Here is a 195070-nt window from a genome sequence, read left to right on the forward strand (position 1 = left end):
GCCATGGCACGGCAGCGGCCATCGCAACGCAGCATCCACCGCACCACAGTGGCCATCGCACGGCAACGGCCATCGCACGGCATCCGCCGTCGCACGGCATCCGCCGTCGCACGGCATCCGCCGTCGCACGGCAGCACGGCCACACGGCCCGGCCTCGCACGCCTGCACTCGACTGCGTGCAACCGCTACGCTTCGATCAGCAGCGCGGCCGCGACCTTGCGGCCCTCGGCCATCAAAATGTTGTACGTGCGGCAGGCGGCCTTGAAGTCCATGGTTTCGACGCCGATGCGCTTTGCCGTCAGCACGGCGGTCAGGCGCGGGTGCGGAAAGCGCAGCCGCTCGCCGCTGCCGAACACCACCACCTCCGGCGCGGAATCCACCAGCATCGCGAAAAGCTCAGGGGTGAGTTGCTCGAAAGACGTAACGGGCCAAGGGATGACGGGCGCGTCCGGCATCACCAGAATGCTGCCGGCATGGCGCTCCAGATTGATTTCCACGTAGCCGGCGCCGTAGCCCGTGACGGTGTTGAGGGCGCCGCTGGAATCCTGATGTAATTTCAAATTCGTTTTCCGAAGTCGTCGCGAGACATCGTGCGTGTTGAAGGCCCGACGCGGCAAACGCGAGCAGGGCGGTTCTACACGAGTGGGACAGGAAAGGGCTCAAAAGGCTCCCGTTGCACTTGGTGCATTGCGGAAGTCGGCCAAAATCCGCTAAATTATAACTTTTTGGCCGCCCAGCGGCGCCCCCCGCGCATGCGCCGCCACGAGCCGCGCCGACGCTCCGGGGTGCGGCCCATCCTGCATACCCTGGTTGCGCCCGTTTCGTCCCCTCGGGCGGCCCGCTACGGAGCGGCCCTGCGGCGTTGCCGTGTCCCGAATTTGCACTCGGCGAGTGCTGTGCGCCGTCGATTTTTTTGCCCGAGCCGGCTGTTGGCCCTTGGTTCGGGGCGCGCGGCAGAGCTGCCGGCAAGCGTGGTGTCGGCCTGTCGTCCAGCCGTTTTTGCCCGTTTTTTGCCCGTTTTTTGCCCGTTTTTTGCCCGTTTCTGCCAGTTTGTGTCTGATCTACACCGGCCTCGGCGTGAAGCCTGGCAGCCCCCAATGCCCATTAACCAGGATGAAGTGCCCGCCGTGAAACCGATTCTCAAGTCAAACAAGTTGCTGAATGTCTGCTACGACATTCGCGGGCCGGTCCTCGAACATGCGAAGCGGCTCGAAGAAGAAGGCCACCGCATCATCAAGCTGAACATCGGCAACCTCGCGCCGTTCGGCTTCGAAGCGCCGGACGAAATCATTCAGGACATGATCCTGAATCTGCCCGGCTCGTCGGGCTATTCCGACTCGAAGGGCGTGTTCGCCGCGCGCAAGGCGATCATGCATTACACGCAGCAAAAGGGCGTGCACGGTGTCGAGCTGGACGACATCTACATCGGCAACGGGGCGTCCGAACTGATCGTGATGGCGCTGCAGGGGCTTCTGAACGACGGGGACGAAGTGCTGCTGCCCGCACCGGACTATCCGCTGTGGACCGCCGGCGTGAGCCTCGCGGGCGGCACCCCGGTGCACTACATCTGCGACGAGTCGAACCGCTGGATGCCCGACCTGGACGACATCCGCGCGAAAATCACGCCGAACACGCGCGCGCTCGTCGTCATCAATCCGAACAATCCGACCGGCGCGCTGTATTCCGACGAACTGCTGCTCGGCCTGATCGAGATCGCGCGCCAGCACGGCCTCGTGATCTTCGCCGACGAGGTGTACGACAAGATCGTGTACGACGGCAAGAAGCACACGTCGATGGCCGCGCTCTCCGAAGACGTCCTGACCGTCACGTTCAACAGCCTCTCGAAGAGCTATCGCTCGTGCGGCTACCGCGCAGGCTGGATGTTCATTTCGGGCCTGACCGGCGAAAACCGCCGCCACGCGAAGGACTATTTCGAGGGGCTCGGCATTCTCGCGTCCATGCGTCTGTGTCCGAACGTGCCTGGCCAGTACGCCATTCAGACGGCGCTAGGCGGCTATCAGAGCATCAACGACCTGATCGTGCCGGGCGGGCGCCTCTACAAGCAGCGCGAACTCGCGTACGACATGCTCACGGCAATTCCCGGCGTGAGCTGCGTGAAACCAGAGGCCGCGCTCTACATGTTCCCGCGCCTCGACCCGAAGGTCTATCCGATCCAGAACGACCAGCAGTTCATTCTCGACCTGCTGCTCGAAGAGCGTGTGCTGCTCGTGCAGGGCACTGGGTTTAACTGGAAGACGCCGGATCACTTCCGCGTCGTGTTCCTGCCGAACGTGGACGATCTGGCCGATTCGATCCACCGGATCGCGCGCTTTCTTGACGGTTACCGCAAACGTCACACGGTCTAGCGCACAATACGGGGCGCAACGCGTGATCTGTCCGCTGCGCGCATCCGGCAAGCGCCGCTTTCGAATTCCCTTAATCACTACTCGACACCACGCTGCATGGAACCGATCAAAGTTGGACTGCTGGGCTTCGGCACGGTAGGCAGCGGCACCTTCACGGTACTGCGCCGCAATCAGGAAGAAATCAAACGTCGCGCGGGTCGCGGCATCGAGGTTGCGCGCATCGCCGTGCGCAATCCGGCCAAGGCAACGGCGGCGCTCGGCGCGCAGGCCGCGAGCGTCGCGCTCACCGACGACTTCAACGCGGTGGTCGACGACCCGTCTATCGACATCATTGCGGAAATGATCGGCGGCACGGGCGTGGCGCGCGACCTCGTGCTGCGCGCCATTGCGAATGGCAAGCATGTGGTCACGGCCAACAAGGCGCTGCTTGCGGTGCACGGCACGGAAATTTTCGAGGCGGCGCGCGCCAACGGCGTGATGGTCGCGTTCGAGGCTGCGGTGGCGGGTGGCATCCCGATCATCAAGGCGCTCCGCGAAGGTCTGACGGCCAACCGGATCCAGTACATTGCGGGCATCATCAACGGCACGACGAACTACATTCTTTCGGAAATGCGCGACCGCGGGCTGGACTTCGCGACTGCGCTCAAAGCCGCGCAGGAACTGGGCTATGCCGAAGCCGACCCGACCTTCGACATCGAAGGTGTGGACGCCGCGCACAAGGCCACCATCATGAGCGCGATTGCGTTCGGCGTGCCGGTGCAATTCGACCGCGCTTACGTGGAAGGTATCAGCAAGCTCGCGGCGATCGACATCAAGTACGCCGAGGAGCTCGGCTACCGCATCAAGCTGCTCGGCATTGCGCGCCGCACGGACAAGGGCATCGAGTTGCGCGTGCATCCCACGCTGATTCCGGAAAAGCGCCTGCTCGCCAACGTGGAAGGCGCGATGAACGCGGTCGTCGTGCATGGCGACGCTGTGGGCACCACCTTGTACTATGGCAAGGGCGCGGGCGCGGAGCCCACGGCCTCGGCGGTCGTCGCCGATCTGGTGGACGTGACGCGCCTGCATACGGCCGACCCGGAGCACCGCGTGCCGCATCTCGCATTCCAGCCGGACCGTCTGTCGAACACGCCGATTCTGCCTATCGACGAAGTGACGAGCGGCTACTACCTGCGTCTGCGGGTTGCGGACGTGACGGGCGTGCTGGCCGACATCACGCGTATTCTGGCCGACACCGGTATCTCGATCGACGCGCTCCTGCAGAAGGAGTCCGAACAGGTCGACGCCAATGGCAAGGGCGAAACCGACATCATCCTGATCACGCACGAAACGGTCGAAAAGAACGTCAATGCTGCGATCACGTCGATCGAGGCGTTGCAGACCGTCGTCTCGCAAGTCACGAAGCTGCGCATGGAAGCGCTGAACTAGGCCGAACTATGAACTATCTCTCAACGCGCGGCGCCGGAGCCGGCGAGCGCCACACCTTCTCCGACATCCTGCTCGGCGGTCTCGCGAAAGACGGCGGCCTGTACCTGCCCGCCGAATACCCGCGCGTCAGTGCGGACGAACTTGCCCGCTGGCGTACGCTGCCGTACGCCGATCTGGCATTCGAAATCCTGTCGAAATTCAGCGACGACATTCCGGCTGAAGACCTGCGCGCGCTGGCCCGCAAGACCTACACGGCCGCCACCTACTGCAACGTGCGCGACGACGAAAGCGCTACGCAGATCACGCCCCTCAAAACGCTCGGCGTCGAAGATGGCGCGCCGCTGTCGCTGCTGGAACTGTCGAACGGTCCGACGCTCGCGTTCAAGGACATGGCGATGCAGCTGATCGGCAACCTGTTCGAATACGCGCTCGCGAAGCACGGCGAGACGCTCAACATTCTCGGCGCGACTTCCGGCGACACCGGCAGCGCCGCCGAATACGCCATGCGCGGCAAGCAGGGCATTCGCGTGTTCATGCTGTCGCCGCACAAGAAGATGAGCGCCTTCCAGACCGCGCAGATGTACAGCCTGCAAGATCCGAACATCTTCAACCTCGCGGTCGAAGGCGTGTTCGACGACTGCCAGGACATCGTCAAAGCCGTTTCGAACGACCACGCGTTCAAGGCGAAGTACAAGATCGGCACGGTCAATTCGATCAACTGGGCACGCGTGGTCGCCCAGGTCGTCTACTACTTCAAGGGCTATTTCGCGGCGACGAAGAGCAACGACGAGCGCGTGTCGTTCACGGTGCCTTCGGGCAACTTCGGCAACGTGTGCGCGGGTCACATCGCGCGCATGATGGGTCTGCCGATCGAAAAGCTGGTGGTTGCCACCAACGAAAACGACGTGCTCGACGAGTTCTTCCGCACCGGCATCTATCGCGTGCGTAAGGCTGCGGAGACGTATCACACGAGCAGCCCGAGCATGGATATTTCGAAGGCGTCGAATTTCGAGCGCTTCGTGTTCGACCTGCTTGGGCGCGACCCGGCGCGGGTGCTGCAACTGTTCCGCGACGTGGAGGAAAAGGGCGGTTTCGACCTTGCGGCGAGCGGCGACTTTGCGCGCGTCAAGGAGTTTGGTTTCGTGTCGGGCCGCAGCAGCCACGACGACCGCGTCGAGGCGATCCGCGACGTGTTCCAGCGCTACGACACGATGATCGACACGCATACCGCCGACGGCCTCAAGGTAGCGCGCGAACATCTGCAGCCGGGCGTGCCGATGATCGTGCTGGAAACGGCTCAGCCGATCAAGTTCGGCGAAACGATCCGCGAAGCGCTGCTGCGCGAACCGGAGCGCCCGGCGGCTTTCGCCGGACTGGAGTCGCTGCCGCAACGCTTCGAGGTCGTGCCTGCGAACGTGCAGCGTGTGAAGGACTTCATCGCGGCGAACACTGGCATCTGATTGCAGTGGAGTGCGGTGCGCGGGGCCTGCGGCCCGCGCACTGCAGCGAGCCGAGCCGCTCGTGCGTCATGCAAACCCGGCGGCCTGGGCGGCGGATCGAGCCTGCGCCATGAGTCTGCACTCTGCAGTCTGCACCATGATCCTGTAGCGCGGGCTTGCACCGGAACCCCTGCACCGCGGGCCGCGACGGCATCTGATGCCCAGCGAACCGCCGCGCCCCAGACAATCACTGAAACCGAAAACCCCTCGATAAGCACGGCCGCGACAAGCTCTGGCCTTCGGCCGCTACAATATTCTTTTAACCAGCGGCTTCGAACCTGAGATGTCTACTTCCACGCCCCGGGCTCCGATGCTCGCCACCGCCGACGCGCTCGCGATCCTGCTCGACGCCGCGAGGCCGGTCAACGGCAGCGAATCCGTACCGACGCTTCAGGCGCATGGCCGCGTGCTTGCCGCGGACGTCGTCTCGCCGCTCGACGTCCCGCCGATGAACACCAGTGCAATGGACGGCTACGCGATTCACGCCGCCGACATCACGAGCCACGGCAACCGCCGTCTGCCGGTGTCGCAGCGCATTCCCGCAGGCCATGCGCCCGAGCCGCTCGAGCCAGGCACGGCGGCGCGCATTTTCACGGGCGCCACGGTGCCGCCGGGCGCCGACGCGATCGTCATGCAGGAGCAGACGGAAACTGCCGGCGACGAAGTCACGATCCTGCACAGCCCACGGGCCGGCGAATGGATCACGGCGCAAGGCGCGGACATCCGCAGCGGTTCGGTGATCCTGCCGGCGGGCACGCGGCTCACGCCGCAGGCGCTGGGGCTTGCCGCATCCGTGGGTTGCGCCGAACTGCCGGTGCGCCGCCGCGTGAAAGTCGCCGTGTTCTTTACCGGCGACGAGCTGACCATGCCCGGCGAGCCGCTCAAGCCGGGCGCGATCTACAATTCCAACCGCTTCACGCTGCGCGGTTTGCTCGAAAACCTCGGCTGCGAGGTGAGCGATTTCGGCATCGTCGAAGACAAGCTGGAGGCCACGCGCGCCACGCTGCGCGAAGCGGCCAGCGCTCACGACCTGATTCTGACCTGCGGCGGCGTCTCGGTGGGCGAGGAAGATCACGTGAAGCCCGCCGTCGAGGCGGAAGGGCGCCTCACGATGTGGCAGATCGCGATGAAGCCGGGTAAGCCGCTCGCGTTCGGCGCCGTGCGCCGCAGCGCGGACAATGGGCCGGCAGCAGACACCGCCGACCCAGCCGGTGCGTGCGCCGAAACGTTTTTCATTGGCTTGCCGGGTAATCCGGTGTCGAGCTTCGTGACCTTCCTGATGTTCGTGCGCCCTTTCATTTTGCGGCTTGCCGGCGTGCACGCCGTGGTGCCCCGCGCGCTGTCGCTGCGCGCGGACTTCACCCAGGGCAAGGCGGATCGCCGCAACGAATTTCTGCGCGCACGCATCAATGCCGCTGGCGGTCTCGAGCTGTTCCCGAACCAGAGTTCGGCTGTGTTGACATCGACCGTATGGGGCGACGGGCTGATCGACAATCCGCCCAATCATGCGATCAGTGCGGGCGAAACCGTGCGTTTCATTCCTTTTTCCGAATTGCTGAATTGAGGCTGGCTGCGCCGGCCGTATCCCATGAAGATCCAACTGCGATATTTCGCGAGCGTGCGTGAAGCGCTCGATCTGGCCGACGAAACGGTCGAGGTGCCCGAGGGCGTCGCGACAGTCGGCGACGTGCGCGCCTGGTTGCGCCTGCGCGGCGGCATCTGGGCCGACGTGCTTGCCGAAGGCCGCGCGCTGCGTATGGCCTGCAACCACGTGATGACCGATGCTGGCACGCGCATCACCGAAGGTTGCGAAGTCGCGTTCTTCCCGCCCGTTACGGGCGGCTAACGTGCAAGGAACAGCGCAAAGAGCCGCCAAGGAGCCGACTATGCCCGTTCGTGTACAGACTGAAGATTTCGATCTCACCGCCGAGGTCGCCGCGCTGCGGGCCCGCAATCCGAAGATCGGCGCGGTGGCGTGCTTCGTCGGCACCGTACGTGATCTGAACGACGGCAGCACGGTAGAGGCCATGGAGCTGGAGCATTATCCGGGCATGACCGAGAAGTCGCTCGAGGCGATCATCGTGAGTGCGCGCGAGCGCTGGCCGGGCATCGAAGTACTGATCGTGCACCGCGTGGGCAAGCTCTATCCGCTCGACCAGATCGTGCTCGTCGCGACGACGGCCGCGCATCGCGGCGACGCATTCGCGTCATGCGAATTCGTGATGGATTACTTGAAGACCCAGGCACCGTTCTGGAAGAAGGAGAAAACCGCAGCGGGCGAGCGCTGGGTCGACGCCCGCGTAACCGACGATGCGGCGCTCGCGCGCTGGGGCGTCGCGTCGGGCAACGGCGCGTCGGAATAAGCGCTGGAGCGGCGGATCACGGCAGGCGTCTCACGCACCCCTCTACATCACTCGTCCCGCGATTTGCCGATGATGCGCGTGGGGAACGGCTCGCCGGTGGCTCGCGCGGGCAGTTCCGCGCCGTCGTCCGGCCGAGGCCGCTTCGGGGCCACGCGCTCGAGCAAGGCCTGCTGTTCCGCCGGAATCTTGTAGTCCCAGCCGAAGCGGCTCAATTGCAGGCTCTGCGCAATACGCAGCGCCGGCTCCATGAAGCGGACGGCCGCAGCAGGCTCGTAACGCGACTCCACCGTATCGAGGAACAGGTACAGCCAGCGGCTGAAGTGCTGCGGCTCGACGCCCGCAAGCGGCTGGTGCGCCTGCTGCACATTGCCGCGGTACTGCTTCGCACCCAGGACCAGGCTCGCCCAGAAGGTGCACATCTTCGGCAGATGGTCGTCCCAGCGGCCTGCCAACGTCGCGTCGAATACCGGGCCGAGCAACGGATCGGCGCGCACGCGGTCATAAAACGCGTACACCAGTTCGCGAATGTTCGCCTCTGTCGGCTCGGCAGCACGTTCGACGACCGGCGCTGAGGGAAAGGAAGGGTTCATGCAGATTCCAGAGATGTGCGACGATTCGTCCCGACCTCGTCACGGTGCGCCCCAAAACGGCCAAAACTGCCACAATAGCGGCCCGCACGGCGGAAGTGAGCTCAAAATAGCGTACTTTTCGTGCAGATAGGCGCGGCGCGAAACGTTACCATTGGTGTCGAAAGCCCGGCTTCACCGATGCAGCATAAATAAACAAGCGCATGCGCTGCATCTTATGGCGAAGCCGTGGCCCCGGCAACCCTTGCATCGACGCGGTTATCCCACGGATCGCGGCTTGCGCTCATTGTGATACTGCAACCATGAGACTGACCGACTACACCGACTATTCGCTGCGCGTCCTCTTGTACCTCGCTGTGCGCGGGCAGGGTTTGTCGACGATTCAGGATATTTCCGAGGCCTACGGCGTCTCCAAAAACCACCTGATGAAGGTGGTGCAGCAGCTCAGCGAACTCGGCTGGGTGGAGACGGTGCGCGGCCGCAACGGCGGCCTGCGCCTCGCCGAGCGCACCCGCGCGCTGACCGTCGGCGAGATCGTGCGCGCCACCGAAAGCGACTTCGCGCTGGTTGCCTGCCTGCCGGATCAGCACGGCGAACGCCGCGCATGCGTCATTACGCCTCAGTGCCGGTTGCGCAACGTACTGGAAGCGGCGCGCCACGCTTTTCTCGCAGAGCTTGACCGCCATACCATCGACGAGGTCGCCGGTCCGCAAGGGCCGCTGGCCGCGCTGCTCGGCATACGCACGGTGATTCCGGTCGTGCCCGCGTTGCCCGTCGAGCCGGCGAGCGACAACCCGATGCCCGTTGCCTGAACACGGCTTTGCTTGGGACGCCGCGCATTTTCTCGCGTCAGTTGTTCAAAAACTCCACCGGGACTGCAAAAAAGCGCTTGAATCCTGAATAAATCGCCTCATTTTGGTGGTAATCGAAATTGGAGGTCTCGAATGAGAATCGACAAACTCACCACTAAATTCCAGGAAGCGCTGGCGGACGCGCAGAGTCTCGCGGTCGGCCATGACAATCAGTATATCGAGCCGGTTCACGTCCTCGCGGCGCTCGTCGCGCAGCAGGACGGTTCGGCGCGTTCGCTGCTGTCGCGCGCCGGCGTGCACGTGCAGGCTTTGCAAACCGCGCTCGACGAGGCCATTACGCGTCTGCCGCAAGTTCAGGGCACCGACGGCAACGTGCAGATCGGCCGCGAACTGACCGGTCTGTTGAACCAGGCGGACAAGGAAGCGCAGAAGCTCAACGACACGTTCATCGCAAGCGAAATGTTCCTGCTTGCCATCGCCGACGATAAAGGCGAGGCGGGCCGGCTCGCGCGTCAGCATGGCTTGTCGCGCAAGTCGCTCGAAAGCGCGATTGCCGCGGTGCGCGGCGGCTCGCAGGTGCACAGCCAGGACGCCGAAAGCCAGCGTGAAGCGCTCAAGAAGTACACCGTCGATCTGACCGAGCGCGCGCGGGCAGGCAAGCTCGACCCGGTGATCGGACGCGACGACGAAATCCGCCGTTCCATTCAGATTCTGCAACGCCGCACCAAGAACAATCCGGTGCTGATCGGCGAACCGGGTGTCGGCAAGACCGCGATTGTCGAAGGGCTCGCGCAGCGCATCGTCAACGGCGAAGTGCCGGAGACGCTCAAGGGCAAACGGGTGTTGTCGCTCGACATGGCCGCGTTGCTGGCGGGCGCGAAGTATCGCGGCGAATTCGAAGAGCGTCTGAAGGCCGTGCTCAACGACATTGCGAAGGACGAAGGGCAGACCATCGTCTTCATCGACGAAATTCATACGATGGTCGGCGCAGGCAAGGCCGAAGGCGCAATGGACGCGGGCAACATGCTCAAGCCGGCGCTTTCGCGCGGCGAACTGCACTGCGTCGGCGCGACCACGCTCGACGAATATCGCAAGTACATTGAAAAGGACGCCGCGCTCGAGCGCCGCTTCCAGAAGGTGCTCGTCGACGAGCCGACGGTCGAGGCCACGATCGCTATTCTGCGCGGCTTGCAGGAGAAGTACGAACTGCATCACGGCGTGGACATCACCGACCCGGCTATCGTCGCGGCGGCTGAACTGTCGCATCGCTACATTACCGACCGGTTCCTGCCCGACAAGGCCATCGATCTTATCGACGAAGCAGCGTCGAAGATCAAGATGGAAATTGATTCGAAGCCCGAAGAAATGGACCGGCTCGATCGCCGCCTGATCCAGTTGAAGATCGAGCGCGAAGCGGTCAAGAAGGAGAAGGACGAAGCGTCGCAAAAGCGCCTGCAATTGATCGAAGAGGAAATCGAGCGGCTCGATCGCGAATATTCGGACCTGGAAGAAATCTGGACCGCGGAAAAGGCGGCGGTGCAGGGCAGTGCGCAACTGAAGGAAGAGATCGACCGCACGCGAGCCGAGATCACGCGCTTGCAACGTGAAGGCAAGCTCGAGAAAGTCGCCGAGCTGCAGTACGGCAAGCTGCCGGGGCTGGAGGCGCAACTGAAGGAAGTCACGCAGGCCGAGGCGAAGGAGCAGAACAATCCGACGCGGCCGCGCCTGTTGCGCACCCAGGTTGGTGCGGAGGAAATCGCCGAGGTCGTCTCGCGTGCAACCGGCATTCCGGTCTCGCGCATGATGCAGGGCGAGCGCGAAAAGCTGTTGCAGATTGAAGAAAAGCTGCATGAGCGCGTGATCGGCCAGGACGAGGCGATCAGCGCGGTGGCCGACGCAATTCGTCGCTCGCGCGCAGGGCTGTCCGATCCCAACCGTCCGTACGGTTCGTTCCTGTTCCTCGGTCCGACCGGCGTGGGCAAGACGGAGCTGTGCAAGGCGCTGGCTGCGTTCCTGTTCGATTCGGAGGACCACCTCATTCGCATCGACATGAGCGAGTTCATGGAAAAGCACAGTGTGGCGCGTCTGATAGGCGCACCGCCGGGATATGTCGGCTACGAAGAGGGCGGTTATCTGACGGAAGCGGTGCGTCGCAAGCCGTATAGCGTGATTCTGCTAGACGAAATCGAGAAGGCGCATCCGGACGTTTTCAACGTGCTGCTGCAGGTGCTGGACGACGGCCGCATGACCGACGGGCAAGGCCGCACCGTGGACTTCAAGAATACGGTGATCGTGATGACGTCGAACCTCGGTTCGCAAGTCATCCAGTCGATGGTCGGCGAGCCGCAGGAAGCGGTGAAGGACGCGGTGTGGACCGAGGTGAAGCTGCACTTCCGTCCGGAATTCCTGAACCGGATCGACGATGTCGTGGTGTTCCATGCGCTCGACCGCTCGAACGTGCAGTCCATCGCGCGGATCCAGTTGCAGCGCCTACATGAGCGGCTGGCGAAGCTCGACATGCAGTTGGTGGTGTCGGACGAGGCGCTCGAGCATGTCGGCAAGGTTGGCTACGATCCGCTGTTCGGTGCGCGGCCGTTGAAGCGCGCCATCCAGCAGGAGATCGAGAACCCGGTCGCCAAGCTGATACTCGCGGGCAAGTTCGGTCCGAAGGATGTGATTCCGGTCGAACTGGAAGACGGCAATCTCGTGTTCGAGCGTGTCGTGCACTAAACTCGCGGGCCGTCCGACGCGGCATGCGGCAACCTGCGTAGATAGCAAAGCGGCAACGAAGTGATCTTCGTTGCCGCTTTTTTTTTCGGTGCGATTGCGCGCGTTGGCTTGTTTGCCGGTTGGCTTTCGGCTTACGTACGGGCTTGCTTGTTAAGGCGCCTGTTCGCCTGCTCGTTGGTCCGCGTGTTGATGCGCTCAATGTCCGCGCGCCGCGCCCCTAGCTGATGATGCTGCTGGCGCTGGCGCTGGCGCTGGCGCTGGCGCTGGCGTTGCCGCTGGCGCTGCAACCCGCACCGCTGATTACGCCGTGCCCTTGCCGAACAGTGCCGACAAGCCGCCGAGCGCGCCAAGCACGGTCGTAGCGTTCAGTTTGCCTTCGGCCGGCACTTCGCCCTCCGGGGTCGCTGCATTGACCACGTGCGGCAGGATTTGCGACAGAAGGCCGGTCACCTGGTCCGGCTGTACGCCGGCTTTTGCGGCCAGGCTCGTGACGGCTTCGGAGCCAAGCACGCTATGCAGCGCGTCGGCCGCAATCGGCTGATTCTCGCCGTTGCTGATCCACGACGATACGACGTCGCCGAGGCCCTTTTCCTGGAAGCGTTGGACCAGGCCGTTCAGGCCGCCTGGCTGGCTATTGACGAATTCGAGCGCGGCTGCAATCAACGCTTGCTGGCCACCGCCTTCCGGCGATTTGCCGACCAGGGAACCGAGGGTGTCGAGTAGGCTCATGACGGGTCTCTCTTGAATGCCGGCACGTCGCAGACGGCCGGCGGGTGAGGCGCCGCGCGGCTGCGCGGCGTCGAGGGAAGGAAGGCGCACTGCGAAGGCTGTCACAGTGCCTGTCATGCGCAGCACGCACAGACGACACGAAAACCCCGCTCGGCACGCCGCCTTGCTGGTTGAGTCAGTCTCTGACGCCTTCCGCGCCAGACAAGTTCTCTATGCGCCGCCGGAAGCCGCGGTCGCGGACGCCGCTTTGCTCTTCCTCGCTTTTTTCTTCGATGCCTTCGCGCCGGATGCGTCGCCAGGCGCGCTCGCCGCAGTTCCGGTTGCCGCGGCGGTGGCAGTGGTAGCGGTGGTAGCAGTCGGCGTAGACACAGACGCAGCCGCAGCCTCCTTATTCTTCTTCGACGAACGCGACGACTTCGACGCTTTCGCGCCGGAAGCGTCCGCAGGCGCAGCCGGCGTTGCGGTAGTGGCGGCGCTGGTCGTCGCGGTCGCAGGCGCTGCGGTCGCCGCGCCGTTGGCCGCGGGCGCGGCCTTCGTCGCCGGAGACTTCGCGCTCGCGGACGTCGTGGCGGACTTGCTACCCGCCGGCGGCGCCGACGAACCATTGATGGTCAGGCCCGCCGCTTCCAGATTCACCACCGACTTGCTGCCGATGCCCTTGACGCGCGCGGCGAGGTCGTCTGCGCTCCTGAACGGGCCGTTCTTCGTGCGTTCTTCAATGATCGCCTTCGCGTGCGCGGGGCCGATGCCCTTGATCGATTCAAGCGCCGCCTGATCGGCCGAATTCACCTCGACCGCCGCCGTGAGGCCGGCCGACAGCGACAGCGCGAGAGCAACGCAAAGCATCACAAGCTTTTTCAGCATGGCAAGCACTCCATTGAGGGCAAAAAGTAGCCGGGAACGGACGACGCATTCTGTCAGCAGGCGCTGCGCTTAAGCATAGGTCAAATGCGCGCCCTTATTCGCGAACGCCGACGATTTATACCGGCCGATTGATGGCAAGTAAATCACCTTGGACAATCTTTAAACCTTTTGCCTCTGCATCGGGCAGATGTGAGTCCAGACTGCGAAACGCATGAGTGGCTCATCGACAATGACAGCGCGGCGCACTTGACTTAGAGTGCACTCGAAGTCCTAACCTGAGTCCTGTCATGTCGAAAATGTCGAACGCACTCACCATCGGGCAGGTCGCCGGAATCATCGGCGTCTCCACGCACACGCTGCGCTACTACGAGCAGGCCGGGCTGATTCGCGAGGTCGGCCGCACGCAGGCGGGGCATCGTCTGTATTCGCCGGCCGATCTCGACTGGCTGCGCTTCGTGATGCGCCTGAAGGCGACCGGCATGCCGATCGCCGGCATGCAGGCCTTTGCGGCGCTGCGGGCCGAAGGTCAGCAGACGGTGGGCGCGCGTCGCGACATGCTCGCCGCGCATCGCGATGCGGTTCTCGCGCAGATCGCCGAATTGCAGACGAACCTCGGCGCGATCATCGACAAGATCGCATATTACGAAGGCGAAGCGGCCCGCAAGCTGCCCGCGGCCGGCAGCCGGACACGACGGATCGACGACACCTCATCGTTCTCACACTCGGAAAAGGACTCACCATGGACCACGCACAAACCGACCGCTACACGCAAGGCTGGAACAAACTGAGAGAAATAGACGGCGCAGCCGGCGAGCAGGTGATTGCGGCGCTGGCACCGATCGCGCCGGATTTCGGGCGTCTTCTGATCGAGTTCGGTTTCGGCGATATTTACAGCCGTCCGCAACTCGATCTGCGGGCGCGCGAAATTGCGACGATCGCTTCGCTCGCCACGCTCGGCTGCGCGCAGCCGCAGTTGAAGGTGCATATCGAGGCGGCGCTGAACGTCGGCTGCACGCGTGAGGAAATCGTCGAGGTGTTCATGCAGATGGCGCTCTACGCAGGCTTTCCGGCGGCGTTGAACGCGCTGTTCGCGGCCCGCGAAATTTTCGAGCGCCACGATCAGGCATCGCAAGAAGCGGGGGAGGGAAAGGCCACTGCCATGGCGTAGGCAATGGCATAGGCGGTGGCCCAGCCAATGGCGTAAGAAGTGGCACAGGCAATGGCACAGGCAGTGGCGTAGGCAATGGCATAGGCGGCGGTCAAGCCAATGGCGTAGGAAGTGGCGCAGGCAATGGCCCAGCCGGCCTCAGCGCGCGGCTTCGCGCACGCCCCGCGCATGCACGCCGCCGCCGCCGCGCGTGGGCCTGCCGCGTCACATGCCGGCGTCAGTGCTCAATGCGCGGGCGGCGCGCACATGGCGTCGGCTGATCACACGCCAGTAAAGCAGCAGGCCAATGCCGGCGATCGCGAGACTCGCCGTGTTGGCAACCCAGAAGCCGCGCGCGCCAGTCAGCCATGACGGAATCGTGCCGCTCACGTTGAAGCCAAGCAGATAACCGCCGCCAAGCCCCACGCCCCAAAGCGCGACCGCGTAGATTGCGGTCGGCACCACAGCCACCTTGTAGGCGCGCAACACGAAGGCGGTGGTGATCTGCAACGCGTCGAAGAAGTGATAGCAGACGACGATCAGCACGAGCGGCATCGCAGCCGCGACGACCTGTGGGTTCGGCGTATAGCCCGCGATTACATACGGGCGCAGCGCGAGCACGATCACGCCGTAACAGCAGGCGATCGCGACGGCCATCATGATGCCGTGGCGCGACAGCGTGCGCGCCGCTTCAGGGCGATGCGCGCCGAGCGCCTGGGCGACCAGCGTCGACGAAGCAATGCCGATGGCAAGCGGTGTCATGTAAAGCACTGCGCCTATGTTGCCGGCGATCTGGTGTCCGGCGAGTGTGGTCGTGCCGAAGCGCGCGATAAAAAGCGCCATGAACGTGTACGACGTGACTTCGATCAGATAGGACAGCCCCATCGGAATGCCGAGCCGCAACTGCGCCGCCTGGCGCCGCCAGACCGGCCAGCAGAAGCGCTTGAAGATCGCGAAGGGCGTGAACACGTCGACGCGCGTGAGCAGCGTCATGCCGACAAGCGCGAGCGCCCAGTTGATCAGGCTGCTCGCGAGCGCGCAGCCGGGGCCGCCGAGCGCCGGCACACCTAAACCGCCGAAGATGAACCACGTATTGAGCGGGACTTTCAGCAGCAGCCCACCCACCTGCAGGATCATCACGAGCCGCGGCTTGCCCACCGCATTGCTGATCGAACCATAGACCCGAAAAGCGAGACCGGCAGGCAGGCCGAACGCGAGTATGCGCAGATACGACACCGTGCGCTCGTGCAGCGCGTCGGGCACGCGGGCGAGGTGCAGCAGACGGCCGGGAAAGAACAGGATCAGAAAGCCGATCACCGTCAGCGCGAGCGCGAGCCACAGTGCCTGCCGCACTTCTTCGCCGATCTCGTCGTAGCGGCGCGCACCGTACAGTTGCGCGGTGATTGGTTGCAGCGCCGTGAGAATCCCCGTCAAGCCGATGTAGACCGAGATATAGATCGACGACCCGAGGCCAAGCGCGGCAAGATCGACCGCCGAGTAACGGCCGACCATGGCCGTGTCGATTACGCCGAACGCGATGATCGCCAGTTGGCCGATCAGCACCGGCCAGGCGAGCCCTGCGATTTTCCGTAGGTCGGCAAGCATGTTCGTTCAGTTGGCTTTCTTGTGCCAGCTGCGCCGTTTGACGACTGGCGGCTTGGGCCGGTCAATGCGCACATACAGACGGAAGCGTTCGTCGCGGTCGGCCACGCGCCGGCCTTCCCACACGAGCTTCCACACGAAGTTGGACATTGCGCTCGGCTCGCCGTATTCCTGGGTGTCCTGACGCAGAATGACGTCGCAATCCTCATTGAAGGAGAAATGCATGTCGCCGAAATAAGCAAACGTCGCGATCTGCGCATTGCCGAGGCGCACAGGCGATATGCAGGTGTAGTCCTCCGGCAGATGGCTCGCAATCTGTTCGGCGACGTCCTTGTAGGTCCGGCTGTAGTTGACGACCGGCAGCCACAAGGTCATCAGCAGCACCCACATGAGCGTTGTGCCTGCGCTCGAGAGCACCACGCTGCGCCAGAGCACCTTGGGATGGCGCGCGAGGCGCCACTGCACGAGTACGAACCAGCAGAGCGTCACCGCCACCGCGCAGAGAAACGACAGAATCTTGAACTGCGGCGCAAAGCCCGGCGCAAGACGCGCGAGGTTGCGCGCAAGCGGATGTGGAAAACCAGTCAGGCCGGCCACGTAGACGAGCCAGACGAAGCTGCCGAGAATCGTGAAGCTGAGCAGCGCAAACCAGTCGATCGCGTTGATCGCGCCGCGCTTGAGCGTAGGCAGCGCGAAGGCGGCCAGCACCGCGAGCGCGGGCAGCAGCAGCATATAGAGCCGGTTCGACTGATGGCTTTGCAGCACGACCAGCACGAGTAGCGGCCCGATCACCGAAAGCGGAATGGCGACGTGCGGCGCGCGGCGCAGCCCCGACCAGCTGAACCAGGCCCACAGCGCGAGCGGCCACGCGGGCCATGTGAAGAGCGGCAGGTTCTTGAGCGCGTAGGCCGCAACCGAGCCCGGCGGGCCGGCAAACGAGCTCAGACTCACATGCACCCATTGGTTCAGATACCAGACGGCGTCGACGGGAAAGGCAGCCAGCGCGGCAATCGGCCAGGCGACGGAAATCGCGAGGGCAATCGGCAGGCCCGCCAGCAGCAGCCAGCGCGAGCGCGTTTCGCGCACGATCAGGGTCATCGCGAGTGTGCCGAGCAACAGCGCGCCGACCAGCACCGGGCTGCTGGCGAGCGTCACGAGCCCGACTGCGAGCCCCCAGATCGACGCGCCCTGAATCGGTTTGTCGATCATTCGCACGAGGCCGTACACCAGCATTGCAATGCCGACGAATTGCGCGAGCTGCGGCGTGGTTTCATGGCCGCGTTCGGCGAGGCCGAAGCACGCCAGCAGAATCAGCAGCGCGCCGTCGGCCAGCGTGCGGCCGTAGTCGCGCGGCTCCGGCTCGCCGCCGAACGCGTACTTGAACGGCTGGACTTCGGCGCGCCGGCCGAGCAGGTAGGCCGCGTACCAGACGAACGCGCAGCCCGCGCAAAACAGCAGGCCAGTGAAGACGCGCGAGGCATTGCTTGCGTCGACCCACGGCGCCAGCGCGCGGATTGCGCTTGCTCCTAGCCAGTAGCCGAGCGGACCGTCTTCAGTCAGATATTTGCCGACCAGATTGGGCAAGAGCCAGTCGTGCGCCGTCCCGTTCGCCATGGTCCACATCACGCCGAAGCCGGCTGCGTCCTCGTTCTTCCATGGATCGCGGCCGAACAGGCCGAACGACGCGTAGACGATGCAGATGGTCAACAGCAGCCAGCGCGGCAGCGCACTGGTCGCAGAGGCAGTGAGGCGAACGACAGGTCTCATGCGGTTTGAATTATTGGATAATCGAAAGCCGCCATCGGAGTGCGAGTCCGGCTGAGACGGGCTGGTTTGAGCATCCGGCATTGTAGTCGGCGGGCAGTGTGCGCGTCACGACCGGTAACGGCGCGCAACGGCGTCGGGCGCGCCGTAACGACACGTAGCCCGCGCCCGATGCACAGCCTCGCGCTGGCGCAGCAGAGGAATGCCGCTGCGGGCCGGCAGGTGACAAAAAAGGGCAGCTTACGCTGCCCTTCGTTTTTGCTGCATCGCTGCCGGCCGGAGCTGGCAAAACGCTGTTCAGGCGTATTACTTCGCTGCGGCCTTGCCGGTAGCGCGCGAGCCGAACTTGTTGCGGAACTTCTCGACGCGGCCTGCCGTGTCCATGATCTTTTGCTGACCCGTGTAGAACGGATGCGATTCCGACGACACTTCGATCTTGGCGAGCGGGTAGGTCTTGCCGTTGAATTCAGCGGTTTCACGCGTCTGGATCGTGGAGCGCGTGACAAACCTGAAGTCGTTCGACACGTCGACGAACAGGACTTCGCGGTAATCCGGGTGAATGCCTTCTTTCATGGTCTTTCCTTTAATCTGGCGGTAGCCAACCCGCGTGAGGCCGCTGTTGCGCGGACCGCATCTTGGCGCGAGCCACTTGCCTAGGGTCGAAAAAACGCGATTATGCCAGAAAATCAGTTGCTTGACGAATTCCCCGAGGTTTTTCGACCGATTGCGGGCGTGCGTGCGCCTCTTTCCAGTGTTACAGCGATGCAAAGCTCAGACCGACGCGCGCCGGATCCTGACGGTAATAGCGGGCGAGGAGCCGGTACAGTTCCGGATATTCCGTCTCGAAGGCCTGTGGCTTGACGAAAAGCGCCTCGCTGCACACCGCGAAGAACTCCGACGGGTGATCGGCGGCGTACGGATCGATCAGCGATTCACGCTCGAAGCGCGTCCAGCGGCGCTGCGGCACCGCGTCGACGCGGGCGCAGAACTGGTCGTAGGCGGAATCGAACACGTCGGCCCACGCGTTCGTATCGAGCGGCGCATGCCAGCGGCGGATCAGCGGCGGGTGGCCGTCCGCCTCGCCGTTCAGCATGTCGATCTTGTGCGCGAATTCGTGGATCACCACGTTGTACGCGTCGAGGCCGTCCGTCATCTGCGCGTCTTCCCACGACAGGATCACCGGGCCGCCTTCCCAGGCCTCGCCGCTTGCATCCTGCTCGACTTCGTGAACCACGCCGTCCTCGTCCTCGACGGTCTTGCGAATCACGAATTCGCCCGGATAGACGATCACGCCGACCCATCCGCGGTACAGGTCAAGGCTCAGATTCAGCACCGGCAAGCAGGCTTGCGCTGCGATCGCGACGGTCATCGCGTCGGTCAATTCCAGCTCGTGCGCTGTGGAGAACTCCTTCTGCGCGATGAACAGGCTGCTCATTTCGCGCAGGCGTGCGAGGTCCGGCGGGTCCAGATGCGCGAGAAACGGCAGGCCGTCGAGCGTGGCTTGCCACAGCGTGTCGCCAATCGCGTAGTCTCGCAGCGCGCGCTGACGCCGACGGGCGCCGAGCCATTGAGTCAGTTTGGAGAGCATGGGCCGATAAAAACCATTAGTCGATCTGGGTTTGCCAGGCGGCGAAAATCCTCCGCATGTCGTAAGGCCGAACAGGAAGTTGGAGCCGTCCAGCGCACTCGCAAACCGTCCTGCCGCGCCACTGCCCGCTGGTTTCGATGGCAGCCAACGCAGGTGCATAGGGCGGCGTGTGCGCGGCAGCAGAAAAGTCGTGGGTGAGCGCGGCAAGCGAGTGCTGGAACCACGAATTGTACGGATTCACGGGCTTCGCGACGCGCGTCCGGTGCAACGCCTGACGATGCCGCACGACAACGACTAATGCCGCGGTCGCAAACGAGATGGTCAGTTGCCGCGAGCTAGTGTTGAGGTGGTATGACCAGGTGCGCATTCCTCTATCGCGAAGATTCGGAATGTGTCGTCGGGGACCGGCAGCACGATGGATGGCAACCCCAGGCGGCGAAGCAGCGGTGGTTTCGCGAGCGCCGCCACGCCGCCTCAGGTGGTGTTCGTCTCAGCCACGCGGCCGTGAGCGCGGCACCGCGGCACGTGGCTTTTTCGCGCGCTGTGTTGCTGAGTCCACCGTCGGGGCCATCTTGTCTTTTGCGCGGCTTTTGCCTGGTTTAACGGCGCTCCCCGTGTTACGCGCTTTACTGGTTTTCACAGACGCGCGGCGGGGCTGCTCGAGCACCGCGCCCGCATTCTCGCCCGCAAGGCGGCGTTTCAGATGGTCGAGATCCAGGCTCAATCGCTAACGCAGCTTTTGCGCTTCCCGCAACTCGCGGCGCATGGCCTGAATGCGCGTGTCGAGCGCAGCGGCCTGCTCGGCAATCGCGTCGTGAATCTGCTGTAGCGATCCGGTCGAAACACGCCGCTTGCCGCTGACCGGCCCCATGAGTCGTTCGAGCATGTCGCATGATGCCATGCAGGGAAAAACCCAGCGACCGCAAACGCAGAATGCGTTCGAACCGCTGCAGGCCCTCTTCGTCGTAAAGGCGGTAGCGGCCCTCGCTGCGCGTGGTCGACACGAGTCCGCGCTCCTCGTAGTACTTCAATGTGCGCGGGGTCACGCCGAGACGCCCGGCGGCCTCGCGTACGGTCAGGAGGGCAGGCGAGTCGGTTGTCATGCGCATTGGCATCCGGAGCGAGCAGGTGAGCGTCGATCGTACCTCAACGTATACGTACGCGTACAAGCCGGCCAATGCTTGGAACAAGCGGCTGCGGCCTGCCGGTCACTTAAAACCACTGGACGAAAAAAAACCGCTCATCGGCAACGAGCGGTTTGTGCGTGAGATGTTGACTGACGCGCAGCTTAGCTGCCGCCGCCACGCCGCATCATGTCGAAAAATTCGGAGTTGCTCTTGGTCTGGCGGATCTTGTCGAGCAGGAATTCCATCGACTCGACCTCGTCCATGTCGTGAATGAACTTGCGCAGCACCCAGATCTTTTGCAGCACTTCGGGCTTGATCAGCAGTTCTTCGCGCCGCGTGCCGGACTTGTTCAGATTGATGGACGGATACACGCGCTTCTCGGCCAGACGGCGCTCGAGGTGCACTTCCATATTGCCCGTGCCCTTGAACTCTTCGTAGATCACGTCGTCCATGCGGCTGCCGGTTTCGATCAGCGCCGTGCCGATGATGGTGAGCGAGCCGCCTTCCTCGATATTGCGCGCCGCGCCGAAGAAGCGCTTCGGACGTTGCAGCGCGTTCGCGTCCACACCGCCCGTCAGCACCTTGCCCGAAGCCGGTACCACAGTGTTGTATGCACGCGCGAGACGCGTGATCGAGTCGAGCAGGATCACCACGTCGTTCTTCATTTCGACGAGGCGCTTGGCTTTTTCGATCACCATTTCGGCGACCTGCACGTGACGTGCAGCCGGTTCGTCGAACGTGGAGGCGATCACTTCGCCGGCCACCGAGCGCTGCATTTCCGTCACTTCCTCCGGGCGCTCGTCGATCAGCAGGACAAACAGGACGACGTCCGGATGGTTCTGCTTGATGGCGTGCGCGATGTGCTGAAGCATCACGGTCTTGCCGGACTTGGGCGAGGCAACGAGCAGGCCGCGCTGGCCCTTGCCGATAGGCGCGATCATGTCGATGATGCGGCCCGTCACGTTTTCTTCGCCACGCATTTCACGTTCGAGCAGCAGCACCTTGTTCGGGTGCAGCGGCGTCAGATTTTCGAACATGATCTTGTGCTTCGAGGCCTCCGGCGGCTGGCCGTTGACCTTGTCCACCTTCACCAGCGCGAAATAGCGCTCGCCGTCTTTCGGCGTGCGCACTTCGCCTTCGATCGTGTCGCCCGTATGCAGGTTAAAGCGGCGGATTTGCGACGGACTGATGTAGATGTCGTCCGTGCTGGCGAGGTAGGAGGTTTCCGGTGAGCGCAGGAAGCCGAAGCCGTCCGGCAGCACTTCGAGCGTGCCGTCGCCGAAGATCGTATCGCCCGTTTTGGCTCGTTTTTTTAGAATGGCGAACATCAATTCCTGCTTGCGCAGGCGGTTCGCACTTTCGATCTCGAGGCCATTGGCCATCTCGATCAATTCGGACACGTGCAGAGTCTTAAGCTCGGATAAATGCATACGGAGAACCCGCAGGAGAAGGTGCGACGAAATGAAATCTGGGAGGAGAAGTGAGCGGAACCGCTCAAGGACTTACACGTCTTTTCGACGTTTTGCGGATTCTAGCATAGCACACGCCAGTTCCCGCCAGTGCGCCGTCACGGCATCTTTGTGAGGACAAACGTTGCCGGCTGACAACAGGACAGAAGGCAGCAGAGCGGTGCTACGCGGGCGCGAGCGGGTCCGGTCGGACCACGCGGTGCGCCCGCGCAAGCGCTTTACAGGTTGCCGTCGAGGAATGCCGTCAGTTGGGACTTCGACAATGCGCCGACCTTTTGCGCGGCGACCGCGCCGTTCTTGAAGAGAATCAGCGTGGGGATGCCGCGCACACCGAACTTCACCGGAGTGGATTGATGTTCGTCGACGTTGATCTTGGCGATCTGCAGGCGATCGGCGTAATCCTTCGCGACCTCGTCGAGGATCGGCGCGATCATCTTGCACGGACCGCACCATTCAGCCCAGAAGTCGAGCAGCACGGGTTTATCGGATTTCACGACGTCCTGTTCGAAGGATGCGTCGCTAATATGCTTGATCTGTTCGCTCATTGAATACCTCTATCGGTTCGAGGCCCGCCTGAATTGCTCGCCACGATATGTCAAAAACCAAGGAAACTTCGGTTCGCTTAGCCGCATCCGGAGCTTCGCCGCTTCGCACGAAAAGTCTGCGACTGTTCGTGAATACGCGGAGGGCTCGCGCTTGCGGGTCATCCGTACGGCAGTTTAGCTTAATTCGCTATCCGTTGCCGGGGGTGATAGTAGCCGTCAGAGGCAGCGGGGCCGATGGTTGCCGATCGCTGCCGATGACTGCCCACGAAGTGCCACCGTGTTTTATCAACTGCGACGTAGCCTATCTGGAGGCGCGGCGCACGAACTCAAGAGAGACTGCAGGGCGCGCCACGCGCGCCTCGCGGAAAGAGGCGCTTGGCGATTGCGCGCACGCTTCACACCGTGCTCGTCGTTTTGCTCGCATTAACAGTCGCGCAACCAGCGCGGCAATGATAGAATGTTTGGTGACGGGCCTCCTCGCATGGAGGGATGGTCAACCTGGTCAGGTCGGGAACGAAGCAGCCACAGCCGTTTTCCACCAGTGCCGAGGGTCAGGCTCGTCACCTTCCTCCTTTCTGTTCGTTCCGCTCGTTCTGTTTCCTTCCGGTTGTTTCCCCTGTGTTCCCCCCGTTTTTCTTAGGTCTGGTGAGAGCGAGAGCGCATTCCCTGCGGATGCCGGTTTGGCGTGCCTCATGGCTCTGCGGCGTCCCGCCGTGCCTGCGCGCGAGTGGCTCAGGCTCACCAGTCTTGCCATAAGCCTGCGCGCGCTGTTGACGTAACGCCTCCGCGGCATTGCCAGCGCGGCTGCACAATATTTTTCTATCGGTCCGTTAGGCGTTACCAATCGGCGGGCGGCGCCCGTGCGCGCGGGCCACCGAATCGGCTTTGCACGGCATTGTTACTGATACAATTTCCGGATGACCTATCAAGTTCTCGCACGCAAATGGCGGCCGAAGGATTTCGCGTCGCTCGTCGGACAGGAGCACGTGGTGCGCGCGCTCACGCACGCGCTCGACGGTGGCCGTCTGCACCACGCCTATCTGTTTACCGGCACGCGGGGCGTCGGCAAGACCACGCTGTCGCGCATCTTCTCGAAGGCGCTCAATTGCGAGACGGGTGTAACGTCTACGCCGTGCGGCGTGTGCCGCGCGTGTCGCGAAATCGACGAAGGGCGCTTTGTCGACTATGTCGAAATGGACGCGGCGAGTAACCGCGGTGTCGACGAAATGGCGGCGCTCCTCGAGCGCGCGGTGTACGCGCCGGTCGACGCGCGCTTCAAGGTCTATATGATCGACGAAGTGCACATGCTCACGAACCACGCCTTCAACGCAATGCTGAAGACGCTGGAAGAGCCGCCGCCGCACGTCAAGTTCATTCTCGCCACCACCGACCCGCAGAAAATTCCCGTCACGGTGCTGTCGCGCTGCCTGCAATTCAATCTGAAGCAGATGCCGGCCGGTCATATCGTCTCGCACCTCGAGCACATTCTCGGCGAGGAGAAAGTGCCGTACGAGGCACAGGCGCTGCGCCTGCTCGCCCGTGCCGCAGACGGTTCGATGCGCGACGCGCTGTCGCTGACCGACCAGGCCATCGCCTATTCGGCCAATCAGGTCAATGAAGAGGCGGTGCGCGGCATGCTCGGCGCGCTCGACCAAAGCTACCTGATCCGCCTGCTCGACGCGCTCGCGCAAGGCGACGGCGCCGCGGTACTCGCCATCGCCGACGAAATGGCGTTGCGCAGCCTGTCGTTTTCCACCGCGCTGCAAGATCTGGCGAGCCTGCTGCACCGCGTTGCGTGGGCGCAGTTCGCGCCGTCGTCGGTGCTCGACGAGTGGCCGGAGGCCGGCGATCTGCGCCGCTTCGCAGACACGCTCAGCGCGGAACAGGTGCAGTTGTTCTATCAGATCGCGACCATCGGGCGCAGCGAACTGGGTCTCGCGCCCGACGAATACGCCGGCTTCACCATGACGCTGCTGCGCATGCTGGCATTCGAGCCGGCTCCGACGGGCGGCGGTGGCGGCGCCACCGGCTCCGGCCGGCAAGCCGCTCAGGCGGCCGCGAGCGGCACAAGACCGGCGGGCGCGCCTGCGGTGGCTGCGCAGCAACGGGCGTCGGCCCTGTCTGCCGATGCTTCGGGTTCATCCGCCTCCCAGCCGTCTGTCGCGCCAACCCGACCCGGTTCGGCAGGGCCGGTTGCTGCTGTGTCGCCGGCGCGCGATGCGCAAAAAAATGACGCTGCGGCGTCAGGTGAGACTGCTGCTATTGACGAGTCACATGGCGGCGGCGATTCGTTGCGAGCCGATGAGCGCAACGCAAAGCCGGCAGCGCAAGCAGTAGCGGGACAAGTTGCTGAAGGCGCCACTCTCGAACCGGCGGCTCTAGAAGTAAGTCAGGCGAGCAAGCCTGACGTTGCGTCAACTGCCGCGCAGGCTCGTGCGGTGCAGTCGCCGGCGGACAGGCAGGAGCCCACGCCGTCGACCGCAACGTCCGCGGCTGCCCAGGCCGCTGGAGCGCCGACTCTCGCGCCGTGGGAGGACGCGCCGGCTGATCCGGCAGCGTCTGCCGTTCCCGCCGATGCGCCGGCAGCAACAGCGAGCGCCCCGGCCGACAACCCGTCTTTGGCAATGGCAACGGCGCCCGCGCCGGTTGCCGCACTGGAACACCCGGCTAGTGCTGCGTCTGACCCCGCGTCCATCATTGCAACGGCGCCTGATGACGCGCCGCCGGCCGGCTTGAGCGCACCGGCTGCTGCAGCCTCGGCGCGCGCGAGCGAAGCCGCCGGCTCGCCAAGCGCGAACCAGCAAGCGGCCGCTTCGCAGGCGCCAGCGCCGCGCCGCGCAGGCGGCGCCAGCGCCGCACTGGACGTGCTGCGCAGCGCCGGCCTTAAAGTATCTTCCGATCGTGGCCGTGCAGGCGCCCGGTCTGCCGCGTCCGCCGTAGTGGCTCCAGCGGCAAAGCCGGCCGGGCCACGCGTCGTGGTCCCTGTGCCGACCCCTGGTGCGCAGCGCGAGACCCCACCGCAGGCCGCGGCGCGGGCGCCGGCACAATCCGCACAATCGGCACAATCGGCACCCCGCAACGACGTGCGGCAAAGCGGCTCGCCGGTGCCTCCGTGGGACGACATGCCGCCCGACGACTACATGCCGCTCTCCGCCTCGGACGACGGTTATTACGGTCCGCCGGACGACAACTACATGCCGGTGTTCGACAGCGGCCCCGACGATGTGCGTGTCAACGCACCGGCCGCTTCCGTGCCCGCACCCGTCGTCGATCAGCGCCCGCTGCCGCCCGCCGTGCCGCTCGATCCACTCGGCTTCGCGGGAGACTGGCCCGCGCTCGCGGTCGATCTGCCGCTCAAGGGCATCTCGTATCAGCTCGCGTTCAACAGCGAGCTGATGGCACTCGAAGGCAACACGCTGAAGCTGAACGTGCCGGTGCCGCAGTACGCGGAGAGCTCGCAGGTTGCGAAGCTCAAGGCGGCGCTCGCCGAAAAGCTCGGCCAGAACGTCGAGGTAGTGGTCGAAGTCGGCCCGGCGCGCCGCACGGCGGCTGCCCGCGACGCCGCGCTGCGCGCGCAGCGCCAGCAGGAAGCGGAGCGCGAGCTCAGCGCCGATCCGTTCGTGCAGTCGCTGATCCGCGAATTCGGCGCGAGCATCGTGCCCGGCTCGATTCGCCCGATTACTCCGGACGCTGGGGCGAACGGCGCGTCCCCGGTCCACTGATTCGCCGCGCGTCGCACTGCAAGCATACTGACAGCGCGCGCCATTTCCGAATTTCACGCTATCAAGAAGGAGCATTTCCATGATGAAAGGTCAACTCGCCGGGCTGATGAAACAGGCCCAGCAGATGCAGGAAAACATGAAGAAGATGCAGGAGCAGCTTGCTCAGATCGAAGTCGAAGGGCAGTCGGGCGCGGGCCTCGTCAAAGTGACGATGACCTGCAAGAACGACGTGCGCCGCGTTTCGATCGACCCGAGCCTGCTCGCCGACGACAAGGACATGCTGGAAGACCTGGTCGCCGCTGCATTCAACGACGCCGTGCGCAAGGCCGAAGCCACCGCTCAGGAAAAGATGGGCGGCATGACCTCGGGCCTGCCGCTGCCGCCGGGCTTCAAACTGCCGTTCTGAGCGACGCGCCGTAGCGGACAAGCGGGCGGGCGCGGCGCGAGTGGCAGAGTCGCATTGGAGCGCATCGTGTGTGAAAAAATCGGGCAAACGCTCGACTCGCGTTGCAGGGGAGCCGCGCGTGTGAGGAGAGGCCGAGGTTGTCTGAGGTTGCCCGACAGCGCCCGTCGCGCAGCTCGAGTCCAGTCCGAGTGGAGCTCGAATGCCGCTTGATCGCAGCCCGATCGCAGCCCGATTGCAATCCGAATGCCGCCCGATTGCCGCCCGATTGCAGTCCCGGCGAAGCCGCGTTTTCAGCGTGCCTGGCCGCGCTGATGGATGCTTCGCACTGCGCGTTTCGCACTGCCCGCCGTTCGTTTGGCAATACGTACTGGCGACGAGCCGCTCTGTCCGCCGCGCCGGCGAAGAATTGACGCGCGGCAGGCGGCATCCGCCTGAGCCGGTCCGCAGCAGGTGCGCAGCAAACCAAACCTCGAGCCACATGCCCGGGCATCACCCACCTCGACGCCGATCCGCATGAAACAACCTTCCGCCTTGTCGGCGCTCGTCGAAGCGCTGCGCGCGCTGCCCGGAGTCGGGCCGAAGTCCGCGCAACGCATGGCGTACCACCTGATGCAGCACGACCGTGACGGCGCCGAAAAGCTCGGCCGTGCGTTGCTGTTCGCGACCGAGCATCTGCAGCACTGCGAGAAGTGCAATACCTTCACCGAAGCGCAAGTCTGCGAGGTGTGTCTCGACCCCGAGCGCGATCCGACGCTGCTATGCGTCGTCGAAACGCCTGCCGACCAGATCATGCTCGAGCAGACCATGACTTATCGCGGTCTGTATTTCGTGCTGATGGGGCGGCTCAGTCCGCTCGACGGCATCGGTCCCAAGGAGATACATTTCGACCGGCTGGTGAAGCGCGCGTCGGACGGCGTCGTGAAGGAAGTGGTGCTGGCCACCAACTTCACCAACGAAGGCGAAGCCACCGCGCATTACCTCGGGCAAACGCTCAAGGCGCGTGGTCTGTCCGTCACGCGCCTCGCTCGCGGTGTGCCGGTGGGCGGCGAACTGGAATACGTCGACGCGGGCACCATCGCCCGCGCGATGCTCGACCGCCGCTCGATGTAGCCGCGCTTGCGCGGCGGCGGCCCGCAGCGTCGAGCGAGCCCGGTGTGAGCAGTGCGCGAGTGCAACGCGGCTGCAAGAACATACACAAGGAGACTATGAGCGCAACTTCCCAACCGGGCGCGAACGAGGCGCCGCAAAGCTCGCCAGAGGACGCGTCCCAAAACGCGTCCCCAAACGCGTCCGAACACGCACCCGAAAACACACCACAAACCGCACCTGGCCCGCTTGCCGGCGTGAAAGTACTGGAACTCGGCACGCTGATCGCGGGCCCGTTCGCGGCCCGCTTTCTCGGCGAATTCGGCGCCGAGGTCATCAAGATCGAAGACCCGAAAGGCGGTGATCCGCTGCGCAAGTGGCGCAAGCTCTATCCGGAAGTGGGCGGTACGTCGCTCTGGTGGGCTGTGCAGGCGCGCAACAAGAAGTCGGTCACGGTCAATCTGAAGGCAGAAGAGGGCAAGAAGATCGTGCGCCGCCTCGCGCGTGAAGCGGATATCGTCGTTGAGAATTTCCGGCCTGGGTTGCTGGAAAAGCTCGGGCTCGGCTACGACGTGCTCTCGGCGGAGAATCCCGGACTCGTGATGGTGCGGCTCTCGGGCTACGGCCAGACCGGGCCCTATCGCGACCGGCCCGGCTTCGGCGCGATTGCCGAGTCGATGGGCGGTCTGCGTCATATCACCGGCTATCCGGATTTGCCGCCGCCGCGCATCGGCATTTCGATCGGCGACTCGATCGCGGCGCTGCATGGCGTGATCGGCGCGCTAATGGCGCTGCACCACAAGCAGGTGAACGGCGGCAAAGGCCAGATTGTCGACGTCGCGCTGTACGAGGCCGTCTTCAACATGATGGAAAGCGTGGTGCCCGAATACGGCGTGTACGGCATGGTGCGCGAGCGCACCGGCGCGTCGCTGCCGGGCATCGTGCCGTCGAACACCTATCCGTGCCGCGACGGCAGCATCGTGATCGGCGGCAATAGCGATCCGATCTTCAGGCGCCTGATGCTCGCCATAGAGCGCGAGGATCTCGCGAACGACCCCGCGCTCGCGCATAACGACGGCCGCGTGCCGCGTACCCAGGAAATCGACTCGGCGATCGCCGCCTGGCTTGCAACACGCACGATCGACGAAGCGCTCACGGTGCTCAATGCCGCCGACGTGCCTGTCGGACGCATTTACAGCGTGGCCGACATGTTCACCGATCCGCAATACATGGCGCGTCAGATGATTCAGCGTTTCAAGTGGCAGGACGGCCGCGAGATCGCCTTGCCCGCGGTCACGCCGAAGCTCTCGGCAACGCCCGGCGAGACGCGCTGGCTCGGCCCCGAACTGGGTGAACATACGGATGAAGTCCTGCAATCGCTAGGTTATGATGCAGACCACATCGCAAGGTTGCATGCGCAACAAGTTGTGTGAACCACGCGAGAGCACCGCAGACGCCCGCGGGCATGCGCGCAAGACGCCCGCTGCGGGCCACAAATAGAATCGCAACAGCAAAGATTGCAAGAGCCTCGGAGACAACGAACATGCATCGCAGAAGCTTCCTCGCCGCTACCACCGCGCTCGCGGGCGCCACGCTGACGGCCACGCCGCTCGCCTTCGCCCAGGGCAAGCTGGAAACCACCAAGGTTGCCATTGCTGTGGGCGGCAAGAACCTCTTTTACTATTTGCCGCTCACCATTGCCGAGCGCCGCAATTTCTTCAAGGACGAAGGACTCGAAGTCGAGATCTCCGACTTCGCGGGCGGCTCGCAAGCGTTGAAGGCGGCGGTGGGCGGCAGCGCGGATGTCGTGTCCGGCGCCTTCGAACATACGCTGCTGTTGCAGGCGCAAAAGCAGTCTTTCCGCGAGTTCGTGCTGCAGGGCCGTGCGCCGCAAATCGTACTCGCGGTGTCGAAGAAGACCATGCCCAACTACAAGTCGATCGCCGACCTGCGGGGCAAGAAGATCGGCGTGACCGCGCCTGGATCGTCCACCTCGATCATGGCGAGCTTCGTGCTGGCCAAGGGCGGACTGACCGCGAAGGACGTGGCGTTCATCGGCGTGGGCGCGGGCGCCGGCGCGATTGCCGCACTGCAGTCCGGACAGATCGACGCCCTTGCGAACCTCGATCCGGTAATGACCAAGCTGGAGCGCAGCGGCGACATTCGCATCGTCTCCGACACGCGCACGCTCGCGGATACGCGCAGCGTGTTCGGCGGCGACATGCCGGCAGGGTGCCTGTATGCGTCGCAAAGCTTCATCACCAAGAACCCCAACACCACGCAGGCGCTCACCAATGCCATGGTGCGCGCGCTCAAGTGGCTGCAGACGGCAACGGGCACAGAGCTCATCAACACCGTGCCCGAGAGCTACCTGCTCGGCGACCGCGCAGTCTATCTCGACGCCTGGCAGCACGTGAAGGAAGCGATGTCGCCCGACGGCCTGATGCCGGCCGACGGCCCCGCCACGTCGCTGAAGACCCTGCAGGCGTTCGACGCCACGGTGCAGGGCAAGCCAATCGACGTGTCGAAGACCTGGACGAACGACTTCGTGAAGAAGGCGCTGGCCACCGCCAAGGCGTGACAGCGCGCCGCGACCCACACCGAAACCGATCCATCAAGCGAGTCGAACGATGACCGTTGCAGCTCTGGCGCTCGAAAACATCACTTGCACTTTCGCCGCGCGCGAGAACCGCGCGCAGCGCTATACAGCGGTCAAGGACACCACGTTGCGGATCGCGCCAGGCGAGTTCGTCTCCGTGGTCGGGCCGACCGGTTGCGGCAAGTCCACGTTGCTGAACGTCGGCGCGGGCCTGCTCGCTCCGTCGGCGGGCACGGTCAGCGTGTTTGGCGAACCGCTCGCGGGCATCAACCGGCGCGCGGGCTATATGTTCCAGGCGGACGCGCTCATGCCCTGGCGCTCCGCCATCGACAACGTGACGGCCGGCCTCGCGTTCCACGGCGTGCCCCAGCAGCAGGCGCGCACGAAGGGCGAGGAGTGGCTCAAGCGCGTGGGTCTCGGCGGTTTCGGCGACCGCTATCCGCATCAGCTCTCGGGCGGCATGCGCAAGCGCGTTGCGATGGCGCAGACGCTGATCCTGGACCCGGACATCATTCTGATGGACGAACCGTTTTCCGCGCTCGACATCCAGACGCGCCAACTGATGGAAAACGAGCTGCTCGAGCTGTGGGCCGCAAAGCGCAAGGCGGTGCTCTTCATCACTCACGATCTCGACGAAGCGATCGCCATGTCCGACCGCGTGGTGGTTCTGTCGGCGGGGCCGGGCACGCATCCCATCGGCGAATTCACGATCGATTTGCCGCGCCCGCGCGACGTCGCCGAAATCCGCTCGCATCCGCGCTTTGTCGAGCTGCACGCGCAGATCTGGAGCGTGCTGCGCGACGAGGTACTGAAGGGTTACCAGCAGCAGTTGACCGCCGTGTGAGGGTGCGCGGATGCAGCGCGTTTCAGGTCCATCAATCGTGTAAGGCAAACCGAGGCAAATCGAGTCATGTGGAAGACGTTGCGCCCGAACCGGGCGAATCTGGTGATCTGGCAATGGCTGCTGCTGGTGCTGTGCTTCGTGCTCTGGTACGTGCTGACGAGTCCGACGCTATTGCCCGCGTTCTATTTCGACGATCCGAACAAGGCGGCTTTCTTCTTCGGCGAACCGCAGAAGGTTTTGCTGCGCATCTGGGAATGGTTCACGAGCGGCGAGATCTATCTGCACCTGTGGATCACGCTGCTGGAGACCGTGCTCGCGTTCGCGCTCGGCACGGGAATAGGGCTCGGTGTGGGCTTGTGGCTTGCGCTGTCGCCGCTTGCGAGTGCGCTGTTCGATCCGTACATCAAGGCCGCCAACTCGATGCCGCGCGTGATTCTCGCGCCGATCTTCGGGGTGTGGTTCGGCCTTGGCATCTGGTCCAAAGTCGCGCTCGGCGTGACGCTGGTGTTCTTCATCGTGTTCTTCAACGTCTACCAGGGCGTGAAGGAAGTGAGCCCGGTAGTGCTCGCAAATGCGCGCATGCTCGGCGCGAACGGCAAGCAACTGCTGCGCTACGTCTATCTGCCGAGTGCGATGAGCTGGGTGTTCTCGAGCTTGCACACGTCGGTGGGCCTGGCGTTCGTGGGCTCGGTGGTCGGCGAGTATCTCGGCTCCGCGCGCGGGGTCGGCTATCTGATTCTGCAGGCGGAGGGCACCTTCGATATCAATACCGTGTTCGCCGGTATTTTGGTGCTGACTGCATTCGCGCTGATTCTCGACGCGATTGTCGGGATGGGCGAGCGGCACCTGATGAAGTGGCAGCCGAAGACTAGCGACACCGAGAAACTGTAGTCGCCGCGAGCGCCTCGATCGCTTATGAAACAGCGTGTGGTTCGCTTGAGCCACACGCTGTTTTCGTCTGGGGCAGGGAGCGCAGCGCGGGTTCGCTGTGCGGCAGCCCGCGGCCGCACTCTGGTTACGGCGTGATCACCACCTTGCCGATCACGCGCCGCTCGGCCATGTCGCGCAGCGCGCGCGCCGTTTCGTCGAGCGGATAGCGGGCGGACACATACGGCTTGAGCTTGCCTTCGCCGATCCAGCCGACCATCTGCGCGAACGCCGCGTGATTGCGCTCTGGCTCCCGGCGGGCAAAGTCTCCCCAGAACACGCCGACCACGCTCGCGCCTTTGAGCAGTGTCAGGTTAAGCGGCAGCTTCGGAATCTCGCCGTTCGCAAAACCGACCACCAGATAACGCCCGCGCCAGCCGATGCTGCGAAAGGCCGGCTCCGAGTAGACGCCGCCAACCGGATCGTAGATCACGTCGGGGCCCTGGCCGTCGGTGAGCGCCTTGATGCGCTCGCGCAGATCTTCGGTGCTGTAGTTGATGGTCGCGTCGGCGCCATGCTCGACGCACACGGCGAGCTTTTCATCGCTCGACGCGGCGGCGATCACGCGCGCGCCGAGCGCCTTGCCGATTTCCACCGCCGCGAGGCCGACGCCGCCCGCCGCGCCCAGCACGAGCATCGTCTCGCCGGCTTGCAGCGTGCCGCGATCCACCACCGCGTGATGCGCCGTGCCGTACGCGAGCGTGAACGCCGCCGCCAGTTCAAAGTCGACGCCGTCCGCGAGCGGCACGCAGGCCGACTCGCCCGCGAGAGCCTGCTGCGCGAAGCCGCCGGAACCCGTGAACGCGACCACGCGCGAACCGGGCGCAAACTGCGTGACCCCCGCGCCGACCGCTCGCACGATGCCGGCGACCTCGGAGCCTGGCGTGAAGGGTAGCGGCGGCTTGAACTGGTACTTGTTCTCGATGATCAGCACATCGGGAAAGTTGACGGAGGCGGCCTTCACGTCGATCACGACGTGCCCCGGCGGCGGCTCGAGATCGGGCAGATCTTCGACGGTGAGGCTCTCAGGCGGTCCGTATTGATTGCAGCGAATCGCGCGCATCGTGTCTCCATTCAGTCAGGGTTCGCAATGGCTTCGAGTGTAAAGCATGCGCACGACCGTACGCCTCGCGGCTGCGGCGCGGGCGCTTCCCACAGGCGGCGCGCCAAGCTTGCCGTGTCGTTCGCGCGCCTTGTTTCCTCGGTTACAATCGCCGGATGCGAATCCTACTCAGCAACGACGACGGTTATCTGGCGCCCGGCCTGGCCGCGCTTTACGAAGCGCTCAAGCCGCTTGCCGACGTGACCGTGATGGCGCCCGAACAGAATTGCAGCGGCGCGTCCAATTCCCTGACGCTGTCGCGGCCGCTGTCGGTCCTGCGCTCGGCAAACGGCTTCTACTACGTGAACGGCACGCCGACCGACTCGGTTCACATCGCGCTCACGGGCATGCTCGACCACACGCCCGACCTCGTCGTCTCGGGTATCAACAACGGCCAGAACATGGGCGAGGACACGCTCTACTCGGGCACCGTCGCGGCGGCTACCGAAGGCATCATGTTCGGCGTTCCGGCCATCGCGTTTTCGCTCGTCGACAAGGACTGGGTCCATCTCGAAGACGCGGTGCGCGTCGCCGCGGAGATCGTCGCGCATTACCTCGCGCATCCGCTGCCGGGGCATCCGCTTCTGAACGTCAATATCCCGAACCTGCCGTATGAGGAGTTGCGCGGCTGGCGCGTCACGCGTCTTGGCAAGCGGCATCCGTCGCAGCCGGTGATCCGCCAGACCAATCCACGCGGCGAGCCGATCTACTGGATCGGCCCCTCGGGCAGTGCACGCGATGCGAGCGAAGGCACCGATTTCCACGCGGTCGCCAACGGCCATGTCTCCATCACGCCGCTGCAACTCGATCTGACTCACACGCAGATGCTGCCCGCAGCACACGACTGGGCCCGCGCGGGCAGCGGCGCTTCATGACGAACGAGCGCGCGAAGCGCTTCCCGCTGGGTCTCGAGGACCTGGTGCGCGAGCCGCGCCGGCCCGAAGGCCGCCCCGGGGAAATCCGCGCGGCGGCGCTTGCGGCGAGTGCCGCGCTCAATGCGCGGGCGCAGCCGGCGAAGAACCCGCAGGCCGGTGCGGCAGGCAAGGCGCAGCCGAAGCAGGGCAAAGCGTCCGCGTCGGTCGCAACCAGAGCAGCAGTATTGGCGCCGCCCAGGCCGCTTGCCGCACCGGCGCCCGTGGCAAAAACACCGGCGCGTCCCCTCCAGCAGAACGCCAGCGCAGCGCGCCCTGTGCCCGCGACTGCTGCTGCGGCGTCGCCCGCGCGAACGGCCGGCAAGACTGCCGGGCCGGCTTCTGTGCCGGTGAAATCCGCGTCGGCTCGGCCCAACGAGCGCGGCAGCGCGCCGAACGTCGCGTTGAACGGCGCAATGGCATTGACCTCGGAACGGGTTCGCGAGCGCATGGTCGAACGCCTGCGAGCGAACGGCGTGACCGATCAGCGCGTGTTGAGCGCCATGTCCGTGGTGCCGCGTCATATGTTCGTCGACCCTGGGCTCGCGGTTCAGGCCTATGAGGATGCCGCGTTGCCCATCGGACATCACCAGACTATCTCGAAGCCGTCGGTGGTCGCGCGCATGATCGAGCTCGCCGCGGCCGGCCGTGCACTGAACAACGTGCTCGAAATCGGTACGGGTTGCGGTTATCAGGCGGCGGTGCTGAGCCAGGTGGCGCGCGAGGTGTATTCGATCGAGCGGATCAAGCCGTTGTCCGAGCGCGCGAAGACAAACTTGCGTCCGCTGCGAATTCCGAATATCCGGCTGCACTATGGCGACGGACGTCTGGGGTTGCCATCGGCGGCGCCTTTCGACGCGATCCTGATCGCGGCGGCGGGCCTCGACGTACCGCAGGCATTACTTGAACAACTCGCGATCGGCGGCCGTCTGATCGCGCCGGTCGGCTCGCAGGAAGGGCAAAGCCAGGTGCTGACGCTCGTCGAGCGCCTCGGGCCGGCGCAGTGGCGCGAGTCGCAGCTTGATCGCGTTTTCTTTGTACCCTTAAAATCCGGAGTGATTTGACACCGATGAGTATGTTGCGCGCGATGCAAAGAACCACCCTGAACGTCCCCATGTCCGTCACCCAGCGTAGCGTGTGCGTGCTCGCCTTGTCCCTGTTGATGACAGCTTGTGCATCCCGGCTCGACCAGGCGCCGGTCGTGGACCGCTCCGGCGGCAACGTGCTCGGCACGCAAGCCGCGCAGCAACCGGCGGTGCCGCTCGGCCCGCCGCCGCCTGGCTACTATCGCGTGAAGCCGGGCGACACGCTGTATCGGATCGCACTGGAGAACGGCCAGAACTACCGCGACATTTCCGCGTGGAACAATCTCACCAACCCCAATCAGATCGAGGTCGATCAACTGCTGCGCGTGGTGCCTCCGGGTGCAAACACCGCCGCGTTGACGCCTGGGGTGGCGACCGCGCCGATCGGCAGCAATGGCGCAGTGCAATCGGCGCCGCTCAATGGCAACGCGCCGGCAACGGGTGCCGCAGCCGGCGTCGCGGCGCCCCCAATCTACGGCTCGAGCACGAGCAGCGCCGCACTCACGCCGCCGTCGGCTGCCGCTGCCGCGAGCGATTCGAATGCCGGCGCATCTGGCAATACGAACTTCTCCTGGCCTGTGCGCGGACCGCTGCTCGGCACTTTTAACGATTCGACAAACAAAGGCGTGAATATTGGCGGTTCGGCGGGCGAGGCAGTCAAGGCTTCGGCAGACGGCCGCGTGGTTTATGCCGGAAATGGGCTGCGTGGCTACGGCAATCTCATTATCATCAAGCATGACGCAACTTATCTCACCGCGTATGCACACAACCGCGCTTTGATGGTAAAAGAGGGGGACGCGGTGACGAAGGGGCAGAAAATCGCCGAGATGGGCAACAGCGATTCAGACCGCGTCATGTTGCATTTCGAAGTTCGCCGGCAGGGTAAACCTGTCGACCCACTGAAGTATTTGCCGCCGCAATAAGCGATACGACCATGCCGAAATCGAAGCGCCGCCTGCCGCAAGCCGAATCTGAAACGATCAGCGATGCCACGTCCGCTTCGGTGGACGACAGCGGCGCGTCGGAAGCGGAAGAAGAGCTTGCAGAGGAGCGCGAGCTCGACGACCGTCAGAGCGCGGAAGAAGGCAGCGAGGGCAGCGAGGCGCGCGAGGGCGCAAGCGAGGCGGTCCCGGACGCAGACGACTTCCGGGCGCTCCTGCAAGCCGAGCTGACGGCAGACACCATCCAGCACTATCTGAACCGCATCAGCGTAAAGCCGCTCCTCACGGTCGAGGAAGAGCAGAAATACTCGCGTCTCGCGAAGGCGGGCGAGTTCGAGGCGCGGCAGGTCATGATCGAGCGCAACCTGCGGCTTGTCGTCAGCATCGCTAAGGGTTATCTGAACCGCGGCGTGCCTCTTCTCGATCTGATAGAAGAGGGCAACCTCGGCTTGATGCATGCCATCGAGAAGTTCGATCCCACCCGGGGCTTCCGGTTTTCTACCTACGCGACCTGGTGGATCCGACAGAGTATCGAGCGCGCGATCATGAACCAGGCGCGCACCGTGCGGCTGCCGGTGCACGTGATTCGCGAGCTCAACCAGGTGCTGCGGGCCAAGCGCCATCTGGAAAAAAATTCGATGAATTCCGGCGAGGCCGCCGAGCGGCGCGACGCCAGCATCGACGACATCGCTTATCTGACCGGCAAAACCGCCGACGAAGTCACGGACATTCTTGCGCTGAACGAGCACACGGCCTCGCTGGATGCGCCGCTCGATCTCGATCCTGCCAGCAGTCTGCTCGACCTGTTGTCGGACGACCAGAGCCAGTCGCCCGACGCGGAGGTTCAGCATCGCGAGCTCGAAACGCTCACGCGTGCGTGGCTCGCCCGCTTGTCGGACAAGCATCGCCACGTGATCGAGCGGCGCTTCGGTCTGAACCACATCGAACCGGCCACGCTCGAAGAGCTGGCCGACGAAATGGGCCTCACGCGCGAGCGTGTGCGCCAGATCCAACAGGAAGCGCTTGTGAGATTAAAGCGCTTCTTCGCCTCCAACGGCGTCCGGAAAGACGCCGTTCTCTGACTTGATGACACCTATTCTGGTTTTCGACATCGAGACGATTCCCGATGTCGCCGGCATCCGCCGTCTTGAAGATTTGCCCGCCACGATGAGCGACGCCGAAGTCGCCGAGCACGCGTTCGCCGCGCGTCGCGAGAAAACCGGCAGCGATTTTCTGCCGCATCACCTGCAACGTATCGCCGCCATTTCCTGCGTGTTCCGGGACAACAACGGTTTTCGCGTGCGCTCGCTCGGCACGCCGGAAGACGGCGAAGCGGCGCTCGTCCAGTCGTTCTATCGCGTGATCGAGAAGTACACGCCGCAACTGGTTTCATGGAACGGCGGCGGCTTCGACCTGCCCGTGCTGAACTACCGCGCGCTCGTCAACGGCATTCCCGCGTACCGGTTCTGGGATCTCGGCGAGGACGACCGCGAGTTCAAGTGGAACAACTACATCAGCCGCTACCACGCGCGTCACACCGACCTGATGGACGTGCTTGCCATGTACCAGGCACGCGCCAACGCGCCGCTCGACGCGCTCGCGAAAATGTGCGGCTTTCCCGGCAAGATGGGCATGGACGGCAGCCAGGTCTGGCATGCGTTCCAGGAAGGGCGCATCGAAGAAATCCGCAACTACTGCGAGACGGACGTAGTCAATACGTATCTGCTCTATTGCCGCTTCCAGTTGATTCGCGGCGGGTTTTCCGCCGCGGAGTATGCTGACGAGATCACCCTGGTGAAGAACGCGCTGGCGCTGGAAACGGCGCCGCAGTGGGCTGAATATCTGGCGGCGTTCGACCAGTAGCAGCGCGGCCGTGTGAACGGGCCCGAGGCGCCACGCACGTCGGCTTCGTCTACAATCTCGCCTTTCCCAAGTTTGTCAGGAAGTAGCAGGTGTCCCGAACTGCCCCCCACCGTCGCTCGCCGAAGCGCCCGTCCAGGTACCACAAGGCGCCCGCTGCGGCTGCTCCGGTCGTGCCGACCGGCAATGAGCCGGTCGTCGAAATCGTTTCGCTCGACATGGAAGCGCGCGGAGTTGGCCGCGTCGAGACCGAGGATGGCACGCCCGGCAAGGTGATCTTTGTCGAAGGCGCGCTTCCCGGCGAGCGCGTGAGCTACTCGACGCATCGCAGCAAGCCGAAGTTCGAGCAGGCCGAAGTCGTTCAGGTGTTCCGCGAAAGCGTGATCCGCACCGCACCGAAATGCGATTACTTTGCCATTTGCGGCGGCTGCTCCATGCAGCATCTGGACATTCGCGCGCAGGTGGCGGTAAAGCAGCGCGTGCTCGAAGACAACCTTCTGCATCTTGCGAAGCTGCGCCCGGAAACCGTGTTCCGGCCGATTCACGGACCGGCATGGGGTTATCGCTATCGCGCGCGTCTCGCGGTGCGCTTTCTGCCGGAGAAAGGCGGCATGCGCATCGGCTTTCATGAGAAAAAGAGCAGCTATATCGCAGACATGAAAACCTGCGAGGTGCTGCCGCCGCATGTGTCGGCCATGCTGATGCCGCTGCGCTTCATGGTGCGCAAGCTTTCCATTTACGACCGCATGCCGCAGTTGGAACTGGCGGTCGGCTCGTCGGTCACCGCGCTGGTGGTGCGCAACCTCGAGCCCTTGACCGAGGCCGACGAGCAGGTGCTGCGCGAGTTCGCCGACGAGCACAAGGTGCAGTTCTGGATTCAGCCCGGCGGCCCGGACACGGTCACGCCGCTGTATCCGCTCGACGTGCAGCTCGACTACACGCTGCCCGAGTACGACATTCGCATGCCGTTCAAGCCGACCGACTTCACGCAGGTCAATCACGCAATCAACCGCGTGCTGGTGGGCCGCGCGCTGCGCTTGCTCGCGCCCGCGCGCACGGACCGCGTGCTCGACCTGTTCTGCGGGATCGGCAATTTCACGCTGCCGCTCGCGCGTATTGCGAAAGAGGTGGTGGGCATCGAGGGCAGCGAAGTCCTGACTTCGCGCGCGCTGGCGAACGCAGAGCTGAATGGCGTGGCGGGGCGTACGTCGTTTGCCTGCCGCAATCTCTTCGAAGTCACCGCCGACGACCTGCGCGCGCTCGGCCATTTCGACAAGTTCCTGATCGATCCGCCGCGCGAAGGCGCGCTGGCCGTCGCGAAGGCGCTGGCCGAGATCGCGCAGAGCGGCACGGGGCCGCTGCCTGCGCGCATTGTCTACGTGTCGTGTAATCCGTCGACGCTGGCCCGCGACTCGGGCCTGCTCGTGCACGAGGCGGGCTACCGGCTGGTGGGCGCGGGCGTCGTCAACATGTTCCCGCACACCTCACATGTGGAGTCGATTGCGCTGTTCGAGCGCGACTGATTCTGCGCACCGCGCGCACGCGCTTTGGGCTCGTGCATAAAGCAAAACGCCACGACTGTGAAGTCGTGGCGTTTTGTCGTGAAGCAATCTTGAGCCGGTTTCAGACCGGCGCGCGGCTTAAGCGGCTTAGAACTGCCACCACGACTTCTCCTTGCCCGGCCTTGGCCGACCCGTGACATAGGGGCTGTCGGGGAAGGTGCCGGCGAGCACGCGCTTCGTGTCGTCGGCGAGTTGCGGCTGGTTCAGCTTTTCGTACGACAGCATCATGATGTGCAGCGCGTCTTCGATAGCCGGCGCGTTCTTGTACTCCTTCAACGCGAGCTGCGCGCGGTTGATGGCGGCGACAAAGGCGCCGCGGCGGTAGTAGTAGTCAGCCGCGTGCACTTCGTGCGAGGCCAGCGCGTTCACGATATAGCGCATGCGTTGCGCGGCGTCCGGCGCGTATTTGCTGTTCGGGTATCGGTCCACCACCACCTTGAAGGCGTCGTACGACTCGCGCAGCGACTTGGGATCGCGCTCGCTCATGTCCTGACCGGAAAAGCGGCCGAACAGACCGAGGTCGTCGTTGAAGTGGATCATGCCCTTCAGGTAGTACGCGTAGGCGATGTCCGGATGATCCGGGTGCAGCTGGATGAAGCGGTCGATAGCCTGGTCTGCGGCCGCGGTTTCATTGTCTTTCCAGTTGCAGTACGCAACGTTGATCTGCGCCTGCTGTGCGAAGTGGCCGAACGGGTCGCGGCCTTCGAGCATTTCGAAGTATTTCGCGCACTTGCCGTAGTCGCCGCCGTTCAGGGCGTCGTTCGCCTCCGTATATAATTTGTTGTTGTTCCACGTTGCCGTTTCGTCGGTCTTCTCCGGCAGGCCGTGGCAAGCCGCAACAACCGCGACGGCTGCGGCACACGCAATGTATCCGGCCACTTTCCGGGCCGCGCTCTTCATGGCCTTCAAATTGATCGCCGCTTTAGTGATGGTGTTCAAGGCTCGCATTTTCCAGTCTAGCTTTACGTCCAGGTGACCCAGACTCAATGACCCGCTCAAATACTCCAGGCGCTGCAACCGGTGCCCGGAATAGCAACGAAGATTATAACGTAAGCGCCGACCCCGCCGACGCGTTGGGCCCCGATTCGCTCGACGACGACCTGGGCGCCGAGGCGCTCGGCAAGGCCGCGCTGGCGAGCACCGTGCCGAGCGTCGCGAACCGCGTCACGGACGAAACGCCGCGCACGGTCGTCGTGCCCGACGAACTGGCGGGCGAGCGTCTCGACAAGGTGCTTGCCCGCGTGTTTCCCGAATTCTCGCGCAACCGTCTGCAAAGCTGGATCGAGGCGGAGCGTGTGCGCATCGACGGCAAGCCCGCAAAGATTCGCCAGCCGGTGCCGCTTGGCGCGAGCATCGAACTCGTGCCGGATCTGCTGCCCGAGCAGCTCGCGTTCACGCCCGAGCCGGTGCCGCTCGAGATCGTGTTCGAGGACGACACGCTCGTCGTCATCAACAAGCCGGCCGGCATGGTCGTGCATCCGGCGGCCGGCAACTGGAGCGGCACGGTGCTCAACGGCCTGCTGTACCGCTACGGCGACGCGGCGGCGGGTCTGCCGCGCGCGGGCATCGTGCATCGGCTCGACAAGGAAACCTCGGGTCTGATGGTGGTCGCGCGCACGCTGGAGGCGCAGACCGACCTCGTGCGGCAGTTGCAGGCGCGCACGGTGAAGCGCCGCTACCTTGCGCTCGTGTGGGGCAATATGCCCGAAGAAGGCACGATCGACGCGCCGATCGGGCGCGATCCGCGTGAACGCACGCGCATGGCAGTGGTCACGGGCGCCTCGGGCAAACCGGCGCGCACGCATTTCCGCCGCGTGGACACGGCGATCTGGCAACGGCAGCCGGTGACCGCCATTCACTGCGATCTCGAAACCGGCCGCACCCATCAGATTCGCGTGCACTGCGCACATATCGGCCATCCGCTGCTTGGCGATCCCGTGTATGGGCGCGCGCGCGGCAAGCGCTCGGTCACGCCGCTGCCGGGCGAGTTCGCGCGCCAGGCGCTGCACGCGTGGCGCCTCGGCCTGATTCATCCGAAGACCGGCCGCAGCATGCAATGGCGCGCGGACGTGCCCGAAGACATGGCGGCGCTGTCGGCGGCGCTCGGCCTCGGTCGCGACGATGCAGGCGAGTTCGACGACGCGTACTATGAGGAAGACGGCTACGAAGCAGCGTCTGGCGACGGGCCGATGGAAGACGACTACGACGAGAGCGAAGACGAAGCCGACTCCCACTCCCACCGCATGCAAGACGAGGATGACCGCGCATGATGACAAGCCTGCCCGAACTGAGTTTTGCCGACGTCGTGCAACCCGCATGGAACGTTGCGCCGCGCGTGCGCGCGCTCGTCACGACGCGCAGCGGCGGCGTGAGCGGGCCGCCGTTCGGCCGCTGGCAGGATGGCGCGGACCAGCCCGGCGGCCTGAATCTGGGCATGAAGTCCGGTGACGATCTGGCCGCGGTCGCGGCCAATCGGGCACGGCTTCTCGCGCTTGCCGGAGTGAGCGAGGCGGCCTGGCTTGCGCAGGTGCACGGCGCGCAGATTCTTCGCGCCGAAGACGCGCTGCGCGCAGCGCAGGCAAACGGTACGCCGCCGCAAGCGGATGCAAGCGTCACCGACCGCGCGGGCATAGCCTGCGTGGTGATGGTGGCGGACTGCATGCCGGTGCTTCTGTGCGACGAGGCGGGGCGCGCGGTGGGCGCCGCGCACGCCGGATGGCGCGGGCTTGCCGCAGGTATCGTCGAGCAGACGGCCAGTCGTGTCGCCGCATTGGCCGGCGTGGAGGCGAGTGCGCTGCATGCGTATCTCGGGCCGTGCATCGGCCCCGAGTCGTTCGAAGTCGGGCCGGACGTGCGCGACGCCTTCATGAACGCCGCCCATGCGAATGAACGCGATGCGACCGCAGCCGCGTTCGCCGCGCATCCGCGCAACGCCGGAAAATATCTGGCGGACCTTCCCGCGTTGGCGCGCCTGCGCTTGCAGCGGCTCGGCGTCGCGCGCGTCGTCGGCGGCGATCTGTGCACGGTCAGCGAGCGGGAGCGTTTTTATTCGTACCGCCGCGACCGCGAGACGGGGCGCATGGCCGCGCTGATCTGGCTGGATGACAAAGCCCAGACACTCGGCGACTGACGAACAGGAGCACGGCCCGGCTGCGTACGAAGGGGCGCCGCGAACATCGCAGACCAGCAAGTTGGTCGTACCCCGGCCGCGCGTTTTTTGCTGCACTGCCGGAAGGGTCGGCGAGCCGCCGGCCCCGCCAGTCACCGATGTGCGGCATTGAACGATTATCTGAATTAAGCGTGGCGATACCGCGGTTTTTTCAGCATCCGCCATTCATTTGACATATGTCCGAAAACACCTGTGCGTCTTACAGGGAAAACGATAATTAAAAAACTATCGCACTGCGGCAAAATCGGGAACGAGCATTGACATGCCTTGCGATGGGGAGCAAGAATGTTCCCCACAGCTCCTCGTACATGGGACAGGGCGTGACGAGGTCGCGAGCGATCGCCCACGTGCGCAAGAACCTGCCTCTCAACCGTCCGCAAGGACTTACCGGTCAAAAGCAGGTATGGCAGCTTCTCATTCCTCAGCTTCCCCCAGCACTGACTCCTCGAAGGAGCAAACGCAGCAGGCCGACACCAGCGGTACGACACCGGCCGCGGGCATGCAGCAATTTTTCGACGCATGGTTAAACGCATGGCGTTCGCTCGGTACAGCGGCTGGCGCTCACGCCGTGCCGTTTGCCATGCCGCAGGTTCCTTCCATGCCGGGCGCCACGGCGTGGACTCTGCCTTCCATGCCGTCCATGCCATCGTTTCCTGGCATGCCTGACTTCAGCAAACTCGCGGCAGGCGCAATGCCCGGCATGCCGTCTCTCGCCGGTTTCAATCTGCCGGCCGCGGCAATTCCGCCTGAGCGTCTACAGAAACTGCAAGCCGATTACACGCGTGAAGCGATGGTGCTGCTGCAGCAGGCGAGTGGCAGCGCGGCGCCCAAGGCACCCGAACTCAAGGACCGCCGCTTCAGCTCCGACGCATGGAGCGCCACGCCGGCCTTTGCGTTCACCGCCGCCTGGTATCTGCTGAATGCGCGCTATCTGCAGGAAATGGTCGATGCGCTCGAAGCCGAGCCGAAGGTGCGCGAGCGCATCCGTTTCGCGGTTCAGCAATGGACGGCTGCTGCATCGCCGAGCAACTTCCTCGCGTTGAATCCGGAAGCGCAGAAGACCTTGCTCGAAAGCCACGGCGAGAGCTTGCGCCAGGGCGTGATGAACCTGCTCGCCGACATGCAGCGCGGCAAGATTTCGCAGACGGACGAATCGCGCTTCGTGGTCGGCGAAAACCTCGCGACCACCGAAGGCTCGGTCGTGTTCGAAAACGACCTGATGCAGCTGATCCAGTACAAGCCGCGCACGGCGAGCGTGCGCGAGCGGCCGCTCCTCATCGTGCCGCCTTGCATCAACAAGTACTACATTCTCGATCTGCAGCCGGAGAATTCGCTCGTCGCCCATGCACTCGATTCGGGGCACCAGGTATTCCTGATTTCGTGGCGCAACGCGGACGCGTCCATCGCGCATAAAACCTGGGACGACTACGTGAGCGAAGGCGTGCTCACGGCGATGCAAACGGTCAGCAGCATCAGCGGCCGCGAGCAGATCAATACGCTCGGTTTCTGCGTTGGCGGCACGCTGCTCGCCACGGCGCTCGCGGTGGCGGCGGCGCGCGGCGAACACCCGGCCGCGTCCATGACCCTGCTCACCGCAATGCTCGATTTCGCGGACACCGGCGTGCTCGACATTTTCGTCGACGAGGCGCACGTGCAGATGCGCGAGCAGACCATTGGCGGCAAGAACGGCGCGCCGCCGGGACTCATGCGCGGCATCGAGTTCGCGAACACGTTTTCGTTCCTGCGTCCGAACGACCTGGTGTGGAATTACGTCGTCGACAATTACCTGAAGGGACGCACGCCGGTGCCGTTCGACCTGCTGTATTGGAACAGCGACTCCACCAGTCTGCCGGGTCCCATGTACGTCTGGTATCTGCGCAACACGTACCTCGAGAACCGTCTGCGCGAGCCGGGCGCGGTGACCACTTGCGGCGAGCCCGTCGACCTGTCGAAGATCGACGTGCCCACCTTCATCTACGGTTCGCGCGAAGACCACATCGTGCCGTGGCAGTCGGCCTATGCGTCGGCGCCGCTGCTCACCGGGCCGTTGAAGTTCGTGCTTGGCGCGTCCGGTCATATCGCCGGCGTGATCAATCCGCCCGCGAAAAAGAAACGCAGTTACTGGACATTGGAAGGCGACGCCACGACCTTGCCCGACAACCCGGACGAATGGCTCGGCGACGCGAAGGAGGTGCCTGGAAGCTGGTGGCCCGAGTGGACCGCATGGCTCGACCAGTACGGCGGCAAAAAGATCAAGCCGCGCGCTGCGGCGGGTTCGGAGGACTTCCCGGTCATCGAGCCGGCGCCGGGGCGTTACGTGCGCCAGCGCGAGTAGCATGTTCGCGCGGACAGGACGCAACGAAACAGGCAAGCTGGCTCTTTCACCATTTCGCGAGCAACGAGATTTTTAACTTGACGGGCCGCGGTCGCATTGACCGGCAAGCCCGGAGGATATGGAAATGACTGATGTTGTGATCGTATCGGCAGCCCGTACGGCAGTGGGCAAATTCGGCGGTTCGCTGGCGAAGATCGCCGCACCTGAACTCGGCGCCACGGTGATTCGCGCGGTATTGGAGCGTGCGGGCCTGAAGCCCGAGCAGGTGAGCGAAGTGATCCTTGGCCAGGTGCTGACGGCGGGCTCGGGCCAGAACCCCGCGCGCCAGTCGCTGATCAAGGCGGGGCTGCCCGCGGCGGTGCCCGGCATGACGATCAACAAGGTTTGCGGCTCGGGCCTCAAAGCGGTGATGCTCGCAGCCAACGCGATCATTGCGGGCGACGCGGACATCGTGATCGCCGGCGGCCAGGAAAACATGAGCGCCGCACCGCACGTGCTGCCGGGCTCGCGCGACGGCTTCCGCATGGGTGATGCAAAGCTCGTGGACACGATGATCGTCGACGGCCTGTGGGACGTGTACAACCAGTATCACATGGGCGTGACGGCGGAAAACGTCGCGAAGGAATTCGACATCACGCGCGAACAGCAGGACGCGTTCGCGGCGCTGTCGCAGAACAAGGCCGAAGCCGCGCAGAAGTCGGGCCGTTTCGACGACGAAATCGTGCCGATCGAGATTCCGCAACGCAAGGGCGAGCCGCTGCGTTTCGCTACCGACGAGTTCGTGCGCCACGGTGTCACCGCCGAGTCGCTGGCGGGTCTCAAGCCGGCTTTCTCGAAGGAAGGCACGGTCACGGCGGCCAATGCGTCGGGCCTGAACGACGGTGCGGCGGCAGTGCTCGTCATGTCCGCGAAGAAGGCGGAAGCGCTCGGTCTCACGCCGCTTGCCCGCATCAAGGCCTACGCGAACGCGGGCGTCGATCCGAAGGTCATGGGCATGGGCCCTGTGCCGGCTTCCAAACGCTGCCTCGAGCGCGCGGGCTGGAGCGTGAACGACCTCGACCTGATGGAGATCAACGAAGCGTTCGCCGCCCAGGCGCTCGCTGTGCACAAGCAGATGGGCTGGGACACGTCGAAGATCAACGTGAACGGCGGCGCGATTGCCATCGGCCATCCGATCGGCGCATCCGGCTGCCGGATTCTGGTCACGCTGCTGCACGAAATGCAGAAGCGCGATGCGAAGAAGGGTCTGGCTTCGCTGTGCATCGGCGGCGGCATGGGCGTGGCGCTGGCGGTCGAGCGCGTTTGACGACGATGCGCGCCCAGGCAGTGCTTGCGGGCACCCCGCAAGGTGGCGCCGTGCAGGCGCAGTGTCGAGGGCGTGCGGTTCGCCGCTGACAGCGGCGGCCTCGCCGGCCGGTCGCCCGGCGGCATGGCGGACAGGGTGAGGCGAGGTAGAGGTAGCCGGTTGGAGCAGCCGGCCGGCGCCTCAAGAACGACAACGGAGTCTAGGTTATGACACAGCGAATTGCGTATGTAACGGGCGGCATGGGCGGCATCGGCACCAGCATTTGCCAGCGCCTGCACAAGGAAGGCTACAAGGTCATCGCGGGTTGCGGCCCGAACTCGCCGCGCCGCGTGAAGTGGCTCGACGAGCAGAAGGCGCTCGGCTTCGACTTCGTCGCATCCGAAGGCAACGTCGGCGACTGGGAATCGACCAAGGCCGCGTTCGACAAGGTCAAGGCGGAAGTCGGCGAGATCGACGTGCTGGTGAACAACGCAGGCATCACGCGCGACGTGGTGTTTCGCAAGATGACGCACGAAGACTGGACCGCGGTGATCGACACCAATCTGACCAGCCTTTTCAACGTGACGAAGCAGGTGATCGACGGCATGGTCGAGCGCGGTTTTGGCCGCATCATCAACATTTCGTCGGTGAACGGGCAGAAAGGGCAGTTTGGCCAGACCAACTACTCCACCGCGAAGGCCGGCATTCACGGCTTCACGATGTCGCTCGCGCAGGAAGTGGCCACCAAGGGCGTGACGGTCAACACTGTGTCGCCGGGCTACATCGGCACGGACATGGTCAAGTCGATCCGTCCAGACGTGCTGGAAAAAATCGTCGCGACAATTCCGGTGCGCCGTCTCGGCCAGCCGGATGAAATCGGCTCGATCGTGGCGTGGCTCGCGTCGGACGAATCGGGTTTTGCCACGGGTGCGGATTTCTCGCTGAACGGCGGTTTGCATATGGGCTGAGCTAGTGGCGCGCCGCTCACGAGGCGGCGCGCCCCGCTCGGATGTTCCGGCGGCGTTCCGGTTGCGCAAGTGCCCGATTGCGCAGCCGGCACGCCGTCCGCGCTCTACTTGCGCTCAAAGGCGTTACATGACTACTACTACAAAGAAAGCAGCCGAACGACTGATCAAGAAATACCCGAATCGGCGGCTCTACGATACCGAGACAAGCACGTACATCACGCTGACGGATGTCAAACAGCTCGTGCTGGACCAGGAGGATTTCAAGGTTATCGATGCGAAGAGCAACGAGGACCTGACGCGTGCGATCCTGCTTCAGATCATTCTCGAGGAGGAGAGCGGCGGCTTGCCGATGTTCTCGTCGTCGATGCTCTCGCAGATCATCCGTTTTTACGGCCATGCAATGCAGGGCATGATGGGCACGTATCTGGAGAAGAACATCCAGGCGTTCATCGACATTCAGGCGAAGCTCGCCGACCAGTCGAAGAACCTGTACGAAGGCAAGGCGATGAACCCGGAGGTCTGGTCACAGTTCATGAACATGCAGGCGCCGATGATGCAGGGCATGATGACGAGCTACATCGAGCAGTCGAAAAACATGTTCGTGCAGATGCAGGAGCAGATGCAGAACCAGGCGAAGTCGATGTTTGCGACTTTCCCGTTCGCGCCGGGCGGCGCGAATGCCGCGGCGGCGCCCGCGAATCCGCAGCCGAATCCCGAGCCGGAGAAGAAGTAGGCAGGGTTTGCGGGTCTGACTTCGTGGCCTGCATTGCGGGCCTGAATCCGCAGCCGGTCCCGCGGCACGGGAGGCGACGCGAGTCGGGGCGCGAGCTGCGCTGCGAATCCGCCGTCGCTGCGATAGCCGATAGCCGTGCCGACTTGCGGCAGGTGTGGAGCGCCGGCACAGCAGGGTCGGCGGCGCGCGGTACAATAGCGGGTTGCGTGCGCGGCACGCGGGATCATCAGTGCGGGCGGCCGCAATGTTGCGAGCCGGTTCGTCGACGGTCCGGTTGACAGTTCGGTCGCCGGTTTTCGTTTTCGTTGCCGCGCTGTTGCCATGCAGTTGCCACGCCATTCTCACCCGTTGCCGCGCCGTCCCCGTCGCTTCCTTGTCGCCACGTCACCGCTATACGCCGGATTCACCTATGTCGCAGACCACGCCGTCCATCTCGCCCACGCCTTCCAGCCCGAAGGTCGGGTTCGTCAGCCTTGGCTGCCCGAAAGCCCTGGTCGACTCCGAGCAGATCATCACGCAGTTGCGCGCCGAAGGCTACGAGATCTCAGGCACCTATGACGGTGCAGATCTGGTGGTCGTCAATACCTGCGGCTTTATCGACGAAGCGGTGCAGGAAAGTCTCGACGCGATCGGAGAGGCACTGAACGAAAACGGCAAGGTGATCGTGACCGGCTGCCTCGGCGCAAAAAAGAGCGCGAGCGGCTCGGGTCTGATCGAGGAAGTGCACCCGAAGGTGCTTGCCGTGACCGGTCCGCATGCGCTCGGCGAAGTCATGCAGCACGTGCACACGCATCTGCCAAAGCCGCACGATCCGTTCGTCGATCTGGTGCCGGCCGCAGGCGTAAAGCTCACGCCGCGTCATTACGCGTATCTGAAAATTTCGGAAGGCTGCAACCACCGCTGCACGTTCTGCATCATCCCGTCCATGCGCGGCGATCTGGTCTCGCGGCCAGTCGCTGAAGTGATGCTCGAAGCCGAAAATCTGTTCAAGTCCGGCGTGAAGGAGTTGCTCGTCATTTCGCAGGACACGAGCGCCTACGGCGTGGACGTCAAGTACCGCACCGGCTTCTGGAACGGCAAGCCGCTGAAAACGCGCATGACCGATCTGGTCGGCGCACTGGGCGAGCTGGCCGCGCAATACGGCGCGTGGGTGCGTCTGCATTACGTGTATCCGTATCCGAGCGTCGACGAAGTCATTCCGATGATGGCCGCCGGACCCTTCAAAGGCCACGTGCTGCCGTATCTGGACGTGCCCTTCCAGCACGCGCATCCCGAGGTGCTAAAGCGCATGAAGCGCCCGGCCAACGCCGAGAAAGTAATGGAGCGCGTGAAGGCGTGGCGCGAGATGTGCCCGGATCTGACGATTCGCAGCACGTTTATCGCGGGCTTCCCCGGCGAGACGGAAGAGCAGTTCGAAACGCTGCTCGACTTCATTCGCGAAGCCGAGCTGGATCGCGTCGGCTGCTTCGCGTATTCGCCGGTTGAAGGCGCGAGTGCCAACGAGCTCGACGGCGCGTTGCCCGACGAAGTGCGCGAGGAGCGTCGCGCGCGCTTCATGGAAGTGGCGGAGCAAGTGTCGGCCAAACGGATCGCGAAGAAAGTCGGCAAGACGCTCAAGGTGCTCGTCGACGAGACCAACGCCGACGGCGGCATCGGCCGCACCGCCGCGGACGCGCCGGAGATCGACGGCGTCGTGTATATCGCGCCGGCTGTTAAGGCTTCGAAGCGCTACAAGGTCGGCGACTTCGTCTCGGTCAAGATCACCGGCGCCGACGGTCACGACCTGTGGGGCGAGGTCTGAACGATGACGGCGAGTACGTCGGCCAACCCGGAGATCCTCGCGCTCGGCGAGGCGATGATCGAGTTCAATCAGTCGGCGAAAGACGAGCCGAAATATCTGCAAGGCTTCGGCGGCGATACGTCGAACTTCTGCATCGCGGCGGCGCGGCAAGGCGCGAGCACCGGCTTCGTGTCCGCGGTCGGCGCGGATCATTTCGGCCGGCTGCTGATCGATCTGTGGGAGCGCGAGCAGGTGGACACGTCGCTTGTGCGCGTGGATCCGCATGCGTCCACGGGCGTCTATTTCGTATCGCATGGTCCGGGTGGACACGCGTTCGACTATCTGCGCGCCGGCTCCGCTGCGAGCCGCTATGCGCCGCGTGATTTGCCGCTCGATGCGATCGCCGCGGCCAAAGTCGTGCACCTTTCCGGCATCAGCCTCGCGATCAGTCTGAGCGCCTGCGACGCGGCGCTCGAAGCCATCGCCCATGCCCGCGCCAATGGCGTGCGCGTGAGTTTCGACACCAATCTGCGGCTGAAGCTGTGGCCGCTCGCCCGGGCGCGCGCGGTGATGCTCGAAGCGATCCGGCAAACCGACATTTGCCTGCCGAGCTGGGACGACGTCACCGAACTCACCGGTTTGACGGGCCGCGACGAGATCGTCGACTTCTTGCTGTCGCTCGGCCCGCGCGTGGTCGCCCTGAAGCTCGGCAAGGAAGGCTCATATATCGCGACGCCGGACACGCGCCGCGTCGTGCCTGGCCACGTCGTGAATGCCGTGGATGCCACCGGCGCCGGCGACTGCTTCGGCGGCGCATTCATCGCGCGGCTTGTCGCGGGCAACGATCCGTTCGAGGCGGCGCGTTATGCGAACGTCGCCGCGGCGCTGTCCACGCAGGGCTATGGCGCCGTTGCGCCGATCCCTTCGGGCGCGGCGGTCGAACGGATTCTGGCAGGCTGAGCGTCGCGCGGCCCTCGAGAGCGATAGGGCTCGCGCAGCAGCAAACCATCTGGACAGACTGAAAAGGAGCGAGCGATGCAACGCGACGTAGTGGTGGTAAGCGGTGTACGTACGGCAATCGGCGGTTTCGGCGGGAGTCTGAAGGATTTCGCGCCGACCGAGCTTGGTGCGCGGGTCGTGCGCGAGGCGCTCGCGCGCGCCAATGTAGGCGGCGACGAAGTCGGTCACGTGGTGTTCGGCAATGTCGTGCATACCGAGCCGAAGGACATGTATCTGGCACGCGTTGCCGCGATCAACGGCGGGGTCGCGCAGCACACGCCCGCGCTCACGGTGAACCGCCTGTGCGGCTCGGGGTTGCAGGCCATCGTGTCTGCTGCGCAGAGCATTCTGCTTGGCGACGCGGATATCGCCATCGGCGGCGGCGCGGAAAACATGAGCCGCGCACCTTACGCGATGCCCGCCGCGCGCTTCGGTCAGCGCATGGGTGACGCGCGCCTCGTCGACATGATGGTCGGCGCGCTCAACGATCCGTTCCAGTCGATCCATATGGGGGTGACGGCGGAAAACGTCGCGCGCAAGTACGAGATTTCGCGCGAAGCGCAGGACGCGCTCGCGCTCGAATCGCATCGCCGCGCGGCTCAGGCCATCGCGAACGGCTACTTCAAGGAACAGATCCTGCCGATCACGATTGCGTCGAAAAAGGGCGAAGTCGTTTTCGACACAGACGAGCATGCGCGTCTGAACGCGACGGCGGAAGATTTTTCGAAGCTCAAGCCCGTGTTCGCGAAGGAAAACGGCACGGTGACGGCCGGCAACGCATCGGGCATCAACGACGCGGCGGCGGCTGTCGTGCTAATGGAGCGCGACGTCGCCGAACAGCGCGGCGTCAAGCCGCTCGCGCGCCTCGTGTCTTACGCGCATGCAGGCGTCGATCCGGCGTACATGGGGATCGGCCCGGTGCCGGCTAGCCGCAAGGCGCTCGAACGCGCCGGACTGACGGTCGCCAACCTCGACGTGATCGAGGCCAACGAAGCATTTGCCGCGCAAGCTTGCGCGGTCAGCAAGGAACTCGGCTTCGATCCGGCCAAGGTCAACCCGAACGGCTCGGGCATTTCGCTCGGCCATCCGATCGGTGCGACGGGCGCGTTGATCACCGTGAAGGCACTGTACGAGCTGCAGCGCGTCGGCGGGCGCTATGCGCTCGTCACGATGTGCATCGGCGGCGGGCAGGGCATTGCGGCGATCTTCGAACGGATCTGAAGCGCGCGCAGGGCGCGGCAAGCTGGACAAGTCATGAGGAAGAACGGATGCAGGAACTGAAATCGGTGGAAGGGGTGGCGCGCCGGCACGGCGTCATGGTGGCGAGCGTTGCCGCACTGCTCTGCGCAGGCGCGGTAGTTTTCTTCCCCGGCGTCGCGCTCGCACAAAGCGACGCAGTCAAGGAACTTGCCGCGCCCCCGCCGATTCAGTTGCCGCTTAAGCCGAGCCCCGAATTCGCGAAATTTCCGCGCTACAGCGGCACGCTCGGCTCGCGTCAGATCGTGCTGCGTCTCGGCGCCAAGAAGGACGACGCGGCGGGCGTGCACGGCGAGTATCAATTCGCCGACACCGGCGAAGTGATCCTGATCGCCGGCGACCGTGACGGCGACACGCTGGAAGTCGAGGAGTCGAACGACGGCACGCATATCACCGGCAACTGGGTCGGGAAATTCGCCGCGGACGGCTCGCTCGCCGGCGAGCGCATGAATGTCGACGATTCCGACCCGCAGCCGTTCGACCTCAAGCCACTTGCGCCAGGACAGCCGGTGCCGCCGGCCGCGGCAGCGAAGGCGGCGAAGGCGGGGGGCGCGCCTACCGCGCCGGCATCGCCGCCTTCAGTGCCTCAATCGTCCCAAGCGCCTCAATCATCTCAAGCGCCTCAACCGGCGCGCGCAACGGGCGGCGGTCAGCCGGTCGGCGGCGTTAGCAACCTGCAAACCGGCGAGTGATCGCGTGTCGGCCCCGCAAAGCGCGCGGCTTTGCATGGCGGCGAGGCGAACTTGCGCCGACTCGTCTACTCTTGCGTGAACGGCGCGGCATGGTCCGCGCTTCGCATCGTCTTTCTTCAGCGACTTCGACATGACCCAATCCAAACTCAAACGGGCTTTGCAAACGCGCATCGTGCACCCGCAGGACGAACTCACGCCAGGCTTCGAGTCTTTTTCGATGCCGGTCACGCGCGCTTCGACGGTGGTCTTCCCGGACCTTGCGACCATGCGCGCACTCGACTGGAAAAACGACGCCCAGTGGCGCTACGGCCTGCACGCCACGCCGACTTCTCTGGCACTCGCGCAGCGCCTCGCCGCGCTCGAAGGCGGCAATCATGCGTTATTGCAGCCCTCGGGTCTGTCGGCAATTTCAAACGTGTACTTCGGGCTAGTCAAAGCTGGCGACGACGTGCTGATTCCCGACAACGTCTATTCGCCGAACCGAGATCACGGCGACTGGCTCGCACGCGATTTCGGCGTGACGGCGCGTTACTACGATCCGATGATCGGAGCGGGGATCGCCGACCTGATCCAGCCGAACACGCGGCTCATCTGGCTGGAGGCGCCAGGCTCGGTCACGATGGAAGTGTCCGACGTGCCCGCGATCGCCGCCGCCGCGCGCGCGCGCAACGTGGTGACGGCAATCGACAACACCTGGTCCGCGGGCCTCGCATTCCGGCCGTTCGATCACGGCGTGGACATTTCGGTGCAGGCGCTGACGAAATATCAGTCGGGTGGCGGCGACGTACTGATGGGCGCCACGATCACCGTGGACCGCGAACTGCATCTGAAGCTGAAGGCGGCGCGCATGCGCATGGGTCTCGGCGTTTCGTCGGATGACTGCTCGCTGATTCTGCGCAGCCTGCCGACGATGCAGGTGCGCTTCCAGCAGCACGACCGCTCAGCGCTCGCACTTGCGCAATGGCTGAAGACGCGGCCGGAAATCGCGGCGGTGTTGCATCCCGCCATTGCCGACTGTCCGGGCCACGAGTTTTTCAAGCGCGACTTCACGGGTGCGGGCGGGCTTTTCTCCGTGGTGTTCGACGCTCGCTACAACGCGGCGCAAATCGACCGGTTCTGCGAATCGCTCGAGCTTTTCGCTATCGGCTGGAGCTGGGGCGGCGCCCATAGCCTCGTCATGCCGTATGACATCGCGTCGATGCGCAGCGAAGCCAAATGGCCGCATCGCGGCACGCTGGTGCGGTTCTACGTCGGTCTGGAAGAAGAAGCGGATCTGCGCGCGGACATCGAGCAGTGTCTCGCGGCGCTTGCATAAAGAGCAGGTGAATCGGCGACGCAGTTGTGCGCTGGCGCGTCCAACTGCGTTGCGTATTACGCCTCGAAGAGGGGCAGCAATCCGTCGAGCCCCACATAATTGAACGCGACGCTGGCTGCTTCGCGCACGACAGGCTTCGCGCGGAACGCGACCGACAGTCCCGCTTGTGCCATCATCTTCAGATCGTTGGAGCCGTCGCCCATTGCGATTGCACGCGACGGTTCGATACCCAGTTGCGCACACGTCTCGCGCAGCGTGCGTGCCTTGACATCCGCATTGACTATCTCGCCGAGCACCTTGCCGGTCAGCTTGCCGTCGACAATTTCTAGCGTATTCGCACGCGTAAAGTCGAGGCCGAGCCGCCGCTTCAGTTTCTCGGTGAAGAAGTTAAAGCCGCCCGACACCAGCAGCGTCTTTAGCCCCGCTTGTCTCGCGCCCGCGAGCATGCGCTCGGCGCCCGGCGAGAGTTGCAGCCGCTCCTCGTACACGCGTTCGAGCGCGCTCGCGTCGAGCCCCTTCAGCAGTGCGACGCGGCGGGTCAGGCTTTCGTTGAAGTCTTTGATCTCGCCGCGCATCGCAGCCTCGGTGATCGCGGCTACTTCCGCTTTCAAGCCGCAAAAGTCGGCGATTTCGTCGATACACTCGATCGTAATCAGCGTGGAATCCATGTCCATTGCGACGAGGCCGAAATCGCCCAGCTTGCGGCCGGCTTCGACAAACGCGTAGTCCAGCCCATGCGTGCCGCAGTAGACGTCGAGGTCAGGGCGCTGCGCGAGGTCGGCGTCGGCAATGCGGATCGCGGTTGCGTCGAGGGCCGTGGCCTGCGAGCCGCGCGCGAGCGCGACGAGCGTTTTGTGGTGAGCGGCTGAAAGAGGCGTGGGGCTTTGGATGACGAGGTTCATGAACGACGCATTGACGCAGAAATTGACACGGGATTAGAGCGGACCCGCGCAGGACTCGCGCATGACTCGCGCAGGAGACTCACGCAGGAGACTCGCGCAGCACCCACGCAGGACCCACGCACGACTCACGCAGGAACGCGCGGACGCACGACTCGCACGGAAAATCCCGCTATTGTAACGGCTCGCGCCAGTGCAATCCGCGCGTGCCCGGTCCATACTGACAAATCGAACATGGAGACAACGCATGCCCACCGCGACCGCCGGCGATCCAGCCGTTCTCGCGCGCGACTTCGATCTGCGCCATCTGAGCCCCGGGTTCTACGCGAACCCATACCCGGTCTACCACGCGCTGCGTACTCACGAGCCGGTCAAGCGTATGCCGGACGGTTCGCTCTTCCTCACGCGCTTTCGCGACGTGCAGGCTGTCTACCGCGACCCGAAAACCTTCAGCTCCGACAAGACCGTCGAGTTCCGGCCCAAGTATGGCGACTCGCCGCTCTACACGCATCACACCACGAGCCTCGTGTTCAACGATCCACCGCGTCATACGCGTGTGCGCAAGCTGATTGCCGGCGCCCTCACTGCGCGCGCAATCGCGGCCATGGAACCGGGTCTCGTGCGGCTCGTCGACGGCTTGCTCGACGCCGCGGCCGAACGCAGGCGCATCGATCTGATCAGCGACTTCGCGTCGGCGATTCCGGTGGAGATCATCGGCAATCTGCTCGACGTGCCGCACGCCGAGCGCGCACCGTTGCGCGACTGGTCGCTCGCGATTCTCGGCGCGCTCGAACCGTCGCTCACCAGCGCGCAGTTCGAGCGTGGCAACCGCGCCGTCAGCGAGTTCGTCGACTATTTGCGCGATCTGGTTGCGCGGCGCCGGCGCGAGCCGGGCGATCCGCAGCACGACGTGTTGACGCGCCTGATTCAGGGCGAGGCCGGCGGCGAGCAATTGTCGGAGGAAGAACTGCTGCAGAACTGCATTTTCATACTTAACGCAGGCCACGAAACCACCACTAACCTGATCGGCAACGGCCTCGTCACGCTGACTGAATGGCCGGAGCAGCGCGCGGCATTGCTCGCGGAACCTGGGTTGATCGAATCCGCGGTGGAGGAATGCCTGCGTTTCGAGAGTTCGAATCAACTCGGCAACCGCATGACGACTGTGGACACCGAAATTGGCGGCTTGCCGGTTGCGCGCGGCACGCCGGTCACGCTGTGCATCGGCGCGGCCAATCGCGATCCCGACCAGTTCCCGGAGCCCGATCGCTTCGACATTCGCCGCGAGCCGAACCGGCATCTCGCTTTCGGCTTCGGCATTCATCAATGCGCGGGGCTTTCGCTCGCGCGGCTCGAGGCGCGGATTGCCATCGGCCGCTTCGTGCAGCGCTTTCCTGCGTATCGGCTCGACGGCGAACCGCTACGCGGCGGGCGTGTGCGTTTTCGCGGCTTTGCCGAGGTGCCGCTGCTTTGCGCTTGATGTGCCGGTGTTCAGACATTGAGGTCCGCTTGACGTGCCGATGATGCCGCATCGATGCGCGCTCGACGAGGTGCTCGACGATGCGCTCGAATCGACGGTCGAGGCGGCGATCGAGGCGGCGATTGAAGCGGGGATTGAAGCGGGGATTGAAGCGGGGATTGAAGCGACGATTGAAGCGACGATTGAAGCGGCGATTGAATCGACGATCGAAGCGACGCTCCAAGCGGCTCCCGCAATGCGCCGGACTCCGTAGTTTTTGCCGCCCTCATGCAAGACTTACAGCGCGGCGCGCGCGGCTCGCAAGCGGCCCGCGCCGCGCGTTGCCGCAAAGCCGTGGCACGCTTGCTGCTTCGTCATGGGTCTTAGGCCCAGGGGAGCGCACGATGGCACACATGATCTGGAAAGGCGCGATCAGCTTCGGCCTTGTCCACGTACCGGTGCAGCTGTATCCGGCCACCCGGTCGGAGAAGGTCGGCTTCAATCTGCTCGATAAACGCACGATCGACCCGGTCGGCTACAAGCAGATCAACAAACGCACCGGCAAGGATGTGACGCGCGATAACATCGTGCGCGGCTTCGAATACGAGAAGGACAAGTATGTGGTCCTGAGCGACGAGGAAATCCGCGCGGCCAATCCCGAATCCACTCAGACCGTGGACATTCTGGCTTTCGTCGACGCACCCGACATCTCGTTTCTCTACCTCGACACGCCGTACTTCCTGACGCCGGATCGCAAGGGCGAAAAGGTCTATGCGCTGTTGCGCGAGGCGATGAAATCGTCAGGCAAGGTCGGCGTGGCAAGCGTCGTTCTGCATAACAAGCAGCATCTGGCCGCGCTGATTCCAGTCGGGCCGGTGCTCGCGCTGAATACGCTGCGCTGGGCCGAGGAGGTGCGCGATTTCGACGAATTCAAGCTGCCTGCCGAAGGCGCCAAGGCCGCGGGTGTCAGCGCGCGCGAGCTGGACATGGCGCAGAAGCTGATCGACGACATGAGCGACACGTGGGACCCGTCGAAGTACCACGACACGTTCCGCGACGACATCATGGCGCTGGTCGATCGCAAGGTCCGCGAAGGCAAGACCGAGGAAATCACCGACATCGAGGCACCGCGCGAAGCGCGCCAATCCGCCGACATTCTCGATCTGTCCGATCTGCTCAAGCGCAGCCTGGGGCGGGGCAAGAACAAGCCTGCGTCGGGCTCGCGCAAGCGCGCCGCAGAGGACGAAGCGGCCGACGGGGACGCCGATGCGGAAGACGGCGGCGGTTCGACGGCAGCGCGCAAAAAGCCGCGGGCCGCGCGTTCGACGGGCTCCGCCCGCACGTCCCGTAGCAGCAGCGGCAGTAGTAGCGGTGGCCGCGCCGCGACCAAGTCGACGACGGCGGCACGCAAGCGCCGGGCGGCGGCTTGACGAAGCGGCGCACGCGCAATGGAACCGGCAGCGTCTGCAACGGCGCGCAGCATCGTGTATCGAACAGTGCATCGACGCTCGCATCGAACCGCGCACCCGGCACGACCTGGCGCGCTGCACGGACGCAAGCCTGCCCCCGTCCGACCGCTGGAACCACAGGAGCCAGGCGCACCGATAACGCGCCGCACCCCAGCGCCCACCTGAACCAGATGGAACCCGCGCCATGAATGACCGACTCGACCTCTACAACCGCAAGCGCCGTTTCGACGAAACGCCGGAGCCCGCGGGCACCCGCCCGGCCAGGAAACGCGGCGGCCGTGGCGCGGCGCGGCCCGAGGCGGCCGAGGGACTGTCGTACGTGATCCAGGAGCACCATGCCCGGCGTCTGCACTACGACTTCCGGCTTGAACTGAACGGCGCGCTGCTGTCGTGGGCGGTGCCGAAAGGCCCGTGTCTGGACCCCTCGGTCAAGCGTCTTGCGGTGCACGTGGAAGACCATCCGGTCGAATACGGCAGCTTCGAGGGCGAAATTCCGCCTGGCAATTACGGCGCGGGCACGGTGATCGTATGGGACCGCGGCACCTGGGAGCCGGTCGGCGGACCAGCCGAGGCGGCGCGCGCCTATCGCGCCGGCAAGCTCAAGTTTCATCTGCATGGCGAGAAGCTGCACGGGGGCTGGACCCTCGTGCGCAGCCACATGCGCGGCAACGCGGACAAGGAACAGTGGCTCCTCATCAAGGAACGCGACGACGAGGCGCGCGACGAAAGCGAATACGACATCCTCGAAAAACGGCCCGGCAGTGTGCTGGGTGGTGCGTCCGCGCCTGCGGCCACAACAGGGGCCACGACAGCGGCCAAGGCGAAGAGCGGCAGCCGCGCCGCAACCGGCAAAAGCCGGAGCGCTTCGGTGCGTGGCGACCCGAAGCGCCCTGACATCGTGGCGACGCGCAGCAACGAGTCGCTGCGCGAACTCGCCGCATCGCCCGCAATAGAAGGAGCGGTGAAAGCCCGCCTGCCTGCTGCGCTCAAGCCGCAACTGGCAACGCTCGTCGACGCCACGCCGCCCGGCGACGACTGGGTGTACGAAATCAAGTTCGACGGCTATCGCGTGCTGGCCCGCATCGACGCGAGTGCAAAAGGTCACGGCGTGCAGGTGTTCACGCGCGCGGGCAACGACTGGACGGCGAAATTCAGCCGGCAGGTGAAGGCATTCGGGCAACTGGGACTCGAGAGCGCGTGGCTCGACGGCGAAGCCGTGGTGCTCGACGAGCACGGCGTGCCGAGTTTCCAGGCGCTGCAGAACGCGTTCGACTCGAACCGGCCGCAGGACATTGTCGTGTATCTGTTCGACGTGCCGTTTCTGAACGGCTACGACTTGCGCGGCGTGCCGCTGCAACAGCGCCGGGCGATTCTGCGCGCGCTTCTCGAGCCGGTCGACGACAGCGTGCTGCGCTTTTCGAACGACTTCGAATTCAGCGCGGACGACCTGCTGAAAAGCGCGTGCGACATGGCGCTTGAAGGCATCATCGGCAAGCGGCGCGACAGCGGCTATGTGTCCGGCCGCTCGGCCACGTGGATCAAACTGAAGTGCCGCCGTCGCCAGGAGTTCGTGATCGGCGGCTATTCGGAACCGTCGGGCAGCCGCACGGCTTTCGGCGCGCTGCTATTGGGCGTGCATGACAGCAAAGGCAAGCTGCAGTATGCCGGGCGCGTGGGCACCGGATTCGACGCGGCGTTGCTGCGCTCTGTGAAGAAGGAACTCGACGCGCATGAGACGAAGCGCATGCCGTTCGCGAGTCAACCGCGTGAGCGCAGCCGCACGCCGGTGCACTGGGTTGAGCCGGTGCTGGTCGCGGAATGCAATTTCGCCGAATGGACGAGCGACGGCATCGTGCGCCAGGCGTCGTTCGTGAGTCTGCGCAAGGACAAGCCGGCGCGCCAGATCGTCAAGGAAGCACCACGAAAAGGGGACGACGTGCAACAGCAAACCGATAGCGAGGCCGACACCGCGCCGAAGAAAAGTGCGGCACGCGGCAAGGGGACGGGCGGCGAGGGCAACGCGCAGGCGTCGGGCGCGGGGCAAAAGAGCGGCGGGAGCGAGGCGCAGGAAAAGCCGCGTAAGACCGCTGCAAAAACCTCACGGGTGATGTCGACTGACGGTGTGGGTGATAACGGGAAGAAGCCGGCCAGAAGTGCAGCGAAAACCGCAGCCAAAGCGGCAGCCGAAACCGCGGAAGAACCGGCGAAGAAACCGGCTAAATCCGCGGCTAAATCCCCGGCTAAATCCGCGACTAAATCCGCGGCGAAAGCAGAAGCGAAATCCGGCGCTTCGACGAAGCGGACCGCCGACACCGACACCGACACCGACACCGACACGCAGTCCCCCGCATCGCGGTCCAGAAAATCATCGTCGCCTGCGGAGGTCGCCGGGGTTCGCATATCGCATCCGGACCGCGTCATCGACAAGACCACTGGCGCGCGCAAGATCGATCTTGTGCAGTACTACGAATCAGTTGCGCAATGGATGTTGCCCCATCTCGTCGACCGGCCCGTGTCGCTTGTGCGCGCGCCCGAGGATATCGGCGGCGAACTGTTTTTCCAGAAGCACACGCAGAAGCTGTCGATCCCCAACATCACGCAGCATCCCGGCCTCGATCCGGGGCATCCTCCGCTCATCACGGTGGATAGTGCCAAGGCGCTGGTCGGCGCAGCGCAAATGGGCACCATCGAATTTCACACGTGGAACGGCGTGGCGTCGAATATCGAAAAGCCCGACCGCGTCGTGTTCGACCTGGACCCGGACCCCTCGCTCGGCTGGGAGCGAATGATCGAGGCGGCACTGCTGACACGCACGCTGCTCGAGGAACTCGGCCTCACGTCGTTCTGCAAGACGAGCGGCGGCAAGGGCCTGCACGTCGTCGTGCCGCTTGCGAAACACGCGGGCTGGGACGAAGTGAAGGGCTTCTCGCAGGCCGTCGCACAGCACATGGCAAGCACGTTGCCCAAATACTTCAGCGCGAAGATGGGCGCACAGAATCGCAAGCAGAAAATCTTCGTCGACTATCTGCGCAACAACCGCGGTTCGAGCACGGTCGCAGCGTTTTCGGTGCGGGCGCGGCCTGGGCTCGGCGTTTCGGTGCCGCTCGCGTGGGACGAAGTCGCGCAGACCACGGGCGGCGATCAATGGAACATCAGGAATCTGCACGAACGCCTTGCCCAATTGAAGAGCGACCCTTGGGCCGAGTACGCGAAGACGCGTCAGCGCATTACCGCGGCCATGAGGAAGCGCTTGAGCGGCACGTAATGGCGCATCGAGGTCCCACAAGGCGGGGGAATGTACTGGGCGGCACATAGGGCACATAGGGCACATAGGGCACATAGGGCACCGAGAGCGCAAAGGACACAGAGAGCGCACAGGACACAGAGAGCGCACAGGACACAGAGAGCGCAAGGGGCACAGAGAGCACCTAGGGCACATAGGTCACATATAGGCACAAAGGAGCGCGAAGGCACATCGACCCGCGTGACGGCACGCATCTGCCGGATAACTTCAGGCAAACCAGGAGCACGCTATGACTATGAAGAGCACACCGCAATCGTCGGACGGCGACAAGACCGCTGATCCACATGCACCGAAAGACCCGCACTCGTTGCAGGAAACAGCCGCGCCGCTGCCACACGAGAACGACCAGAACACCGTGTCGCAGGACGACGAAGATCCGCGGCGCGTCGGCAAACAGGCGCACAGCGACGTCGAACGCGGACTCAAGGACACCGACCGCCGCGGCGGCGGCGAATACCAGGAAAAGACTCAGAACGATGCGCACGCCGACATCAATTCGGATGGCAAAGTGTCCGGTTCGAAGAGCGAGGAGCGCTGATACGCGCCGCCTATTCGGCTCTTGACTCGTGCGGACGGCGGCGCCCGTAGCCCGGTACTCAACAGCGGGCGTCAATGGCGGCACCAAGATCCCGAACCCGGTAGCCGCCGAGCTGCGTCGCCCAAATCCGCGACCCAGGCCGGCGGCACGGCGGCGCCCAATCCCGCAACCCAAGCCACCAGCTTCGCAACCCGCACCGACCGTTGTGCCGCGCTCAAGCCGGTTCGGCGTCCCAATAAGGCGGGTCGCCGAAATGCCCGGCGAGAAAGTCAATGAAGGCGAGCGTCTTCGGCGGCACGAACGCGCGGCTGGGATACACCGCCCAGATCGCCACCTTCTCCGCAAGCGGATAGCTGTCGAGCACACTGACCAGTTCGCCGCTGCGCAGAAACGGCGCCACGTCCCATGTCGATTTGAGCGCTATGCCGAAACCCGCGAGCAACGCATCGCGGATCACTTCGCCGTTGTCGGTGACAAGGCGCCCGCTCACGCGCACATCGAGCGGTCCGGCAGGCGTCTCGAACGCCCAGTCGCGCTGGTCCGACAGAATCATGCATTCGTGCTGCACGAGGTCCGACGGATGATGCGGCGTGCCGCGCTCCGCCAGATAGGAAGGCGCCGCGCACAGCACGCGCCGGTTCAGCGCAAGCCGCCGCGCGACCAGCGACGAATCCTTCAGCACGCCGATGCGAATCGCCACGTCGATGCCGGCATCGACGAGATCGATGATCTGATCGGTCAGCCGCAAATCGACGCTCACGCCCGGATAACGGCGCAGGAATTCGCCGACGACAGGAGACACATGCTGCCGCCCGAACGACGACGGCATCGACACGCGCAAGCGGCCTTGCGGCTCCGCTTGCCCACGGCCCACCGAGGCGCGCGCCGCGGCGGCCGCATCGAGCAGCGCTTCGGCGCGCGTCATGAACACTTCGCCGTCCTGCGTGAGACTGATGCGGCGCGTGGTGCGATGAAGCAGGCGGGCACCAAGCAGCTTCTCCAACTGCGCGATGCGTGCGCTCGCAACCGCCGCCGACAAGCCGAACTCCCGTCCGGCCGCCGACACGTTCGCAAGCAGCGCGGCTCGCACGAACAGGGCGACGTCGAGCAGATCGAGGCGCTCGCGCTCGCTGGCGGCCGGACGCGCATCGCGCAGCGTTGAGGAGACAGGGCGCATTTTCCTGAAAATCAAAAATATGTTTCAGAGATTATGCCGCTTTTATCGTAATAAGAGACGGCTTACGATCACTTCAACGGACTGGCGAATCCGCCAGAGTCGGCGCGCAAGGCCATAACGAAAGCCTTAGCCCATGCCGCCGGTCGCCGGATCGAACCCGCACTTAACCCGGACTCATCAAGGAACCTGAAAAATGAAAGCAGTCGGCCTCTACCGCTATTTGCCTATCGACAACGAAGAGGCGCTGATCGACGTCGATATTCCGAAACCCGAAGCCACCGGTCGCGATCTGCTGGTAAAGGTGGAAGCCATCTCGGTGAATCCGGTCGACACGAAAGTGCGCGCCCCCAAAGACACCGTCGAAAAAGAGCCGCGCGTGCTGGGCTGGGACGCCGCCGGCACAGTGGTCGCGGTGGGCCCCGAGGTTACGCTCTTCAAGGTGGGCGACCCGGTTTTCTATGCGGGCAGCATCACGCGGCCGGGCGCGAATAGCGAATTCCACCTGGTCGATGAGCGCATTGTCGGACGCAAGCCCGCCTCGCTCGATTTCACGCACGCGGCGGCCTTGCCGTTGACCGCGATCACCGCGTGGGAGGCGTTGTTCGATCGCCTTGGCGTCTCGCCGCAAGGCGCGCATGAAGGCCGCACGGTGCTGATCGTGGGCGGGGCGGGCGGCGTCGGCTCCATCGGCATTCAACTGGCCAGGCAGCTTGCAAAACTCAAGGTGATTGCGACCGCGTCGCGCCCCGAGTCGGCGAAATGGGCGACGGAGCTGGGCGCGGATCATATCGTCGATCATTTCGGCGACATGCCGGCGCAACTGAAGAAACTCGGCATCGGCCAGGTCGACTACGTGCTGATCTTCAACGACACGGACAAGAACTTCCCGGCCGCGGCCGAGCTCGTGAAGCCGCAGGGCAGCATTTGCACGATCGTCGAAAACAGCAAGCCGGTGCCGGTCGAATTGCTGAAGGCAAAGAGCGCCGCGTTTCACTGGGAGTTCATGTTCACGCGTTCGATGTTCGGCACGCCCGACATGATCGAGCAGCACAAGCTCCTGACCGAGGTGGCGCGGCTCGTCGACGGCGGCATCTTGCGCACGACGGTCGGGCAGAATCTCGGCGCGATCAATGCCGCGAACTTGCGCCGCGCGCATCGCCTGCTGGAGGAAGGGCGCGCGATCGGCAAGCTCGTATTGAGCGGCTTCTGATAAAAGCCGGCAACGCAAGCGGGGTAACACCCGATGCCGCGCAGGCGCGCGCGGCATCGCTTGGCGGTAGACTGGTGGCGCATCATGCCAAAGCGGTTGCGTGCCTCGCGTCCGCTGCCGGCTGCCGCAGGCTCGACGCATGAACCTGTGCGCGGGGCGGCTCATGCGGGCATGCAGCGGCACAACAACGAGGTGACAGTATGAGCCCCAGCTTCAAACTCTCCGCCGTTCCGGTTGTCGCTTCTCTCGCTTGCGCGCTGTCTTGCGGCATGCTCGCGCCGGCCGCGCAGGCGGCCACGCCCATCACCGTGACGTCGCAATCGGCGCTCGACGGTCCGATCCGCTACACCGTTCGCGTCACGTCGAAACAGTTCGGCAATTCGCAGGAAACCCGCACGATCCGCTCGGGCCAGTCCGACGACTTTACGTGGAAGACCGTGCCGCCTGGCGGCGCCGTTCCCGTAACCGAAGCATGCCCGAACTATGCGTCGCTGCCGCTCGACGCGAACGGCGCCATGATCCGGCAGACGCAGATACGTCTCGCGCCGGTCGTCGGCGAAGACGGCACCGCAACCGTGCAACTGAACTTCCAGGCCCACAAGCCGGACGGCACGAAGACCGTCACGGCCAATGGAAAATCGCTCAAGTGTCCGAACGATGTCAGTATGAGCCAGGTGCTGCGTTTCACGATGCCGGTGAACGGCAGCACGAAAACGTTGACGCTCAGCGACGGTACGACCGTGGCGATCAGCGCGAAACGGTGAGGCCGAACTGCCTGGCTGCCTGGCTGTGGAACCGCAGAACCGCAGAGCCGCAGAACCGGCCGGATGACCCCGTCTCCGGCCTGAAGCCCCGCGCGGCTCAGCGCCGCGCGGCGGCGGGGCGCTCGATAAGCCGCGCCGACAGAAACCGGTGCTCCGCCGAAAAGAGCCGCCGATAAGTGAGCAGCACCGCGCCCACCGTTCCGAGCGCCGACGAAGCCGCAATCAGGAACATGATCACGATCTGGTAGCGCACCGCCTGCAGCGGCGACTGACCGGCCAGCACCTGGCCGGTCATCATGCCCGGCAGACTCACCACGCCGACCACCGCCATCTGGTTCAGCGTCGGCATCATGCCTGCGCGCACGGCCTGACGCGCCGGTGCCTGCGCGGCTTCCCAGCGGGTCGCGCCGAGCGCAAGCGCCATGTCCACGCGGTCGCGCCGTGCAGTCAGTTCCTCGGTCATGCGTTCAATGCCGAGCGATACGCCCGTGAGCGTGTTGCCCAGAATCATGCCGAGTATCGGAATCGCATACTGCGGCTCGTACCACGGGTGAATGCGGATCACGACGAAGAGCCCCACCGCGGCCACGAGCCACGAACTGACCCAGATCGACAGCACGCTGTCCGCACGTTGTCCCCGGTAGGTGCGGGTGCCGCGTTGCGCGCCCGCGAAGCCGGCAATCAGCGTCATCGCGATCATTAACGGCAGCACGACGAACCAATGGTCGTAGCGAAACACCCAGCCGAGCACATAGCCAATGGCGAGCAACTGCACGACGGTGCGCACGCCGGCCCATGCGAGCTTGCGTTCGAGCTCGAGCTTCAGTGCGACCGACACCACGCCGTTTACGACGATCAGCAGCGCCGCGATCGCGACGTCCCACAGACTCAGGGTTTGCAATGTCATCGGCTGGACTCTGTACGGGTGGGCGCAAGGGCGGGTTCATCGAGCGTCCCTGCACGCATGGTCAGATGCCGCTCGCTCATGCGCGCGGCTTGCGCGGGATCGTGCGACACCCAGATCGACGCACGAGCGCCGCGCGCGGCGTCAAACCAGGCGCGCACGAGAGTTTCAATGGCGTGGGACGATTCGGGATCGAGCGAAGCCGTGGGTTCGTCGAGCAGCAGCACTGGCGGCGCGAGTTGCAGTACGCGAATGAGTGCAGTGATCTGTGCTTCGCCCCCTGACAGTTCGCTCGCCCGTTTGTCGAGGAAGTCGCTGCTGCGGCCCGCCTGTGCGACGAGACTCGCGGCGTAATCGCGATCAAAGCGCACGTCGCGATAGGCGCGCAACTCGAACGGATAACACAGGTTGTCTTCCACGCTGCCGTCGAGCAGCGCGGGCCGCTGCCGGATATACGCGACATTGCGCCGGTACGCCGGAATCGCGGCCCGGCTGACGGGCGCTCCACGCCACAGGATGGCGCCGGCGTCGAGCGGATCGAGCAGCGCCAGCGCGCGCAGGAACACGCTCTTGCCCGAACCCGACGGACCGGTGATAGCCACGCGCTCGCCCGCACTGAGCGCGAAACGGGTGGACTGCAACAGCGTCTGGCCGCTTAAGGCGTCGCGCCGGACAATGCCGTCGGCAAGAACAAGCGGAATCTGAGTCATGAAAACGAAGGAGGCGCGTTAAGCATGGTGAGCGATGCAGCATGATAGGGGCAACAGCGTAGCCGCGCACTCGACCCGCGGGCACAATATCTGCTGCACGACCCACAACCAAGAAAAACTCGCGGGAGCGTTTGATGGCAGGGTCGAGCACAATCGGAAGACGGATCGGCAAAATCGTCGCATGGATCGTGGCGATCATCGTGATTCTCGTGATTGCGCTCACCGTTTTCATCCTGACCTTCGACTGGAATCGCGCCCGCCCCTACGTCAATGACAAGGTCACGCAGGCCATCGGCCGCCAGTTCACGATCAATGGCGACCTGCGGGTCGGCTTGCGTCATCCGGTCGGCGAGACGGGCTGGAAAAGCTGGGTGCCCTGGCCGCGCTTTTCGGCGGCCAATATCACGATTGCCAACCCGGACTGGGCGAAGCGCCCGCAGTTCGCGACCCTCGACGAAATCGATTTCCAGGTGAAGGTGCTGCCGCTCCTCGCGCACGACATCGTGATTCCGGCGATCAACCTCGTGAATCCGTCCGTCGATCTCGAACGCATGATGGATGGCCGCAACAACTGGACGTTCGAGCTTCCGAAGTCGAAGACGCCGTCGCAATGGAAATTGCAATTGCATGACATCGTGTTCGCGAAGGGCAACATTGCGCTTTCTGACGAGCAGAAGAAAGTCGACGCGCAAATGGTGGTCGATACGCTCGGCCAGCCCATCCCGATTGGCGAGGCGTTGAAGCAGCAGGAACAGGCATCGCGCAAGGCATCGGCCGAGGCGGTGGGCAAGGAAGGCGCGAAGAAGCTCGGCGCGCAGGCAGATGCGCAGGCGGCGTCGGCGGCCTCCGCTGCTGCGGCGGCCGCGGCCTCCGGGGCGTCGTCGACGGATATTCATGCGTCGGGCACGACGGCGGCCACGGGCGCTTCGGGCGGGCTCGTCGCGGGCGGCTCGAAGGGCGCAAGTGCTGTGACAGGCGCAAGCGGCGCGGCGCTCGCCTCGGCGTCGGGCGCGCAGAGCGCGAGCGCAGCCAGCGTGGTCAGCGGGACCAGCGACGCGAGCGGAGCAAGCGCCACCACGGCGGCCAGCGGTCGCCCTCGCGACATCCCGCCTTACGCGATTGGCTGGACCCTCAAAGGCACGTACAACAAGACGCCGGTCTCGGGCAGCGGCAAGGTGGGCGGCGTGCTCGCGCTCCAGGACGCGAACCGGCCGTTTCCCGTGCAGGCGGACGTCAAAGCGGGCGATCTGCATGTGGGCCTCGTGGGCACGGTCACCGACCCGGCGCATCTGGCCGCCGTCGACCTGCGCCTGTGGGTGCAGGGCAGCAGCATGGCAAAGCTCTATTCGCTGACGGGCGTGACCTTGCCCGACACGCCGCCTTATGCCACCGAGGGACGGTTCGTCGGCCAGTTCAAGACGACCGGCAACGTGTTCAAGTATGAAAACTTTACAGGACGTGTGGGCGGCAGCGACCTGAACGGCTCGCTCATCTACACGGCGCGTCAACCGCGCCCGCTGCTGCAAGGCCAACTCGAGTCCCGTCTGCTGCAGTTCTCCGACCTCGCGCCTGTGATCGGCGCCGACTCCAACGCGAGTAAGGCCAAGCGTGGCGATGGGACGATGCAGCCGTCGAGCAAGGCACTGCCGGTCGAAGAATTCCGCACCGACCGCTGGAAGGCGATCGACGCGGACGTGAAATTCACCGGCCGGCGCATCGTCAAGAACGCCGATCTGCCTATCACCGATCTGTATACGCACATTGTGATGACCAACGGCGTGCTCTCACTCGAGCCGCTGAAATTCGGCGTGGCCGGCGGCACGCTCGCTTCCAACATTCATCTGGACGGCAGCGGCGCGCCGCTCAAGGCCCGCTTTGCGACCGCCGCGCGGCATCTCAAGCTGAAACAACTGTTCCCCAACTTCAAGACGATGCAGAACGCGCTCGGCGAAATCAACGGCGACGCCGCGCTCACTGCAACGGGCAATTCGCCGGCCGCGCTCGCCGCGACCTCGAACGGGGAGGTGAAGGCGCTCGTCACGGAAGGCACCGTGAGCCGTCTGCTGATGGAAGCCGCGGGTCTGAACGTGGCCAACGTTGTCTATGAGAAGCTGTTCGGCAATCGCGACGTGAAGATCAACTGCGCGGCCGCCGACTTTGTCGCGACCGACGGCGTGCTCGAGTCGCGCGTGTTCGCACTCGACACGGACGATGCGGTGATCGACATCGACGGCCACGTCAACATGCGCGACGAAACGATGGACCTCGGCGTACATCCGCACACGAAGGGTTTCCGCGTGTTTTCGCTGCGCTCGCCGCTGTATGCGAAGGGCACGTTCAAGAACCCGCACGTCGGTGTGAATGCCGCCGCGCTCGCGTTGCGGGGCGGCGCTGCAGTGGGTCTCGGTCTGGTCAATCCATTTGCCGCGCTGCTGCCCTTGCTCGCGCCGAGCAACAACAAGCCGTTGCCGTGTGCCCAGTTGCTGTCGCAGGTGCGTCAGGCGCCGAAGGCGCCGCCGCCTGGCAGCAAACAGCCACCCAAGCCCGCCATTTCCCTCGAGGGCGCGCCGGTCAACAAGCGCTCATCTGGCGAAGCCGCGGCTTCCGCGCCCACGTCCGCGTCTGCACCGGCCGGTCGCAAGGCAGTCCCTGCGTCGCCGGCGAGCGCAGCCGAATACAAGGGAAGCTGATGCACTTCCTCAGCGCAGACTCGTTGAGCTGGATGTTTGGCGGCGGCCTTTCTTTTGTCTTTCTATGGCTGATCAGCGTGCCTTCAACCTGACGGCGACGTGAATGCAGGCGAGCCGCTAGCGCAGCCCAGCAGGTCGCCGTGCGGTGCCAGCGCGGCGGAATGTAGACGAGGCAGAACGTGAGCTGGGCGGCGATTGGATTGCGGCACAGCGAAGGCAAACGGAAAGACATACGGAAATGAAAACGCGGCGCCTATGAGCGCCGCGCGTCGGAAATCCACACGCCTTATCGCAACGAGCGCGGTGTGGCGTCGCCTGCTGCGTCCTGCCGCCGAACGCCGCGACGCGCGCCCACGCGTGTCGCACCGAATTCGGTCAGAATCCTGCCGCGGGCGCGGCTTGCGAAAACAAGAAAGCCGAAGCCGTCGGCTTCATACCAGTAACCGCCGTTCTCGAGGCCGTCGAGCGGTTGTTCCAGTGCATTGGTAATGGATTCGATGCAGCGCCGCCGCAGTTCCGCCGCAGCCGGGTAGGGCGGATGCGCGCCGCGCACGCTGCACAGAAGCACGTCGAGTCCGGGCAACACGTGCGCATAAAGAACCGGCTCGTCTTGGGCCCGAGCACGCGCGATCTTGGTGTCGAGTTGACCGAAGGGCTTGAAATGCCGCAGTACCGCGAGGAACGACTCATCGCCGTCCACCTTCGCGCGTCTACGCTTTTTCGGGAAGGACATAAAAATTCGCCTGAAAAAGAATTGCAAGAAACGCAGCGTCCTCATGCGACAACTCCCGGCTTCGCGCGCCGCACGTCGATCTTTTATAGCATACGACAAGGCCGGATTCACGATGATTCGACGATCCCGCCGCCTCACCGCTTCCCGCACGAATCATGCCGAACCGCCTCGCCGCGCGCTTTCGCATTCCAGCACATCTGACTCCATCATAGACGCACGACGCGCCGAAAAAACATCTTGCACCAATAAAAAAGTCATTTTTATGTGGGCCGGCGCAATCCGGCCTCACGTTGAAATCTTGCCGATTCACGTCGATAATGGCCCGTCCGGCTGGCGGTTCCCGCGAGCCGCCGCGGCTTGAACGACCTTCGGGCGAACATGAAATTAGTCACCAAGGGTCTGCTGCTGATCGCCGTGCCCAGCCTCGTCGAACTGGCGCTTCTCGGCGTCGTCTTCGACACGCAGGAGCAGACAGCGCAGGCCGCGCAATGGGTTACCACCAGCAAGCAGATTCTCTATCAGTCGTCGGCGCTTGCCGATCCGCTGCTGCGTCAGGCCGCCCGCGTGCGAACCGGCATGGTGATCGGCGACGCATCGCTACTCGAACGGCATACGGTGTGGATCGACATGAGCGACCGTCTGTCGAAGCTCGACGCGCTGGTTGCCGACACGCCGCAACAGGCAGAGCGTGTCCATAAGATGAGACGCGCGATCGACGCCTATCGCGCGCAGACCGTGACCGTTGCACAGGCGTTGCACGACGGCCGCAGCGGCGGCTCGCTCGCCGCGCTGGAAAGTGGTGCGCTGCCGCAGCCGATCGTGGCGTTTCGCGACGAACTCGCGGCATTCGGCGAAGAGGCCTCGCGTCTGGATGGTGAGCGCTCGGTGGCGCTCGCGCGGCGCCGCGCGCGTCAGCAATACGCATTGATCGCGGCCGTTATCGGGTCCATGCTGATCTGGGCGGGCACCGCAGTCGTGTTCGCGCGCAGCATCGGGCGGCGTTTCGAGGTGTTGACCGATAACGCGGAGCGCCTCGGCAAAGGGCGCCCGCTTGCTGCCCGCCTGTCCGGCACGGACGAAATCGCGGCGCTCGACGCCGTGCTGCACCAGACCGGCGCGCGCCTGCGCGAGGCGGAAGCCGAGCAGGCATCGCTCAAGCAGCGTCTCGAAGCGCGGGCGCATGAACTGGCCGGCGTCAATGAGGAACTGCGCCAGGAGACGCAAGACAATGAAATGTTCATCTATAGCGTGTCGCATGATCTGCGCTCGCCACTCGTGAACCTGCAAGGGTTCTCGAAGGAGTTGCAGGTTTCGTGCGACGAGTTGGACCGCATTGTCGTGGAAGCGCGCCTGCCGGTAGCGGAACACAAACGCATGGCGGATATTCTCGACGGCGACGTGCGCGAATCCCTGCAATACTTGCGAGGTGCGGTCACGCAGGCGGCGGCGATCATCGAGGCGCTGCTGCGCATTTCGCGCGCGGGCCGGCTCGAATACCAGTGGCAACGGGTGAGCGTCGCGCGTCTGGTGATGCGCGTCGTAGACAATCTGCAAGGCGTGATTGAGGAGCGCGGCGCGGCCGTCACAGTGCGCGATTTGCCGCCCGCATGGGGCGACCCGGCTGCGCTCGAACAGATCTTCAGCAACCTGATCGGCAATGCGTTGACTTATCTCGACCCGGCGCGCAGCGGGCGCATAGAAATCGGCGCGCTGGAGCCTGAACCTGTCGAGGGAAACGACCCGCGCGCGATACGCATGCGCACTTACTATGTGCGCGACAACGGCCTCGGCATTCCGGCCGCCTATATGTCGAAGGTGTTCCGCGCGTTTCAGCGGCTGCACGTGGAGGTGGCGGGCGGCGACGGAGTCGGTCTGGCGGTGGTGCGGCGCACGGTGGAGCGGCATGGCGGCCGCGTGTGGGTGGAGTCCGCTGAAGGCGCGGGCTCGACCTTTTTCGTCGTGCTGCCGGAACAGCCCGCACGGCTCTGAACTTGCAGGGCACAATGAATAAAGGCCACGGCGCATCATGACTTATCTGCACGACGGTGAGCGCGGCCTCGCCGCAAGGCGCAAGGGGACGAGGCGCAGGCCGGCAACGAGCGGGGCACGAATTCGGCGCAAGTGAGGGCGTCAACCAGGCTTCCACCACGCATTGTCCAGGCATCAACCAGGTAACAAGCAGGCAACAAGCAGGCAACAAGCAGGCAACAATCACGCATCAACCACGCAACAAGCAGGCATCAACCACGCAACAACCACGCATCAACCGCGCATCAACCACGCATCAACCCGCGCACGAACTGGGACAACGGAGGGCATATGAGTCACGGGGAAACGGTCAGCATCGTCCTCATCGAAGACGACGACGGCCATGCCACGCTCGTCGAGCGCAATCTGCGCCGTGCCGGTATTTCGAATGGTTTCATGCGCTTTCGCGATGGCCAGCAGGCTCTCGATTACTTCTTCGGCACAGACCCGCAAGGCGGGAGCACGCCCGGTGCGCATCCGCAACCGGAAGATCTGAGGAATTCCGTCGTGCTCCTCGATCTCAAGATGCCACGCGTGGACGGTTTCGAGGTGTTGCGGCGCCTGAAGGAGTCGCCGCAAACCGCGCCGGTGCCCGTGATCGTGCTGACCACCACCGACGATCCACGCGAAATCGCGCGCTGCTATGAACTCGGCTGCAATGTCTACATTACCAAGCCGGTCGAGTACGATGCATTCATAGAGGCGGTGCGTCGGCTCGGATTCTTCCTGCAGGTGGTCAAGCTGCCGTCGGGGCATCGCTTCGCGCCACCATCATGACGCGCGCCGATTGTTCACATACTCTATAGACCTAACACACGAAGATCGCGCATGACCGAAGACGTGTCTCTGCAGCCCGCCGCCTCGATTCTCGTCGTCGACGACGACGAGGGTATCTTGCGGCTTGCACGCAAGTCGCTTGAACGCGCCGGCTGCCGGGTCGCGGTCTGCGCGAGCGTGGAGGCGGCGCGTGCCCGGCTCGCGGCAGGCGGCCTCGACCTGCTCGTGCTCGATTACCAGTTGAGCGGGCCGGAAACCGGGCTCGACTTCTTCCGCCGCCTGCGCGCCGAAGGTGTGCGCATCCCGGCCATCCTCGTGACCGGTTTTACGGACGAATCGCGCGTGATCGAAGCGCTGCGCGCAGGCGTGTCCGACGTGGTGCCCAAATCGGGCGATTACCTCGATTACCTGCCCGAAGCCGTGGAGCGGGTGCTCTCGCAAGTGCGTTTGCAGCGCGCCTCCGACGAAGCGCTGCTCTTGCGCGATCGCGAGCAGCATTACCGCAACCTGTCCGAAGCGCTGCCGCACCTCGTGCTGACCTGCAATGCCGCGGGCGACTGCGACTTCCTGTCGAAGCAGTGGTACGACTACACGGGCCTCGCCGAAAACAGCTCGCATGGTCTCGCGTGGCTCGACGCAGTGCATCCCGACGATCGCGACGAGGTGCGCCGCAGCTGGCTCAGAGCCGTGGCCGGTCATGCGGGCACCTATCGGCATGAATTGCGCATACGCCGTCATGATGGCGAATACCGCTGGTTCGATGCACGCATGGTTGCCACGCGCGACAACGAAGGCAACGTCAGCAAATGGTTCGGCAGTTGCACGGATATCCATTCCGAGCGCGAGGCAATGCAGGAGCGCGAACGGCTGCTCGCTTCCGAACAGGCGGCGCGGCAGATCGCCGAAGAAGCCAACCGCGCGAAAGACCGCTTTCTCGCCATGCTGTCGCACGAATTGCGTACGCCGCTCACGCCGGTGCTGGCGGGTGCGAGCGTGCTCGAGATGATTCCTGATCTGCCCGATCAGGCGCGCGCGAGTGTGCGGATGATTCGCCGCAACGTCGAACTGGAAGCGCGGCTGATCGACGATCTGCTGGACCTCACGCGGGTGGCCAACGGCAAGCTGCGCCTGTCGCTGGAAACGGTCGACGTGCACGAGGTGATAGACAGCGTGCTCGAACTCTTTCGCAGCGAGATTCAGGTCAAGCAGCAGGACGTGCACGTGTACAAGGATGCGACGCACCACTACGTGCTGGCCGACCGCGCGCGCCTGCAGCAGATGCTGTGGAACCTGATTCGCAACGCCGCGAAGTTCACGCCTGACGGCGGCCATATCTATGTGCGAACGCGCGACGAACGCATGCACGTGCAGATCTCGGTGGAAGACACGGGCATCGGCATCGAACCCGACCAGATCGGCAAGTTGTTTAACGCTTTCGAGCAGGGCGACCAGAAAATGACACGGCAGTTTGGCGGCCTCGGCCTCGGTCTTGCGATCACCAAGGCGCTCACCGACGTGCATGGCGGCACTGTCACTGCGCAAAGCCCGGGCGCGCATTGCGGCGCCACGTTCACCATCACGCTGCCCACCGCGGCTGCGCCCGCGCGCACCTCGCAGGCGGTGTTGCCCGAACCGGTGCATCCGGCCGGTGTACTTAACATTTTGCTGATCGAGGACCACGTGGATACCGCGGAGGTGATGGGGCAACTGATCCGCACGCTCGGCCATGACGTCACGACGGTGGGCCGCGTGGACGACGCGCTCGCGGCCACCCAGTTGCAGACATTCGATCTCGTCGTGAGCGACGTAGGCTTGCCGGACGGCACCGGTCTCGACTTTATCAAAGCGTATCGCGAGCATTCGAACGCGCCAGCGGTTGCGCTGACCGGTTTCGGTACCGACGAAGATGTGCGGCGTTGTCTCGCTGCCGGTTTCACATCGCATTTGACGAAGCCGGTCAACTTCGCACAACTCGAAACGATGATCGAGAGCGCGATTACCCTGAAGGCGCAGAAAAAAGCCTAGTGCGCGATGGTGCTCTGCAGGCTCGCCCGCGGGTGCGTCGAGCAGAAAAGAAAAAGGCCTGTCGCGACTGCGTCGCAACAGGCCTTTTTTGCGGGCCCCATCCTGGCGGGACCGGTGCGCGAGGGCCGGCTTCGGCGGTCGCTGCCTAGCGCGGCGAGTTCTTCAGCGAGTCGCGGATTTCACGCAACAGCAGCACGTCTTCGGGCGGCGGCGGCGGTTCGGACGGCGCGGCGTCGGCCGGCTTGCGCAGATTGTTGATGAACTTCACCATCAGGAAAATGATGAACGCGAGAATGATGAAGTTGATGAGCACCGTAATGAACGAGCCATAACCGAATACGGCGACGCCCGCTGTCTGCAGGTCTTTATACGATTCGGGACTGCCTTTGAAGCTCGCTGGAATGGGGCCGAGGCGAAAGAACTTGTTCGAGAAATCGAGGCCGCCCGTGGCAAGGCCGACAACCGGCATGATCAGGTCTTTCACAACCGAATTGACTATGGTGGAGAACGCGCCGCCGATAATGACACCGACCGCGAGATCCATCACATTGCCCTTGAGGGCAAATTCCTTGAATTCCTTGACCATGCTCATAGGGTTTCCTCCCGAATATCGATGACTTAATCATACCAATCTGAGACGGATAGACCAGCCCCCGGCCGCGAAACGCCACGCATGATCTGTTACCGCGGCGATTACTCAGGAAACTGTGACCCGCTATGGCGTGCGCGCTCGAGATGCGCGGCAAAAGTGACCGGGTCTGTGTTGGTGCCGCACAGCAGAACACCGACGCGCTTGCCTTGCAGTTTTTCGCGCAGCGGTCCGAGCAGCGCCGCGGTGGCCGCCGCGCAAGCGGGCTCGACCGCGAGCTTCAGTTGTCCGAACAAGCTCAGCATGGCCGCGCGCAACTGGTCGTCGGAAACTGTGACGAGCTCGTCGATGTGGCGGCGGCAGAGCTCATAGCTGTATTGCTCGGTATGCGGGGCCATCAGCGAATCGGCGATGCTGTGCATATGGCCCATCTTGACCGTGTGATTCGCGGCGAAGCTTTTGCCCATCGCGTCGGCGCCTTCGGGCTCGACGCCGAACACATGCACCTGCGGATTCGCGAGCCGCATTGCCGTGGCGACGCCTGCCGCGAGACCGCCGCCGCCAATCGGCACGATCACGGCTTCGAGATCCGGCGTTTGGGTGGTCCATTCATAGCCGAGCGTGGCTGAGCCGAGCACCGTGCGATAACCGTTGAACGGATGCACGAAGTAGCGGCCTTCCTCGGCTTCGATGCGGCGCACCAGTTCGAAGGCCTCCGCAAGATCTTCGGCGAACACGATCTCCGCGCGATATTGCCTGCACAGCGCGACTCGCGCCGGATTCGCCGCGCGAAACAGGACGACTTTCGCGCTAATGCCAAGGCGCATTGCCGCGTATGCAACCGCCACCGCATGATTGCCGCCCGACACGCAGGTGACGCCCGCGCTGCGCTGCGCTTCATCCAGAGCCAGCAGATTCGTGAAGGCGCCGCGCGCCTTGAAGCTGCCGCCTGCTTGCAGCAACTCGAACTTGAAGTTCACCACCGTGCCTTCGAGCGACGCGAAGTCGAGCCTGTCGAACACAGGCGTGCGCGCCACCCACGGCGTCAGCGCGAAGTGCTGCGCGGCGATGTCGTCGAGCGTGGGGATCGGCTCGCCGTCGATCGTATGGTCGGTGTGCTGCGGCGTGGCGGTTGACATGGCGTGGGCGACAGTGGGTTGTGGGGAACGCGTGAGCAGGGGTTTAACGCGCGTGCGCGTCCACCGACATGCTGTGGATGAACTTGTGCAGGAAGCGTTCGCATTCCACGAGCTGGTCCAGCGCGACGAACTCATTGGCCTTGTGCGCCTGCTGGATGTCGCCGGGACCGCACACGATGCTCGGAATGCCCGCCAGCGAAAACAGTCCGGCTTCGGTGCCGTAGGCGACCTTGCGCTTGTCCTGGTCCGCGGTGAGCGCGCGCACGAGTTGCGTGATGGCCGCCTGTTCGGACGCATCGAGCCCGGGTGCCGCGGCGATCTTCGTGATCTCTATCGCAGCAGATGGATGCTCGCGCAACATTTTCGGCAACAGCGTTTCGCGCGCGTATTGGTCGATGCGCGCGAAGATCGGCTCCGGATCCAGCGTGGGGAGGTTGCGGAATTCGAACTGGAATTTGCATTCCGCCGGCACCGTATTGATCGCGTTGCCGCCGACAATCGTGCTGGTCTGCGCGGTGGTGAAGGGTACGTCGTAGAGTTCGTCGAACGGGCCTTGCTCGCGGAACTGATCGGCCATGTCGCGGATGTAGCAGATGAGGCGCGCCGCATACTCGATCGCGTTCAAGCCCTTTGGCGTGAGCGACGAATGCGCCGCCTGCCCGCGCACGCAGCATTGGTAAGCGTTGATGCCCTTGTGCGCCACGATGGGCCGCATGCTGGTCGGCTCGCCCACAATGCAGCCATCCGGCTTCACGCCGCGCTTCATCAGGTCGGCGATCATGAGCGGGGCGCCGGCGCAGCCGACTTCTTCGTCGAACGAGAAGGCCAGGTGGATCGGTTTGGCGAGCTTCGTGCGCTGCATGTCCGGCACGAGTGCGAGCGCCGCGCCGATGAAGCCCTTCATATCGCAGGTGCCGCGGCCATACAGTTTGTCGCCGCGAATTTCAGGCTTGAACGGATCGCTGTCCCATTGTTGTCCGTCCACCGGCACCACGTCGGTATGACCCGACAATACGACGCCGCCGTTCGTTTCGCCGTCGTGCGCGGGGATCGTCGCGAACAGGTTGGCCCATTTGCCGCTCGCGTCGTGCGTGAGCGTGGCTTCGATGCCCGCGCCGCGCAACTCGTCGCGCACGGTTTCGATCAGGCCGAGGTTGGGGTTGCGGCTCACCGTGTCCATCGACACCAGACGGGTGACCCAGGGAAGCGAGACAGGCGTGAGGCCGGATGAAGAAGCAGATGCAGCAGCGGATGAAGTAGCGGACGTTTGCGAGGACTGCGCTGTATCAGCGACATGAGACATGACAAGACTCCGGCATTTGAGTCTTTCGATCATACCGAAAAAACGCCGCGCATATCCGCTCGCATGCTGCGACGCGCGCGTTGCGCGCCGCAGCATTGCGGAAAAGTGCTAGCGCTGGGTGCACCTGCGTGCGACCGGGCAGTTCAGCGCGCCGCGCTGGCCGCCGCCGCTGTGCCGCGGCTCGGCGAACCGAGCGCGCGCAAGGTTTCCTTGACCGTCGCGATACGCACCGCAAGGTCGGGACTGCGCGTCTCGATGCGCAGCTTGTCCTGGCCCGCCAGTTTGATGTGCTTGTGCTTCTGCACCATCTCGATGATCCGCATGGCGTCGACTGGCGGATTCGGAATGAACTGCAAGCCGATCACCGCTTCGCCGGCGTCGATCTTCGAGATACCCAACGGCCTGGCCGCGAGCCTCAGACGGTGGGTTTCGACGAGCGCCAGCGCCTGCGGCGGCAGCTTGCCGAAGCGGTCGATCAGCTCTTCCTGAATGCCGTCGATCGAATCGTTGTGCTCGCAGTTCGCAAGCCGTTTGTAAAGCGACAGACGTTCCTGCACGTCGCCGCAGTAGTCGGCCGGAAGAATCGCGGGCGCATGCAGATTGATTTCGGTGGTCGCGGCAAGTGGCGCCGTGAGATCGGGCTCCTTGCCGTCCTTTAGCGCCTTCACCGCGTCGTTCAGCATGTCGGTGTAAAGCTGGAAACCGATCTCGTGAATTTCGCCCGATTGCTTGTCGCCGAGCACTTCGCCCGTGCCGCGAATCTCGAGGTCGTGCATGGCCAGATAGAAGCCCGAACCGAGTTCCTCCATCTGCTGGATGGCTTCCAGCCGTCGCTGTGCCTGCTTCGTCAGCCCTTGTGGATCGTGCACGAGCAGATACGAGTACGCCTGGTGATGCGAGCGTCCCACGCGGCCGCGCAACTGATGCAATTGCGCGAGGCCGAACTTGTCGGCGCGATGAATCAGAATGGTGTTGGCGCTCGGCACGTCGATGCCGGTTTCGATAATCGTCGTGCACAGCAGCACGTTGGCGCGCTGCGCGACGAAGTCACGCATTACGCGTTCAAGCTCGCGTTCGTGCATCTGCCCGTGCGCGACTGCAATGCGTGCTTCGGGCACGAGCGCTTCGAGCATCTGCCGCCGGTTCTCGATGGTTTCGACTTCGTTGTGCAGGAAGTACACCTGGCCGCCGCGCTTCAATTCGCGCAGCATCGCTTCGCGAATCACGCTTTCTTCCTCGCGGCGCACGAAGGTCTTGATCGCGAGGCGCTTTTGCGGCGCGGTGGCGATAACGGAGAAATCGCGCAGGCCTTCAAGCGCCATGCCGAGCGTGCGCGGAATCGGCGTGGCGGTGAGCGTGAGCACGTCCACTTCCGCGCGCAGGGCCTTGAGCGCCTCTTTCTGGCGCACGCCGAAGCGGTGTTCCTCGTCGATGATCACGAGCCCGAGCCGCTTGAACTGCACGTCCGAAGAGAGCAGCTTGTGCGTGCCGATCACAATGTCCACGCTGCCTTCGTTGATCTGCTGGATCGCCGCGTTCACTTCCTTGGTCGACTTGAAGCGCGACAGTTCGGCAATGCGCACCGGCCAGTCGGAGAAGCGGTCGCTGAAGGTTTGCGTGTGCTGTTCCGCGAGCAGCGTGGTGGGCGAAAGCAAAGCCACCTGCTTGCCGCCCATCACCGCGATGAACGCCGCGCGCAACGCGACTTCAGTCTTGCCAAAGCCTACGTCGCCGCATACGAGGCGGTCCATCGGCTTGCCGCTCGTCATGTCGCCGATCACCGCGGCGATGGCGGCGGCCTGGTCCGGCGTTTCCTCGAAGCCGAAGCTCTCGGCGAATTTCACATAGTCCTTCGGCTCGAGCGCGAACGCGTGACCCGAGCGCGCGGCGCGGCGCGCATAGAGATTGAGCAACTCGGCAGCCGTGTCGCGGATCTGTTGCGCGGCCTTGCGCTTGGCCTTTTCCCACTGGCCCGAACCGAGCGAGTGCAGCGGCGCGCTTTCCGGGTCCGCGCCGCTATAGCGGGAGATGACGTGCAACTGTGCGACCGGCACGTAGAGCTTGCTGTCGCCCGCGTATTCGAGGTGCAGGAACTCGGTTTCGCCTTCGCCCAGATCCATTGTGACGAGGCCCATGTAGCGGCCTATGCCGTGCTGCGAATGCACGACCGGATCGCCGACCTTCAGTTCGGACAGGTCACGCACCATCGAGTCGACGTTGCTCGCCTGTTCCTGACGGCGGCGCCCCGCGCGCCGCGCGAGCGGCCCGTAAAGCTCGGTTTCGGTGATGATCGCAATGCCGTCCGACGGCACGGCAAAACCATTCGCGAGCGGCGCAACGCCCAGCGAGAAACGCGCGTCGCCGGTGAGCCAGTCCTGGAAGCTGTCGCTCGACTCCGGCCTCAGATGGTTGTCGGCAAGCAGTTGCAACAGCGTTTCGCGCCGTCCCGCCGATTCGGCGGCGAACAGCACGCGGTTCGGCGTGCTGTCGAGATACGCGCGCAAGGCCGAGACCGGGTCGTCTGCGTGACGGTCGATGGCAAGGTTCGGCAGGGGCGTTGCCCAACCGCCGCCTGCGTTAATGGGCAGCACGAGGCGCGCGAAGGGCTTGGCGAGCGTGAAGAAATCCTCGTCCGTGAGAAAGAGGCGCTGCGGCTCCAGAATCGGCCGGTCGCGGTCGTGCGACAGGAAGTTGTAGCGCTGCTTCGTGTCGTTGGTAAAGCGCCGGATAGCCGCGTCCAGATCGCCGACGAACGCGAGTTGCGCGCCTTGCGGCAAATAGTGGAAGAGGGTGGCCGTGTCGTCGAAGAAGAGCGGCAAATAATATTCGATGCCCGCCGACGGCACGCCGTTGCCGATGTCTTTATAGATCGACGCGCGGCTCGGATCGCCCTCGAACGTCTCGCGCCAGCGGCTGCGAAATGCGGTGCGAGCGGCTTCGTCGAAGGGAAATTCGCGGCCCGGCAAGAGACGCACGTCCTTGACCGGATAGAGGCTGCGCTGCGTGTCCGGGTCGAACGCGCGGATCGAATCCACCTGGTCGTCGAACAGATCGATCCGGTAGGGCAAGGGGGAGCCCATTGGATAAAGATCGAGCAGCGAGCCGCGCACGCAGTACTCGCCCGGACGCACGACCTGGCTCACGTGTTCGTAGCCAGCCAGCGTCAGCTGCGCCTTGAGCTTCGCCTCGTCAAGGCGCTCGCCCTGCGAGAACGAGAACGTATAGGCGGCCAGAAACGACGCGGGCGGCATCCGGTAGAGCGCCGTGGTGGCGGGCACCAGCAGAATGTCGCAGCGTCCCTCGCCGAGATCGTGCAGCGTGGCGAGCCGCTCGGACACGAGGTCCTGGTGCGGCGAGAAGGTGTCGTAAGGCAGCGTCTCCCAGTCGGGCAAAAGACGCACGCGCGCCTCGGGCGCGAAAAAGCCGATTTCCTGCGACAGGCGCTGCGCATCGACGGCGCTTTCGCACACGACCGCGAGCAACGGCACCTTCTCGCGCGAGGCGTGATGGTAGCGGGCAATGAGCAGGGCGTCGGACGAGCCGTGCGTGCCGTCGAAGGCAAAACGCTGGCCGGCCTTGACGAGCGCGACGGGCGAGGAGTACTGCGATGATGCGGCGATATCTGGCATAGAAAGGAAAAGGCGGCCTCGGGCTCACACGAACAGGCAAGTTTACGCGTGTCGGGGCGTGGATGCGAAGGACCTATTATAAAATCCGTCCTTTACTTTCACCTCGCGGCATCCGCACTCGTGACTTCCCGCTTATTTGCCCTGATTCCGTGCGCGGGCACCGGCAGCCGTTCCGGTGCCGCGATGCCCAAACAGTATCGCACTGTCGCCGGGCGCGACATGCTGCATTATTCGCTTGCCGCGTTCGACGCCTGCAGCGAATTCGCGCAAACGCTCGTTGTGATCGCGCCCGACGACCAGCACTTCGATGCGCGCCGCTTCGGCGGCCTGCGCTTTGCCGTGCGCCGCTGCGGCGGCGCGTCGCGCCAGGCGTCGGTGCTCAACGGCTTGCATGCGCTCGCCGAGTTCAACGCGCGCGACGACGACTGGGTGCTCGTGCACGACGCGGCGCGACCCGGCATCACGCCGGGCCTGATCCGCACGCTGACGGCCGCGCTCAAAGACGACCCTGTCGGCGGCATCATGGCCTTGCCGGTCGCGGATACGCTCAAGCGCATGGACCGCGCGTCGCCGGAGAACCGCATTGCCCGCACCGAAGCGCGCGATGGACTGTGGCAGGCCCAGACGCCGCAAATGTTTCGCATCGGCATGTTGCGCGAAGCCATTCTGCGCGCGCAGGCCGCCGGCCACGATCTCACCGACGAAGCAAGCGCGATCGAATGGGCCGGGCACGCGCCGAAGCTCGTGCAAGGCAGCTTGCGCAATTTCAAGGTGACCTATCCGGAAGATTTCGATCTGGCGGAGGCGATTCTCATGCGGCCTTCGGCGGCGTGACAGATTTCCGATTTTTCAGCTAACCGACTTGTGGACCTGAGGACTTGACGCAGATGGATTTCAGAATTGGGCAAGGCTACGACGTGCATGCGCTGGTGCCGGGGCGTCCGTTGATTATCGGCGGTGTGACGATTCCTTACGAGCGGGGCCTGCTCGGCCATTCCGACGCCGACGTGCTGCTGCACGCGATCACCGACGCGCTGTTCGGCGCGGCCGCGCTCGGCGACATCGGCCGTCATTTCTCCGACACGGACGCGAAGTTCGCGGGCGCCGAGAGCCGTGTGCTGCTGCGCGAGTGCGTGGCGCGCGTGAAGGCCGCGGGCTTTTCGATAGCGAACGTGGATAGCAGCGTAGTGGCGCAGGCGCCGAAGCTCGCGCCGCACATCGAGGGCATGCGCGCGAATATCGCCGCCGACCTTGCGCTGCCCACCGACAAGGTCAATGTGAAAGCGAAGACCAATGAGAAGCTCGGCTATCTCGGCCGGGGCGAGGGTATCGAGGCGCAAGCCGTGGTGTTGCTCGTCAAGGACTAAGCGTTGTTCTTCAGCGATCGAACGGCCTGAAAGGGCGGCGCACACGGCGGCGAGGAGGTTCGCCGCCGTGCGCCTTCCTGGTGAATGCCTGTTGCTTTCGTCGCGGCGCGTCAGGCAGCAAGTGCGCGCTGCCTGACCGCTGCGTGGTTCACGGCGCTACAGCGGCTGACCCCACGCGACAGACCCTACAGCAGCAGACTCCGCAGCGACAGACTCCACAGCTTAACCTTCGGCCTGTTCCGCTGCGATGCACTGCGCGGCCGCATTGATCACCGCGGCAATGCGGCCCACGTCGCGCAACTGCGTGGAGCTCATGCCTTCCGACACCAGAGTATCGAAGTGCGACTTCACACAGAAATGACACTTGCCGATGATCGAAGCGGCCAGCGCATACATTTCGAAGCGCCGCTTGTCCACGCCGCCATGCGACGCATACGCGTTCATGCGTAACTGCGCCGGTTGCGATTTGAGATCCGCGTTGTCCGCCATCTCCACATACGGATACCAGACGTTGTTCATGCCCATCAGCGCGGCGGCGGTGAGCGCGCCGTTGGTCTCTTCAGGAGAGAGCACACCCGCGTTGCGAATCGCCTTGACGATCGCGGTGCTTTTGGCAGCGAAGGCCGCGGCCAGCGCGACGCCGACCGCGTCGTTGCCTTCTAGCGACGAGCGTGCAATCGTGCCGTCGAGATTCAAGCGGATGTCTTTCGCGTAGTCGGGTACGAGCGCCTTAATGGAAGACAAGAACTCCATTGTTATCTCCTATCAGGATGTCGATAAAAAAGCCCGCTGCTTTTTCAAGCGTGGCGGGCCTGGATCGGCACGGCTTTACAGCGTGGCGCCGCCGACTGCGCGGTTGCACGGACACAGCTCGTCCGTTTGCAGACCGTCGAGAATCCGCAGCACTTCCTCGGGATTGCGGCCGACATTCAGGTTGTTCACGGACACGTGCTGGATCGTGTTGTCCGGATCGACGATGAACGTGGCGCGCAGCGCAACGCCCGCTTCCTTGTCGCGCACGCCGAGCTGATCGATCAGCTCGCCCTTAACGTCGCCGAAAGAGTAGTGGTTGAGCTTGCTCAGGTCCTTGTGCTCGCGGCGCCAGGCGAGCTTGACGAATTCATTGTCGACGCTGCCGCCGAGCAACACCGCGTCGCGTTCTTCGAAGTCTTTGGCGAGCTTGCCGAACTCGACGATTTCCGTCGGGCACACGAAGGTGAAATCCTTCGGATAGAAATAGATGATTTTCCACTTGCCCGGGAACGACTGCTCCGTGATCTCTTCGAACGCCGAAACGCCGTTTTCCTCATGGTTGTTAAAGCCAGGCTTGGCAGCGGTGACGGTGAACGCTTCGAGTTTGTCGCCAACGGTTTTCATGCGAGTGCTCCTTCGTGTGTTGGAAAAAACAGCATGTTGAGGCTACCAGCTCGTCATCACGAGCGCGTGTCAGGCTTTTAACTATAGCTCTATTGAACTATCGACTCAATAGTTTTTTTCTAACGACCCGGATAGTTATTATTCAACGGAGCGGGCATCCGCAGTGCGAAGCGGCTCGCACGCGCCATTGCGGCGAGGCCTTTCGGCTTACACGCCCTTGGCAAGCGGAAACTCGATTGTGACCTCGAGACCGGGGCCCGGTGTACGGTTGCGCAAGCGCAGCGCGCCCCGGTAGCGGCCGACGAGCCGCTGCACGATTGCCATGCCGAGACCCGTGCCATTCGCCTGCGTGCGAGCCGAATTGACACGATAGAACGGGCGTGTGACGAGCGCGAGTTGATCTTCCGGAATGCCCGGGCCTTCGTCGACCACGGACAGTTCGACCCGCGAGTGCGACACGCGCGTTTCCAGAATCACATGCGGAATGCCGTCCCCGTCGCTCAGACCGTATTTGCGGGCATTCTCCAGCAGATTGCCGACCACGCGCCGCATGTCCGTCTCGTCCGCTTCAATCACCGCTGACGGCGCGAGCCGCGTAATCAGCCGCATGCTGTCCTCGCTCTGCATGCGCGCGGCGAGTTCGCTCGCGATGACGGACAGATCGACAGGCTCCGGCACGCGTTGCACCGGGCGCGCGTAGTCGAGGAAGCGGCCGATGATCATGTCCATCTGCTCGATGTCGTCGACCATTGCGTCTTTGGTGCTCTGATCCGACGGGCTCATTTCGGTTTCGAGCCGCAGCCGCGCGAGCGGCGTGCGCAGGTCGTGCGAGATGCCAGCGAGCATCAGCGCGCGGTCGGCCTCCAACTGCTCCAGGTCGCGCACCATCTGGTTGAAACTGCGGTTGGTTTCGGCGGCCACGCCCATGCCGCGCTCGGGCAACGGTTCGGGCGACTGTCCCGAGCCGACCCTGCGTGCCGCCATAGCCAGCCGGGCGAACGGCCGGTTCACGAGACTCGTGATAAAGGCGGCGCCGAACAGCGACAGCGCGAGCGCGAACACGCCCCAGCCGGCCCATTGCAGACCCGTTGCGTTGTCGAGCTGATCGCGGTCGAGTGCAACCCAGTAATCGTCATCGTCGATCTTGAAGCTGATCCAGACGCCGGGAATGTCGTTGACGCTTTGCGCGATCACCGTCTCGTCGCCGAGGCGGCCGCGAATGTCGTGTTCGATCAGCCGGTTCAGCGACTCGTCGGGCTGGAGCTTGTACTTGTCGGTGGTTTCGCGCGGATACACGCGCACCCCTTCATTGCTTTCCAGGTCCTGCAGCAGTGCGCGCCGCAGGTCCGGGTCGGAATAGAGCAGTGCCGTGCGCGTGAGCTTGACGATGGCGACGAGCTGCAACGCCACGCGCTGCGCGCGCGGCTCGCGCTCGATCACCCGGAAGCTTTGGAACCACGCGGCGAGACTGACTGCGATCAACAGTGCGATCAGCAGAAAGGTCCGCCAGAAAAGGCCGCCGAACGCGAGCGTCAGGAGGCGCCGGTCGATCCGCATGGGCCCTTCTTATCTGAAATCAAATGCAGGAGGCGTGAACAAACTCAGGCTGCACCGTCGGGAATGAACACGTAGCCAAGACCCCAGACGGTCTGGATGAAGCGCGGGCTGCCCGGGTCCGGTTCGATCAGTTTGCGCAGACGCGAGATCTGCACGTCGAGACTGCGGTCGAACACTTCGTACTCGCGGCCGCGAGCCAGTTCCATCAACTTCTCGCGCGACAGCGGCTGGCGCGGATGTCGCGCGAATACCTTGAGCACAGAGAACTCGCCCGTGGTCAGCGGAATTTCCTGGCCCGCCTTGGTGAGCGTGCGCGTTGCGAGGTTGAGCGCGAACTCGCCGAACTCGAAGACCTCGGTGGTTTCGGACGGCGCGCCCGGCAGCTCGGACGGCGACTGGCGGCGCAGCACTGCGTGAATCCGGGCGACCAGTTCGCGTGGATTGAACGGCTTGGGCAGGTAGTCGTCCGCACCCATTTCGAGGCCGACGATACGGTCGACATCTTCGCCTTTTGCGGTCAGCATGATGATCGGCGTGCGGTCGTTGCTGCCGCGCAGGCGCCGGCAGATCGAGAGGCCGTCTTCGCCTGGCAGCATGAGGTCGAGCACCAGCAGGTCAAAGCGCTCGCGCACCCACAGCTTGTTCATGGACGGCGCGTTCTCCGCGACGTAGACGTTAAAGCCTTGTTCGCCAAGGTAGCGGCGCAGCAGATCGCGCAGGCGCGGATCGTCGTCGACGACGAGGATTTTCGAAGGGTTTTTGGTTTCCATGGTCGGCATCTTAGCGCGATTAGAAAGTAGTGCGCGTTTGCATCATTTATCGCGTTACAGTCAGTTACAAAATTTACCCAGCCTGTGGCACGACGTAAAGCGGCGCCAGTTAGACTCCTTTACTGAATGCGGCTGTTCGGTGGATACTTCACTCGACTAAAACCCACGCGCCCGGCTCGTTACCGGGTTTGTCACTCGCATTTGAGGTAGCCGGTTGCCGCGCCACGAAGGGAACAACATGAAGGGAGGGGTTTGGCCGAATGTGCGCCTGAGCGTGATCGCACTGGCGGTTGCCGGTACGCTCGCAGGCACATTGGGACCAACGCTCGCCCATGCCCAGCCTTCTGCCGACAGAGCGGCGAGCGAGCGCGCGTCCCGGTCCAGCAATCTGAAGGCAAACCGTCGCAGCTCGAATAGCGAGCACCCCGCGTCAGACGTCATGTTGCGCACCGCAGTTCCCCCCGACCTCGATCAACGCCGTCGTGATGGACATATGACGCCGGACGAACGTCGCCTGCTCAGACAGCATATCGAAGACGCCGTGCGCGAGCTTTATAAGCGGTAAGCTTCTGCGTTGCGCTGGTGTTCCGCCGCTGGTGGTTTCGCTAGTGGCGGGCTTCGGGCCTGGTTTGGTCTTCCCGGTTTTCTTCCGCTTTCTTCTGCTCTCTTTCGTTTTCTTCGATAGTGCGGCACAACTCGACTCGTCACTGAATCGCGCATCCGCTCGGGCACGCCATGAAACGACGCAGCTTTCTTTGTCTGAGCGCCGCCGCCGGCTCGGCGCTCTGGCTGCCTAATGTCTTCAGCGCAGGGCGTTCCACGCACACGGCACCTCGCGCCTCGACGCCTGCACGCGATAACGGCAGGCTGCTGATCCTCGTCGAACTGAAGGGCGGCAACGACGGCCTCAACACTGTGATCCCGTTTGCCGAGCCGGCGTACTACCGGCTTCGCAAGAATATTGCGCTCAAGCGCGAGCACGTTATTCAACTCGATGAGCGCACTGCGCTGCATCCGTCGCTCGGACCATTGCTGCCAGTGTGGCGAAGCGGACAGCTCGCGATCGTTCAGGGAGTCGGCTACGCGCAGCCGAATCTTTCGCATTTTCGTTCGACGCAGATCTGGGACACGGCGTCGCACCGGGACGAGTATCTGCGCGAAGGCTGGCTCGCTCGCGCGTTTGCCAGTGTGCCGTCGCCGGCCGATCGCGCCGCTCACGGCGTTGTAATCGGCAGCGCTGAACGGGGGCCGCTTGCGCATGGCGGCGCAACGAGTGCACTGGCCGGCGGCGTTCAGGCTCGCGGCAACTCGAGTGACATCGCGCAAGCATGGGGTTTTCAGCCGCCGCGTGTGCACAGCCCGCTACGAATGTCGGAGGGGTTGGCATGCAGCGCGTTTGGCGCATCGATAGAGAAGGCGATGCAGATGATCGCGGCCGGCCATATGTCGGACGCGCAGACAGGGCGCGCATCGCAGGTGCTGCGGACACCGCCTGCATCGCCCACATCACACGCATTGCAGGCACCGCAGACACTTGCGCCGGACCCCGGCGCCGTGGCCGCCATTCGTCTCACGCTAAACGGCTTCGACACGCATCGTAATCAGCCGGACCGGCACCGTCTGCTGCTAACGCAGCTTGCGGAAGGGCTCACGGCAATGCGAGCGGCGCTCGTCGAGCTCGGACGCTGGAACGACACGCTGCTGATGACCTACAGCGAGTTTGGACGGCATCCCCGTGAAAATGACAGCCGCGGCAGCGATCACGGTAGCGTGGCGCCGCATTTCATGATGGGCGGACGTGTGGCCGGCGGTCTGCATGGTGCGCGGCCACAGTTCGGCCAGCTCGAGGGCGACGGCAACCTGCCGGTCGGCGTCGATTTCCGCCGGCTCTACGCGACGGTGCTCGCACGCTGGTGGGGCTTGGGCACTCACGCGATCTTGCGGCAGCACTTCGAGCCGCTGCCTTTGCTGCGCGTTTGACAAGCGGGCGCGACGCCGAAGCGCGGCCGCGCTTGCGCCTACTTCGCGCGCCAGGCGATCCAGAGCTTGCGGATCGGCGTCAGCGCGATACGCTGATGCAGCACGTGATAACCGTCGCGCTCTATTTCATCGAGCAGGGCCAACGCAAGCGCGCCTTGCGCAAGCAGCGTGCGCTGTGCACGGCGCTCGCGGCCCGGCACCGCGGCGAGCGCGGCATGCAGGGCATCGCGGGCGCGCTTCGTTTCGAAGCGCATGAGCTCCGTGAACGCATCGGTATATTTTCGGTTGATGAGATCCGCGGCTGTCACGTTAAAGCGCTGCATTTCGTCGATAGGGATGTAGATGCGGCCGTGCCGCGCATCGTTGCCCGTTTCGACCACGAGCTGCGCGAGCAGCAGCCCCTCGCCTAGCGGCGCGGACCAGGCCGGGACTTCGGTCCCCGTCGCGGCCTCTTTGCTTGCCGCGCGTGCCACCAGCGCCGCGAACGTGCCGCCCACCGCCTGCACATAGCGCCGCAGGTTCGGGTAGTCGAGGTAGCGGGCCTGGTCGAGATCCATCTCGAAACCGCGCAGCAAAGTCTGTAATGCGGGGTACTCGGCTCCGGCGTCGGGCAGAGAGGCTGCGAGCGCTTTCGAAACCGGGTGCGTGGGCGAACCGGAAGCCAGCGCACCCAGCTCGTTTTGCCACCACGCGAGCTTCGTGCGGCCAATCGCGGGATCGCTGACTTCCTTCACCGTTTCCTCGAACTCGCGGCGCAGGGCGAACAGTGCGGTCAAACGCGCCTGACTGGCTGCGGGAGCTTGCCTGAGCGCGTAGTACGTGCTCGATCCGGGCGGCGCCGCTTTTTGCTGGCAATATTCGTCGAAATTCACGGCTTGGAATGTGGGGAGGGGAGGCGAAGCGCACTCCGCGTGCGCGCGAAGCCGAAAATTGTAGCATCGGCCGGGACGTGGCAGATGCGCGGCAGATGCGCGGCGCTTGCCGTGCGAGATGCGCGGCCAGTTGCAGACAAGCGCGAATCAATGCGTTAGAATCTCGCGCTTACGCTTTTGGGCGCGTACATCCGGACGCCGCGCAGAGCATGCAGGACATCGGGTGAGGCGCACAACGCTTGCCCGGCTGCGAGGGTGGCGAAATTGGTAGACGCACCAGGTTTAGGTCCTGACGCCCGCAAGGGTGTAGGGGTTCGAGTCCCCTCCCTCGCACCACGTGTTAATAGCGAAAACCCCGCCAAGTGATTGCACTGGCGGGGNTTTTGTTTGGCGGGCACATAATGCAAGCCCGCATGCGACAGCACCAATCAGGCTTGGGGACTGGCGGGCGTTTCGCTGCCCGGTAGATCAGCCTGCGCGGCGCCCTCGAGAAAGCGCCGGGTCGACTCGAACGCCTGCAACATCTGATCGGGCCACGGCGTTTGCAGCATGACGGCCTGATGGTTTTCGAATGCCGACGACAACAGCTTCGCCAGTTCCGGCGAGCGCAAATGGCGCAGCAGCACACTGAGCGCAATCGCCGTTGCCTGGCTCGCGCCGGCTGTCTGCAGTTCCGAAGCGGTAAGTGCCGCGACCTGTTTATTGATGTCCACTGAAACTTTCCTGAATAGATCTGGATGACTGGATTCGCGCACCGAGGGGGTTCATCGGGTCCGCAAGGGGACCGATAAGCGTTGGATGGCGGCGGATTCCGGAATTCTGACACGGTTGGCGTCCCGGCGCGAATGCAGCGGTGTTCTCGCGCGAACATGACGCCCGCACGGTTGCGCGCTTTGCCGTCGCAATAGATCGCGCAATTAATCTGGCAATTGATCGCGCAACATATGGTTCGTATCGGTTCTGCTTCGCGGTTCGTATCGCTTCTCCTTCGGCCAGCGAAGCGGTCGATTAATCGCTGCCTGTCCGTCGCATAATGGATTGCTAACGCGCAAGTACAATCCGGCAGCCGCTGACCGGCAACCGGTGGGATGCGGTTTTGATCGCGGCTTCAGGCGGGCCTCAAGCGGGCTCGAAGCGGGTCTCAAGCGGGTTTCAATCGCGGTTTCAATCGCGGTTTCAATCGGCCCCTCGGCCGCTCGTCATGAGCTTCGAGCGGACGGCTGCTTGTAAAGCCCGCTCCACATGTTATTCTGCGCGCCGCTTTTCGCGGGTTGCCATTGCAGTATTCGCCAATAGTCCTTGCGACAGCGCGTTGCCATCAAACGGACAGTAGCGCGAGACAATAAAAGAGGGATGCGATGAGCGTGATATTTGTCGTGTTGGGCGCTGTGGTTGGCATACTGACGTCGTTATCGAACGATGTTCCGCTCGGCTATGGCGCACTGTTCGGCGCGCTCGCGGGTTTGGCGCTGGCACGCCTGCGCAGAAAAGATTCCGCGAGTGTCGCGCATCCGCCGTTATCGGGCGCCGCCGCGACGGCCGCCTCCGGCGCGCCCCGTGATCTTGCTGCCAGGGTCGAGTGGCTGGAACGCGAGCTTGTCACGCTGCGCGGCGAAGTTCGGCAACTGCGGGACGCTTTGAGTCTTGCTCCTGCCGAAGGAGCGCCGGAAGTGCCCGGTGCGCCGTCCATCCCGGCGGCAAACGTCGCCACGATGGACCACCCGGCTGCCGCGAACATCCCGAGCCATCCCTATGCGATTGCGCCGCAGCAATCCGCGACTTCGAAGGCGAAAGCGTCGGCGGTGCATGCGTCGGCAAGCGCGGATGCCGCGGCACCGATCCATCGGCAGATAGAGACTCCCGCGATGATGCCTGCCAGCGCGTCTTCACAAGCCGAGGCGGCCGGATCACTGTCAGCCGGGACTCCGACCGCGCCTGCCCGCGGCCCCGGTCTTGTCGAGCGCGTTGTGAAAGCAGGCCGCGACTGGCTCTTTGGCGGCAATACGGTGGTGCGAGTCGGCATCGTCGTGCTGTTCTTCGGCATTGCCTTCCTCCTCAAATACGCGGCCGACAACAGCCTGCTGCCGGTTGAATTCCGCCTCGCCGGAGTCGCCCTTGCTGCCACGGCCCTGCTGGTGTTCGGCTGGCGTATCGGCGAGAGCCGCGGCGCCTACGGACTCGTGCTGCAGGGCGGCGCCGTCGGCGCCTTGTATCTCACGGTGTTCGCCGCAACCCGGCTGTACCATCTGTTGCCGACCGCCGCGGCTTTGCCACTGATGATCGCGACCTGCGCACTGAGCGCGTTTCTCGCGATACGTCAGGACGCGCCTTCGCTCGCGTTCATGGGTAGCGCCGGAGGATTTCTCGCGCCGCTTCTGCTGTCGACCGGCGGCGGTAGCCATGTGATTCTCTTTAGCTACTACGCGCTGCTCAACGCCGGCATCTTTGCGATTGCGTGGTTCAAGGCATGGCGTGCTCTGAATCTGCTCGGCTTCGTCTTCACCTTCTCGATCGGCGTGGCGTGGGGCGCGACTGCCTATCGTCCGGAACTGCTCGCGAGCACCGAGCCGTTCCTGATTCTCTTTTTCGTCATGTACGTGGGTATCGCGCTGCTCTACGCGGTTCGCCGTGAACTGACGCTCAGGCATTACGTCGACGGTACGCTGGTGTTCGGCACGCCGCTCGTCACCATTGGTCTACAGTCCGCGCTGATGAGCGGCACGGAGTTCGGTCTCGCGTGGAGCGCCGTAGCGCTCGCGGTCTTCTATCTGGCGATAGCGGGCTGGCTGGCGCCGCGCCGTGCGCGCCTTGGCCTGCTGTTCGACTCGATGTTCGCGCTCGCTCTGATCTTCGCCACGCTCGCCGTGCCGCTCGCGTTCAGCGGGCCGACCACGAGCGCGACGTGGGCGATAGAAGGCGCCGCGGTCACGTGGCTCGCGGTGCGGCAGCGTCGCATTGTCGCGTTCGCCTTTGGCCTGCTGATGCAGCTGGCCGCGGCGGCTGCGTTCGTCGTGGGCGCCATCACGCTGTTCGAACACACGGCCGCCTTGCCGGTGCTCAACGGCGCCTATCTCGCCAGTGTGCTGATTGCGCTCGCCGGCATTTTCACCGGATGGCGGTTGCATGGCCGCAGCGACGCGTGCGACTGGCATGCATGGATGCCGCAGATCGGTATTGTCGCGAGCATCTGGGGGCTGTTGTGGTGGGTGGCGGGCGGGCTCAACGAGGTTCATACCTACCTGCATGCGTTCCCGGCAAACGACCGCGAGCGAGCCGGCGCGGCGCTCATCGGGCTCTTTGCGGTGCTCAGCGCGTGGCTCGCTCACGGTGTGCGCCGCAGGCTGCTTTGGCCGCTTGCCGAGTGGCCGGCGCTTGCGCTTATCCCGGTGCTCGCCGCACTCACAGTCCGCGTGTTCTCACTGAATACGACGCCGGTCAGCGGCTATGGCTGGCTCGCCTGCGCGCTGATCGCCGCGTCGACCTACGCGTTGCTGTGGCGTCAGCAGCGCCAGGTCGGCGAGCGGATTCTCGCGCCGCTGCACACGCTGATGTTCTGGAGCGTCGCTGCACTCGTCGCGCTGCAAGGCTACTGGACGTTGCGCGCGTACGTACCGGAAGGCGCATGGAGTTGGAGCGCATGGGCTTACGGTTTTGGTACGCTGCTGTTGCTGCTGTCCGGCGTCGCGCAGCGTTTGCGCTGGCCGGTCGCGCGCTTTGCGCATGCCTACCAGGTGTGGGCCGCAGTGCCGCTCGCCGCGCTGTTGTGGATGTGGAGCATTGCGAGCGTGATGAGCGACGGCAGCGCCGCGCCGCTCTTCTGGTTGCCGCTCGTGAATCCTCTGGACGTCGCGCAGATACTGGTGTTCATCGCCGGCGCGGTGTGGTTGCGCCGGCTGCGCGCACTCGGCGTGCAACGGCACCCGCGCGCGTTCGACTACGCAGTGCTCGCTACCTTGTTCCTCTGGTTCAATGCGTTGCTGCTGCGTACGCTGCATCATTGGGTCGGCGTGCCGTACGAGTTCGCGCAGATGTCGCAGTCGATGCTCGTGCAGGCGTCGCTCTCCGTCTTCTGGACGCTCTGTGCGCTGGCGATAATGATCTGGGCGACCCGGCGCGCGAGCCGTATCGTCTGGTTCATCGGTGCCGGGCTGCTCGGCGCGACCGTCGTCAAGCTGTTCCTGTTCGACCTGTCGCACGTGAGCGGCATCGAGCGGATCGTATCGTTTATCGGTATCGGCGTAATGTTGCTGCTGATCGGCTACTTCTCGCCGTTGCCGCCCAAGCTGGTGGTGAGGGAAACTGAACAATGAAGCATCTTCTAAAAGTGACGGGCTGGTGTGTCGCGTTCGTTGGCGTGGCGGCCGCAACGCCAGCCTGCGCCGAAGAGTTCGCGCGGCGCTTTGCGCTCCAGCTGCAAGAGGGCGCGGCCTGGTACAGCGTCACGCTGCCGGCCGCTGTTTATGCAGCCAGTCAGCGCAACGACCTCGGCGACGTGCGCGTATTCAACGGCGCAGGCGAACCCGTGCCGTATTCGCTCGAGGCTCCGCGCGAGGCGGCCCGCAAGCCGCCGTCGCTGCGCGCGGTGCGATGGTTCCCGCTACGGCCCGCTGCGGCGGGGCAGGCCGGCGCACCGTTTGGCGTGACGATCGCGGCCGATGGTTCGCTACGCGCAACCGCCGCACCGCCTGGGCGCACCCAGCACGACACCGATCTTATCGATGCAGGCGAGGCGGCGCACGAGGGCCGCGCGAGCGCGCTCGTAATTCACCTGCGCGACGACAATTACCAGGGACGCGTCACCGTCGAATCGAGCGACGATCTGCGCAACTGGCAAGCCGCCGGTGACGCGCAAATACTTAAAGTCAGCTACAACGGCAGCACGCTGAGTCAGGACCGTATCGAACTGAACGCAGCGCACGCGCGCTATCTGCGCCTGCATTGGCTCGACGGCGCACCCTACCTCGAATCAATCGACGCGGAAGTGCAGGCGGCAAGTGCCGGGCGCGCGCAAGCCGCCGACTCCCAGCGGGAGTGGCGCGAGGGCATCGTCGCACACGCAGGCCCGAAGGCCGGCGAGTATTTCTTTTCGACGGGGGGCCCCTATCCGGTCGATCGCTTGCGGCTCGCTTTGCCGCAGCCGAACACCGTGGCGCCCGCCACCGTCTATTCGCGCGCCGAATTGGGCGCGGCGTGGCGTGAGGTGTCGAGCGCGACGCTCTTTCGCCTGCACAACGGCGACGTCGAACAGAACAATCCGGCGCTGCAATTGACGCCGGATACGGATCGCCACTGGCGTGTAGTTGTCGATACGCGCAATGGCGGGCTTGGCAGCGGCGCGTTGACCATCGCGGCGGGATGGCGGCCGGCGACGCTGACCTTCGTTGCACGCGGATCGGCGCCGTTTTCGATCGGCGTGGGCAACGCCTCGGCGGTGTCGACAGCGGTTGGCCGCGACGAGTTGCTGATGGGCGCGTCGTCGGTGATTGCCACGGCGGGCGTCGGCGAGCCGCTGGCGCTTGCGCAGAATGGGAACGCGGCTGCGTCGGCGAATCCCGACGCGTACCGTCGCTACCTGTTGTGGGCGGCTTTGCTGCTGGCCGTCGGCTCGCTCGCGGCCATTGCCTGGCGGCTTGCACGAAGTGTGTCGCCACGCGCGTCGACGGGGGATGCCGCGGCTGCCATGCCGGGTGCGATGCCAAGTGCGATGCCGGGTGCGATGCCGGGTGCGATGCCGGGTGCGATGGGCGGCGTGGCGCAGACGGCGGTTGGCGCGACGGACGCTGTACGGCCCGCGGGTGGGTCGGCGAGTGGGTCGTCGCAAGGCGGGGTGAGCCCGACGGCCGGTGGCGCGGCAAGTCCGACAAACGACGGGCATACGCGCGACGGCAACGCGTGACACGATGGGTGCGTGTACAACTAATTCACGCGCGCCCATTCGATGTTGCTCACAAAGCGGCGTGGACCAAGAAACGAGAAAACCAGGCGCCATGCCGCGTTGCTCGCGGTTGAGTAACGTTTGTGGCCGCGTCGCGCTCGCGGCCTGGCGTTTCAGCGGGACGTGCCGCGGCATTGCATTGCAGCTTCGAGTGCGTGGCAGCGTTTCACGCCGCTGGGCACTCGGGCTCAGGAAGCTTCAGCAGGCTTTGTCGGCCGCGTCGCAATCTGGGCGTCTAAGCGTCAGCAGCGTTTCTCGCCGCTGCACCCTGGGGCTCTCGACGTTTCAAGAGGCTTTCCTGGCTGCGGCGCGCTCTGGGCCTCTAAGCGTCAGCAGCGTTTCCCGCCGCTGCGCCCTCGGGCTCTCGAAGTTTTCAACAGGCTTTGCTGGCCGTGGCGCGCTCTGGGCCTCCAAGCGTCAGCAGCATTCCCGCCGGTCCACCCTCGGGCTCTCGAAGTTTCAACAGGCTTCCCTGGCCGCGGCGCGCGCTTTACTCATCGCGCGCGGTCATCGTTTCAATGACCTTGTCGAGCGCTTCGCCTAGCGCGAGCTTCTCTTTATCGTCGAGGCAATCGAACAGATCGCCGTTCCACTTGCGCGCAATCGGCATAATCCTGCGATACAGTGCGCGCCCCTCGGCCGTGAGCGACACGAGCACGACGCGGCCGTCTTCGGCACTGGCTTCGCGTTTCACGAGCCCCTGTCTGATCAGACCTTCGGCGGCGCGGCTCGCCTGGCTCTTGTCGAGATTGGCATGCCTCGCGAGCTCCATGATCGAGAACGGTCCGAACGATCCCACCGACGCGATCACGCGAGCTTCCGGCAATGTCACGCCGAGCTTGTCCTGATAACGCTCGCTGATGCCGCGCTCAGCAAGCTTGTTCAATACATGCAGACGATAGGTGAGGAGCTGTTCCAGGCCAGCTTTGGCGGAGTCCTTCATGGTCTTCCCGTGATGAGTGGCGCGATTGTGGCGCTGTGATTGTTGCCGCAACCATGCCGCCCGGTCAACGCGCGCCGTACTTCAAACGCGTCAGTTGTTCGGCCTCATCCGCCAGGAGCCGCGCGGCGTCGCGAATCGCGAATTCAAGGCTGATCGGACCGGGCGCCGGCGAGAAGCAACCGCTGAAATATTCGGCGAGCCGCGGCAATGCGGCGGAGTCTACGGCACCCGAAAGCAGGGTGGCCGGCACACCGGCTGTCTGCGCATGACGGCATGCAATGAAGGGTGCTTTCCCATGCAGCGTTTGCACGTCCGAGCGGCCTTCCCCCGTGATCAGCCAGTTCGCACCCTCGAGCGCCGCGTCGAGGCCGAGCTCACGCGCCACTGTTTCCGCGCCGGGCTCGAACTGCGCACCGAGCATGTGCAAAGCGAAGCCAAGGCCGCCCGCGGCACCCGCACCCGGTAGATTGCGAGCGGTCCGACCGAGCGCCGCTTCGAGAAGATCGGCGTAGTGGGCAAGGGCGGCGTCGATCGTCTCGACCTGGTCCGGCTGCACGCCTTTTTGCGGACCGAAAACGGCGGTGGCGCCGTGCTCTCCGGTAAGCGGATTGTCCACATCGGACATGCCGACAAACTGCGTGTCGGCAAGCCGCGCGTCGAGCTGCGACGCGTCCACGCGAGCAACGCGGGCGAGCTGTTCGGGCGTGGGCTGGAGTTCGTTGTCTTGCGCATCGAACAGTTGCAGGCCCAGACCTGCAAGCAGGCCGGCGCCGCCATCATTGGTACTGCTGCCGCCGAGCGCGACGAAAAACCGCCGCACGCCCGCATCGAGCAGTGCGCCGATCGCCTCGCCCATGCCGCGCGTGCTGCGCGCCTCGACCGGCACGCCCATGCCCACAGGATCCGTGATGCCGACGATCTCGGCGGTTTCCACGATCGCGCTGCCGTCGGCGAGTATGCCGGTGAGCGCTTCGCGCAGCGGGCCGGCTGCACCGCGCACGCTCAGGGTTCGGCGCTCGCCGCCGCGCGTCAGCATGGCCTCGAGCGTGCCTTCGCCGCCGTCAGCCATCGGGCAGATGCGCACCTCGGCGTCCGGGCGCGCGCGCCGCACGCCGGCCGCCATTGCCTGTGCAACCTGTTCGGCGCTCAGCGAGCCTTTGAAGGAATCCGGGGCGATGACGACGACAGGCGTGGACGGCGAATTGGGCATGGTGTCTCTGAGTGGTTGAAATCGTTGCGGGCAGCGGGCGGCGCGCCTCGCGAGGCTGCAGTTCAAGCCACGAGCGGCGCAGCCCCGAGCGCGTTCGCTAGCTTAGCAGCATGATCCCGCCGACTGAATACGTCGAACGGCATAGTCCGGATCGTCCAGGCGCGCGAGGGGCGCGTGGGGGGCAGCAGGCGGCAGGCAGCAGGCAGCAGGCAGCTAGCTGCAGGTCACCGGTAGCAAGCAGCAAGATTCTGCGGGAAACGCAAAACCCCCTCGAAAACGGCCCGCAATCACTGCGGAAAGGCCCGAATGCCGAGAAAAATGCGCCCGGTCATCGAATCCCGGCTTGCCGCGCAAATAGTTTGCTAAAATATTCGGCTCTTTGGACCCAACCGTGCTGCCGGCGGCCTGCAAGCCCGCGGCGCAGGCGCGCAAAAGCGGCACGGAGAAGATAACTGAATTCGCTCGAATTATTTTAGGACGATTGAAGCCATGGCTAACGTTGTTGAAAACCTCGGCAAGCTCGAACGCCGCGTAACGATTTCCCTGCCGAAGGACGCCGTGCAGAAGGAAGTGGATTCGCGTATCCGTCAACTCGCAAAGAACGTGCGCATGCCGGGTTTCCGCCCGGGCAAGGTGCCGCTCAAGATGGTGACGCAACAGTATTCGGGCCAGGTGGAAGCGGAAGTGCTGAGTGACAAGGTCGGCAAGGAATTCTTCGACATCAGCCGCGCTGAGAACCTGCGTGTCGCCGGTCAGCCGAGCTTCGCGCCGAAAACGGACGTTGCGGAAGGCGACTACGCGTTCGACGCGACCTTCGAGGTCTACCCGGAAGTGAAGCTGGGCGACGTCGCCACGGCTGAAATCGAGCGCACCACGACTACCATCAGCGAAGCGGAAATCGACCGCACGCTGGAAATCCTGCGCAAGCAGCGCGTGCATTTCCACGCTCGCGGCGAAGCCGGCGAGCACGGCGACGGCGGCGCGGACACGGCAGCGAAAGAAGGTGATCGCGTTTCGGTCGACTTCGTCGGCAAGATCGACGGCGAAGCGTTCCAGGGCGGCAGCGCCGAAGACTTCGCGTTCGTGCTGGGCGAAGGCCGCATGCTGCCGGAATTCGAAAAGGCGGCCACGGGCCTGAAGGTAGGCGAGTCGAAGGAATTCGACCTGGCGTTCCCGGCCGACTATCACGGCAAGGAAGTGGCAGGCAAGACGGCGCAATTCACGATCACGATGAAGAAGATCGAATGGCCGCATCTGCCCGAAATCGACGCTGAATTTGCGAAGTCGCTCGGCATTGAAGACGGCGACCTGACCAAGATGCGCGCCGAAATCAAGGACAACCTCGAGCGCGAAGCCAAGCGCCGCACGCAATCCATCGTCAAGAACCAGGTGATGGACGCGCTCCTGAAGATCTCGGAGCTGGACGTGCCGAACGCGCTGATCGAACAGGATCAGGAGCGCCTCGTCGCCATGGCTCGTCAGGATCTGGAGCAGCGCGGCGTGCCCAACGCTAAAGATGCGCCGATTCCTGCCGCTATGTTCAAGGAACAGGCCGAGCGTCGCGTCAAGCTGGGTCTGGTGCTGGCCGAGCTCGTGAAGGCGAACAATCTGCAGGCGAAGCCCGAACAGATTCGCGCTGAAGTCGACGAATTCGCGAAAAGCTACGAAGACCCGAAGGAAGTCGTCCGCTGGTATTATTCGAACCAGCAACGCCTTGCTGAAATGGAAGCGTACGTCGTTGAAGCAAACGTCGTCGAGTTCGTGCTGAGCAAGGCCAAGGTGACGGACAAGGAAGTGAGCTTCGAAGAGCTGGCAAGCGCAACGGCGCAAGCTTAAGCGTCGCTGCAACGGCGTGCCGGCTGTCGGAGCGACGGCCCGCACGCCGTTTTTTTGTGCTGCATTTTTGTGCTGCCGTACTGTGCGGTTTTCGGTGCGGTTTTCCGTACAGTTGTGCGCACTTGAATACGGGCTGGTCGACCACACCTGTCTTGCATCTGATATTTAGAATATTTCCAGACAAGGATCCATTGCATGACCTTTCGCGCCCAAATGCTGGACACGTTGACCTCCCAGTCGTCCCGGGATCTCGAAGCGCAGGCGCTCGGACTGGTACCGATCGTCGTGGAAACGAGCGGCCGGGGCGAGCGCTCGTATGACATCTACTCGCGCTTGCTGAAGGAACGTATTGTGTTCCTGGTGGGCGAGGTGAACGATCAGACCGCGAATCTGGTTGTCGCGCAAATGCTGTTTCTAGAGAGCGAGAATCCGGACAAGGACATCTACTTCTATATCAACAGCCCGGGTGGTTCGGTGTCGGCCGGTATGGCGATCTACGACACGATGCAGTTCATCAAGCCGGACGTGTCCACGCTGTGCATGGGGCTTGCGGCAAGCATGGGCGCGTTCCTGCTGGCTGCGGGTGCGAAGGGCAAGCGCTTTGCGCTGCCGAACTCGCGCGTGATGATCCACCAGCCGCTCGGCGGCGCGCGTGGTCAGGCGTCGGACATCGAAATTCAGGCGCGCGAAATCCTGTATTTGAAGGAAAGGCTGAATCATCTGCTCGCGCACCACACCGGCCAACCGGTCGAGCGGATCGCGCGCGACACCGACCGTGACAACTTCATGTCCGGCGACGACGCTCAGGCCTATGGCCTCGTCGATCAGGTCGCGCACAAGCGGCCCTGACCGGGTACGGGTTTGCGCTAAATCGGGGCAAATCCGTCGGCTGATCGGTTGTGAAATAATCAGGAGTCGTCCGAGCGCCTGCGGCAAACGCCGTCATCTTGCTCAGCCCGGCCGCGCCTAACTGCGTGGCTGGGGCAAACGGCGTATCATGTAATCGAGTGTCCGGAGGCTCACACATCTATGGCGGACAAAAAAGGTTCTAACAGCGAAAAGCTGTTGTATTGCTCGTTTTGCGGCAAGAGCCAGCATGAAGTCAAAAAACTGATTGCCGGCCCGTCGGTGTTCATCTGTGATGAATGTATCGACCTGTGCAACGAAATCATTCGCGACGAAGCAGCAGGTGCGGGCATCGAGGCAGGCTTGTCCAAGTCCGATCTGCCGGGGCCGCAAGAGATCCGTGAAATCCTCGACCAGTATGTGATCGGTCAGGAACGCGCGAAGAAAATTCTCGCCGTCGCGGTGTACAACCACTACAAGCGCCTGAAGCATCTCGACAAGAAAGACGAGATCGAGCTGTCCAAGAGCAACATCCTGCTGATCGGCCCGACCGGTTCCGGCAAGACCCTGCTTGCGCAAACGCTCGCCCGTCTTCTGAACGTTCCGTTTGTCATTGCAGACGCAACCACGCTGACGGAAGCGGGTTACGTGGGCGAAGATGTTGAGAACATCATCCAGAAGCTGCTGCAGAATTGCAATTACGAAGTGGACAAGGCCCAACGCGGCATTGTCTATATCGACGAAATCGACAAGATCAGCCGCAAGTCGGACAACCCGTCCATTACTCGCGACGTGTCGGGCGAGGGCGTGCAGCAGGCGCTGCTGAAGCTGGTTGAAGGCACGATGGCGTCGGTGCCGCCCCAAGGCGGTCGCAAGCACCCTAACCAGGACTTCATCCAGGTCGACACCACCAACATTCTGTTCATTTGCGGTGGCGCGTTTGACGGGCTGGAGAAGGTGATCGTCGATCGTACGGAAAAGACCGGCATTGGCTTTGGCGCGAGCGTGAAGAGCAAGCAGGACCGTGACGCCGGCGAGGTGCTGCGCGAAGTGGAGCCGGAAGACCTGATCAAGTTCGGCCTGATTCCTGAACTGATCGGTCGGCTGCCGGTGGTGGCCACGCTCGGCAAGCTCGACGAAGCGGCTTTGATGAAAATTCTCGTCGAACCGAAGAATGCGCTCGTGAAGCAATACCATAAGCTCTTCAACATGGAACGCGTCGAGCTCGAAATTCGCCCGGCTGCGCTCCAGGCCGTGGCGCGCAAGGCGATCCGTCGCAAGACGGGCGCACGCGGACTGCGCTCCATCCTGGAACAGGCATTGCTTGACGTGATGTACGATCTGCCGCAAATGAAAGGTGTCAGCAAGGTCATCATTGACGATAATGTGATCGACGGCGACGGCAAACCCTTGTTGATCTATGAAGACGCGCCCAAAGTCGCGGGTTCTAACTGATCGGCTTGTGGATACTGCAAAAAGCCGTTCATGGCGACGTGAACGGCTTTTTCGTTTATCGTGTGGTCAGAACGGTTGTTTTCACAATGGAGTCACTGAACCTTCGGAGTCACTGAACTTTTCCCACACGCGGAGGCTTGCAATATTTTCTGCTGGCCTCACCTATCGAACGAACTGATTCCACTCATGGGGAAATGAAATGTCAGGAACCCAACTCCTCCCGCAGGAACGTATTACGCTGCCGCTGCTCCCGCTGCGCGACGTAGTCGTTTTCCCGCACATGGTGATTCCGCTCTTCGTAGGCCGCCCGAAGTCGATCAAGGCTCTCGAAGCAGCGATGGAAGGCGGCAAGCACATCATGCTCGTCGCCCAGAAAACGGCTGCGAAAGATGAGCCGACCGAAAAGGACATGTACGAAGTAGGGTGTGTTGCCAACATCCTGCAAATGCTGAAGCTGCCCGACGGCACGGTGAAGGTGCTCGTCGAGGGTCTGCAGCGCGCAAAGACGCTTTCCATCGAAGAACAGGAAACGCAGTTTTCGTGCGAAGTCATGCCGCTCGAACCCGACCACGCCGACAGCGCTGAAACCGAAGCGCTGCGCCGCGCGATCGTGTCGCAGTTCGACCAGTATGTGAAGCTGAACAAGAAGATCCCGCCGGAGATCCTGACCTCGCTGTCGGGTATCGACGAAGCCGGGCGTCTGGCCGACACGATCGCGGCACATCTGCCGCTCAAGCTCGACCAGAAGCAGCACATCCTGGAAATGTTCCCGGTCATCGAGCGTCTCGAGCATCTGCTCGCGCAGCTCGAAGCCGAGATCGACATCCTGCAGGTCGAAAAGCGCATCCGTGGGCGTGTGAAGCGCCAGATGGAGAAGAGCCAGCGCGAGTACTACCTGAACGAACAGGTCAAGGCGATCCAGAAGGAACTGGGCGAGGGCGAAGAAGGTGCGGATCTCGAAGAACTCGAGAAGCGCATCACGGCCGCGCGCATGCCGAAGGAAGCCAGGAAGAAGGCCGACGCCGAGCTGAAAAAGCTCAAGCTGATGTCGCCGATGTCGGCTGAAGCGACGGTTGTGCGCAACTACATCGACACTCTGATCGGCCTGCCGTGGCGCAAGAAGAGCAAGGTCAACAACGACCTCTCGAATGCCGAGCGCGTGCTGGACGAAGACCACTTCGGTCTCGAAAAGGTGAAGGAACGCATTCTCGAGTATCTCGCGGTCCAGCAGCGTGTCGACAAGGTCAAGGCGCCGATCCTGTGCCTCGTCGGGCCTCCGGGCGTTGGTAAGACGTCGCTGGGTCAGTCGATTGCTCGCGCAACGAACCGCAAGTTCGTGCGTATGGCGCTCGGCGGCGTGCGTGACGAGGCCGAGATCCGCGGTCACCGTCGTACGTACATCGGTTCGATGCCCGGCAAGATTCTGCAGAGCCTGACCAAGGTCGGCGTGCGCAATCCGCTCTTCCTGCTCGACGAAGTCGACAAGATGGGCCAGGATTTCCGCGGCGATCCGTCGTCGGCATTGCTGGAAGTGCTCGATCCGGAACAGAACCATACGTTCGCCGATCACTATGTCGAAGTGGACTTCGATCTGTCGGACGTGATGTTCGTGGCGACGTCGAACTCGCTGAATATTCCGCCGCCGCTGCTCGACCGGATGGAAGTGATCCGTCTTTCGGGTTACACGGAAGACGAAAAGGTCAGCATCGCGCAACGTTACCTGCTGCCGAAGCAGAAGAAGAACAACGGCCTCAAGGATGGCGAGGTCGATGTGACGGAAACGGCGATCCGCGACATCATTCGCTACTACACGCGTGAAGCCGGCGTGCGTTCGCTCGAGCGTGAAGTGTCGAAGATCTGCCGCAAGGTCGTGAAGATGCTTCTGCTGAAGAAGGCCGAAGGCGCGGTGAAGGTGGACGGCAGCAATCTCGATACGTTCCTCGGCGTGCGCAAGTACGACTTCGGTCTCGCTGCGAAGGAGAATCAGGTTGGCCAGGTGACGGGTCTCGCGTGGACGGAAGTGGGCGGCGATCTGCTGACCATCGAAGCCGCCGTGATGCCGGGCAAGGGCAACGTGATCCGTACGGGTTCGCTCGGCGACGTGATGAAGGAATCGGTCGAGGCAGCACGCTCGGTGGTCCGCTCGCGTTCGCGTCGTCTGGGCGTCAAGGACGAAGCGTTCGAGAAGCAGGACATTCACATTCACGTGCCGGAAGGCGCCACGCCGAAGGACGGTCCTTCGGCCGGTATCGCGATGACCACGGCGCTGGTGTCGGTGCTCACCGGTATTCCGGTACGTGCCGACGTTGCGATGACGGGCGAAATCACGTTGCGCGGCGAAGTGCTGCCGATCGGCGGTCTGAAGGAGAAGCTGCTGGCAGCGCACCGCGGCGGCATCAAGCTCGTGCTGATCCCGGAAGAAAACGTCAAGGACTTGACGGAGATTCCGGACAACGTGAAGAACGCGATCGAAATCGTGCCGGTCCGCTGGATCGACAAGGTGCTCGAACTCGCACTCGAACGTGTGCCCGAGGCGTTGCCGGAAGAAGAAGCCAAGCCTGCGTCGCCGGTGGCTGGCGAGGCCGGCAAAGACTCTGGTGCAACGGATGTCGTGAAGCACTGAGCCTCCGTCCTGACAGTATCCTTGCTGCACAAAAACCCGCGGTTTAATTACCGCGGGTTTTTTATTGGCCTTTGCGCGCGAAACATTCACACCGAGCGCCTTTAGTCGTGCAACGACATGCCACGGATCAAATTTGTTGTGCGCGCATCCAAAGCCGCAGCCGTTCACGATGAATACACCGCGAAAATCCCTTGAAATCAGGCTCAACCCCTGTTGACACCGCGCTTTCGGCCAATTCTAATGACTCGGCCCGGCATAGCCGCCGGCCACATGATGTCAGGCGCACACGCGCCATTTCGGTTCTAAAACATTCTCGGGGGTAGGGATGAACAAGACGGAATTGATCGACCACATCGCGCAGCAGGCGGAAATTTCGAAGGCCGCGGCCGGCCGCGCGCTGGAGGCTGTAATCGGCGGTGTGAAGGGCACCTTGAAAAAGGGCGGCTCTGTGACGCTGGTGGGCTTCGGCACGTTTGCGGTGGGCAAGCGTACCGCTCGTACCGGACGTAATCCCCGCACGGGCGATGCGATCAAGATCAAGGCAGCCAAAGTTCCTAAATTTAGGCCTGGCAAAGCGCTGAAGGATGCGTTAAACTAATGGGCTTGCTGCTTCACGAAAGTTGCTTGCTTCGGCAGGTGGCCAGGCGGAAGCAAAGAGTCCAGTCTGCGGAACGGGTGCTTAGCTCAGTTGGTAGAGCGGCGCCCTTACAAGGCGTAGGTCGGGAGTTCGAGCCTCTCAGCACCCACCATTCGTTTCGCGATCGACTCGTAAGGCAGCCTCACCCAGGCTGTTGCAGTGAGCAGAAACCCGCATAGCTATTTGCTCTGCGGGTTTTTTGTTGGCTGCACGCGGGGAGAGGCGCCAGCCGGGCAGGCTCCTGCGTGAACCCTTGCCGTTGGTTTTTGCCAGTCATACGCCGCAATCGCCCATACCCGCGCCAACCACAGCGACGCCCGCCCGTTACAACTTTTCCATCGACGGAAAAGACATTCCCTCAGCTCCCGTCGAAGTCTTCGGCAGACCGACAGTCCTCTTCACGCAATTCGGTTTCGTTCACCACGAACTTCGGAGCAAGGAGCATGAACCATGTCCACGAAGCAACCGTTCAAGCGCGTCTGGTTCATTGCAGGCGCTTCACGCGGTTTGAGCGCACTGAGCGGGTTCGCCCTGTTGGTGGCCACTCGGCGGCGCAGCGCGCATCAGCCGGTTCTGGTCGTGATCAACCTGTTTGTGTGCGGCGCGTTCGCCTTCGCCGTGCGTCCCATCATGCAGACGACCGTTGTTCTGGTCTCTCAGCGCGTGGCGGCTGAGGCCGTCGGTACAGCAGCCGGGCTCATCGTCGCGGCGTTCAATCTAGGGGATCTCGGGCGGCAGCTTCGTCGGCGGACTGGCTGTGGCAGGAGGGAGCGTCGTCACGACCGCCTACGTGGGTGTGGCTTTGGCGCTCGTGGGGCTGGCCGTTGTCGCGACGTACGCCTCGTCCGGGCGCCGTTCGGCCAGGACTGCACACGGCGCCGTTGCAGAGTGCCGAACCTGAGCCCCTTTTTACTGCCGAGCCGCAGGCCGGGAGGCAAAAGTTGCGGACACGCGCACGCATCAGCTACAATTGCTGTTCACCGTGTGTTTTATAGCACCTGCGGTGTGCAGTACAAGCAAGGCAGCACAAGGAGTGGTAGTTCAGTCGGTTAGAATACCGGCCTGTCACGCCGGGGGTCGCGGGTTCGAGTCCCGTCCACTCCGCCAGTATCCTCGAAAGGCGAACTCCGGTTCGCCTTTTTTATTGCCCGCTGTTGTAAGATCGGGCGTTCTGTTTTTGGCACTTACGCATGCTCGATTTTTTCCGCAATCACAAACGCCTGATGATGTTCATGCTCATCCTCGTCATTGTGCCGGGGCTGGGTTTCGTGGGTATTCAGGGCTTTCGCGGCTTCTTTGACGAAAGCGCAAACGTCGCGAGCGTCAACGGTCACAAGATCACGCGGGTAGAGTACGACAACGCGATGCGTCAGCAGCTCGACCGCGCCCGTCAGATGCTCGGCGCACAGTTCGACATCAAGGCGTTCGACACGCCCGAACGCCGCAGCCAGATGCTCGACGGCCTGATCGAACAGCGCATGCTGGCCGATGAAACGCAGCGCCTTCACCTGAGCGCATCTGACGACGCCGTGCGCCGCGTGCTGCTTAACGATCCGATCATCTCGTCGCTGAAAAAGCCGGACGGCTCGATCGACGTCGAGCGTTACAAGCAACTCCTCGCCATGCAGGGCATGACGCCCGACCAGTACGACGAGCGCGTGCGTTACGGCATCGCCACTCAGGAATTGCCGGCCAGCATACAGGGCAGCTCCTTCACGTCGAAAACGCTCGCCCAGCGTCTGACCGACCTTGCCGAGCAGCAGCGTGAAGTGCAAGGCATTGCCTTTCATCCGCGCGACTATGCCGCGAAAATCCAGCCGACCGACGCGCAGTTGCAGGCGTATTACGACGCGCATCGCAACGACTTCGCGACCCCGGCTACTGCCACGATCCAGTATCTGGTGATGTCGCCGGCCACGCTCGCCGCCTCCGTGCAGCCGGGCGAGGCGGACCTGAAAAAATACTACGACGAGAACATCGCCCACTACCGGACCGAAGGCCAGGTGCGTGCGAGCCACATTCTGATCGCCGCGCCCAAAGACGCGAGCGCAGCCGACAAGGCCAAGGCGAAGCAGAAGGCCGAAGAGTTGCTCGCACAGATCAAGGCGCATCCTGATCAGTTTGCTCAGATCGCGCAGGAGAACTCGCAGGATCCCGGCTCGGCATCGAAAGGCGGCGACCTCGGCTACTTTGGGCGCGGCATGATCGCGGGCGGCCAGGCGTTCGACGACGCTGTGTTCGCGCTCAAGAAAGACGAAGTGAGCGGCATCGTGCAAACGGACTTCGGTTATCACATCGTCAAGGCGACTGACGTCAAGCCGGCGGTCACCCGACCGTTTGACGAAGTGAAGGACCAGATTGCCCGCGACCTGAAGACGCAACTGGCAAGCAAGGCATTTAGCGACGACTCCGAAGGCTTTACGTCGATCGTCTATGAGAAGGCAAAGAGCCTGCAGCCAGCCGCCGACAAGTACAAGCTGCAGCTGCAGACGGCCACAGTCACGCCGCAGCCCGATCCGAAGCTGCCGCCCGACAGCCCGCTGAACAACGCGAAGTTCCTCGCCGCCGTGTTTGCCAACGACTCGGTCAACGCACGCAACAACACGCAGGCAATCGACGTGGGCAGCAACACGCTGATCGCTGCGCGCGTCACTGATTACAAGGCTGCGGCGGTGCCGGCGCTCGACACTATCAAAGACGCCGTGCGCGAGAAGGTGATCGCCGCACAGTCGAACGAAGCCGCGCATAAAGACGGCATCGCGAAGCTCGCCGAGTTCGAAAAGTCGAAGGCGACCACCGGCTTCTCGTCGCCGCTGAAGGTTTCTCGTAACGACGCGCAGGGCGTGCCGCCCGCCGCGTTGAGCGCGATCTACAAGGCCGATGCGCAGAAGTTGCCCGCATATGTAGGCGTGGATCTGGGCGACGCCGGCTACGCGATTTACCGCGTCAATGCGGTGGTGGCGGGCGGGCCGGTGGATCCGCAGCGGCTCGCCGCGGCCCAGCAGCAGATCGCGCAAGTGCAATCGCAGTCGGAAACGCAGGCCTATATCGAGGCGTTGCGCGCCCGTTCGAAGGTCAAGCTGTATGGCTCGCTGGAGAGCGGCGCGAATGCGCAGGAAGGCAGCGAGTAAGCTGCATGCCGGCAGAGCGGTTGCTGGGGCAATTGGCTGTGTGGCTGGTCGCGCGCTCGACCACCTGGTTAGGCACGCAGTCCCGGCTCAGTCAGCCTGGCAGTCAATGCTCGGTTAGCGAGCAGTCAACGCCCGCTTAGTCGCTCAGTCGCTCCAGAGCATGCCTGCCCGCCCGGCGCGAGATTGGCTACGCCGCGCGCGCCGCGCATCCATGAAAAAGCCCCGCAGATGCGGGGCTTTTCAGTCTGGAGACTCGTCGTCCTCCAGACCGGACGCTCATCGAAGTGACATCGATCAGCGTGACACGATTACAGGCACGAACTGATCGCGCTGGTGGCGTCGCTGCCCGCTGCGCCGTTGGCCCGGAAGCCGACCCACGAGCCTTTGCCCGAGTATGCCGGACGCACCACGGCGGCCGCGCCGTTCGGCGGCTGCTGGCCGGGCACATACACGTCGACAGCCTGATCGTTAGCCAGCGTGTCTTGGGACACGACCTGCTTTTGCGAGCTGTCTGCCCATTTTTGCGCGATGCACGAGGCCACGGCCTTCGGCGGTTGCTGGCTCTGTCCGACGGATTGGACGCCAGCCGGCGGTTGAGCGGCGCAGGCAGAAATTGCCACGGTCAAAGCGATTAACGGTAGGTATTTCACGTTATCTCCTCTAGAAGTCGCTCAAAATCGAGCCGGTCACACGGGATTGCGCAAGCGTCAGACGACGCTCGCCGATCCGTATACCCGATGTTTCGGAAACGGGTTGTCAGCCGCTTTCAGCGCGGCGAACCCGTGCGAAGGAGTGGCTTCACAGCAGGCCACACGTTGTTCAGTAGCACTGGCTGTGCCTGCTGCGCGGGATGAATCTGATCCGCCTGGAACATGTCGGGCTTGTCGGCGATGCCGGCGAGCAGAAACGGCACGAGCGGCACGCGCAGTTCCTTCGCAAGCTGGCCATACATGCCGTGGAACTTTTGCGTGTAGTCGGGGCCGTAATTAGGCGGTACGTACATGCCAACCAGCACCACCTTCGCGTGGCCTTGCTGCGCCTGTTCGATGATCGTGCGCAGGTTGTCCTCCGTGGTGGAGAGCGGCACGCCCCGCAACGCGTCGTTCCCACCCAGTTCGACAATCACAATGCTCGGCTTCAGGCGTTGCATGAGCGCCGGCAAGCGGGCTCGCCCGCCGCTCGTCGTGTCGCCGCTGATACTGGCATTGGCAACGCTATAATCGATTCGCTCTTGCGCAAGGCGCTGGCGCAGTAACGCAACCCAGCCCGTGTCGCGCGGCAAACCGTACTCGGCGGAGATGCTGTCGCCCAATACGACGATCACGGGTTTGGCCGCTTCCGGCGTGTTGGCAGCATGAACGGTGAAACTCGCCGCAAAGAGCACCGCGGCCAAAATGGCCGATATGGCCGATATGGCCGATATGGCCGAGCGCACGAAGCCCATTGCGATAGAAGTCGCCGGGTTCGTTGCCCGAATGAATGCCTTGGCGCGATGCTTGACGGCGCACACTTTCAACCTACGCTTCACCATGCTAAACAGAACTGATCCAGTCATTGAAGTGCGGGGTTTGTGCAAGAAGGTTAAGGATGCAACGGGCGAACTGACCATTCTCGACAACATCGATCTGGCTATCGAAGCCGGTAGCAGTGTTGCGATAGTGGGCGCGTCCGGGTCGGGCAAGTCTACGCTGCTTGGCCTGCTCGCGGGGTTGGACAGCGCGAGCTCCGGCTCGGTTCGTCTGCTCGGCCGCGAGCTCACCACCTTGAACGAAGACCAGCGTGCGGCTTTACGTAGCGGCTCGGTCGGCTTCGTATTCCAGTCGTTTCAGTTGATGCCGCATTTGACGGCGCTCGAGAACGTTACCTTGCCGCTCGAACTGCAAGGCGGCATTGGCACGCGGGAAGCCGCAGCGCGCGCGCGCCGGCTGCTCGAGCAGGTTGGACTCGGGCAGCGCACCGGTCATTATCCGAAGCTGCTCTCGGGCGGCGAGCAGCAACGCGTCGCACTGGCGCGCGCCTTCGTGACTCACCCGGCGATACTCTTTGCCGACGAACCCACCGGCAGTCTCGACGCTGCCACCGGCCACGCGGTGATCGACCTGATGTTCGAGATGAACCGCGCAAATGGCGCGACGCTGATTCTGGTTACGCACGACGTCGAGCTGGCGCGCCGCTGCGACACCACGGTGACGATCGAAGCGGGACGTCTCGTCTGAACGACGCTGGCGTACGGCGGAAAGGGCGCTGATCGACATGGTGCGCGAGCGGTGCGGCGCAACGCACGCGCGGGGGCTACGTCGGTGCGCACAGGCGGCAAATGCAAAGCCGACAAATACACAGCCCGGTACGAAGGGTCCACAAGCAGAGCCTCCAAACGCACAGCCCCCAAACGCACAGCCCACCAGTGCAACGCGCGCAATGAATTGACGCCACGTCCTTCGAAGTCATGGACTTGCCGACGAATTCGGTCGCGCGTCAGATCCCACGAAACCGAACAAAAAACTGTCGACCCCTACGACATGCCCCCAGGCGCCTGACGACAAAATTTTCGACCCGCTGTCGACCTGACTCACAGGTTCCATTGCCATTCCATCAGTTAACAGATACCTTTCACTCGACACTTCGCGCAAGACTTCCAATGAGTCGAGGTCGATCCACGAACTGCCGCCGGACACGGACCAGCAACGCTCAGCATTTCTGTGCTTGCAATCCGCCGCTGTCAGCCCTCGACGGGAAAGCCCCCTATCCTTGAGGGGGGCAATGCGTCAGATCATGACCTAAAGTGCTGAGGCGAGTCCTTCGCAGCGCGGTGTGGCTGGTTCTCAAGACTGGTATGTTTCTCGTGGCAACGCACTCCACCGCGAACGTGAGCGCCCAAAGTGGCCAAATAAATGCAACGCTTAAACAAGCTAAGGAGGCGCATGAAACCGTTTTATCGATTCATGTTCGCGAGCGCGACTGCTGCGACAATCCTCGCCCTTTGTCCCGCAGCGGCCCAGCAACAGGCTGCTCGTGTCGTAGCCGTAGACCAGGCAGCGGACCCAGGCGCCTCGGCTCACCTCAGCGACGAAGAAATCAGCCAGGCGTATATCTACCTTCTTGGCCGGTTGTTAGTGACACGTCAGCAGCAACTGGATTTCCAGGAAGGATTTAAATGGAATCAACTGGTTCATCGTAAGCCCGGCGCTGTCGACTGGCCGAACCCGAATCTCGACGTTGCGTACTCGGAGTCCTGGCTTGCGGTAGACGAGAACAGTTGCACGATCATCAGTGTGCCGCAGATCAATGAGCGTTATTACACGGTCCAGATACTCAGTGGTTGGGGAGAGACTCTCGCCAACATCAACGAACGCGTCTTCCCGCAAAAGGCTTCCGGCGACTTTGCCGTCTGTCTGAAGGGTGCCAAAGTCACTCCACCTGCCGGTGCTATGCGGATCGACCTGCCCGTCAAGTACGCACGGCTCTTGACACGGGTTGCGCTTGGCGCTGATCCGGATGCGGCGGTGGCACTTCAGCACCAGTTCAAGCTGACGGTCACCGGTACGCCCGGGCTGCCGTCCGTTCCGAAGACCCCTATTTTTGGGCTAGAAGCGTTTCCGGGAGTCGAGGCATTCGACGCAGCCAACCTCGCACTCGACAGCGATCCGGACCGGAACGCGGGCCTGGAGCCCCTGCAGGCGTTGGCCCGCCGCGTAGCTGCCGAAGCGAAGATCCCCGCGCAGCGCAACCGTATCGATAAGGTCATACGCACGAAGGCGTTTCGCGACCTTGCGGAGGCGGGCAAGCTCATCGGACATGGAACGGTGCAGGACGGCTGGGCTCGGCCGGGCGTCGTGGGCGAGTACGGTATTGACTATCTCACGCGCACATTGGTCAATTACCGGGGCATCTGGGCCAATATCAAACCGGAGGTACTCTACTATCGGGGCGCCGCCGACTCCACCGGTGCCGAACTCATCGGCGACAATGTGTACACCTTGACGTTTCCCAAAGACGCGTTGCCTGCACGCTTTGCGAAATATTTCTGGTCTGTCATTGCGGTTGATAGCACGCGTTTCCGGGTGTTGCCTAACCCGCTGAAAAAATACTTGATCAACGAACAGTCGGGCCTGACCTACGGGCCGGACGGATCTCTCACGCTTTATTTCGCTGCCGAGAAGCCCGCAAACGCGCCCGAGGGAAATTGGCTGCCGACACCGCGGGGCGCCAAGTACCGGTTGACCTTCCGCTACTATGGCCCACTTGACGGAGTTGCAAACGGCACTTACTACCCGCCGGCGCTCATGAAGGTCCAGTAGACGGGGAGCTCATTGCAAGATCGGCCGTCGGAACCGTCGATCGGTGGGCGGCGCTCAAGTTTGTCGTGGAGACAAGCTCTCTCCCAAGTGCAGACGGATGCTATATGAGGTCGCGCCTATGTGCCCGATTTGCGCGACGGGGACGGTCCCCTAAGCAGCCGTTCAGTCAGAGTCGGATCGATCGGCCGCTGTGGGCGCAAGTGCGAATTCGTTGGGCCTGGCAGCGGTCGCTTATCGATGGCCTTCCAGCCACTGCCTTCCAGCAGTGGCCAGTCGCATGCGTGCCCCGCGCCTCAAGATCGACTTCGGCCGACCGAAAATATCAGCCGTCGCAGCAGCTATGTGCGTCAACCCGGGCCGTCGCTTGCAGCGGCCAACAGCGGCACGACCAGATCGCTTATCGGCGTAGGAATACCGTGAACCTGGCCGCATCGCTGTACGACGCCGTTGCGACAGTCCCATTCGAGAGGGCGACCAGCCTGTCGGTCCGCAAGAATCGAGGTGCCCAGGTCGGGTGGGGCTTTCAGAAATCCATCGACGATCTCCTGCGCTACCTCGTCGCCCAGTGTCGCACCCTCGGCGCGTGCCACTTCGAGGCATTCTCGCAAGTAAGCGAGCGACAGAGCCGTGATGTCCGGTCGTGAGAACATGCCGGCCCGGCGACCCGCGAGGACCATGAGCCCCGCAACTGCGTTTTGCAGCAGTTTCCTCCACGCGACCGTCGTGAAATCGGCCTGCACGTCCACTGAGCATCGGGTGCCGCGGAGGGCTGCGAGTACAACGCCAGTCTGAGGTGCATCGGGCAAGGTAAGCCGCGGCTTGCCCCGAAGCCACACCGAGGCGTCGCTCTCGCGTTGAGCGGGAAACCATACCACCGAAGGCAGCACCGGGTTGCCGGACAAGTAACGTGCGACGAGCTTCGTTTGTTCCACGCCATTTTGCAGCACGCAAACAACGGTCGCCTCGTCACATAATGCGGACAGCCAAGGTGCCGCGGCCTCTAACTGCGTCGCTTTGACTGCGACAAAAACCAGGTCAACGGCGCCTTTGATTGCGGCCGGATTAGTGAGCACAGGTCCGGGTACGGCAATCTGACCGCCATCGAAGCGAAGCTCGAGGCCCGCATGTGCAGAGCGGCCGCAAATGATCGGTGTGCGGCCGACCTCGTGAAGCGCCGCCGCTACCGTCGTGCCGATCGCGCCGGGGCCGATCAGCGCGACTGTCGGATTCTCAGGGTTCTTCATTATCGTGTTCTCCAGTAGCTGTTTGCCGATGCGGCTGCCGTTTGGCATTGCCCGTTGTCCACTTCGCATCGTGACGCGCGAGCCTCCAACGAGGCCACGTCATGCGGGAATGAGGACCGAGGCGCTAGTGGCAAGTTGGCTAGCGAAATGATCGAGGTCGAAATTCTGGCATCGTCAGGAAGGAGCCACAATCGACGTAAAATTGCTTGAAACGAGAGAAAAAGTCACCTCACATCTACGAAGTAGAACGCGAGTAAACACGCCTGGAACTTGCAGCGCTTGAATGGCTTGCACCACTTGTCCGCGCGCTCCTGCGCGTTGGGTTCTACGGCTGCGACGAACGAGTACGCGCGGCTCCGCGAAATGCCTTTCCTGACGACAGGCGCGCCGCCGAAAAAAAGCGGGCCGCGACGGGCCCGCTCTTACCATCGAACTACAAGACGCGCATGCACAACGCCGGCAGAACGCATGCACAGCGCCGACACCTGCGCCGGCATCTGAACCGGCGCGGGCCGTCAGCGCTTCAAAGCGGCGCGCGCGCGCGCGATCAACGCCGACGTCGAGGAATCGTGCTTCTTTTCCTCCACGCTCGCGGCGGTAAGATCCGCTTCCACGACCTTGCCGAGAATCTTGCCCAGCTCAACGCCCCATTGATCGAATGGATTAATGTTCCATACCGACGCCTGCACCAGCACCTTGTGCTCGTACAACGCGATCAACGCGCCGAGCGAACGCGCGGTGAGTGCATCGAGAATCAGGGTGGTGGTCGGACGGTTGCCCGGAAACACCAGATGCGGCGCGAGCTCCGGCTTGTCCGGACCGGCGACTTTTTTCGCTTCTTCGAGCGTGCGGCCCAACATCAGCGCCTCGCTTTGCGCGAAGCAGTTGGCGAGCAGCTTCGCATGATGGCTGACGAGCGGATGCTCGGGCGTCAGCGCGGCAATGAAGTCGATCGGCACGATAGTCGGACCTTGATGAAGCATCTGGAAAAACGCATGCTGTCCGTTCGTGCCCGGCTCGCCCCATGTCACCGCTGAGGTCGGATAGTCGACCATCGCGCCGTCAAGCCGCGCCGACTTGCCGTTGCTTTCCATCTCGAGTTGTTGCAGATAGGACGGCAGGAAATGCAGCGCTTCGGAATACGGCGCCACCAAGTAGCTTTGCGAGCCGAAGAAGTTGCGATACCAGATACCGATCATGCCGAGCAGCACCGGCAGATTCTTTTCGAGCGGCGCGCTGCGGAAATGCTCGTCCATTTCGTTGGCGCCCGCTAGCAGTTCGCCGAACTGCTGCGGCCCGACCGCGATCATGATCGACAGACCGACGGCCGACCACAACGAATAGCGGCCGCCCACCCAGTCCCACATTTCGAACACATTTTCTTTCGCGATGCCGAACTTCACCACTTCGTCAGGGTTCGCCGACACGCCGACAAAGTGCTTCGCGAGTGCATTCTCCGGACAGCCTTTTTCGACGAACCAGTCGCGCAGCGAGCGCGCGTTGGTCATGGTTTCGAGCGTCGTAAAAGTCTTGGAAACGATGATCGCGAGCGTCTCTTCGGGATCGATCTGCTGCATCACGTTGTAGAGGTCCGCACCGTCCACGTTCGACACGAAGTGCGCGGCAATCTCAGGCGTGGCGAGATGATGCAGCGCGTGCACGACCATCTTGGGCCCGAGGTCAGAGCCGCCGATGCCGATGTTCACGACATGGCGAATGCGCTTGCCCGTGTAGCCGGTCCACGCGCCGCTGCGCACCTGCTCGGCGAAGGCAGCCATCTTTGCGCGCTCGGCCTGCACCTGCGCGTGGAAGGGCGCGTTCGGGTTGCTCGCGCGCAGCGCGGTATGCAGTGCCGCGCGGCCTTCTGTGGGATTGACGACTTCGCCCGCGAACATGGCGTCGCGGCGCTTCTCGACGCCGGCTTCGTGCGCGAGCTGCACGAGCAGTTTCAGGGTTTCGTCGGTAATGCGATTCTTCGAGAAATCTGCTGCGAGACCGCCGCCCGCGAACGCAAAGCGTTCAGCGCGCGTCGGAGCGGGATCGTTTCCCGGAGCGAACCAGTCGCGCAGATGCGCATCGCGAATCTGTTCGTAATGCGTTTGCAGCAAGGACCAGGAGGTGAGCGAGTTCTGGGTCATAGCGTCCGTCTAACCAAGGGGCACGAAAGAAGGCGCGCGCAAAGCGCCGCCAAGGATGATGCAACGATGCTGTTAGAGCGAGGCCGTACAGCCGCGTTCGCCGCAAAGTCTCCGACGCCGCGGGACTCGGGGCGCTGCGCCTCTGCCGCGCCGCGTCGAATGCCTCGCGATTCATAACGATTCACAGCGATTCGCAATGATTCACGGCGATTGCGCATGCTGCGCGCGCGCTTCGATGCCACGCGCGGCGCGCACAGTGGCCGACACTCGTTGCCGCAATCACATAGAGGGGCAACAAAGGGGCGACAACGCGACCAAGCAGCGACAACAAAGCGACTCCGCAACGACGCCGCAGCGCCAGCACGTCTGCACGTCTGCACGGCGGGTCATGCAGTCCCTCAGTATAGCGGCGTTGCGCGACGGGCGGCAGCGCTTTAGCCAGGCGGTATAAGACGCTTCGCGGCAACCCAAGCCGCGACGTGTCTCATCGCGCGATCACGTTTGCGCCGACGGATAGAACATGCGGTTCAACAACGTTCGTACCATCGGCGCGAGCTCGCCTGCCGTCAGTCCGGCGGGCCCGTGTCCCTGGGCGCTAAGCGTGTCGGCGGCGAGTCCATGCAGGTAGACGCCCGCGAGCGCCGCCTCATAGCCCGGCAGCCGCTGCGCCAGCAGCGCGCCGATGATGCCGCCGAGCACGTCGCCGGTGCCACCCGTCGCGAGCGCGGCATTCCCGGTCGGATTAATCGTCAGACGGCCGTCGGCAGCGGCGACGACCGTGCCCGAGCCTTTCAGCACCACGACGCTCGCAAAGCGCGCGGCGAGCGCGCGTGCCGCGCTCAGACGGTCGCGCTGCACGCCCGCGGCGTCGGTGGCGAGCAGGCGCGCGGCTTCGAGCGGATGAGGAGTGAGCACACAAGGATCGCCTGCCGTGCCGCGTGCGGTGACGGCCGCGGCCAGCGCCGCATCTTTGGAAATCAGGTTAAGCGCGTCGGCGTCGAAGAGCTTCGGCACGTCCAGTTGCAACACGTCGTGCAACACGCGTGCGGCGCGCTCGCCGTGGCCCATGCCGCAGCCCACGGCGAGCGCGTCCATTTTGTCGAGCGGCAGAGCGTCGACGCCATGCAGCATCAGTTCCGGGTGCGGCGGATCGTAGGGAGGGGCGCCCCCGCCGAGCAGCGCGACGTGAACCTTGCCCGCACCGCTGAACAACGCGGCGCGTGCGGCCAGAATCGGCGCGCCGCACATGCCGGTGTCACCGCCCACCACGGCGAGACTGCCGAAGGTGCCCTTGTTGGTCGCGAAATCGCGCGGCGGCAGGAAGCCGGCGAACAGTTCCGCCGCGTTCAGCCGGATGGAGCCGCGCGTCATGCTGTCCACGCCGATCGGCGCGACCGTGACTGCGCCGGCAAGATCGCGGCCCTGGGCGGTGAAGAGGCCAGGCTTTCCCGCGATGAAGGTGATGGTGTGCGTCGCACGCACCACGGCGTCGCCGGTGCCGACGGCACCGACTATCGCGCCGGTATCGCTGTCGAGGCCGCTTGGAACATCCAGCGCGAGCACGCCGCCGTTGCGCGCGCGTGTCCTCGCGCGCTCCGAGAGGCGCCGCGCGATGTCCGCGAAAGTGCCTTCGAGCGCACGCGTGAGGCCAATGCCGAACATGCCGTCGACCAGCCACGTGTAGCCGTCGAGCGAAGCGGGCGGCGCCTGAGTAATCGCCACGCCGGACGCGCGCGCCGTGTCGAGCGCCCAGCGGGCGTCGTCCGGTTTGACTTCGACAGGCATGCACAGATCGACGGCAATGCCTGCCTTGTGCAATTCGGCGGCGAGAATCAGCGCGTCGCCGCCGTTGTTGCCCGGGCCGGCGCATAGCCAGACGCGCTGCCGCGATTTTTCCGTCGACGTGTCGCGCGCGATCTGGTCGAGCAGGAAGCTTGCGGCAGCCTTGCCGGCGCGGTCCATTAGCGTGTGTGCCGGCAGGGCCGCTGCAGCCTGGGCTTCGGCGATCCACAGATCGGCGAGTGTCAGAAGCGGCAGGGCGCGGTTTTCAGGGCGGATCAACGTTGGGGGCTTGAGGTCGGCAGCGGTCATGGCGGGGCAGGGCGAGCGCCTCGGTGTAAGGCGCGAGAGCTTCTGGAACCGCTATGGTAGTGCCGATGGACGTGTTGTGCGCTGATCGGAGACGCGACCCGGTGCCAGACGATGCCGTCAGCGCACGGCCATTCGCAGACAAGGCTGGTTGAGGCTGGTCGCCGCGGGCATGGGAGGCGCGAGTGGACCGCTCTGCCGACACCGCGTCAATCGGCCCCTACACCGCCCCTAAAACCGCTCCGCCCGCAACGCCGCCAGCGTCGCCTCCGGCAGGTCAGGCGTCTTGCCGCCGACGAGCTCGGCAACCAGCTTGCCCGCGCCGCATGCCATCCCCCAGCCCGCGGGCCCATGGCCGACATTCACAAAAAGCCGCGGATGCAGCGCGTTGCCGATCACCGGCAGGCCATCTGGCGACAGCAACCTCGTGCCTTCCCACGGCAAGGCCGCCGAGATCCGCGCGGCTCCCGGAATCCAGTCGTGCGTCGCCTGCCCGAGCAGCGCGAGCGCTTCCTCGGTCACCGCCTCGCCAAGCGGCTTGTCAAGCTGGTTCGCGGCCTGCAGGACAGCGCCGCCCGCAATGCGCAAGCGGTGATTCATCCGGCTGATGGTGATGCGCTTGACCGCGTCGACAATCGCCACATGCGGCGCGCATTCTTCATGCGCGATCGGCGCGACAAGCGTATGCAGTCGCAGCGGATACAGCGGCAGCCGCAAGCCGAGCCGCTCGAGCAAAGCGAGACTGCCCTGGCCGGCGGCGACGACAATGGCGTCCGCATGAATCACGTCGACTTCGCGCGAGCGGCTCGACACACCCGGCCGCGCCGCCAGCTCCACCGCCGCGCGCTGACTGTCGAGGCGAATCGCCGAAACCTCGCAGCCGAGCATGAACTGCACGCCGCCCTGATTGTCGAGTGTCTGCTTGATCAGTTTCGCGAATAGCGGGCAATTGGCGGTGCGTTCGTGATCGAACAGCACGCCGCCCGCAAATTCCGGCTCGGTGCGCACCGAATGCTCGTAAGCCGCGCATTCCGCCGGACTGAGCACATGATGGGGCATCTCGTGGCGCGCGAGCAGGCCGAGCGCCGGCTGAATCTGCTCCCATTCCTCGCCGGAACGCACCAGATAGAGCAGGCCGCTCGCCTGTTCGAACTCGTAGCCAAAGCGGGCTTCCATGTCCGCCATCGCCTCGCGCGAAGACTCGATCAACGGCCGCAACAGCCCGTATTGGCGGCTGAATGCCTCCGGTTCCTGCAGCGCGGCCAGCTTCTTGACGAACTGGCGCGCCGGTCCGCTGAAACCGGGTTTGCTGATGACGCCGTTTTTCGCGTTATGGCGGCTTGCCATGAAAGTCGGGCCGAACCAGACGTCGAGCGGCGTCGGCAGGACGGTACCGCCGTGCCCGTAGGTCGCGCCCTGCGCAACCGTGGCGTGGCGTTCGACGACGCATACGCGGTGGCCGGCCGCGCGAAGCTGATAAGCGGTGGCGACGCCGGCAATCCCGCCGCCAATGACAATGACATCCATTCTTCTGATTCGATTTGCCGGGCGAGGCGCCAGGGCGTGACGTGCGGCGCGGCCGGGCCTCAAGCGCCGCGGCGGGTTCCGGAAAACGCTTTCCGGGCGCGGCTCGCGACACGAGGCCGGCAGCAAGGGCACGCCTTGCTCGCACCGGTCTGATGAAAGGCCGAATGATAGCAGTCAACGACTGTCCGCGGTCACGCCTGCACTGCGGCAAGCGACGGTATGCGGCGCTCCGCCGGACGGGAGCGCGGCCACGGCAGGGGCGGCTGGAAGCACGTTCCCGGGGTATAATCCCGGACTTCCTTCCCGCCTCATGTCGCCACCGCGCGCGGCTCTTCGGCATCAATCATCGGCATCATTAGCGACGCAACGTCAAGTCCATGGCCCACTTCTCGTGTTTCCCCGGCGCTTCGGCCCTTTCCGATTTCCGTCAAACCCGCCTGCTCGAAACGCTAACGCGCATCGACCCGAACATCACGGGCGTGCGCGGGCAATATCTTCACTTCGTCAACGCGCAGACCCCGCTTTCCGCTGAGGACAACGCGAAGATCGAGGCGCTCATGCACTACGGCCACCCGCTCGATGAAACGAGCGAGCGCGGCTCGGCCGAAACGTTTCTGGTCGTGCCGCGCTTCGGCACGGTGTCGCCGTGGGCGAGCAAGGCAACGGACATCGCGCATCTGTGCGGGCTCACGCAGGTGCGCCGCATCGAACGCGGCGTGGAGTACACGGTCACGCTGAAAAGCGGCCTGCTGGGCGGCAAGAAAGCGCTTTCGGACGAAGCGCGCGAAGCCGTGGCCGCCGCGTTGCACGACCGCATGACCGAGAGCGTCGCGCCGTCGCGCGATTACGCGCTGCATCTGTTCGACGAACTGCCCGCCAAGCCGCTGCAAACCGTCGACGTACTGGGCCGCGGTCGCGGCGCGCTGGAAACCGCGAATGCCGAACTGGGCCTCGCGCTTGCCGAAGACGAGATCGATTACCTGGTCGACGCGTTCACGAAGCTCGGCCGCAACCCGACCGATGTCGAGCTGATGATGTTCGCGCAGGCCAACAGCGAGCACTGCCGCCACAAGATTTTCAACGCGGAATGGACGATCGACGGCGAGAAGCAGGACATCTCGCTCTTCAACATGATCCGCAATACCGAGAAGCTCAATCCGCAAGGCACGATCGTCGCCTATTCGGACAACTCGGCGATCATGGCGGGCGGCATGGCCGAGCGCTGGTTCCCGCGCACGCCCGAGCAACTCGGCGAGAACGAGCTGCCCGAGCACTACCGCCGCAGCGTCGAGCTCACGCACACGCTCATGAAGGTGGAAACGCACAACCATCCGACCGCGATCTCGCCGTTTCCCGGCGCGGCGACCGGCGCGGGCGGGGAAATCCGCGACGAAGGCGCGACTGGCCGCGGCGCGCGTCCCAAGGCGGGCCTCACGGGCTTCACCGTGTCGAACCTGGAATTGCCGGACGGCGTCGAGGCATGGGAGAACGCGCGCGACGTCGCCGAGCCGCTCGCGCATCGCAACCCGAACGACAGGTATCACGCGTATGGCCGTCCGGACCGCATCGCTTCGCCGTTGCAGATCATGATCGACGGCCCGCTCGGCGGCGCCGCGTTCAACAACGAATTCGGCCGGCCGAATCTGGGCGGCTATTTCCGCGCGTATGAGCAGAACGTGGCCGGCGTGGTGCGCGGCTATCACAAGCCGATCATGATCGCGGGCGGCATCGGCAATATTTCGGACCAGCACACGCACAAGCACGACTTGCCGGAAGGGTCGCTGCTGATCCAGATCGGCGGTCCGGGCATGCGCATCGGCATGGGCGGCGGCGCGGCAAGCTCGATGGCGACCGGCACGAACACTGCCGAGCTCGACTTCGACTCGGTGCAGCGCGGCAACCCGGAAATCGAGCGGCGCGCGCAGGAAGTGATTAACGCCTGCTGGCAGCTCGGCGAAAAGAACCCGATTCTGAGCATTCACGACGTGGGCGCGGGCGGCCTGTCGAACGCGTTCCCGGAAGTCGTCGACGGTGCGGGCAAGGGCGCGCTCTTCGATCTGCGCAAGATCCAGCTCGAGGAAAGCGGCCTGTCGCCGCGCGAAATCTGGTCGAACGAAGCGCAGGAGCGCTACGTGCTCGCCATCGCGCCGGCCGATCTGCCTGGCTTCGCGGCCATGTGCGAGCGCGAGCGCTGCCCGTTTGCGGTGATCGGCACGGCCACCGCCGAGCGTCAACTGAAGCTGATTGATCCTGAGCTGAAGGACGACAACGCGCATCAGCCGGTGGACATGCCCATGGAAGTGCTGCTCGGCAAGGCGCCGCGCATGCATCGCGACGTCAAGCGCGTGGAGCCGACGCTGCAGCCGGTGGACCTGACCGGCATCGCGCTCTCCGAAGTGGCGGTGAGCGTGCTGCGTCATCCTACGGTCGCGAGCAAGTCGTTTCTGATCACCATCGGCGACCGCTCGGTGGGCGGCACGACCGCGCGCGACCAGATGGTCGGCCCGTGGCAGGTGCCGGTGGCGGACGTCGCCATTACGACCATGGACTACGCCGGCTTTCGCGGCGAAGCCATGACCATGGCCGAGCGCACGCCGCTTGCCGTGATCGACGCGCCGGCCTCGGGCCGCATGGCAGTCGGCGAGGCGGTCACGAATATCGCGGCCGCGCCGATCGCGTCGCTCGACAAGCTCAAGCTGTCGGCCAACTGGATGGCGGCTTGCGGCGCGCCGGGCGAGGACGCAGCGCTTTACGACACGGTCAAGGCAATCGGCATGGAACTATGCCCGGCGCTCGGCATCAGCATTCCTGTGGGCAAGGACTCGCTGTCCATGCGCACCAAGTGGGAAGAGCGCGGCGTCGCGAAGGAAGTGGTCGCGCCGGTGTCGCTCATCATCTCGGCGTTTGCGCCGGTCGAGGACGTGCGTCGTCACCTCACGCCGCAACTGCGCCGCACGAGCGGGGCCGACGGTGTGGGCGACTCGGTGCTGATCGCAATCGATCTGGGGCGCGGCAAGCATCGTCTGGGCGGCAGCATCCTCGCGCAGGTCACGCAACAGATCGGCGACACGGTGCCGGACGTGGACGATCCCGAAGACCTCAAGCGTTTCTTCAACGCGATCCAGTCGCTGAACGCGGACGGCAAGCTGCTCGCGTACCACGACCGCTCCGACGGCGGCTTGTGGGCAACGGTGTGCGAAATGGCGTTCGCGGGTCACGTGGGCGTGTCGCTGAATGTGGACATGCTGGTGCTCGATCCGCATCACGAGTCCGATTACGGCGACGCCAAAGACTGGGCGAAGCAGACAAGCGGCCGCCGTGAAGACCGCACGATCCGCGCGCTCTTCACTGAAGAACTCGGCGCCGTCGTGCAGGTGCGCGCGGCCGATCGCGACGCGGTGCTCGGCGTGCTGCGCGAGCACGGTCTGTCGGCGTGCTCGCACGTAATCGGCAAGATCAACGAGCGCGACGTGATAGAAATTTATCGCGACGCGAAGAAGGTGTATGAAGCGCCGCGCATCGAACTGCATCGCGCGTGGAGCGAGGTGAGCTGGCGCATTTCGCGTCTGCGTGACAACCCCGCCTGTGCCGACGCGGAATACGACACGCTGCTCGACGCGGCCGATCCGGGCATCACGCCGGTCCTGACGTTCGATCCGGCTGAAGACGTCGCTGCGCCTTACATCGGCAAGAGTGCGCGTCCGCGTGTGGCGGTTCTGCGCGAGCAGGGCGTGAACTCGCACCTCGAAACGGCTTATGCGTTCGACCGTGCGGGCTTCGACGCGCACGACGTGCACATGAGCGACCTGCTCGCGGGGCGCGCCAATCTCGCGGACTTCGCGGGCGCGGTGGCGTGCGGTGGCTTCTCGTACGGCGACACGCTCGGCGCGGGCGAAGGCTGGGCGAAGGCAATCCGCTTCAACGCTCAGCTCGCCGACATGTTCGCCGCGTTCTTTGGCCGCAAGGACACCTTTGCGCTCGGCATCTGCAACGGCTGTCAGATGATGAGCAGCCTCGCGTCGATGATCCCGGGCGCAGAAGCCTGGCCGAAGTTCACGCGCAACAAGTCCGAGAAATTCGAAGCGCGTTTCTCGCTGGTGCAGGTCGAGGCGTCGCCGTCCATCTTCTTCGCCGGCATGGAAGGCTCGCGCATTCCGGTCGCGGTGGCGCACGGCGAAGGTTACGCGGACTTCTCGCAGCAGGGCGATGCGTCGAAGGTGGCGGTCGCGATGCGTTTTGTCGATCACCGCGGTCAGGCAACCGAGCAGTATCCGTTCAACCCGAACGGTTCGCCGGAGGGCATTACGTCCGTTACCACGGCCGATGGCCGCTTCACCGTGCTGATGCCGCACACGGAGCGCGTGCACCGCACGGTGCAGATGAGCTGGCATCCGCAAGGCTGGGGCGAGAGCGCGACCGACGCAAGTCCGTGGCTGCGCGTGTTCCAGAACGCGCGGCGCTGGTTGGGCTGACAGGCGGGCGGGGGCAGGCTGCTGCGCGATGCAGCGGCCTCTTGTTTGTCCGCCGTTGCGCGGCTGCGTTGCGGGCAAAGCTTGCACAACCCGCGACGCTCGCCAAACAAACAAAGCCCGCGTCAAACCAAAACGGGCATCAAACACAAAGCCGCATCAAACAAAAAGCCGCCCTCGGGCGGCTTTTCACTTTGCTTTGACACAGCGAACAGATCGGCTTACTGGATCTTCGCGTTCTTGCGCAAACCTTCTTCGAACGCTTGCAGCTTTTCCTGCTGGATCTGCTGCACGATCTGCGGACGCACCTGTTCGAGCGGCGGCGGGGTGATGTTACGCACGTCGTCGACACGAATGATGTGCCAGCCAAATTGCGTATGCACCGGCTCGTCGCTCATCTGGCCTTTCTGCAGATGAGTGGCCGCGTTGGCAAACTCAGGCACATAGGCTTTGGGATCGGACCAGTCCAGATCGCCGCCGTTCTTGCCCGAGCCGGGGTCCTTCGAGAATTGCTTGGCCAGGTCTTCGAAGCTCGCGCCGCCCTTGATCTTCGTAATCAGATCTTTGGCCTGCTGCTCGTTGTCGACGAGGATATGGTGCAGGTGATATTCCTTGCCGCCCGCGTCCTTGATCAGCGCGTTGTAGCGCGCGGTGACTTCCGCGTCGGTCGGCGTGTTTTTCTTCACGAAGTCTTCGATCAGCGCGCGCAGCACGACAGTTTGCTGAGCGACGGCGATTTGCGCCTTGATGTCCGGACGGTTCTGCAGACCGCGGCGCAGCGCTTCCTGCATCAGGATTTCGCGGTTGACGAGTTCTTCACGCACCGCCATTTGCAATTGCGACGAATTCTGCTGGCCTTGATGAACCAGTTGCTCGATCAGCGCGTCGGCGCGCGCCTTGGGAATCGGCGTGCCGTTCACCACGGCGATGTTCTGTGCGAATGCAGGTGCGGCCGCAAATGCAGCCAGCAATACCCAAAGGCGGGTTTTCTTCAAGGTCATCGGAAGTTTTCCTAGCGGGACAACAAAGCGAATTCTTCGGGCGTGTAAGCCGTGATTGCAAGGGCATGAATGCCGCGCTGCATGGCATCGGCCAGCGCATCATACACCATGCGATGCCGCGCCACGCGGGGCTTGCCGGCGAACGCGGTAGCCACGATCGTGACGCTGAAATGACCGCCGGCGGCGGCGCCCGCGTGGCCGGCGTGCTGTGCGCTGTCGTCGGTGATCTGGATCGACGCGATGGGCGCGAGCGCGGCCGTGAGGCGTGCCTCGATCAGCGCCGCGCGCTCGGCGGTCGTGGCGTGCATGAACGCGTCGCTCATGTCATTCCTCCTTCATGTATTTCGACAGCCACAAGCTTTGCCCGACGATAAACACCACCAGACAGCCGGTCGCGCCGAACAGTTTGAAATTGACCCACTGGTCGGTCGTGTAGTTGTACGCGACGAACAGATTGAGCAGGCCGAGCAGCACGAAAAAGATCGCCCAGATGATATTCAGCTTGCCCCAGATCGCGTGGGGCAGCGTGATCTGCTTGCCCATCATCGCTTCGATCAGGTTCTTGCTGAAGGCGAGTTGCGAGACGATCAGCACCACGGAGAAAGCCCAGTACAACACGGTCGGCTTCCACTTGATGAAGGTGTCGTTGTGCAGCACGAGCGTCGCGCCGCCGAACACGGTCACCACGCCGAGGCTCACCCACAGCATCGGGTCCACCTTCCGATGCCGGAAGGCGACCCACGCGATCTGCACCAGCGTGGCGACGATCGCCACTGCCGTCGCCGTGAAGATGCCCCACACCTTGAAGGCGACGAAGAAGAGGATGATCGGGAACAGATCGAACAGGAATTTCATTGCTGAACGGGAACTCGCAGAGTGGGTCAGAGGGGCAACAGTGCAATGTGGCGCAGTGCGATGGGCGGCTTGTGTACTGTAGTCGCGACGGCGAGCGGCAGCAGGCTTCGCCTCGCGCGACCGGCTCCCGGCGAACTGCGCCACGCCGTCGGACTTGCGGGGTTCGTTGCGAACGACGCGGCGCGCGCTGCGGGACCGCGTCGTCACCCGGCACGGCCACGGCCACGGCCACGGCCACCGCAGGAGCCGGCGCGAGACCAACACCACGCTACCACCACGCTACCACCACGCCGGCCGCCGACCCATGCGCCAGCGTGAACCCGGCGTCCGGTCCGGCCGCGGGACCTGATCGCCTACCGGCGCGCCAGGCTCGGGCCGCGCACCGCCACCGCGCTACTTGGGCTCGAATTGTAACGCAGCCGAATTGATGCAGTAGCGAAGACCGGTCGGCGCCGGGCCGTCCTCGAACACATGGCCCAGGTGCGCGCCGCAGTTCTTGCATTGCACCTCGATGCGCAGCATGCCGTGCGAGCGGTCGGTTTTCTCGGCGATCACCTCGCCGTTGATCGGCTTGAAGTAGCTCGGCCAGCCACAGCCGGCGTCGAACTTGGTGTCCGATTCGAAGAGGGGCGTACCGCAACACACGCAGTCATAGACGCCGCGCTCCCAGTGATCGTGATAACGGCCGGTGAAGGGGCGCTCGGTGGCGGCATGGCGCGTCACTTCATATTCGATCTCGGAGAGCTGCTTGCGCCACTCGGCGTCGTCTTTCTGCACTGCGGGGGCGTCGTGTTTGAGGTCGTCAGGATTGTTCATGGTCGGTTCTGTCTCAGGCTTGTGATGGGGAGCGCGCCAGGTGTCAGGACGAGCAGCTCACTTCCAGCGAGCTGGCCCAGTCGGGTGGCAAGCCGGCATAGGCTTCATGCTCGGGCTGTTCGTCGAACGGATGGCGCAGCACGGCGGCCAGACGTTCGAGTTCGGAAAAATCCTTCTCTTTCGCGCGCTGGATCGCCGTTTCGGCCAGATGATTGCGAAGCACGAATTTGGGGTTCACCTGGTTCATTGCAATGGCACGTTCAGCGTCGCTGCGCGTTTCATGAGACAGCCGCGCACGGTAGTCGTTCGCCCACGCGTCGAAGGCGGCGCGATCGAGGAACAGGTCGCGCACCGGCGCGTCGCCGCTTGCGTCGTGCTTCGAGACGCGCGCGAGATTGCGGAACGTCAGCGTGAAATCCGCGCGGTTCGCGTGCATGACGTCGAACAGGCGGTTGGCGAGCGCCGCATCGTCTTCGCGCCCGGCGGCGAGCCCGAGCTTAGCCATCATGCGTCGCTCGAGCCCGGGACCGAAGCGGTCCTTGAAGCCGGCCAGCACGCGCTGCGCGTCTTCGATCGACTTGTCTGCGCGCACGCTCTCCTCGTAGTGCTCGCCGAGCAGCGGCAGCAGTCCTTGCGCGAGGCAGAAGAGATTCCAGTATGCAATTTGCGGTTGCATCCGGTACGCATAGCGGCCTTGCGAATCCGAGTGATTGCAGATGTAGCCGGCGTCGAAGCCGTCCATGAAGCCGAACGGCCCGTAGTCGATGGTCAGACCGAGTATCGACATGTTGTCCGTATTCATGACGCCGTGGCAGAAGCCCACCGCCTGCCATTCGACCAGCAGATCCGCGGTGGACACGACCGCTTCGTTCAGCAGCGCGAGGTAGGGATCGTCGGCTTCGCGGCAATGCGGATAGAAGCGCTCGATGACATGATCGGCGAGCGCGCGCAGCGCGTCCGTGCGGTCGTTCGAATAGAAGTGTTCGAAGTGACCGAAGCGCACGAAGCTCGGCGCGACGCGCGTCACCACGGCGGCCGTTTCGATCTCCTCGCGCCGCACCGGCTGGTCCGAACCGATCACGCACAACGCGCGGGTGGTCGGAATGCCGAGATGATGCATCGCCTCCGAACACAGGAACTCGCGAATCGATGAGCGCAGCACGGCGCGTCCGTCGCCCATGCGGGAATAGGGCGTACGGCCCGCGCCTTTCAGTTGCAGTTCGTAGCGCTGGCCCGCGTGTTCCACTTCGCCGAGTCCAAGCGCGCGGCCGTCGCCGAGCTGCCCCGCCCACACGCCGAACTGATGCCCCGAATACACCGATGCGTAGGGCAGCGCCTCGGCTGGCCACTCGCGCGTGGCGTTGCCCGAAAAGAGCTCGGCGAACCCCGGGTCTTTTTCGAGCCCGGGCTCTAGTCCGAGCAGCGCCGCGGTCTGCGCAGAGAACCCGACAAGGTAAGGCGCGCTGAGCGGCGTGGCGGGCAGACGGGTGAGGAACGTGCTGCCAAGCCGCGCGAAAGCGTTGTCAGCGGAGGTGAAAAGAGCTTCGGAAAGTGCCGCCACAGGCCCGTTCGAGCCTGCAATGCTTGGGGAAAACGACATGTTGAGCGCCTCACTATTAACCGATATTGTAAGTCCGCACCCGCGGCGCTGCAGCGGGCCTGCCGGTGCGTTGCCCGGCGACGCGCCGGCTTCTGCCAGAAGCTTCAGCAATTTGACGGCCCGGCCGGTGGAGCGGCGCACGGCGTGACGAATCGCAGCGCAAAGGGCGTCACAGTTCGCAACAAAAACGGCATCAAAAACAGGCACCGCAAAACGGCATCACAAACGGCGCTTTCCGATCAGCATCCCTGAAACGCAAAAAACGCGAGGAGACGACTCTTTATGACGATGCCGCTGCTTGGTCAGATGATGGACGTGCCCCTCACCGTGTCCTCGCTGCTTGCGCATGCCGCGCGGCATTTCGGCAGCGCCGAGATCGTGTCGCGGCGCATCGAAGGCGACATCCACCGCTATACATATCGCGACTGCGAACGGCGCGCGAAACAGCTTGCCCAGGCGCTTATCGCTCTCGGTGTTCAGCCCGGCGAGCGCGTCGCGACGCTGGCGTGGAACGGCTACCGGCATCTGGAGACCTATTACGGCACGACCGGCTTCGGCGCCGTGTGCCACACGATCAACCCGCGCCTCTTTCCCGATCAGATCGCCTACATCGTCAATCACGCCGACGACGCCTACGTGCTGTTCGACACCACGTTCGCGCCGCTCGTCGACGTTCTGGCGCCGCAATGCCCGAGAGTGCGCGGCTGGATCGCGCTCGCCGACGAAGCGCATCTGCCCGCCATGCAAACTTCCGCGCTCAGTTATGAAACGCTGGTGCAGGCGCAGGACGGCAATTTCGAATGGCCGCTCATCGACGAGCGCGAGGCTTCGTATCTTTGCTATACGTCGGGCACGACCGGCAACCCGAAAGGCGCGCTGTACTCGCATCGCTCGACGGTGCTGCATGCGTTCGGCGCGTCGTTGCCCGACGCCATGGCCCTGTCCGCGCGCGATTCGGTGCTGCCCGTGGTGCCGATGTTCCATGTGAACGCCTGGGGCATTCCGCACGCCGCGCCGCTCACCGGCGCGAAGCTAGTGTTCCCCGGCAAGGATCTGGACGGCAAGTCGCTGTTCGAGCTGATGGAGCGCGAACGCGTCACGTACTCGGCTGGCGTGCCGACCGTCTGGCTCGGGCTGCTGAACCATCTGCGCGAGACCGGCTCGCGTTTTTCGTCGCTCGAGCGCACGGTGATAGGCGGCTCCGCGTGTCCGCCCGCGATGCTGCGCACTTTCGTCGACGACTACAACGTGCAGGTGATTCATGCGTGGGGCATGACGGAGATGTCGCCGCTCGGCACGCTCTCCAAGCTCACATGGGAGCAATCGCAGCGGCCGGTCGCCGAGCAGCGCAAGCTGCTGGAGAAGCAGGGGCATGCGCTGTACGGCGTCGACATGAAGATCGTCGGCGACGACGGCAAGGAATTGCCGTGGGACGGCGTCGCATTCGGCGATCTTTATGTGCGCGGGCCATGGGTGATCGACCGTTATTTCCGCAAGGACGACTCGCCGCTCGTGGATGGCTGGTTCCCCACCGGCGACGTGGCCACCATCGACCGCGACGGCTTCCTGCAGATCACCGACCGCTCGAAAGACGTGATCAAGTCCGGTGGCGAATGGATCAGTTCGATCGACGTCGAAAACGTGGCGGTCGCTCACCCGGCTGTCGCGGAGGCAGCCTGCATTGCATGCGCGCATCCAAAGTGGACCGAGCGGCCGCTGCTAGTCGTGGTCAGGCGTACGGGCCACGAGGTGACGCGCGAGGAACTGCTGGCGTTCTACAACGGCAAGGTGGCGAAGTGGTGGATTCCCGACGACGTCGTCTTCGTCGACGAGTTGCCCCATACGGCCACCGGCAAGCTGCAAAAACTGAAGTTGCGCGACATGTTCCGCGACCACGTGCTGCCCTCCGTGCTCGAAGATCGCTTGCACGGCGCAGATTGCCCGCTCGCCAGGGGAAACCCCGCCTGACGATAAATTGAACGAGCGTGCTTTTTTGTGTATTCTGCCTGCTGACACCGGAGCCGCCGCCTAAGCTGAAGGCGAAGGCCGGCGCATTCGAGCTGGATCATGCACCGGCTCGGCTAACCGGACGGGCGGCGCATCGCGCGCCGCCTCATCTCACGGATGCGATGCATCGCACGGAGGCAGGCAGATGGCAGTGGACTACACAACCCATGACGGCGTGGCCGTCATCACGCTGAACAATCCCCCCGTCAATGGTCTTGGGCTGTCGACTCGCGCGGGAATCATGGAGGGCATCGAGCGCGCGCAGCGCGACCCGGCCATCAAGGCCATAGTGGTGACAGGCGCGGGCAAGGCCTTCTCCGGCGGCGCGGACATCACCGAATTCAACACGCCCAAAGCGACCCAGGAGCCGACGCTTGCCACCGTCATCAAGGCGGTGGAAGCGAGCGCGAAGCCGGTGGTCGCGGCCATTCATAGTGTGGCGATGGGCGGCGGCCTCGAACTCGCGCTGGGCGCGCATTACCGCATTGCTGCGCCGGGCGCGCAGATCGCCTTGCCGGAAGTGAAGCTCGGCATTCTGCCGGGCGCGGGCGGCACGCAGCGTCTGCCGCGCGCCATTGGTCTTGAGGCCGCGCTCAACATGATTGTGTCCGGCACGCCTGTCGACTCGCAGCAGCTCGCCGGCTCGGGCCTCTTCGACGAACTGGTGCAAGGCGATCTCACGGCTGCGGCGCTTGCCTTCGCGCGCAAGGTCGGTGCGAAAGAAGGCCCGCATCCGACCGTGCGCGAGCGCAAGATCGAGCATCCGAACGCCGAAGGCTTCCTGCAATTCGCACGCAATAGTGTCGCGGCTGTCGCGAAGCATTTTCCCGCGCCGCTCAAATGCATCGATGCGGTGGAAGCAGGCGTGAAGCACGGCTTCGACAAGGGGCTCGCAGTCGAGCGCGAGTGCTTTACGGCGCTCGTGCAAACGCCCGAGAGCCGCGCGCTGCGCCATGCGTTCTTCGGCGAACGGGCGGCCAGCAAAATCCCGGACGTGCCGGCCGATACGCCGGTGCGCGAGATTTGCCGGGTAGCGGTGATCGGTGCGGGCACGATGGGCGGCGGCATCGCCATGAACTTCATCAACGCAGGCATTCCGGTCACGCTGCTCGAGATGAAGCAGGAAGCGCTGGAGCGCGGCCTCGCCACCATCCGCAGCAACTACGAAGCGAGCGTGAAGAAGGGCAAGCTCAAGCCCGAGGCAGTGGCCGAGCGCATGGCGCTGATCGCGCCCACGCTTTCCTACGACGACCTGAAGAGCGCGGACCTGATCGTCGAAGCGGTGTTCGAGGAACTCGGCGTGAAGGAACAGGTGTTCCGGCGCCTCGACGAAATCGCGAAGCCCGGCGCGATTCTCGCGTCCAATACGTCCACGCTCGACGTGAACCGGATCGCCGCATTCACGAAGCGTCCGCAAGACGTGGTGGGCATGCATTTCTTCAGCCCGGCTAACGTAATGAAGCTGCTCGAAGTGGTGCGCGGCAAGGAAACCGCAAAAGACGTGCTCGCCACCGTCATGCAGCTCGCGAAAAAGATCCGGAAAACGGCGGTGGTGTCGGGCGTGTGCGACGGCTTCATCGGCAACCGGATGATCGAGCAGTACATCCGCCAGGCGCTCTTCATGCTGGAAGAGGGCGCGCTGCCCGCGCAGGTGGATCGTGCCATCGAAAAATTCGGCTTTGCGATGGGTCCGTTCCGCATGAGCGACCTGGCCGGCAACGACATTGGCTGGGCCATCCGCAAGCGCCGCTATCAGGAACAGCCCGATATGCACTATTCGAAGATTGCCGACCGCCTGTGCGAGACGGGGCGCTTCGGCCAGAAGACCGGCGGCGGCTGGTACGACTACAAGCCGGGCGAGCGCACCGCGCAGCCGTCGAAACTGGTCGAAGAGATGATCGTCGCCTACTCGAAGGAAACCGGCACTGAGCGCCGCAAGATAGGCGACGAGGAAATCGTCGAGCGCCTCGTCTTTGCGCTCGTGAACGAAGGCGCGAAGATTCTCGAAGAGGGCATTGCGTCGAAGGCGTCGGACATCGACATGGTCTATCTGACCGGCTACGGCTTCCCGCTTCATCGCGGCGGCCCGATGCTGTATGCGGATACCGTCGGCCTCTACAACGTGGAGCGCGCGATACGCCGCTATGCCGCGCAGCCCAACGGCGACGCGTGGCAACTCGCGCCGCGCCTCGCAGAACTCGCGGCAACGGGCCGCGGCTTTAACGGCTGACGGCGCGCCTACGCCGCTCGCGTAGAGCGACTGAGCGAACGACTGAAGTGGCGCATGCCCTTGCCGCGCATCGTCGCGCGCCACTATCGACATTGACACGCAGGAGATTTGCATGACTGACGCCGTAATCGTATCGACCGCCCGCACGGGCCTCGCCAAGTCGTGGCGCGGCGGTTTCAACATGACCCACGGCGCGACGCTCGGCGGCCATGTGACCCAGGCCGTGGTCGAGCGCGCAAAGCTCGACCCGGCGCGCGTCGAGGATGTGATCATGGGTTGCGCGAATCCCGAAGGCGCCACGGGCATGAACATCGCGCGGCAGATCGCGCTGCGCGCCGGTTTGCCGGTTAGCGTGCCGGGCATGACGGTGAACCGTTTCTGTTCGTCGGGATTGCAAACTATTGCGCTCGCCGCTCAGCGGGTGATTGCCGGCGAAGGCGACGTGTTCGTCGCGGGCGGCGTCGAGTCCATTTCGTGCGTGCAGAACGAGATGAACCGCCACATGATGGCCGAAGGCTGGTTGAGCCAGAACAAGCCGGAAATCTACTGGTCGATGTTGCAGACCGCCGAGAACGTCGCAAAGCGCTATGCGATTTCGAAGGAACGTCAGGACGAATATGGCGTGCGCTCGCAGCAGCGCGCCGCGGCCGCGCTGGAAGCCGGCCGCTTCAAGGACGAGATCGTGCCGTTGACCGTGCTGGCCGGCGTCGCCGACAAGGCGACCGGGCGCCTGTTCACGAAGGAGGTGACCGTGAGCGGCGACGAGGGCATTCGCGCGGACACCACGCTCGAAGGCGTCTCGAAGATCCGCACGGCGCTGCCGGGCGGCGTCATTACCGCGGGCAACGCGAGCCAGTTTTCGGACGGCGCGTCGGCCTGTGTGGTGATGAATGCAAAGCTCGCCGAGCGCGAAGGTCTGCAGCCGCTCGGCATTTTCCGCGGCTTTGCGGTAGCGGGCTGCGAGCCGGACGAGATGGGCATTGGCCCGGTGTTCGCGGTGCCGAAGCTGCTCAAACAGGCCGGCCTGAAAGTCGACGACATCGACTTGTGGGAACTGAACGAAGCGTTCGCGGTGCAGGTGCTGTATTGCGCGGACAAGCTCGGCATCGACCAGGAACGGTTGAACGTGAACGGCGGCGCAATCGCGGTCGGTCATCCGTACGGCGTGTCGGGCGCGCGGCTCGCCGGGCACGCGCTGATCGAAGGCAAGCGGCGCGGCGCGAAGCTGGTGGTGGTGACCATGTGCATCGGCGGCGGGCAGGGCGCGGCGGGGCTCTTCGAAGTGGCGTGATTACGGCAGCGCAGTACCGGACATCGGCGAACTGAGCGGCAAACTGAGCATGCCCTGATCGACGAAACGCGTGGTGCCAAACGGGCCGCCCGCCAGCTTGCCGCGCAAAACGTAGGGCACCTGCCCCGATTGCGCGGCGCCGGCGAATGCGAAGGCCTGGCGTACCGCGGCGAACGCGGGCACCGTCAGCGGCACGTGCAGCACCGTTTCGCCGAAGCGCGGCACTGTGCCGCCCTGATCGCTGACGCCGCTCGCAAACGACTTGCCGTTTAGATCCAGGTCAAGCGATACGCCGTTGAAACTGACCGCCGATTCATTCGGATTCTGCACGCGCAGCTTGATGTCGAAGCGCATTTCGAGCCCTTGGCCTTCGAGCGGTTCGATACCCGCCACGCTCACGCGCAACGGGTCGCCGCCGAGCAGTCCCGCGCATCCGCCGAGTCCGAAGGTGAGCGTAGCGACAAGCGTGCATAACGCAGTGACGCGGCACAGGCTCGCGCTGAACAGCGGACGCAGGAAGAACATGACCGGCACCTCGAAGAGCGGATAAGGTCATGCATTGTAGCGGGCGGGATGAGGCCTGAGGCCCGGGCCGCCGGTAGTGGGCGCACCGCCGCTTTCATGCGGCGCGCCGCAACGTCGTCTTCAGAAACGCGGCGAGTTGCCGCGCGACATGCGCAGGCCGCGCACGGCTACTCGCTTCTGGGCGCGACGCTTGCAGCGCGAAAGCCGCCGCCCGTATCTGCAAGGCGCTGATCGACACGACGCCGCGTTGCGGCACTGTGAAGCACTGGCCTTCGCGCAGTACGAGCGAAGTCGGGGCAAGCGCCTCGCCGAGCCATGCGAGAGAATGATCGCGAAACGCGAGTTGCAGATCACCTTCAATCGCAATCACACAGCTTCGTGCGCGCAGGTCGTGAAGGGCAATCTGACCGGCGGCGAGGCGGCATACTGGTGTGTTGGCTGGTGTGTTGGCGCAAGCTGACATGAACATCTCCCGGTTACCGTTTGCATGCCGTCCAGCTTATTGCTCCCGCAATGACGAAAACAGCCGCAGGCAACCAGCATCTGAACCGGTACAGAATCGCAGTTTGGTGCGCTGTATCGGTCGAAATGCAGCGCATGTGTATCTGTTGCGGCGCGCGGGGACTGCGCACCATGGGTTCATGAGCCGATCATCGGCAATCTGGACTTAACAACGTATGCGACCGCACAGCCAGGCCCACACCGGCGCAGAGCTTGGGCCGCCGAACGACGCGGCAGCCGGCGAGCCGCTCTATCGTCAACTGGCGGCGCAGTACCGTCGCGCGATTCATCATGGCGTGCTGCGCTCCGGCGAGCGCATGCCGTCGATACGCACCTTGATGCAGCGTCACGGCGTGAGCCTCGCGACGGCAACCGAGAGTTACCGTGTGCTCGAACGCGAGGCGCTGATCGAGGCGCAGCCGCGCGCCGGCTATTTCGTGCGCGCTTCGCGAAAGGCTGCGTTGCCCGCCGCGTCCGAACCCGACCTCGCGACGCTGCCCGGCGCCGCGCAATTCGTCGGCATTCATTCGGCCATCTCGACCATCGTCGCGCAATTTCAGCGCTATCCGGACGCGTTCAACCTGGGCGGCGCGACCGCCTCGCCCGATCTCTATCCGACGGATGCGCTGCAGAAAGCGGCGCTGCGCGCCTTGCGCCGGCGGCCCACGCTGCTTACCGCGGCCGGGCCCGATCAGGGCGATCCGGCGCTGCGCGCGATCATCGCGCGACGTGCGCTCGACGCCGGCATCCAGATCGGCGCGGACGACATCATCATGACGCACGGCGGCATCGAGGCGGTCAATCTCGCGTTGCGGGCGGTCACGCAACCGGGCGACGCGGTTGCCGTCGAATCGCCGTGCTTCTTCGGCTTGTTGCAGGCGCTGGAGAGCCTCGGGCTGCGCGCGCTGGAAATTCCGGCGAGCCCGAGCACCGGCCTTGCAGTCGAGGCGCTCGAGTTCGCCTTGAACACGCATTCCGACATCAAGGCCGTGGTGGTCGTGCCGAATCTGCAGAACCCGCTCGGCAGCGTGATGCCCGATGCACACAAGGCAAGGCTCGTCGAGCTGTGCGCGCGGGCGCGCATTGCGCTGATCGAGGACGACCCCTATCGGGAACTGGTGGACACCGCGCAGCCGCTGCGTTCGCTGAAGGCGTGGGACACCGACGGCACCGTGATCCATTGCACGTCGTTCAACAAGACGCTCGCGCCCGGCATGAGGGTCGGCTGGATCAACGGCGGGCGCTGGCATCCGCGTATCGGCATGCTGAAATTCGCGCAGTCGCGTCACAACGAGCAGTTGTCGCAAGTCGTGCTCGCGGAGTTTCTGGAGACGAACGCGTACGAGCGGCATTTGCGGCGCTTGCGCGATCGCTTGCGGTTGCAGCGCGAGCGGATGTCGGCGGCGCTTGGCGCGTCTTTTCCCGAGGGCACGCGCTTTACGCCGCCCGCCGGCGGCATGTTTTTCTGGATCGAGCTGCCGCGCGCGGTGTCGTCGGCAGCTTTTTTCCATGCCGCGCTGGAAGAGGGCATTCGCGTGATGCCGGGCACGGTGTTTTCGAATGCGGGCCGCTTCGATCACTTCATTCGTCTGAGCTGCCCGAGCACGGACCTCGATCTCGCCGACGAAGCGTTGCGCAAGCTCGGTGGCCTCGCGACAACGATGGCGGCGCGCGTCGACGCAGGCAGCGTGAATGGCAGTTGAGGCGCTGGTAGCGCGGTGAGTCGAGTGCGGACGAGTGCTGGCATGAGTCCTGGCATAAGCGCTCACGGGAGCGCGGCGAGGCACTCGTTTGCACAAGCGTGAGCATTGGCAATCGCGCCGACATTGGCACAGCCGTCGGCAAAAGCGGTGTCCGCACGTCTGCGCATGCGGCATGCCCCGCCATGTCATGCCACACCTTGCTCGCCACCGCCAAACGCCATAGCAGGTATCATTTCCTCTCTTTACCCGCTATGCGTCGCGCGCGCCCGAAGTTCGCCGCATGACCGGTGTATTCGCGTGTCGTCGCACTCGCAAGTCAGGACAGGAAAACCGAAAGCCGCAATGACAGATTCATTTTCATCCACTGCGGGCGCTGCGTCGCTGCCCGAGAGTCCCTTCGTTGACCGGCTCGGCGTGCAACTCATGTCGGCCGAGGATGGTGCCAGCGAAGTGATGCTGCCACTGTTGCCCGAGCACATGAATACGTGGGACGTCGCGCATGGCGGCGTGACCATGACGCTTGCCGACGTCGCGCTCGCGATGGCCGCGCGCAGTCTCGCGGGCGACGGCGTGGGTGTCGTCACCGTCGAAATGAAGGTCAACTTCATGCAGCCGGGCCGCGGCGAGTTGCGCGCGACTGCTCGCGTGCTGCACCGCTCGACCACCATGGCGTACTGCGAAGGCGAGATCCGCGACAGCGAGGGACACTTCGTCGCCAAGGCGCTCGGCACGTTCAAGTACATGCGCCGGCTTGCGGTGGGCCGCGATGTGACGCGCCAGCGCTTGCGCAGCGACCCCTCGGCGAAACCCGGTCCTAGCGACGGTTGAGGCAATTGCAGCGCGTGCGCCGCGAGCGGCGTTGGTGCATGCGTTTGTTGATGTAGCCGCCGCGCGCACGCGCCACCGCGACATCGGCACACCCGGCACACCGGCACGCTCAGCACAACCACTACGATCAGCAGATCCGGCCAATCCGCCACCCAAGGAGACGATCGACATGCCACAGATCAACCGCCAGTTCGTGCTGGCTTCGCGTCCGCAAGGCGCGGTCACGCCCGATAACTTTCGCCTCGTCGAGACCCCGCTCGCGCCGCTTGCCGAGGGCGAGGTGCGGGTGCGCAATCACTACCTGTCGCTCGACCCGTACATGCGCGGCCGCATGAACGACAGCAAGTCGTACGCGGCGCCGCAGCCGCTCGGTGAAGTGATGATCGGCGGCACGGTCGGCGAAGTGATCGAGTCGAACAACCCGAAGTTCGCCGTGGGCGACAAGGTGGTGGCAATGTTCGGCTGGCAGGAATACGGCACGTCGAACGGCGCAGGCGTGCAGAAAGTCGACGACACGCACGTGCCGCTGTCGGCCTATCTAGGACCCGTCGGCATGCCGGGCGTCACCGCATGGTACGGGCTGAACCGCATTGTGGCGCCGAAGGCGGGCGAAACGGTGGTAGTCAGCGCGGCGAGCGGCGCGGTGGGCAGCGTGGTCGGTCAACTGGCGAAGCTCGCTGGCGCACGGGCGGTGGGCATCGCGGGCGGCGAAGAGAAGTGCCGCTATGTCGTGGAGACGCTGGGTTTCGACGCCTGCGTCGACTACAAGGCCGGCAACCTGTATCAGGACCTGAAGGCGGCGACGCCCAACGGCATCGACGGTTGCTTCGAGAACGTCGGCGGCGAGGGGCTCGACGCCACGCTCGCGCGCATGAATGCGTTCGGCCGCATTGCGCTGTGCGGCTTTATCGCGGGCTACGACGGCCAGCCGCTGCCGCTCAGACAGCCGTCGCTGATACTTACACAGCGGCTGCTCGTGCAAGGCTTCATCGTGAGCGAGCATATGGACGTGTGGCCCGAAGCGCTCAAGCAGCTCGGCACGCTCGTCGCGCAGAACAGGCTGCAGTATCGCGAGACCATCGCGCAAGGGCTCGACGCCGCGCCCGAGGCGTTTATCGGTTTGCTGAAGGGCAGGAATTTCGGCAAGCAGCTCGTCAAGCTGATCTGAACGGGGCGGCTCGTCGAGCCGGCGCCGAAGCGTTGCTTGATGCGCTGGTCGAGGTGATGAGCGTGCTGCTTTGCGAGCCGCTCAACAAGCGACTCTACAAGCAACTCAACAAGTCGCTCAACAAGTCGCTCAATCAATTGCAGCAAGTCGCGCAACGAATCGTTTAGCAAGGCGCTTCACAAGCCGCCCCTCGAATCGCACACAAAGAAGCATCGCATCAAGGAGTCGACGGATGTTCGAATTTGCCGGCAGGGTCGCGGTCATTACCGGCGCGGCGAGCGGCCTCGGTCGTGCGTTCGCGCAACAGGCCGCGGCGCGTCACATGAAGCTCGTGCTCGCGGACGTGAACCCCGAGGCGCTCACGCAGACGGTCGATGCGTTGCGCGCGGCAGGCGCCGACGCGATCGGCGTGCCGACCGACGTCGCGAATCCGTTGCAGGTGGATGCCTTGGCGCAGGCCACGCTCGACGCATTCGGCAAGGTCCATCTGCTTTTCAACAATGCGGGCGTGGGCTCGGGCGGCTTCCTGTGGGAAAGTTCGGCCAACGACTGGTCGTGGGTGTTCGGCGTGAACGTGATGGGCGTCGCGCACGGTGTGCGGGCGTTCACGCCGATCATGCTCGCGCAGAATGAGCCTGCGCACATCGTCAACACGGCTTCCGTGGCAGGGCTGCTGTCGCCGCCGGCAATGGGCGTCTATAACGCTTCGAAACACGCGGTGGTGTCGCTCACCGAAACGCTTTTTCACGACCTGCAACTCGCGCAGGCCGGCCGCGACGCCAGTGTTCGCGTCGGCTGTTCGCTGCTGTGTCCGGCTTTCGTGCCGACCGGTATTGCGGATGCCGAGCGCACACGGCCCGCCGGGCTGCGCAACGCGAGCCGCGCGACGCGCTCGCAGATCGCCGCGGGCAAGCAGTTGCAGCGCGCGGTGCAGGCAGGCAAGCTGAGCGCCGCCGATGTCGCCGGCCTCGCCTTCGAGGCAATCGCGCAGCGACGGTTCTACATCATCACGCACCCGGCCATCATGGCGACGGTCAAGCTGCGTCACGCGGACATCGAGCAATTGCGCGACCCGACCGATCCCATGTCGCTGAAGCCGGAAGTAAAGAGCGCGGGCGCGGACTGAAGTCAGCTACCGGGCGGTGTCGCACGCGCAGTCTCGCACCCGCAGTCTCCACCTATTGTCAACCTTGGGCGCCTGTGCGCCGTCATACCCCATTTCACGTCACATGCCGTTGAATCCGAAGATCGAACAGGTACTCGACATGATCGCGCGCGCGAGGCGCCCGAAGCTCCACGAAATGACGCCGCAGGCGGCGCGCGCATCGTATGAAAAAAGCGCGCCGATTCTGGAGATTCCAGCTGCGCCGATGTTCTCCGTGGAAGACTTGCGCATTCCCACACGCGACGGCGCTGCCATCGGCGCACGTCTTTACCATGCGAGCGAGCCAAGCTGGGCCGAGCCTGCCGCGGCGTTCGTCTACTATCACGGCGGCGGCTTCACCGTCGGCAGCGTCAACACGCACGACGCACTGTGCCGCATGTTCGCGCGCGACGGCCAATGCACGGTGCTGTCGGTGGATTACCGGCTCGCGCCCGAACACAAATTCCCGACCGCCGTAGACGACGCTTTCGACGCGCTCACCTGGCTGCACGCGCACGCGGCGGAATTCGGCATCGACGCGGGGCGGCTCGCGGTGGGCGGCGACAGCGCAGGCGGCACGCTCGCGACGGTCTGCGCGGTGCTCGCGCGCGACGCCGGCATCCCGCTCGCGCTGCAATTGCTGATCTATCCGGGCACCACCGGCTATCAGCAGACCGATTCGCACTCGCGTCTTGCCAATGGCTTTCTGCTGTCAGGCGATACGATTCAATGGTTCTTCAACCAGTACGTGCGCGACCCGGGCGATCGCGACGACTGGCGTTTCGCGCCGCTCGACGGCACGCGCGGCGCGCCCGGCTTCGGCGGTCTCGCGCCGGCCTGGATAGCCACCGCCGAATACGACCCGCTCAGCGACGAAGGCGACGCCTACGCAGAGAAACTACGCAACGCGGGCAACGCGGGCAACGCGGTGACGCTCACGCGCTATCCGGGCATGATTCACGAATTCTTCAAGATGGGCGGCTACGTGCCCGACGTCGCGCAAGCGCATGCGGATGCCGCAGCGGCGCTGCGCGCGGCATTGCGTGCGGACTGACTAGGCGATCTGCCGCTCGACGTTGAATGCGAAGCTGCGTTCGAAATCGCCGGGGCGCACGACGCGGTGCGAGCCGTTGTCGTCGCTACGCTCCGCCACCGCCACGCTGACCATCTCGCCGTTGGCGACGACCCGCAGCGCCGTCGTGCCGCGCGTTCCATACTCGGGCGTTTCGATGAACGCCGCCGAGAGCGCCCGCTCGCGTTCGAGCGGAATGCCGGTGGACGGCAACTCGGCGTCGGACGCCACGCGCGGATCGCGCATCAGGTCGATCAGACGCTCGAGCGGCGGCATCGGATCGCGGGCGAGCAGTTCGCGCAGCTCGGTGCGCTTTCTGACGAGCTTGGGCCACGCGGTGTCGAGAATCGCGTTCGAGATTCCGTGCGTGCCGGGCGCGAGCAGCGCCGGCGCGAGGTTCGAGCGGTTGCAGTACCAGGCGAGTTCGCGGCGCTTCCAGTCGCCCACCAGCAGGTTGAAACCGTTGTAAATGTCGCCGGTTCGTGCGACGCGGTGCAGATAGGCAAGGGGAGATTCGTGCTCCACGCTGGCATTGTTTTCTTCGCCGGCACCGTCGTCGCCCGGGGCATCGCGTGGGTCCTTGGCATTGGCGCCGGTTTCGCCCCGGCCCGACGCAAGGCGGACGCCGGCGCGCCCGGAAGCCAGCCAGTCGCTGACGAGCGTGCCGCGGGTCGGTGCATCGACGCGCATGTCATGCGGGGCGCGGTAGTTGGTGAGCGCGGCAAAGCGGCCGTCGCGCGACATGCCGAGCCACGTCCCGCCGCCGACCAGGTCGCGGCCGGCCAGCACGCCGCTCGCATCGTCCCACCAGCCGATTGGCTGAGCCGTGCGTCGAAAAAACTCGTCGCGATTCGCGGCGAGCGTGAAGAGCGGACCGTCGAGCGCATCGGGTCGCCAGTCGAACACGATCAGGCACATCGGGGACCTCTCCCGGTTGTTGCGTCAAAACGCAAGGGCGAGCAGGAAAGCAGGCGGGAACGCCGGCCACAGCGGCCGCTGCGTTGATCGCGGTTGGCCGCTGCGTCGAAAGCGGTAATGCTCCGCTCAAACTTCGGTGGGCAGTCCGTAGGGCAGCGCGAGAAAGCGCAGCGCCGGGCCGTCGGCAGCGCCGAGATGCACCGAGCCGCTTTCCAGCGCGGCCAGTTTGATCTCCACCAGAACATCCACGCCGCCGTCGCGCGCCGATGCCGCGTTCACCACCATGCCGCACGGCTGGCCCGGGTCGTCGGAGTGGAAGAGTTCGACGCCTGCCTTCACGGTGCCCAGCTCGCCCGCCACGTTGGCAAGCGAGGTGCGCCGCTTGATCGTGCCGCGATACTGGCTGCGCGCCACCACTTCCTGGCCCGGATAGCAGCCCTTCTTGAAATTGACTGCGCCGAGCACGTCGAAATTGACCATTTGCGGCACGAACTGCTCGACCACCGGCTGTGTGATGCGCGGCTCGCCCGCGCGGATGTCGAGCCAGTCCCACACCGCCGGCGAGACCTGCTGCAACTTTTCGCGAAGCGCGGGCAGCTGCGATTCGATCTGCGCCTTAGGCCCAATCCACAGGTAGCGCAGGCGCTCGAACGCGTCGGGCACGCGGATCAGCGAGCCGGCCGCGCCGTCCACCTTCACGTGAACGCCGTCCGGCAGCGCGTCGAAGACGCCCGAGAGCGCCTTGCGCACGTCGCCCGCGAGACCGATCACGGCGAGCTCGCCGCTGGCATCGGCGAGTTTCGCCTTGGCGCGCAGGATGAACATGGAAAGGCGTTTTTGCACCGCCGCCTGCAGGTCTTTCGAGACCAGCAGGCGAATCGTGTCGCCGCTGCGCCAGCTGAGGAAGGAGGCGAGCAGGCGGCCCTTGGCCGAGCAGTAGCCCGCGAGGCGCGCGTTGGCCGCGTCGAGATGCTGCGTGTCGTTCGTCAGTTGACCGTGCAGGAAGGTCGCTGCGTCGTCGCCGGTTGCGTCGATCACGCCGAACTGCGTGAGCACCGCGAAGGCGCCGTGTTCGAGGACGGCGTCGAACTCATCGGCCGCCGGGCGCGGCAATAGCGGCAGCGCGGTTGCGGCTGCGCTCGACGTCACGCCGGCCGATGTAGCCGGGGTGGCGCCCGAAGAGCTGCCCACGGGATTCGCCGGGGAACCGGCCGAAGGATTGCCTGAAGCGGTAGCGAGCGGTGTGGTCATGGATTCCGGGAACAGTCAATTCTGACTTTAGCTAAGGCAAACAAGTATTATATGCAGTCCAACCCAGCCACGTTTTCATGTCCCTCTTCAAGAAATGTTTGATCGCCGGCTCGATTGTCCTCGTGCTGGCCGCAGCTGCGATTGCTGGCGGATACCACTGGGCCAATAGCCCGCTCGAGCTGAACCCCGCGCAACTGGACGTCACCGTCAAACCGCACAGCAGCCTGCGCAGCGTCGCGCTGCAGCTCAATCGCGGCGGCGTGCCGGTCGAGCCGGAGCTATTCATCGTCATGACGCGGCTGCTCGGGCTGCAGAGCGAACTGAAGTCGGGCAACTACGAGTTCAAGACCGGCGTGACGCCCTACGAAGTGCTGCAAAAAATCGCTCGCGGCGACGTCAACGAGTATGTCGCGACGATCATCGAAGGGTGGACGTTCAAGCGCATGCGCGCGGAACTCGACGCGAACCCCGCGCTCAGGCACGACAGCGTGGCCATGAACGACGCGCAGCTGATGAGCGCGATCGGCGCGCCGGAGGCGTCGCTCGGCAACGGCGAGGGGCTGTTTTTCCCCGACACCTATCTGTTCGACAAGAATACGAGCGATCTGGACGTGTACCGCCGCGCGTATCGCCTGATGCGGGTGCGTCTGGACGAAGCATGGCTCGCGCGGGCGCCGAGTCTGCCGTACCGGACCCCGTACGAGGCGTTGATCATGGCCTCGATCATCGAGAAGGAAACCGGCAAGAAGTCTGACCGCCCGATGGTCGCGGCAGTGTTCGCGAACCGTCTGCGGGTGGGCATGCCGCTGCAAACCGACCCGACGGTCATTTACGGAATGGGCGAGAGCTACACCGGGCGCATCCGCAAGAAGGACCTGCAAACGGACACTCCCTACAATACCTACACCCGTATGGGCCTGCCGCCCACGCCGATTTCGCTGCCCGGCGTCGCCTCGCTGCAGGCGGCGATGAACCCGGCGCAGACGAGCGCGCTGTATTTCGTCTCGCGCGGCGACGGCAGCAGCATCTTTTCCGACACACTCGGCGATCACAACAAGGCCGTGGACAAATACATTCGAGGACAATAAATGGCGCGCGGCAAATTCATCACGTTCGAAGGCATAGACGGCGCCGGCAAGACGACGCATCTCGCCTGGTTTCGCGAGCGGCTCGAGCAGAAGGTGGCCGCCACCGGCCGCTCGGTTGTCATGACGCGCGAGCCCGGCGGCACGCCGCTTGGCGAGCAGATTCGCGAAATCGTGCTGCATCAGAAAATGGATCTGGAAACCGAGGCGCTGCTGATGTTCGCGCTGCGCCGCCAGCATCTGGCAGAAGTGATCGAGCCGGCGCTCGCGCGCGGCGACTGGGTATTGTCCGACCGCTTCACCGACGCCACCTTCGCCTACCAGGGCGGCGGTCGCGGCCTGCCGCGCGACAAGCTGGAAACGCTGGAGCGCTGGGTGCAGGGTGGTTTCCAGCCGGATCTGACGGTGCTGTTCGACCTCGCGCCCGAGATTGCCAATGAGCGGCGCAGCGCGGCGCGCGATCCGGACCGTTTCGAGCGTGAATCGGCGGCTTTTTTTGAGCGCACGCGCGCCGAATACCTGCGCCGCGCCGAGGAGGCGCCTTATCGGTTCGCTATCATTGACTCCTCGCAGAGCATTGTCCGAATTCAGAAACAACTTGAAGATCTGTTAGCAAGTATTTGAATTTAAAGTGTTATGTGTAGCGCTAACAAAGCGCTGACTGCATCGCGCAGTTCCTCAGATATCGCTTTCAACCGATTGATTTCAAAGACAAACGATGATTTATCCGTGGCAAGCCGATGACTGGAACCGCCTGCAGCAGCTGCGCGCCCACTGGCCGCACGCGTTGTTGCTGCATGGCCAGGCCGGTATCGGCAAGCTGCGCTTTGCGCAGCACCTCGCGCAGGGTCTGCTGTGCGAAGCGCAGCGCGCGAACGGCGAGCCGTGCGGCGCGTGCGTCGCGTGCAACTGGTTCGCACAGGGCAATCACCCCGATTACCGGATCGTCGTGCCCGAGGCGCTCGCCGCTGAGGCCGGCATCGGCAACGGCGCGGACGACAAAGCCGAAAAAGCCGACAAGTCCGATGCAGACGAAGGCAAGAAAACCCGCACGCCGAGCAAGGAAATCAAGATCGAGCAGATTCGCGGCTTGCTGGACTTCGTTGGCGTCGGGTCGCACCGGGGCGGCGCCCGCGTGGTCGTGCTGTACCCTGCCGAAGCGCTGAACGTCGCGGCAGCCAATGCGCTCCTGAAGACGCTTGAGGAGCCGCCTGCGGGTGTCGTGTTCCTGATGGTGTCGGCGCGCATCGACCGGCTGTTGCCCACTATCATCAGCCGTTGCCGCCAATGGCCGATGAGCCTGCCGGCATCCGGAGCCGCGAGCCAGTGGCTCGCCGCGCAAGGCGTGGAGCAGGCGCAGGCGCTGCTGGCCGAAGCAGGGGGCGCGCCGCTGACCGCGCTCGCGCTCGCCAGCGACGAAAACCGCACGTTGCGCGACTGGACGCTCAAGCAACTCGCCGCAGGCCCCGAATGCGACGCCTTTGCGTGCGGCGAGGCGCTGCAGAAGCTGCCGGTGCCGCTGGTACTCGGCTGGCTACAGCGCTGGACGTACGACCTGCTCGCCCAGCGCACGGCGGGCGCCCCGCGTTATTTTCCGCAGGCGTCGGCGGCGCTCGCGCGCTGCGCGGCGCAGGCCGACGCGAGCGCATTCGCGCGCTTCATGCGAACCGTTACACGGCAGCGCGCGGTCGAGAATCACCCGCTGAACGCGCGGCTCGTGTTCGAGGAGCTGTTTCTTGGCTACCGCGAGCTCTTTGCATGACGGCGCCGCCCGCGGCATCCAGCGGACTTCCAATCGAACCGTTCTCCGTACGCCGGTCCTCCATCTCAAACTGAACGCACCATGAGCCTGTCCTACCGCGATGCCACGCCCGACGATCTGCCCGCCATCGTCGCCATTTACAACTCGACGGTCGCCTCCCGCCAGGTGACCGCCGACCTCGAGCCCGTCAGCGTCGAGAGCCGGGTCGCGTGGTTTCACGCGCATGGGCCGCACAAGCGCCCGCTGTGGGTGGTCGAAGACGCCGGGCAGCCGGGCCGCGTGATCGCATGGCTCAGCTTTTCGGACTTTTACGGCCGTCCGGCCTATCAGCGCACCGCAGAGGTCAGCATCTATCTCGACGAACGCGCGCGTGGCAAGGGCCTTGGCAAGCAATTGCTGGCTGCGTCGCTTACGGCGGCGCCGGCGCTTGGCATCGACACGGTGCTCGGCTTTATCTTCGGCCACAACGAGGCGAGCCTGCGCCTCTTTCGCGGTTTCGGCTTTGACACGTGGGGGTCGCTGCCGCGCGTGGCCGTGCTCGACGGCGTGGAGCGCGATCTGGTGATCCTCGGCAAGCGCCTCGACGCCCCCGCCGCGGCCGGTTGATCCGCTTCAGGTACCCATTTGCAGGACACCACCATGTTTGTCGATTCGCACTGTCACATCAATTTCGAAGGACTCGCCGAGCGCCTGCCGCAAGTGCTCGAGAATATGCGCAGCCACTCGGTCACGCATGCGCTGTGCGTGTCGGTCGATCTGGAAACGCTGCCGTCCGTGCTCGACATCGCCAGCCGGTACGAGAACGTGTACGCGTCGGTGGGCGTGCATCCGGACCACGAGCACATGCGCGAACCGGCCGTCGCGGAGCTGGTCGAACTCGCGCAGCACCCCAAGGTCGTCGCGATCGGCGAAACGGGCCTCGACTATTACCGTCTGGAAGGCCGCTCGATTGCCGACATGGAATGGCAGCGCGAGCGCTTTCGCAACCACATTCGCGCGGCGCATGCTACTGGCAAGCCGCTCATCATCCACACGCGGGCGTCGTCGGAAGACACCCTGCGCATCATGGCCGAGGAGCGCGCGAGCGAGCCGGGCGGCGTCATGCATTGCTTCACCGAGCCGTGGGCGGTGGCCCAGCAGGCGCTGGCGCAGAACTTCTACATCTCGCTGTCGGGCATCGTCACGTTCAAGAGCGCGACCGACGTGCAGGACGTGGCGCGCCGGGTGCCGCTGGAGCGCCTGCTGATCGAAACCGATTCGCCGTATCTCGCGCCCGTGCCGTATCGCGGCAAGCCCAATGAACCTGCGTACGTGAGTTATGTCGGACGTTTCATCGCGCAACAACGCGACATGGCCGACGAGGCGCTCGCCGCCGCGACGACGCAGAACTTCTTCCGCCTGTTCAGAATTCCGGCTCCGGCCGGCGTCTAGAATCAAGCAGAATCAATAGGATAGGGCAGGACTCTAAAGTAGAACATGATGAATAATCCGACATTCACCCACGCATTGCATTCGCGCACGACGCGCCTCACCAAAGGTTCGCCTGTGCGCCGTCGTTTCTCGCGCGCCGCCGTGGCAGCGACGCTTGCGTGCGCCGCGCTGGCCTCGCTCTTCGCCGTTCCAGTGGCGGCCATAGCCGCGCCGATCGACTCGCTGATCAAGTCGGTCAAGTTCGACGATGTCGACGGCGTCAGGAAAATGCTCGCCAAAGGCATGGACCCGAACAGCGTCGACAATTACGGCATGCCGCTGCTGGTGCTGGCCGCGCGCGAGAAGTCCGACAAGGTGGGCGCGTTGCTGCTCGCGAACCCAAAGACCAACGTCGAGATTGAGGACAAGGCCGGCGAAAACGCGATGATGATGGCGGCGCTGAACGGCGACCTGGACTTCGTCAAGCAATTGATCGCCAAAGACGCCGAGGTCAACAAGAAGGGTTGGGCGCCGCTGCACTACGCGGCCGCGAACGGTCACGACGACATCGTGAAACTGCTGCTCGATAACTCCGCGTACGTGGACGCCGGTTCGCCCAACGGCACCACGCCGCTGATGATGGCCGCGCGCGGCGGGCACGTGTCCACGGTCAAACTGCTGCTCGACAACGGCGCGGATCTGACAGTGAAGAATCAGATCGGCCTGACGGCGCTCGACTTCGCGAAGACCTACAAGGAGCCGGACGTGGTCGAAGGTCTGACCGCGCGCCTGCAACAGATGCAGCAGAAGTAAAGGCGCACGTTTCGCCCCTTATTGCCTGAAGATAGCGGCGCGTGCCTGCTGCCGCGCCGGAAAACAGTGCAGAATGACGGTTTTGGCGCGCCCCTCGTGCGCGCTCCGTCCGATGCGGCAACAGACCGCCTGATAAACGACCCTGGAAAGGAACACCATGCTGCGGGCTTTGATTTTCGCCAGCGCGTTTGCCGTACCGTTATCGGCGGCCGCGTTTACGGGAGGCGACCTCAACAAGCTGTGCACGAAGACCGACGTGGCCTCGCGCAGTGCGTGCGCCGCCTACATCGAGGGTGCCGCCGACGGCATCTTCAATACCATTGATGCGATTGGCGGCACCACCGGCCCGCGCGTCGGCCAGTATTTCTGCTTGCCTCAGGACGCGCGTTCGGCGCAATTGACCGACGCGGTGCGCAAGTACATCGCCGAAAATCCGAACGTGGCGGGATACAACGCGAGCACGGCGATTTCGCTCGGGCTCGGCAAGGCGTTTCCTTGTAAGAGCGGGAGCTAAACTGATCCGAAGCTGAGCGCAGGCGGCTCGCGCGCTTTGCGGCGGGCTGTCAGCATCAGTTATTGCATTGGCTCGACGAGTTGGGTGGCGCACCGCGTGCGGGTTTGTTGTTCGACTCGCTGGTTTGGCCGGTTCGTTGGTTTGGCCGGTTCGTTGGTTTGATCGGTTCGTTGGTTGATTGGTTTGATTCGTTTGATTCGTTTGATTCGTTTGTTTGACTGGGTCGCTCGTTTGGCCCGTTCGTTGGTTTGATCCGTTCGTTTGCGTGCGTTTTAACGGTTGTTCACAGTTTCGTCGCGTGAGCCTGCATTCCCGGGCACGCGTTCAACATGATGAGCCGGGGCACCGCCGCTCGCGGTTGCGGCCGGCTCGCTGGCGGGGCGCATGGTTCGCTCCGCGCCCTGCGCCGAGCGCTTCATGTGCGCTTTAGTCGTGCTCCGGTTGCGCTTCGCTGGGCTCGATCCCGCCCGGTTGCCCGGGTTGCCCGGGTTGCGCTTCTTCGAGCCCTTGCGCGGAACTACGGTTCCGCGCCGTTACGCGGGCGTGCCGGCCGACTGTATCGCGCCGCGCGCATTGTCCCCGTGCCGTCGCCGCGCAATGCGCGGCCGGCCCATCCACATTCAAGCGAGGAGGAAACGGTCCTACATGGCTTTTCTCGATCGACTCGACCAGTTGGATCACATCGCCGAAGCTCCGCTGCACACCTGGCCTGGCGCGTTGCTGGTCTCGCTCATCGCGGGACTGATCGCCGTCGGCGTGCACCGCGTGGGCGCGCGCATCGTGACCCGCATCGCCCGGCCTTATCCGCTCACCAGTGTCGTGCTGCGCTATATCGAGAAACCGGCGCTGTTCGTGCTGCTGATCGTTGCGCTCGAAGCCGTCTGGTGGGAAGCGCCCGACACGCTCACCTTCATCGCGCCGCTACGCGACGCTGCGGCGATCGCGCTGATCGGCGCGCTGACCTGGCTCTCCGTGCGTTCGGCGGCAGCTATCGGCGAGGCGATCATTCAGGCTCATCCGCTCGATACTGCCGACAATCTGCATGCGCGCCGCATCCACACGCAGGCGAGAGTGCTGGCGCGCTCGGTCATGCTGGTGATCGTGATTGTCGGCGTCGGCGGCGCGCTGATGACGTTTCCGAACGTGCGCCAGATCGGCGCGAGCCTGCTGGCGTCCGCCGGCGTGGCCGGTCTGGTCGCCGGTATTGCGGCGCGGCCGGTGCTTGGCAACCTGATCGCGGGTTTGCAGATCGCGCTGTCGCAGCCGATCCGCCTTGACGACGTGGTGGTGATTCAGGGCGAGTGGGGGCGTATCGAGGAAATCACCGGAACCTATGTGTCGGTGCGTTTGTGGGATCAGCGGCGGCTGATCGTGCCGTTGCAGTGGTTTATCGAAAACCCGTTTTCCAACTGGACGCGCAGTAGCTCGCAGATCATCGGCACAGTGTTTCTTTACGTCGATTACCGGATGCCGCTCGCGCCGTTGCGCGAGGAACTGGCACGCATCGTCGAGGCGGCGCCCGAGTGGGACCGGCGCGTGCAGGTGCTGCAGGTTACCGAGGGCACCGAGCGCTCGATGCAGTTGCGCGCACTCGTCAGTTCCCTCGATTCGGGGCTGAACTGGGATTTGCGTTGCCGCGTGCGCGAGGGGCTGATCGACTTTATCCAGAAGCACTATCCGCAGTATCTGCCGCGCTCGCGCGCGGAGGTGTCTGCGGAACTGGAGAACGTGGTGCACGGCAAGGGCGAGCCGCTCGATTGGGTGCCGCGCCGCGCGCGCACCCCGGCCGGCAGCACCGCGGCGCATACCGAGGCGGACCCGGTGGCAAGCCGCCCAGGTCCGGCGCCCACGTCGGCTTCCGGGGCCAGGTCCGCTTCCACTGCATCGCCCCATAACGTGAAGGAAACTGCCTGATGCGCGGCACGAAGTCGTGCGACGCCGGAGCGGAAGGGGCTGAACGGGCGGTTGGACGAGGCGGCTGAACAAACCGGCGAATGAGGCGGCTAACGAAGCAGCGCACGCCACGGCACGTCACGGTGGGCCCGCTGAAAGGCGGACGCCACGCGCATCGAGCTCTGGCCGGATGGCGAGCCGATGCAACCGATCGTTCTTCAAAGGGTCGAACCAACCACTCACTGTATCAACCATGCGCGGCATGGCGTGCACCATGCGAGAAGTTTCCGGCGTCCGCTGTGTGGCGGGCGTTGGCTGCACCCTGGCGGATGCCGCGCAAAAAACAAGGAGGACTTGCAACATGGGCCGACTGATCGTCGTGTCGAATCGCGTCGCAACGCCGACGGAAACCAAAGGATCGGCGGGCGGCCTCGCCGTCGGCGTGTTCGGCGCGCTGAAGGACGCGGGAGGCGTGTGGTTCGGCTGGAGCGGCGACGTGGTCAGCGAGACCGTTGCCAATGCCGGGCCCACACTGGAACAGGACGGCGCAGTCACCTTTGCGACCGTCGGCCTCACGCGCAAGGACTACGACCAGTACTACCGCGGCTTTTCGAATGCCACGCTGTGGCCGGTATTCCACTACCGCAACGACCTCGCCCGCTACGAGCGCGAGGAGTACGCCGGCTACCGGCGGGTCAACGCGTGGCTCGCGCACAAGCTCATCAAGCTGCTCGAGCCCGACGACGTGATCTGGATTCACGACTACCATCTGATCCCGTTCGCCGAGGCCTTGCGCAGCGAAGGCATTACGAACCGCATCGGCTTTTTCCTGCACATTCCGTTTCCGTCGCCGCAGATCCTGCTCAACATTCCGCCTCACGAAGAGCTGGTGAAGTCGCTGTCCTGCTACGACCTGCTGGGATTTCAGACCGCAACCGACGAACAGGCCTTCCACGACTACGTGACCCGCCACGCGCGCGGCACGGTGTCGAACGGCATGGTGGAAGCGTTTGGCCGCAAGCTGCGCACGGGCGTCTACCGCATCGGCGTGTTTCCCGACGAAATTGCCGAGCAGGCCAAGCGCTATGAAAGCCGTCAGCACGTGCTCGATCTGAAGCAGAGCCTGGAAGGCCGCAAGCTGATCATGAGCGTGGACCGGCTCGATTATTCAAAAGGGCTGGTTGAACGTTTCCGCGCCTTCGAGCATTTGCTGGAGCGCTCGCCCGAATGGCGCGGCAACGTCACGCTCGTGCAGATCGCGCCGCCTACACGTTCGGACGTGGCGACATACCAGAAGATCCGCCAGGACCTCGAGTACGAAGCAGGGCGCATCAACGGGCGCTATTCCGGCCTCGACTACACGCCGATCCGGTATCTGAACCAGCAGTACGACCGCTGGAAACTGATGTCGCTGTTTCGCGAGTCGCAGATCGGCTTTGTCACGCCCTTGCACGACGGCATGAATCTCGTCGCGAAGGAATACGTCGCCGCGCAGAACCCCGACGATCCGGGCGTGCTCGTGCTGTCCATTTTCGCGGGCGCGGCGGCCGAGTTGACGGGCGCGCTGCTCGTCAATCCGCATGATGCGATCGGCATGTGCGAGGCCTTGCAGCGCGCGCTGCAAATGCCGCTGGACGCGCGCCAGCGTCGTCACGAGATCAACATGGCGGCGCTGCGCAAGAACGATCTGGGCGTGTGGCGCGACAGCTTCCTGCACGACCTGCGCAGCGTGCCGTTGCAGAGGCCGGCCACGGGCGGCGGGCACCGCTGATGAGCGGAGCCCGGCGTACAAACGCGAGCGCGCTCGCGAGCAGCCTGTCCGCTCACGCCGCGCGCGCGGATTGCTGGCGTTCCACTTTGCAGGTGGCCGCATGCTGAGCGCGCTTGCCATCGCCGGTTACCGGTCCCTGCGCGAACTGATCGTGCCGCTCGGGCGGCTGAACGTCATTACCGGCGCGAACGGCAGCGGCAAGTCGAGCGTCTACCGTTCACTGCGTCTGCTCGCCGACACGGCGCGCGGCGGCGTGATCACCTCGCTCGCGCGCGAAGGCGGCTTGCCGTCGACCTTATGGGCCGGCCCGGAACGCTTTTCGCGCAGCATGCTGAGCGGCGAATCCGAAGTGCAGGGCACGCGGCGCAGTACACCGGTCAGCTTGAGGCTCGGCTTCGCCGGCGAACGGTTCAGTTATGCGATCGATCTTGGTTTCCCGATTCCGGATACCAGCCGCTTCGTGCTGGACCCCGTCATCAAGCGGGAATGCATCTGGAGCGGGCCCGTGCTGCGGCCGTCCGCGTTGCTCGTCGACCGGCAGGGCGCTGCGCTGCGCACGCGCGACGAAACGGGCGCCTGGCAAACGGTGCCGCAGCCGGTCGCCAGCTTCGACAGCATGATGACCGAGTTCGCCGACCCGCGCAGCGCGCCTGAAATGATCGCGGTGCGCGAGCAGATCCGGGCGTGGCGCTTTTACGATTACTTCCGGACCGATGCCAATGCGCCGGCGCGCATGCCGCAAGTCGGCACGCATACGCCGGTGCTTTCCGACGACGGCGCCGACCTCGCCGCCGCGTTGCAGACCATCCGCGAGATCGGCAATCCCGTGGCGCTCGACGCCGCCATCGACGACGCGTTCCCCGGCTCGCGCCTTGATATCGCGGTGCAGGACGGTCGCTTCGAAGTGCTGATGCAGCAGCATGGCCTGCTGCGTCCGCTAAAGGGCGCGGAGTTGTCGGACGGAACCTTGCGCTATCTGTTGCTGGTGGCCGCGCTGCTCACGCCGCGTCCGCCGGCGCTGCTGGTGTTGAACGAGCCGGAAACCAGTCTGCATCCCGATCTGCTGCCGGCGCTCGCGCGCCTGATCGCGCAAGCCGCTGCGCATTCGCAGGTGCTGGTGGTCTCGCACGCGGCGCGGCTGATCGCAGCGCTCGAGCGAGAGGAGGCGAGCGAGTCGCTGGTGCTGGAAAAGCACTTTGGCGAAACACGTCTTGTGGATGCCGACGAACGTGACATGCCGGCGTGGAAATGGCCGTCGCGCTGAATTACGCGGCGCGCGATGCGGCGGTTATTTCGTGGCCCGGTGGCTTGTAAGCTAAATGTAACAGCCCCCATCAAATGCAATATGGGGCGCTTTTTAAGTCCTGCCAGGGAATAATGCTCCGATGCCAGCCGCGCTCGCGTGCGGCCACCGTGCATTGATCGTAGACCGGCGCTCGCCAGGGCGCCGCTGACGGCACCGCACAGCGACCTCGGCAGTGGCCGTGGCGCGAGCCGTCAGTTCACGGAGACAACTATGAAGATTGCGCAGATCGCCCCGTTGACCGAGTCCGTGCCGCCAAAGTTGTATGGCGGCACCGAGCGCGTCGTGTCGTACATTACCGAAGCGCTGGTGGAACTCGGCCACGACGTGACGCTGTTCGCAAGCGGCGACTCCGTTACCAGTGCGAAGCTCGAACCCGTGTGGCCGCGCGCGCTGCGGCTCGACCCGGGCATTCGCGACCGGGTAGCGCCGCACATGCTGCTGATGGAACTGGTGCGCCGCCAGGCCGAGCAATTCGATGTCCTGCATTTTCACCTCGACTATTACTCGTTCTCGGTGTTCCAGCGCCAGGACACCCCTTTCGTCACGACCATGCACGGCCGCCTCGACTTGCCCGAGCAGCAGCCGGTGTTCGATACGTTCCATTCCGCGCCGGTCATTTCCATTTCGAATGCGCAGCGCCATCCGCTGCCGCAGGCGCGCTGGCTGACCACCGTCTATCACGGCCTGCCCGAGCAGCTGTATACGCCGCAGCCGGTCGAGCAGAAGTACCTCGCATTTCTTGGCCGTATCTCGCCGGAAAAGCGCGTCGACACGGCTATCCGCATTGCAGGGCGCTGTGGCATGCCCATTCGCATCGCCGCCAAGGTGGACGCCGCGGATCGCGAATATTTCGAGCGCGAAATCCGGCCGCTGCTGGACCTGCCGTATGTCGAATTCATCGGCGAGATTGCGGATCATCAGAAGGCCGAATTTCTTTCGGGTGCGCATGCGCTGCTGTTTCCGATCGACTGGCCGGAGCCGTTCGGCCTCGTGATGATCGAGGCGATGGCGTGCGGCACGCCGGTCGTGGCGTTCAATCGCGGTTCGGTGCCCGAGGTGCTCGAAGACGGGCTGACGGGCTTTATCGTCGAAGACGAAATTGGCGCGGTGGCGGCCGTCAATCGCCTGCACAGGATGCCGCGCGCGGGCGTGCGGCAGCGCTTCGAGGAACGCTTCACGTCGCACCGCATGGCGCAGCAATATGTCGATGCGTATCAGTCGGTGATTCGCGCGCAGAAACGTTCGCGCTTCAAGGTGGTGGATAGCTCCGGGCGATGAGCCCGGCGGCAGACGGGCGGGCTCCGGCAAGGTCGGCTTGCACGGCGGCGCCCGATGAATAGTGAGTCAGGGCCGGCGCTCGCGATGAGCACCGGCCTTGCTGCGAGAGGTTCTGGTCGTGACCCGGTGTGGTCCCGGCCGTTGCGCGGGTTGCGCCGCGACGGGCCAGAGAAAACCGGGCGCCTAACGACGGACCGCGATGCGACGCTCGTGGTCGGAAAAGGGCGCCCCTGCGAATACGGTCCAACGCTGGCGAATGCTGGCGAATGCGGCCAAACGCTGGCCAACGCGGGCACTAGCCCGGTGGCCCGGGCCACTAAGTGCCCGCTTCAGCCGCGGGGCGAGGCCGCCAACGCAACCCGCCCGCTCAGCCTTCAGTTTTCAGCCTTAAATCTTCAGGCGCGTAACCTTCGTACCTTGCAAGGACAGGTCGCCCATCAACCCGGCGTTGGTCAGCACGAATACCTCCACAGGTGCCGTCGCCGTGTTCGTATCGATTGCGCCGTTCGCACCCATTTTCACGAGCGCGACGGATGCGTCGCCGCCCACCGACCAGCCGTCCGCGTTGCGGAATTTGTCGAGTGCGTCCTGCGTCATGAACAGGAAAATGATGGCCTTCGACTGCGCGCCGGCCTGCAGCCCGAACGAGCCGGAAATCGTGCTGTAGTAGCCGACGCTGGTGCCGGCCACACGCAGCGCGCCTTCGCCGTACTGGCCGCCGACAATGAAGCCCGCCTGCAGCACCGACGGGAACACGAGCACGCCGCGCGCCTTGGCAACCAGTTCGCGCGAACCCTTCACGGTCGTGTACAGCCGCGACATTGTGCCGTCGACGTCCGCGTCGATCGAGCGGCGTTTGGACGAATCGGTAGCGGCCGTGTCGCGGCCGCCGGTGTTAGTCGTACATCCGGCGAGAGCAAGGCCTCCGAAAGCGAGCGCAGCGGTTGTCTTCAACATGAAGTGTCGTCTTTGCATCGTTTTTCTCCGTATGGTTCCGGGGCGCAACCGCGAGAAAATCGCGCGGGTGCCTTTGAGTTATATCACACGGGGCGCTAAAAGGCGCCCTCGCTCGTGAGGCGAAAAGCCTTATGTGACGGGGCTTTGCGGGAGATCGAAAAGAGCCGGCTGTAAATTTGACCGGCCCCGTGGTGGCCCGCGCGGGCTGTGCGGGAGCGTGGTCGAGCGGGCTTCCGCGCGGCGCGCCTCGCGCGGCCGGGGCGCAGACTAAGGCACGCGAAAAGCGCGCCGTGGTCCATTTTTTACCGACTCGGGCCTGCTGCATTTCGCCCTGGCGTCGCGAGGAAAGTGTTGCCTCCGCGCCGCACAGAGAGGCGCGCGGGCGAACTAACCGCCGTGATTCGCAGGACTCTTGACCGGCGGCGGCCGCCGCAGAGCGCGGCGCACTGCGCCGATCAGCACGCCGATGAAGAGCAGAGCGAGCGCCGGCACGATCCAGTAGCCAACGAACGCATGCCAGAGATAGATCATCAGGGTAGAGCGGCGCACGCTGTATTCATTGCGGGCGTCCTGTTGGCGCTGCGCGTTGGCCGCCAATACGTCCGCGGGACAACCGGCCGCTTGCGCCTCGTCGGGCTTGCCGTGGCAACGCGCGGGAGCGCCGGCCGCCCGTTGCGCGTCGGTGAAATTCCAGGTGGTCAGCGCGCGGTCCAGGTCGACGGCGTTGTAGGCCATCTCCTCGCGAATTTCGCTGACTGCAACGATCGCCACGGGCACCGCCCAGAACACGATGACGACCAGCCACCGCCTCAACCAGCGGTTTTTATGCTTCGATACCATCCTTGCCTCCAATCGATGCTTTGCGGCATCAACGACAAGATGGCGGCCCGTATGAATGTTGTGTGGGGTGGGCCGTCTCCGCAGCCATCATAGAAGAAAAACGCCGCGTTCGGGCGAGAGGACCTGGAAGGGAAGCGAAGCGCGCGCTCGAAAGGCGCAAACAGAGAGTGCGAGGGCAACAGGGCAACAGAGCAACAGAGCGCCGTGCGAATGGCGCGCCGCGCCGCGCGAGAAGCACGAGGTGAAAAACGACAAGCCAGAAGCGCGGCGCGCGTGAGAAATACGGCGATCAGTTGGCCGGTGCAGAGGACAGGCAACTCTTCATGAATGCCTTGCGCTCGTCGCCTTTCTTGCCGGTCGCCTGGGCGTTGCACGCCTTCATCTTGTCCTGCTGGCTCATCGGCGCAGCGGCCGGCTTGGCCGAAAGGCAGCTCTTCATGAACGCCTTGCGCTCGTCGCCTTTCTTGTCGCCGGCCTGCTTGTTACAGTCGGCCATTTTGGTCTGCTGGCTGTTCTGGGCGAACGCCGGCGAAACGAGTACGGCGCCGAGTACCATGGCCGCGATTGCGGATTGCATTTTCATGTGACACTCCATCGTTGTGGGTACGTTCTGGTCTTTATGCACGTGGGCGTCGACGGCAACCGGCCCTCGGCAAGTGCATTATGGCAAATGCTGTGTGCATCAACGGGGAAGAGGACGTGCGGGTTGACAGCCGCGCCCGCTCGTTTTCCCTGATGAAGCGGCATGAGCCCGAATGGCATCCCTGAGATGGAGCGAATGCGGACAAGCCATCATGTTATGCATTGCAGATTAAATTGAGCGATGTAAATCGACCGAAATTCGTTGTCGAGGCCGCCAAGGTGCGGCTGAAATTGGCACTGCGCCGTCCGGTTGCCGCCCGAAATTGCTGCGAATGCACATGAATTGCAATTCGTAAGGAAATTCGTAGCAAAAAACCTTAATCGGCAATTCGCCTGTGCGTCGTATCCATATGCCGTCGGGCGTTGCGGTGCTGCGTGGTGAGGTGAACCAACCAGGAGGACTTTCTCATGCACTATCTATTGACCTATGACCTTGTACCGGACTATCTGGAACGGCGCGGCGAGTATCGCGAGGCGCATCTGAAGCTCGCCTGGGCGGCGGCGGAGCGCGGCGAACTGGTGCTTGGCGGCGCGTTGACCGATCCGGTGGATACCGCGGTGCTGCTGTTCAAGGGCGACACGCCTGAATCCGCGCAAGCCTTCGCCAAAGCCGATCCTTATGTGCGGGCGGGCCTTGTGGCACGCTGGCGCGTGCGCGAATGGACCACGGTGGTGGGCGAAAGCGCGACTACGCCAATCAGATAAAACCAGGCGAGGCCCGCTGCAAAGCGGGCAAAAGCCGACGTGCGGCTCGACGCGAGCCGCTTCTTGCGCCTGCGCGCGGCTGCCCACTGCCAGAGTCATGTCATCGTGCGTGGGCCCCCCTCGACTCGATGCGTGCGCAACGAAACGGCGCAGGCGCGCCGACGAGGAGTAAGCGGAATCATTGCTCTGTGCCGCTGTCGAATTCAGTCAGGCGACACGGCACCCTGTGCCGTGCGCTTGTAGCGATTCCCGGCGCATATCCGCAGCGCTTTTGCCGCTCTATTTGCCGGCTCTTACGGCATGCAATAACAATTTCGGCGCTATCGCAGGAAGCATTTCCGTTACGGCATGACGTGAATTAACGGAGTGAAAAGCACAAGTTTGTTTCTATCCGTAACACTTGTCTCAACGATATTCACGCAAACCCTGGGGATGGTATGCTTCGTGCACAATTCTCCCATGCACGAGTGAGACCACGTTTTGTGCTTCGCAATAGGGATAAACCGCACTGACTCAGGGCGGCGGTGACCAGCCAACAAAACGTACAAAACATATTTGTGCAACCGAGGGCGACACACGGATCGTGAGGGCTGAATCCGTGGTCCGCCCAAAGCCGCGGCCCGGCCAGGCTGCGTGGAGAAAAACCATGTTTTTCGATGAGCTAAGCAATGACGAATGGGCGCTGCTGGCAGCGCTTGTCTCCGATGAGCCGGCCGTCCGTCTGAACCGACGCGGGCGGCCCCGCGCCGACCCACGTGTGGTGGCCAATGCGGTGTTGTGGATCCTCACTACCGGAGAGCCCTGGTCGAAGCTGCCGGGCCGTTATCCGTCGGGTCCCACCTGCCGGCGCCGTTTCGAAGAATGGCAACTGAACGGTACGCTGCTGGAAATGGTCCGGCTTCTGTCCAGGACCGGCCGCAAGTTCGCGTATGTTCCTCAACCGGCGCCGCCCGTCGCGGCCAAACCGGCTACGCCGGCTGCGGAAGCACCCACCGCGCGCGACGAGAGTCCGCGCGGCGTATCGTGGAAGAGTCCCGAATCATGGCAGGCGCCCGGTACGGGCGGCAACGCGTCCAACGCGCTGCACGCGGCTCAGGCGTCCCAACTGCGGGCCTGGCGTTCGGCTGATCCTATCGCGGACATCACGCGTCAACTGGCAGGCTTCGACCATGGCGCGTCCGCTGCGGCGCAAGCCACACAAGATGCGTCGACCGAACGGGCTGCTCAAGCCGTCCATGTCACCCATGCAGCACATGCACCCGTGCCGCGCGCGCCGGCTCTGCCGACGCCATCCGTTGCTTACGCGCCGCGCCCGCCGCTGCGCGCCGACCTGCGCGCGATGAACGAAGCCGGCGCAGTCGGTGCCGCCATGCAGGGGCTGGATTCGGCCATTGCATCGGCACGCGGAATCTCGGGACACGCGTTGCAGCGCAGCCCGCTGTCGACAAGCCTCGCACCGCGCGGCCGGCAGGTGGCCGAACGCCACGGCTATCTGATCTACGTGGCCGCCGAGCGCGTGCCCAATGCGATGTATCGCGCATGGGCGGAAATCATGAAAGACGGCAAGCGCGTCGAGCGGTCCGGTCTCGTCGGTCCGCGCTTCGCCGACGCAGACTCAGCCGAGCAGTATGCGTTCGAGTGGGCGGCGCAGTGGATCGACCGCGAATGCGCGACGCTGGCGGCTGCGCGAGCAGTTCAGGCAACCCAAGCCCCGGAGGCGGCGCTGCCATTGCGCGCACCGCAGCCACCCGCCATGTCGATGCATGTACCGCTGCACCGGTCCGCGCCGATTGCTCCGATTGCTCCAATTGCTCCGGGCGCGCTGAGCGCATCGGCCGCGTCGACGGCTCACGCGCCCTATGCCGCGCCGCAGGCCGGTTACATGTCGGGCATGCGTCATGTGGCGGAGCAGGTTGCCGTGCATCACGGCGCGCCGTTGCATGGTTCGTTGAATGCGTTTCGTGGCCCGCTGCGTCGTTACGCGGGGGAGCACGCCGTAGGCGCAGTGGCAGGCCCAGTGAACCTGAACGCGGCAAGCAGCCCGGCCGCTGCCGCAACTATCGCCAATGCGGCCAATGCGGCAGCAGCACTCGCAGCAACCGAACGCGACAAGGCGGAGCGTTATCCGTCGCACACAGAACTCATCTCCCACGCGGGATGAGCGCGCAGTACCCCGCGGCTGTGGGAGCAACCGCCGCAGGTTCCCGCTTCATTCGCTGTATTACAACGCTGTCCCAACGCTGTTCCTGCAAGCGACCTGACGTACCAGATTCAGGGCGCAAGCGGCGGTACTGACCGGTGTGCGTTACTGGCGCCCATAAGTGTCGTCGAAGCGCACGATATCGTCTTCGCCGAGATACGAACCGGATTGCACCTCGATCATTTCGAGCGGCATCTTGCCGGGGTTCTCGAGACGATGCGTGACGCCGAGCGGGATATAAGCGGATTCGTTTTCGGAGACGATAAAGCGCTCTTCACCTCGCGTGACGAGTGCAGTGCCGCGCACGACGATCCAATGTTCGGCGCGGTGATGATGCATTTGCAGCGAGAGGCGTGCGCCTGGTTTGACGACAATGCGCTTCACCTGAAAACGCTCACCCGTGTCGACGGAATCATAGTTCCCCCACGGGCGATGCACCTTTCGATGGTTGGCCGCTTCGAGGCCGCCTTCGCTGCGAATGCGGCCCACGATCTTCTTGACGTCCTGCACGCGCGATTTGTCCGCGACGAGAATCGCGTCGGCCGTTTCGACCACCACCAGGTCCTGGGTGCCCACGCAGGCAATCAGGCGTCCTTCTGAATGAGCGAAGGTGGAGGAGGCGCCTTCGAACATCACGCGCCCACGCCCTACGTTGCCGTCCGCGTCTTTCTCGGAGATGTCCCAGATCGCGTCCCATGAGCCCACGTCTGACCAGCCTGCCTGCAAGGGCACGACGACGCCCGCGGCGACGCTCTGATCGTGGCCAAGCTGTTCCATTACCGCGTAGTCGATCGAATTGGAAGGCGACGCGCCGAATGCGTCGCGCTGCAGGCGGAAAAAGTCGCCGTCTGCCTTGCCGCCGGCGTGGGCCGCTTCGCACGCTTCATAGATGGCCGGCTGGAAGTGACGGATCGCCTTGAGCCACGTCGACGCGCGCATGATGAAAATGCCGCTGTTCCACCAGTATTCGCCCGATTCGACATAGCGTTGCGCCAGTTCGAGATGCGGCTTTTCGACAAAGCGGTCGAGCTTGTGCGCGGCGAGCGCAGCAGCGGTATCTGCATGATGCGCGTCCTGTGCTTCATCAGGATTGCCAGGCGTTGCAATGGTTGCGCCGATCCGGATATAACCGTAGCCCGTTTCGGCGCGCGTCGGCACGATGCCCATCGTGACGATCTGGCCCGCCGCCGCATGCTGCACGCCTGCGGCCACAGCCGCATGAAAGCCCTCGGCGTCGGTCACCGCGTGGTCCGCGGGCATGATCACCATAATGCCGTCCTCGTCCTGCGCGGCGACCGACAGCGCGGCCACGGTCAGCGCGGGCGCGGTATCCCGGCCCACCGGTTCGAGAATCAGGCGGGTCGGCTTGCCGATCGTGCGCAACTGCTCGGCGGTCGTAAAGCGCTGTTCTTCGTTCGCCACCACGACGAGCTGGCCGGTCAGCGGATAGCCGGCTTCGAGCCCGTCCAGACGACGCGTGGTGGATTGCAGCAGCGACTCTTCGCCTAGCAGACCGATCAGCTGCTTGGGGTGCTGTTCGCGCGACATCGGCCACAACCTCGTGCCGGAGCCGCCCGCCAGAATCACGGGATGCACCTTCAGTTTGACGTGCGCGCTGAGCGCTTCTGTGGGCCGGGTGTCGGCGGACGTAGCCGTAACCGGAGCTGTCATGATGAACTCCTCGGGACTGGTTGAATGCGTCGAGTTTTATCACGAACATCGAATTCAATAAAAGCGCGTTAAATGAAAACTATATAAGGCGCGCGATAAAGACAGTGGCAGGATGAACAAAAAATGTCGCCGCGAATTTCTAAAAGCAAAAAATTACGGCGAAAAAGAATGGCTAATTTTTTTACGCAGTCCTGTAAGCAGCCACGACCGCCGACAACCCGCCGGGACGCGCCCCTGAATCCGCCCGTCAAGCCTGCCAATCACAGCGAATTCGCTTAAAAATGCAGCAGCCGGACTGTGTTTCCGGTAACAAATGCCGCACAAAATTGTTAAAAAATTCGGCACATTTGACCGATACATTTTGAGATTTTTGCGTCCTTGCGGCGCGAATTTTAATAACGCTTTATTGATGCCTGTAGAAGGACATTCACTCATTCCGAGACACGTTTTTCGCGGGCGGCCGAGCAACCGGTTCAGCAAGGCGGAAAGCGGAATTGCAATTGGCACGGCTTTGATCGGTTGCGCGTCGGGCAATTAATTGCCGACGCGGCTACCGGCGTTGCGTGCGCCGCAGCCGGAGCGGGAACGAGCCTTCTTTTGAACAGCAACCGAGCGGGCAGCCGCCTAACCAACGGGATGGCACTTGACTGACGAACTGAGGGGCAGCGCATGCTGAGCGTTCTATCGAGACTGATCGACATCGCGATGGTCGCGCTCGGCGCCGCCATTGCGGCGGCCGTGCACAGCGGCAAGACGATGTGGCTGGACGATATGCAAAGCGTGTCGCTGGCCTTCGACGTGCTGCTCGTGGTCGTGTTCTTTCCCGCGCTCGGCATTTACCAGTCGTGGCGCGGCAAGCCGCTCTACGACCTGCTGTGCCGCGTCGCGGGCGGCTGGATCATGGTCGAGGTCACCGGCGTGCTGATCAGCTTCAGCCTGCATCGCGCGGACAGTCTGTCGCGGCTGTGGCTCGTCTATTGGGCGCTTGCCACCATCGTGCTGCTGGTCGTGACCAAGGTGATCGTCTACTCGATCCTGCGCGGGCTGCGCCGAGAGGGCTTCAATCAGCGTGCGGTGGCGATTGTCGGCGGCGCGCCGTATGGACGTTTTCTGATCCAGCAGATGCGCAGCCGTCCGGAAGCGGGTTTTAGCCCCGTGGTCGTGTTCGACGAGGACGGCACGATCAACCACTACGAAGACCCCGACGCGCTCGACTCGATAGAAGGCGTGCCGGTCGAGCGCGACTATCAGCGCATGATCCAGCTCGTACGCCAGCGCGCAATTCGCGAGTTGTGGCTCGCGCTGCCGATTTCGAAGGAAAAGGAAATACATCGCATTGTGATGGATCTGCGCAACGACTTCGTGAACATCCGCTTCATTCCGGATGTACGCAGCCTCACGCTTTTCAATCAGCCGATGGTGGAACTACTCGGCGTGCCGGCGATCAATCTGGCTGCCTCGCCGATCACCGATTTGCGCGTGCTGCCCAAGCGCATTTTCGACCGGCTCTTCGCGCTTGCCGCGCTGACCGCGCTCGCGCCGGTCATGCTGGTGATCGCGGTGCTCGTCAAGCTGAGTTCGCCAGGTCCCGTGTTCTTCCGCCAGAAACGCAAGGGTATCGACGGACACGAGTTCGAGATCTACAAGTTCCGCTCGATGCGGGTGCACAAGGAAGAGGCCGGCAAGGTTACCCAGGCCACGCGCCGCGATCCGCGCATTACCGCGGTGGGCGCTTTCCTACGGCGCACGAGCCTCGACGAGTTGCCGCAATTCATCAACGTGCTGCGCGGCGAGATGTCGGTGGTGGGGCCGCGCCCGCATGCGCTCGAACACGACGACATCTACAAGGATCTGGTGAAAGGCTACATGCATCGCTACCGGATCAAGCCGGGCATTACCGGCTGGGCGCAGATCAACGGCTACCGCGGCGAGACCGACCGCATCGAGAAAATGATGGGCCGCGTGAAGCTCGACCTGTACTACATGCAGCACTGGACCTTCTGGCTCGACATCAAGATCGTCGTGCTGACGCTGTGGAAGGGCTTTGTCGGCAGCAATGCATATTGAACACCCACTCAAATTTCCTGCGAGGTAATACATGAACCTGACGATCATAGGTAGTGGCTACGTGGGCCTCGTGACGGGCGCCTGTCTGGCCGACATCGGCCACGACGTGTTCTGTCTCGACGTCGATCAGCGCAAGATCGACGTGCTCAACGGCGGCGGTGTGCCGATTCATGAACCGGGTCTGCAGGAGATCATTGCGCGCAACCGCAAGGCCGGACGCCTGAGCTTTTCCACCGACGTGGAAGCGGCGGTCGCGCACGGCGACATCCAGTTCATCGCAGTGGGCACGCCGTCGGACGAAGACGGCTCGGCGGATCTGCAATACGTGCTCGCCGCGGCGCGCAACATCGGTCGCCATATGACCGGCTTCAAGGTGATCGTCGACAAGTCGACGGTACCGGTCGGCACGGCTTCGCGAGTGCGTGAAGCGATCGCACAGGAGCTTCAGGCGCGCAATCTGAATCACATGTTCTCTGTCGTGTCGAACCCCGAGTTCCTGAAGGAAGGCGCCGCTGTCGAAGATTTCACGCGGCCCGACCGCATCGTGCTCGGCTGCGATGACGACGTGCCGGGCGAAAAGGCGCGCGAGTTGATGAAGCGTCTCTACGCGCCGTTCAATCGCAACCGCGAACGCACGCTGTACATGGACGTGCGCTCGGCGGAGTTCACCAAATACGCGGCGAACGCCATGCTCGCCACGCGCATCTCGTATATGAACGAGCTCGCGAATCTCGCCGATCGCGTCGGCGCGGACATCGAGGCGGTGCGCCGCGGCATCGGTTCGGACCCGCGCATTGGTTACGACTTCCTGTACGCGGGTTGCGGCTACGGCGGTTCGTGCTTCCCGAAAGACGTGCAGGCGCTGATCCGCACGGCCGCCGATCACAACGCTAACCTGCGCATTCTGGAAGCCGTGGAAGCGGTCAACGACACGCAGAAGAAGGTGCTCGGGCAGAAGATCGTCGCGCGTCTGGGCGAGGATCTGTCAGATCGCACGTTCGCCGTGTGGGGCCTCGCATTCAAGCCGAATACCGACGACATGCGCGAAGCGCCGAGCCGCCCGCTGATCGCGGAACTGCTGCGCCGCGGCGCGCGCGTAAAGGCGTACGACCCGGTCGCGATTGACGAATCGAAGCGCGTGTTCGCGCTCGACCTGAAAGAGGTGCCGCAGCAGCATGCGCGGCTTCAGTTCGTGAGCGAAGAGATGGAAGCAGCCGAGGGCGCCGACGCACTCGTGATCCTGACCGAGTGGAAGGTCTTCAAGAGCCCGGACTTCGCCGCGCTGAAAACCATGCTGAAAACGCCGCTCATTTTCGACGGCCGCAACCTGTACGAGCCTGATGCATTGCTCGAACTCGGCATCGAATATCACGCGATCGGGCGGCAGCATGCGCTGCGCAATGCGCCGGCCAGAGTCGGCACAAACGGCGTGCCGGTCATCGAGCCCGCTGCGCTCGCTGCGGCCCAGGCAGGCCACTGAGCTGCCAGGTTGCTGCGCGCGCCGCTTGCATATGCGCTTTCATGTCGGCCTTCATGCCGCCTTCATGCCGCCTTTCGGGTCCGCTCACAGGCACGCCTTCGAGCCCGCTGTCAGGCTCAAGGCCGAGCTGGACGCCCAATGCCGACTGAACCGTACCTGCAAGCGCGCGCGCGAAAGCGCCGCGCCCCACAAGGAGCCCGCCAAGGAGCCCGCCATGTTCGCCAACGTTCTGATTGTCTGCCACGCCAACGTGTGCCGTTCGCCCGCCGCTGAAATGCTGTTCAAGGCGCGCCAGGCGGCGGCGTCGTCCATCGCGTTCCATTCGGCAGGCATTCGTGCGATGAACGGCCAGCGCATGGACCCGCTCATGCGGCGCCTGCTCGCCGAGCGCGGCGTCGCTTCGGGCCCGCATCACTCGCGGCGTCTGGACCGGCAGCTCGTGCGGTCCGCGGATCTCGTGCTCGTGAGCGAGCGCGCGCAGGTGAGCGAGGTCGAAGCGCTCGATCCGGCTTCGCGCGGCAAAGTTTTTCCGCTGGGCAAGTGGGAAGACGTCTGCGATGTCGCCGACCCCCACGGCGGCGAGGAATCCGCTTATCGGGAGAGTCTCGTGCTCATCGAACATCTGGTCATGGGATGGCTGAAAAAAATATGCTGACGAAAACACTCGCTACACACTCCTTCGCACGCGTGCGCGCGCAGCTTCCCGCCACGCTTTTGCTGACGTCCTTTCTGTCGGCCTGCGCAACCGCACCGGGCAACTACCTCGATACGTCGCGCCTGAAAGACGACGGCCAGCACCAGAGCCAGGCCGCCGAAACCTATCCGGTCCACGTGATCGACGCGAGCGTGGTCGCCGCCCAGGCCCAGGCCGAGGCGAACACGCCGCCGCGTCCGCTGCCCACCTCGACGTTCGCCGATCCGTCGCAATACGTCTACCGGCTCTCGCCGCAGGACATTCTCGGCATTACCGTGTGGGATCACCCTGAACTGACCACGCCGCAGGGCAGCACGCTGTCGGCGGGCGGCACCAGCACGCAGACCATCGCGGGCGCGTTGCAGCAGCCGTACACGGCTGCGTTGCCGGGGCAGGCCGATCCGTACGGGCAGACCATTGCCGCCGACGGCACCATCTATTTCCCGTTCGTCGGCCGCATCAAGGCCGCGGGCAAAACCGTCGGCGAGCTGCGCGATCAGCTCGCAAGCGGCCTCGTGCGCTATATCCGCAATCCGCAGGTGGACGTGCGCGTGCTGTCGTATCGCGGCCAGAAAGTGCAGGTCACCGGCGAAGTGAAGACGCCGGGCCCGCTCGCGGTGAGCGACGTGCCGCTCACGCTCGTCGACGCGCTCACGCGCTCCGGCGGCACCACCGCCGACGCCGACATCCAGCGCGTGCGCCTTACGCGCAACAACAAGCTCTACGTGCTCGACGCGAACCGCATGCTCGACAGCGGCGACACCACGCAGAACGTGATGCTGCAAAACGGCGACGTGATCAACGTGCCGGACAGAAGCAACAGCCGCATCTTCGTGATGGGCGAGGTGAAGACACCGATCCAGGTGCCGATGCTCAAAGGCCGCCTGACGATTGCCGACGCGCTCACCCAGGCAGGCGGCATTCTCGACACCGACGCGAACCCGCGCCAGATCTTCGTGATGCGCGGCATGCGCGAGCATCCGACCACGCCCGACGTCTACCGCCTCGACATGACGCAGCCCGACGCAATCATGCTGTCCGCGCAGTTCCAGTTGCAGCCGATGGACGTCGTGTATGTGGGCACCGCCGCATCGACCACGTTCAACCGCGTGTTGCAGCAGGTGTTGCCGAGCGTGCAGACGCTGTTCTACCTGAAACAACTGACGCGCTAACCAGACCCGGGATCGAATTGTGAGCAATCAAATCTCTCCACACATGGCCGGTCCGCTCAGGACCGAAGAAGAGGACGTGGTCCTCGGGCAACTGGTGCAGGTGATCATCGACGACATCTGGTGGCTCATCGCCATCGCGGCAGCGGTCGTCGCGATAGCAGGCGCCTACTGCGTGCTCGCCAAGCCGATCTACTCGGCCGATGCTCACGTGCGCGTCGAGCAGGCCGACAACACGTCGCAGGCGCTCACGCAGACGCAGACCGGCGCGGCGATCAACTCCGGTTCCGGGTCGCTGCCGACCGACGCCGAAATCGAAATCATCAAGAGCCGCGGCGTGGTCGCGCCTGTCGTCGAGCAGATGAAGCTGAACTTCAGCGTCACGCCGAAGACGCTGCCGCTCCTCGGCAGCATCGCGGCGCGCGTCGCGACGCCCGGCGAGCTGGCGCGCCCGTGGCTCGGGCTGACGTCGTATGCGTGGGGCGGCGAAGTGGCCGACGTCGCTTCAATCGACGTGCTGCCCGCGCTCGAAGGTCAGAAGCTGACCATGAAGGCGCTTGAAGGCGGACGTTACGAACTGTATGCGGAGAACGGCGCGCTGCTGTTGCGCGGCCAGGTCGGCCAGCAGGCACAAGGCGGCGGCGTGACCATGCTCGTCAACAAGCTGGTGGCGCGCCCGGGCGAGGAGTTCACCGTGATCCGCGCGAACGACCTCGACGCGATCAGCGCGTTCCAGTCCGCGATCAGCGTGCAGGAGCAGGGCAAGCAGACCGGTGTGATCCAGATCTCGCTAGAGGACAAGAACCCCGAGCACGCCGCGCTCGTCGCCAATGCGCTCGCGCAGTCGTATGTGCGTCAGCACATTTCGAACAAGCAGGCCGACGCGAGCAAGATGCTCGACTTCCTGAAGAGCGAAGAGCCGCGCCTTAAGGCCGACCTCGAGCGCGCCGAGGCCGCGCTCACCGCGTATCAGCGCCAGTCCGGCTCCATCAATGCGAGCGAGGAGGCCAAGGTCTACCTCGAAGGCAGCGTGCAGTACGAGCAGCAGATTGCCGGCTTGCGCCTGCAGATGGCGCAGCTCACCGAGCGCTACGGCGACGACCATCCGATGCTCAAGGCCGCGCGCGAACAGATGGCCGAGTTGCAGGCCCAGCGCGCGAAATACGCGGACCGTTTCCGCGATCTGCCGGCCACCGAAGTGAAAGCCGTGCAATTGCAGCGCGACGCGAAGGTCGCGGAAGACATCTACGTGCTGCTGCTCAATCGCGTGCAGGAACTCTCGGTGCAAAAGGCGGGCACCGGCGGCAACGTGCATATCGTCGACGCCGCACTGCGTCCCGGCTCGCCAGTCAAGCCGAAAAAGGCGCTGATCCTGTCGGCCGCGACGATTCTCGGGCTAATCGCGGGCACCGGCTTTGTGTTCCTGCGCCGCAACATGTTCAAAGGCATCGACGATCCGGAGCATATCGAGCGTGCTTTCCATCTGCCGGTGTTCGGGCTCGTGCCGTTGAGCTCGGAACAGGCGCTGCTCGAGAATGGCTTGCAACGCGGCGGCGAGCGCCTGCGCTCGGTGCTCGCGAATGCGCGGCCGAAGGACGTCACGGTGGAAAGCCTGCGCAGCCTGCGCACCTCGATGCAGTTCACGCTGATGGACGCGAAAAACCGCATCGTCATGCTCACAGGCCCAATGGCGGGCGTCGGCAAGAGCTTCCTCACGGTCAACCTCGCCGTGCTGCTCGCGCATTCGGGCAAGCGCGTCCTGATGATCGACGGCGACATGCGGCGCGGCGTGCTGGAGCGCTATCTGGGAGGCGCGCAGGAAAACGGCCTGTCTGAATTGCTGAGCGGCCAGATCTCGCTCGAAGAGGCGATCCGCACCTCCGAAACCGAGAACCTCAGCTTCATTTCATGCGGGCGCCGTCCGCCGAATCCGTCCGAGCTGCTGATGTCGCCGCGGCTGCCGCAATACCTCGACGGTCTCGCGAAGCGCTACGACGTGATCCTGATCGACACGCCGCCGGTACTCGCCGTGACCGATGCGTCGATTATCGGCGCGTATGCCGGCTCGACGTTCTTCGTGATGCGCTCGGGCATGCACAGCGAAGGCGAAATCATCGACGCGCTCAAGCGCCTGCGTGCAGCCGGCGTGCAGGTGCAGGGCGGCATCTTCAACGGCATGCCGGCGCGGGCTCGCGGCGGCTACGACCGCAGCTACGCGGCGGTCCAGGAATACCTGAGCACCTGAGTGAAGAGGGGGGCGCATGGCGCCCGCTGAAAACAATCAAGGACACCGCAACAAGGACATCGCAATGAAAGTGACGGTACTGGTTCCGACATACCGCCGCCCGGCCGATCTCGCGCGCTGCCTCGCGGCGCTGCAACGACAGTCGCGCGCACCGGACGAAGTCGTGGTGGTGGCGCGCGCCGACGACGAGGCGACCCACACCTGCCTGCGCGACCCGGCGGTGCCGGGCAAGCTGCCGCTGTCGGTCGCGCTCGTCGAGGTGCCCGGCCAGGTCGCGGCGCTCAATCGCGGACTCGACGCGGCGAGCGGCGACGTGATCGCCATCACCGACGACGACGCCGCGCCGCATCCCGACTGGGTACAGCGCATCGCCGCCGCGTTCGAAGGCGACGCGCGGCTCGGCGCACTTGGCGGGCGCGACTGGGTGCACGAAAAGGGCCGCGTGCTCGACGGCGAACGTGCGCTCGTCGGCAAGGTCACGGCGCACGGCAAGATTATCGGCAACCATCATCTCGGCGTGGGCGGCGCACGCGAAGTCGACATTCTGAAGGGCGCCAACATGAGCTACCGGCGCGAGGCGGTGCGCAACATCCGTTTCGATGCACGGCTGCGCGGCGCGGGCGCCCAGGTTCACAACGACATGGCGTTCAGCCTCGCCGTCAAGAACGCCGGCTGGAAGCTGATGTACGACCCGCGCGTCGCGGTCGATCACTTCCCCGCGGAGCGTTTCGACGACGACCGCCGCGACGCGCAGACCATGGCGGCGCTGCGCAACGCCGCCTTCAATTTTCATCTGATCCTGCGCGACCAGTTGCCGCCGGTGCGTCGCGAAACCGCGTGGTGGTGGTGGACGCTCGTCGGCACGCGCGTGTATCCGGGCCTTACGCATGCCGTGCTCGGCCTGCTGTCAAAAGAGGCGCGCCTGAAGCTGTCGCGCTGGCGGGCGGTGCGCACCGGCGCGCATGAAGCGCGCCGCGCGCTCTCGCGCACCGCCTGACGAGACGGCCACGGCAACGGGCGCGAGCGGCACGCAGCGTCAACACGCTACAGCATCGGCAAGGGAGTCTGTGCATGACAACGAAGGTCCACGTTCATCTGTTTTACGGCGCCGATCCGCGTTTCTATCGACAGGGCGACAACATCGGCTGCCTGTATGGCTATCACCACGCCGAATCGGACGCCTTTGCGCTCACCTATTCGAAAGACGCGCGCGAAAGCAAACCGGTGCGGCTCGTGCGGCGCGCGCTGAAGGCGGCGCTCGGCTTCGACTTCATTCACACGTGGCGCAATCGCGCGGAAATGCTGCGCTCGGACGTGATCTGGACGCACACCGAACAGGAATGGCTGTCGGCTGCATTGATGCTGCTGCTGTGCGGCAGGAAGGCCGGCGCGAACGCGTCGCCGCTGCTGCTCGCGCAAAGCGTGTGGCTCATCGACAAGTGGCCTTCGTATGGCATCGTGCGTAGCTGGCTGTATCGCAAGCTGATGACGCGCGCCGACCAACTGACCACGCTCGCGAGCGAAAACGCCGCGCTCTGCAAGCGCTATTTCAATCGCGAGGCGAAGCCCTTGCTGTACGGCCTGAATACGCGCGACTTTCCGGTGAAGGCGCCGGCCGAATGGAAGCCGCATTCGCCGATCCGCATCGCCGCGATCGGCAACGACCGCGACCGCGACTGGGAGACGCTCATCAAGGCGTTCGGCCACGACGCGCGCTACACGGTGAAGCTCGCCACGCGCCGACGGATTCCCGCCTCGCTGCGCGCGCCGAACGTGGAAATCGCGCTCTTTTCGGGAATCAGGAAACAGCACGAGCTGTATGACTGGGCCGATGTGATCGTCGTGCCGCTGCGGCCGAACACGCACGCATCCGGCATTACGGTGATGCTGGAAGCGGCGGCGGTGGGCAAGCCGATGGTCGTGACCAACGTGGGCGCGCTGCAGGACTATTTTCCGGCGAGCGAGGCGAGCTACATCCCGCCGTTCAACCCGCAGGCGTTGCGCGACGCGGTCGATCGCCTCGCCGCCGCGCCGATTGAAGCGCTGCGCCAGGCGCAGGCGGCCGCTGCGGGTCTCGTCGCGCGCGAGCTGACCACCGAGCACTATGCGATGCAGCACGTGCGCATCACGCAGGATATGCTGCGTGCGCGGGCCGTCGCGCGCGGCCGCGGCGTGTCCGACGTGGACGCGGCCGAGGCCGCGCGTGGGCAGGCGCAACGCAGCGCCGCGCCGGAATCGCGCGGAGGTCGCTAAGCGATGGCCACGCTTTCCCGAGCCGGTGTTCCGCCCACGCCCGGCATGCCCGGCGCCGGTGGCGTGCCAGGCATGCCCGGCGTGCGCCCCGCGCGCGCGTCGCGCGGCCGGCGCGAGTGGCTGCCGGCGGCTCTGTTGTGGCTGATCACGGCGATGCTGATCGTCGCGCATCAGGGCACGGTGCTCACGCTCGCCTTTCCGTTGCTTGCGATTCTCACGGGTCTGTGGCTCTACTTCAAGAGCCCGGCGCGCTACATCGGCTTCATGTGGTGGCTGTGGTTTCTGAGCCCGGAAGTGCGCCGACTCGCCGACTGGTCCAAAGGATCGTTCACGCCCACCAGCCTGATCCAGGTCGCGCCGCTCGCGGTCACGATGATCAGCGCGCTCTCGCTGCTGCGCTACTACCGGTTGTTGGGCCAGCGGCGCGGCCTGCCGGTGCTGCTGATACTGCTGGGGCTGGTCTATGCGTATCTCGTCGGCGTGGTGTCGAGCGGCCCGCTCGCGGCGACCTACGACCTCGCGAACTGGCTCTATCCGATCCTGATCGGCTTTCACATCATGGCGCACACGCGCCAGTATCCGGAGTATCGCGACACCATCGTCAACACGTTCATCTGGGGCATGCTGGTGATGGGCGGCTACGGGCTGATCCAGTTCTTCATCATGCCGCAGTGGGATGCGCTGTGGATGCTCGGCTCGCAGATGAACTCGCAAGGCGACGCGGTGCCGATGGGCGTGCGCGTGTTCAGCACGATGAATTCCTCCGGACCGTTCGCGTTCGCCATGATGGGCGCGATGGTCTACGTGATGGCCGCCACTCACCGCGTGCGCTGGGTCGCCGCGGCGCTCGGCTTCTTCTCGTTCGCATTGAGCCTCGTGCGTTCGACGTGGGGCGGCTGGGTCATCGCGTTGCTGATCCAGCTGGTCAAGTCGAACAACAAGGTGCGCGTGCGTATTGTCGCGAGCGCGGTGCTGCTCGCGGGGCTGTGCGTGCCGCTCCTCGCCGTCGGTCCGGTGGCCGAGCGGATGCAGGCGCGTCTGTCTACCATCGTCAATCTGAACGACGACCAGAGCTACGCGGCGCGCAACGAGTTTTACGCGACCTTCGCGAAGACCGCCTTCACCGATGTCGCAGGCGAAGGCATGGGCGCCACCGGCACCTCGACCAAGCTGTCCAACGACGGCGGGCAACTCGGCCAGTACGGCAACTTCGACAGCGGGGTGATGAACATACCGTTCGTGCTCGGCTGGCCCGGCACGCTGCTTTACATGTCGGGCATTGTCTGGCTGCTCACACGCGCCGTGCTCGCGTCGTTCCGGCTGCGCAGCGACAAATACGTGTCGGCCTGCCTGAGCCTGTGTCTTGCCACTTTCGCGATGCTGGTGTTTACCAATTCGCTGGTCGGCACCGGCGGGCTGCTGCTTTTCACGAGCGTTTTTTCGATTCTGTCCGCGGTGCATTACGAAAAGCTCAACCGCGCGAGCGCGTCATCGCGCATGCCAATTTTTCACGGAGGCACTGATTGAGAGTCGCCATTGTCACGCACGTTGTGCGCCATAACGACGGCCAGGGGCGCGTCAACCACGAGATCGCGCGCGCGGCGCTCGACGAGGGCATCGGCGTCACGCTGATCGCCTCGCATGTGGCGCCCGACCTGCTGGTTCATCCGAACGTCCGCTGGGTGCCGATGAAAATCGGCCGCTGGTGGCCCACCAATCTGCTGCGCCAGCAGGTGTTCGCGTTGAAAAGCGCGCTCTGGCTGCGCGCGCATCGCCGTGAATACGACGTGCTGCACGTGAACGGCTTCATCACGTGGATGCCCGCCGACGTCAACACGTCGCACTTCGTGCACAGCGGCTGGCTCGGCAGCAAGTACTACCCGTTCGGCCTCACCAAAGGCGTGTGGTCCGCGTATCAGTCGATCTACACGCGCTGCAACGCGCTCTTCGAGCGCTGGGCTTACCGGCGCTCGAAGGTCATCACGGCGGTCTCGCAAAAGGTCGCCGACGAAATTCGCGCAATCGGCCTGACGGCGGAAAACCGCGTGGACGTGATCTACAACGGTGTGGACACGCGCGGCTTCGCGGCGGCCACCGGCGACCGCGCAAAATTCGGCCTGCCGCAGGATGCGTTTCTGCTGCTGTTCGTCGGCGATCTGCGCACGCCGCGCAAGAACCTCGGCACCGTGCTCGCCGCGCTCAGGCATCTGCCGGAACACGTGCATATCGCGGTGGCCGGTTTCCTGCCGGGCAGCCCGTACCCCGACGAAGCGAAGGCGCTCGGTATTGCAGAGCGCGTGCACTTTCTCGGGCTCGTGAAGGAAATGCCGGTTCTGATGCATTCCGTCGATGCGTTCGTCTTTCCGTCGCGTTACGAGGCCATGAGCCTGTCGCTGCTCGAAGCGATGGCGGCCGGGCTGCCGGTCGTCACCGCGCGCACGGCGGGCGGCGCCGAGATCATCACGCCGGATTGCGGGATCGTGCTCGACGATCCGGACGACCCGCAGGCGCTCGCCGCCGCAGTGGCGCGCCTTGCCGCCGACGACGCCGCGTGTCGCAAGATGGGCGCGGCCGCGAGCGAGCTTGCCACCGGATTCGGCTGGGCGCGCATGGCCGCGCAGTACATCGCGCTCTATCGGCAGCTTGAAGGGCAGCAGAAGAACCGCCGGCGCAGCGAGGCGGAGGCCGCGGTGGTCGCGAAGACCGACGCGTTGACGCTGAACACGCTAGCCGGCCACAAGAGCGTGGAATGACGGAACCAGGCCGGCCGCAAGCCGGCCAGCGTGAACGGCGCGCGAATGCGAGCCGCATGGCGGCTTCGCGCAGCCGGGCATCACCACTCACCGAATACCTCACAGAACACAAAGGGGAATGACAATGACGACGAGTTCAATCAAATCGCTGCAGATCGGTATGCACTGGTTCCCCGAGCGCGCGGGCGGGCTCGACCGCATGTATTACTCGCTGGTCGGCGCGCTGCCCGGTGCGGGCGTCGCGGTGCGCGGCGTCGTGGCCGGCTCGCCGAAGGTTGCCGCGGACACCGGCGGCGCGATCAACGGCTTTGGCTCCGCCGCGCAGTCGCTGCCGTTGCGCCTGATGGCCGCGCGCCGCGCACTGCGCCATGAGATCGGCGTCTCGCGCCCCGACGTGATCTCGTCGCACTTCGCGCTGTACACGTTTCCTGGGCTCGATGTGACGCGCGGCATTCCGCAGGTCTCGCATTTTCAAGGACCGTGGGCCGACGAGAGCCACGTCGAAGGCGCGGACTCGCTCGGCCAGCGCGCGAAGCGTTATCTGGAGCAATCCGTGTATGCGCGTTCGTCGCGTCTCATCGTGCTCTCGGAGGCGTTTGGCAAGATCCTGACTTCGCGCTACCGCATCTCGCCGGACCGCGTGCGCGTGGTGCCTGGCTGTGTCGACGTCGAGCAGTTCAATCTGCCGCTCACACCCGCAGAGGCGCGTCTGAAGCTGCAATTGCCGCAGGACCGGCCCATCGTGCTGGCGGTGCGGCGCCTCGTGCGGCGCATGGGGCTGGAAGATCTGATCGACGCCGTGAAGCTGCTCAAGCCTCAACACCCGGACGTGCTGTTGCTGATCGCAGGCAAGGGCCGTCTTGCGGACGAATTGCAGGCGCGTATCGACGAAGCGGGCTTGCAGGACAATGTGAAGCTGCTCGGCTTTGTACCCGATCAGCACCTGGCGGCGCTGTATCGCGCGGCCAATATCAGTGTGGTGCCGACCGTGGCGCTCGAAGGCTTCGGGCTGATTACCGTGGAATCGCTCGCCTCGGGCACGCCGGTGCTGGTCACGCCGGTGGGCGGCTTGCCCGAAGCGGTGGCGGGCCTCTCACCCAATCTCGTGTTGCCGGAGACGGGCGCAAAAGCCATCGCGGCGGGTCTTGCGGGCGCGTTGAGCGGCACATTGAAGCTGCCCGACGCCGATGCATGCCGGCGCTATGCGCGCGAGAACTTCGATAACTCGGTGATCGCCAGGCGCGTGGCGGCGGTGTATGCGGAGGCCATTGCGGCGGGCGGAGTGCACTGAGGTGTGAAAGCGCAATGGCGAAGGCGCCGGCTCTTTTCTACAAGGGCCGGCGCCTTTTTGTTGCGCGCACTTTTTTGCGCACTTTCTTGCGCGCCGAGTTTTGCGTGGGAGTATTCGGCTTCGCTAATCGTGCGCTGGTCGCGCGTTGCTCGTGTGTGAAGTCGAACCGCAACGAGCCACCGCGCTCACCCACATCAACCGCGATGCAGGCGAACGCCGCACCCGTTCAGAAGGTCTCGTGATGCTCGTTGCGCCCGAGATCCGCGTGAACCATCATGTGGCACAACTGTTCGAGGCTGGTTTTCGGCTCCCAGCCCAGCTTCTCGCGCGCCTTGTCCGCGCAGCCGATCAGCAGATCCACTTCGGCGGGCCGGTAGAACTTCGGATTCACGCGCACAAGCGTCTTGCCCGTGGCCACGTCGATGCCGGTCTCGCGCTCTTCCTTGCCCGACCATTCGAGCTGATAGCCGGCCGCGGTGAACGCCATGCGCACGAAGTCGCGGACCGTTTCGGTGCGGCCCGTCGCAAGCACGAAAGTGTCCGGCTCGTCCGCTTGCAGCATGCGCCACATGCCTTCCACGTATTCGAGCGCAAAGCCCCAGTCGCGCTTCGCGCTCAGGTTGCCCAATTCCAGCACGTCCTGCTTGCCGAGCTTGATCTTGGCGACGCTGTCGGTGATCTTGCGCGTGACGAATTCGCGCCCGCGCAGCGGCGATTCGTGATTGAACAGGATGCCGCTGCTGGCAAAGAGGCCATACGATTCGCGGTAATTGATGGTCGACCAATGCGCGAAAAGCTTGGCCACACCATACGGGCTACGCGGATAGAAGGGGGTGTCCTCGCGTTGCGGCACCGCCTGCACGAGCCCGAACATTTCCGAGGTCGACGCCTGGTAGTAACGCGTCTTCGGGCTGAGAATGCGAATGCCCTCCAGCAGGTTCAGTGCGCCGATGCCGGTTACCTCGGCAGTGGTCGCCGGCTGGTCGAACGACACGCCCACGAAACTTTGCGCAGCCAGGTTATACAGTTCGTCGGCCTGTGCGCCTTCGAGCAGGCGCAGCGTGGAGCCGAGATCGGTCAGGTCGTGCTCGACCAGGCGCAGATTCGGATGGTCGATCACGCCCAGTTCGCGGATGCGCCAGAAATTCACGGAGCTCGTGCGCCGGTAGGTGCCGGTCACCTGATAGCCCTTGTCGAGCAGCAGCTTGGTCAGGTAGGCGCCGTCCTGTCCGGACACACCGGTGATGATCGCTTTGCGTGGTTGGCTCATAGCTTGCCTTCAATATTGGTAAAAGAAAAAAGAGCACCTCAGAGCGTGCCATCCAGGAGCCGCCGCACCAGCGGTTCGACGACCTGAAAATCCTGCTCGGCCTTGAGCCTGTACAAGCCCGGCTTGGGATGCGCGCCATCGGACATCAGCGTTTTCCAGTCCGGCAGACTGCTGATGTACGCGAACTGGTCGACGAGCGGCACTCCCTGCTCGACGGCCACGCGGCGCGTCATCGCGACCATCGTGGCGAGCCGTGCATTGAGCCGGTTGTCGGGCATCGGATTCGACGTTTCCAGCACGGGCTCCTTGCCGAGCGCCCGCGCGGTTTCGACGAGCGCGGTTTGCGCGGCGTAGAACTGCTCGGGCGTCTGGTTCTGCATCACTTCGTTGATGCCGTAGTTGATCAGCACGATCTGCGCGGACGATGCCGCGAGCCGTGCGCGCCACGGCAAACCGGCCGTCGGACCGGCGCGACGATTGCCGGTGCCGTCGCGCAGTTGCGAGGCTGTGGTGCCGCCCACGCCATAGTTGACGACATGAACGCGCCTGCCGTGATGCATCTGCAATTCGTCCTGCAGGTAGGCCACGGCGTTTTGCGCCTGCGGCCCGCAATGGCCTTCGCTGCAGGAAATGCCGAGCGTCGTCGAGTCGCCATAGGCTTCTATCGCGATCTCGCGCGGTGATGCAGTGGCGGCTTGCTTCGCGTGTGCTGTCTGCGCTGCCTGGTTGACCGCGCCCGCGCCTGCCGCATGGGGCGCAGCGAGCAATGCCAGCAGCGTCGTGGCGGCGGACCATGCCGTGTTTCTCATGCGCGGCTTTGCGGCGCTTGCGGCGCCGCGCCCGGCACGCTCGCAGCGGCGCCGGCCGTTGCGTGCGAGCTGCCGCGTGAACCGAAGATCAGACGTTTTTCGAACGCAAACCACGTGAGGCTCGCGTAGGCGAGGGTGATTGCCAGCGCGAGCGCGGCCGTCACATAGCGGCTCATGTTCAGCGGCCACAGCGCATATAGCACGCTCAGGTGGATCAGATAAATCGTGTAGCTGATGGTGCCGATATACACCAGCACCGGATTGCACAGCAGCCGTTTGACGATGCCGCGGCTTTGCAGCGCGATGACCACGACGGACGTGCAAAGCACCAGCGAGATGCTATAGAGCCCCGCGTTCGACAGCGGTGTATTGGCTGCGCGAAAGCGCGGAAAGTGCAGATGCAGCCACGCGAGCGCCGCGAGGGCGGCGAGCATGCCGAGCACCGCGACGCCCTTGAACGGTTCGAGCGCGTCGGGATCGCGCCGCACCGCGACGGCGAGCAGCGCGCCCGCCGCAAGCAGGTCCATGCGAAACGGTGTGAGGTAATAGATCGGCCAGAACGAATCGAACCACGGCGTAGCCACCGCGCGCAGCACCGGCACGAGCAGGATCAGCGCGGCGGCCACCCACGCGAGCACGCGCTCGGGCACGAGCAGGATCACGAACGGCCAGACAATATAAAACTGTTCTTCGACGGCGAGCGACCACAGCACGTTCAGACTGTCGTGGCCGCTCTGATTGAGCGCGTCGCCAATGTTGGTCGCAAAGAACGCGTACCACTGCCAATGCTGCGCCCAGCCGAATCCGAACAGGATCGACGACACCACCATGAGCAGCAGATACGGCGGCAGGATGCGCCGCGCCCGGCGTGCGTAGAAGTAGCCAAAATACGACTGCCCGCGCGCCTTGCGCTCGAGCAGGATGCCGGTGATCAGAAAGCCGCTCAGCACGAAGAACAGATCGACGCCCATCCACAGCGGCGCTTTCAGCGCGTGCTGCGCGAACACCGCGAGCACGGCGATCGCGCGCAAGCCGTCGAGCTGCACGATGCGGCGTGAATGGGAAGGCGCGATGGGCAGGGCGCTAGCAGTCATGAACCGTCCATGGTGTGAAGCGGGGAGGCCGCGGAAGTCGCAGGGCGTTGCACGAAAGAGGGCCGCGCCCGTCACGGCCGCGACAAGATTGCAATCGATTCTAGGCAAAAGAAAATCGCGAAAAAACGCGAATGAAATGGATAAATGAATCAGATTGCAACAGGGTGTTTCGTTATGCTTTTGCCGGCGCGTTTCGTGGTTGTTCGCTGCTAGTGTCTCCATCCCGGCGACGCCCTGAATGAAGTGGTGAACCTGCCGGCGAAACGGCACGGCACCGGTAAAAACAAGGCGAAGGCGGCGGCAGACATGCGCCGCGTGCGGCACCCGACAGGCAAACTTTCCCTTTAATCGATTTTCAAATTGATTTCTTTATTGCAATCAAAATCATCGAATATTTTTGAATTATTTTCGATTTTCGTCGCGAGGTTTTTTACGCGTAATGTGAGCCGTGCGCAGTGGGTGGCGAAGGACGGCGCGTGCGCAGAGCACCGCGATCCGCTCCGTCATGCAGACGCGCTCTGAATACTCGTGACCCGCGTAGCCAATGGCCGCACTCTCGTGCTTCGCCTTTCAAGGCGGCTCCTGGCGCATGCGGTCATTCTGATTGCCGTCACGCCTGAGTGGGCTCGAGTTCGTGCGCGCCAGCGCCGCAACACCGCCGTTTTGTGAAGCATCGATCCGTTTTCGACTGGAGGACCTGCCTTGCCCCGTACCACGTTCAGGAGCCGTCTCGCGGTATGCGCGTGCATTGTTGGACTGGCCGCCTTGTCGGCCGGTTTTGCCGCGCGCGCCGAAACGGCGCTGAACGCGAAAACGTCGTGGATCGGCAATACGTTCGGTTTCGGCGACGGCACGTGGACGCAGATCAACATTACGGCGATTGCCGTCGCGCCCGACGGCAAGGTCTATACGAATGCGCCGTGGGATGAGAGCGGAGCGGAGGCGAGCGTCTACCAGAACGGCAAGATGCTCGGTTTCGCGGGCGGCACGCATGGCTGGGGCAATGGCGGCGGCAACGCGATCGCCATCAATCGCAAGTATGCGTTCGTTGCGATTGCGGTCGGCAATGAGAAAGGGCGCCTCGTCGGGCAGGGCGTGTGGCCTGATAAAGGCAAGCAGTGGTTCGGCATTTCACGCCGGCAGATTGCCGATCCGAAGCAGGCCGCGCCGTTCCAGCCCGCGGCGAAGCGCGCGGATCCGCATGCGCAACTCGCGGCCGGCTTTCTGATGATGAACGAAGTGCCGACCGGCACGAGCGCCGAAATCGGCGGCCTTGCGGCGAGCGACGCGACGCTGTATGCAGCCAACACGGCGCGCGATCGCGTTGAGGTGTATGACGCCGAATCGATGCAGCAGAAGGCCACGTGGAGCGTGCACGAACCGGGCCGCCTCGCGCTCGCGCCGGACGGCACGCTGTGGGTGCTGAGCGGCACGCGCAACGATCGCGCGCCGCATGTGGAGCACTACACGCCGGCCGGAAAACGCATCGACGAGAACTTCGAGTTGCCGGCCGGCACAGTCGCGGTGGACATCGCCGTCGACACGAAAGGCCGTGTGCTCATTGCCGATAACGGACCGCGTCAGCAGGTGCTGTTCTTCGACAAGCGCGACGGACGTTATGAGCAAACCGGTTCGCTCGGCGAGCGCGGCGGCATTTTCAGCGGCGTCGCAGGACGGCCGGGGCCGCAGCGCTTTAACGGACTCACCGGCGTGGGCGTGGATGCGCGCGGCAACGTCTATGTATCGACCAACGGTATAGGCCCGCGTTACGAGCCGATCGGCGCGGGCCTTGGCGCGACGCTCGAAAGCTACGCGCCCGACGGCAAGCAGAACTGGCTGGTGCAGGGGCTGCTCTTCGTCGACGGCGCCTGGATCGATCCGGCGCGCCCCGACAGCGTATATACCGGCAACAAGCGCTTCGAACTCGATCTGTCGAAGCCTGCGGGGCAGGACTGGAAATATGTCGGATTCCTCTCCAACCGCTTCAGGTATCCCGACGACCCGGTTTTTCACACGGACCAGTATCCAGGCCTGCCTATCGCCCGCAAATTGAAGGGCCGCACCTTCCTGTATCTGACGGACATGTATGCGGACCATCTGAAGATCTATCGCTTTGACGCGCAGCACGACGGCGAGACGGCGATTCCGTCTGGCTTTATCGCGGGCCGCGAGCGCGCGGTGGCGAAAGTGCCGAATGCGCCGCCAGGCGGCGACTGGATCTGGCGCGACGCAAACGGCGACGGCAGATTCAATGTCGACGAATTCGCGCTCAATACAAGCGGCACGAAGCTCGCGGGCGGCTGGGGCTGGTGGGTCGATACCGCCGGCGACATCTGGCGCACGCGCGACACGAAGGGCATTTACCGGTTCCGCTTTGGCGGCCTGGACGCAAAGGGCAACCCCGTCTATGCGTATTCCGACATCACGCAATACCCGGTGCCTCAACCGTTTGCAGAACTGCATCGCACGATCTACGAACCCGACACGGACACGCTGTACGTCACCGGCTATACGCCCGATATGCCGACAGAGCGCGGCTTCTGGAAGGAAGTCGGCCGGGTGCTGGTGCGCTACGACAAATGGTCGAGCGGCAAGCCGGTGCAGCGCTATTCGATCACGCTGCCCTGGCAGACGCAGGGCAAACCCATCGCCACGATCATCGGCGTAACGGTCGAGGGGCAGTACATCTTCGGCGTCGAGCCGGTGGGCGCGGTGCACGTATGGGACAAGGACAACGGCCGCGAGCTCGGCGTGATCCGGCCGGGCCCGGAAGTGGGCCGTGCGTCCGGCTGGGTGGACGTGCCCAACGGCATTAGCGCGGCGAAGCGCAGCAACGGCGAGTACCTCGTGTTCGTCGAGGAAGACGCGCGCGGCAAGGTGCTGATGTACCGCTGGAAGCCATGACGGAATCAATGCACGGCGCGCTGCGCCGCCGCGGCATGGCGCGGCACGAACACATGAACAACAACACCGGCAAACGTAGTCGAACCCAGGGCACCCGATGGACAAAGGCATTCTCAAGAACGTAGCGATCAATTTCTTCGGCCTCGTACTGCCGACTTTCGTTTCGCTCGTCACCGTGCCGTCGTATATCAAACTGCTGGGCGTCGAACGCTACGGCGTGATCAGTCTCGTGTGGACGCTGATCGGCTACTTCGGCATTCTCGATCTCGGTATGAGCATGGCCGCGCAGAATCACATTTCGAAGGCGCGCGCCTCGGGCGACAAGGGCGAAAGCGCGCGGGTGTTCTGGAGTGCGACATGGCTGAATCTCGCAACCGGCGTGATAGGCGGATTGATCATTTACTTCGGCGCGTTTCTCTACACCGCGTACTTCACGAAGGTTTCGCCGGAACTTCAGCATGAGGTCTACATGGCGCTGCCGTGGCTCGCCGTGGCGATTCCGCTTGCCAACGTGTCGTGGGTATTCGCGGGCGCGATCAACGGTGCCGAGCGGTTCGGCGTGTACAACACGAACCAGACCATCGGCACCTTCCTGTTCCAGCTATTGCCGCTCGGCGCGGCGCTGTGGCTGGGCGCGAACCTGCAGAACGTGCTTGCCGCAGCGGTGCTCGCGCGTATTCTCGCCGCCATTCTGCTCGGCCGTTCGGCGCTGAAGGTGCTGGAGATACGCAGTATTCTGCCGCCCCAGCTCGGCGTGGCGAAGGGGCTCTTCAACTTCGGCGGGTGGATGCTGATTGCAAGCGTCACCAACATGATCGCCGAATCGCTCGACCGCGTGATGCTGGGCACGGGCCTCGGCGCGCGCTTCGTCACGTACTACACGGTGCCGCAAAACCTCGTGACGCGCTTGAACATCGTACCCACCGCGATGGTGCGCACTCTGTTTCCACGGCTCTCGGCGGTGGGACGTGCGGACGCCGACACCATCACGCAGCAGTCGCTCGAATTTCTCAACGGTGTGTTTACGCCCGTCGCCCTCGTCGCGATGCTCGTGCTCGAACCGTTCCTGCACCTGTGGGTCGGCAATGAGATCGCCACCGTCGCGGCACCCGTGGGACGCATCATGATCGTGGCCGTGTGGCTTGTCGGGCAGGCCAACGTGACGCGCATCCTGATCCAGTCGCAGGTCAATCCGGCCACGGCCGCACGCGTCGGCCTCTTCGAATTGCCGCTGTTTGCAGGGGCGTTGTGGCTCGGCATCACGCATTTCGGCCTGACTGGCGCGGCGATGGCGGTGGCCGGCCGCGCGCTCTTCGACTACGTCGTACTGCTGCGGCTTTCTGCAATCCGTGCGCGGCAGATCGCGCTCGACATGCTGGCGCACCTCGTTTTCCTGCTGGCAAGCCTGTGGCTTTCCAGCTTCCTGCCGGGCCTCGCCATGGCGATCGTAGCCGGCGTGTTGATGGTCGGCGCGAACATCGCCTGGTCCATCACGATGACTCCGGCTTTGCGCGATCTGGCGCGCTCACTGCTGTTGCGACTGAATCCGAGGAAAAGCGCATGAACCACGAAGTCCTTGAAGAAGCCGTGCTGCAACCGCCGACGCGCAGCGCACTGGCCGAACTTACCACCGTTCCTGCGGTGCACACGCCACCGCGGCACAGCGCGGCGCGCAACGAAAAAGCCGTGCGCATTGCGATTGTGCATGACTGGCTCGTCACTTACGCGGGTGCGGAGAAGGTGCTCGAACAGATCGTCGCGTGCTTTCCCGACGCGGACCTGTTCAGTCTCGTCGACTTTCTCGACGACCGCAGCTTTCTGCGCGGCAAGCCCGTTACCACGTCGTTCATCCAGAATCTGCCGCTCGCGCGCAGCAAGTACCGCACGTATCTGCCGCTCATGCCGCTTGCGATCGAGCAACTGGACGTGTCCGCATACGACGTGGTGATCTCGAGCAGCCATGCAGTGGCCAAGGGCATTCTCACCGGCCCTGACCAGGTGCATATCAGCTATGTGCACTCGCCGATCCGCTATGCGTGGGACCTGCAGCACCAGTATCTGCAGCAGTCGAAGCTCACGAGCGGACCCAAGTCGGCGATGGCGCGGCTGATCTTGCATTACATCCGCAATTGGGACATCCGCACGTCGAACTCGGTGGACGGCTTTGTCGCCAACTCGGAGTTCATTGCCCGTCGCATCAAGAAGGTGTATCAGCGCGACGCGCAGGTGATCTTTCCGCCCGTCGACGTAGAAGCGTTCACGTTGTGCACTGAGAAGGAAGACTTCTATCTGACTGCATCGCGCATGGTGCCGTACAAGAAGATCGATCTGATCGTGCAGGCGTTTGCACGCATGCCCGAGCGCAAGCTCGTCGTGATCGGCGACGGGCCGGACATGCAGAAAATCCGCGCAAAGGCTGGCCCGAATGTCGAGATCATGGGCTATCAGCCGTTCAATGTGCTCAAGGACCGGATGAGCCGCGCCAAGGCTTTCGTTTTCGCCGCGGAGGAAGACTTCGGCATTTCGGTCGTGGAGGCGCAGGCGTGCGGCACCCCCGTTGTCGCTTATGGCAAGGGCGGGGCGCTCGAAACCGTGCGTGACCTGTCCGAGCCGCGCCCGACCGGCATGTTCTTTGACGAGCAGAGCGAAGAGTCGATTATCGCCGCAATCGAGCGTTTTGAAGCACACGTCAAGCGCTTTTCGCCGCTTGACTGCCGTGCCAATGCCGAGCGTTTCTCCGCGGCCAATTTCCGTGAGCGCTTCTTCGCCCATGTGCGCGCCGCGGTGCCGGCACTGCGCAATGCAACGCTGCCGCCCTACGTGCCGTATCGAGCCACGCCTGGCGCGAGCGCACCGCGCATTCTCGCCGTCGATCAAAGCGGAGTGCTAGGCGGCGCCGAGTTGTCACTGCTCGAGATCGTCAAGGCATTGCGCTCGCGCATTGAAGTGGTGCTGTTCGACGACGGCCCGTTTCGCACGGCGCTCGATAAGGCGGGCGTGAGTGTGGAAGTGCTGGACGCCGGCGCGCTGCGCAACGTGCGCAAGCAGGGCGGCTCGCTGCCCAAGGGCGCGGCGCTCAAAGGCTTGATGTCGCTCGTTCGCGCGACCGCCAGGCGCGCGCGCGGCGCACAGGTGATCTATGCGAACACGCAGCGCGCGATGGTGATCGGCGCGGTGGCCGGCAAGCTCGCGAAGCGGCCGGTGGTGTGGCATCTGCGCGATATCGTGAGCCCCGAGCATTTCGGCGGCAAGCAGCTCGCGATCATCAAATGGTGCGCACGCCTCGGCCTCACCCATGTGATCGCGAATTCTGCTGCGTCGGCGCGTGCGTTCGCGCAACTCACCGGCTTTGACGACAAGCGCGTCGACGTCGTGTTCAACGGCATCTCCGCGGCGCCGTTCGACGCCTTGCGCAATGTGCCGCAAGCCACGCTGCGCGAGCGCCTGAACTTGCCGCCGGATGCGTTTCTCGTCGGCTCGTTCAGCCGCCTTGCGCGCTGGAAGGGCCAGCATGTGCTGCTGGAAGCAATGGTGCTCAATCCGCATATGCACGCAGTGCTGGTGGGCGCGCCGCTGTTCGGAGAAGACCAGTACGAGGTTGAACTGCATGCGTTCGTCGCCGCGCACAAGCTGGGCGACCGTGTGCATTTTCTCGGCTTCCAGCACGATATTCCGGCGTGCATGTGCGCGGTCGACGCGGTGGTGCATACGTCGATTACACCGGAGCCGTTTGGCCGCGTGATCGTCGAGGGCATGCTGGCGCAGCGGCCCGTGGTGGCTGCGCGCGCGGGCGGCGTGCTGGAGATTGTCGACGACTACGAAAATGGCGTGCTGTGCACACCCGGCGACGCGCACGCGCTGGCCGACGCACTGGCCGAGCTGCGCTCGAACCACGAACTGCGCGCAAGGCTCGTCAAAAACGGCTACAGGACGGCGCTCAGCCGCTTTGGAACCGATGCCTACGTGGAGAGCGTCGAGCGGATCCTGAGGCGCGTGGCGGGCGCAGGAAAGGCTGCTCGCGCATGATGGGTTGGAGATCTGGCGCGCGGCTCTAACTGCGGCGCGCTAGACCTTCAAAAAAGCGCAGTACGCGGTTGTGAGCTAGTGCGGGTGGCGTTATGGAGCTGGTGTTGCGGAAGCTGGCATGCGCGAGTTGGCGTTGCTGAAGTTGGCGTTACGAAGTTGGCGTTGCACAAACCAATACAGCAAAAGCTGGCGACATAAGTTGCCGCAGCGCAGACCGGCACAACGGAGCCGAAGGTCAGCGAGAAACTCGCCGGCCTTCGGCTCTTTTCGCTTCACGACCGTTGCCATGCGCCTTTCGTTTTCGGCTTGAAGCTGGCCGACCACTTCATTGCCGGCAACTCTACGAGCCGGTAGAACACGTAGGCGGCGGGCACGGCGACCAGCATGTATCCGAACGACGGCCAGATCGACATCTGCAGCGACGAGCGGTACAGCAGCGAGGACAGCAGCACGAAGATCGGCAGATGGATCAGATACAGCGAGAAGCTGAAGTCGCCAAAGCGCGACAGAAGCCGCATGCCCCAACTGGCGCGCCCGATACGCCTGCTTTCGCTTGCCTTGTGGCCCTCGAGCGCCCGGTACAGATAGAACGCGAAGCCGATCGCCCACAACTGGAACGCGCCGTACTGTCCGAAATGAAACGCCGCGCAGCCCAGCGCGACGAACGCTGCGGCGAGCGCATACAGCCACCGCGACGAGCGCGTTTGCGATGCCTCGTGCGCTTTCGCGTCGGCAATCCATGCGCCGAGCGTCCACGAAAACCAGTACGACGTGAAGAACTGAATGTCGTGCCGCTCGAGCGCGTACGCCGACACGACGTTGACCACGGCGACGATTGCCAGCACGGAGCTCATGCCGATACGCCGGCGCAGTGCGAACAGCAGCGGATAGATCGCATAGAACTGCACTTCGAGCGAGAGCGTCCACAGCGCGCCGTTCGAGCCATACGTCTTGCCCGCCACGCCTTGCAGCGAAAACAGATTGACGAGAAAAGCGCCGACGCCGATCTCGCGAATCTTGTGACTCACCGGGGGCAATTGCAGACTGAACCAGTCGAGTGCGAGCGTCAGCAGCAATGCCGCGAGCAGCACCGGATAAATGCGCGCGAAACGGCGCGCCCAGAAGTTCGCGGCGTCGAGCCGGTACGCCGGATTGCCCGCGAGTCTCATTGCGGCGCTACGGTGAATGCAGTAGCCGCTGATCACGAAGAAAATCGGCACGCCGGCCGAGCCCCACGCGATAGGGAAGGTCAGATACGCGGCAATCGTGCTCAGGTTGAACGAATGTCCGGCGTTCTGGTGGAAAGCCTGCATGCCGACCCATTCGATCTGCCGGCAATGGAAGTACGCGACGAGCAGCGCGGCGAAGCCTCGCATGGCGTCGATCACGTGTTCTTTACCAGCGCTGTCGGCGCGAGCCTCGCTTTGGGCGCGGTGCGCGACGGGGCTCGCGTGGGGCGTGAGGGGCAGGGATGAGCCGGCGGCTTCCAGTGCTGAGTCGCTCATGCGCGGTCCTTTATTCGAAGTGTGGCAGTGCGGATTCGCGCGCGTGCGGCGCGCGGTGCATCACATGCTAGTGCACCGCGCGCTCAAAAAAATGGATAAAAAATCGGCCATCTTTTCGCCATCTTTTCGTTTAGAGCCGCCATTTTGTGACGAATTGTAATTGCGCCGCTGCCTGCAAAGCGAACAATTATTTGTCCCTTTTGTCATGCTAATTTACAGCAGGGATTCTCCTGATGAGAGGTGTAATCATGAACCTGCATTTGCTTGCCGGCGTGGCCGTCCTGCTGATTCTCGTTGCCGCCTCCGCCTACCGGGAGGCGTTGCGCAACGAGCCCATCCGGCGTTTCCGGATCAATTCGGGAAAGCTGCCGCAACTGGATGAAAACGAGGAAGCCCGCTCTTGAAGGCCGCTCGGCGGGCCGTATGGAAGAACGCCTGCGGCCCGTCCCGCTTACGGCACGACGGGTAAATTTTTCGGAATCGCCCAAAAATAATTCGAGTGCGCGCTGTAAATCTTGCTGTCTTTCATATTATGCGAAGCGCAAATCCACGCAAACTGGCTTTATTAAGTACTGTTTGAGAAATTTCACGCGTGATCTCGCGTGGCTTTTTTGTTAGCCTTTGCGCCGACGTCGAAGGGCTGCCATGCCCCGCAAACCAATTTCTAACCGATCTGGGAATGCCTATCATGCTGAAAGTCACCAAAGCCGTGTTTCCCGTAGCGGGCCTCGGGACACGTTTCCTGCCGGCTACCAAGGCAAGTCCGAAAGAAATGCTGCCTATCGTCGACAAGCCGCTGATCCAGTACGCTGTCGAAGAAGCAGTTGCTGCCGGCATCACCGAGATGATCTTCGTAACAGGCCGCAGCAAGCGCGCTATTGAAGATCACTTCGACAAGTCGTATGAGATCGAAGCTGAACTCGAGGCGCGCAACAAGCAGAAGCTGCTCGATCTCGTGCGCAGCATCAAGCCGGCCAACGTCGACTGCTTCTATGTCCGTCAGGCCGAAGCACTGGGTCTCGGCCATGCCGTGCTGTGCGCCGAAAAACTGGTCGGTCAGAGCCCGTTCGCGGTGATTCTCGCAGACGACCTGCTGCACAGCTCGAAGCCGGTCATGAGCCAGCTCGTGGATACGTTCAATCACTACCATAGCTCGGTGATCGGCGTGGAAACCATTGCGCGCGAAGACAGCCGTTCATACGGTGTCGTGGACGGCCGCGAGTGGGAAGACAACGTCATCAAACTCTCCGGCATTGTCGAGAAACCGGCGCCGGACAAGGCACCGTCGAACCTCGGCGTGGTCGGGCGCTATGTGCTGATGCCGACCATCTTCAAGCACATTCGCGCGCTCAAGCCCGGTGCCGGCGGCGAATTGCAGTTGACCGATGCGGTCCAGTCGCTGCTCACCGAAGAACAGGTGCTTGCGTATCGCTACTTCGGCACGCGCTTCGATTGCGGCAGCAAGCTCGGCTATCTGAAGGCGACGGTGGAGTTCGCGCTGCGTCATCCCGAGGTGAAGGACGAGTTCGAAGCGTATCTGCACGCTTATATGCAGGCAAACGCGCAGGCAAACGGACAGGCAAGCGGACAGGCATTGCCAGCACAGTACACCGCTGAAGCGGCTTGACGAGGGTGGAGAACGGCGCGTTCGGGAGTCGTCTTCGTGCGCCGCACTGAGTCAGCCTCGATCACAGAGCGTCGAATGAAGCAGATTTGATCACGCAGAGAGCGCGGCAGCATCAAGCGCTTTGAAAACGGGCGCCCCGCAGCCACGCGAGGCGCCCGTCTTTTTTTGTCGCGCCCGAACCTGCATCCGTTCGAGTCGCGGGGACCGTCATGTTCAGCCCTTCTTCACTTCGAGGCGGAATTTGTGCAGCAACGGTTCCGTGTAGCCGCTCGGCTGCTGACGGCCTTCGAACACCAGCGCCTGCGCGGCCTTGAATGCAACTGTGTCGAAGTTCGGCGCCATTGGCTTGTACAACGGATCGGCGGCATTCTGCTGATCCACCACCTTCGCCATGCGCCTGAAAGTCTCTTCCACCTGCTCGCGCGTCACCACGCCGTGATACAGCCAGTTGGCGATGTGCTGACTCGATATACGCAGCGTCGCGCGGTCTTCCATCAGACCCACGTCGTGAATGTCCGGTACCTTCGAACAACCCACGCCCTGGTCGATCCAGCGCACCACATAGCCGAGAATGCCTTGTGCGTTGTTGTCCAGTTCGGCGCGAATTTCGTCGGCGCTCCAGTTTGCCGTTTCGACCACAGGAATCGTCAGCAGGCCGTCCAGCAGTTCGTCGCGCACCTTTGCGTAGTCCGTGCGCTCCAGCTCCTGCTGCACCGCTTGCACGTCGACCTGGTGATAGTGCAGCGCGTGCAGTGTCGCGGCGGTTGGCGAGGGCACCCACGCGGTGTTCGCACCGGCCTTCGGGTGAACGATTTTCTGCTCGAGCATTGCATGCATCAGGTCGGGCATGGCCCACATGCCCTTGCCGATCTGCGAGCGGCCGCGCAGGCCCGCATGCAAGCCGACGAGCACGTTGCTGCGCTCGTACGCCGCAATCCAAGCACTCGACTTCATGTCGCCCTTGCGCATCATCGCGCCCGCTTCCATGGCGCTGTGCATCTCGTCGCCGGTACGGTCGAGGAAGCCCGTGTTGATGAACGCAACGCGCTCCGACGCCTCGGCAATACAGGCAAGCAGGTTCACGCTCGTGCGGCGCTCCTCGTCCATGATGCCCATCTTGATCGTGTTGCGCGGCAGCTTCAGCAGATCTTCGACACGCGCGAACAACTCGCTTGCGAACGCGACTTCAGCCGGACCATGCATTTTCGGCTTGACGATATAAATGGAGCCGGTGCGCGAGTTCAGTCTGTTGCTGCGATCGTGCAGCGCGCACAGCGTGGTCACTACCGCGTCGAGAATGCCTTCGGGAATCTCCGCGCCGTCTTTCGTCAGCACTGCCGGATTGGTCATCAGGTGGCCGACGTTGCGCACGAACAGCAGCGAGCGGCCATGCAGCGCGACCGGCGTCTTACCGTCGGCGCCGACATATTCGCGATCCGCGTTCAGGCGCCGCGTGAACGTCTTGCCGTTTTTCGCGACCTCTTCGGTCAGATCGCCGTTCATCAGGCCGAGCCAGTTGCGATAGAGCTGGACCTTGTCGTTCGCATCCACGGCCGCCACCGAATCTTCGCAGTCGATGATGGTGCTGACCGCCGCTTCCAGCACCACGTCCTTCACGTGCGCAGCGTCGGTCTTGCCGATCGGATCGTTTGCATCGATCTGGATTTCGAAATGCAGGCCGTTGTGCCTGAGCAGCACGGCCGAGGGCGCGCCGGCCTCGCCCTGATAGCCGATGAACTGCGCGGGCGTCTGCAGCTCGCTGGCGCCGCTTTTCAGCGCGACGACGAGCTTGCCGTCCTTTACGCTATAACCCGTTGCGTCCGCATGCGAGCCGTTCGCAAGCGGCGCGGCTTCGTCGAGAAATTTGCGGGCGTAGGCGATAACCGCGGCGCCGCGCACCGGGTTGAAGGTGTTCTGCCGGTCGGCGCCATTGGTCTCGGGAATCGCGTCCGTGCCGTAGAGCGCGTCGTAGAGGCTGCCCCAACGCGCGTTCGCTGCATTCAGCGCATAGCGCGGGTTAGACAGCGGCACCACGAGTTGAGGGCCCGCCTGTTCGGCAATTTCCGTGTCGACGTTCGCAGTGGTGGCCTTCACGTTCGACGGTGCCGGCACGATATAGCCGATGCCCTCGAGAAACGCCCGATAGGCGCGCAGGTCGCGCACCGGCCCGGGGTTGGCGCGGTGCCAGTTGTCCAGTTCTGTTTGCAGGCGGTCGCGCTCCGCGAGAAGCGCACGGTTTTTGGGCGCCAGCTCGTGCACGAGGGCGTCGAAACCCGACCAGAATGCGGCGCTGTCGATTCCGGTGCCGGGCAGGGCTTCCGTTTCGACGAACTGTTCGAGATTGACGGCGACCTGCAGTTCGCCGCGCGGGTTCATCTGAGTCATCGACTGCTCCATCTGTCTGAATGCGGCCGCTGTGGGGTATCGGCTCGCGTTGGGGCTACTACCCGGTAAAGCTACTTTCCGTTTTGCTGCGTCCCGTTGTGGGCCACGCCATCACGACGGCATTCGTGAAGCGCGGGCAATGCTTCTCGCCGCGGCAGGTTCAGAGGCCGAGTGCCTGAATGCCGGCCTTGGCGATTTGCGCGTCCTGGTCGGACTTTACGCCCGACACGCCGACCGCGCCGACCACCTGGCCTTCGACGATGACCGGCACGCCGCCTTCCAGCGTACCCGAGAGCGGGGCGCTGAGGAACGCGGTGCGACCATTGTTGATCATGTCCTCGTATACCTTGGTTTCGCGGCGGCCGATTGCCGAAGTGCGGGCTTTTTCGGTGGCAATGTACGCGCTCGCAGGCGCGCTGCCGTCCAGCCGCAGCATGCCGAGCGGGTGGCCGCCGTCGTCGGCCACGACGATCGCGACAGCCCATTTGTTCTTCTCCGCTTCGGCGCGCGCGGCCTCGAGAATGCGGGTCGTTTCCGCTACGGTCAACACGGGTTTGCTCAGCATAATCAATGTCCTGTCTCGTTCATGGTAGGGATGCGTCCGTACGTTCGCCCGGCGCGTGCAGGAGGCGGTGGGCACCGCGGCGGGCAATGAAACGCGCTGCCGCGCTTGAATTCGCTTACCTTGCCTGCATGGGCAATGCGGGTGCCAAGCCTTGGAATTCTACGTCGAGCTGCGCGTGGAGGAAACGGCTGGCGTCCGGGGGGCGGGGCCGGAGCCCCTGCGGATCGAGGTTCGAGCGAGGCGGCCGTGGCCGATTTACAATCGAGCCCTCATACATAACAAACCCTACGAACCGTACGGGCCCCCCATCATGCCGATCATCAGCGAGCTTTTTATCTATCCGGTCAAATCGTGCGCGGGCATCGCGCTGAATGAAGCGCGTCTTCTCGCTACGGGGCTCGAGTACGATCGTTACTGGATGGCCGTCGATGCGGAGGGCGCGATGCTCACGCAGCGCGCGCATCCGCGCATGGCGTTGATCAAGGTGGAAATTGCCGGGCACGACCTGGTGATCCGCGCGCCCGGCATGAGCGAGTTGCGCACGCCGCTCGACGCCGCGCGACTCGGCGCGCCCGCCAGAGTTGCGACAAAGGTGTGGCGGGATGACGCCTACGGACTCGACACGGGTGAAGCGTGCGCCGCGTGGTTTTCGGACTTCCTTGGCATGCCCGTGCGGCTTTTGCGCTTCGATCCTGAGCGCGAGCGCATTGTCGATCCGGTTTATACGCAGAGCGTGGGCGGGGCGACGACTTATTTCGCCGACGGCTTTCCGCTGCTCGTGATCGGTCAGGCGTCGCTCGACGACCTGAACACGCGGCTGAATGCGAAGGGCGCGCCTTCCATTCCGATCGACCGGTTTCGTCCGAACATCGTGCTCACCGGGCTCGATGCGTATGAAGAAGACTATGTGGAGACGCTCGGCATGGACGGCACGCAGCCGACTGAAGCGCGTGTCGAACTGCGACTCGTCAAGCTATGCGCGCGCTGCCCGATGCCGACCATCGATCAGGCGAAGGGCGAGCGCGACCCCGAATGGCCCAACGAACCGTCCGATACCCTGAGCGTGTATCGCGCGAATCCGCGGCGCAACGGTGCGGTCACGTTCGGCAACAACGCGGTGGTGACGAGCGGTGCGGGCACGTGGCTGCGAGTAGGGCAGGAGCTCGAAGCGGAGATTGGTTTCGGCGACTAGGTCTCTGAGTCCCGGCCGTGTACGGTGGACGGCTGCGCTATTTGTTTATTTGCGTGCGTATTCACGTGCGTTCCCGCACCAGTCTTTGCGCTGCACCGGCCTTTGCTGACCTACTCTCTCGCAGTTCACCCACTTCCCGCACTTCACGCAGCACGCGCGTGCACCGCTTCCTCGCGCGATGCCATGTCTCGTGCCCACAGCGCCGGCTCGCTTTCGCCGATCGCGTCGCCCACCAGAATCACGGCGGGACTGCCTAAGCCCGCCTCGTCCGCGTCGGCGGCCAACCGGTCCAGACGCGTCAGCAGACGCCGTTCGTCGACGCTGCCGGCCCACTGCACGACGGCCGCGGGCGTCTCGGCCGGCAGGCTCCTGAGCAAGGCGTCGGCGATGCTGCCGATACGCCGCATGCCCATATAAATGGCGAGCGTGGTGCGCGTGGCCGCCAGCGCGGCCCAGTCCGGTTCGCCGTGATCTTCGGTATGCGCGGTCACGAACGTCACGCCATGACAATGACGGCGATGCGTAAGCGAGATGCCCAGGCTCGCCGCAGCCGCGAAGCCCGACGAAATTCCGTTGACGATCGCAACCGGAATGCCGGCCCCGCGCAAGCTCGCAATCTCTTCGCCGGCGCGGCCGAAGAGCAGCGCTTCGCCACCTTTCACACGCACCACGTGCAGCCCTTTCTGTGCATAACGGCGCATCAGGCGTTCGATGAAAGCCTGCGGGGTCGAGCGGCAGCCGCCGCGTTTGCCTACGCGAATCACGCGTGCCTGCGGGGCCAGCGTCACAATTTCAGGGTTGGCCAGGTCGTCGAGCAGAACGACGTCGGCGGCCGCGAGCGCTTTGGCGGCTCGCAACGTGAGCAGATCGAGTTCGCCTGGACCGGCGCTCAATAAGGTGACCTTGCCGGAGTTCGTGTTCATCGCGATGTCCTTCTCATTCACTGTGTCGCCGGCGCCCTGGCGTGGCGCCGACGCGCAAACAAAAACGGCGTCCGCTCGTGCTGATCACGAGGGGACGCCGTTGTCCGATATTGCTGTACTGCCAGGGTTTTAAGCCGCACGAGGCACGACGTTGTGTCTCGCGAGGGGCTCGAGCCGTTCGCGCTGATTGCTTTGCGCGAGCACGACTGATATCGCGCCATGTTATGCAAGGACCAGGCCAACGGATCGCGGCAGGTCGCAGCGATGCGTTGCACAGGACATATAAAGCCGCCGCTCCAGCCGCGCTACGCCGCTTCGCGGGGCCATTTGGTGCCGCGTTGTCGGCGCTGAATGCAGTCAGGCGCAGCACCGCACGCACCGCCGTGACGCCCGCTTTTGGCACGCACGAAGTGCTGCGTCGCACCATTGCTGTGCCGGCTGCATCGAAATGTGTCCTGCGCTCAGGGTCGGCCCGGCCATCGCAATTGCGCTCGAAGCGCCGTGCGGCGGGGCTCGCAGGCACGCGAGGCGTGATTGGCATAGCCTTTGCGTTTAACCCGCCCATCGGATCAACGGCGATCCGCCGCGAGCGTTACACAAAGCGCTTGCAGCAGCACCACGGACAGGACAACGGCGTCCCCCGGACTCAGTCATCGACTGGGTTCGCGGGACGCCGTTTTTATTTCCGGCGCCGCTTTGCCGACGACGGCAGCGCGGCGACCGACGCCCAGCACTTCGAGGAAAACCGCGCTCATGAAAATCATCGTAATCGGTCACGGAATGGTCGGTCACAAACTGGTCGAGTGTCTGGCGCAGGACGCCGCTCACGGCCTCGACATCACCGTGCTGTGCGAAGAGTCGCGTCCCGCCTACGACCGCGTGCATCTGTCGGAATTCTTTTCGGGCAAGTCCGCGGANGACCTCTCGCTTGTCGAGCCGGGCTTTTTCGAGCGCGAGAACGTGCTGCTCAAGCTCAATGCAAAAGCCGTGTCGATCGACCGTAACGCGCGCNCGGTCACGCTCGCCACCGGCGAAACGCTCGCCTACGACAAGCTCGTGATCGCCACCGGCTCCTCGCCGTTCGTGCCGCCGGTGCAGGGCCGCGAGCGGCGCGATTGCTTCGTCTACCGAACTATCGAGGATCTCGAAGCAATGCAGGAATGCGGCGCGCGCTCGAAGACCGGCACGGTGATCGGCGGCGGCCTGCTGGGTC

General features: G+C 64.1%; 155 protein-coding genes, 3 tRNA genes, 1 other RNA gene and 1 pseudogene. 103 read left to right on the forward strand and 57 right to left on the reverse strand.

The features are described 5' to 3' along the window. Positions 1-185: 185 nt before the first annotated feature. The gene (locus F757_RS0109190) at positions 186-560 is read right to left on the reverse strand and encodes an Mth938-like domain-containing protein (protein ID WP_027211140.1); all 375 of its coding nucleotides are present in this window, start codon (positions 558-560) and stop codon (positions 186-188) included. Positions 561-1118: 558 nt separating this feature from the next. Between F757_RS0109190 and F757_RS0109195 the strand changes: the two genes are divergently transcribed. From F757_RS0109195 to moaE, 6 genes are all read left to right on the forward strand, one after another. Next, on the forward strand, positions 1119-2366 hold the full coding sequence (locus tag F757_RS0109195; protein ID WP_027211141.1) for a pyridoxal phosphate-dependent aminotransferase: 1248 nt from the start codon (positions 1119-1121) through the stop codon (positions 2364-2366). 96 nt (positions 2367-2462) lie between these two features. Further along, positions 2463-3794 (forward strand): homoserine dehydrogenase, encoded by a 1332-nt coding sequence (locus F757_RS0109200; protein WP_027211142.1) that lies wholly within the window; start codon positions 2463-2465, stop codon positions 3792-3794. 8 nt (positions 3795-3802) lie between these two features. Next, positions 3803-5254: a threonine synthase gene (gene thrC / locus F757_RS0109205; protein ID WP_027211143.1), complete on the forward strand. Its 1452-nt coding sequence runs from the start codon at positions 3803-3805 to the stop codon at positions 5252-5254. Positions 5255-5603: 349 nt separating this feature from the next. Further along, entirely contained in the window at positions 5604-6857 is a 1254-nt protein-coding gene (locus tag F757_RS0109210; RefSeq protein ID WP_027211144.1) for a molybdopterin molybdotransferase MoeA, read from the forward strand. A 24-nt stretch (positions 6858-6881) separates the two neighbouring features. Continuing rightward, entirely contained in the window at positions 6882-7139 is a 258-nt protein-coding gene (gene moaD / locus F757_RS0109215) for a molybdopterin converting factor subunit 1 (protein ID WP_027211145.1), read from the forward strand. 40 nt (positions 7140-7179) lie between these two features. Beyond that, positions 7180-7656 (forward strand): molybdopterin synthase catalytic subunit MoaE, encoded by a 477-nt coding sequence (moaE, locus tag F757_RS0109220; RefSeq protein ID WP_027211146.1) that lies wholly within the window; start codon positions 7180-7182, stop codon positions 7654-7656. Between the two features lie 47 nt (positions 7657-7703). Here moaE and F757_RS0109225 read toward each other — a convergent pair whose 3' ends face one another. Then, on the reverse strand, positions 7704-8246 hold the full coding sequence (locus F757_RS0109225) for a group III truncated hemoglobin (RefSeq protein WP_027211147.1): 543 nt from the start codon (positions 8244-8246) through the stop codon (positions 7704-7706). A gap of 299 nt (positions 8247-8545) precedes the next feature. Between F757_RS0109225 and F757_RS0109230 the strand changes: the two genes are divergently transcribed. Further along, the gene (locus tag F757_RS0109230; RefSeq protein ID WP_027211148.1) at positions 8546-9055 is read left to right on the forward strand and encodes an Rrf2 family transcriptional regulator; all 510 of its coding nucleotides are present in this window, start codon (positions 8546-8548) and stop codon (positions 9053-9055) included. A 132-nt stretch (positions 9056-9187) separates the two neighbouring features. Then, complete coding sequence (clpB, locus tag F757_RS0109235) at positions 9188-11785, forward strand: ATP-dependent chaperone ClpB (protein WP_027211149.1); 2598 nt, start codon at positions 9188-9190, stop codon at positions 11783-11785. 300 nt (positions 11786-12085) lie between these two features. On the opposite strand, the gene F757_RS0109245 is transcribed toward clpB, so the two are convergent. After that, a complete protein-coding gene (locus tag F757_RS0109245) occupies positions 12086-12514 on the reverse strand; it encodes a YidB family protein (RefSeq protein ID WP_027211150.1) in 429 nt (142 codons plus the stop codon). A gap of 210 nt (positions 12515-12724) precedes the next feature. Further along, the gene (locus tag F757_RS0109250; protein ID WP_027211151.1) at positions 12725-13378 is read right to left on the reverse strand and encodes a ComEA family DNA-binding protein; all 654 of its coding nucleotides are present in this window, start codon (positions 13376-13378) and stop codon (positions 12725-12727) included. A gap of 287 nt (positions 13379-13665) precedes the next feature. Here F757_RS0109250 and F757_RS0109255 point away from each other — a divergent pair, with 287 nt between their 5' ends. After that, positions 13666-14166 (forward strand): MerR family transcriptional regulator, encoded by a 501-nt coding sequence (locus F757_RS0109255; RefSeq protein ID WP_027211152.1) that lies wholly within the window; start codon positions 13666-13668, stop codon positions 14164-14166. Next, entirely contained in the window at positions 14118-14546 is a 429-nt protein-coding gene (locus F757_RS0109260) for a carboxymuconolactone decarboxylase family protein (RefSeq protein ID WP_027211153.1), read from the forward strand. Before F757_RS0109255 ends, F757_RS0109260 begins: the two co-directional genes overlap by 49 nt. A gap of 204 nt (positions 14547-14750) precedes the next feature. On the opposite strand, the gene F757_RS0109265 is transcribed toward F757_RS0109260, so the two are convergent. The 7 genes and pseudogenes from F757_RS0109265 to trxA form a co-directional block, all read right to left on the reverse strand. Then, on the reverse strand, positions 14751-16130 hold the full coding sequence (locus tag F757_RS0109265; protein WP_027211154.1) for an MATE family efflux transporter: 1380 nt from the start codon (positions 16128-16130) through the stop codon (positions 14751-14753). 6 nt (positions 16131-16136) lie between these two features. Next, the gene (locus tag F757_RS0109270) at positions 16137-17894 is read right to left on the reverse strand and encodes an ArnT family glycosyltransferase (RefSeq protein WP_027211155.1); all 1758 of its coding nucleotides are present in this window, start codon (positions 17892-17894) and stop codon (positions 16137-16139) included. A 303-nt stretch (positions 17895-18197) separates the two neighbouring features. Further along, positions 18198-18464 (reverse strand): type B 50S ribosomal protein L31, encoded by a 267-nt coding sequence (locus F757_RS0109275; RefSeq protein ID WP_027211156.1) that lies wholly within the window; start codon positions 18462-18464, stop codon positions 18198-18200. A 181-nt stretch (positions 18465-18645) separates the two neighbouring features. Next, positions 18646-19479: a M90 family metallopeptidase gene (locus tag F757_RS0109280; protein ID WP_027211157.1), complete on the reverse strand. Its 834-nt coding sequence runs from the start codon at positions 19477-19479 to the stop codon at positions 18646-18648. Positions 19480-20098: 619 nt separating this feature from the next. Then, positions 20099-20582, reverse strand: a pseudogene (locus F757_RS33250) (MerR family transcriptional regulator); the annotation flags it as partial. A 185-nt stretch (positions 20583-20767) separates the two neighbouring features. Beyond that, on the reverse strand, positions 20768-22036 hold the full coding sequence (gene rho / locus F757_RS0109295) for a transcription termination factor Rho (protein WP_006048863.1): 1269 nt from the start codon (positions 22034-22036) through the stop codon (positions 20768-20770). Positions 22037-22293: 257 nt separating this feature from the next. Next, entirely contained in the window at positions 22294-22620 is a 327-nt protein-coding gene (gene trxA, locus F757_RS0109300) for a thioredoxin TrxA (protein ID WP_006048864.1), read from the reverse strand. A 466-nt stretch (positions 22621-23086) separates the two neighbouring features. Between trxA and ffs the strand changes: the two genes are divergently transcribed. The 8 genes from ffs to F757_RS0109340 all read left to right on the forward strand — a co-directional run bounded on the left by ffs (position 23087) and on the right by F757_RS0109340 (position 32168). Beyond that, an RNA gene (gene ffs / locus F757_RS34990) (signal recognition particle sRNA small type) lies at positions 23087-23185 on the forward strand. Positions 23186-23537: 352 nt separating this feature from the next. Next, the gene (dnaX, locus tag F757_RS0109310; RefSeq protein WP_027211159.1) at positions 23538-26342 is read left to right on the forward strand and encodes a DNA polymerase III subunit gamma/tau; all 2805 of its coding nucleotides are present in this window, start codon (positions 23538-23540) and stop codon (positions 26340-26342) included. Positions 26343-26421: 79 nt separating this feature from the next. Continuing rightward, the gene (locus F757_RS0109315; RefSeq protein WP_006048866.1) at positions 26422-26748 is read left to right on the forward strand and encodes a YbaB/EbfC family nucleoid-associated protein; all 327 of its coding nucleotides are present in this window, start codon (positions 26422-26424) and stop codon (positions 26746-26748) included. A 513-nt stretch (positions 26749-27261) separates the two neighbouring features. Then, positions 27262-27858 carry a recombination mediator RecR gene (recR, locus tag F757_RS0109320; RefSeq protein WP_027211160.1) on the forward strand — a complete coding sequence of 199 codons (597 nt, stop codon included), beginning with the start codon at positions 27262-27264 and terminating at the stop codon, positions 27856-27858. Positions 27859-27953: 95 nt separating this feature from the next. After that, positions 27954-29267 (forward strand): CaiB/BaiF CoA transferase family protein, encoded by a 1314-nt coding sequence (locus F757_RS0109325; RefSeq protein ID WP_027211161.1) that lies wholly within the window; start codon positions 27954-27956, stop codon positions 29265-29267. Between the two features lie 110 nt (positions 29268-29377). After that, the gene (locus tag F757_RS0109330) at positions 29378-30415 is read left to right on the forward strand and encodes an ABC transporter substrate-binding protein (RefSeq protein ID WP_027211162.1); all 1038 of its coding nucleotides are present in this window, start codon (positions 29378-29380) and stop codon (positions 30413-30415) included. Positions 30416-30464: 49 nt separating this feature from the next. Next, positions 30465-31277, forward strand: coding sequence for an ABC transporter ATP-binding protein (locus tag F757_RS0109335; protein WP_027211163.1), 813 nt, complete (start codon positions 30465-30467; stop codon positions 31275-31277). Between the two features lie 66 nt (positions 31278-31343). Next, on the forward strand, positions 31344-32168 hold the full coding sequence (locus tag F757_RS0109340; RefSeq protein ID WP_025599653.1) for an ABC transporter permease: 825 nt from the start codon (positions 31344-31346) through the stop codon (positions 32166-32168). Between the two features lie 124 nt (positions 32169-32292). On the opposite strand, the gene F757_RS0109345 is transcribed toward F757_RS0109340, so the two are convergent. Then, positions 32293-33267: an NADPH:quinone oxidoreductase family protein gene (locus F757_RS0109345; RefSeq protein ID WP_027211164.1), complete on the reverse strand. Its 975-nt coding sequence runs from the start codon at positions 33265-33267 to the stop codon at positions 32293-32295. A gap of 155 nt (positions 33268-33422) precedes the next feature. On the opposite strand from F757_RS0109345, the gene surE reads away from it, so the two are divergent. The 6 genes from surE (at position 33423) to rlmD (ending at position 39626) form a co-directional block, all read left to right on the forward strand. Further along, positions 33423-34181, forward strand: coding sequence for a 5'/3'-nucleotidase SurE (surE, locus tag F757_RS0109350; RefSeq protein WP_027211165.1), 759 nt, complete (start codon positions 33423-33425; stop codon positions 34179-34181). After that, on the forward strand, positions 34178-35281 hold the full coding sequence (locus tag F757_RS0109355) for a protein-L-isoaspartate(D-aspartate) O-methyltransferase (protein ID WP_027211166.1): 1104 nt from the start codon (positions 34178-34180) through the stop codon (positions 35279-35281). The genes surE and F757_RS0109355 overlap by 4 nt, the downstream gene beginning before the upstream one ends. A gap of 5 nt (positions 35282-35286) precedes the next feature. Further along, positions 35287-36225: a peptidoglycan DD-metalloendopeptidase family protein gene (locus F757_RS0109360; RefSeq protein WP_027211167.1), complete on the forward strand. Its 939-nt coding sequence runs from the start codon at positions 35287-35289 to the stop codon at positions 36223-36225. Positions 36226-36236: 11 nt separating this feature from the next. Continuing rightward, positions 36237-37325: an RNA polymerase sigma factor RpoS gene (gene rpoS, locus F757_RS0109365; protein ID WP_027211168.1), complete on the forward strand. Its 1089-nt coding sequence runs from the start codon at positions 36237-36239 to the stop codon at positions 37323-37325. Between the two features lie 4 nt (positions 37326-37329). After that, positions 37330-38106: a 3'-5' exonuclease gene (locus F757_RS0109370; protein ID WP_027211169.1), complete on the forward strand. Its 777-nt coding sequence runs from the start codon at positions 37330-37332 to the stop codon at positions 38104-38106. An 89-nt stretch (positions 38107-38195) separates the two neighbouring features. Further along, positions 38196-39626 carry a 23S rRNA (uracil(1939)-C(5))-methyltransferase RlmD gene (rlmD, locus tag F757_RS0109375; RefSeq protein WP_027211170.1) on the forward strand — a complete coding sequence of 477 codons (1431 nt, stop codon included), beginning with the start codon at positions 38196-38198 and terminating at the stop codon, positions 39624-39626. Between the two features lie 126 nt (positions 39627-39752). Here the strand turns inward: rlmD and F757_RS0109380 are convergent, their stop codons facing one another. After that, positions 39753-40565, reverse strand: coding sequence for an outer membrane protein assembly factor BamD (locus F757_RS0109380; protein ID WP_156923585.1), 813 nt, complete (start codon positions 40563-40565; stop codon positions 39753-39755). 86 nt (positions 40566-40651) lie between these two features. On the opposite strand from F757_RS0109380, the gene F757_RS0109385 reads away from it, so the two are divergent. The 11 genes from F757_RS0109385 to F757_RS0109435 all read left to right on the forward strand — a co-directional run bounded on the left by F757_RS0109385 (position 40652) and on the right by F757_RS0109435 (position 54198). Beyond that, positions 40652-41935: an RluA family pseudouridine synthase gene (locus F757_RS0109385; protein WP_027211172.1), complete on the forward strand. Its 1284-nt coding sequence runs from the start codon at positions 40652-40654 to the stop codon at positions 41933-41935. Next, on the forward strand, positions 41935-42795 hold the full coding sequence (gene pgeF, locus F757_RS0109390) for a peptidoglycan editing factor PgeF (protein ID WP_027211173.1): 861 nt from the start codon (positions 41935-41937) through the stop codon (positions 42793-42795). The genes F757_RS0109385 and pgeF overlap by 1 nt, the downstream gene beginning before the upstream one ends. 538 nt (positions 42796-43333) lie before the next feature. Continuing rightward, entirely contained in the window at positions 43334-45169 is a 1836-nt protein-coding gene (phaC, locus tag F757_RS0109395; protein ID WP_027211174.1) for a class I poly(R)-hydroxyalkanoic acid synthase, read from the forward strand. A 124-nt stretch (positions 45170-45293) separates the two neighbouring features. Continuing rightward, complete coding sequence (locus tag F757_RS0109400) at positions 45294-46475, forward strand: acetyl-CoA C-acetyltransferase (RefSeq protein WP_027211175.1); 1182 nt, start codon at positions 45294-45296, stop codon at positions 46473-46475. Positions 46476-46681: 206 nt separating this feature from the next. Beyond that, on the forward strand, positions 46682-47422 hold the full coding sequence (locus F757_RS0109405; protein WP_027211176.1) for a 3-ketoacyl-ACP reductase: 741 nt from the start codon (positions 46682-46684) through the stop codon (positions 47420-47422). 127 nt (positions 47423-47549) lie between these two features. Then, positions 47550-48155, forward strand: coding sequence for a polyhydroxyalkanoate synthesis repressor PhaR (phaR, locus tag F757_RS0109410; RefSeq protein ID WP_027211177.1), 606 nt, complete (start codon positions 47550-47552; stop codon positions 48153-48155). A 409-nt stretch (positions 48156-48564) separates the two neighbouring features. Then, complete coding sequence (gene rimO / locus F757_RS0109415) at positions 48565-49956, forward strand: 30S ribosomal protein S12 methylthiotransferase RimO (RefSeq protein WP_035466573.1); 1392 nt, start codon at positions 48565-48567, stop codon at positions 49954-49956. A gap of 3 nt (positions 49957-49959) precedes the next feature. Further along, on the forward strand, positions 49960-50895 hold the full coding sequence (locus F757_RS0109420; RefSeq protein ID WP_027211179.1) for a sugar kinase: 936 nt from the start codon (positions 49960-49962) through the stop codon (positions 50893-50895). A gap of 75 nt (positions 50896-50970) precedes the next feature. Beyond that, complete coding sequence (gene bktB / locus F757_RS0109425; protein WP_027211180.1) at positions 50971-52155, forward strand: beta-ketothiolase BktB; 1185 nt, start codon at positions 50971-50973, stop codon at positions 52153-52155. 47 nt (positions 52156-52202) lie between these two features. After that, positions 52203-52883: a hypothetical protein gene (locus tag F757_RS0109430; RefSeq protein ID WP_027211181.1), complete on the forward strand. Its 681-nt coding sequence runs from the start codon at positions 52203-52205 to the stop codon at positions 52881-52883. A 130-nt stretch (positions 52884-53013) separates the two neighbouring features. Next, positions 53014-54198: a cystathionine beta-lyase gene (locus F757_RS0109435; RefSeq protein ID WP_027211182.1), complete on the forward strand. Its 1185-nt coding sequence runs from the start codon at positions 53014-53016 to the stop codon at positions 54196-54198. Positions 54199-54254: 56 nt separating this feature from the next. Here the strand turns inward: F757_RS0109435 and serB are convergent, their stop codons facing one another. Beyond that, the gene (gene serB / locus F757_RS0109440; RefSeq protein ID WP_027211183.1) at positions 54255-55100 is read right to left on the reverse strand and encodes a phosphoserine phosphatase SerB; all 846 of its coding nucleotides are present in this window, start codon (positions 55098-55100) and stop codon (positions 54255-54257) included. Between the two features lie 244 nt (positions 55101-55344). Between serB and F757_RS0109445 the strand changes: the two genes are divergently transcribed. The 5 genes from F757_RS0109445 (at position 55345) to F757_RS0109470 (ending at position 61867) form a co-directional block, all read left to right on the forward strand. After that, positions 55345-56577, forward strand: a complete 1233-nt coding sequence (locus F757_RS0109445) for a cytochrome P450 (protein WP_027211184.1) — start codon at positions 55345-55347, stop codon at positions 56575-56577. Between the two features lie 40 nt (positions 56578-56617). Next, positions 56618-56830, forward strand: a complete 213-nt coding sequence (locus F757_RS0109450; RefSeq protein WP_027211185.1) for a hypothetical protein — start codon at positions 56618-56620, stop codon at positions 56828-56830. Positions 56831-56960: 130 nt separating this feature from the next. Further along, positions 56961-57986, forward strand: coding sequence for a non-homologous end joining protein Ku (gene ku, locus F757_RS0109460; RefSeq protein ID WP_027211186.1), 1026 nt, complete (start codon positions 56961-56963; stop codon positions 57984-57986). A gap of 223 nt (positions 57987-58209) precedes the next feature. Continuing rightward, positions 58210-61290 (forward strand): DNA ligase D, encoded by a 3081-nt coding sequence (gene ligD, locus F757_RS0109465; RefSeq protein WP_027211187.1) that lies wholly within the window; start codon positions 58210-58212, stop codon positions 61288-61290. A 274-nt stretch (positions 61291-61564) separates the two neighbouring features. Continuing rightward, entirely contained in the window at positions 61565-61867 is a 303-nt protein-coding gene (locus F757_RS0109470) for a hypothetical protein (protein WP_027211188.1), read from the forward strand. A gap of 214 nt (positions 61868-62081) precedes the next feature. Here the strand turns inward: F757_RS0109470 and F757_RS0109475 are convergent, their stop codons facing one another. Then, entirely contained in the window at positions 62082-63044 is a 963-nt protein-coding gene (locus F757_RS0109475; RefSeq protein ID WP_027211189.1) for a LysR family transcriptional regulator, read from the reverse strand. A gap of 193 nt (positions 63045-63237) precedes the next feature. Between F757_RS0109475 and F757_RS0109480 the strand changes: the two genes are divergently transcribed. Together F757_RS0109480 and F757_RS0109490 are read left to right on the forward strand one after the other, a co-directional pair. Beyond that, positions 63238-64254, forward strand: a complete 1017-nt coding sequence (locus F757_RS0109480; protein ID WP_027211190.1) for a zinc-binding alcohol dehydrogenase family protein — start codon at positions 63238-63240, stop codon at positions 64252-64254. Positions 64255-64454: 200 nt separating this feature from the next. Continuing rightward, entirely contained in the window at positions 64455-65018 is a 564-nt protein-coding gene (locus tag F757_RS0109490) for a DUF6013 family protein (protein ID WP_027211191.1), read from the forward strand. Positions 65019-65115: 97 nt separating this feature from the next. On the opposite strand, the gene F757_RS0109495 is transcribed toward F757_RS0109490, so the two are convergent. Together F757_RS0109495 and F757_RS0109500 are read right to left on the reverse strand one after the other, a co-directional pair. Beyond that, positions 65116-65925, reverse strand: coding sequence for an ABC transporter permease (locus F757_RS0109495; protein WP_027211192.1), 810 nt, complete (start codon positions 65923-65925; stop codon positions 65116-65118). After that, complete coding sequence (locus tag F757_RS0109500) at positions 65922-66632, reverse strand: ABC transporter ATP-binding protein (protein ID WP_027211193.1); 711 nt, start codon at positions 66630-66632, stop codon at positions 65922-65924. Before F757_RS0109500 ends, F757_RS0109495 begins: the two co-directional genes overlap by 4 nt. 134 nt (positions 66633-66766) lie before the next feature. On the opposite strand from F757_RS0109500, the gene F757_RS0109505 reads away from it, so the two are divergent. Continuing rightward, complete coding sequence (locus F757_RS0109505; protein ID WP_027211194.1) at positions 66767-69322, forward strand: AsmA family protein; 2556 nt, start codon at positions 66767-66769, stop codon at positions 69320-69322. Positions 69323-69608: 286 nt separating this feature from the next. Here F757_RS0109505 and F757_RS0109510 read toward each other — a convergent pair whose 3' ends face one another. Beyond that, positions 69609-70100: a hypothetical protein gene (locus F757_RS0109510; RefSeq protein WP_013339158.1), complete on the reverse strand. Its 492-nt coding sequence runs from the start codon at positions 70098-70100 to the stop codon at positions 69609-69611. 333 nt (positions 70101-70433) lie between these two features. Between F757_RS0109510 and F757_RS0109515 the strand changes: the two genes are divergently transcribed. The 3 genes from F757_RS0109515 to F757_RS0109525 all read left to right on the forward strand — a co-directional run bounded on the left by F757_RS0109515 (position 70434) and on the right by F757_RS0109525 (position 74885). Beyond that, positions 70434-72044 carry a sensor histidine kinase gene (locus tag F757_RS0109515; protein WP_027211195.1) on the forward strand — a complete coding sequence of 537 codons (1611 nt, stop codon included), beginning with the start codon at positions 70434-70436 and terminating at the stop codon, positions 72042-72044. Positions 72045-72374: 330 nt separating this feature from the next. Next, positions 72375-72860 (forward strand): response regulator, encoded by a 486-nt coding sequence (locus F757_RS0109520; RefSeq protein ID WP_027211196.1) that lies wholly within the window; start codon positions 72375-72377, stop codon positions 72858-72860. Positions 72861-72911: 51 nt separating this feature from the next. Continuing rightward, on the forward strand, positions 72912-74885 hold the full coding sequence (locus tag F757_RS0109525) for a hybrid sensor histidine kinase/response regulator (protein WP_027211197.1): 1974 nt from the start codon (positions 72912-72914) through the stop codon (positions 74883-74885). Positions 74886-75030: 145 nt separating this feature from the next. On the opposite strand, the gene mscL is transcribed toward F757_RS0109525, so the two are convergent. The 4 genes from mscL to mfd all read right to left on the reverse strand — a co-directional run bounded on the left by mscL (position 75031) and on the right by mfd (position 81545). Next, positions 75031-75477, reverse strand: a complete 447-nt coding sequence (gene mscL, locus F757_RS0109530) for a large conductance mechanosensitive channel protein MscL (protein WP_027211198.1) — start codon at positions 75475-75477, stop codon at positions 75031-75033. A 101-nt stretch (positions 75478-75578) separates the two neighbouring features. Then, a complete protein-coding gene (locus F757_RS0109535) occupies positions 75579-76613 on the reverse strand; it encodes a threonine/serine dehydratase (protein ID WP_027211199.1) in 1035 nt (344 codons plus the stop codon). Between the two features lie 43 nt (positions 76614-76656). After that, positions 76657-77916 carry an acetylornithine deacetylase gene (gene argE / locus F757_RS0109540; protein ID WP_027211200.1) on the reverse strand — a complete coding sequence of 420 codons (1260 nt, stop codon included), beginning with the start codon at positions 77914-77916 and terminating at the stop codon, positions 76657-76659. Between the two features lie 143 nt (positions 77917-78059). Further along, positions 78060-81545 (reverse strand): transcription-repair coupling factor, encoded by a 3486-nt coding sequence (mfd, locus tag F757_RS0109545; protein WP_027211201.1) that lies wholly within the window; start codon positions 81543-81545, stop codon positions 78060-78062. Positions 81546-81665: 120 nt separating this feature from the next. On the opposite strand from mfd, the gene ispD reads away from it, so the two are divergent. Then, positions 81666-82379 carry a 2-C-methyl-D-erythritol 4-phosphate cytidylyltransferase gene (ispD, locus tag F757_RS0109550; RefSeq protein ID WP_027211202.1) on the forward strand — a complete coding sequence of 238 codons (714 nt, stop codon included), beginning with the start codon at positions 81666-81668 and terminating at the stop codon, positions 82377-82379. A 53-nt stretch (positions 82380-82432) separates the two neighbouring features. Then, positions 82433-82912, forward strand: coding sequence for a 2-C-methyl-D-erythritol 2,4-cyclodiphosphate synthase (gene ispF / locus F757_RS0109555; protein ID WP_027211203.1), 480 nt, complete (start codon positions 82433-82435; stop codon positions 82910-82912). Between the two features lie 222 nt (positions 82913-83134). On the opposite strand, the gene F757_RS0109560 is transcribed toward ispF, so the two are convergent. The 4 genes from F757_RS0109560 to ompR form a co-directional block, all read right to left on the reverse strand. Continuing rightward, positions 83135-83665, reverse strand: coding sequence for a carboxymuconolactone decarboxylase family protein (locus tag F757_RS0109560; RefSeq protein WP_027211204.1), 531 nt, complete (start codon positions 83663-83665; stop codon positions 83135-83137). A 75-nt stretch (positions 83666-83740) separates the two neighbouring features. After that, a complete protein-coding gene (locus tag F757_RS0109565; RefSeq protein WP_006048915.1) occupies positions 83741-84289 on the reverse strand; it encodes a peroxiredoxin in 549 nt (182 codons plus the stop codon). A 207-nt stretch (positions 84290-84496) separates the two neighbouring features. Further along, entirely contained in the window at positions 84497-85846 is a 1350-nt protein-coding gene (locus F757_RS0109570) for an ATP-binding protein (RefSeq protein WP_027211205.1), read from the reverse strand. A gap of 44 nt (positions 85847-85890) precedes the next feature. Beyond that, positions 85891-86625 carry an osmolarity response regulator transcription factor OmpR gene (ompR, locus tag F757_RS0109575; protein ID WP_006048917.1) on the reverse strand — a complete coding sequence of 245 codons (735 nt, stop codon included), beginning with the start codon at positions 86623-86625 and terminating at the stop codon, positions 85891-85893. Between the two features lie 229 nt (positions 86626-86854). On the opposite strand from ompR, the gene F757_RS36505 reads away from it, so the two are divergent. Together F757_RS36505 and F757_RS0109585 are read left to right on the forward strand one after the other, a co-directional pair. Continuing rightward, positions 86855-87181: a hypothetical protein gene (locus tag F757_RS36505; RefSeq protein ID WP_027211206.1), complete on the forward strand. Its 327-nt coding sequence runs from the start codon at positions 86855-86857 to the stop codon at positions 87179-87181. A gap of 170 nt (positions 87182-87351) precedes the next feature. Beyond that, a complete protein-coding gene (locus F757_RS0109585; protein WP_027211207.1) occupies positions 87352-88596 on the forward strand; it encodes a DUF1501 domain-containing protein in 1245 nt (414 codons plus the stop codon). Positions 88597-88634: 38 nt separating this feature from the next. Here the strand turns inward: F757_RS0109585 and F757_RS0109590 are convergent, their stop codons facing one another. Beyond that, positions 88635-89468: a squalene/phytoene synthase family protein gene (locus tag F757_RS0109590; RefSeq protein ID WP_027211208.1), complete on the reverse strand. Its 834-nt coding sequence runs from the start codon at positions 89466-89468 to the stop codon at positions 88635-88637. A gap of 249 nt (positions 89469-89717) precedes the next feature. Here F757_RS0109590 and F757_RS0109595 point away from each other — a divergent pair. Then, positions 89718-89804 (forward strand) — tRNA-Leu (locus F757_RS0109595). A gap of 92 nt (positions 89805-89896) precedes the next feature. On the opposite strand, the gene F757_RS0109600 is transcribed toward F757_RS0109595, so the two are convergent. Then, positions 89897-90181, reverse strand: coding sequence for a hypothetical protein (locus tag F757_RS0109600; protein ID WP_027211209.1), 285 nt, complete (start codon positions 90179-90181; stop codon positions 89897-89899). Between the two features lie 645 nt (positions 90182-90826). Here F757_RS0109600 and F757_RS0109610 point away from each other — a divergent pair. Next, on the forward strand, positions 90827-93778 hold the full coding sequence (locus tag F757_RS0109610; protein WP_027211210.1) for a DUF2339 domain-containing protein: 2952 nt from the start codon (positions 90827-90829) through the stop codon (positions 93776-93778). Beyond that, on the forward strand, positions 93775-95364 hold the full coding sequence (locus F757_RS0109615; protein WP_027211211.1) for a DUF3999 domain-containing protein: 1590 nt from the start codon (positions 93775-93777) through the stop codon (positions 95362-95364). The genes F757_RS0109610 and F757_RS0109615 overlap by 4 nt, the downstream gene beginning before the upstream one ends. Before the next feature lie 529 nt (positions 95365-95893). Here F757_RS0109615 and F757_RS0109620 read toward each other — a convergent pair. Both F757_RS0109620 and F757_RS0109625 read right to left on the reverse strand, forming a co-directional pair. Further along, positions 95894-96346, reverse strand: a complete 453-nt coding sequence (locus F757_RS0109620) for a MarR family winged helix-turn-helix transcriptional regulator (protein WP_027211212.1) — start codon at positions 96344-96346, stop codon at positions 95894-95896. 64 nt (positions 96347-96410) lie between these two features. After that, positions 96411-97556, reverse strand: coding sequence for a glycerate kinase (locus tag F757_RS0109625; protein ID WP_027211213.1), 1146 nt, complete (start codon positions 97554-97556; stop codon positions 96411-96413). A 489-nt stretch (positions 97557-98045) separates the two neighbouring features. Here F757_RS0109625 and tig point away from each other — a divergent pair, with 489 nt between their 5' ends. The 8 genes from tig to F757_RS0109665 all read left to right on the forward strand — a co-directional run bounded on the left by tig (position 98046) and on the right by F757_RS0109665 (position 108084). Continuing rightward, complete coding sequence (gene tig / locus F757_RS0109630) at positions 98046-99392, forward strand: trigger factor (protein WP_027211214.1); 1347 nt, start codon at positions 98046-98048, stop codon at positions 99390-99392. 195 nt (positions 99393-99587) lie between these two features. Then, positions 99588-100241, forward strand: a complete 654-nt coding sequence (gene clpP, locus F757_RS0109635; RefSeq protein WP_006048927.1) for an ATP-dependent Clp endopeptidase proteolytic subunit ClpP — start codon at positions 99588-99590, stop codon at positions 100239-100241. A gap of 180 nt (positions 100242-100421) precedes the next feature. Next, positions 100422-101693, forward strand: a complete 1272-nt coding sequence (clpX, locus tag F757_RS0109640) for an ATP-dependent Clp protease ATP-binding subunit ClpX (protein ID WP_013339179.1) — start codon at positions 100422-100424, stop codon at positions 101691-101693. Between the two features lie 199 nt (positions 101694-101892). Further along, complete coding sequence (lon, locus tag F757_RS0109645; protein ID WP_013339180.1) at positions 101893-104316, forward strand: endopeptidase La; 2424 nt, start codon at positions 101893-101895, stop codon at positions 104314-104316. 325 nt (positions 104317-104641) lie between these two features. After that, complete coding sequence (locus tag F757_RS0109650) at positions 104642-104914, forward strand: HU family DNA-binding protein (RefSeq protein WP_013339181.1); 273 nt, start codon at positions 104642-104644, stop codon at positions 104912-104914. Between the two features lie 75 nt (positions 104915-104989). After that, positions 104990-105065 (forward strand) — tRNA-Val (locus tag F757_RS0109655). Between the two features lie 918 nt (positions 105066-105983). Beyond that, a tRNA-Asp gene (locus F757_RS0109660) sits at positions 105984-106060 on the forward strand. A gap of 83 nt (positions 106061-106143) precedes the next feature. Further along, complete coding sequence (locus tag F757_RS0109665) at positions 106144-108084, forward strand: SurA N-terminal domain-containing protein (protein ID WP_027211215.1); 1941 nt, start codon at positions 106144-106146, stop codon at positions 108082-108084. A gap of 308 nt (positions 108085-108392) precedes the next feature. Here F757_RS0109665 and F757_RS0109670 read toward each other — a convergent pair whose 3' ends face one another. Together F757_RS0109670 and F757_RS0109675 are read right to left on the reverse strand one after the other, a co-directional pair. Beyond that, positions 108393-108734 carry a hypothetical protein gene (locus F757_RS0109670; protein WP_013339201.1) on the reverse strand — a complete coding sequence of 114 codons (342 nt, stop codon included), beginning with the start codon at positions 108732-108734 and terminating at the stop codon, positions 108393-108395. Between the two features lie 116 nt (positions 108735-108850). Further along, positions 108851-109528: an arylesterase gene (locus F757_RS0109675; protein ID WP_442856634.1), complete on the reverse strand. Its 678-nt coding sequence runs from the start codon at positions 109526-109528 to the stop codon at positions 108851-108853. A gap of 85 nt (positions 109529-109613) precedes the next feature. Between F757_RS0109675 and F757_RS0109680 the strand changes: the two genes are divergently transcribed. Both F757_RS0109680 and F757_RS0109685 read left to right on the forward strand, forming a co-directional pair. Further along, the gene (locus F757_RS0109680; RefSeq protein WP_027211217.1) at positions 109614-110300 is read left to right on the forward strand and encodes an ABC transporter ATP-binding protein; all 687 of its coding nucleotides are present in this window, start codon (positions 109614-109616) and stop codon (positions 110298-110300) included. Between the two features lie 705 nt (positions 110301-111005). Further along, the gene (locus F757_RS0109685) at positions 111006-112382 is read left to right on the forward strand and encodes a DUF1214 domain-containing protein (RefSeq protein WP_027211218.1); all 1377 of its coding nucleotides are present in this window, start codon (positions 111006-111008) and stop codon (positions 112380-112382) included. A gap of 347 nt (positions 112383-112729) precedes the next feature. Here the strand turns inward: F757_RS0109685 and F757_RS0109690 are convergent, their stop codons facing one another. The 4 genes from F757_RS0109690 to F757_RS0109710 all read right to left on the reverse strand — a co-directional run bounded on the left by F757_RS0109690 (position 112730) and on the right by F757_RS0109710 (position 119379). After that, positions 112730-113626, reverse strand: a complete 897-nt coding sequence (locus F757_RS0109690; protein WP_027211219.1) for an oxidoreductase — start codon at positions 113624-113626, stop codon at positions 112730-112732. Between the two features lie 515 nt (positions 113627-114141). Beyond that, on the reverse strand, positions 114142-115764 hold the full coding sequence (gene pgi / locus F757_RS0109695; protein ID WP_027211220.1) for a glucose-6-phosphate isomerase: 1623 nt from the start codon (positions 115762-115764) through the stop codon (positions 114142-114144). 495 nt (positions 115765-116259) lie between these two features. Then, positions 116260-117855: a bifunctional ADP-dependent NAD(P)H-hydrate dehydratase/NAD(P)H-hydrate epimerase gene (locus tag F757_RS0109705; RefSeq protein WP_027211221.1), complete on the reverse strand. Its 1596-nt coding sequence runs from the start codon at positions 117853-117855 to the stop codon at positions 116260-116262. A 228-nt stretch (positions 117856-118083) separates the two neighbouring features. Beyond that, the gene (locus F757_RS0109710) at positions 118084-119379 is read right to left on the reverse strand and encodes an NAD(P)/FAD-dependent oxidoreductase (RefSeq protein WP_027211222.1); all 1296 of its coding nucleotides are present in this window, start codon (positions 119377-119379) and stop codon (positions 118084-118086) included. Positions 119380-119756: 377 nt separating this feature from the next. Here F757_RS0109710 and purL point away from each other — a divergent pair, with 377 nt between their 5' ends. Continuing rightward, positions 119757-123851 (forward strand): phosphoribosylformylglycinamidine synthase, encoded by a 4095-nt coding sequence (gene purL, locus F757_RS0109715; RefSeq protein WP_027211223.1) that lies wholly within the window; start codon positions 119757-119759, stop codon positions 123849-123851. Between the two features lie 218 nt (positions 123852-124069). Here the strand turns inward: purL and F757_RS0109720 are convergent, their stop codons facing one another. From F757_RS0109720 to F757_RS0109740, 5 genes are all read right to left on the reverse strand, one after another. After that, positions 124070-124849 carry a peptidylprolyl isomerase gene (locus F757_RS0109720; protein ID WP_027211224.1) on the reverse strand — a complete coding sequence of 260 codons (780 nt, stop codon included), beginning with the start codon at positions 124847-124849 and terminating at the stop codon, positions 124070-124072. An 11-nt stretch (positions 124850-124860) separates the two neighbouring features. Further along, positions 124861-125172 (reverse strand): BolA family protein, encoded by a 312-nt coding sequence (locus tag F757_RS0109725; protein ID WP_027211225.1) that lies wholly within the window; start codon positions 125170-125172, stop codon positions 124861-124863. A gap of 1 nt (position 125173) precedes the next feature. Next, positions 125174-125704 (reverse strand): septation protein A, encoded by a 531-nt coding sequence (locus F757_RS0109730; protein WP_013339211.1) that lies wholly within the window; start codon positions 125702-125704, stop codon positions 125174-125176. A gap of 393 nt (positions 125705-126097) precedes the next feature. Continuing rightward, positions 126098-126520, reverse strand: coding sequence for a peptide-methionine (R)-S-oxide reductase MsrB (msrB, locus tag F757_RS0109735; protein ID WP_027211226.1), 423 nt, complete (start codon positions 126518-126520; stop codon positions 126098-126100). A 43-nt stretch (positions 126521-126563) separates the two neighbouring features. Next, a complete protein-coding gene (locus tag F757_RS0109740) occupies positions 126564-128120 on the reverse strand; it encodes a protein adenylyltransferase SelO (RefSeq protein WP_027211227.1) in 1557 nt (518 codons plus the stop codon). A 282-nt stretch (positions 128121-128402) separates the two neighbouring features. On the opposite strand from F757_RS0109740, the gene F757_RS0109745 reads away from it, so the two are divergent. The 3 genes from F757_RS0109745 to F757_RS0109755 all read left to right on the forward strand — a co-directional run bounded on the left by F757_RS0109745 (position 128403) and on the right by F757_RS0109755 (position 133648). Then, the gene (locus F757_RS0109745) at positions 128403-130088 is read left to right on the forward strand and encodes a 3-(methylthio)propionyl-CoA ligase (protein ID WP_027211228.1); all 1686 of its coding nucleotides are present in this window, start codon (positions 128403-128405) and stop codon (positions 130086-130088) included. A 184-nt stretch (positions 130089-130272) separates the two neighbouring features. Further along, on the forward strand, positions 130273-132357 hold the full coding sequence (locus F757_RS0109750; RefSeq protein WP_027211229.1) for a 3-hydroxyacyl-CoA dehydrogenase NAD-binding domain-containing protein: 2085 nt from the start codon (positions 130273-130275) through the stop codon (positions 132355-132357). Positions 132358-132469: 112 nt separating this feature from the next. Further along, entirely contained in the window at positions 132470-133648 is a 1179-nt protein-coding gene (locus F757_RS0109755; RefSeq protein ID WP_027211230.1) for an acetyl-CoA C-acyltransferase, read from the forward strand. Here the strand turns inward: F757_RS0109755 and F757_RS0109760 are convergent, their stop codons facing one another. Both F757_RS0109760 and F757_RS0109765 read right to left on the reverse strand, forming a co-directional pair. Then, positions 133649-134173, reverse strand: coding sequence for an LEA type 2 family protein (locus tag F757_RS0109760; RefSeq protein WP_027211231.1), 525 nt, complete (start codon positions 134171-134173; stop codon positions 133649-133651). Positions 134174-134267: 94 nt separating this feature from the next. Beyond that, on the reverse strand, positions 134268-134636 hold the full coding sequence (locus F757_RS0109765; protein WP_027211232.1) for a hypothetical protein: 369 nt from the start codon (positions 134634-134636) through the stop codon (positions 134268-134270). A 214-nt stretch (positions 134637-134850) separates the two neighbouring features. Here F757_RS0109765 and F757_RS0109770 point away from each other — a divergent pair, with 214 nt between their 5' ends. From F757_RS0109770 to F757_RS0109795, 6 genes are all read left to right on the forward strand, one after another. After that, a complete protein-coding gene (locus F757_RS0109770) occupies positions 134851-136377 on the forward strand; it encodes an aminotransferase-like domain-containing protein (protein WP_027211233.1) in 1527 nt (508 codons plus the stop codon). A gap of 342 nt (positions 136378-136719) precedes the next feature. Next, the gene (locus F757_RS0109775) at positions 136720-137205 is read left to right on the forward strand and encodes a PaaI family thioesterase (protein ID WP_027211234.1); all 486 of its coding nucleotides are present in this window, start codon (positions 136720-136722) and stop codon (positions 137203-137205) included. Between the two features lie 169 nt (positions 137206-137374). Next, positions 137375-138373: an NADP-dependent oxidoreductase gene (locus F757_RS0109780; protein WP_027211235.1), complete on the forward strand. Its 999-nt coding sequence runs from the start codon at positions 137375-137377 to the stop codon at positions 138371-138373. A 32-nt stretch (positions 138374-138405) separates the two neighbouring features. Next, positions 138406-138540, forward strand: a complete 135-nt coding sequence (locus F757_RS36795) for a hypothetical protein (protein ID WP_269659095.1) — start codon at positions 138406-138408, stop codon at positions 138538-138540. A gap of 65 nt (positions 138541-138605) precedes the next feature. Beyond that, the gene (locus tag F757_RS0109790; protein ID WP_027211236.1) at positions 138606-139499 is read left to right on the forward strand and encodes an SDR family oxidoreductase; all 894 of its coding nucleotides are present in this window, start codon (positions 138606-138608) and stop codon (positions 139497-139499) included. Positions 139500-139602: 103 nt separating this feature from the next. Continuing rightward, a complete protein-coding gene (locus F757_RS0109795; RefSeq protein ID WP_027211237.1) occupies positions 139603-140571 on the forward strand; it encodes an alpha/beta hydrolase in 969 nt (322 codons plus the stop codon). Here F757_RS0109795 and F757_RS0109800 read toward each other — a convergent pair whose 3' ends face one another. Further along, entirely contained in the window at positions 140572-141507 is a 936-nt protein-coding gene (locus F757_RS0109800) for an NRDE family protein (protein WP_027211238.1), read from the reverse strand. Between the two features lie 126 nt (positions 141508-141633). Next, positions 141634-142758 carry a CAF17-like 4Fe-4S cluster assembly/insertion protein YgfZ gene (gene ygfZ, locus F757_RS0109805; protein ID WP_027211239.1) on the reverse strand — a complete coding sequence of 375 codons (1125 nt, stop codon included), beginning with the start codon at positions 142756-142758 and terminating at the stop codon, positions 141634-141636. A gap of 77 nt (positions 142759-142835) precedes the next feature. Here ygfZ and mltG point away from each other — a divergent pair, with 77 nt between their 5' ends. The 11 genes from mltG to F757_RS0109875 all read left to right on the forward strand — a co-directional run bounded on the left by mltG (position 142836) and on the right by F757_RS0109875 (position 154590). Beyond that, on the forward strand, positions 142836-143846 hold the full coding sequence (gene mltG, locus F757_RS0109810) for an endolytic transglycosylase MltG (protein ID WP_027211240.1): 1011 nt from the start codon (positions 142836-142838) through the stop codon (positions 143844-143846). Next, on the forward strand, positions 143847-144467 hold the full coding sequence (gene tmk, locus F757_RS0109815; RefSeq protein WP_027211241.1) for a dTMP kinase: 621 nt from the start codon (positions 143847-143849) through the stop codon (positions 144465-144467). A gap of 94 nt (positions 144468-144561) precedes the next feature. Then, the gene (locus F757_RS0109820; protein ID WP_027211242.1) at positions 144562-145605 is read left to right on the forward strand and encodes a DNA polymerase III subunit delta'; all 1044 of its coding nucleotides are present in this window, start codon (positions 144562-144564) and stop codon (positions 145603-145605) included. A gap of 81 nt (positions 145606-145686) precedes the next feature. Then, positions 145687-146211, forward strand: a complete 525-nt coding sequence (locus F757_RS0109825) for a GNAT family N-acetyltransferase (RefSeq protein WP_027211243.1) — start codon at positions 145687-145689, stop codon at positions 146209-146211. Between the two features lie 33 nt (positions 146212-146244). Further along, complete coding sequence (locus tag F757_RS0109830; RefSeq protein WP_027211244.1) at positions 146245-147036, forward strand: TatD family hydrolase; 792 nt, start codon at positions 146245-146247, stop codon at positions 147034-147036. A 45-nt stretch (positions 147037-147081) separates the two neighbouring features. Continuing rightward, complete coding sequence (locus F757_RS0109835; protein ID WP_027211245.1) at positions 147082-147828, forward strand: ankyrin repeat domain-containing protein; 747 nt, start codon at positions 147082-147084, stop codon at positions 147826-147828. A 157-nt stretch (positions 147829-147985) separates the two neighbouring features. Further along, entirely contained in the window at positions 147986-148342 is a 357-nt protein-coding gene (locus tag F757_RS0109840; protein ID WP_007181973.1) for a Rap1a/Tai family immunity protein, read from the forward strand. A gap of 645 nt (positions 148343-148987) precedes the next feature. Beyond that, complete coding sequence (locus tag F757_RS0109860) at positions 148988-150256, forward strand: mechanosensitive ion channel family protein (RefSeq protein ID WP_027211246.1); 1269 nt, start codon at positions 148988-148990, stop codon at positions 150254-150256. Positions 150257-150596: 340 nt separating this feature from the next. Then, entirely contained in the window at positions 150597-152006 is a 1410-nt protein-coding gene (gene otsA, locus F757_RS0109865) for an alpha,alpha-trehalose-phosphate synthase (UDP-forming) (RefSeq protein ID WP_027211247.1), read from the forward strand. Positions 152007-152106: 100 nt separating this feature from the next. Further along, complete coding sequence (locus F757_RS0109870; protein ID WP_027211248.1) at positions 152107-153270, forward strand: AAA family ATPase; 1164 nt, start codon at positions 152107-152109, stop codon at positions 153268-153270. Between the two features lie 252 nt (positions 153271-153522). Beyond that, positions 153523-154590: a glycosyltransferase family 4 protein gene (locus F757_RS0109875; RefSeq protein ID WP_027211249.1), complete on the forward strand. Its 1068-nt coding sequence runs from the start codon at positions 153523-153525 to the stop codon at positions 154588-154590. Between the two features lie 387 nt (positions 154591-154977). Here the strand turns inward: F757_RS0109875 and F757_RS0109880 are convergent, their stop codons facing one another. The 3 genes from F757_RS0109880 to F757_RS0109890 form a co-directional block, all read right to left on the reverse strand. Further along, positions 154978-155565, reverse strand: a complete 588-nt coding sequence (locus F757_RS0109880; RefSeq protein WP_013339237.1) for a BPSL1445 family SYLF domain-containing lipoprotein — start codon at positions 155563-155565, stop codon at positions 154978-154980. A 369-nt stretch (positions 155566-155934) separates the two neighbouring features. Then, complete coding sequence (locus F757_RS0109885) at positions 155935-156387, reverse strand: hypothetical protein (RefSeq protein WP_027211250.1); 453 nt, start codon at positions 156385-156387, stop codon at positions 155935-155937. Between the two features lie 289 nt (positions 156388-156676). Further along, positions 156677-156970 carry a PsiF family protein gene (locus tag F757_RS0109890; protein WP_013339239.1) on the reverse strand — a complete coding sequence of 98 codons (294 nt, stop codon included), beginning with the start codon at positions 156968-156970 and terminating at the stop codon, positions 156677-156679. 467 nt (positions 156971-157437) lie between these two features. On the opposite strand from F757_RS0109890, the gene F757_RS0109895 reads away from it, so the two are divergent. Both F757_RS0109895 and F757_RS0109900 read left to right on the forward strand, forming a co-directional pair. After that, positions 157438-157734 (forward strand): YciI-like protein, encoded by a 297-nt coding sequence (locus F757_RS0109895; protein ID WP_027211251.1) that lies wholly within the window; start codon positions 157438-157440, stop codon positions 157732-157734. 646 nt (positions 157735-158380) lie between these two features. After that, positions 158381-159895 carry a transposase gene (locus tag F757_RS0109900; RefSeq protein WP_027211252.1) on the forward strand — a complete coding sequence of 505 codons (1515 nt, stop codon included), beginning with the start codon at positions 158381-158383 and terminating at the stop codon, positions 159893-159895. A 144-nt stretch (positions 159896-160039) separates the two neighbouring features. Here the strand turns inward: F757_RS0109900 and F757_RS0109905 are convergent, their stop codons facing one another. Further along, positions 160040-161605, reverse strand: coding sequence for a mannose-1-phosphate guanylyltransferase/mannose-6-phosphate isomerase (locus F757_RS0109905; RefSeq protein ID WP_027211253.1), 1566 nt, complete (start codon positions 161603-161605; stop codon positions 160040-160042). 153 nt (positions 161606-161758) lie between these two features. Next, positions 161759-162139 (reverse strand): hypothetical protein, encoded by a 381-nt coding sequence (locus F757_RS35740; RefSeq protein ID WP_198021374.1) that lies wholly within the window; start codon positions 162137-162139, stop codon positions 161759-161761. A 135-nt stretch (positions 162140-162274) separates the two neighbouring features. Between F757_RS35740 and F757_RS0109910 the strand changes: the two genes are divergently transcribed. From F757_RS0109910 to F757_RS0109955, 10 genes are all read left to right on the forward strand, one after another. Beyond that, on the forward strand, positions 162275-163672 hold the full coding sequence (locus F757_RS0109910; protein ID WP_027211254.1) for an undecaprenyl-phosphate glucose phosphotransferase: 1398 nt from the start codon (positions 162275-162277) through the stop codon (positions 163670-163672). A gap of 31 nt (positions 163673-163703) precedes the next feature. Further along, complete coding sequence (locus tag F757_RS0109915; RefSeq protein WP_027211255.1) at positions 163704-165152, forward strand: UDP-glucose dehydrogenase family protein; 1449 nt, start codon at positions 163704-163706, stop codon at positions 165150-165152. Between the two features lie 214 nt (positions 165153-165366). After that, complete coding sequence (locus tag F757_RS0109920) at positions 165367-165807, forward strand: arsenate reductase/protein-tyrosine-phosphatase family protein (RefSeq protein ID WP_027211256.1); 441 nt, start codon at positions 165367-165369, stop codon at positions 165805-165807. Continuing rightward, positions 165801-167018, forward strand: coding sequence for a polysaccharide biosynthesis/export family protein (locus F757_RS0109925; protein WP_027211257.1), 1218 nt, complete (start codon positions 165801-165803; stop codon positions 167016-167018). Before F757_RS0109920 ends, F757_RS0109925 begins: the two co-directional genes overlap by 7 nt. A 43-nt stretch (positions 167019-167061) precedes the next feature. Next, positions 167062-169260, forward strand: coding sequence for a polysaccharide biosynthesis tyrosine autokinase (locus F757_RS0109930; protein ID WP_027211258.1), 2199 nt, complete (start codon positions 167062-167064; stop codon positions 169258-169260). A gap of 64 nt (positions 169261-169324) precedes the next feature. After that, positions 169325-170257 (forward strand): glycosyltransferase family 2 protein, encoded by a 933-nt coding sequence (locus tag F757_RS0109935; RefSeq protein ID WP_027211259.1) that lies wholly within the window; start codon positions 169325-169327, stop codon positions 170255-170257. Between the two features lie 74 nt (positions 170258-170331). Beyond that, entirely contained in the window at positions 170332-171513 is a 1182-nt protein-coding gene (locus tag F757_RS0109940) for a glycosyltransferase (protein WP_027211260.1), read from the forward strand. Positions 171514-171516: 3 nt separating this feature from the next. Then, complete coding sequence (locus tag F757_RS0109945) at positions 171517-173040, forward strand: glucose-6-phosphate isomerase (protein WP_027211261.1); 1524 nt, start codon at positions 171517-171519, stop codon at positions 173038-173040. Then, entirely contained in the window at positions 173037-174266 is a 1230-nt protein-coding gene (locus F757_RS0109950; protein ID WP_027211262.1) for a glycosyltransferase family 4 protein, read from the forward strand. Before F757_RS0109945 ends, F757_RS0109950 begins: the two co-directional genes overlap by 4 nt. A gap of 124 nt (positions 174267-174390) precedes the next feature. After that, the gene (locus F757_RS0109955) at positions 174391-175557 is read left to right on the forward strand and encodes a glycosyltransferase family 4 protein (RefSeq protein WP_027211263.1); all 1167 of its coding nucleotides are present in this window, start codon (positions 174391-174393) and stop codon (positions 175555-175557) included. A 226-nt stretch (positions 175558-175783) separates the two neighbouring features. Here F757_RS0109955 and gmd read toward each other — a convergent pair whose 3' ends face one another. Genes gmd through F757_RS0109975 form a run of 3 tightly spaced genes read right to left on the reverse strand, consistent with a single transcriptional unit; the run spans position 175784 to position 178730 of the window. Next, positions 175784-176827: a GDP-mannose 4,6-dehydratase gene (gene gmd / locus F757_RS0109965; protein WP_027211265.1), complete on the reverse strand. Its 1044-nt coding sequence runs from the start codon at positions 176825-176827 to the stop codon at positions 175784-175786. Between the two features lie 38 nt (positions 176828-176865). Beyond that, positions 176866-177636: an SGNH/GDSL hydrolase family protein gene (locus F757_RS0109970; RefSeq protein ID WP_027211266.1), complete on the reverse strand. Its 771-nt coding sequence runs from the start codon at positions 177634-177636 to the stop codon at positions 176866-176868. Then, positions 177633-178730: an acyltransferase family protein gene (locus F757_RS0109975; protein WP_027211267.1), complete on the reverse strand. Its 1098-nt coding sequence runs from the start codon at positions 178728-178730 to the stop codon at positions 177633-177635. The genes F757_RS0109970 and F757_RS0109975 overlap by 4 nt, the downstream gene beginning before the upstream one ends. 702 nt (positions 178731-179432) lie before the next feature. Here F757_RS0109975 and F757_RS0109985 point away from each other — a divergent pair. The 3 genes from F757_RS0109985 (at position 179433) to F757_RS0109995 (ending at position 185660) form a co-directional block, all read left to right on the forward strand. Then, positions 179433-181634, forward strand: coding sequence for a hypothetical protein (locus F757_RS0109985; RefSeq protein WP_027211268.1), 2202 nt, complete (start codon positions 179433-179435; stop codon positions 181632-181634). A 97-nt stretch (positions 181635-181731) separates the two neighbouring features. Further along, positions 181732-183198, forward strand: coding sequence for a flippase (locus F757_RS0109990; RefSeq protein ID WP_027211269.1), 1467 nt, complete (start codon positions 181732-181734; stop codon positions 183196-183198). Beyond that, entirely contained in the window at positions 183195-185660 is a 2466-nt protein-coding gene (locus tag F757_RS0109995) for a glycosyltransferase family 4 protein (RefSeq protein WP_027211270.1), read from the forward strand. The genes F757_RS0109990 and F757_RS0109995 overlap by 4 nt, the downstream gene beginning before the upstream one ends. Positions 185661-185932: 272 nt before the next feature. Here the strand turns inward: F757_RS0109995 and F757_RS0110000 are convergent, their stop codons facing one another. Continuing rightward, entirely contained in the window at positions 185933-187165 is a 1233-nt protein-coding gene (locus tag F757_RS0110000; RefSeq protein ID WP_027211271.1) for an acyltransferase family protein, read from the reverse strand. A gap of 248 nt (positions 187166-187413) precedes the next feature. Between F757_RS0110000 and F757_RS36125 the strand changes: the two genes are divergently transcribed. Both F757_RS36125 and galU read left to right on the forward strand, forming a co-directional pair. Beyond that, positions 187414-187569 (forward strand): hypothetical protein, encoded by a 156-nt coding sequence (locus tag F757_RS36125; protein WP_198021375.1) that lies wholly within the window; start codon positions 187414-187416, stop codon positions 187567-187569. A gap of 284 nt (positions 187570-187853) precedes the next feature. Then, positions 187854-188792: a UTP--glucose-1-phosphate uridylyltransferase GalU gene (gene galU, locus F757_RS33255; protein WP_084530798.1), complete on the forward strand. Its 939-nt coding sequence runs from the start codon at positions 187854-187856 to the stop codon at positions 188790-188792. 213 nt (positions 188793-189005) lie between these two features. Here galU and F757_RS0110020 read toward each other — a convergent pair whose 3' ends face one another. Together F757_RS0110020 and F757_RS0110025 are read right to left on the reverse strand one after the other, a co-directional pair. Continuing rightward, on the reverse strand, positions 189006-191177 hold the full coding sequence (locus F757_RS0110020) for a malate synthase G (protein ID WP_027211272.1): 2172 nt from the start codon (positions 191175-191177) through the stop codon (positions 189006-189008). Between the two features lie 160 nt (positions 191178-191337). Then, positions 191338-191742, reverse strand: a complete 405-nt coding sequence (locus F757_RS0110025; protein WP_027211273.1) for a heme-binding protein — start codon at positions 191740-191742, stop codon at positions 191338-191340. Between the two features lie 310 nt (positions 191743-192052). Here F757_RS0110025 and F757_RS0110030 point away from each other — a divergent pair, with 310 nt between their 5' ends. Then, complete coding sequence (locus F757_RS0110030) at positions 192053-192934, forward strand: MOSC domain-containing protein (protein WP_027211274.1); 882 nt, start codon at positions 192053-192055, stop codon at positions 192932-192934. A 143-nt stretch (positions 192935-193077) separates the two neighbouring features. Here the strand turns inward: F757_RS0110030 and cobA are convergent, their stop codons facing one another. After that, positions 193078-193857 (reverse strand): uroporphyrinogen-III C-methyltransferase, encoded by a 780-nt coding sequence (gene cobA, locus F757_RS0110035; protein ID WP_027211275.1) that lies wholly within the window; start codon positions 193855-193857, stop codon positions 193078-193080. 753 nt (positions 193858-194610) lie between these two features. Here cobA and F757_RS0110045 point away from each other — a divergent pair. Next, the coding region (locus F757_RS0110045) for an NAD(P)/FAD-dependent oxidoreductase (RefSeq protein WP_027211276.1) at positions 194611-195070 on the forward strand (460 nt) is incomplete at its 3' end.

The organism is Burkholderia sp. WSM2232 (assembly GCF_000472545.1).
GTDB lineage: Bacteria > Pseudomonadota > Gammaproteobacteria > Burkholderiales > Burkholderiaceae > Paraburkholderia.

Coding starts and splice junctions, on each gene's coding strand:
- F757_RS0109370 (WP_027211169.1), top strand. CDS start 37,330: ATGACACCTATTCTGGTTTTCGACATCGAGACGATTCCCGATGTCGCC.
- ku (WP_027211186.1), top strand. CDS start 56,961: ATGGCACACATGATCTGGAAAGGCGCGATCAGCTTCGGCCTTGTCCAC.
- F757_RS0109570 (WP_027211205.1), bottom strand. CDS start 85,846: ATGCGGATCGACCGGCGCCTCCTGACGCTCGCGTTCGGCGGCCTTTTC.
- F757_RS0109775 (WP_027211234.1), top strand. CDS start 136,720: ATGACAGATTCATTTTCATCCACTGCGGGCGCTGCGTCGCTGCCCGAG.
- F757_RS0109840 (WP_007181973.1), top strand. CDS start 147,986: ATGCTGCGGGCTTTGATTTTCGCCAGCGCGTTTGCCGTACCGTTATCG.
- F757_RS0109400 (WP_027211175.1), top strand. CDS start 45,294: ATGACTGATGTTGTGATCGTATCGGCAGCCCGTACGGCAGTGGGCAAA.
- cobA (WP_027211275.1), bottom strand. CDS start 193,857: ATGAACACGAACTCCGGCAAGGTCACCTTATTGAGCGCCGGTCCAGGC.
- recR (WP_027211160.1), top strand. CDS start 27,262: ATGAAACAACCTTCCGCCTTGTCGGCGCTCGTCGAAGCGCTGCGCGCG.
- F757_RS0109535 (WP_027211199.1), bottom strand. CDS start 76,613: ATGTCAACCGCCACGCCGCAGCACACCGACCATACGATCGACGGCGAG.
- F757_RS0109500 (WP_027211193.1), bottom strand. CDS start 66,632: ATGACTCAGATTCCGCTTGTTCTTGCCGACGGCATTGTCCGGCGCGAC.
- F757_RS0109895 (WP_027211251.1), top strand. CDS start 157,438: ATGCACTATCTATTGACCTATGACCTTGTACCGGACTATCTGGAACGG.
- F757_RS0109405 (WP_027211176.1), top strand. CDS start 46,682: ATGACACAGCGAATTGCGTATGTAACGGGCGGCATGGGCGGCATCGGC.
- F757_RS0110030 (WP_027211274.1), top strand. CDS start 192,053: ATGCCGATCATCAGCGAGCTTTTTATCTATCCGGTCAAATCGTGCGCG.
- otsA (WP_027211247.1), top strand. CDS start 150,597: ATGGGCCGACTGATCGTCGTGTCGAATCGCGTCGCAACGCCGACGGAA.
- F757_RS0109925 (WP_027211257.1), top strand. CDS start 165,801: ATGCTGACGAAAACACTCGCTACACACTCCTTCGCACGCGTGCGCGCG.
- F757_RS0109710 (WP_027211222.1), bottom strand. CDS start 119,379: ATGGATGTCATTGTCATTGGCGGCGGGATTGCCGGCGTCGCCACCGCT.
- F757_RS0109770 (WP_027211233.1), top strand. CDS start 134,851: ATGCGACCGCACAGCCAGGCCCACACCGGCGCAGAGCTTGGGCCGCCG.
- F757_RS0109345 (WP_027211164.1), bottom strand. CDS start 33,267: ATGCGCGCGATTCGCTGCAATCAATACGGACCGCCTGAGAGCCTCACC.
- rho (WP_006048863.1), bottom strand. CDS start 22,036: ATGCATTTATCCGAGCTTAAGACTCTGCACGTGTCCGAATTGATCGAG.
- F757_RS0109875 (WP_027211249.1), top strand. CDS start 153,523: ATGAAGATTGCGCAGATCGCCCCGTTGACCGAGTCCGTGCCGCCAAAG.
- F757_RS0109935 (WP_027211259.1), top strand. CDS start 169,325: ATGAAAGTGACGGTACTGGTTCCGACATACCGCCGCCCGGCCGATCTC.
- F757_RS0109200 (WP_027211142.1), top strand. CDS start 2,463: ATGGAACCGATCAAAGTTGGACTGCTGGGCTTCGGCACGGTAGGCAGC.
- rimO (WP_035466573.1), top strand. CDS start 48,565: ATGTCGCAGACCACGCCGTCCATCTCGCCCACGCCTTCCAGCCCGAAG.
- F757_RS0109650 (WP_013339181.1), top strand. CDS start 104,642: ATGAACAAGACGGAATTGATCGACCACATCGCGCAGCAGGCGGAAATT.
- F757_RS0109990 (WP_027211269.1), top strand. CDS start 181,732: ATGGACAAAGGCATTCTCAAGAACGTAGCGATCAATTTCTTCGGCCTC.
- F757_RS0109720 (WP_027211224.1), bottom strand. CDS start 124,849: ATGACCTTGAAGAAAACCCGCCTTTGGGTATTGCTGGCTGCATTTGCG.
- F757_RS0109360 (WP_027211167.1), top strand. CDS start 35,287: ATGAGTATGTTGCGCGCGATGCAAAGAACCACCCTGAACGTCCCCATG.
- galU (WP_084530798.1), top strand. CDS start 187,854: ATGCTGAAAGTCACCAAAGCCGTGTTTCCCGTAGCGGGCCTCGGGACA.
- clpP (WP_006048927.1), top strand. CDS start 99,588: ATGACCTTTCGCGCCCAAATGCTGGACACGTTGACCTCCCAGTCGTCC.
- F757_RS0109565 (WP_006048915.1), bottom strand. CDS start 84,289: ATGAAAACCGTTGGCGACAAACTCGAAGCGTTCACCGTCACCGCTGCC.
- F757_RS0109680 (WP_027211217.1), top strand. CDS start 109,614: ATGCTAAACAGAACTGATCCAGTCATTGAAGTGCGGGGTTTGTGCAAG.
- F757_RS0109910 (WP_027211254.1), top strand. CDS start 162,275: ATGCTGAGCGTTCTATCGAGACTGATCGACATCGCGATGGTCGCGCTC.
- dnaX (WP_027211159.1), top strand. CDS start 23,538: ATGACCTATCAAGTTCTCGCACGCAAATGGCGGCCGAAGGATTTCGCG.
- F757_RS0109560 (WP_027211204.1), bottom strand. CDS start 83,665: ATGGAGTTCTTGTCTTCCATTAAGGCGCTCGTACCCGACTACGCGAAA.
- F757_RS0109905 (WP_027211253.1), bottom strand. CDS start 161,605: ATGACAGCTCCGGTTACGGCTACGTCCGCCGACACCCGGCCCACAGAA.
- F757_RS0109765 (WP_027211232.1), bottom strand. CDS start 134,636: ATGTCAGCTTGCGCCAACACACCAGCCAACACACCAGTATGCCGCCTC.
- lon (WP_013339180.1), top strand. CDS start 101,893: ATGTCAGGAACCCAACTCCTCCCGCAGGAACGTATTACGCTGCCGCTG.
- F757_RS0109780 (WP_027211235.1), top strand. CDS start 137,375: ATGCCACAGATCAACCGCCAGTTCGTGCTGGCTTCGCGTCCGCAAGGC.
- F757_RS0109755 (WP_027211230.1), top strand. CDS start 132,470: ATGACTGACGCCGTAATCGTATCGACCGCCCGCACGGGCCTCGCCAAG.
- F757_RS0109820 (WP_027211242.1), top strand. CDS start 144,562: ATGATTTATCCGTGGCAAGCCGATGACTGGAACCGCCTGCAGCAGCTG.
- F757_RS0109225 (WP_027211147.1), bottom strand. CDS start 8,246: ATGAACCCTTCCTTTCCCTCAGCGCCGGTCGTCGAACGTGCTGCCGAG.
- F757_RS0109945 (WP_027211261.1), top strand. CDS start 171,517: ATGGCCACGCTTTCCCGAGCCGGTGTTCCGCCCACGCCCGGCATGCCC.
- F757_RS0109725 (WP_027211225.1), bottom strand. CDS start 125,172: ATGAGCGACGCGTTCATGCACGCCACGACCGCCGAGCGCGCGGCGCTG.
- F757_RS0109525 (WP_027211197.1), top strand. CDS start 72,912: ATGACCGAAGACGTGTCTCTGCAGCCCGCCGCCTCGATTCTCGTCGTC.
- F757_RS0109885 (WP_027211250.1), bottom strand. CDS start 156,387: ATGGTATCGAAGCATAAAAACCGCTGGTTGAGGCGGTGGCTGGTCGTC.
- F757_RS0109380 (WP_156923585.1), bottom strand. CDS start 40,565: ATGAAGAGCGCGGCCCGGAAAGTGGCCGGATACATTGCGTGTGCCGCA.
- msrB (WP_027211226.1), bottom strand. CDS start 126,520: ATGAACAATCCTGACGACCTCAAACACGACGCCCCCGCAGTGCAGAAA.
- moaE (WP_027211146.1), top strand. CDS start 7,180: ATGCCCGTTCGTGTACAGACTGAAGATTTCGATCTCACCGCCGAGGTC.
- F757_RS0109330 (WP_027211162.1), top strand. CDS start 29,378: ATGCATCGCAGAAGCTTCCTCGCCGCTACCACCGCGCTCGCGGGCGCC.
- F757_RS0109730 (WP_013339211.1), bottom strand. CDS start 125,704: ATGAAATTCCTGTTCGATCTGTTCCCGATCATCCTCTTCTTCGTCGCC.
- surE (WP_027211165.1), top strand. CDS start 33,423: ATGCGAATCCTACTCAGCAACGACGACGGTTATCTGGCGCCCGGCCTG.
- F757_RS0109930 (WP_027211258.1), top strand. CDS start 167,062: ATGGCCGGTCCGCTCAGGACCGAAGAAGAGGACGTGGTCCTCGGGCAA.
- F757_RS0109585 (WP_027211207.1), top strand. CDS start 87,352: ATGAAACGACGCAGCTTTCTTTGTCTGAGCGCCGCCGCCGGCTCGGCG.
- thrC (WP_027211143.1), top strand. CDS start 3,803: ATGAACTATCTCTCAACGCGCGGCGCCGGAGCCGGCGAGCGCCACACC.
- F757_RS0109230 (WP_027211148.1), top strand. CDS start 8,546: ATGAGACTGACCGACTACACCGACTATTCGCTGCGCGTCCTCTTGTAC.
- F757_RS0109705 (WP_027211221.1), bottom strand. CDS start 117,855: ATGACCGCTGCCGACCTCAAGCCCCCAACGTTGATCCGCCCTGAAAAC.
- F757_RS0109795 (WP_027211237.1), top strand. CDS start 139,603: ATGCCGTTGAATCCGAAGATCGAACAGGTACTCGACATGATCGCGCGC.
- F757_RS0109340 (WP_025599653.1), top strand. CDS start 31,344: ATGTGGAAGACGTTGCGCCCGAACCGGGCGAATCTGGTGATCTGGCAA.
- serB (WP_027211183.1), bottom strand. CDS start 55,100: ATGAACCTCGTCATCCAAAGCCCCACGCCTCTTTCAGCCGCTCACCAC.
- F757_RS0109665 (WP_027211215.1), top strand. CDS start 106,144: ATGCTCGATTTTTTCCGCAATCACAAACGCCTGATGATGTTCATGCTC.
- F757_RS0109995 (WP_027211270.1), top strand. CDS start 183,195: ATGAACCACGAAGTCCTTGAAGAAGCCGTGCTGCAACCGCCGACGCGC.
- F757_RS0109435 (WP_027211182.1), top strand. CDS start 53,014: ATGACCCAATCCAAACTCAAACGGGCTTTGCAAACGCGCATCGTGCAC.
- F757_RS0110025 (WP_027211273.1), bottom strand. CDS start 191,742: ATGCTGAGCAAACCCGTGTTGACCGTAGCGGAAACGACCCGCATTCTC.
- F757_RS0109420 (WP_027211179.1), top strand. CDS start 49,960: ATGACGGCGAGTACGTCGGCCAACCCGGAGATCCTCGCGCTCGGCGAG.
- tmk (WP_027211241.1), top strand. CDS start 143,847: ATGGCGCGCGGCAAATTCATCACGTTCGAAGGCATAGACGGCGCCGGC.
- argE (WP_027211200.1), bottom strand. CDS start 77,916: ATGTCTCATGTCGCTGATACAGCGCAGTCCTCGCAAACGTCCGCTACT.
- ygfZ (WP_027211239.1), bottom strand. CDS start 142,758: ATGACCACACCGCTCGCTACCGCTTCAGGCAATCCTTCGGCCGGTTCC.
- mltG (WP_027211240.1), top strand. CDS start 142,836: ATGTCCCTCTTCAAGAAATGTTTGATCGCCGGCTCGATTGTCCTCGTG.
- F757_RS0109835 (WP_027211245.1), top strand. CDS start 147,082: ATGATGAATAATCCGACATTCACCCACGCATTGCATTCGCGCACGACG.
- F757_RS0109860 (WP_027211246.1), top strand. CDS start 148,988: ATGGCTTTTCTCGATCGACTCGACCAGTTGGATCACATCGCCGAAGCT.
- phaC (WP_027211174.1), top strand. CDS start 43,334: ATGCAGCAATTTTTCGACGCATGGTTAAACGCATGGCGTTCGCTCGGT.
- mscL (WP_027211198.1), bottom strand. CDS start 75,477: ATGAGCATGGTCAAGGAATTCAAGGAATTTGCCCTCAAGGGCAATGTG.
- tig (WP_027211214.1), top strand. CDS start 98,046: ATGGCTAACGTTGTTGAAAACCTCGGCAAGCTCGAACGCCGCGTAACG.
- F757_RS0109880 (WP_013339237.1), bottom strand. CDS start 155,565: ATGCAAAGACGACACTTCATGTTGAAGACAACCGCTGCGCTCGCTTTC.
- F757_RS0109280 (WP_027211157.1), bottom strand. CDS start 19,479: ATGCTCTCCAAACTGACTCAATGGCTCGGCGCCCGTCGGCGTCAGCGC.
- F757_RS0109520 (WP_027211196.1), top strand. CDS start 72,375: ATGAGTCACGGGGAAACGGTCAGCATCGTCCTCATCGAAGACGACGAC.
- clpX (WP_013339179.1), top strand. CDS start 100,422: ATGGCGGACAAAAAAGGTTCTAACAGCGAAAAGCTGTTGTATTGCTCG.
- F757_RS0109920 (WP_027211256.1), top strand. CDS start 165,367: ATGTTCGCCAACGTTCTGATTGTCTGCCACGCCAACGTGTGCCGTTCG.
- F757_RS0109745 (WP_027211228.1), top strand. CDS start 128,403: ATGACGATGCCGCTGCTTGGTCAGATGATGGACGTGCCCCTCACCGTG.
- F757_RS0109915 (WP_027211255.1), top strand. CDS start 163,704: ATGAACCTGACGATCATAGGTAGTGGCTACGTGGGCCTCGTGACGGGC.
- F757_RS0109265 (WP_027211154.1), bottom strand. CDS start 16,130: ATGCTTGCCGACCTACGGAAAATCGCAGGGCTCGCCTGGCCGGTGCTG.
- F757_RS0109940 (WP_027211260.1), top strand. CDS start 170,332: ATGACAACGAAGGTCCACGTTCATCTGTTTTACGGCGCCGATCCGCGT.
- pgi (WP_027211220.1), bottom strand. CDS start 115,764: ATGACCCAGAACTCGCTCACCTCCTGGTCCTTGCTGCAAACGCATTAC.
- F757_RS0109355 (WP_027211166.1), top strand. CDS start 34,178: ATGACGAACGAGCGCGCGAAGCGCTTCCCGCTGGGTCTCGAGGACCTG.
- F757_RS0109955 (WP_027211263.1), top strand. CDS start 174,391: ATGACGACGAGTTCAATCAAATCGCTGCAGATCGGTATGCACTGGTTC.
- F757_RS0109610 (WP_027211210.1), top strand. CDS start 90,827: ATGAGCGTGATATTTGTCGTGTTGGGCGCTGTGGTTGGCATACTGACG.
- F757_RS0109870 (WP_027211248.1), top strand. CDS start 152,107: ATGCTGAGCGCGCTTGCCATCGCCGGTTACCGGTCCCTGCGCGAACTG.
- F757_RS0109255 (WP_027211152.1), top strand. CDS start 13,666: ATGTCGAAAATGTCGAACGCACTCACCATCGGGCAGGTCGCCGGAATC.
- F757_RS0109450 (WP_027211185.1), top strand. CDS start 56,618: ATGATGCCGCATCGATGCGCGCTCGACGAGGTGCTCGACGATGCGCTC.
- F757_RS0109250 (WP_027211151.1), bottom strand. CDS start 13,378: ATGCTGAAAAAGCTTGTGATGCTTTGCGTTGCTCTCGCGCTGTCGCTG.
- F757_RS0109760 (WP_027211231.1), bottom strand. CDS start 134,173: ATGTTCTTCCTGCGTCCGCTGTTCAGCGCGAGCCTGTGCCGCGTCACT.
- F757_RS0109245 (WP_027211150.1), bottom strand. CDS start 12,514: ATGAGCCTACTCGACACCCTCGGTTCCCTGGTCGGCAAATCGCCGGAA.
- F757_RS0109620 (WP_027211212.1), bottom strand. CDS start 96,346: ATGAAGGACTCCGCCAAAGCTGGCCTGGAACAGCTCCTCACCTATCGT.
- F757_RS0109445 (WP_027211184.1), top strand. CDS start 55,345: ATGCCCACCGCGACCGCCGGCGATCCAGCCGTTCTCGCGCGCGACTTC.
- F757_RS0109510 (WP_013339158.1), bottom strand. CDS start 70,100: ATGAGGACGCTGCGTTTCTTGCAATTCTTTTTCAGGCGAATTTTTATG.
- ompR (WP_006048917.1), bottom strand. CDS start 86,625: ATGCCGACCATGGAAACCAAAAACCCTTCGAAAATCCTCGTCGTCGAC.
- F757_RS0109830 (WP_027211244.1), top strand. CDS start 146,245: ATGTTTGTCGATTCGCACTGTCACATCAATTTCGAAGGACTCGCCGAG.
- F757_RS0109475 (WP_027211189.1), bottom strand. CDS start 63,044: ATGCGCCCTGTCTCCTCAACGCTGCGCGATGCGCGTCCGGCCGCCAGC.
- F757_RS0109480 (WP_027211190.1), top strand. CDS start 63,238: ATGAAAGCAGTCGGCCTCTACCGCTATTTGCCTATCGACAACGAAGAG.
- F757_RS0109270 (WP_027211155.1), bottom strand. CDS start 17,894: ATGAGACCTGTCGTTCGCCTCACTGCCTCTGCGACCAGTGCGCTGCCG.
- clpB (WP_027211149.1), top strand. CDS start 9,188: ATGAGAATCGACAAACTCACCACTAAATTCCAGGAAGCGCTGGCGGAC.
- F757_RS0110020 (WP_027211272.1), bottom strand. CDS start 191,177: ATGACTCAGATGAACCCGCGCGGCGAACTGCAGGTCGCCGTCAATCTC.
- F757_RS0109970 (WP_027211266.1), bottom strand. CDS start 177,636: ATGAGAAACACGGCATGGTCCGCCGCCACGACGCTGCTGGCATTGCTC.
- F757_RS0109790 (WP_027211236.1), top strand. CDS start 138,606: ATGTTCGAATTTGCCGGCAGGGTCGCGGTCATTACCGGCGCGGCGAGC.
- F757_RS0109825 (WP_027211243.1), top strand. CDS start 145,687: ATGAGCCTGTCCTACCGCGATGCCACGCCCGACGATCTGCCCGCCATC.
- F757_RS0109740 (WP_027211227.1), bottom strand. CDS start 128,120: ATGTCGTTTTCCCCAAGCATTGCAGGCTCGAACGGGCCTGTGGCGGCA.
- gmd (WP_027211265.1), bottom strand. CDS start 176,827: ATGAGCCAACCACGCAAAGCGATCATCACCGGTGTGTCCGGACAGGAC.
- mfd (WP_027211201.1), bottom strand. CDS start 81,545: ATGCCAGATATCGCCGCATCATCGCAGTACTCCTCGCCCGTCGCGCTC.
- F757_RS0109275 (WP_027211156.1), bottom strand. CDS start 18,464: ATGAAAGAAGGCATTCACCCGGATTACCGCGAAGTCCTGTTCGTCGAC.
- F757_RS0109260 (WP_027211153.1), top strand. CDS start 14,118: ATGGACCACGCACAAACCGACCGCTACACGCAAGGCTGGAACAAACTG.
- F757_RS0109505 (WP_027211194.1), top strand. CDS start 66,767: ATGGCAGGGTCGAGCACAATCGGAAGACGGATCGGCAAAATCGTCGCA.
- F757_RS36125 (WP_198021375.1), top strand. CDS start 187,414: ATGAACCTGCATTTGCTTGCCGGCGTGGCCGTCCTGCTGATTCTCGTT.
- phaR (WP_027211177.1), top strand. CDS start 47,550: ATGACTACTACTACAAAGAAAGCAGCCGAACGACTGATCAAGAAATAC.
- F757_RS0109490 (WP_027211191.1), top strand. CDS start 64,455: ATGAGCCCCAGCTTCAAACTCTCCGCCGTTCCGGTTGTCGCTTCTCTC.
- F757_RS0109890 (WP_013339239.1), bottom strand. CDS start 156,970: ATGAAAATGCAATCCGCAATCGCGGCCATGGTACTCGGCGCCGTACTC.
- F757_RS0109690 (WP_027211219.1), bottom strand. CDS start 113,626: ATGAAGAACCCTGAGAATCCGACAGTCGCGCTGATCGGCCCCGGCGCG.
- trxA (WP_006048864.1), bottom strand. CDS start 22,620: ATGAGCGAACAGATCAAGCATATTAGCGACGCATCCTTCGAACAGGAC.
- F757_RS0109515 (WP_027211195.1), top strand. CDS start 70,434: ATGAAATTAGTCACCAAGGGTCTGCTGCTGATCGCCGTGCCCAGCCTC.
- F757_RS0109800 (WP_027211238.1), bottom strand. CDS start 141,507: ATGTGCCTGATCGTGTTCGACTGGCGACCCGATGCGCTCGACGGTCCG.
- bktB (WP_027211180.1), top strand. CDS start 50,971: ATGCAACGCGACGTAGTGGTGGTAAGCGGTGTACGTACGGCAATCGGC.
- F757_RS0109315 (WP_006048866.1), top strand. CDS start 26,422: ATGATGAAAGGTCAACTCGCCGGGCTGATGAAACAGGCCCAGCAGATG.
- F757_RS0109675 (WP_442856634.1), bottom strand. CDS start 109,528: ATGGGCTTCGTGCGCTCGGCCATATCGGCCATATCGGCCATATCGGCC.
- F757_RS0109750 (WP_027211229.1), top strand. CDS start 130,273: ATGGCAGTGGACTACACAACCCATGACGGCGTGGCCGTCATCACGCTG.
- pgeF (WP_027211173.1), top strand. CDS start 41,935: ATGACAAGCCTGCCCGAACTGAGTTTTGCCGACGTCGTGCAACCCGCA.
- F757_RS0109495 (WP_027211192.1), bottom strand. CDS start 65,925: ATGACATTGCAAACCCTGAGTCTGTGGGACGTCGCGATCGCGGCGCTG.
- F757_RS0109325 (WP_027211161.1), top strand. CDS start 27,954: ATGAGCGCAACTTCCCAACCGGGCGCGAACGAGGCGCCGCAAAGCTCG.
- F757_RS0109975 (WP_027211267.1), bottom strand. CDS start 178,730: ATGACTGCTAGCGCCCTGCCCATCGCGCCTTCCCATTCACGCCGCATC.
- moaD (WP_027211145.1), top strand. CDS start 6,882: ATGAAGATCCAACTGCGATATTTCGCGAGCGTGCGTGAAGCGCTCGAT.
- F757_RS0109900 (WP_027211252.1), top strand. CDS start 158,381: ATGTTTTTCGATGAGCTAAGCAATGACGAATGGGCGCTGCTGGCAGCG.
- F757_RS0109210 (WP_027211144.1), top strand. CDS start 5,604: ATGCTCGCCACCGCCGACGCGCTCGCGATCCTGCTCGACGCCGCGAGG.
- F757_RS0109470 (WP_027211188.1), top strand. CDS start 61,565: ATGAAGAGCACACCGCAATCGTCGGACGGCGACAAGACCGCTGATCCA.
- F757_RS0110000 (WP_027211271.1), bottom strand. CDS start 187,165: ATGAGCGACTCAGCACTGGAAGCCGCCGGCTCATCCCTGCCCCTCACG.
- F757_RS0109625 (WP_027211213.1), bottom strand. CDS start 97,556: ATGCCCAATTCGCCGTCCACGCCTGTCGTCGTCATCGCCCCGGATTCC.
- F757_RS0109430 (WP_027211181.1), top strand. CDS start 52,203: ATGCAGGAACTGAAATCGGTGGAAGGGGTGGCGCGCCGGCACGGCGTC.
- F757_RS36505 (WP_027211206.1), top strand. CDS start 86,855: ATGAAGGGAGGGGTTTGGCCGAATGTGCGCCTGAGCGTGATCGCACTG.
- ligD (WP_027211187.1), top strand. CDS start 58,210: ATGAATGACCGACTCGACCTCTACAACCGCAAGCGCCGTTTCGACGAA.
- purL (WP_027211223.1), top strand. CDS start 119,757: ATGGCCCACTTCTCGTGTTTCCCCGGCGCTTCGGCCCTTTCCGATTTC.
- ispF (WP_027211203.1), top strand. CDS start 82,433: ATGGATTTCAGAATTGGGCAAGGCTACGACGTGCATGCGCTGGTGCCG.
- F757_RS0109615 (WP_027211211.1), top strand. CDS start 93,775: ATGAAGCATCTTCTAAAAGTGACGGGCTGGTGTGTCGCGTTCGTTGGC.
- rpoS (WP_027211168.1), top strand. CDS start 36,237: ATGCCGAAATCGAAGCGCCGCCTGCCGCAAGCCGAATCTGAAACGATC.
- F757_RS0109685 (WP_027211218.1), top strand. CDS start 111,006: ATGAAACCGTTTTATCGATTCATGTTCGCGAGCGCGACTGCTGCGACA.
- F757_RS0109385 (WP_027211172.1), top strand. CDS start 40,652: ATGACCCGCTCAAATACTCCAGGCGCTGCAACCGGTGCCCGGAATAGC.
- F757_RS0109335 (WP_027211163.1), top strand. CDS start 30,465: ATGACCGTTGCAGCTCTGGCGCTCGAAAACATCACTTGCACTTTCGCC.